The organism is Peribacillus sp. NPDC055009 (assembly GCF_053608705.1).
Genome location: NZ_JBSGVZ010000007.1, coordinates 24,594 through 245,270 on the forward strand (window position 1 = coordinate 24,594; position 220,677 = coordinate 245,270).

Genomic DNA, 220,677 nt, shown 5'->3' on the forward strand with positions numbered 1-220,677 from the left:
CCTGTGGCTCCCGTGGCTCCTGTGGCTCCCGTGGCTCCTGTAGTTCCCGTCGCTCCTGTTGCCCCAGGATCTCCCGTGGCCCCTGTAATTCCTGTGGCTCCCGTGGCTCCTGTAATTCCTGTGGCTCCTGTAATTCCTGTGGCTCCTGTGGCTCCCGTGGCTCCTGTGGCTCCCGTGGCTCCTGTAGTTCCCGTCGCTCCTGTTGCCCCAGGATCTCCCGTGGCCCCTGTAATTCCTGTTGCTCCCGTGGCTCCTGTAATTCCTGTGGCTCCTGTAATTCCTGTGGCTCCTGTGGCTCCTGTGGCTCCTGGATCTCCCGTTGCTCCTGTAGTTCCCGTGGCTCCTGTTACTCCTGGATCTCCCGTGGCCCCTGTAATTCCTGTTGCTCCTGTGGCTCCTGTAGTTCCTGTGGCTCCCGGAGCTCCTGGATCTCCCGTGGCTCCTGTTGCCCCTGTTGCTCCTGTAGTTCCTGTGGCTCCTGTAATTCCTGTTGCTCCCGTGGCTCCGGTGGCTCCCGTGGCTCCGGTGGCTCCCGTTACTCCTGTTGCGCCGGTTGCTCCTGTGGCTCCTAGATCTCCCGTGGCTCCCGTAATTCCTGTCGCTCCGGTGGCCCCTGTAATTCCTGTGGCTCCCGTGGCTCCGGTAATTCCTGTGGCTCCCGTTGACCCTGTGGCTCCTGTTTCCCCTGTGGCTCCCGTGGCTCCGGTGGCTCCCGTTACTCCTGTTGCTCCTGTTGCTCCGGTGGCTCCTGGATCTCCTGTGGCTCCTGTAATTCCTGTGGCTCCCGTGGCCCCTGTAATTCCGGTTGCTCCTGTTGCTCCTGGATCTCCCGTGGCCCCTGTAATTCCTGTGGCTCCGGTGGCTCCTGTAATTCCTGTGGCTCCCGTTACTCCTGTTGCTCCCGTTACTCCTGTTGCTCCGGTAGCTCCTGGTTCTCCCGTAGCTCCTGTAATTCCTGTGGCTCCCGTTGCTCCTGTAGTTCCCGTTGCTCCTGTTGCGCCTGGATCTCCGGTAGCTCCTGTAGTTCCTGTGGCTCCTGTTGCGCCTGAATCTCCCGTGGCCCCTGTAGTTCCCGTTGCTCCTATTGAGCCTGGATCTCCCGTGGCTCCTGTTATTCCTGTTGCTCCCGTTGCTCCTGTAGTTCCCGTCGCTCCTGTTGCCCCAGGATCTCCCGTTGCTCCTGTTACTCCTGGATCTCCCGTTGACCCTGTAATTCCTGTGGCTCCCGTGGCTCCTGTAATTCCTGTGGCTCCCGTTGCTCCTGTAATTCCTGTTGCTCCCGTTGCTCCTGTTGCACCCGTCGCTCCTGTAATTCCTGTTGCTCCTGTTACTCCTGGATCTCCCGTGGCCCCTGTAATTCCTGTTGCTCCTGTGGCTCCTGTAGTTCCTGTGGCTCCCGGAGCTCCTGGATCTCCCGTGGCTCCTGTTGCCCCTGTTGCTCCTGGATCTCCCGTTGACCCTGTAATTCCTGTTGCTCCTGTAATTCCTGTTGCTCCTGTTGCTCCTGGATCTCCTGTGGCTCCTGTAGTTCCCGTTGCCCCAGTCACACCTGGATCTCCCGTGGCTCCTGTTATTCCTGTAGCACCCGTGGCTCCTGTCGCACCTGGATCTCCCGTTGCTCCTGTAGTTCCCGTTGCTCCAGTCGCACCTGGATCTCCCGTTGCTCCTGTTATTCCTGTAGCACCCGTGGCTCCTGTCGCACCTGGATCTCCCGTTGCTCCCGTAATTCCTGTTGCTCCGGTGGCTCCTGTAATTCCTGTAGCTCCTGTTATTCCTGTTGCTCCTGGATCTCCCGATGACCCTGTAATTCCTGTTGCTCCTGTAATTCCTGTGGCTCCTGTTGCTCCTGGATCTCCCGTTGCTCCTGTAGTTCCCGTTGCCCCAGTCACACCTGGATCTCCCGTGGCTCCTGTTATTCCTGTAGCACCCGTGGCTCCTGTGATTCCAGTGGCTCCTGTCGCTCCTGGATCTCCCGTGGCTCCGGTGGCTCCTGTGGTTCCTGTCGCACCTGGATCCCCGGTGGCTCCTGTGATTCCTATGGCACCCGTAGCTCCGGTGGCTCCTGTGATTCCTGTGGCACCCGTAGCTCCGGTGGCTCCTGTAATTCCTGTTGCTCCTGTTGCTCCTGTTGCGCCTGGATCTCCCGTGGCCCCTGTAATTCCTGTTGCTCCTGTCACTCCTGCTACACCGGAATCTCCCGTGGCTCCTGTAGTCCCCGTGGCTCCTGTTGCTCCTGGATCTCCCGTGGCTCCTGTAGTTCCCGTTGCTCCTGGATCTCCTGTAGCTCCCGTAATTCCTGTAGCTCCCGTGGCCCCTGTAATTCCAGTGGCTCCTGTCGCTCCTGGATCTCCCGTGGCTCCTGTGGCTCCTGTGGTTCCTGTCGCACCTGGATCCCCGGTGGCTCCTGTGATTCCTGTGGCACCCGTCGCTCCGGTGGCTCCTGTAATTCCTGTTGCTCCTGCGGCTCCCGTAATTCCTGTCGCTCCGGTGGCTCCTGTAGCCCCTGTCGCACCTGGATCCCCGGCGGCTCCTGTGATTCCTATGGCACCCGTAGCTCCTGTGGCTCCTGTAATTCCTGTGGCACCCGTAGCTCCTGTGGCTCCTGTAATTCCTGTTGCTCCTGTTGCTCCTGTTGCGCCTGGATCTCCCGTGGCCCCTGTAATTCCTGTTGCTCCTGTCACTCCTGCTACACCGGAATCTCCCGTGGCTCCTGTTGCGCCTGGATCTCCCGTGGCCCCTGTCGCTCCTGTGGCTCCTGTGGCTCCCCTTGCGCCTGTGATTCCGGTTGCCCCTGTTGGCCCTGTTGGCCCTGTGGCACCCGTAGCTCCTGTTGTCCCTGTAATTCCACCAGCTATCGCATTAAAGCTCTCTGGACCAACACGCGTTACATCTGTATCAACTGAACCAGTAATGTTACGAACAAAAGCTGTATATACTAAAGATCCTGAACCTTTGGGGACATTGTAATCTGCAGCTGAAAATGAGTACTCATGAGGTCCGACCTCAGAGCCATTAAGTACAATAGTCTTAATACCGGTAAAAATTGTATTAGCATTAGGATTGGTCCCTCTAACAATTTTAATTTCAATAGAATTCACAGGAACGCTGGCTTGTGGATTTACTCTTAAGGTGATGATCCCATCAAATTGAACACGAATCATTGAAGTTGGATTTGCTTCGCTAACATTAAGGCCAACTTGACCAAAAAATTGATAAGCAGACGAAGTGGGAATATTAATGGAGTTGGCATAGGAAGCATTTTGAGATGTTATTTCATCAAAGAATTCTGGCATACTTTGTTCCACCTACTTTTTTATAAAAATACAAATGAATTTAATTTTCTCCAAATACTAGGTGTTTTAATTTGGCTTTAGAACCTTATAATACTTTATGAAATTTGCAACAACAGTGAAACGGCACAAACCCTTTGTCCTTGTAAAATACCTTGTGTTATACAAAAATAAGGAAAATATCAATCTGTATTTTTTATTTAGTCTAAGGATAATCAATATTTTTATAGAGCTATTCTGCCCTTAAATAAGGGTATTTTTTTCTTGGATTGCTTAAAAAAAAACTGAAACCTACATTAAGTAGTTTCAGTATTCATAAATTCTCGAACGAGTAAAACCATTAGCATTCGTATTTCTTCTTTTTCCAGTTTTCTGCATGGCTAGTGGAATCATCCCCATTTTTACGATTAAAAGATCCAAATTAACTTTTCGAGAAGCAAAAAAAGGCTAATCCCTTGGCGTTCAAGGGATCAGCTTTTTTCTTTTTTTTCGATACTCTGAAAGTATCTGCGGTTATAGTCGATGGAAGGGTGATCTGGAAAGTAATCAGCAGCTAACTCATTATGTCTTTTTGATTCCTCTAGCTTGCCGATGCGGTCAAAACATACGCAAAGCTGAATGTGCGGCAGCCATGTGTAACAATTCCGCTCGATAAAAGGGCTTTTTGTTTCAGGTATTTCTATTTGTGTTGCTAGATTGTACCAGAATATGGAGCGTTCATAATCATGTTGCTCCAAATGGATGTATCCGAGCCGACAGCAGATTTCCCCTCTTGGTGTATCGTACTCGAAAGACTTTAAACAGCTCTGGACTGCTGAAACCCAATCTTTAAATTGAATATGGCAGTCCGCCAACTTGCCGCATGCTTGAATGTTATCCTCACTCCATCCTTTACCCTCTTCAAGAAATTTACGATACCACTTGATGGCATCATCATATAAACCATGGTCATTGCATTCATTCGCATAGTAATATTTGTCGCGCGGTGAAAAATCAATTCCTGATTGAAGGAGCTTCTTGTAAATTCTCAAATTACGATCATTAAAGCTTTTTTCCTTTTTATGATGTATGGCAATATCCGATTGAAATGTGAGTCCGGTTACTTCAAGATACTCATGAACGAATCCTATCCATTGAAAGTTCTTTTCCCGTTTTACGAGCCGGTTCCGCCTGGAACTGAAGCTAGGGTTTCCATTCCCATCAAAAGAAAGATGATAAAACATCATGACAGAATCGAAGTGAGGAGGAAGCTCTTTTTTCAGGGTTGAAAATTTCTCCTGATTCTCTTCAGTTAAAATATCATCCGCATCAAGCCAAAATATATATTCTTTTGTCGCTTTATAAAAAGCGAAGTTTCTCGCAGCCGAAAAGTCATCGATCCATTCAAAATCATAAACATGATCAGTGAAGGCTGAGGCAATTTGTTTCGTGTTATCTTTTGATCCTGTATCAATGATGATAATTTCATCGACTAGTTCCCTTACAGAAGCAAGACAGTTAGAAAGTGAATCTTCTTCATCTTTTACAATCATGCATAAACTAATTGAAATCCCGCCCATTAAACCACCTCCAATAACAGCATATTAGTTTCTGCCTTCTATAGTGCCTGGAGATAGCGTAAGTATGACCTAATTAAATTCAAGACATGACCACGGAAAATCGTCAATTGCAGGAAAGTTAAGATCTTTTTTTTGCAAACGCATCTTTTGTTACAATTCCTTTGCTGAAGGACTCTAATTTGTTTATATTAGTAAACACCAAATGTATGATTATGTTAATGATCGTACATTCAAAAGGCCGCCAATTGGCAGCCCTCTTATGGCGCTAAAGCATCCATTAGTTTAAGTATAAAACTTCACAAAATTATTGAAATTGTTCAAAAATGAATTGAACTATACAGTATAAATTTAGTTAATGGTAATAAACAAAATATACAAATCAATACAAATATTTGATAGGGGATATGTTTTTTCTTCTTAAAGTCACCTGTTTAAATCTCAATACTTAAACAACAAGTAAAGATATCATGAGAAAACAAGAAACTGTTTCTTTCATAGAATACAGTCTACTTGATATTCCTATAAGAAGCCCTCTCCCTACTAAACACTCCAACCTTAACTCGTCCGAACATCTGTTAATTGAAGAAAGGTCTTCGGTATTATATAAACTTAAACACCAAATAAAAATGTTCCTAAAATCATATATACAAAAGGAAACATTAATAAGACCGAATTTAAAATGATAGCACCAAGCGTCAAAACATCCTTTTGTATTTTATGTGCTTTTAAAGCGAAGAAAAGACCAATAGCACAAAATACTAAAGGAAAAAATATAGGCAATCCTTGTATCTTTTCGAGTGTAACAATATCAAACAGAAAATTCACAATGAACATTAGAGGAAAAAGGAATAACAAATAAGAAACAATAATAAATGTCTTTTGCACAATGAGCTCCTTTGAAAAGTTATGTTTCTTAAACTTTAACATAAAACAAGTTATATTTGGGTCGATTTTCCATCCCTTTATGCAACTAACCTGCCCCTTTAGCTCCATAAGAAAAAGAGCTGCAAAAGCAACTCCCTTATTAGAAGTAAAGTACCTTGTTATCTGAATAAGTAGTTACCTTTTATTTCTCGTTTAATTGCTCTAACCACTCTATAAACCAATCTTGAGGTAACTTTACTTTTGAGAGGTCTAAGTTCAGCAATTCTTTTAATGAGTAAGTATTTACCAAAAATAAATCCCATTGACATTCAATATCTCGTGCTATTCCAAAAGCTATTTCATCAAATTCATTAAATTCTCCAGCTTCATCTTCCTCAAAAGCCATTGTGAGGTTATCACACCACTTAATTAACTCATATTGTGAAAATCTGTTTTCTTTTCTACATACGGTATTTAACAAGTTCTTTAAGTTTTTGGACGAGAATGGAAAATCTATAGTGGTTTCATTCCAGTTCCAATTCATATAAACATCCCCTATATCAACTGAATTACTTACTATCCGCATCACCTTTCAACTCTCTATTTTATAACATTTTCTTATTCAACTAAACTGCCCCGTTAGTTCCATAAGAAAAAAGCTGCCTTAAAGACAGCTCCGGTCTTCAGCTAACGCACCCGTTAGTTTAAGTACATTACTTCACAATCTTTAGTTTTCACGTTATATAATCCTTTTACTTCTTCTCAACATATAATGTTGAGAACCTAACTAAAAGGAGTGAAATCACATGAGATATTTCCCACGCCAGGGGACAATGAGTCCACAATCCCCTCCTCCAACATTCATTCCACCAAAACCTTCTGTGTCCTATATCGTCGACTGTCTATATCAAAACACTTATGTATGGCTTATAAATGGCAGACAATTTTGGTTTTACCCTACTCGTGTGGAATATGGAGAAGTATCTGGATATAGATGGAACGGTGCTTTCTGGCAATTCTACGGTATTGACCCAAGACTTATAGATGCTGTTACCTGTCCTCCTATCCCTACATTATACTAAAATTCTAAAAAAGCCTTATCTCGAATAGTCTCAAAATAAAAGTTCGCCCCTATCTTTTAATTTTGGAGGTATTGTATGACAACTTTTTATTCATTTCATGGAACTGTCACGGTGATTAGTGATTTTTTTACAGGTCAAAATGGTGAAAGAGAAGGTTGTTATAAATTATTTACAATAGAAAATGAATTGGGTTCAATAGTAAATTTCGTGGTTTCACCCTCAACTTACTTCGTTGACCATGAAATGGTCATAGTAGGAGATCGCGTGACAGGATATTATGATGGAGATTTACCTGCTATTCTTATTTACCCTCCACAATATCAAGCGCTTGTCATGGTAAAAGATAACCCAAATCAGAATGTAAAAGTTGATTATTTTAATAACCAATTGGTGAGTAGTGATGGACAATTACAATTAAAATTATCTCCTTATACCCAAATATTATTAACAAATGGGCAACTCTTTTCAAGATATCCAGCGAACCGAGATTTAATTGTTTTCTATGGACCTGCCACAAGAAGTATCCCTGCTCAAACCACACCCTATCGTATAATCGTTTTATGTTGAGCGCATTATTATTTCAACCAGCAATAAAAATAGGTATTTAAAACTCGTTCAGTTTTTGGCGAGTTTTTTATTATATTTTGTTCTTTCCATAACCCAATAAAATTAATATTCCTTTTTCAACTAAACTGCCCCTTTAGTTGCATAAGAAAAGGAGCTGCTGATCAGCTCCTGGTAATGAAGTAAAGCACCCATTAGTTTAAGTACACTCTTTCACAATCTTAACAATAAATAAAAAAAGCCGTCCTAAAAGACAGCTATTCAAATATATTAGTTTGAAATAGTTGGTACAAGTTTTAAAAATTTACGATAACAGAAGATAGTTAATGTTAATGGTACTAAACTCCATAGATAAAAATATGTTCCATACTGGTTCCATCTTGCGGTTGTTGTAATACCGTCAGCGATTTTTATCCCTAAAAAATTCAACGCCCTAAAAACAACCATCCTACTTTGTTTTTGTTCAAGTTACCCCCTCCTAAAATTGGTTGTAACAAAGAACATTCTACAAATATTGGTAAAGTCCTTGTTGAACTAACCTGCCCCTTTAGTTCCATAAGAAAAAGCTGCCTTAAAGACAGCTCAGATTCTTCAGCTAAAGCCAACCATTAGTTCACTAAGAAAGGTAATTTCCATTTTATCCCTTTACGGGGTATGGATAGAGTATCACTCAACAAGCTGATCCTCAATAAAATGCTCACTATTGATTACCTTTCCTTCCTTATTTTTATCATAAACATTGTATTCTTTTTGTGTTTCAGCATCTGACCAAATTATATATGCAATTAGATCATTCTTATGATGTTCTAGCCGATCTGTATTCATGTAACTTTCATCCAGCTGCCAGTCTCTTGGCAAATCCTCACTTTCCCTATAAAAGGATATATCAAAAATCCTGTTTTTTCCTTCCATTACTTTTATTTCTTCTTCAACTGGATGTTCCTTACTGTATTTTTCAACTATTTCTTTCAATTCTATTAAATCTTTTGGTGGATTTAGAATCATATAATGCTTTTTAACAGTCACCTCTTCTTCATCCTTTTTACCAAAGATCTCTTCTGTATTTTCAATTTCGAAAATCTTTGTTTCCCCACTTGATTCCTCATTCTTTATACATCCAATTAAGTTTAATGGAATTAAGAATATACAAATCATTAAAACTATAATTTTCAAATTAACTTTAATCACTCAATTTCCCCTCAAATGGTACATCCATTTCCATTACAGTAACAAAGGGCTTATATTTGCCATTATATTCATCATAATGCTGTAAGACAAACCAGGAACGGAATCCTGCTAAGTTGACATACTCCTTCTCAACATCTGGCCGATCCAACCCAAAATGATCATATAAACGAACACGCATGACTCCTTTAAAGTGATTATTCTCTACAGAAAAATCTTTTACGGATACCGTATTCCCCCAAGTATCATTTACTGTAATTGTAAGTCCACCTACTCGATCACTCCAGGTGCTAAACGTCGGATAACTAGCATTTCTCTGTATCAAATTATAAAATTCATTTGTATTCTTTGTACTTTTATCCATCTTAAGTGCTGCCAAATTACCTCCATTTTTCTTTAGCTCATCAACTAAGGCATTTTTGACAAATTCAACATAGGCTTTCGTTGTTTCATGCTCACTTGCTTCTTTAGTTAAAGTCTGGTTTTTGTACTCTTTACCAGTTCCCACTTTAAAATGATTAATCATATCTAAAATAACCTCTTCCATATCTCCCATGGAAAACAAGCTTGTTGTCATATCCTCGAACTCATAAAAGAGAATACCTGGGAAATAAGATTCAAGTAATTGGAATCTGAACATCCAGCTAATATCTTTTATTTCATCTTCTGTATAATCATTTGTTTTCATATCATTCGCTATATTTCCATTTTCATCATAGCCTTCTGGTCTATCTGATTGATAAATTTCTGTATCGGTAAAATCAGAGTACAACGGTCTCAAATCCTCATTATCAAACTTTCCATCTCCGTCACTATCTTTTCGGTCAGGGAAACTGGTTGGAAAGAAACCTTCATAATGAATTTTAACTCCAAAAATTTCTACCGTGAATGATTTTAATTGCCCCATTTCTTGCCCATCGGTTAATCCATCTCCGTCACTATCCTTCTTGTTAGGATCTGAGTAAATTATACCGTACGGTGTTTTCATTCCTTCAATTTCATAGCTGTCGTATAAGCCATCCCCGTCCGAATCTGTTTTATCAATTTCTACATCACCTGATATACCATTTTCGTCATCTCTTCCTACATCACCTACTGTCTTCGTTGCAAGATTGTTAAGCAGATCTTTATTTACATCATGCGTCCCTGAGTAGTCTATTTCCCTATTCCATAGCTCCAACCATTTTGCCTTATCAACAACCAGATATTCACCAAAGTGAGTAGTTTCCACACTTATTGTATTTTTACTTGTATCTAACACAGTGTTAATGCTTTCAAACATTTCCTCGTCTTCATTGTACCAAATGATGGCTAGATCATCTTCCAACGTGTCTCCGAGCTTCGCTTCATCATACGTAAACTGAATGCTTGCTTTCTCAAATTCTGATTGCGTATTGATGCTTACAGGAGAACCAATAATACCGTGTAAATTAGTTGTTTTAATATTTATGTTGTTTGTGCTGCTAATTCTAGTCGTTTTATTAATATTATCCTTTGCACTAAACCCAACTTCTACGCTTTTAATTTCTGATTTATCAGGCTGAATCAATGATTTACTAATCGATTGTTTATAGAGTTCTTGTGAATCCTCGCTTCCGTCATTGTCGCCGTCTGCAGCATTCGGATTTGTCTTTAAAACATATTCATCTCCATCACTTAACCCATCGTTATCTGTATCATACTTATTAGGTAATGAATCGAACTGATGTACTTCAAATCCGTCAGTTAAATCATCTTGGTCTGAATCTCCTTTAATCAAATTTGTTTGATTAGCTTGCTCGTCTTTATTAATCAGGCCGTCTTCATCGATATCTTCATCTGCATCACTTATGCCATTACGATCTGAATCATATTTTGTCGGGGAAATATATGATTTGACCTCATATTCAATATTGTCCTGCAATCCATCACCATCTGTATCCTTTTTAAATGGATTCATTCCCTCTAGGAATTCTATTCCATCTGTTAAAGTATCACCATCCGTTTCAGAGGTAGATTCAAAGAATTCTGTGTTAAATGAATAGCCTGCTTTTTCAAGTCCGAATAACACTTGTTTATATGCATTTTGATAGGATTTTGATGCAGGGACAGCTAGATCTTTTTCTAGAAACTCATTACCTTTTTCAGACATTTTACCAGCGTTATTCAAATGAGCTTTTAGTTTATTTCCTTTGTGATCTGCTTGATCGGAGATATCCTTTAAGATGCCGATAGCATTTTTATTGACAATTTTATCCGATAAATAAAAATTAAAGAGTATATCTGCAAGTAATACTTCAGTTGGTTCATTAAAATCGTTTTTTGTTACATACCCCCATAGACATATGGTTAACTTATGTTTGATTTCCAAGAGCCGATCACTTTTAAGAACCGACTCATGTATATACTCCTCTTGAACAGCTTGTTCATATTGGTTAATCAATTGTTGAAGTACATCAAGTTCATTAAAATCTTTTTGTTTAAAGTCTCCGATTTCATCAAATTCCGCTATCAGTTTAGAATCAAACTTAGCATTAGTTTCTTTTATGACTGTCGCGAAACGCTTTAATTCATTTATTGCAATCTGATCATAGATTTTCGCAATTCTGGTGTCCTCATAGAATTCATATTCACTTAACCATTGTTTTACATTTTGCTCACTAGAGTTATTACCCTTGGCAACCGCCGCTTGCCCAATTCCGCCGAAAATCATTGCAAAGATCAATAAAAAACTCAATATACTTTTTACTTTATTTTTCAACTTGATAATCACCTCTATAAAAATATTAAGTTAACCTATTTACGTATGGTTCCCATCCAAAGAAATATTGTCAAAATCCTTGAGTTAATGTCATTAAATCAACTCCTTTACAATTGTTATTTTCTAATAGCAACTAGTTAGTACCTATCAAAAGCATAAATAGGAATTTACTCCAAACGAAAATAATGCTGAATATTCTGAAATTTAATAAATCAGAAAGACACCTAGTTCATTGTCTTTTTAAATTAACCGAACATAAATAAATCTTTGATCCAATAGATTTTCGGACTGTAAACCAATGAATGAATCCCGTTTAGCTCCTCAACCGTTTATATGAAACGTGTCAGGGGATGATGCTTTTTGTTCCTAAGACTGTGGCGAAAATGCAAAAAGCATTGAAGAGCATAAAATAAACAGTAACAGCTCTTATAGTTCCTTGAGGGATAAATTCATTTTTTCTCCTTTCCTCCCTAAAAATAATTTTTTCAACTAAGTATTAGTTTACAGATTAAAAATATGGAATATAAGGTAAGGATTTCCTATATATTTTTATCAGACTTATGAATTAATGATCTTATTTTAGAGATTGAACCAATATATAGCCAATTTTCTTTTAACCCACCTTTTGATTCATATGTACTTTCCTTTTCCTATAAGAAAACCCCTTTAGATAACCACAAAGGGGCAAAGCATCGTAACTTTTTTGCAAACATCGCGACTTTATTCAAAATATCGCAGGTTTTATAAACAACGTGACTTTATTTTAGATACCACACTCTGTACAATTTTAGGGTTCATTTCTTTAGCCATTGCAGGTTTACTATGTAACCGATGAATGAACAAAAAAGACCTTCAATTGAAGGTCTTTACTCATATGAGGAACAATTTGGATAAAGGCCCCTCCTTAATGTGTCAATAAGACCATTTCTCATCATCTGTAACCCACTGATTTTTCTTTAAATCAAAGGATTCATAATCATCGTGAAGAGAAAAGTAGGCTGGCAATGTTATTGCTTGTCCATCTGCTTTTTTCCAGCAATCTGCGACCCAAGTAGCAAACGCTTGTTTTTCTGCAAGGTTAATTTCTTCTTCATTTTTTTCGTAGAAATCCCAAAAGTCACCTGTTTGATTACCTAAAAGGTGGGTGTATCTTACATTTTCAATCATACCCTTACTACCTGCAAAGATAGTAGAATCCTTACCCTCGTTAAAGACTTCATTAGCCTGTCTATCCATTGAGAACATAGTAATGGATAAGTTAAACTCGGAAGGATCATCTACAAATGCTACAAAATCCAATAATTCCACTTTAGAGTAAATGGTGTATTTATGTAGCTCCTTTATATTACTGATAAATGTTTCCGATTTTGCTTCAAGGTTTTCTTCGACTGACTTCATATAGCTGTCTACCGTATAAAGAGATTTGACTTCTTCATCTTCTTTGACTGTTTTTTCTTCATCTTCTTTGACTATTTTATCTTCCGAATTGGCTTTCTTGTTCTCCGTGTTTAATGCTTCACAACCCAATAACCCCAATAATAAAATAGAAAATAAAACAAGTGATGCTTTTTTCAAATATTCTCCTCATCTCTATAACTTTTCCATCATACTTCAACCAATTATACCAAACCTTATACCTAAACGATCTCCGAAGCATACAAAAAAGTACCCGAAAAGGATTCCAAGCAGGTCATCTTTACCAGAGGCGCTAATGCCGTTTCCAATAATCCATAAGAAAAGAGCTGCCTTAAATACAGCTCCGACATTCAGCTAAAGTAGATTTATCATGCGATACAATCTATAAAATCCTCTCTAATAAATCCCCCACTTTTTCTGCCATTTCCTCTGGTGGATAAGGCATGCCATTTTTTAGCCACCATTCCACTACACCTACGTAAGCATTTGCAACAAATTCAACAACTACATCTTCGCTTTGACCAAAATTTTTTCCTTTTGTTATATCGACGTCTTTTTTGAACTCTTCGATATTATGCTGAACAAACCGGCTGCGAAAGTACGGAGCTCCTTCACTCACCAACATCGTCGAAAAAAATAAATAATTACTTTCAAGATATTCCATGCAGTGTACAGTCGATTCAATCCAATCCATTTCAGCTTCCGTCTCACAAAGGTTAACCATGTTATTTATATGTTCTTCTATGATCTTATCCAACAGATCAAATTTATCCAAGTAATGAAGATAAACCGTTGCACGGTTAATATTTGCCCTGTCAGAAATATCCTGAATGGTAATGCTATCGAAATTTTTTTCTGACATCAATTCAAGAAATGCTTTTTTTATTGCATCTTGAGTTCTAACAATTCTTCTATCCACTTTTGCCATGTTATTGACACCATACTTTCACTGAGATAGTCAACAATTTTTATTGATTTGTTGTTTAAACATCAAAACTGATTAAATTAACGATTTATATGCCTTGTTTTGTATATATTTATATTTTAAATTATAGACAGATGTCGAGAAAACATCAATTGTAGTTTTATTTCACGTGAAGGGATGATACGAAATGACAATTGAAAACAAAGTAATTATAATCACTGGGGCCTCATCTGGAATTGGTGAAGCAACTGCAAAATTATTGGCCAGTAAAGGTGCTAAAGTTGTTTTGGGCGCTCGTCGCGAAGACAAATTAAAAGCATTGACTGAGGAAATTCAAAAAGCTGGTGGACAAGCTGCTTATCGCGTCACAGATGTTGTTAATCCAGATGATAGTCATCAGCTTGTTCAACAAGCTAAAGACACTTTTGGTGGTGTCGATGTAATCTTCTTGAACGCTGGAATAATGCCTAATTCACCACTTTCCGAATTAAAAACTGACGAATGGAACAGTATGGTTGACGTTAATATTAAAGGTGTATTGAATGGTATCGCCGCAGTATTGCCAACATTTACATCGCAAAAGTCTGGACATATCATCACTACTTCATCAGTAGCTGGGCTTAAAGCTTACCCAGGCGGTGCGGTTTATGGCGCAACAAAGTGGGCTGTTCGTGATTTAATGGAAGTTTTGCGTATGGAATCTGCCCAAGAAGGTACTAACATCCGCACAGCAACTATTTATCCAGCAGCGATTAACACGGAATTGTTGGATACGATTACTGATAAGAATATTTCAGAAGGTATGACTGCGTTGTACGAACAATATGGTATTGCACCTGATCGAGTTGCCAATATTGTGGCATTCGCTGTTGATCAGCCAAAAGATACGAACATTAATGAGTTTACAATTGGGCCAACAAGTCAACCTTGGTAATAATTACAAGATGAGATAAAACTAGCGCTATTCATTTTCTAAAGCTCAGGCTGTCGAGTAGACCTCGACAGCCTGGCACATTATACTTTGAAATTTATTCAGAGACAGGAACAAAGAGGATTTTAAAAAAACTGATATCGTTTAAAAGGTCTGGATATAATGGAGAAAACAGCTAAATTGAAAGTTATCTAATACCCTTAAAAATCTCCCCCTTTACGCAATTACAAAATGACACTGTACTGAAAGTAGGAGATCCATTTTATGACTAAACGAAATAACTTGCTGATTTTCATATTGACCATAGGAGTTTTCGGCATCTTAAATACCGAAATGGGGGTTATTGGGTTAATGCCCTCCATTGCTGATCACTTCAATGTCAGCATATCAAAAGCAGGATTGCTTGTGAGTCTTTTTGCTCTTACTATTGCTGTATCTGGACCAACGATGCCGTTATTGTTTTCCGGGATAAATCGTAAGAAGGTCATGTTACTTGTATTAGGAGTTTTCGTTATAGGAAACATTGTATCCATATTTACATCTAATTTTACCATTCTATTAATTGCTCGTATAATTCCAGCCTTCTTCCATCCAATTTATTGTTCTTTGGCATTTACAGTAGCTGCTTCCTCAGTAAGTAAAGAAGAAGCTCCAAAAGCTGTTTCTAAAGTATTTATCGGAGTATCTGCTGGTATGGTAGCCGGCGTACCGATCGCAAATTTTATTGATAGTGCCGTTTCGTATGAAATGGCGATGGCATTCTTTGCTATTGTTAATGCTATTGTATTCATTGCTACATTGATTTTTGTTCCATCTATACCTGTTGAGGAAAGAACTTCTTATGGTACACAACTTTCCGTATTAAAAAAGCCTATTTTATGGCTTTCCATCGTGACTGTCATTTTATTAAACTCAGCTATATTTGGGGTTTATAGTTATTTTGCTGAATATCTGAAAACAGTTACGAATATGCCCCCGAATACCATAAGTTTAACATTATTCGTCTTCGGTGGAGCCAGTATTATCGGAAACATTGTCGCAGGAAATTCACTTACTCATAGTGCCATTAAGTCTGTAGTATCTTTTCCATTGTTATTGGGTGCTGTTTACATCATTTTATTCTTCACAGGACAATTTACCGTACCTATGGAAATTACAACTTTAATTTGGGGAATATTAGCCGGAGGAATAATGGCAAATATTAATCAATATTTGATTGCGTCTTCAGCTCCCGAAGCGCCTGATTTTGCCAATGGCTTATTTATATCATCCTGTAACGTAGGAACAACAATTGGTGCAGCTGCAGGCGCGTTATTTATATCAGAACTGGGTACACAATACGTCGTATTAGTAGGAATCCTATCATTGATACTAAGTTTGGTTACTATTTTTCTTAGAAACTACATGTTTACTCCTGCACAACAACTATCTAGATAAGGAATAAATTCAACATTCTATAAAAGTTCCCTGTTCATTATTGCTTTATTTTCCCTTCCCTACTTTCTTTTATTGAATTTCTAGGGTGTGGAAAATTCTACTCTGGCCCAAGATTAGTAGCCGAAAAAAAGGAGGATATATTATGTCAAAGGATATAAAAGTTGCACTTGTCACTGGTGGGAATCGAGGAATAGGATATGAGCTGGTCAAACAATTGGCTTTGAATAGTTTTAAGGTCATTTTGGCAAGTCGGGATCCAGAAAAAGGGCATGAAAGTACGCAAAGACTTAAGGATTCAAATCTTGACGTGTCGTTTCTGGTAATGGATGTAAACAATCAAGAAAGCATCCATCAAGCTGCGATTACTGTAAATGATCAATATGGAAGATTGGACGTATTGATTAATAATGCTGGCGTGTATTTGGATGAGAGTGAAAATTTAGTGACTATGGACACTTCCACTCTGGAGAAAACAATGGCAACCAATTTCTTTGGAGTTTACCATGTGATCCGTTCCTTTATTCCCCTCATGGAAAAGCAAGGCTATGGGAGAATCATTAATGTTTCCTCAGAATACGGGGCGATGAGCGAAATGTCATATCCAGGAGTAGGAGCTTATAAAATATCTAAATTTGCCCTTAATGGATTGACACGATTGGTAGCTGCAGAAATCAAAGGTGATATCAAAATAAATGCGGTCGATCCGGGATGGGTAAGTACAGATATGGGTGGATCATCTGCTCCAAGAACACCCAAGCAAGCAGCTGAGTCTATCCTGTGGTTAGCAACTATTGGACCTGAAGGACCTAATGGTGGGTTTTTTAGAGATGGAAAACGAATCAATTGGTAACATTACAGTTTAAACACATTATTCTGTGTTTAAGTGTGGTTCGATACAATAAATACCTTATCTTTTATCATCAATATTAACAAGGCAAAATTTTTCCTCGATTAAGAAAATGACCAAAAAAAGAATCTAGTCCAATTGACTAGATTCTTTTTTTAATTTCTTCCCTTAATGATTCAATGATAGTACTTGATAAATTTGCTGGAAGAGATGAATTACCCTCAAAAACCCAGGTATTAATTACTTCAAGATCTTCTTTTTTAAAAGTAATGCTATAATCTTTATATTTGTGAGTAAAATCAGCTGTAACCGATTCTTCACCATCAAACTCATCATCAATAATCATATTTTTTATTTCATATGGCTTCACGATGTAATCTCCTTTTTATCATTCTTGTATATAGAATTGGCTTTATATGATTGTTTATTCATTTTATTCACGCCAAAAACCGAAGGGCTATTTTCAGGTGATGAAAGCATTAAACCAAACAGCAATCAAAAAGTCGATATCAACATAACTTTGTGGTTATCTCTAAAGGAGTTATGTAGGTATAGTTGGGCTTTCTTATTTTCTTTCCTTCACTTCTACCCAAAAGGTTGTATAACAAAAAAACCTTTAATTTAGGATGAAAAAGGTTACCTACATCAAACTGTAGAACCTCGTACGTCGATTGGAACTCCAGGCACTCGCTTTCCGCGGGCGGTCCGGGAGCCTCCTTTGCACTTTTGCGCCTGTGGGGTCTTCTCCCCTCGACGAGCTTTTCCCTCAGGAGTCTCGCACCTTCCGTTCCAATCATACATTTGTCTACAAACTCAGTTACCTACATGTTTTTCTTTTCTTGACTCTTATTATCCATATAAAATGATTAGCTTCATGATTGCCTTCACCTAATCCTTTTATCACAATCGTCTAGATATGACTTCGTTTTTACTGAACTGTTCCGAGAAGGCATGAAATGAATGCTAAATTTCGGTGAAGAGTTTGCGCCGCCGTCCAGTTTCTTCAATAAAAAAAGCTCTGTAAAGTTTCCTTTAACAGAGCGTACCAACATATTAAAGTATTTTCACCAAGCCTTTTCTAGTACCCAAGAAAGGCTGAAAGCGACTTTGACTAATGTTTAAGTGTTCAGGTCTTATTACAAGCTTTTTATCTGAATTCTTAACTTGCGAAAACTCTTTTGATAGTTTTCATTATTAAGGATTTCTAATAAATCCACTTCCATAACATTGGTTTCCCCAATAAAGTCGGCAACAAAAAGAGTCTTTAATTATATTGGTTAACATAGGACTATTTAATGGCTTACTTAGGATTCCCCATCCCCACTATCAAAAAATGAATCAAATCCCCCATCAAGATCTTCTATTGCTTCTTCAAACATATCCCCAACATCAAAACCATCCATCATCTCAGTAAGTAACATCGACCCTAAAACACCTACTGCTAATCCACCAACCATTCCAGGTATAGCGTTTCCTAATTGGGAAGCACGACCATGATGATGGTTGGTGGAATAAGAGAACGGCTGTGTAAAAGCATAAGGCTGATCAATAGCTTCCGATATATATTTTCCAAGTAGTTTATGAAGATCGGCTTCATGCTCGAGAACATTCTTACTTAAATAAAACTCACGTTTTGCTTCAATTTCCTTGTAGCCGCTTTTACAGTCAACTTCCATCCAGACCCGGATACCTGATTCTTCATTGGCAAACCGCATTTCAACTTCATTTACCTGTCCCATGAATTGTTGAGTGGGAAAAAAAGCAAATTCCTGTCCATATTGGTCGAGTTTACCCGAGTTTGCTGTCTCGCGAAAACCTAATTGAGCCATTGCATTAAAAATGGATGTGATGGATTTTTGGGATTGGATGACCAGCCGGTCTACATCTTTACGATCAACTCCGCCCTCAATATCAAGATGTGTATCCAGATAGTATGAGACAGTTCCCCTTGAAATAGGTATATTCGTAGGTAGGACGTAATGAAACGGAATGACCTTACGTTCTTTGGGGTGAATACAATCTCGATTAACTAATGGTATATGGGCAACTTCCTTAGAAACGCTTCCTTGTTTTAATACCACGTTCATCATCAACCGTACAGTCAATTGATTGATTTTCTGTTCCACTTCACCACCTTGAATGACTACCTCCCCTTGAATGCTATCTCCAGCTTGATAATTACGATTATCATATTGTAAATCTACAGTTGCTGCTCCTTTTCCTAAGCTTGCTAATATTTTCTTGAACATGCTTCCTCTTCCCTTCGTCAACCCTCTATTAGAATTCATATGTAAAATGGGCGTAATAAGATAGGACAAGAAATCTATTTGTAATTCATGAGATTTCTTAATTTATCCCTGATAGTATTACGTCGAAAAATGAAAATAGTTTCAAATAATTTACCGCAGTAGGTGACTTCAGATGAATATGTTTTTTATGATATTGTTGATGGACTATTGGCTTTTATTTTTCATGTAATAGGCGAAAAAACAAATGATGTTCCTTTGACTGAATACAGCAAGTTAGGGTCACCCATTGAAAGACGGATGTATAATCTTCATTACTTTATAGCCATGGCCTTTAATTTATCCTCGGTGGTCAAAAAAACCCTTAAATGCATGCGCTTACATTTAATTCCGCATTATCCCTGCTCTCTTTCTCAACAGATCCGTTCATTATTACCTTGCTGGGCTAAAGGGATATTCCTATCCAAGATATATAGAAATAACCGACCTCACTTATCACTTAAAATTACAAGAACCATATTACAATTTCTGGATTAAGGATTGTAATTCATCTTGAAGGTTTCCTTTTGATAGAGCAGAGTGAAGAATTTCATGAACAGTATTTAAGGAAATTTGTAGTTTTTCTTCTCCTAATGTGGTTAAACGTGTATAGATGCCTCTTCGATCATCTTCACATATATGCCTTTGTAATGCTCCGCAGCTTTTTGCTTCTAGCCTGCCCACCAGCCTTGATATAGCACTTTGGCTTAATCCAACCATCTCCTGTAATTGTTGTAGCCTCAATTGTTTATCGCTTGTTTTGGATAAAAAGTAAAGAACGTAAAACTCTTTTAACGACAGGTTATGATTTTTTTGCAAAGAACTTTCAAGTTCATTCGTAATGCTCATTTGAATACTAGCAAGAGAAAGCCAATTATCTAAATACTTCTTTTCTTGGTTGTTCTTCATGCACATTCCACCCTGTTCTATCCTATATAATTAAAATATGGCACTTTAATTGATTTTCATAAGACATATAAATAGTTCTAACATACTCCAAAGCCAGAATTTAATGGTCAAACTTATTTGAAAAAGTGGTGCCATATTGGCCGTTTCCATGTATGTTATATGGTTCTTCTCATTTTAGACGAGTTTCTTCTTTTTGTCTAAGATTGAGTTATTCCATAAAAAAAAACAGTCAAAATGACTGCCTTTATTCATTAACGCATTATAACTGAACAGGATCCTATTTCATTTCCACCCCAGTTAAGTGAAAGCTTGTCTTGATCTGAAAGAGGACCGACGCCACTTGGAGTACCGGTAAAAATTATATCTCCTTTTCCAAGCCCAAAATGCTCTGCTGTAAATTCTATAATGGTTTGCAAATCAAAAAGTAAGTCTTTAATATTTCCGACTTGTACACGCTCTCCATTTTTTAAAAGGGAAAAATCTGATTGTTCACATGCTTCGACACCTGGAAACGGAATAAAATCACTAACAACTGCTGAATTTTTGAATCCTTTAGCCAAAAGCCAAGGATGCTGTTTTTGTTTTAACTGTGATTGAACATCTCTAAGTGTTAAATCCAACCCAATGGCCATGGCATCTACTATTTCATCTACTTTCATTCCTGATTCGTACTGTTTTGCGATATGTATAACAAGTTCAGTTTCAAAATGAACGGAACCCTGATTACTCGGCAACGTGATGGACTGTCCATTAGCTTCCACAAGCGAATGAGTGGGTTTTGAAAATAAAAAAGGGGAAGTTGGGATTTCATTATTCAACTCTTTTGCATGCAAGGCATAGTTTCGACCTACACAATAGATATTTTTAATGTCTTTCATTATTAAACTCACTCTTTTCTTAATAAATTTAATGATTCTAAAAATAGAAGTTTTATTAGTCTCCCAAATTACAATTTGTAAATAAAAAAAACTCTAATTTAAATACATTTTATATTTTTCTGATTTTTTATACAACCGTTATACTTATAATAAAGTATCCCTGCTACGGGAAAATACGTTAAATTTTCACTTGTGGTACTTTTACCAGTTACATATGGCAATATCATTGAGAAAAAATCTTATGTTGATATGCATGAGATTCTCCGGCAATTTGAACGCCTAACTTGATAACTTTAAATTATTTCTAAACTAGTCAATTTAGCTAATCAAGGTACCCTTATGGGCCTTTTTAGCTTCTTCCCTCACTTTCAGCTATTTCTATTACAAGTTCCCCCCTATAACCACTATTAGACTAAATAAAAAAGCATATTCCTTTATTAGAGAAATACGCATGATTGGTGTAGTGAGGGTAAATCCATATATCACCATTTCATTATGAAAAAAAGAGCCAACAAGTTGTTGACTCTTTTTTTTTAAAAAGTAGAAGCTAAATCTTTTGATCGTGCTATTGCATTTTCTTTTATTTCTTGTGCTTTATCTGGCATTGCTGCATGTCCTTCAACGAATAAACCTTCAAAGGAAGGCACTCCGAAGAATTGCATAATGATATTTAGATATCGGTGACCCATTTCCATTTCAGCTGCTGGTCCTTCTGAATAAATTCCACCACGAGCTTGAATATGCAAGGCTTTCTTATCAGTTAAAAGACCAACAGGGCCTTGTTCGGTGTATTTAAATGATTTACCTGCAACTGCAACGGAATCAATATATGCCTTCATTACTGGCGGAAACGAGAAATTCCATAAAGGCGTTACAAATATATATTTATCCGCCGCTATAAATTGCTCACATAACTCTGAAAGTCGACTAACTTTTGCTTTCTCTTCCGACGAGAGTTCTTCAAAACCCTTTCCAGATTGAAGTTTCCCCCAACCACTGAAAACATCCACATCAATTTCAGGAATATTTTCTTTATAAAGGTCAATATTCACAATTTCATGGCTAGGATTTACTTCTTTATAAGTGTCAAGAAATGCTTTTCCAACGGCCATACTGTAAGATTGCTTGTCATCATGAGGATGAGCCGTGATGTACAATACCTTTGTCATTGTATATATCCTTCCTTTCCTTTTACATATTTGAACATTTTATTTTGCCTAGGGAATTCAACACTTATACAATTACTCGAACTAAAATATCTTTAATTAATAGGTATAAGATTAAATTGTTAAAAAGAAATTTTTTTGAAGGGGTATTACCAAACTTTTTTCATATTTCCTAGGCAATTTAAAATTCAATTCGTGGGAAAGAGTGTGATTTTTGGATATGATAAAACAAAACAACCTGGTTCATTTTAGGAGGCCTAAGGAATGACGAATTCAATAAAATTTGATCTGCACACTCACCATCAACGCTGTGGACATGCTATCGGTACAATTGAGGATTATGTAAAGCAAGCCATTGAATATGGTTTGCATTATATTGGGATTTCTGATCATTCTCCATATTTTTATAGTGAGGAAGACCATCTCTACCCAACTATTGCAATGGCAAAAAGTGAACTTGTTCCTTATATTGAAGAAGTACTTCGCTTAAAAGAGAAATATGCAGGCAAAATTCACTTGTTATTAGGAATGGAAAGTGATTTCTTCCCTGAACACATTGAGGTCTACCGTGATCAATATCTTTTACACCCTTTTGACTACATAATTGGATCTGTACATTATGTTCAAGATATTAGCATTTTTAAAAGAGGGCGTTGGAATGGTTTGACCTCTAAAGAACAGTCAAGAATAAAGGATGAATACTATGAATTAATACAGAAGTCTGCAAAAAGCGGAGTGTTTCAAATCTTAGGCCATATTGATGCAATGAAAGGGTTTTACCCATCCTTTTCTTCCATTGAGACAGACAGTATTGAAAGAACGTTAAAAATCATTAGTCAAGAAGATATCGCCATTGAGATCAATACCTCTGGTAAAACAAAAGATTGTGGTGGATGGTATCCAGCAGATGACATTTTAGAACGAGCTCTTTTCTATAATGTGAAGGTAACATTTGGATCAGATTCGCATACACCTGAACGTATTTGTGATGAATTTGAACTAGTAAAAAAAAGACTAAAGGAAATCGGCTTTTCTGAGTGGGTTTACTTTGTTAACAAGCAAAGGATTCTCACTCCAATTTGATATTCTTTGTCAAAAGTAATGAACTTGTCCAATCGCTTGAGAGTCCTGTAACAATGTGTATCGGAGGGAAGGAATGATGTTTTTCAACCCTTTTGCTACCAAGAAGGGCGATGCAGAAAAAAATAATGTACAGATTTCGATAATGATCCTGCTTGGAATTTCATTACACTTAAAGAATCGGTACCAATCTTTTTTTTGAACATAAAATAATCATTATGCATCCTGTAATAAACGATTGGTTACAAGTTTTACCCGTTCATTTCAACGAATCCCAGTCATCGCATTATTTTTTAGCATAAAATCAATATCTTTAGGGAATTAATAACTTACCATTCGTTAATCTTATTAAAAGGAGTTGATTTGGGTATGATCGATAACCCATTGTATAAAAAGAATGACGAAAACTCTGTAGAGTCAGATGAAGGTAAGCCTGTTTTCAACTCTTCAATAGGGCGATCCGAAGCCCCTCCAATAACTCCGTCAAAAGATCCTGAATTCGATCTTTTTGGCACAGTATTAAATGGGTATCTTTAATTTATACTTCCTTATTCAATATACCTTCAGAACATGGTTTAAAGCATTAGATTTCAAGACCTAAAACATTATAAATTCCTAAAAAGAAGAGCACATATTAGTCACGTCTAATATGTGCTTTCCTTTTATTAAATTCAAGCGCCCTTTTCGTTAATGATATTCCTTTGGCTCTTCAGGTTAGTCTATCTCACCAGGTTCTTCTGGAATTAACACTTCTCCAATTTTATCAATTGAGTCAAAAGCTGTATTAACCAGTAAGGACCTTGTTATTGACATATCAAAATCAATATCTTTTTTAGCCTTGAGCCTTATGGTGGCTAATGTATTTCTACCCTCTAATGTTTGTTGAGATCCTTTATGGGAAAATGCCGCCATAATCCGCTGCTCTGTATTTCCTATACCTGCAAGTATAGAGTAATTTAACATACCCTTAGTTACATTGGTTGGTTGAACAATACTTGAATCACATGTACCTTCTGGTTGACATTCTTTAACCAATTCATACTTAGTCGGATCTAACTTCAGCTCTAAATTAAAGGCATTGATATCCTTCAATTCCGCTCCAATTATTTCCACTAAAAATTCTTCTCCTGCCTTTAACTGTTGTTTATTAGGTCTAATATCCAGTAAACCAGCAATTGACCTACCAGTTGGTATTAGTGGTGTTTTTCCTAGCTGTCCTGCTACATACATTAAATCATAAGCATCAATTACCCCATTGTAATTAATATCAACCTTCGATACCTGATTCCATGCTGTATCTGTTGTATCAACACCCATGTAGCTAGCAAAGAATAGTAGATCTTCATCATCAATTGCACCATTTGGTATATTTTCACCCACAACCGTTCCAACTGTTTTATCTTTTTTATATGGTCTAAATTCTTGTGCAGAACCAAATTTCCCTACAGCATCATTAATTGTCAACTTGATGTATCTAGCTGTCACATTATCGTTAAAGGAAATGGTTTTAACATCTTTATTTCTTTCGAACGTTCCATTAGTGATAATATTTTTGTACGTTTTACCATCTAAACTGACATCTAAATTATATTTTAAGATGGTTCCATTTCCAGCATCAGGTCTTGGAAGATATTCTAGCTTATCTAATTGGTAAGCTAACTTCATATCAATTTCATAGGTATGAGGCAATACATTTCCATCAGACCATTCAGTATGCCATAAAGTATTATCGTCACCATCCACAGCTTTAGACCCTTCACTGCCCGGTTGTTCACTACTTACTTTTGCTGTCATATTCTTAGGTACGTTTCGATATCGATCAAGCTTTGTTCTAGCTTTAACTTCATCACTCCAATTTGATACTCCCTTTGAATTTGCTGCTCTAACTCTGTAAGAATATTCTGTATCAGCTGTTAAACCTGAATGAACATAGAAAGGTACTTGTTCACCATCGGTTGCCTTAAATACATTTGTATAGATTACACCATTAATCAATAAATCATAAGTATTGTTACCATCAACTTCATCCCAATTTAATTTGATACTTTTATCCGTAATATTTTCATCTTTTGCTCCCAGTCCTGTTGGAACATTTGGTACTGCTTCATCCACTACATCCTTAACTTCGGTATTATTGAAACCATCTACTATTAATTTAATGGTATTTGCTGAAACATTAGTTTTCCCAACCTTAACATAGAGTTTAGGTGATGTAGTAATCTTCGTTTTTTCAAATTCTGAACCCTTTGTAGAATATTTATTAAAGGATGGATTTTCATTAAAGAAATATACATTATCAGAACTTTTGTATTCTTCTTCAGTTGTGACTTTTCTTAATACAACATCTTTACCTCCAACTTTAACAGATATTTTCTTTGGATTTTTACGTGTATTTACAATGAATTCTGTACCTTTATTCCTGACTATGCCAGTATATCCTTTTCCTTTTGCCTTCCCAACAGTTATAACAACTCTTTCACCTTTAACATCTGAAGTGATATTGGTTCTAGTGTTTTTATCCTTTTTATATTCATTGGTTTTCCCATCATCTTCATATAATGTGAATTTTGATTTACCAGATGGGTACACGTCAAATATTCTAGTATCAGAGCCATCCAATTGATTAATAGAATTGTTCTCAGGTGACATGGGAATAATAGCACCATTCTTAACAAACACAGGGGTCTTCCATAATGGAGCACTAAAATTATTGATGACTGACCCACCCTTATACTGATCACCTGTAAAATAATCGATCCAAATTTGATTATCATCTGGAAGGTAAATTCCGTTTCTTACAGCAGCTCTATGATCATTTTCATTATATACTGGTGCCACTAATAAATTAGGTCCCCACATATATTGATATTGTGTTTCTGTACCATACGTATTTGGATCATCAGGGTATTCTAACATCATCCCTCTAATCATGGGCATTGATTTTGATGTTGATTCTTCTGCAATCGTATAAATATACGGCATCAATTGAGCTTTCAATTTTAGATACATTCTATTAATGGATGCATATGGTTCTCCATAATTCCAAGGATTTTTCGATTTACTATAATCGTCACCTGATGATGCCCATCCATCCATATCTATTTGAATAGGAGTGAATGCCTTCCATTGGTAATCTCGTGTCTGAATGACTTTATCTCCGCCAAATATACCATCCATATCTGAACCGACATTCGGATTACCTGATAAGCCTGCTCCAATGTAAGTTGGGATATGCATCCTAATATATTCCCAATCTCCTCCATATTGGTCACCAGACCATAATGATGCATAACGTTGCGTACCTGCCCATCCATCAAGTGAAATGACGAAAGGACGTGCTCCTTGAGAGTTTTCTGCTTTTTGTATTCCTTCCGCTGCTTGACGAGTTGCATTTAAAGCCATTGAATAACCTTGTCCAACCCATGCAACATCAGTCTTTATTGCTCTTACACCAGCTTGGACTTCTCCGTCAAGGTCTCTGCGTAAAGGGCTATCTTCTGGTAATCCGGGATCTGGATATAGATTACTTTGTGTCCATAAACCTACCTCAACATCTTTCGCATTAGCTTCTTTGACAAAACTCTTTAAATTATCTAATCCGCCATAACCGCAACCATACCCATCATTTGGTAAAAACCAACCTAAAGGCATATCATTACTGCCATATTCATTTAAATTATTTAGTCCATTATTTAATAGTGTTCTTTGGTCCTTATGACCATTATGAGTTCCGTTAAAGCAATCGGCCTTCCCTAAATAAAACCCATATTTCGGCATTAGAGCAGCTTTACCGGTTAATTCAGTATATTCACCAATGATCTCTGGAATTGAATCTTCGACAAAATAATAAGCATCAAATCTTTTTTCATTATGAGAAAAGGTGGCCGTCTTAGAAAAATTATAAGCTCCTGGCTTAAACGTATTACGCATTACACCATATCCTTCAGTACTTAAATAAAATGGAACCGGACTAGAAGCAGCACCTGCATCCCAACCGCCACCAATCGCAATATTTATTGAAGTATTTTTATGGGAATAGTATCCATTTTGTTGTCCGCCACCATAAAAATATTCATTCTCTTTTGTATCAAGAGTTTGCAATGTTTTTTCATCATTATATTTAAGCGGCTCTTTTTCACTCCAAAGAACTTGGGATTTTGTTTTATCATATAAGCTCATCTTTGAAGTAGCAATTTCAATTCTTAACTCTACAGATTTTGTAGAAATCTTATAAAAATTGGCATCGCTTTTATTAACCTTCACATTTATTTTTCCGTATTCTTTATTGTAATCGCGCACACTTTTTTCAATTATTTTTGTGACGTGATCAGGTTTATTTGGAGTCGGATATTCTGGAAAATCTCCTGCTGGGTCCAAGTGCAATCTAAATAGGTTGTCCTTAAGGAAACTAATTTTTATTTTTTCACCTGTTGAAAAATCAAGATAAACATCATTTCCGTCTTTTAGGATTTTCGTTACCAGGCCAATTTTCTTATACGTTTCATTAGCAACAGCCGAATTATTTAAGATTTTATCGTCCGAGGCTTTACCAGTTAAAGGAACTATTATTAAAAATAAGATGACTAATAAAAACAAGCTTGCAAATTTTTCAAGATTAGCAATCTTCATTTTTCTTTTCAACAAAATATGCCTCCCTTACAAATTAATGATTCTCTTATTTTTTTGTCTTCTTCATTTCAACCTCTTCTATACTTGACTACACCATCAACAGCTGTGGCTAGAACATCTAACTTCTCATTCAGGACTACGTAATCAGCTATTTTCCCGCTTGATATGCTACCGAATTCCATATCCTTTCCTATGCTTGCTGCTGGTGATAATGAAGCACTGTGCCATATTTTATATAGCGGCTCACTGCTCCAACTTTTTAAATTTTTCACTCCATCTATTAGTTTCAAAGTGCTGCCAGCTAAGGATCCTGTTTCTGTTCGAGCCATGCCATCTTTCATTACAACAGTGAATTCACCTAGTTGATATTCTCCATCAGGCATTAACCCTGCGCGCATACAGTCCGTAATTAGTACCAGCTTGTCCCCTTTAACACGTAACGCCAATGTTGCAATGTCTGGATGTACATGAAAACCATCACAAATTAATTCAGCAAAAGTGTTAGGATTCGTTAATGCCGCACCTACCACACCTGGGTCACGATGATGTAACCCTGACATCCCGTTAAATAAATGGACAAAGTTTTGGGCACCCGCATTAATGGCCCTCTTACAGCAAGCATGACTTGCGTCCGTATGTGCTATGCATACAAATACACCATCTTTACTTACATTATTAATAAACTCCAACGTGTTTTCTCGTTCAGGTGCCAGGGCAATTTTTACAATGGTTCCTTCTGAAAGTCTCTTTATTTCTTGAAATTCCTCATAATCTGGATTCCGAAAGTAAATAGAATTTTGGGCTCCTTTATGTTGTTCAGAAAGGTAGGGGCCTTCCAGAAAAATCCCTTCTGATTGTGCGCCAGCCAGTCCTTGTCTGACCGCTTCTGTAATCGCTAAAATAGCTTGATTCAAATCTGTTTTAGACGATGTCAATGTTGTTGGTAAAAAACGCGTAACACCAAGTTGTAAAATCGCTTTCGAAATTTCATGAACTGCTTCCGCAGTTCCGTCCATTATGTCATACCCCTTAATCCCATGAATATGGGTGTCAAATAAACCCGGGGCAATTATATGTCCACTCCAATCGATAACATCGGAACCTAAGGGAACCGTCTCTGAAAATCCACCAAATAATCCATTACACACTAGCAAATATCCACCTTGTTTTTCTTCATTCTCCATTAAATATCGCTCTGCTTTAATATAATATTTCACCTTGAATCCGCTTCCTTTTTTACGCTTATATTCCAGCTACATCTTCTTCTGTTTGTTGCTGTATTTTTTTAAATTCCTTAATATTTTCTTTACCATCTTTTATCATCTTGTCGATAAATGCATCAAGACTGAGTTCCCGATGAAATATTCCGCTCAACAACATAGGTAAGTTTGTTCCCGCCACCACTCGAATATTATCTTTATCTGAAGCTATCCTAGAGCACACATTAAATGGAGTTCCACCCGCCAAATCCGTAAAACATACCACTCCTGCTCCTGTTTCCACCTTATCAATAGCTTTTTTGACAACCTGCTCAAATATCGTTACATCTACTTCAAATGGAATAACCTCTACTTGCTTTATTTCTCCAGCAATTAACTGAACCGATTCAAATATTCCATTTGGAAAAGAACCATGTCCTGTCAGCACAATTCCAATCATTTATCTCATCCTCACTTATCAGTTTTTAGTGTTAAGATATTAAGATTATAAAATATTAAAGTAAGATCCTATTAAACCGACTACAACTGTTAGACCAATCAACATTAAAGGAGAACGCCCCTTTTTAAGTAACCAGTACATTAGTATGGTATATACTAACGGCAGCATTGCTGGCATGATCATATCTAATACATCTGTTTGGATATTTAATTTTGCGTCTCCAGATTTCCAAACATATTCAACTTTAAATGCGACATAAGTGGCAATTAAACCACCAACTACTGTCAAACCAACAATTGATGCAGCGCGGGAAACGAATTTTGTACCATTTTTTAGTTTCACAATTGCTTTAACACCTGTTTTATATCCATAGTTCATTAATCCGAACCGGACACCAAAGTGAATAATATTAAATGATATTAAGAATACGATTGGTCCAAGGGGGTTCCCCTCTACCGCTAAAGAAGCACCAATTCCCGCTGTAATCGGTAATAAAGTAAGATAAAACAATGCATCCCCTATACCACCAAGTGGACCCATCATAGCAACACGAATACCACGAATAGCCTCTCTATCTTCTTTCTTTTGTTCCATTGCTAAAATCACACCCATAATAAATGTTACTAAAAACGGATGCGTATTAAAGAATTCCATATGGTCTTTCATTGATTTACTTAAATCTTTTTTATTTTTATGGATATGCCTTAGACCTGGTAAAATGGAGTAAAGCCATCCGGCCGATTGCATACGTTCATAGTTAAAAGATGCTTGTAATAGTAAAGAACGCCATACTAGGATTCGTAATTGCTTCTGTTGTAAATCCGGAGCTTCAGTTTCATCTTCATAGTGATTAGATGCCATCGGTGATTTCCTCCTCACTAGGCTGATATTTATCTGGACCTTGTTTTTCTTTGTTTTGGTAAAAATCATACAAGGCGATTGCCAAACCAATTAATGCGATTGCCAAAATTGGCATTTCTAAATAAGCTGCTGCGACAAATCCTATAATAAAGAACATGATATATTCGACTTTCATCATAATTTTCAATAACATCGCAAATCCAATGGCCGGCATAATCCCTCCGGCTATGGACAATCCGCCAATAATCCATTGTGGTACTGTTTCAACAAATCCTGATGCTTTTTCCGCTCCAAAGAAAATGGGTAAAAACGCTATAACTGCATAAAATGTAAACAGAATGAACAAGCCTAAATAATTTATTCGTTCAATCCCTTTATAATTTGCTTCTAGTGCATATTGATCGGCTTTGTGCATCATTGGTGCAAATAATGTGAAAAACAAGGTAATTAACCCTTGTACTGCTACAGCAAACGGTATTGCCACCCCAACTGCAACTTTTGGGTCCTGACCAGCAATAATACCAAATGCTGTTCCAATCACTCCCCCAATAACAACGTTCGGTGGCTGTGCACCAGCAAGCGGCACCATACCCATCCATATTAACTCCAAAGTTCCTCCAACTATTAAACCAGTCTGAACGTCCCCTAAAATTAGACCAACTACAAGTCCCGTAACTACCGGACGGTGAATATGGGTTAATCCATTAAATAGATCGACACCGATAATCCCAGCCCATAAAGCAATTAATAATGCTTCGACTAACATAAGTTATCCCCCCCTAAAATTTACTTTAATCTGCTATTCTTTTAAAATAAATCTAATATATTTAGTCCCTTTTCGCTTGGTACTCTTCTTAAATCTAACTTCACGCCTAGTTCTCCCAGACGTTTAAATGCAGCGATATCTTTTTCATCAACAGATACAGTAGAGGAAATCTGTTTTTTCCCTTCTTCATAATGCATATTTCCAATATTCAACTGCTCAATTTGCACTCCGCCTTCCTTTAGCGCCAATGCATCATGCACATCTTTTACAACTAAGAATATTTTTTGACGAGAAGACGCTTTATGAATGACGTCAATCGTTTTTTGTAATGAAAAATAGCGTGATTGAATAACATCAGGCAATACCATATCCATTAAATTTTGTTGAATTTCATCTGTGGATACCTTGTCATTTGCAACGACAATTAAGTTTGCCCCCAGATGGTTGACCCATGTAACCCCCACTTGACCATGTATTAAACGATTATCGATTCTGGTTAATAAAATATTTGGAGCTGACATAAAATTTCTTCCTTTCATAAATGAGATTTTACGACATTTTAAGATTTGAATTCCAATTGGCTTCAAAGTACGAATTCTAAGAGTTAAAGAAGAAAATTGCCTCAATACTTCCTGTTTCTACTAAACGCTCATCATTACCAATAATATCCCTTAACAATTGAAAGCGTTTGCAATGAAAATGAAAAAAAGCAGTCAATGAACTCATGGAAATACTGGGTTGCAGACCCCGGATTCTGTAGATATATTTAATAAAAGGACGAGTGGCCATATACATTAATAAATTTCTTCACATCAAAATTATCTGTCATGATCCCTGAGCACACGCATGTTCAATCATTTTTCCTCGAGTAACTCAGGGATTTCACGGTAAGCCCCCTCGGCAGCTTCAACTTCGTTAAACTAAAGCAGGAGCGACAGGATTTGATTGAAGGCATTGAATCTTTCCTTCAATTAATTGAGTGACAACCGCTTGATTCATTATTTATTGACCCAGTTGATGAATCACTTTTTTACCTCTAGTTCCTGTTTTCATTAAAAAACACGGCGCTTATATTGAATCCTTATTTTACTTTCTCGAACCAGGAACTGGCTGTCTCTTTCAATACTACATTCAGTTCTTCAATATTTCTTTTACCTGTATCTTGTAACCAGGCACGGCCTGCTTGTTCTCCACTAATAGCAAATGATGCCACACCATCTTTCCATGTTGCCCGGCCACATAACACACCGTTAAAGGTAGAACCGGATTCTCTGGCAAATTTCAATGTTTCTTGGAATAGTTTTGCACTTACACCTGCACTCAAGAAAATAAACGGCAGTTCTGTTGCTTCACTCTGTTCTTTGAAAAGAAAGGCAGCTTCTTCTTTACTATAAACAGTTTCGCCTTCTGCATAACCTTCCACAAAGTTCATATCTATCGGAACTTCAACTTTCAACACATCAACTTGATATTGAGGTTTGGAGAACTCCTTCATGGCCCTGATCACTTTATTCGGTTTCACTTTTGCGTACTCTTTACTTTTTACATCATTATTTTCCGCATCATAAGTGACAATTTCCAAGAAAAATGGAAGATCCTCAGCCGCACACTCGGATCCAACACGTTCCATATAGACATGCTTATAGTTATTAATTTTCTCTTCTTCATCTACATCATAATAAAGTAAGAATTTGATAGCATCAGCACCGGCTTCCTTCAAACGTTGTACTGAACATTCCGGTAATAAATCAGGCAACCGGCCCACTTCTGAGGCATCGTAACCGGTTTTTTCATAGGCCACTAATAAACCTGCGTTCTTATCGCGGACCTTTGCTGCCGGCAGACCATATTCTGGGTCCAAAAGTATAGCGGTTGCAAATGGTGTTAATTCCTCAGAAACCAATTCTTTGAAACGGATGATACCATCATCTCCCACTAGATTTGCATCGCCAGACGCAATCATTTTTTTCAAAGAGCCACGTTGATCGATGGCTAATGCTCCAATCACGCCATTTTCATCCGATAAGCGTTTAAGAGCTTCTAATTTATTTTTGGTGAGATCTAACATTGGCATTCTCCTATCAATCTATTTTTTTAACTTTTACGCAATCATAGTACTTTTTAAATTTTCTTATATTTACAAAACCAGTTACGGCTTCCATTGCATTCAACATTCCTGTGGTCATAGCCGTTTTCAGTACAGACTCCACCGTTTGATTTCGGTTCAGTGCCACAGCTAACCCAGCAACGGTCGCATCTCCGGATCCTACAGGATTGACCACATCTATTTTTGGAATCGTAACCTGATAATAATCATCCCCATGCCTGACAAAGGCACCTTTATCACCCACGGACACGACAATCCACTCAATCCCCTTAAAAATCTCATGGTTTAACGTTTGTTTCAAATCGATGTTTCCAGTTTCAGTTTCGAAGCCCAACAGCTGAGACAATTCCGCAGTATTCGGCTTGATGGCAAAAGGTTTTTTCTCATGTTTCAAGACTTGTTTTAACTCTTCCCCTGACGAATCAACAATTACGGGCTTTCCCTTATTACAACTGATTTCAACCATTTTACGATAAAAGTGGGTTGGTAACCCTTTCGGTAAACTTCCTGAAATCGTAACCAGGGAAGCGGTTGTGAGCAGGCATTCGAATTTCTCTAAAAAAGCTGTCCCTTCTTCTTTGGATAACGTCGGTCCAGATTCTAAAATCTCTGTTTGCATTCCCTCATGAAGAATGGCGATACAATTTCTTGATTCTTTTTCGATTCTCAAAAAGTCATTGGGAATATTACTATCATTTAATTCCTGAACAATGTAATCACCAATCGTTCCGCCTAACACACCTGTCGCCAAGACCTCGCCTTCCATTTGTGAAATCACTCGGGCAACATTCAAGCCTTTTCCACCAGCCGTTTTTCGTACCGTTTCCACCCGGTTGACATCATCAAACTTGAATGCATCAACCGGATAAGAAATATCGACAGATGGATTCATTGTTACAGCTAAAATCATCGTAATCACTCTTTCTGGTTGTTGTTTAGGCTTGACCATCCATGTAAGCCATGATTAAATCAAGCTCAGGACTAACTCGATAAAGTCAGCAGCCTAAGCAATTTTCCACAATTGTTTTCGAACTGAACACTCCTAGCAAGTGCATTACATGCCATATAAATGGTTTTGCCGCAGTGGCATTACCTCATTGCCGACATCGGGTCTTTTCTCTTAATAAATATCGGCTCAAAACAGGAGTTACCACCTTATCCTCAAGAAAAAACCAAATCTGCAAAATACATATTGATATGCTTGTTTCCCCATCATTACAAAGCTTTCAAATACCTTCTTTTACTTATATTCGTATAGGGTTACGCCCTTCACCACACGGTTAACCGTTCCTGTCGGTGAAGGTGAATCAGGTGTATTACCGACTTTTACGGAAGCTAGCAGTGAGACAGTTTGCCCAACCATGACAAAGGGTAATGCCAGGTAAACATCCGGTACGGATTGAGCATCACTGCCAAATAAAAACGTGTTCCCAACAAATCTGGATTTGCCATCGACTTCAATGGCACAAATATAGTTGGCAATGTTATCTCGCTGCAATTCATTTAACATATCCAAATCATATTGACGTGTATAAGGGTGATTGGAAACAAAAACAAAAACCAACGTTTTTTCATTGACAAATGATTTAGGCCCGTGTCGGAATCCCAATGGCGAATCAAATGCTGTAACAATTTTTCCCGCCGTTAGCTCTAATACCTTTAACTGCGATTCTCTCGCTAAGCCTTCAAAACTTCCTGAGCCCAGATAAATGATCCGGTCAAAATCACGGTCGATGATTTTTTGGATATCCTCTTCTCTAGGAATAACACTTTCACCCATTTGGCGAATCTTCTGGACAATTGACCCTTTTTCCTCCAGTGGCAGCGGATCAAAAATGAGTAATGTTGTTAGTGTCATGCATGAGTAGCTGCCGGTCATGGCAAAGCCTTGATCATTGGCTTTTTCGGGCATCAATAACAAAAGATTGTGTTCATCACCTTTGGCCCTTTTCGCTAACTCGCCATCATTAGCACAAGTAATCGTTAACTGGTAGAAGTTCGTTACGATTTGTTCTGCTAATTCAACGGCTGCTACACTTTCGGGACTATTGCCGCTTCGAGCAAATGATACCAACAAGGTTGGGAAATCTGCTTTTAAAAATTCATAGGGGTTTGACACCAAATTGGTAGTCGGAACACTCAGCAATTCCCATTTTTTTTCATCCACTTTTCCTTTTAAATAAGGTGTGACAGTATCACCGACATAGGCAGAAGTTCCGGCACCTGTAAAAATGACACGTATTCGTTCATGTTGCTCAGCCAGTTTTTGCAAAAATGCTTGAATCTCTACGTGTTTCTTTCTATATAATGAATAGGTTTCATCCCATAAAACAGGTTGTTGCTTGATTTCCTCTGTTGTAATCGATGCACCTAACGATACTAATTTTTCTTTATCAAGTGTAAACATCTCCAACACTTCTCCTTTTTTATAATCTCTCGAAAACTCGTAAACCTGCACCAACGACGCCGTTATCTTGCTTCAATGTGCTGATGCTCATTTGCCCTAAAATATGTTGTTGTTCAGGTAATTGGTAGCTTTTTAGCTTTTCTTTCATTAACTTAAGCAGAAAAGGATTATTTACGATGACACTGCCTCCGAAAACCATTTTATGTGGATCCAATAAACAGGAAATCGAATAAAGTCCTTGAGCTAAGTTGTCAGTCACATCTTCAATGATGCGATATTCACATGTCCCATTTGCATAGCCTGCAAAAACTTCTTTAGTGGAAATATTTTCAACTTGCAATTCCTTTTCCGCCAACTTTTCGATGGCAGGCCCAGCAGCCACTTTTTCCAATCGCTTAATTCCCTTATTGTCTGCCTTCGAAAGTACCGGTATCAACCCAAGTTCCCCGGCGAATCCTGCCCCCCTGAAAAATGAACCATTTTGAATGATGGAACAGGAGATTCCGGTACTAATAGTCACATAGACAAATGTCTCGTTCCGCTTTACCTGAGCTGCCTTCCACTCGGCAAATGCCGCCATATAAACATCATTGTCAATACTAATTTGTTCGAGTCCGAATTGCTCCCGTAAACGGGCAGTGATGGGGAACTGTTTCCAAGGTAAATTATTTTGAAAAATAGCTACGCCATTTTCACAATCAACTTTACCTGGTACACCCACACCGATGCCCTCTATGTCATCTAGGGAATAAGATGATTTTTCAAGAACTTGTTCCACTGCTTCTAAAACTCTGGCAAACATTTTTTCCCGATCTGAAGGATCACTTTTTACATCCACGCGCTTCAGCAATTCTCCCGATTCCGTAATGATACCCGCTGCAATTTTTGTCCCTCCAATGTCAATGCCGATTGCATTTTTCATTTTCCTGCACCTCTTATTCCTCTCCATCGTTTACTTTTCGAACAAACGATTCCGAACACTTCATAGTCTTTCCCCACTCCTCAAAATAGTCAACTAATTCAGAATTTTTATACCACCTTTATATAGTTGGGTTGTTGGTACAAGTTTATTTTAATAAAAACTCATAGCCAAAATACTATGAGTTTTTTTAAAACGAAAGTTCAGGATTAGAGTGTCTAAATAAGCCTGCCTTCCAAAAACCATACTTACAATCTATACTTATTTATTTTACACCATCACAACTTGTTGGGTCAACCCAACAAGTTGTGATATCCTAGAATTAATTTTAGGTTTAAGTCCCCTATTGAATCGTGTACATTTTTCTATTTATTTTCCGCCTGTTACTGCAATTCCTTCAATAAATTGTTTTTGCAAGAAGATAAATAAAATCAGCATTGGCAGTATCGCTAAAAAGGAGCCTGCCATAAGTATAGGATAGTTTGTTAAATATTGACCTTGAAGCGATGACAATCCGACAGAAAGTGTCATTGCTTCAGGAGAACTATTTACGATCATTGGCCACATCAATTCATTCCAGCTCCAAAGAGTAGTGAAAATGCCCAAAGCAATCAACCCAGGTTTCGCGAGGGGAAGCATTACTTTCCAGTAAATTTGAAAATGGTTACAGCCATCAAGTCTGGCTGCCTCTTCTAGTTCTTTTGGAAGTCCCATAAAGAATTGCCTTAACAGGAACGTACCGAATGCACTAAACAAACCTGGTACTATTACCGCCTGTAATGTATTTAACCAGCCAAGATCCACCATAATCATATATTGCGGGAGTAAAAACACTTGCCCTGGTACCATTAATACCGATAAAGCTAACATGAACAGAATGTTCCTGCCTGGAAATTCAATTCGAGCGAATGCATAGGCGGCTAACGAACACAAAAATAGCTGGCCTGCTGTCCGGACGATCGTAATTATAAAGGTATTAAACATAAATTTGAAAAAAGGCAGAAGTCCAAAAACCTCTATATAGTTCCCCCATTGGAAATCCTTAGGAATTATAACAGGCGGAACATGAATAGATTCAGCATAGGTTTTTAATGAGGTTAAGATCATCCATAAAAAAGGCATGACCATTGCCACGGATCCTATAATAAGGACGAAATGGATAAGGAATGTCTTACTTGTTACAAACTGTCTCGTTCTTTCCAATGGTTCTCCCTCCTTTAGTCATAATGAACCCATTTTTTTTGTAAGACCATTTGGATTGCAGTGATAATCAGGATTACTATTAATAATAGAACAGCGATTGCTGCTGCATATCCCTTATCGTTTAAAACGAAAGCGTGCTGATAGAATAAATAAACTACCGATTGTGTGCTTTCCAAGGCTGTACTACTTTTTCCAATCATCATGAAAATTAGATCAAACACCTGAAAAGCTCCAATTAGAGAAGTGATACTTACAAAGAAAATAACAGGAGAGAGCAGTGGCAGTGTAATTTTAAAGAACACACTGATCGGTCCTGCTCCATCCATTTCTGCTGCTTCATAATAGGACTTTGGAATTCCTTGCAGTCCGGAAAGAAAAATGACCATGTTATAACCAATTCCACTCCAGATTGCTACCACAATAATCGAAAATAAGGCAATTTTCGGATCACTTACCCACTGGGGACCCTTGATCCCAAATAAAGATAAAAGATAGTTTAGCAGTCCATAATCAGAATTATAAAGCCATTTCCAAACCATTGCGATGGCAGCAGGCATCGTAATTACGGGTAAGAAATATAATGTGCGATATACGGATTTCCCTTTAATTTTCTGGTTTAGGAGTACCGCTATTATAATAGAGAAGAAAATCCCGATTGGGACAGTGATAATAATATAAATCCCCGTATTCTTAAATGATTTCATAAGGTTAGTATCCTCAAGCATCCGCTTATAGTTATCTAACCCCGTCCACTCATATTGACCAAATGCTCCCCATTCCGTGAAACTAAAATATAAGGTCTGAAAGATAGGCCACAAGTAAAAAATGAACAAACCGAGCATGGTAGGGGCAATCATGAGATAAGCCCAAAAGAAGTCTGAACTTTTCCTTGTCTTCGTTAAGTTGGAAACCTTAAGTTTTGCATTCGTATTCACTTCAACCTGTAGAGGATGTTCCTTCACTGCATTCACTCCTTTTAAGGAAAGAAGAGAAGAATCATCTTCTCTTCTTCATTTTTTCTACTTCTTGGATAGCGCCTCATTTGCCTTTTCTGTTAACTCTCTTACAGCGTCGTCCACACTTTCTTCTTCACTCCATACCTTTTTAAGAACGTCCGTTTCATACTGCCAAATTTCTCCTGTCCTTATAACACTAGGCAATGGAACAGAATAATCGACACCATCAATAAAGGCCTGAAGATTTATATTTGGAACGGCTTGTATCCAAGCATCCTGTGTATCATTATAAGCTGGAATAACCGTCCCTGTTTTCGCAAATATATCTGCGGCTTCTTTAGAGCCTAGGAACTGGACAAACTTCCATGAAGCGTCTTTATGCTTTGTGTTAGCCGCAATAACATTGGCTAGCCCATGAATGGCAACCGCGCGCTGTTTTCCTTTTGGTACTACAGCAACATTTATATCAGGATTATTCTTATACTCTTGTACCATCCAAGGACCATCAAACATCATCGCTACTTTTCCTGAAGAGAATAATTCAGAAGCGGCTGTTTCTGTCATTTGAGCCTGTGTTGGAGATAATCCCTCCTTAATGAAACTAATATTATAATTTAGCGCATCAATGGCCTCCGGCTGATCAAAACCTACAGACTTACCATCGTCAGAAATAATATAACCGCCATTTTGCCAGATAAAATCATAATAGCCACCTTGGTTGCCCATTAATGCAGCATAGCCCCAAATACCTTTGTCTTTATCTGTCAGTTTTTTAGCGACTTCCTTTAACTTACTCCAATCCCAAGTGTCATCTGGATATGGTACACCTGCTTCATCAAAGATTTTTTTGTTATACCATAAGCCCGTTGTATCAAAGTCTTTTGGAATACCGAATATTTCTCCTTTTACGGTATAAAGGTCAATTAAAGATTTCGGATAATTATCTAAGCCATAGTTTTCTTTTTTTGCAAGGTCAGTAAGTGGGAGGATTACCTTTCCTTCTGCATATTTCTCAACATGGGCACCATTCATCCACATAACATCTGGCAACGCTGCCCCAGTTGCAGCAGTTTCAAGTTTTTGAAAATACTGGCCATAAGGAGTCATCTCCGTTTTTACTTTAATGTCCGGATATTTTTCGTTAAATAATTTGATGACTTCATCAATGGCAGTGACTTGCTTCTTATCCCAAAATCCATAAGTAATTTCAACCTTTCCGTCCCCTGATGCAGTGTCATCATTACTACATCCAGCTAATCCTATTAATCCTAAAATTGTGGTTAAAAGCATTATTAGCCATTTTTTCATCATGTTACCTTCTTTCAAATAAAGTTTTGTAGATTTCTAACAAAATACTTCTTGAACACGAATGGTTTTGTGACAATTTTCACCATGATTACCCTTACATTTATTTATTCCATTAAAACTTTTACTACAGCATAAATTAGAAATACGTACGAGTGCGATTTGTATAGGGCTTACCACCTCCACAAAATAAAATAGGCTCGGAAAATAAAACCAGGATGTGAACAAATCTTCTTTGTTGAATTTACACTCCAAAGAAAATGGTAGATGGTGCCTTTCTCTTAATATAAGGAAATTACTTACCTCTTGGTTTTTCTTTTAAACTATTATAATAATCGTCAATATTAATGGATTGACCCTGTTTTAGCCTTGACTCTTCAGCAGCAAATGCCATTAGGTGACTTCTTACTGAAGCAAGTGCGGAAGAAACGCTATCTTGTTTATTTCCATATTGAATTTCTCTCAAGAAAGTCCTAATGATGCTGTTATCTCCACCACCATGTCCACCAATGGGATTGTCAAATCTTATTATCGTTTCATGCTTGGTGAGAAAATTAAAAATCGAAATACTATTTTCCTCCATATTCCCACGTATTTCTCCTTTTGTTCCCATTATTTGAACAATACGTGTTTGCTCCCTTGTGAACCCGCACATACTAAACGTCGCTGTTGCTCCACCCTCGAATTCCATATTTACAACTTGATGATCCACCACATCATTATCTGAGCGATATACGCATTTTCCAAATGGTGTTTCATTTAATGCTTTTATTATTCCTTCATTTGTATAGTCCTCTGTAAATTTCCTTGCCCATCCTTTTCCTTCCCCTAGATAATACCTTCCAGCATGAAATGGGCATTCATGTTCAACAGGACAGCCATCTAAACATCTTTTCGGTGCTCCAATTGGTGCATTTTCTTCCTTAAAATGCATAAGCGAACCATATGAACTAATGCGTTTACACTCCTTGTCTATCACGAAAGAAATAATATCCATATCATGACATGATTTTTGCAGAATCATCGGACTTGTTCGTTCTTTATTATTCCAATTGCCACGTACAAAGCTATGCGACATATGCATAACTTCTACATTTTCATTTAATTGAAGCGAAACTACCTCACCAATTTCTCCTGATGAAATGATCTTTTTAATTGTTGCCCAAAATTCTGTATACCTCAATACATGGCATATTGTAAGATGTCGATTATACTTTTGGGCTGCTTGTTCCATCGCTATGCATTCCATTGGATCTGGGGACATAGGCTTTTCCAACAAAACATGATAACCCAGTTCCAATGCTTTCATGGTCGGTTTAAAGTGATTGCGATCAAGTGTACAAATAATAGCTACATCAGCAATTTTTCTTCCTGAATTGAATGCATCTTCCCAAGATTCATAACTATTTTCGTTGGAAATATTATGTTCTTGTTGAAATTTAGTTCTTCTTTCTTTATTCGGCTCAGCCACACCTGTGATCTTTAATTCATTAGGGTATTCTAAGGCATAAGGTGCATAAGCTCTTACCCCTCTGTCACCTGCCCCGATTATTATTGCTGTCATTTGTTTCATGGTTTACTCTCCTATCTTCCATTTTTCCGATAGTTTTCCTGATTTACTCCAAACGTTTTCCAACAAATTTCAAAAAAAGAACCGCTTAGGTTCGTTTTATATTAGATGATTCCCGAAGGACTAATTCAAATGGCAATATGATTTTTATCGGAAGTTTAATCTTCCCTTCTACCATTTCCATAATAGTTTTAGCTGCAATTCTTCCCATTTCATATTTAGGGATGTCTACCGTCGAAAGCTGTGGAGACGAATATTTCCCCATTTCAATATTATCAACCCCAAAGAAAGCGATATCCTCTGGAATTCTAAGTTTATTTTCTCTGACAGCTCTCATGGCAGGGATGGCCATCAAGTCACTCGCACAAACCATTGCTGTTGGCATATGCAATGGATCACTTTTAATTAAAGTTTTCATTTTCTCATAGCTGTTTTCCATTTTCCACTGTGTATTCATTACCCATTCAGATTGGATGGCTAGCCCGGCTTCTTCCATGGCATGTTGAAAACCTTTAAAACGATGTTCAGCATACAAATTTTCAAAAGTTTCATTAACACCTCCACCAATAAAACCTATGTCCCGGTGCCCTTGCTTAACTAAATACTGAACCACCATTTTAATAGATTCCTCGCGATCGTAGTCTACGATTGCTATATTTTTATCTGTATAAAAAAAGTCCAATCCTACTAGAGGTATATTTTGTTGAATATATTCAATAATGCTGTCATTAATCTTATCGATAAGAAGCAGTCCTTCAATCCCCGAATCATGTATAGTCTTAAGAAGTAGCGTCTCGTTCTCAAGTTCATCCCTGGTAATACTAATCAAGTTGTAATCATGATCTGTTAATACATCACGAATACCTGTATAAATATTTGCAAAGTAAGGGTTAATTTCCGCCTGTTTTGGATTAGCTACCCATCCAATTTTCATTGTTCTTATCTTATTCTTTCCTTGCTTGTTTGCAACTAAATTTCGAGCATTTTGATTTGGTATATACCCTAACTCCTTAACAGCCTCCCAAATTTTCGCTTTTGTTTCCTGGTTAACATTTCGTGTCTGATCATTTTGAATTACTCTAGAAACAGTAGAAATGGAAACACCTACACGTTCAGCAATATCCTTTAATCTTATCACTAATAAAACACCTCTTAATTATGTACTTAAGCGCTTTCTTATAAAGGATAACAAATATTTTTATCCTTTATAAGGAAAACATTTTGAATGTTTATAATGTTTTTAAGAGTAGTTTTATTTCGTTCACATTTCCGCTTAATACTTAATGGGTTGTTGGTACAAGTTGCATTAAAAAAAAGTTCCAATAAATTGTTTTGTCGACATAACCCTGTAGTTGACTGAAAATTATGACTAAATTAAATATATACTCCATCCGTTAACCTGTCAACCCAACAACCTAAATAAATAAAAAAACTGATTCCTTTATATTGAAATGTAATTATCTCTTACATTTCATGTTAGCGGGTTTTTGGAACTTAAAAAACTCATAGACATAATGCTATGAGTGATTCAACCTTCATGTTAGTTCCGTGTAAAAGCGGCAGCGATCTCCTCGTACAATGGATATACAAAACTCAACAGGCATTCCATTAATATCATAGGCTGTCCGTTCAAGCAACAGTGCCGGAAGGCCTTCTTCCGTTTGAAGGTACTCACTTTCTTCAGCACGAATGAGGACGGGTTCAAATGCCTCTTTTGCTCTGGTTACTACGATATTAAATTGTTGTGAAAATAAATCATATAATGAAATTTCGCCAACTTTTTCAAGTTGCTCCGTATCTGAAACCACGTTCTTCGGGATGAAAGAAGATTCCAGAATATACGGTTCATCGTCGGCACAACGAAGGCGTTTCATTTCAATGACATACTCATCTTCTCCAAGCTGCAGCGCATCCCTGATTTTTGCCGTTGATTTAACTTCCTCTATTTTTAGAATGATATCTTTAGGGTTCATTCCTTTTTCTTTCAATACTTTGCTAAAGCTGTAAAAACCCATCAATGACTGTTGCAATTTTGGTTTTGCCACGAAGGTACCTTTTCCTTGAATTCGGTAAAGGATGCCTTCCTGTACTAGCTCCTCAATTGCTTTTTTAGCTGTGTTCCGGCTCACACCGAATTGGTCCATCAATTGATTTTCAGATGGGATTTTGTCACCATGTGTCCAATTCCCCTTTTCAATAGAACCCTTCAGCCTCTCCATCAATTGGTGATAAAGTGGAATTACACTTTCGTGCTGCAGTGGTTTCATTATAATAAGCCTACCTTCCATCCTTACTTACATTCTTTTAACAAATTATATCACTTATAGTGTCAACCCAACAAGTACAGTTAGGCTAGGAATTATTGCTATATGATTAAAAAGGAGCCAACAACTTGTTGACTCTTTGTTTTAAAAAGTAGAAGCTAAATCTTTTGATGTGCTATAGCCTTTTCTTTTATCTCTTGTGCTTTATCAGGCATTGCTGCATGTTCTTCAACGAATACACCTTCAAAGGAAGGTTTCAAACTCTCATCACATTAATTAATAGGAGTAACGCATTTGCTCGCTGTAGCCCTGTCTGTTTAGTTCCCCGAGTTCGCCTCATTGCTACGCTGCTGTACTTGTACCTTGTCCCCTATTTCAATGGACAACAAATCCTCACCTAATAAAACAGTTCCTCCATATGTTTTTTTAGTTCTTTCGAGCAAATTAGCTTTTTCTTCTGTTAATCCACCCAATAATACTATATGTGAGTACACAGCAAGTTTTGGTTGTATTTGTCTAAAGACTTTACCTGCTTCCTCCGGTGTAGTGTGAAGATCAAGTATATTGGCGATTGATTCTGATTCATTATCAGGTTTTGCCGCTGCAACCTCATGAATAACTACGTCAGCACCTTTAGCAAATGTAATTAGATTTTCATTATAGCGGGTGTCACCTGAGATAACTACTGAATGCCCTTTGTAATTAACCCGATAACCAAAAGCAGGCTCAATTGATTTATGGTCTACCTTGAAGGCTATTACTTCAATCCCCTTTTTGTTATAGACAATGCCCTCCTTGATATCATTTGCCATAATACTTGCTCCTTCAATGTTTCCATTTCCAGAGTCATCCCTTGCATCCAAATCGGCTTTAAATGCTTTATGCATATGTAACATCATTTTCTCGGTTCCCTTAGGTCCCCAAATGTTAAATGCTTGCTCCCTTTTCCCTCCTGTTGGTAAAGAACCTGTAAGCCATACGTCCGGTATGCCGATAGTATGATCCGAATGCAAATGAGTTAGAAATAACTTATCTACACTGCCTGGTAACATATTCGCTTTATATAATTGTAAAGCAGTTCCACGTCCAGCATCAAAGAGGAGTTTTTCATTACCAACTTCAACAAGAGTAGCTGGACCGGAGCGGGATGTACTTAAAAGTGGAGAACCTGTTCCTAATAGGGTTACTTTAAAGTCGGTTTGCTTTACAGCAGTTTGGCCAAAAGAAGGAAGTAATAATGATAATGATAGAATTATTGATACCACCAACCAAAAACCAAAAGAAGTATACCTTATTCTTTCCTTCATAACAAAAACCTCCTGTCAGATTATTTGACTTTACACAAGGAAGAACCACTTGTTTCGAATATAAAACCACGTTTCAAAAAAACATGAATACAAGCTAAATATTATAATATTTTTAATATTCAGTCAATAGTACCCAAAATAAAATCATGTACATTGTTTTAACCTTCCGACAAGATTACTGGACTCTGAAATAATATTACATAATATCGGATTTCATATTGGATCATTGTTCATACTAAATAAAAAATAACTGTTCAAGAAGGAGTTTATATGCCGAACGGAAAAAATAATCCAGCTCATCAAAAAAATCAGGTTAGTCGATTAAACGAAGTGATGGAAGTGGATACAGATGTCAATGAAGATCCTAATCGGGAGAAATTATTAGATGACTCAGTTGATTCTTTTCTAATATCGAAAAAAGAACAGGATTATTAGAGGAGAAATTTCGGTCGTTATTGTCTTGTATAAGAAATTTTGTTATTTAATTCAAATGGGCCCCTCATATTGAGAGGCCCATTTTTTATTTCATCAACGTACAGTTTCCTTAACAGCAAGACTCTGAATTATGATGTCATTAGTTGAAAATGACGATATAATGTTAGTCGAATGATTGTATTCACAAAAAGGAGGTTCGTTTCTATGAATATTTTAATTTTGGGTGCAACTGGACGCGTTGGGGGTCAATTAGTTACTTACGGTCTGCATGATAAGCATCATGTTACAGTTTTAGTACGCAATCCAGAGAAGATTGGAATAAGCAATGCCAATTTAACCATTATTCAAGGTAATGTATTAAATAAAACTGATATCGTTCGTGCTATGCATGGGATTGATGTTGTTATTAGTGCGCTTAATACTGATGGGACAACCACTTTATCAGCAAGTATGCCCCTGATTATCGAAGCAATGGAAAACGAAGGAATACAACGAATTATAACCATTGGAACAGCAGGAATCCTGCAAAGCAGAACAACCCCCAATTCTCTGCGTTATCAGTCTAGTGAATCGAAGCGAAGGTCTACCCGCGCAGCGAAAGAGCATCATAAAGTTTACGATATACTTAAACAATCAACACTTCAATGGACGATTGTCTGTCCTACGTATCTGCCCGATGGAGAAAGTGTTGGTACGTATCGTGTAGAAGGTGACTTTTTGCCGGAGGATGGGGTTGAAATATCGGTCCCGGATACAGCAGACTTTGCATTCAGCCAAATAAAAAGTAGCGATTATTTAAAATCACGTGTAGGCATTGCCTACTAATAATTCCAATTAGCGATACTCCCCTTTGAAAAAATTTGTTTAATCTTAGATGAAGTAAAGAAACCATCACGTCCTCTTTGAAAGCCGGTACAATTTTCGTAAATGCACACAATCAGCTGAACCATTGCCAAGAATATTTTCCGGTTTCATTAGGGCGAAGATTTCGCCTGTACCTTGTTCATGAACTTCTATTCCATTGTGCTATATTTCCCCTCCAAAAATAGCCACATTCTGCCGGTCAGGAGCAAAAGCAAGCCCGTTCCATTTCAATACGGTCTGTACAAATCCTAGTGAGTCGGCATTGTATCTCCCTGCGATCCTCTGATACGCTTCGAGCTCATATATGCCATCCCTATTGTAATCAACCGGATATAAACCAGATAAAGGATTGACCCACCCTTCTATTGGCGCCTTCAGTACACCATCCTTGTTATATATTTCAGCTAAATAGTCCTTATCCTTATAAGTAAGGTCAAGAATGTACCTTTCTTTTAGGTAAGTACTATTCACCTTTGCCTTGTAATGGTTTTCATAATTCACATCGTATTTATAGGTTTCATTGAAAGTATCTGAATTAAAAATGGTCATGAGATGACCGTTAAGATATGCAAAAACATACGCATAAATGGAGCCACCGCTTCCTCCTGTATCAATGACCACTAAAATGTCATCCCCCTTATTACCTGTAAAATCACCAAGAAAAATGGTCGGATTATATCCTGCGTTATTTTTCATGGGAACTTGTTGATATTGATGAGTCCTCCCATTTTGGATAACCAAAGTTATATCCCTCCAAAAGGGGCTATCAGGGGTTTTGTTTGCAGTTAGAAAAACATTGTCCTTTATCCCGTCCCCATCAATATCGCCTTGCTTTGATGTCACTATGACTGTTCTGTTGGAGTTCATTTCCCTTGTAAGAACAGTTTGGAGGTTCAGTTGCATGTCTTGCAGTTCCTGCCTTGAAGGATAAGGGTTTGGAAACGACAACGCGTTATCAATCGTTTGCATTGCTTCACTTGTTAACCCGGCCCTACTTTGAGTCTCTGCCAAACAGTACCAATAATAAGAATGATTCGTTTCTTGTATTTTTGTGTAATAGTATTGAATCACCTTTCTAATGTCATACGTATCCACCTTCATCCCACCTGTCTCTTTATTATCCATATAGAATTATATGCGGGAATTTAGTGAATAGCCTTGAGTGCATATATATTGCTGGAAACAACAATATTGTCCTTCTCCTCAAATATATCGCCTAATTATGAATGATTTCTGGGCATAATACCTTCTAATAAACAAATTCGCTTGCATAAATTTATTTAATTTGCTATTATAACTGACGAACGTTCGTTAAATTATGGGGTGATATTATTGAAAAGTAATGAAATTAAGGACGCCGCTCTAAAATATTTTACGATTCATGGTTATGAAGGAGCGTCGCTTTCTCAAATAGCTGAAGAAGTCGGCATGAAAAAGCAATCCATTTACGCTCATTTTAAAGGCAAGGATGATCTTTTTCTGCAAGTTTTACGTGATGCGAAAGAGACGGAGCTATCTTCGAAACTCCAATATTTCAGTAAAGTTGATTCAAAAGATCCTGAAAAAGATTTATTTGGATTCCTACAATTGGTCATCGATCTTTTCCAAGAAAATGAGCATATAAAGTTTTGGCTGCGTATGTCCTTTTTTCCGCCAGCACATCTTGAAAAAGAAATCGGGCAGGAAGTGATGGATATCGAGGAAAAAGTGCAGGAGATCCTTGAATGCAAATTCCATGATTGGATCAATGCCAAATTAATCGTCGATGAAGAAGCCATAACACCGACCTATGCTTTTCTGGGAGTTGTGGATTCCATTTTGCTTGAGCTTGTATACGGCAATGATGAGAAACGGCTGAAGGATAAATTAGCAGCCTCTTGGAAAGTTTTTTGGAGAGGTATTTCACAAGAATGATTCACAAAGAAAGTGGTGTTAAAACATGAATAAACCAATTAAAGAACAAAAGGCGGTATTAATCATTCTTCTAAGCAATATTTTCATTGCTTTTCTGGGAATTGGACTCATCATCCCCGTTATGCCGTCATTTATGAATATCATGCATTTATCAGGAAGTACGATGGGCTATCTTGTTGCCGTATTTGCTGTTTCACAGCTTATTATGTCACCTTTCGCAGGTCGTTGGGTTGACCGTTATGGCAGAAAGAAAATCATCATCATCGGCTTATTCCTTTTTGGTGTTTCAGAACTTATCTTCGGTGTAGGGACAAACGTATCCGTGTTCTATTTATCAAGGATCCTTGGGGGTATCAGTGCTGCCTTCATCATGCCAGGTGTTACGGCATATGTTGCAGATATTACATCCGTTCAGGAAAGGCCAAAAGCAATGGGCTATATTTCAGCCGCAATTAGCTTGGGCTTTATAATAGGACCCGGGATCGGTGGCTTTGTTGCAGAATATGGTATACGCTTGCCCTTCTTCCTTGCGGCGGCCATTGCTTTTTTAGCATGCCTTTCATCGATATTCATTTTAAAAGAGCCGATGACAAAGGAACAGCTTGCAAAAGTTTCCGCTAATACAAAGCAAACAAACTTTATGGGCGATTTAAAAAAATCACTAAATCCGCTTTACTTTATTGCGTTCATCATTGTATTTGTACTCGCTTTTGGTTTATCAGCCTATGAAACGGTTTTTAGCCTATTTTCTGATCATAAATTCGGCTTCACGCCGAAGGATATTGCCATTATCATTACAATAAGCTCTATTTTCGGAGTTGTTGTGCAAGTCTTTATGTTTGGAAAGCTGGTAGATATTCTCGGCGAAAAGAAGCTTATTCAATTATGTTTAATCGTCGGTGCAATTTTTGCGGTAGCATCCACTATGATTTCCAGTTTTTCGGCAGTACTAGTGGTAACTTGCTTCATATTCCTTGCATTTGACCTTCTTCGTCCGGCTTTGACGACATTTTTATCAAAAGCTGCCGGGAAAGAACAAGGATTCGTTGCTGGAATGAACTCCACCTATACGAGCTTAGGGAATATCGCCGGGCCATCCATGGGAGGATTGCTTTTTGACGTAAACATCCACTACCCTTACCTTTTCGCTGCTGTCATTATCGTCATTGGCCTTGGCATTACAGTCATTTGGAAAGAAAACCGATTGACAGAAAGCTTAGCGAAATAATGAAAGTCCCGGATGGTTATTCGTACCTTTCCTTTTCGAGCTGGAAAACTCCCAAACTTGAAAGATGATATTCTACTAAAAACCCCCCTTGCCCATATTTGGGCAAGGGGGGTTTTTAGTAATCTTTTTGAGAACGGGATTCTTACTACTACTTTTTTTGCTCATGATAACCGCTCCAAATCGATTTCGAATTTATATCGATCTGCCCGGTAGACAGATCTGACAAGCCCAAGTGGTTGATTGGTATCCAGGGTACTTCTTCGTTCAATCAGCAATACAGGGGCACCTTCGACTACCTCGAGCATTTCCGCCTCTTTTTTTTGAGCAATCGCGGCTTCAATTACCTGGTCATGCTGAATTTTTAAACCAAACGTTTTTTCTACATAGTCATGCATGGAAGTTATGGCTATTTCTTCCGTTAGATCCAGGGCAAGATTTTTAGAGATAAATAGCCTTTCATATGCCATCGGCAACCGATCAGCAAGCCTAACACGTTCCAGCTCGAAAATAGGAGCTTCTGCTTCAACATCAAGCTTTGCAGCAAGATCATGATCAGCATTGATCTCCGTAAAACTGATAAATCGTGTACTGGGTTCAAGTCCTCTTGAAATCATATCCTTCGAAAAGCTTGTTAATCCTTGCAAGGGCCGCTCCAATTTTTGTTGGGCAACGAATGTTCCTTTTCCGCGCTGCCTATATAAATAACCGCCATTCACTAGGTTAGAAATGGCCTGTCTCACAGTCATCCTGCTTATTCCATATTTTTCAGTGTATTCTTTTTCTGAAGGAATCATCTCTCCTGGCACCAATTCAAGATTTTGAATCGCTCCTTTAATCTCCTCTTCAAGTTGATGATAAATGGGACTGGGAGAATTCTTTTGGATCATTCAGCGTACATCTTCCTTTCATCGTTATGAAATTTCACAAGGCATCCTGATTGGAAACATACAGTTCATCAATCTTATCCATGCATATGAACACGATAAGTTATGACTCGCCTTTCTAAGTATCCAAATTCCTTTTTGTGAATTTCAATACCGATTCCCTTGAACGTTCAATTTCATTTTTATTTTCATTATAGAATTTTGAAACATACGCATAGAAAATGATGCTGACCGTTAGAAATTGTGCAAAAAGCGAACTTGTTGCAGCACTTCGGAATTTAGCCTCCGGGGCACGTACATGATTTAGGGACATATCAACTTTTTTAGTTAAGCCATTGTTCCCCAGTCGCGATAAACCAATTGTCTTTATGCCATATGCTTTAGCAATATCAACGAGTTCAAGGACTTCTTCAGTTTCGCCACTATTGGAAATACAGAAAAAAACGGTATTCTTTGATGATGCAGCCAGTGCAGTTGCCGTAATATGCGGGTCTTGATTGGCACTTACAATCTTTCCTAACCGTAACCATTTTTGTGTAATATCTTCAGCAACGAGCCATGATGCACCTAAACCATAGACATAAATTACATCTGCACTCCTCATGGTTTCAATGATATTGTCAAGAACGGACTCATCCAAATAATGCGCAGTTTCTTGTATAGCTTGGACAGAGTTGGAAACTATTTTATTTTTAATGGACGCAATTGTTTCGTTAGGCTCAATGTCATGGAAACCTTTTTTCTCAGGTTGGGAAATCAGGGATGATAGGGATACCTTCAGTTCTGAAAAGCTGTTAACTTTTATAGAATGACAGAACCTCGTTACGGCCGAACTGCTGGCATTGGCATGATCAGCCAATTCATGTATCGTCATTCTTATAATGTCGTTTGGATTTTCTAAAATATATTGTGCAATTTTCCGTTCTGATTTAGGCAACTGGTTCAATAAGCTTTCAATTCTCAATATAATATTTTCGACGTGCATATGATTTACTCTCCTTGATCTATACTTACTTTAAATGCTTCATTGCTATGTAATAACAACCTAAGGTAGCTGATACGTCTTCCAAAACAAAATTCACATTTGGATTTTCAAGTTTAATATGATTGATGAAAGAGCTTTGCACCAATGGTATATTTGTCAAGATGCTACCTTTTATTGCAATTGTAACATTCCCACTTAACTTTAACTTCTTGATAACCTCAAGTGTTTGTTTTGAAAGGTGGTACCCAGCCTGATTCAGAATTTTTTTGGAGAAACCATCGCCCTTAACCGCATGTTGGACAATCAGGGGAACAAATGAGGCAATCTCGGATTTCGTGGCAGAATAAATGAATTTCTTCAGTTCCATTACACTATGATAGCCAAGTTTTTTCAGTATCGACTCGGTTAAATGGCTATATTCATACCCCTCATCCTCTTCTTTCGTCATTTTTATAAAAGCCTGCATGGCGATCCAATAGCCACTTCCTTCATCCCCAAGGATGTGTCCCCAGCCACCAGCCGATTTCTCGATTCCTTTATGGATGCCGATACTTACAGATCCAGTTCCGGATATGGTCAAAATGCCATCATTTCCTTTAAGCAAAGCAGCATGAGCGATAATTGCATCATTTACAATGGTGAACGGGGCCTTAAATGCCATGCTTAATGCACTTTTTATGCCCTGCGGATTTTCAACTCCTCCATACCCGGCTAATCCTAAGCAAATGTAATGGCAGCTTCCATTGTTAATGGGCATTACGCATTCTTCAATTGCCTGTATAATGTTAGCGATGGCTTTTTTTTCATTAATAAGCAGGTTTCCAAATCCCGCTATGCCTTCACTAATTTTATTTCCATCTAAATCATAAGCCACTGCTTCAGTTTTAGTGCCTCCGCCGTCAACTCCGATAATATAATTCATATTATTTTATTCTCCTATTCAGTAAAAAAGGAAGGAAGATCACCTTCCTTCCCTGATCAATTAATATTGAATTGGAATTTCCCCCATGGTTCCAAATAATCGAGAAGAAAAATTTCCTCTTCTGTTATTCGGCCAACTACATTTGTTTTCCCCGAATTCTTCATTTCCTTTAATGCAATCTGCAATTCCCCTTTATATTGTCCATAGAGCTCATTTTCAATTAAAATATCACCGCGCCTGATATCAGGCGTATATGTTGGTTTAAATTCTTCGCTCTTATATTTCACACGTGATTGAGTCGAGCGAATTAAATAATCGGAAACATCTCCACGGTAAAAATGGAATTCTTCCAATACTATTTTTTTCTCTAGTGCTGTTATGGTTTCGTGAAGGTTAACATTAAATGTTAACAGGCCGCTGTTTAACAGGCTAAGCTGCTTCAATTCATCTTCAGATGCGTAAGCATTTGCAATGATTACATCATCAATCAACCCTGTCGCATACAAATGTTTCGCTTGTGTTGTAATCGGCAATTCCCGGTGCATTTCTAAAGTACATAATCCTTCCGTTACAGGCCAAGGACCGTACGTTGCTGCATGTGAGCTGATGAAAGCTGCCGTGCGGATATTATGCTTTTTGAATGACTCACAGCATTTTATAAAATGAGGATAGCTCAATCCTGCATAGCGGTGCGGATAGAAGTTATGCGATCCAACTAAATTCTCTTTATTTGGTTTGTAATCCATAATATTATCTAAATATTTTGTTGCATTGCTCATGTTTATTTCAATTTTCAGGTCATATGGATTATGTGTCATAACCGACTCTTCGTTACCTGTAAAACCCATGTCCAGCCTGATTCCATATGCACCTAATTCTGCAAAAAACGATAAGTCATTATAAGAAATGCCTAGCGAACCGAATACACGGGGAGCAATATCGACCATCACTTCCATATTCAATTGATTGGCATAAACTATCGCTTCTTTAAATTCTTTTAATATCTTCTCTTTATCACCTTCGACAGAAAGCAAGCAAGTAAAGATCTTTTTGAATCCATATTTGTGTGCAAGTGCAATGTATTCCATGTCTCTTTCGACGGTTGAATGCTCTGGATAGATAGATATACCAAGTTTACCCATTTTTAATCACCTCTTTACTGTTGTGGGGCTAGCTTTTTTACAATGCGAATCATATGTTCAATTAGTTTTTGTTCGCTCATTGCCGTCATCAAGTGATCTTGAGCATGAATCATCAATAAAGTTTTCTCACTTGGAACTCCATTCAATTCTGCTTGAATTAGCTTGGTTTGTGTCTTATGGGCCAAGTTCAATTCTTCCTGGCCTTGTTTAATTAGTTCTTCTGCACTTTCAAAATTAAATTCTTCCGCTTCTTTCAGTGCTTCGAATGCTAATCCTCTTGCATTTCCACTATGTGATATTATTTCAAAAATTTCCATTTCGTTATTGTTCATTTCAGTTGACATATCATTCCACTCCTATTTTATGTTAGATTAAGAAGGTTCATTGGATTACTGTAATCCATATTCACTGTTTAAAACACCATTCACTTGATGGTCGGAACAGCACTTTCACTGAAGAATCGCGGTAAGTATTCTTCATGCGCTTTTAAAAGTTTTTGTAAAACGATTTCCGCCAGGTCATCACTTGGAATAAGCGGGTTAATCGTTAAAGCCAATAATGCTTTATCATAAGAACCTGTAACGGCTGCCTCTGCACCAATTCTTTCAAATGATTTGATTTGTTGGATTAAGCCATGCACTTGTATGGGTAATTTCCCCATAGCCAAAGGAATTGGTCCATTCTTCGTGACGATACAGCTTACTTCTACTGCTGAATCATAATCAATATCAGTAAGCGATCCATTGTTTTGTACATTTAGCACTTGAATGTCTTTTTTATCATTATAAATAGAAGAAATGACGTTACACGCTGCATCACTGTAGTAAGCTCCACCGCGCTGCTCTAATTGCGGAGGCTTGATGTCAAGGGTTTCATCCTTGTATAGGTGAAACAAACCTTCTTCTAATCTTTTCACAATTTCAGCTCGAGTTTCCCCTGTTTTGAATGCTTCCAATTCTTCTTCTAAAATCGTTTTTGTTTTGTAATAATAACGATGGTACGGGCAAGGCACCACTCCTAAGGATTTCAAAAATCTTCTGTTCCAAGCCAATGGGGCAATATTCTTCATCGTCAGCTGAATCTCAGGATTGCCAAGCATTTCAAGCACTTTATCTGTTACTTCTTGATCATCAACGAATACATGCATCCCGAATACCATGTGGTTTAACCCGGCGAAATCTATATGAACTCTCTTCCTATCCACACCAAGCATGCTAGAAATAGACATATGCATATTAAATGGAACATTGCATACCCCAATGACTTTTTTATGCTTGCTGTAGCGGAGAAGGGCTTCCGTTACCATCCCCGCTGGGTTTGTGAAGTTAATTAACCAAGCATCAGGGCAGAGCTCCTGCATTTCTTCTGCAATTTCCAGAATAATAGGTATAGTTCGTAATGCTTTGGACAATCCTCCTGCACCGTTTGTTTCTTGACCAATCAATCCTAATTCCAACGGGATCCGCTCGTCCTTGATTCGTGCATCAAGTAATCCCACTCTCATTTGCGTCGTGACAAAATCGGCATTTTGCAAGGCTTGCCGGCGGTCTAACGTTAGATGTATTTCCATTGGAAGTCCTGCTTTTTCAACCATCCGTTTTGCTAAGGTTCCTACAATCTCCAGTTTTTCTTTTCCTGCCTCAATATCCACTAACCACAGTTCCCTAATTGGCAACTCATCATATCGTTTAATAAAACCTTCTATTAATTCTGGTGTATAACTGGAGCCTCCACCAATTGTGGCAATCTTCAACCCTTTTTTCATTTCCATTCCCCTAACACCTCATAGTTAGCTAATCTGAATTTTCATTTATAGATTATTACATAGCAAATCAGTGCGCTCACCGCTAATAAAGACAAGAATAATAGTGATGCATGTTTCTTGTTTTTAAACTTACCTTCAACAAAACAAACAACCATCGTCAATCCTGCGCTTATGGCAAAGGTATTTCCCAAGTACAGTGATAATTGTTTATTTATTTCAAAGGCATCCATTAATCCGTTAAAGATAAAATTAAAAACAAGAATGAAGCTAAAAAATAGAAAGGCACTTTTGTAACTAAAAAAGTGAATTCTGGATGTTGAATTCATATCCTTTACCCCCCCCCCCTCAATTTATAAAAGGAGTTTGGAGCATTTAGTCCCAAACTCCCTTTTAGGTATTCCTTATAAAGCGATATTTTGATTATCCGTTGTTTCTACCACGTTTTCCTGCGCTAGAAGCTTTTTATCGTACATCTTAAAGAATGGCAGATAAATAAGGACTGAAATTGTTAAATTCACCATCACGAGAACAACGGCTCTCCAATCACCGCCTGTTGAAAGGTAGGCACCTATTGGAGCGGGCAATGTCCAGGGAACCATTACATATGTTGGGTTCACAAGTCCGATGGATGTTGCTATATATGCAAGTGTCGCACCAATTAGCGGTGTAATGATAAATGGAATAATAAGTACCGGGTTCAATACAATCGGCATCCCAAAGATAACAGGTTCATTGATGTTAAAAATGCTTGGGACAATTGTTGCTTTCCCCATTGCTTTACTATAGGTGGATTTTGCCGTTAAGAGCATGGCTATTACCAAACCCAAGGTTGCACCAGACCCACCAATCCAAATAAACCATTGGAAGAATGTTTCAGGAGCTATGTGGGGAATTGCCTTTCCAGCTGCAACTGCTGCCGAGTTATTCCCCAAGTATACTTCCCATACCGGACGAGCTACGGCACCTACTACTGAAACGCCATGAATACCAAATGACCAAAAGAATGTAATCAAAAATACTGGAATTAATACACCTGGCAATGTATCGCCTGCACTGATGAGTGGTGCAACCGCTTTATCAACAAGTGAATGTAAATCAACAGCAAAAACAACTGTAATTAAAGTCATGACAAGCAGTACAATTGAAACTGGTATTAATGCTTCAAATGAACGGGCCACTGAAGTTGGAACAGAATCAGGCATTTTAATCGTGATATTCTTGGTCTTACAAAGACGTAAAATTTCGACAGCAAAAATGGATACAATCATTCCTACAAAAAGACCATGGCCTCCGAGATTTGTCATTGGCAAAACAAACCCCACATCATCCATCATCTTTACACCAATTGTGAACAAGAAGGCTGCTAATGATAGTAAACCTCCAGATAGCGGGTCAAGTTTATAGCTTTGAGATAAACTGTAGCCTATACCAAAAGTAATATATAGCGTCATGATAAACATCGTTAATCGATATGGTATTAAAATTTCAGCGATATGTTTTGCAGACCATTCACCTAATGCAGTATCTGCTGCAACGGGCGGAAATGCAATGATCAAGAATAAACTTCCAAAGATGATGAAAGGTAACGCAGAAACCACACCATCCCGAATCGCGCGTAAATGTTTTTGCTCAGACAATTTAGCCATAGGTGTTGAAAGATTATTTTCTAAAAAAGCTACAAACTTGTCCATTCGTGTTTTCCCCTTTTACGTTTAGTGAAAAGAAATAGTAATTAGTTTATTATTTTGCTAGTTCCGTTACCAGTTTTAATAGTTTAGGTCCGCCAAGAGGGCTGTAAGCTTGGGCTGGAATGGCTTCACATGGGACGCCCGCTTCATCTGCCGATGCCTTAAAGCCATCGAAACGATGTTTGACTTGCGGAGCTACCATTGCAACATCCCAGCCATTTCGTACTTCTGCATCAAATTCTTGAGTGCCGACTGCCAATACTTCTATGGTTACACCCTGTTTTTCCCCTTCCTTTTTTAAAGCGCTTACAACGATTGCACTAGACATTCCACCTGAGCATACGAATAATACTTTCATTCTTTGTTCCTCCAATTTTTTTATTTTTTTATTAAAAGCGTTAAATCGTTTTTCTTATGAATCCTTGTGCTTTCACTAAACGATTTGAGGCTTCTTCATATGATACATTCGTTAAAATCATGACAATTGCAATTTTAGGCTGGGCATGTGCCTTTTCTAAGTATTCATCTGCAATTTCATAGCTACAGTCAGTAGCATCCATGATAATACGTTTTGCACGTTCAACCAGCTTTTCATTAGTTAACTGTAAATCTACCATTAAATTACCATAAACTTTTCCAACTCCAACCATTGAGGCGGTGGAAAGCATGTTGCATACTAACTTTTGCGATGTTCCAGCTTTTAAACGTGTAGAACCCGTCAGGACTTCAGGCCCGTTTACAACTTCAATCGCAACTTTTGCAATCTTACCTATCTCAGAACCTTTGTTACAGCTTATCGACACAGTTCCTGCACCAACTTGATTGGCATATTCCAATCCAGCAATAACATATGGAGTGCGTCCACTAGCTGCAATGCCCACTACGACATCCCTGTTTGTTAATTCGATTTTCTTCAAATCTTCAGGACCTAATTCAAAACTGTCTTCAGCACCTTCAACCGCCTTAATGAAAGCCTTTTCCCCACCAGCTATAAGACCCACTACTTCACTCGGATCGGTATTGAATGTTGGGGGACATTCTACTGCATCCAATAAACCGATGCGCCCGCTTGTTCCTGCACCCATGTAAATTAATCTGCCGTTTTTATTCATGGCTTCAACGATCATCTCCACAGCTTTAGAAATTTGCGGAAGTTCTTTTTTTACACAATGGGCAACTTTAATGTCTTCTTCGTTCATCACCTCTAAAAATTCCAGTGTCCCCATTTCATCTAAACTCATGGTCTTTTCATTACGACGCTCTGTCGTTAAATGCTCAAGCATACATATCATCCTTTTTTATTTCAGTGGTGAAAGTGGTGAAACTTTATTTGCTATAGAGAATATATCACTATTAAAAATTAATTTCAATATTGTATATACATTTTTAAAATTTAATTTTAAAATAAAAGTAAGATACCTAAATTGATTGGTTGAATGTTAGCTTTCTACTAAAAATAAAAAATGTAAACCGAGTAGCCATTTAGTGAACCAAACCTACGATTCTTTTTATTGTGGATCTTATCTAACTATTCATAGATGACAAATTCATATATTCATTATTTGTTAACGCTTACAAATAATTAAATATAAATATTAGTAATGAAATGAGGTTGTACTATTGATGAATGAAAGGATTACTAAGAAAAAATTGGGTTCATTGGCTCTAGCCGCTTTGGTGGGGGGATCACTTCTCCTTCCAGCTGATTTGAAAGCAAATGCAGAATCTGGGACAATTCCTCAAACAACGACTTATGTAAAACAGGAACTTCGCGCAACTTGGATTGCAAGTGTGTTAAATATTGACTGGCCGTCCAAACCTGGTTTATCCATATCAGCACAGAAAGAAGAATTCATAAAATATTTGGATGAACAAAAAGCGATGGGAATGAATGCTGTCGTTATGCAAATTAAACCCACTGCGGATGCTTTTTATCCTTCTGAATACGGTCTTTGGTCAAAATATTTAACAGGAGTCCAAGGAAAAGATCCCGGGTATGACCCTCTTGCATTCATGGTAGAAGCAGCACATGAACGTAATATGGAATTTCATGCGTGGTTTAATCCTTACCGCATTACTATGCCTTTAGGTAAAACCGCTGAAATATCGGATATTGATAATCTACCAGAATCTCACCCTGCCAGAAAGCACCCGGATTGGGTCATACCATATGGACAACAATTGTACTTTGATCCAGGCATTCCTGGCGTACAACGGTTTGTGATCGATGGAATAATGGAAGTTGTTAAGAATTATGATATCGATGCAGTCCATATGGACGATTATTTCTATCCTTACAAGATTGCAGGAGTACCTTTCCCAGATGAAATTTCCTATCAAAAATATGGAGCAGATAGATTTACAAATGTTGAAGATTGGCGCAGGGATAATGTAAATAACCTTGTTAAGAATATAAATGAAGAAATCAAGGCAGAAAAATCATATGTGAAGTTTGGTATAAGTCCATTTGGAGTTTGGCGCAACAAAGCAGTTGATCCCACAGGATCTGACACTGCCGCAGGACAAACGAATTATGATGATTTATATGCAGATACCCGAACGTGGATCAATAATGGATATATTGATTATATTGCCCCTCAATTATATTGGAATATAGGATTGCCAGTAGCTGACTATGCCAAACTTCTTGATTGGTGGACAAAAGAAGTCGAAGGTAAAAATGTTCAACTCTATATTGGACAAGGAGACTATAAAATTAATACAGAGTCCAACGGTGTGCAAAACTGGTTCAATCCTGAAGAAATGCCAAACCAGTTAAAACTGAATCGAACATATAAGGAATTTGATGGAAGCATGCATTTCAGTGCCAAGGATTTACGGAAAAACCCCCTTGGGATAGCAGATCGGTTAAGCGGGGATATTTATAAGCATCCCGCATTGGTTCCAGCCATGCCTTGGATTGATGATCATGCACCAAAGGCTCCAATGGTGAGAAAGGCAACACAATCAGGAGATGGAATACAATTTGAAATTCACGATCAAAAGAAATCAGATGCATCTTATTATGCCATTTATCGTTTTGATGGGAAGAAAAAAGGAAACATTGAAGATTCAACGAACTTACTTGCCACAGTGCATAAAGAAAATACAAGTCAATTGTTTAATGATGGCAGTGTAGAAAAAGGCAAGACTTACACATATGTTGTGACAGCATTGGACCGTACCCACAATGAAAGTAAACAAACTAGGCAGATTTATATAAAAGTAAAATGATCTTCAAGAAATAGCTTTATAGCTTAAGTGTTATATCTCAGTCAACAATGGCAGCAAACACTGCTGCATATGCTGCTAAGTCAGGATTATAAAAGAATTGAAGTAGGTGAAATGACGATGTACATAGTTGGATTAATGTCCGGAACATCACTGGATGGAATTGATGCTGCACTTGTTCGGGTGAATAATAGTGGACTCGAGACTGAAATGGAAATGATTGAGTTCATGACATGCCCTTTTCCAAAAGATATTGAAAAAGAAATTATGCAGTCTTTATCTGCACAAACATCCAATGTGCAGTTAATATGCAGTTTGAATTTTAAATTAGGAAAATTATTTGCCAATGCAGTAAAGGAAGTTTGTCATAAAGCTGGATTTCCCATAAATAAGCTGGATCTTATTGGATCCCATGGACAAACCATTTACCACCAGCCTTTAAAAGAACAAAATTATATACCCTCCACTTTGCAAATTGGGGAAGCTGCAGTAATTGCTCACGATACAAACACACTTGTAATCTCTGATTTCCGTACGATGGACATGGCTGCTGGTGGACAAGGAGCTCCTCTTGTTCCTTTTACCGAATACATTCTTTATAGAAGTGAAACGAAGGGAAGATTACTTCAAAACATAGGGGGCATTGGAAATGTAACCGTCTTACCCAAGCAGGCATCTCTGAATGACATGTATGCCTTTGATACAGGGCCTGGGAATATGATCATTGATGAAGTATGCCGCCAATTGTTCAATATTAGCTATGACGAAGGTGGTAACATAGCTAAACAAGGACAAATTAATGACGAACTTTTATCTTATTGTATCAGCCATCCTTATATTATGAGCCCTCCGCCAAAATCAACTGGCAGGGAATTATTTGGCAAGCAATATGTAGTAAAACTATTAAAGATGTTTGAATCACTTCCCAGTCATGATATTTTAGCTACAGTAACGATGTTTACAGCAAAGTCGATTGTGGAGAACTATCGAAAATTCATCTTTCCAAAAACCAATATTGAAGAAGTGATAATTGGCGGCGGAGGCAGCTATAACAAAACGTTATTAAATATGATGCAATCACTGCTTGGAAATTCTATTCAAGTTTTGACTCAAGAAGAGTTGGGGTACTCTTCTGAAGCGAAGGAAGCAGTGGCCTTTGCATTACTTGCAAATGAGACTTTCCATGGTAATACGAGTAACGTCCCCAAGGCTACCGGTGCTGACTTCGATGTCATCCTAGGAAGCATGACCTTCCCTCCTTCATATCTGAAGGAGCATAAAAATACTTTTTAACCATTTAAAAAGAGTGGAAGGCACATCGATATTTGATGTGCCTTCCACTCTTTTTTGAACCTGAAGAATCATCGCGGACTCTTCTGTTTTATTTTACTGGCCAAGCTGCATGGATACATACTTCACTTCTAAATATTCATCCATGCCAAAGTGTCCCCCTTCCCTGCCTAAACCACTTTCCTTCATTCCTCCAAATGGTGCTTGGGCAGTGGATGGGGCACTGTCATTAATACCGACAATCCCATATTCAAGAGCATCCGAATAGGCAACTGCCTTATTTAATGACTCGGTATACACATAAGCTGCCAAGCCAAAATTCGTATTATTGGCACGATCTATCGCTTCTTTATCGGTTTTGAATGTACTGACTGGCGCAATTGGCCCAAACGTTTCTTCCTGCATGCACAGCATATCATCCGTTACATTGGAAAGTATGGCTGGTGCGATAAAATGGCCTTGTTTTTCATCGACTTTTGAGGTGTTATGGATGATAGCCCCTTTACTTGCAGCATCCTCTAATTGAAGCTGAACTTTTTTTACTGCGGCTCCATCTATCAATGGACCAAGATCGTTTCCTTCCATTCCATTTCCAACCTTCAAAGTTAAAACGGCTTCTTCAAAAGCTTGTAAAAACGGCTGTTCGATTGTTTCATGGACGAAAATTCGATTCGCACAAATACATGTTTGTCCAGCATTCCGGAATTTTGATTGAATCAAACCATTTACAGCTTCTTCGATATTCGCATCCTCAGCAATGATGAACGGAGCCAATCCACCGAGTTCAAGCGAGACTTTTTTTACTGTTTCTGCGGCTTTTTTCATTAGATGTTTCCCTACAGGAGTGGAGCCGGTAAATGTGATCTTTTTAACACGTGAATCATTCATCCACATGTCTGATACATCTCCCGGTTTCTGTGTAGTTACAATATTCATCACGCCTGCCGGAATGCCTGCTTCATGGGCACTTTCAACTAATAGCAAAGCGGTCAAAGGTGTTTGTTCCGCTGGTTTGATGACCACGGTACATCCTGCGGCAAGGGCTGGCGCCACTTTCCTCGTGATCATGGCAGCAGGAAAATTCCACGGGGTAATGGCAGCAACGACACCGACTGCCTGCTTTTGCACTAAAATACGCTTTGATGCAACGGAGGCTGGTATGATTTCCCCGTAGTTGCGCTTTGCTTCTTCAGCGTACCATTTCACGAAACTTGAAGCATATTTCATTTCACCTTTTGCCTCTGCCAATGGCTTTCCTTGCTCCAATGTCATGATCGTTGCGAGTTCATCCAGCCTGTTCTCAATGATCGTGTACCACTTCTCAAGTAATTCCGCCCTATGGTATGCACTTGTTTTCGACCAAGTATGAAAAGCAGCCTGAGCTGCATCCACTGCAGCCTTTGCCTCTTTTTCATTAGCGTCCGGAACATAGCCCACAGGCTCCAACGTTGCTGGGTTTTCCACTACAAAATGACTTTCTGTATGAATAGATTCGCCGTTTATATAAATTGGCCATTTTTCCGCTACTTTTTTCATCCTGCTTTAATCTCCTCTTCTTCTTCTTCATGATCTGTAAATGTCTTATCATTTTCACCTTTGAAAAAGTCCTTGCCATATAAAAGGGCACATAATAAAATTCCTGCTGCAAACGCCATTCCAGCACCTTTTATAACAAGGATGGCAGCTACGACTCCTGCAATTCCCAGGTCGCGTTGGCTCTTTGCCTGCATGACGCCTACGCGTACGCTAACATATCCTTGAACCAAAAGCGTCAAGGCCAAGGCCACACCGAGAATTGGTTCCACCAGGCTTACTACCGGCAATAAGAATAACCCTGTATTCGTACCCCAACGGAACGAGCCGGCACCGCCGAAGAAAGAATTCATGGCTTTCTTGCCATTCTTGAATCGCTCCACAACCACGACCTGCATGGCTGCCCACAACGGACCGCACATTGTTATATCGGGTCCGATAAAACTCATGATCACATTCCGGCCACCAAAAATTAAATGGGCTCTGTTTGGATTATAGTCCACTTTTTCATCTTCCCTGACCTCATCGGATTCAGAAAGCAGCGCTTTCGTTTTGAGCACATCCCCGAATACGACTAAATAAGTAGCGAAAACAGCTGGAATCGCACTTAAAAAGAAGGTCAAGGCGGGAAAACCTAAACCAAAAACAGTATAGTCTGACCAAAGCGTAGCAAAATCCGGACTGCTGAATCCCCATTGGATATCAGGCCATTTTGCTTCTCCAAAAATGGGGGCTACAAATACAGCAAGTAAGATTGCTGGCAATATCCCTAAATTGCCTATGAATATCCAAACTTTGTTTCGCATTTTCAATTTTCCAAAACTTTTCGAAAAAAGCAGATAAAAGGCAAAGCCGATACAAATGCTTATTGTATAAGGAAATAAATCAAACTTTCCACCCACTTCAAAAATGGAAACGACAGCACCAATACCCGCTCCTAAAATGATGCCTGATTTGATTGCATTCGGCACTAATCGCACGACCTTACTGGCAAGTCCGGTCATTCCTAGCAATATTGATAAAATACCTAATGTTAGTTGAAATGCAACGAGAGCATAGACCCGATCAGGTCCTTCGGGAAATTGCCCGACGAACAATACAAGCAATGGAACCGCAGGTGTAATCCATCCTGGTATAACAGGGTCCCCGAGTAAATGATGCGCCAAGTATAATAATCCATTCAAGACAACGACGGCTAGAGCCACATCAAAAGGCATACCAAGATGGTCTGCAAGCAGTGTAATAGCTCCAAGATCAACTGCACACATCAATAAGCCTTGAACATAGTCAGGCCACTCAAAACGATAATGGACAAATGGCAGTCTAATTTTAAAAGGTCCCGCAGGTATATACGATGTCTCTTCTCCATAGCGACGGTTTTTCCATTTCATGTTGTTTCCTCCACTTAAAAGCCATAGGCTGAACGGTAAATTTTTTCGATATCCCGGACGTTTAATGCACGGGGATTATTGCGAAGTAAACGGACTTGTTTGATGGCCTCGGCAGCCATTTCACTTAAAGCCGATTCAGGAATGTCAAATTCACTTAGTGACTCTGGTATATCAACATAACGGCATATTCTGGTCATCGCTTCTATAGCCTTATCCGCTGCCTCATCATCATTTAAATGATTGACTTTCTCTCCAAGTGCTTCAGCAACCTCGCGGAACCTTTCCAAACATGCAATTTTATTCCACTTCATCACAAATGGCAGTAATAATGAATTGCTGACTCCATGTGATAAATGGAAGCGGCCTCCAAGAGGATAAGCTAAAGCATGAACAGCTCCAACACCAGCATTTCCAAAAGCTAATCCTGCCATTAGGCTTCCAGTGATCATCGCTTCCCGTGCTTCCAGATTATCTGGCGCAGCATAAGCCTTTGGTAAATTTTTTGCGATTAACTTCATGGCCCCAATTGCCAAAGCATCCGTAACGGGCGAAGCAAATTTGGAAATATAAGCCTCGACCGCATGAACAAGTGCATCCACTCCACTCGCAGCAGTCACACTTGGCGGGCAAGTCAGCGTCATGACGGGCGATACAATCGCTACATCCGGTAAAAGATACGGACTTACAATTCCCTTCTTAACCTGTTCTTTCTTGTCCGATAAAATCGAAATATTCGTCACTTCTGACCCGGTTCCTGCCGTCGTCGGTATGGCTATTAAAGGTAGACCTGGGACTTCAATCAAGTTCGTACCGAAATATGTCTCGATGCTGCCTGAATTCGTAGCCATGACGGAAGAGGCTTTCGCAATATCCATCGCACTTCCACCGCCTACCGCAATCAGTCCATCATGTTTTCCATCCTTGATTGACCGTACACATTGCTCAACGATTTCAATTTCCGGTTCTGGATTCACATCCGAGAAAATACCACATTCTGCAGAAAGTAAATCCTCAACCCTTTGTACAACCCCAGCACCCACTAAAACTTTATCTGTAACGATCAACGGATTCTTCATCCCTAATCGCGTAACCTCATCAGTCAGCTGCTGTAAAGAATCTGCTCCTGTCACCAATTTGTTAGCCATAGAAAAAATAGAAATATTCATGGTTATCTCCCCTTTCATGTATTTACTAATGCAGGAATCATGCCAAAGTTTGAAAACGCTTAATTCATAAGGGGGATAACCTTTTTTTCATGGGTAACAGTATAAATAATGAGTGGAAAACAAATCAAATAAACTAATTCGATTCGTTTTCTAATCGCATGTGAAATTTTTTCATTTTTTGCACCAAAGCGCTTTGACTGATATCCAAAGAGATGGCAGCGGCCCTTGTAGTCCCATACTTCTTCATCGCATTCAGGATCAGGGAACGCTCCAGCTCGGAAACGGCTTCCTTCAAAGAATGTGTTGTCGTTTTTTTTGATAAGACCGGCTGGATGAAAGATGGTAAATTAGGCAAATCAATCGTATCATCATATGTCGTGACGACCAGCCGCTCTGCAAGACTCGCAAGCTCACGTATATTGCCAGGCCACGAATAGTTCGTCAGCCATTCATAGCATTCCGGTGTCATCTTTTTCTTTTCATCATATTTTTCATTGAATTTTTTCAAATACATTTCTAAAAGCGGGATCGTTTCTTCCTTTCGCTGGCGTAAAGGCGGGACTTCAAAGGAAACGATATTAAGCCGGTAATAAAGATCTTCACGGAAAGAACCTTCTTGCACGAGGGAGGCCAGATCGCGATGGGTGGCTGTAATTAACCTGACATCCACTTCTTTCATTTCGGTAGAACCAACTCTCATAAACTTGTTTTCTTCTACCACTTTCAAAAGTTTTACCTGTAGCTCTAAAGGTAAATCCCCAATTTCATCCAAAAATAACGTGCCACCATTCACTTTCTCAAAAATCCCCATTTTCCCATTCTTAAGGGATCCGGTAAATGCCCCGGGTTCATATCCAAAAAGTTCAGATTCCACCAAGTTCGCTGGAATGGCTCCGCAATTTAATTCAAGGAAAATTTTTTCCTTCCTGGAGCTTTTGGCATGTATGTACTTGGCGATTAAACTCTTCCCTACTCCCGTTTCCCCCTGTAACAAGATTTTCGCATCCGTTTTAGCTACTTTATCAGCCAAATTGAATAAAGGAGTTGTGGAGGGACCAATGATTATTTCCTGTAAATTCACCTGTTCCGAGCCAGGCAATAATTGAGAAATAGGTTGGAAAGATAACTTTTGGCTGTCAATCGTATACTTCATCCGGATTAATTCAGTAATATCCCTAACACTATTAATGACAAATATGACTTCATTCTGTGGCGATAGAATAGGTGTGGCCGATACGATGATCTTTCTTCCATTTCGAATTCTTTGTGTCAAAGTAACTTGATTCTTCGTTCGAATGGAGTCCAATGAAGCAGAAACGGATATCATGCCTTGCTCAATTAAATAACTCATTGGTTTTCCGATGATTTCCTCTTCTCTTATTCCAGTAATACGCTGATACGCTTGATTGATAAATAATGTCGTTCCATCACCATCCGTGATATACACCCCATCATACAGGGCATTAAATACAACCTTGCATAAATCACTCTCGAAGAATGCTTGAAATTGTTCATAGGGTATTGAGTAATTCCGTAAATTTTGCAGCGGTGCATTAACGGTAATGAAATGAGAAATTGGCTTCGTCAAATCACTCTGCTGCACTGCTGCAGATAACGCCTCTATAGTCAAAAATCCGATGAAATCCTCTGAATCATCCAAAACTTCCACTTCAGTGCTTCCTATCGGGAAACATGATATCGCTTCCTCCACTGTCATATCCGAATAAAACTTAGTCATCAATATCCACTCCCTGACTGGTCTTTAATATTTGATAGAGCACTTCCTCCTTGATTGAAGACTTTTTGAAAGTTCTGGCGGCTTCCTAGTCTTTTCAAATTAAAGAAGGCAATAAACTTATTAACTTATATTGTGTGAGCATTATGTAATGTCCATTTCTTTTTAATGATACTATGTACGACAATCAACGACACCAAGAATAAATGCTACACCGGTAAAAACGTTTCAATCTCAATATCCTATTTCTGTTTAAAACGATAAATAGCATTTGTATGTTACTTTTATCATATCAATGGTGTTTTTTATGCTCAAATCCATTTTCACTCATCACAGGAAATCTTGTCCTTTTGTTGTATAATAAACCCTGTGAAATGGCTCTTTCCTTGAGATTTTTTAATTCTCAGTTGAAGCTTAAGAACAATTTTTGTTAAGTGCTTTAAAAAGCTTCTCTGCAGTTTGAAAAAACCTAATCCGTATTTGGATTAGGTTTCAGACTGTGGACAAACTCGATGAAAACTCAGTTTGCCTGCAGCTTTTTTATTGAAAAAAGTTGCAGCTGATTTCAGAGATCCGCTCCCTTTCCGCCGACTGTCTGCCAAGCCTCATCAAAGCAAGCGCCTGTGGGGTCTCGGCAGACAGTATTTCGGCAGGAGTGTCGCAAATCTCTTCAATCCAGTGAGGGTTTCATCCGTATAAACTAGTAAAAAACATGAAAGATACTCAAGTTTAATTTTAAAATCTTGGTTCGGGGCGAGTGCAATTCGAAACTCCTTTTTCCAAAAAATTGATGAAACCGCCAGACTGTAAACGAATTGGAGAAGAAGAGCCAGTTTCCCTACAATATTTCTTAAAAAGTAGTTCCGGTTGATTGGAACGTAAGGTATGAGACTCCTGCGGGAAAAGCGTGGCCAAGGGAGACCCCGCAGGCGAACAGCCGAGGAGGCTCCCGGACCGCCCGCGGAAAGCGAGTGCCTGGAGTGGAAATCATTACACATAACCCTTTCGGGAAATCCGCTCCCTTTCCGCCGACTTGTCTGCCAAGCCTCATAAAAGCAAGCGCCTATAGGGTCATGACTAGCCAGTAATTAGGCAGGAGTGTCGCAAATCTCTTCAATCCAATGAGGATTACAGTAAAAAAACATTCTCTCTAATCGGACTCCTAACCCCATTTTGTAGCCAAACTGAAACTTAATACTTATTTGGATTAGGTTTTTTGATTTGATTAAAGATAGTAATTTGCTTCCTTTCTAATCAGATGCTTAATTTGGAAACCAGCCGACCGGTTTTACATCGAGATTAATGTTGATTTGTTTAATTTCCTGGTATTCATCCAAGCCGTATTTTCCTAAACTGCGTCCAATCCCGCTCTGTTTGTAACCGCCCCATGGCGCTTCGACATATGTTGGATGATAATCATTAACCCATGTGATGCCTGCCCGTACCTTCTTGATCACTCGCAATCCTTTTGCCCCATCGTTAGTGAAGACGCCGCCTGCAAGGCCGTAGTCTGTATCATTTGCAAGTTTAATAGCTTCTTCTTCATCTTTAAACTTTTGAATGACAACGACCGGCCCGAAAATTTCCTCCTGCACGATGCGCATGTCAGGTGTTACATCGGTGAATACAGTCGGTGCAATGAAGTATCCTTTGTCAAGGCCTTCATCAACAAGACGGTAACCGCCTGCTGCAAGTGTCGCACCTTCCTGTTTGCCGATTTCAATATAGTTCAAAATGCTATTCATTTGTGCTTCGCTGACAATTGCCCCCATGTTGCTGTCCTCTGCAAGGCCAGGTCCTACTTTGATTTTATTTGCGCGTTCAACATAGCGTTTTACATATTCATCATAAATACTTGCCTCAACCAGGATGCGGCTGCCTGATGAACATACTTGACCGGCACCGAAAAAGATGCCGAATAATCCGTAATCGACGGCCGTCTCTAAATCTGCATCTGCAAAAACGATATTGGGTGATTTACCGCCAAGCTCAAGTGAAATTTTCTTTAAGTTGCCCGCGGCCGCCCTCATGATTGTTCGGCCAACATCCGTACTTCCTGTAAATGAAACAATGTCCACATCCTTGCTTTCTGCAATGGTTTGACCGACAACAGTGCCGCGGCCCATCACCATATTAGCGACACCTTTAGGGATGCCTACTTCCTCCAGTATTTCAAATAATTTCATTGCTGTAACAGGTGTCACTTCAGCCGGTTTATATACAATGGTGTTACCTGCCGCAAGGGCCGGTGCGATTTTCCAGACACTCATTAGAAGAGGAAAATTCCAAGGTACAATCAAACCGGCTACACCTACTGGCTCACGAACAACCATCGCTTGTACTGGAGCGGGAACTTGATAAGTTTCCCCTTCTGGATGAAGCACCAAACCAGCATAGTAACGGAAACACGCGGCGGCATCGGCAATATCGAAACCTGCCTCTGCTTTAAGTTTCCCATTGTCCATTGTTTCGAGAATCGTTAACTCTTCAGCACGTTCATCAATTTTATCAGCGATTTTATATAGGTAGGAAGCACGCTCCTGTGCTGTTAGGCCTGACCAGATTCCACTTTCAAAAGCTGCCTTTGCAACTGAGATTGCCTTTTCTGTATCTTCCTTGGTGGCACGCGGAGCCCTTGCAATGACTTCCTGTGTTGCAGGGTTGATTACTGGGATTACTTCATTTGAAGATGAGGTCTGCCACTTACCGTCGATGTAATTTTTAAGCTCTAAAACTGCCGTTTCTAAAATTGTCATGTTTTATTCCCCCGGTTTTCATTATTTTTTAGTTTTATCTTTAAGGAATCGTTAAAGTTTTATAACAAGTCTGTCGTCCTTCGCACGTGAGCAGCATGTCAGGATTGAGTTGCGTGTTTGGCGGTTTTCTTCGCTAAGGAAGAAATCACGGTGATCCACTTCACCTTCTGCAACATCCACCTCACAACTTCCGCACCCGCCCACCTTACAAGAATAAGGTGCATCAATGCCTTCCCTTAAAAGCGCATCAAGCAGTGTTTCACCTTCTTGAACACGGATGGACCGATCGCTGTCTGTAAGGTCGACAATGAAAGGTTCTTTCGGCCCGTCATGTTTTGTCGCAAATAATTCAAAGTGCATCGCATGTTCCGGATAACCATATGAACTGGCAGCTTTTCGGTACTCTTGTACCATCTCGATTGGTCCGCAAAAATATACATGCGTGCCAATGCGATGATCCATCATCGTCTCAGGCATCATTCTGCGTTTATCTTCTGCCTGCGAAAAATAAAAGGTGCATTGATCAGGATATTTGGCTTTCAACAGATCATAAAAAGCACATAATTCCGGTGTGCGTGCTGCATAATGAAGTTCGAAGGTTTGTCCTTCGGCAGCCATATCTTCCATCATTGCCAGAAATGGAGTGATGCCGATTCCAGCTGCATAAAATGCATGATGCTTGGCTCGAAAGCTGAGAGGGAAGTTGTTTTTAGGGAAGCTGACTTCCAATCTGGAATCGATTGTTACATGATCATGCCAGAAAGCGGAACCGCCGCGTGACGCCTCATCACGCCGAATGGAAATAGCATATTTTTTACGGTCCCTTGGGTTGCTGATAAGGGAATATTCTCGCTCGATTATCGTATCCCCTACCGGCATGAAAGTGGTCAAATGCGAACCGCCAGTAAAAGCAGGCAATGGTTTTCCATCAACTGGAATCAATTCGAACTGTTTTACGAATGGAGTTTCTTGAATGATCTTGTTTACTTTCATTTGAATATTTCCTACTACCCGCATGATGATCAGCTCCCTACTTCTTCTTTTCCGATTGGGATGAATGGGTAACCAATATAACCTTCCCGTACGATTGAATAAAATGGTCCTATTTCAAGACTGGCTTTGCAATGGTCACATTCTGCAATCTCGGCTTCTTCTGCGATTTCCGACACTTCGAAACATTTCATGCAATATACATACCGCCGTTTAGGGCCGATAATCACCGTCTGGATCTCAGCTTCAGATAGACCAGCTTCCACCCCGAGCGAGAAGATCATTACGGCATTGTTCCAAGCTGCCGCAATATAAAATTGGGTGCCCATCTTTTGTGACAAGATGACTCTCTTAATCTCCTCTTTATCTTCCATTCCATTAATGGAAAGACATTCAACAGGCACTGTTCCTGCGATTTCAGAAGTGAAACTTTTCGCCTTTTCATATCCGGCTTGATCAGAAATGACGACAAACTTTCTTCGTTCATTCCGAGTAGTAAATTTATTTACGATCGTAATGGATTTATCAAACAATACTGGACTATTGTACAAGGCCCTATCCTCCTACTTATTGCTTATCTTCGCTTTTTTGTTTTTCATCAATACTCCTCAAATATTCGACCGATTGCGAAAGAAACGGGGCAATTCCTTTGTATTCAGCCATAGGTTCCGGAATATCCTGCAGTACGCTATATGTCAGATCAAACCACTCCTGGCGCATTGTCAAATCCTCCAGCGGCAGGAACTGCGTATTCAATACGAATAGAATGGCGTTGCTTCGTGGCATGCGATAAAATTTTTGTTCTTCAACTCGCAAACGAACAAGTTTACCTGCATTTTCCGGTGTTATTTCAGAGCGCTGCGGTCCCCATACATCCATCGTTTCATAGTTGACATCCCAACGGTCCGCCATCAGGTTCCAGTTAATGCGTGTCCATGGCTTTCCTGGCTCGATGGATAATAAAAACTTACGAACGCGATCTGCTAGTTCATCACCTTTCCGTGATACGAATGGAACAGGTGCATGGATCTCATCAAAGGACATGCCTTTATTCCAGTTAGCCGAGAAGAGTGCAGCGTATGAAACTTGCCCCACTTCCAAGTAGAAATTACTATCGCGATGAACCATTAAAACAAAATCATTATGGAAATGGCGGCCTATATAATCAAGCGGCTCATTTGGAAGCGTGCTGGCATCGCCATATACGAATGAATCGGATTCCCCGAATATGTGGTTCTTGAAAGTCCAGTTGTCACCATCTTTAATGACCTCGAAATGCTCCGGATAGCGATCAGCTGCCATGTCAATCAGCATTTCCAACACTTCCCATTGCATTTCCATTGTGTGTGAAAAAGATTGAAACCTTATATGCGGCTGTTCTTGAAGGAGACGACGCTTCGTTTCCACTTGGAGTTTGTATTCTGGTGTAACTTCAATACAGTTAACGTTTGAGAGTTTTTTCAAGTCGTTTGAATAACGATAGTTACCTGAAGTGAATGGAAATGGGAATGTATCTAAATCTGTTGTTTTGAAATCTAAACTTTGTGTAAACATTGAACAATCTCCTCTCGTTCCCTAGATTCTTTAAAGTGAGTTTTTTTTCTATTTAGCTTCCTTTAATTCCACGGATGGACGCTCCATGTCAACTTCATAACGGAAAATGTATTTAGATGAAACATAGTAGGTGACTAAAGCGACAAAGTATGTTGGAATTCCGGCAGCTGTATAAAGGAAAAAGCCACTTGCTTCAAAAGTCAATGGATTATAGAGTGCCCAGTAAACGGTCGTTCCGATAACCACCGTGAGAACGGCCGAAGGGTTAATGCCTTTCCAATAGGTATAAGAGCCTTGCGTGTCATACAAATCCCTTATTGAAATGCGTTGGCGCTTTACAAAGAAGTAATCTGCAACGACAATCCCGCCGAGAACAGCCATTATAAAAGAGATGACAGCAATGAATGAACCAAAGGCATCGTAGAACGTTGAGCTTAGAAGTAAGAATATAGTCGGTACGGTTGTACCCATCGCAATCATCCATGACTTTTTCGGGAATACAGTTTTAAAGCTGACAGCTTGTGAGTACATAAGGAATATGGCTGCACCGACATTCCCTACCGAAAGTAAAATCAAGCCAATGAAGCCGCCCCAACTTCCTGCGATGGAAAACATCCAGTCAGAAGGATTAAGAGAACCAGTGACTAATGCAGCAAGTGCCCCAACTAATGCGGCGATACAGACGATGATTCCATAGCTGTAAAATCCCGCTTTAAATGCTCCTCCTTCTGTTTTAGATAAACGGCTGTATTGGCCAAGGTACGGAAGCCATGAAAAGCCGAGACCAATGTTTAACTCCAGGGCTGTCGCGAATGAACGAGAACTCGTTTCAAATGGCTCAGAAGGAAGTATATGAGCCACTTCCGTGAACCCCTGTCCAAACAAGACTATTGCGAGCAGGCCAAACATGAGAACCATAAAAACTGGAACGGCTACTGCGGTATATTTTTGAATCGCTACCGGTCCCCTCACCGTTACAAGGAATGCACAGACGAAAAGCAAAATCGAGAAAAACGGCGCTCCCGTTGCTTGGCTTGAGAAAATCGCGGGCATGCCCATCCAATTAGCCGCCTCTGCTAACGCCTGGCCGGACATAAAAAGCGCGATGGAAATATAGCCGAGAGTTAAAATAAGAAAAACAAAGAAAAAGATATTCGATCCTAGATACCCAAGTGAACTTCGAAACCCTACAAAAGTGTCTATGCCATAACGCGCAAAATAAAGGGTAATGGGAACTATCAACAGCATAGGGAAGGCATTACCGAATAAAATCGCTGCAAGTGACTGCTTCGCGTCAAGCATCGTCCCTGTGTATCCACCAGTTAACAGCCCAAAAGATGAGAGGCCAATAACAACTTGAACTAAAATTAAATCCCGAAGGTTAAAAATCCGGTCATTTTTACTTGCGGGTAAGAACCCAAAGGCCACATCCTTTGAAATGGAGGAATTCTCTTTGCTCACACGCTTCTCTCCCAACTATAGAATAGTGATTGTATTACTTGGAATAAGGCTGATATAGTTCTGGGTGATCGAAACAACTACATTAGACAAGTGAATAGATTAGGTAAGCGATGATTAAAATCATGAAAAAAATAGAACCTGCCGCATCACTCCATTTCATTTTGTCGATTTTCACGGCTTCTTCCTGCTCATACGCATTGATCCGCTCATTCAAATCTGAATATAGATTTTTAATAAAGGGATCTTCTGAATTGATATTCTGTTGAAACTGATTCTCTTTATTCAAAATCGCTTCTCCCTCCTTTGCAATCATGCTTTCTGGTCCCTTCTCTTTACTTTATTGCAATAACCATGCCAATCAGAAAACACTATGCTAACAGGGTTTTCAAAAGGAAGAATATTCATTTTTGAAACTATTGAACAATTGTGAAATTTCTGTAATATAAAACTAGGAAGTTAAATGAAAGGCAGGTAGACATAAATGGATCACTTCACCTCTGCACTCTTGTCTATTTACGATCAGCTTATTGTGACAGATAAAAATGGCACAATACTGAAATCGACCGGAACAGGGAATACCTTATTCCATACAATCAAATCCGCCAATGTCGGAGGTTCCATCAAGGATGTTGAACAAGATTTATTTGCTACAAACTTTGCAGAAGAGATAATGGGCAAAAATGAAAAAAGATCCTTCATGCAGTCTTCATGGCAGGGGCCAGAGCTGCTGATGACTGCATACCCGATTGAATCCGGGGCATGGGTCTGGGCTTACAAAGAACTCATAGATTCTTATCCAGATACATCAAGGGGGCAATCGGGGCCTTTATTGGAATCGAAGAAGCCATCTTTTCCATTTGTGATCCGCAGTAAACCGATGCTTGATGTTCTGCATAAAATGCAAATGGTTTGTGATGTCAGCGCAACAGTCCTATTATTGGGGGAATCCGGTGTAGGAAAGGAAATAGCAGCCAGGGCCATACATAATATGGGTAATAGAAGTGACGGGCCATTTATACCTGTCAATTGCGGCGCCATCCCGGAAAACCTGATTGAAAGCGAACTGTTCGGATATGTAGAAGGGGCTTTTACCAGCGCTCGGAAAGACGGCGCCAAGGGAAAATTCACACTTGCCCATAAAGGTATCTTATTCTTGGATGAAGTGGGCGAATTACCGCTTAATGTTCAGGTGAAACTGCTTCGCGTCCTTCAGGAGCGCATTGTCACGCCAATTGGGAGCACGGCCTCACACCCTGTTGACATTCAGGTGATTGCCGCAACTAATAAATCGCTCGAAAAAATGGTAAAAAAAGGAGAATTCCGAGAAGACTTATATTATCGTCTTCATGTCGTGCCTATCCATCTTCCGCCGCTTAGGAATCGTGTAGATGAAATCCCTCACCTGGTTCAGTTTTTTTTACAAAAGTACAATACACTATACAATCGAAAGGTAGCTTTCACACCGGATGCAATCGACTTGCTATGTATCTATCAATGGCCCGGCAACGTGCGCGAGCTTGAAAATACAGTTGAAAGGCTTGTGATTACTAGCGGAATACCGGAAGTGGATGTTGCGTTGGTTAGAGAGGTGCTTCCTTTTAAAGGACCCAACAAACCCACTTCTCTACCTGTCATCGATTTTCTAATGCCTTTGCAGGAAGCAGTCGACCTTGTGGAAGAACAGCTGATCAATATGGCGATGGAACAATACAAATCATTAAAACTAGCGGCAAAAGTATTGGAAGTCAGCCAGCCGACGATGAGCAGGAAATATAAAAAATTACGTAATAAAATTGAAGAGGCAAGCTTTTCACCAGTGGATAAACGGGCCATTTTAGAAGAACAAATAAACCAGCGGCTTCGATCCATAGCTGTTGTAACCGCAGCTATCATTCCAGCTGAGGAGGTAATCAGTCTACAAAAAAATATGAACCGGCAAAATTCCTATTCCCAGAAATTAAAACAAAAACTTACCATGATTCAAGAAAAGGAAGGCGTAATTGAATGGGTCTTTATATTTATCATGACGGATGATGGACGTCTGATTCACCTCGTTGCCGACAAGGGCTTTGTAATTGAACCGGGGGAAGAATATATGGGTCCCCCGGAAATGGTTAATGTCGCTTACCAGGCGTTTAATGGTAAAGCGGGTGTTACTCCCATATACGAAGACAGGTACGGTGAGTGGAAAACAAGCTTTGCGCCAATCATTGATGATGATGGCACTATCGTAGGTATTGTCGGATGTGATTACAGCAAAGCCTATTTCAATTCGGAAATGCAGCGTCTCCGTAAGCAACTCAATATACATGTTTGATTTCGGAATGCAGTCATGCGGTGAGTCTATTAGACCAACTGAATACTAGGGTAAAAAAAGAAAAGCTGATTACAGGAGCCATCTAGAACGGGCTTCTGCAGTCAGCTTTTTCATTATTACCATATACATCATGAACGTTATGGAGGAATTAAAATGGCAGTAACGCCACCCATTTTTCGGTCTAACTGGTTTTCCCAAATTGACCACCCCTATATAGGCAATTTTATATGTTGTTCTTCCACTAAATATAAACTGTTAAGAGGATTTGGCAGAGCATATGGATACTCATTCAATGATTTAATGGAACAACCCAATGACTTATTCCTATTATACAAATGAGTGCTCATAAGCCTTATTGCCATGAAACCTATATAACTTTCTCTTTATTTTCTCTATTTTTCACCAAAAAATAAGCAGTAATCAAGGCAGTAATAGGAATTATCAGGGCTACACCTGTTCCAGCACAAAATATAGTGATCATTTCAGCACTAAATATTTTTGAGTTTACGATTTCCCCAACAGAATAGGATAAATCTTTAAACCATATAAGCAGTGCCAAATAGCCTCCAAAGAAAGCAAAAAATAGTGTATTCGTAGATGTACCTAAGATATCCCTTCCAATACTTAATCCAAATGCGAATAAATCTTTCTTACTAATGGATGGATGGTGAAGAAACATTTCTCGCATGGGAGATGAAATGGCCATGGCTGTATCGATAATCGCGCCAATAGTACTCATAATAATCACTGAAGCTCCAATTTTAACAAAATCTACTCCAATATAAAGGGAAAAGATGCTAAGCTCTTCTATTTCTTCTTCACCGAAACCTTGTATCATCGCATTTTCCGTCACAATGACAATAAAAAAGAGTACTATAACAATCGTGATAATAGTAGAAATGAATGCCGTTTTTGTTGTACTGTTCACTTCGTTAATAAAAAATAAATTAATATAACTAATCACCGTACATGCAATCAATGTTACGATATACGGATCATTATTTGGATTTGTCATAAAAATGATGGTAAAAAGTAACACACCAAAGTTTAGGAATAAAGCAAAAAATGAACGTGCCCCTTTTTTTCCGCCAATCAAGACCATCAATATTAATAGTACAAACGCTAGCAACAATAATACATTCATTGTCTTTCCCTCTTTCGATTAATGAAAAAAATAGAGACATATAGACCTATCGGAATAGTTAACACGATTCCAATACCACCAGCTAGGGCACGGGCTAATTCCAATGTAAGGTTCATGGAAAGGGTAAATCCCAATGCAGAAGCATTTTTCAAATACAAAATAATCATAGGTATTGAGCCACTTATATAGGCAAAAAACAAAATATTTGTCATGGTTCCCATAATGTCTTTTCCAATCTCTAATCCTGAAGTTTTAAGTGCTTTTACTGATATGTGGTTATTCTTTTCATACAACCCAAAAATCGAAGAAGACATGGTAATGGCTATATCCATTACGGCTCCTAAAGATCCGATAAATAACCCTGCCATAAACACCATTTTATAAGGACGAGTGATAAATTGCATCTCTTCATATCGAAGGCCATTTTCGGAAGTTACCCACATAACAAGATAAGTAATGAACAGCGATAAAAAAGTCCCTAACAGTGTCGCAATAATAGCTGCATATGTTTTTTCATTAAAACCGTTAACGAGTAAAAGGGAAAAGACCGTAAATAGAATGATACTTATACTGCATATCAATACCAAACCAATGTCTGATGAATTCAAATAAAAATCTAATGCATATGACAACAATATGGCATTGACTGCCAAACTTATAATTGAAAACAGGCCTTGCTTTTTTCCAACAATAAGTAATGTAAAGATAAAAACCCATGCTACAATCAACACAAATTTATCACGCTTTACGTCTTTTATGGTTCCAGTTAACTCTGAATTTTCTTCTGTCTTTGTATCAATCGAAACAAATAAATCATTTCCAACTCGATATTCTTGATCATAAGCTCCGGATGAGGAATATTCATTCTTTAAATGAATAAGTTTTCCTTTTTCTTCTCCATTTTGTATTTCGGCTATTATACTCTGGGTAAATAGTCGATCTTCATTTTGATACATATCATTCAATTCAGTTGTATTTTCCAGATTTGTTTTGATGACTTTGGCTATTGGAAGTTCATAGAATGAATAATTGTGATGAACAAAGAAAATAGAAGCGACAAAACAAAGTGCTATGACGGCGTACAAAGAAACATGCTTGTAACCCATTTTTTTAAATTTATTTACGATAACATTCAAAATAAAACCTCCAAATATCGGGTGGGCAAAAAAAGCAGGGAGTAGCCAGAATTGACTGACTCCACCCCGCCTTACTAGTATTTGATTTATTTATCTTATCATGAATAGATTTAGTATGCGAACAACGTCCGATCTACCTCCTTTACGCCTCCCCAGGTAAAACGCTAAGAAGAGATTGAGGTGACATCTCAGGAAAAACAAGCAGAGATCACATTGCGGATCATGAAGACACCCTTACCAGTAACAATCCGCTGACTCAAAACCCATTCACGCATTAATGGACATAGAATTTTACCAGAGATGTTTTGTCTTAACTCTTTTGTTGTCTACCCTTTGTTTTCCTTACATATTTACAAACCACCGCTTTGTGTATTATCAAATTAAATATTCTAGCGAGGTCTATATCTAAATATTTAATAATTTATTGTCACTTTTAGGCGTAGCGTCAGGAAAATGCAGATTTACATCGTTAAGGAAAATACCAATATAAAAAGCCCAATTTCTCACCATTTAAATTGAGGAATTGGGCTTCTTATAATGAGCCTGATGCTGAAAAACATTGAATACTTCAGTTGTTAAATGCTTAACTTGTAATACGGTTCACCGTACCTCACAGAACTGCGTTTTTTCTCCAATTTAACATAGTACTTCAACATTAAATCCTCCGGGCGCTTCTACGTAGAAAGTATATCTGTGTAAGTGTTGTGGGAGTTTTACCTTGTATCCATCATCTTTCAACCGCTTATTGATCCTGTTAACTTGTTCTTCATTTTCTTGTATGAATCCAACATGAAATGTCTTGGGGTATTGTACATCGCTTCCTTTCATTAGAGTCAATATGGAGCCATCATCATCTTTCATTGCAGCGAACCCATCTCCTCGACTTCCTGCACATGTTAGTCCAAAATATGTTTCTAAAAACTCACGTGAAGCTATAACATCATTAACAGTTAAATTTAAATGATTGATTTTCATTACTTCCCCCAATTTTGGTATTATTGTTTTCTCTCGGTAAAAAAGTTAATTTTCCACTGGATCGTTGTGATGTTGTTAGTCACTTTGTAATCGGACTTGTTATTTCTCCCTCCCTATTTTGTAAGGTATTCCTTCTTTTTAGTGAAAATGACAGTATCATCTTTCCGATTCTGTAAATAATCATCCAAGTTACCGCAATTACAAGATTAAAAAAAGGCCAGCCAGTAAAAACTGGCTAGCCTTCGGTCAACTCAATTACAATATTTTTTCATTTTCAAAGTTAGTGTTTGACTCTACTTTCTTAGCCAATTTAAATTTATAGAATAATATACAGGCTACCAAAAATCCTATTCCATAAAACAGTCCAACTCGTTGAGTAGGGTCAAAGGCAAGGAATACTAGAATCAGTAAACAAAAGCCTAAACAGAATAACGGGACAAATGGGTAAAATGGTACTATGTATTGTAAATCTTCCGTTTTACCACCCGCTTTTATAAACTTCCTTCTAAACATATATTGCGATAAAGCAATTCCCATCCAAGAAATCGTGACGGAAATTCCAGCTATGGACATTAGTATCACGAACACAGTATCCGCCGCAATGAAGCTGGTCAATAACGATAGAAGCGAAAAGCATATCGTAAAAAGAAGGGCATTCAATGGCACTTTCCTTTTGGACAATAGACCAAACATCTTAGGTGCCATTCCATCATGGGCCATCGACCAAAGCAAACGCGTGGAAGCATACAGACATGAATTCCCTACAGAAAGAATGGCTGTCAAAATAATGAAATTCATGATACTTGCTGCATAAGGTATCCCCGCTATCTTCATTAAAGTTACAAAAGGGCTTTCCAATAAGCCTAATTCCGAAGAAGGGAATATGGCGGAAAGGATGATAATGGACGAAATGTAAAAAACAATGATTCTAACTAGTACGTTTCGAATGGCTTTAGGGATGTTCTCTTCAGGTTTTTCACTTTCCCCTGCCGCTATTCCTATTAGTTCTGAGCCTTGATAAGAAAATATCACATTCATCATTGTCACAAAGATAATTGTAATGCCTCCTGCTGGAAAAAGACCAGAAGGTGCCAAATTCTCAAAGAATGGGGTTGGACGATCAGATAAAGAGACAAAACCAAAGATGCCAGCGATTCCAATCAAGATAAACAAAATCACTGCAACGATTTTTATTCCAGCGAACCAATATTCCGCCTCTGCAAAACCTCTTGTCGTTAATGCATTCAATGTAAATAATAGCACTATGAACACAGCACACCAAATCCAGGTAGGACTATGGGGGAACCATTGTTTCATCAATATTCCTGCTGCCGTAAACTCAACTCCTGCAGTTGCTGCTGAGCCTACGAAATACATCCATCCTAGAGAGAAACCAGCGGAAGGCCCAATATATTCGGCAGCATATTTTTGGAATGAACCTGTAACCGGCATATGAACGGCTAGCTCGCCAAGGCAGACCATGACCATATACAAAATAAGACCGCCGGCTAGATAACCGATCAGGGCTCCTCCTGCCCCCGCTTGGTTAATTGTATAGCCAGCATTTAAAAAAAGGCCTGTACCAATTACGCCGCCAAGTGAAAGCATAAATAAATGGCGTCTTTTCATTGAGCGTTGCAGCTGATCATTATTCTCCAGTCCATACCCCATAAAATCACGTCCTTATCTTATCTATTAGCCTATTCCTTCTCCCAAACCATCTTAGAACCTCAATGAGAGACAACTAAGGCCGCCATCTTGTTTTTGAAATTCAGTCATCTCCACTTCAATCACTGTGTATCCCAAATCTTCAATTTTTTTCTTTGTACCATCAAACCCTTTCGGGACAATAACGCAGTCGTTCATTCTGACGCAGTTACCCGAATATTCTTCTTCCTCTTTTACGATGATTTGATTAAAGCTAGAAAAAGCCTCGTGATTAATGAATTCCCCGGCCACTAATAAATTATTGTCTCCCAGGTAATTGACACCCGTTTTTAAATGAAAGAATTCCTTAAGGGGAATGATGGTCGTATCATAACCATACTTACCCATGATATCTTTGAACTGCAGAGCACCTGCTTCATTCGTTCTGGTTGAAAGGCCAACATAGAAGTGATTTTCAACTTGCATTACATCTCCGCCATCTAGCATACCTGGTGATTGAATATATTCGATTGTTTCATAAAAGTCCTTCAAAACTTCTTTCATTTCAATAATTTCACCATTACGGCTATCTGCACCAGGATTGGTTACAAGTGCACATTTTGGGGTCAACACTGCGGTATCTTCTACAAACGTAGAATCAGGGTATCTTTCATCCGATTCGAGAACGGTCACTTTCACACCGCAGCGTTTTAATGCTTCTACATAAGCCTCGTGTTGTATAAGCGCTTTTTCATAATCCGGGTTTCCTAAATCCGATGTTGTTAAGCCATTTACAAAACTTTTTCCAATCTTTCTTACAATCGCGTGATTAAACATATATTTTCCTCCTAAATAGGTAGTTTATCTTTTTAAAATGTGGAATACCTTTTTGCTCCTGCCGTACTTTAAATGGAGTTTCTTTTATTCCTGAAGCGGAATTATAAAAATATAGGAATGATAGAGAGAAGAGACAACCAAATTCCTCTCTTAAACTATAACGGGTGCCTCTTCTTAGCCCATGCTTTCTCAATTATTTTAATGACTGCACAATTTATCCGCTATTCCTACAAAATAGCTTACACCGTACCCTAAAGCCTTCTCATCGATTTTAAATTTAGGATGGTGTAGGGGATAAGCTTTTCCAAACTCATTATTATGGACGCCTAGAAACTGCATGGAAGATGGAACGATTTCGGAAAAAGCCGAAAAATCTTCTGTTCCAAACATGGGATCATCAACCTTGATGATGTTATTCTCTTCAAAAATACCTTCCATGACCGTTCTTGAAATATCAACAGCAGCTTTATCATTTACCACAGCTGGATACCCTAAATACCAAGTAATTTCACATTTTGCCCCATGCGCTTCCGAAATCCCCTTAACGATTTGCTCAAGATGCTCCCTTGCTTTCACTCGGCTATCCGAGTCTAAGGAACGAATGGTACCACCGATTTCCGCATATTCAGGTATGACATTGAGCGCACTTCCGGAATGGAACTGAGTGACTGAAATGACTGGTGTCCTAAGTGCTGAAATTTTTCTGGAAACGATATGTTGAATATTCGTCGTAATTTCTGCACCAATGATCAGCGGATCTACCGTTAATTCCGGAGTCGACGCATGACCGCCCTGACCAATGATTTTAATTTCAAAATCATCGGCTGCAGCACAGAATACCCCTTCCCTTAAACATATAGTTCCTGTTCGTTCATAAGGAGTAACATGCAGTGCAAAGGCATAATCCACTCCTTCCATTACCCCTTTTTTCACCAACTCCTGAGCTCCACCAGGCAGTACCTCTTCTGCATGTTGGAAAATAAACCTGATTTCTCCATCAATCGAATCTTTTTTTCCGGAGAGGACTTTAGCAGCACCTAATAACATCGCAGCATGTGCATCATGTCCGCATGCATGCATAACTCCAGGATTTTTTGATTTGAATTTAATTTCTGCTTCCTCTTCAATCGGGAGAGCATCAATATCTGCACGAAAAGATATGGTATTCGATTTTCGGGAAGATTTTTTAGTTCCTTTAAGAACCGCTAAAACGCTCGTTTCGGTTGGTCTCGTCACTTCCAATCCTGAAAAGGTTTTTAATTTCCTGTAGATAAATTCAGAAGTCTGATGCTCCTGATATGAGAGCTCCGGATTTTCGTGAAAATGTCGTCTCCATGAAATCACTTCATCCACAACCGTCTCCTGTATTGTCTTCATCATAAACGCCTCCTTTTAGTGCCAATATTCAGATTTTTCAGTTCTTTAAAAAGGGCCATACTGTATGCTTTGAGCAATGATCAAAAAGATAATCGCTATCGCAAACTGAATCAGAAGATATGGAAACACCCATTTTACCCATTTGGTAAATGATATGCCTGCCACTGCCAATCCAGCCAATAGCACTCCAGAAGTCGGAAATATCATATTCGAAATCCCATCCCCTAATTGGAAAGCTAATACTGCCGTTTGTCTTGTCACACCCATTAAATCCGCTAATGGAGCCATGATCGGCATCGTCAATGCAGCTTGCCCACTTCCGGATGGAACAATGAAGTTAAGAAATAATTGGACAATGAACATTCCGATTGCATTTATGGCGGGAGGAAGTTGTTCAACCAATCCTGCAGCATAATATAAAATGGTATCCAGCAATCCGCCACTTGTAATGATGACCAGGATTGTCTGCGCAACTCCTATTATCAATGCCCCAGAAACCATATCGCCTGCTCCTGAAATAAAACCATTAGCCATCTTGGATGGAGTTAAGCCTCCAATTATGCCCATAATGATCCCGCTTAATAAAAACAAGCCGCCAATTTCACTTATATACCATCCTAATTTAATAACTCCGTATATTAATAGGATGAAATTCACCAATAAAATAATTAAAGCGGCGCTATGTCTTTTACTTATCCTAAAGTTTTTATCAAAATGTGCATGATCTTCACGCCTGAATTTCCCATACTCCCCCAGTTCAGGGTTTCTTTTAACCTTCATTGCATGGAAATAGATGTACAATACTGTAACGACATAAAACACTGCAAGAAGAGCGATTCGCAATCCCATTCCCGAATACATGGGCAGTTCTGCAATGCTTTGGGCAACTCCTACATTAAAAGGGTTCGTAATGCCCGAAATGAATCCAGTCGCCAATGTCCCAAGCATGACGATCGCAAAACCCGTAAGTGCATCAAAGCCTAATGCAATCGTCATCGGAACAATGATTGCGATATAAACTAATGCATCTTCAGCAGATCCGATCAGTGTCCCTAATGAAGCGAAGATCAATACCATCAACGGAATGAGCAATTTCACTTTTGTTCCGAATCGGACAGCCACAAACTTAATGAAAGAATCCAGTGCTCCAGTTGCCTGCATGATTCCCAATGCCCCACCAAACAAAAAGACGAATAAGATAATTGATGCTCCTTCAATCATCCCTGCGTGAATGCTGCTGAACATTTCCAATAATCCCACTGGTGTTGATTCAATGAATTCAAATGAAGTTGGATCGACTACACTTCGGCCATCCTTTTCAATTCTTTCATATTGGCCTGCAGGCAAGATATAGGTTAAAACCGTCACGATTACAATTACGATAAACATTAAGACAAAGGGATTAATCCCTTTTTCCGGTAACTCCGTTAGTTGGTTAAGTGGCTTATTATTCTGATTAAGCGGCTCGGAAGTGATTTGACCATTAGGCAGGTCATTCATATAAATACCCCCAGTTAAAGTTTTATACTACTAATCCAGTTTTCCTGTCGGACCATCACTTCTCAACCAAACACTTAAACATACTCTTTATTAACTTCTCCAGCATAACGGGCGTATGGACGAAGGCACTATCGATGTGAAGGCGCTCAGTACGCTGGTGGGCATCCTTGCCGAACGGCCCCACATTAAGTACGGGTGCCTGAAGCCTTTGCATATCAGCAAAAGGAATGCTGTAAGTATCGCCCCAGACCGGTGTATTTTTTTCAAAAGCCGTCCAGCCATCAGACTCATCAGTATATTGAACATAGCTTAAATCGCAAATGCCATTAAAATAATGAATTTGGCTGACTTCTTCATCAAGCAATCTAGCAGTTTCCTTCATTAATTTCACAGATTCCATGATAAGCGGATCATCGGACGTATTGACGGCTGGATAATATGGCGGTGCGAACAGCAATACGATGGCGGGTGAAAGCTCCTGACATTGTATCATCAATTTTTCTGCGATCCTAAATGATTTTTCCCGCTCATCCAAATCCATGTTTCCTTTAACTTCACTCTTTATTTGCTCAACAAAACTGCCGCCAAATTTGTCCTCGGCATATGAAAGTAACTTTTCGTAGCGCAATACTTGTACTTCACCTACACCTTCAATATGTTCTCGCAGACAAAGAGCTTTATAAGATTCATTGCATTTTATCGCTGCTTCGTTTGCAACCTGCTCGAATAAATCCATTATTTCTGCAGCTGTCCTTTTCATAATGAACACATTATATAGCGCTGCTGCACGATAGGGTGTCTGTGTTGAATATTGTAGTTTCAGATCTTTTTGCTGAAGCGATACTGGTAAAGGTGTTTCCTCGCCAAGATCACTTTCCTGAAAAAGAGTGTTCCACTCCATGAGCTGCGTAAGGAATGAGGCTATATAGTTAGCCGTTATGCCCTTTAATGGCTCACCCACATGAGTTTCTTTCCCATAAAAAAGGGCAGCGGGCATGATTTTCCCCAAAGTTCCGGAATAAATATAATGTCTATTATCGCCCGGCTTCTGTGAAAAGGAAGGTTCACTATTAAAAAACATTTTATAGGAAAGGTCATATTTATCACGTAAAGACACAAGTTCTTTAACTGCAGCCCTCATTCCCGCAGAATTCACTTCCTCATCAGGAACGGTTAACAGCAGGAGATTGATCGGCCATTTTTCAACGCTTGCCTTTTCGATGATAGCCATATGAAGGGCAAGCCCCATTTTCATATCCATTGTTCCTCTACCAAACAAGTACTTTCCTGATTCAAGATCAATGCGCGCTTCTTCCGGTAGATCATCTTTTCGGTCATGAAGTTTTTTTGTGAGCTCCTCCGGCTGAAATGCAAGAGTCTCAAGGTCACCGTATTCTTCAGTATGAACCGTATCAAAATGGCTGATTAATACAACGGTCTCCTTGCTATCGGGATGTTTATAAAAGGCATTGACAAAGTTCCTCCCTAAATCAGCCTCGTGAAGCGATAAGTACGCCGGATTCCTTTTAAAATATTCAAGCTCCCTCAATTTCTCTTGAACCTTATAAGGGAACACTCGCTCCCCTGGTGTAAGAGTACGGCTTTCCCAACTAACAAGTTCACATAACAAAGCACGAAGCGTTTCTGGAGTACCCCATAGTAATTGACTCATTTCAATCCCCCTTCATCTATATTTGTACGAACCACCGGGCAGGTTAAACAAGTTGGACCGCCAGTGCCTTTGTAACTGATTTCAGTTCCTTTGTATTCATAAACCGTTGCTCCGGCATCAAGAAGCTGTTGCTTCGTGTAAGCGTTACCAGAAGATATAACGCAAACCCGCGGAGCGATGGCAAGCACATTACAGCCCAAGTTCAAGTACTCATCAACCGGCACTTCGATAAGCTGAATGCCTCGTTCAATAAGCAGTTTTCTGAAAAAGACAGGCATAAGGCGGGAATGAACTACGGCTAAATCATGGTCGACAAGGCTGATGAAAGACATTAGATGGAGACACTCTCCCTCTCCTTGATCATGCGGCAGCTGAACTACGATGAACTCATCCACAAGATGTGAGGTCATTTCCTTTAATTGCCGAATGGCTTCTGCGTTTGTACGATAACCATGTCCGACAACCAGGGTTTTATCATCAAGCCAAATGATATCACCGCCATCCGCGACCGCATCACCCGTTAAATACCCAATAATCGGGATGTTCTTTTCCTTGCAAAATTCCTTGTATACATTAGCTTCAGGCTGCCTCAATTCTTTCCCTGACTTTAAAATAATGGCCCCTTGGCTTGTGAATTTGATTGGGTCATGCGCATATAAGGAGTCAATCCCGACTACCGAAGATGCTGGCAAATAATCGATGTTTGGAACATATTTCTCCAAAATGGAAATAAATTCACCATACTCGGTTAGAGCTTCGTTAAAATCTGGCTCTTCCGCAAAGTTGAAGTTCCGCCATGCTTGGCTTAAATGCTCTTGACTAATAAAAGCTTCTTTCGGATGTTTTACAATGACACGTTCCAATGGTTTGTACATGGACGAACAATAAGTCACTGCCTCTCCCTCCTTTTCCGCATATCGGAAAACGTTTCCGCTAATAGGAATATTTTCTTTTATTATAAAATTAGTTTTGGTATAATGTCAATATGTTTTAAATATTCAAATAAATCAACGTTTTATACAACTTGGAATGAAAGATAGGTGGTTTGTTTATGCAATCGATCGACCGTGCCATGAACGTTATAAAGGTGCTGGTTTCCAATTCATCGGAAAACTGGCTGTCAATTACGGAACTTTCTCAAGAGTGTGATCTTCCTGTCAGCTCCATGCATCGTTTGTTAAAAGCGATGTCCTCGCATGGGTTAATCCAACAGGACGGGCAAACCAAACAATATGGTTTGGGGAATATTTGGCTCGAATACGGTTTACGTATGTATGACAAAATGGATTACATCAGCCAAATAAGGCCTGAACTGGAAAGACTGATGAACAATGTGGAGGAAAGCGTCTATCTTAGCCAGCCAATCGGAATGGAATCACTTGTTATCGAACGAATCGACAGTGAAAAAAGCCAAATCCGGGTTTATGACCAGCTTGGCTCACGAGTTCCTATGCATATTGGGGCAGCCAATAAAGCGATGCTCGCCTATATGCCATATAAACAAGCGAAAAAAATTGTAGATGCTCTTCTGCCAACTCAAGAAAGAGCAGCTTTTTGGGATATATTGCAAGAGACTAAAATGAAGGGGCATGGAATCAGTCACAGTGAAAGAACAGAGGGAACATGTTCTGTTGCCGTGCCGATATTGAACCATTTTGGGGAAGTTCATGGTGCGGTGAGCATAGGTTTTGTCAGCTTTAACCTGACAGAAGAAAGACTTGATTTCCTCATTAAGAATGTGATGGAAACTGGCAATCGGGTTTCTGCAAAATTGGGGTATAGGGGACAATGAATAAGCGGGCAGTGGTGGATTATCGGATAAGCCAAAAAAAGAAGATGAATCATTTCATCTTCTTTTCGTTTTTATATTAATCGCTGCCGGTCACGAATAAATCTTCCCTGAAATAGGCAAGGACCTCGCCGGCCACAACAGGTTCTCCCTCCAATACCTCTAATGATTCTATCTTTCCGCTGACACCAATATCAATGATTTCCACACAGCCATCTGCCTTCTTAATCTGAAATAATTGTTCCCATTCATAAAACCTGGAATTTTTGGATATTGAAATTTTTTCAATCCTGCCTTCACAAGGGCTTAGAATCACATCAACGTACATTTAAATCATTCCTTCCTTCAGTATTCTTCAAAATGAAATGGGGTTTGTAACACTAACCTGAGAAAGTTTTGGAACTCAGGTATATCTTCTTGTTCAATGCCCAGGGTCGGAGCCCAGTACTGATCTAAATTAATATCATTGGCACAAAGCAGGATCATTCTTCCGCTTTGCATGGAAGTCACCATTGCTTTACCGAAAAACTGGCCCGAATATACAATGGTCACATCATATCTATAATCTTGTGACAATAAGCAGTAATGATGAATAGCCTGGTTTTCTTTATTTTCGGAAAGAATATCAAAATTCAACGGATTGCCTCCTTTCTTGTAAGCCCTAATTCGTTCAGAACCTGATCCAACCCCGAAGCTGGGATGCTTCAGCTATTTTGCGGATTCCTTCAATATAAGCCGCAACTTTCATGTTCACGGAATATTTTTGTGAAGTATGGTAGACATTCAAAAAGCTGGCCGTTATCTTTTCCTTCAATCGTTCATCCACAAGCTCTTCCGTCCAGTAATAGCCTTGGTTGTTCTGGCACCATTCAAAATACGAGACTATCACCCCTCCTGAATTCGCCAAAATATCCGGAACTAGCACTATACCTTTATCATCAAGAATCTTGATTGCTTCCTTTGTGGTCGGACCATTTGCTGCTTCAATCAGGATTTCACATTTTAATCGTATTGCATTATCTTTATTCACCACTCCGCTGATGGCTGCAGGAATCAGCACATCACACTCTTTTTCCAATAATTCTTGATTGGATAACGAATCTTTGTATAAGTTCGAAACGACCCCAAACGAGTCCCTGTTCTCCAAAAGGTAAGGAATGTCCAGGCCATTCGGATCATATAAACCTCCAAGCTCATCCGCTATTCCGACAACCTTAGCCCCCATTTCATGTAAATACATGGCCAAATGACTGCCAACATTACCGAATCCCTGAATGATTACCCGCATGCCTTCAATAGGAATCCCCTTTAAATCACATATCATTTGAAGTGTGTATAATACTCCTTTGGAAGTGGCCTTTTCCCTGCCCTTCGATCCCCCTAACCTCAGAGGCTTTCCTGTAATGAAGCCGGGTGAATCGAATTCCCTGATGTGATCGTATTCATCCAGCATCCAGGCCATGATTTGTGAATTCGTATACATATCAGGTGCCGGGATATCTTTTGTAGGTCCCACTATTTGACTTACTGCCCTGACATACCCTCTGCTTAATCTTTCAAGCTCAGATGAACTCATCTGTCTGGGATCACACACAATGCCGCCTTTCGCACCTCCATATGGAAGATCTGTTATTCCGCATTTCAAGCTCATCCACCCGGCCAATGCTTTAACTTCTTCGGGAGTGACATCCGGGTGAAACCGAATCCCCCCTTTAGTTGGACCGGCTGCATCATTATGTTGAGCCCGATACCCTTGAAACATCCTTGTCTCCCCATTATCCATTTGAATAGGAATACAGACTTCCAGAAAACGCATTGGCGCTTTTAGAAAATCAAAAACCTGATCTGGATAGTTCAAAACATGAATCGCTTCTTTTAAGATATCCTGGAATTCTTGCAGTTGATTATCCAATTGACGTTTTTCAATTACCTTAATTTTCTCTGTCATTTTAGCACCTCACTTATATTCTTATAACTTATTAAGCAACTTTCATGCCAGCTTTGAGGATATTATGTGGATAGCAATATACCGCCATTTCCCAATCATCAGCATCATCATGCAATCATCAGGAAATATGTATTAATTCATAAGCAATTCAGATTTGCATATATAAACAGTAATGATTAAATACATAAAAAAAGCATCCTTTTTAGGCTGCGTCAGATTGTAGACAAACTCGATTTTCATCGAGTTTGTCTACAGTCATTTAATGGGTTGTACAATTTGAACATTGCCTCCAGGCACTCGCTCCTATCAAATTTGTTTTAAAATTTAGATAGAACTCCTTTTTTACAAACTGGATATCGAAGCGATTTTTACCACATTCTTAAAACAAAACCATTGGTTATCCTTTATTTATTTTTACTGTTTTATATGATGAAAACTCGCTGGATTGAAGAAATTTGCGACACTCCTGCCGAATAGTGGCTAGCCGAGACCCGGGAGACGCTTACTTTAGCTGCCATGAATTTAAAGAAAATTTCCAACTGACAGGCAAGGGACGAAAATGGTTGCGGTCATCTATTCTCTATACCTGCTTCAAATCCTATTAAAAAATCAAAAAGGTTTCGGAATGAAACCATTCCGAAACCTTTTTGTCTATAAACTGAAGCATCCTTATCGGATGCGTTTTTTCTTGGAAAATCCTATAGCTGAATTTCTTCAACTTGGTATTGGGGCGGAGCTTTCCGGAATGCCTTTGTGATATATAATAGATAACAAAAACCAATAATGAACCAACTTGTCCCCATTATTAGGGAACTTGTCTCAAGGTTGATCCAAAGAATGCCAATTGCTATAGCACCAATTAAAGGCATGATTAAGTATTGAATACACCCCTTTATCGTTCGATGCTTCTTTTCCCGAATGATAAAATGGCTGATCACTGACAGATTTACAAAGGTAAATGCCATTAAAGCACCAAAGTTGATCAGTGACGTTGCTGTCACTAAATCAAAGAATAAAGCCGACATTGAAATGACTCCAACTATGAGTACATTAATCGCTGGTGTCTTCCACTTAGGATGAATAAATCCAAACCATTTTTCCGGAAACACTTTATCACGGCCCATAACATACAAAAGACGGGACACGCTGGCATGTGATGCTAGTCCCGAGGCTAGCGTATTGACGAAAGTCGTACAAAGAAAAATGGATTGAAATAGCTTCCCGCCTACATAAAGGGCGATTTCCGGTAATGCAGCATCCGGTTCCTTAAAACGGGATATATCCGGAAAAAAGAGCTGAATAAAGAAAGATGCGGTAATGAAGATGATTCCACCCCAAAGTGCAGTTAAAAATATCGCTTTTGGTATCGTTTTTTTCGGATCCGGCGTTTCCTCAGATAGTGTCGTTACCGCATCGAATCCCAAAAAGGAAAAACAAAGGATTGTGGCCCCGGTTATTATGGCCGAGAAATCCATTCCTTCATTTACGAAAGGGATTATTGTAAACACTTCTCCTGTACCTTCTCCATTATTCAAGCCTTTGACAACAAGAATGATGAACACTGCCATGATGGCAATCTGAATTAAAACAAAAAGCGCATTAAAGTTTGCAAGTACATTGACGCTCCTGAGATTGAGAATGGTGACGATTGCTACGAACAATAATACCCAAATCCATGTAGGAACACCTGGAAATAATGCTGTCAGATAAATTTTGGTTAACAATGCATTTACCATAGGTAAAAACAAATAGTCTAACAACGAAGACCATCCTACCAAGAATCCTAAATGCGGGTTTATTGCCTTTTGTGTATAAGTGTAGGCAGAACCTGCAGCAGGAAAAACCTTTACAAGTTTTCCATAGCTGGCAGCTGTAAAAAGCATCCCCACCAATGCAACGATATAGGCAGTCGGCACATGGCCGCCCGTAATCCCAGATACAATGCCGAATGTATCAAATACGACCATGGGGGTCATATATGCTAACCCCATCATAACGATTTGCCATAACTTCAGTGATCTTTTCAATGTAACCTCATTCTCCACCTATCATTCCTCCTTGAAACCGCTTTCAAACTAGTGGGTTCATTTTCTTAACTAGATAAATCTCCATGCCTCCCTCTTTTTTAAAAGTTTTACCTATATACCTAAATGCAATTTCTGTGCCACATGATTTCTGTTTACTTCGACAAACGAAAAACGCCTAAAATGCTACTTAATTCCTGTATTTTTAATCGAAAAAGATTGATTCATAGAAATGAAGTCTTTCAGCATCTCTTCCATCGGCGATTCAATCTCCCATAAATTATTCGCCTTTGCATATTCCAAGCACATGTTACCTGGTTAGAAACCGCAAGAAATCACTGCCTGTGACTTGGCATGGTAATTGCATAAATACCTATATGAGTTTCAAAACCTATTAAGTTATAAGAAAATGGAGGAATAGAAAAATGAAATATCCTTTATCACCTGATGTTCAACCAGAGTTTTGTACCACAGGGTCATTTATGCGCTTACCTTCTACAAGAGAAAATGCCAAATTGGCAGTGGTAGGTATGCCTTTTGATACAGCTGCTTCATTCAGGGTAGGAGCCCGTTTTGCTCCACAGGCAGTCCGCCAAGCATCCATGACGTTGTTTCCTTATCATCCCATTCACAAGGTATTTCCGTTTGACGAATGTAATGCAATTGATATTGGGGATGTTTCGGTGATTCCCCATAATATACATCGAAGCTATGAGTTAATTGAAAAGGCCATGTCAGACTTGATGAAAAACGGGATCATTCCAATAGGAATCGGAGGAGATCATTCAGTAACATTGGCTAATCTAAGAGCAGCCGCAAAAATACACGGTCCTGTTGCACTTCTTCATTTTGATTCACATACAGATACCTGGGATACTTATTATGAGGAAAAATACTGGCATGGTTCGCCGTTTATCCGTGCATATGAGGAAGGTTTGCTCCAAACGGATAAAGTTTTCCAGATTGGCATCAGAGGTACGCTCAATCATCCAGGAGATTTAGATTCCAGTACAGATCTAGGCTACAATGTGATAACAACGCCCGAGCTGAAGAAGAGAGGAATCGAAGATGTCGTGAAGGAAGTCAAGAAAACCATTGGGGATACACCATGTTTCTTGACCTTTGATATTGATTTTGTTGATCCATCCTGCGCTCCTGGAACTGGCACATTGGAGGTCGGCGGTCTAAATAGCTTTGAAACCCTAGAGATGATACGCTCTCTGCAAGGGTTCAACTTTATTGGGTTCGACCTGGTGGAAGTCCTCCCGCCGTATGATCCAACACAAATTACTTCACTATTGGCAGCCACCATCATTCATGACTTTGCCAGTTTAGTAGCCTTACAACTAAAAGAAGAACAAAAAAAGGAGAATTCAACCGAAAAAAGCTTATAGGAGCAAACACCCACTATTAACGTAGGGACAAATCAGGTACAAACTGTAATCGTTCAAAAGGCATCTGCTTTTAGTGAAAGCAGATGCCTTTTTTCTATGTAATCTTTTATCTTGTCCTGCTATTTCCACTATAAATCATTTCATATAGTCTGATGAACAAGTTCAAGCTACTAGGGTGTAGGAAAATAAAAAAACACATCCCATCTGAAAGAATGGAATGTGTCTTCATTTTATTCGTCCGATTCTAACCCGGGACGATTGGATTGTGTTGGCAGAGTGTCCCAAAAGCTTGCATCAACCGTTTCAATTGAATCATCGGCAATAGCTCTGACAGCTGCATCCAAAGTGGTTACCGTTTGCTTTATTAGATAGCCATTACTTTTTTGTCCAAGCGCTACTGACTCGACATTGTGGTCCGACATACCTCGCATCTCAAAAAGAAGTGTAGCAATATCATAGCGAACGGCTGCACCATTACGGCCTATATTTTCTCCAGAACCGCCATCATACCTACCAATATGCCCCCAACCAGTTGGTTCAATGGAGTTATATACAACAGCACCCAGTTTTTTTGAGGCTTCTAACACTTCAGGCTTTACCTTTGCGTTTGTAGGATAAAGAATTGAACCTGAAACAAGTTCACCGTCCGTTTCGCTTAGCGTCCCTTGATGATGTAAATCTATCATGTAGTCTATATCGTATTTCGCAAATACATTTTCGTGTAAAGCCTTTACCTCTACTTGCATGTTATCAGTTTTTTTATCATGCTCACGGTTCAAGTCGATCCCATTTGCATTTGCCCGTGTTAGATGCCGATCACCTTTTGCTAAATAGTCATCAAGAGGGAAATTAACATCTCCCATGGCCCCATCTGCGTTTAACATGGGAATGATCAGTATATTAACATTTTCCAAAATACCTTTAGTCTTGTTCGTGCCTAGATGTTTAATGAATTCGAGTGCACCCTCAGTAGTCAGTTGTTCATTTCCATGCTGTTGAGTCAAAAATAGTATAGTAGGATTCTTAGGATTTGAGATGTACTTCGCTAGGTAAATATCCCTCCCTTTTACCGTTTCCCCGATTACTTCCAGTGCCAGCCTTTCTTGTTTTGCATCCTGCGTTTTAAGATAGCTTACAAGGCTTTCATATGTATGAAGATTTGAAGTTGTAACTTGTCCATTTCCAGCACTGGGGCCATTTCCAACCGCTCCGACTGGTAGCGCAACAGCTGTTACTGCGCTTAAGGTCATTAAACTAGATAATGAAACTGATAGAACCTTCTTTTTAAAATTCAATAAAAACCCTCCTTATAAAATATAATAATCAGAAAAATAACTATTAATAATATTCTGACATTTTTACTACTTTATGTTAATAGTGAAAAATAACTATGTTTCCAAATAGTTTTCTTCTACACAATATAACTTGAAGGAATTACTTCTGCAAAGGCGATATTCAAATGTTCCCGATGAAGAAAAACCAGGCGGACACCCGTCTGGTTACTTCAATCTAGGCTGGAAGTTGATACACTCACCAAATATTTATTATTGCCTGCCCTCCGTCAATGGAATTGACTCGTATTGTTCCGGATTGATTTTATATACTGATCCATCAGTAACTCCATCAATAATTCCATATAACCCTCTTTCAACTGCTTTAATGAGCATGCCTTTTTTCTTTTGGCCAAAGGACTGTGTTTGGCCTCTAACTTCAAAGAGCACTGTCCCACTTCCATTTAAAGCAAAGGCTCCTAAAGCCGTTCCAGGAAGGTTTTGGTTTTGCGGATATAAGGATATATTTCCATATGGAGAATTACCTTGTTCTTTCATAGCATTATATACCGCTACATTCAATTGTCTGGAAAAATCATAATTATAGTTTTTTGAATATTTGGCATAATCTTGTCCTGAAGGCGAGCTTGGATCTGGAACAAATTGAGCGGAAATCGAGTATGTGACTAAATCATCCGTTCCATCAACTTCATAATAGGGAGCTTGGTGATGCAAGTCCACAAAAATCTCCACCTTTCCGTATTGCTTCAGTAGAGACTTGTAAACATCACGTGTTGTTTGTGATTCAGGTGTTATGAACCAGCCAGGGGTGGATGATTTTCCAGGGAAGTCTTTAGCTTGGGGAATATAATTCAAATCAGGATTAAAGTCACGATTGACATCGAAACCAGGTTTGGACTCATAATCGAATGATTCATTTTTGTATGTATAATAGTTCCAAGATGGATTCGCTCCTGCTAACTGTGGAAACTGTTCCACGACCTCTGCCCAGGTCATATCATTTCCCCGACGGTTCAATTCAGCAGCATCCGGATTCATTTTAGGCAAAGCGACCAGGGTAATTTCTTTACGAATTTTCTCTGCTTCAGGAGAGTTGGTCCCCAAAAACTTCAAGATATTCAAGATGGCATCCGTACCGGTTTTCTCATTTCCATGAATCTCACTTTGAATTAAAACGACTTTGTCGCCAGTTCCCACGGTTGCTTTATAGATTTCTCTATTTCTATTGGAATATCCAGCTACATCCACTTTTACTTTACCTTGGCTATCACTCTCAATTTGTTCTAGCTTTTTTCCTAGTTCAGCATGATCTGTGAAACCTGAAACCGAATAAGTTTGTTGAATGGGTGTTCCCGGGGCTGTTTCATTAGCTGCAAATGTTGGTGCCGCAATACTCGCCGATAAAATGGCAACTCCCAGAGTTGAAATAACTTTCCTGTTTTTCATATTACAATAATCACTCTCCCTCAAATTATTTTTCTATCTCATTATACAAAATGGGAAAGTAGAAATTTGTTGGAATTTGATGTCGTATTATGGCTATTTTATGATTTGGGCATCTGCTTTAAGTTCAGGCAAAAAAAAACGTGACATTTTTATCGAGGATTGTTGTTCGCGGTCTGTCGAATTGATGATTTGTACTATAACATCACATTACGTTATAATTAGAGGAAAAATACGAGAAAGGGGAAAATATGAAACTCAACACTAATAGTTCTACGCCATTATACATGCAATTAAAGCAATCTATCATCGAAGATATAAACAAAGGTATTTACTCTTCTGGCGAAAGATTGCCAACCGAAACAGATTTATGCGACATATATGGAGTAAGTCGCATTACTGTAAGAAAAGCGGTTTTGGATCTGGTGGAAGAGGGGCTGCTAATACGCCAACAGGGAAAGGGAACGTTTGTCCAATACCCTAAAGTAAAAAGAGAATTATTTGCTGTAAATGGGCATGCTGAATATATGTCAGAATTAGGGAAGATACCTCAAACTAAAATCCTTTCATTTGGAATACTGCCTGCACCGGCTAATATTTCCAAATCCTTGGAGATTACTCCTGAAAGTGATGTTCTTGAATTACAACGGATCTTATACTATGATAATCAACCTCTCACCTTAGAAATTTCACATTATTCCTTAAAGATCCTGCCAAATTTAAATCAACATGTCCATAACTCTGTTTCCATGTATGATATCATAAAGCATAAATATAATATAACTCCTGTTCATAACACGAAACTTTTAAATATGGTATTGGCAAATGCAGATGAAGCAAAATATTTAGAATGCGAAGTGGGAGATCCCCTTTTCAAAGTGGAGAAAGTGGCATATGACGGTAAGAAGCAGCCTATCCATTCATCCTTCCTATATTATCCTGCTAATCGCGTGACCTTTACGATTGATAGTTCAATATCGCAAGAAAAAGGTAACGAATCCCCCTCCTAATCCGGGATCTCGTTACCTTTATTCATCGATGCATCATTTTAAACCATCATATGATCTGGATTATATACTTTGCCATACCCAAAAGCACCATAATCCTGACAGGTTTGGGAGGCGACTAATGCTCCTTTCTGTAAAGCTTTATATACATCTTGTCCTTGAACGTACGATGAGAGAAAACCAGCAATAAAGGAATCTCCCGCCCCCAACGTATCTACAACTTTGGTTTGGATAATAGCTTGTTCATATATTTGATTTTCAGTCGATAAAAGTGCCCCCTTTTCCCCACGAGTAACACATATCACCTTTGTGCCAAACGAATGAACCTTTTGAATAAGTGCGTTGCACTCTGCCTCGTTTAAATTGCTTCCGGAAAAAAATGCATAATTCACAAACGGACAAACCTTTTGTAAATAGTGATCCTCTTGATTTGTCGAAAAATCAAAAGAAATTTCAATGAATTGGCTTAATATTGGAAGGTTATTCTCTATTCGGCTATATACACTTGTATGAAGAAGGTCGTGTTGCCGAATATAATCCAAATCCTTGTCATTCAGTACGATCCCCAATCTGGATTGAATTCCCCCTTTATTCGAACCAATAAAAATTCGGTCCCCGTCCTTATCCAACGCGACGACTGCCATACCATTCTCTCCTACTGCTTGTCTTACTCTACTAATCTCTATCTTTTCCTTTTGCAATGCCGCTAACACATGGTCTGCTGCCCCGTCATTTCCTACAATGCCAATATATGAAGATTGCTCATCATTTAAACGATTGCACAATACTGCCACGTTTAATGAATTGCCGCCAGGATATATCTTTCCTTGATCTTTATAAAAATCTACTACGTTATCGCCAATTCCAATTAATTTCATACCTGTTCCCCCTGTTATCATTTTACACTTCCACTAGCAATTCCACGGATAAAGTACTTCTGCATGAATAAAAATAAAATGACGATAGGTGCCGCTGAAATCGTTAATCCAGAAAGTAACACTCCCCAATCGGTTTGCAGTGCATCCCGAAATTGCATTAAACCGGCAGGTATCGTACGTAAACTATCATCATCTATAAAGATGATCGCGAACATGAATTCATTCCATGTATAGTAAGCTGTTAAAATTGTCGTTGTTAATAAAATAGGCTTACTCATAGGGATGAAAATTCTAAAAAGGATTCCAAGGTTTGTGCATCCATCCAACCGGGCAGCCTCTTCAAGTTCTTTCGGAATGGACAGGAAGTAGGCCCGAATCAACAAGATGGTTAGCGGAATTCTGTATGCTACATAAGGTAAGATTAATGCCCAATGGGTGTTATATATACCTAGCTTCTGAATTATATTATACAAAGGGATCAGGCTTACTTGGGGAGATAGCATCAACCCCCCTAAGCATATGACCAAAATGAAAGCCTTTCCACGAAAATCAAAGCGAGATAATCCGTAGGCACCTAATGCACTTACTAATACCGTTAGAATACATGTCAAACCAGTAACCATGACACTATTTAAAAAGTAGGAAGAAATCCCACTATTCCAGGCTGTTACATAATTTTCAAACAACCATGTATGAGGAAGGGACCAACTATGGTTAAAAATTTCCTCTGTGCTTTTAAAAGAACTGATGACCATCCATAATAAGGGATAGGCTACAACAAGAAAGTATGCGATTAAACCTGCATAGACTAGTGCTACTCTCATATTATAGTCTTTTCTTTTCCTTGCATATTTTAGATTTTTAACAACTAATTCCGGTACTCTGATCGTTGATTTAGGCATCTCCATTATTAGTCCCCCTTTCCTGTTTTAAATATTTTCATTTGAACAAGAGAAATAAGTAACGTAATAATTAGGATAACCGTTGCAATGGCTGAAGCATATCCCATCATATCTTTTGAAAAAGCCGTTTTATATAAATAGGTACTTAGGACTTCCGAAGAAGTTCCCGGACCCCCTCCGGTTAAGATATATGGCTCATTAAACACTGTAAAAGCACCTGTCAGTGTTAAGATTACGGCTACAAATGTCATTTCCTTCGTTTCTGGAACCGTAATGTGAAAAAACGTTTTTATTTTATTCGCTCCATCAATTTCAGCTGCCTCATATAGCTCAGGTGAAATTTTTTGAATGGATACGATATATAACATGGCTATATAACCAATCGATTGCCACTGTGAGACAGCAATGACTGCATAGATTGCCGTATCACCATCGCCCAACCATGGCAGTGCTAAATTATTCAATCCAATCGTTTTAAGAAACTGATTTAACAACCCCACTTCCGGGTTGTAAAAAAATGAAAACAGCAACGCTATGACTGTCATTGAAACGACGACTGGTAAGAAATAGACTGTACGAAAGATGGGTGAAAATTTACGGATCAATTTATCTTCTAAAACAGCTGCAACAATTAACCCTCCAAATACTTGGAAAACAATTGAAATGACTGCATAAAGAATATTATTTTTTAAAGCTTCATAAAATACGGGATCTTCAAACAAAGTAAAGTAGTTGTCCAACCCTACAAATGCTTTATTTGGTGAAAAAGTACTCCAATTATACAGACTGTCGCCAATATTCTGGAAAATGGGGATATAAACTAGCAGTAAAAAAACTAAGGCTGGAAGAAGATATAGATAAGGTACAAATTTATCGAGTTTTATCATTAAAAGATCACTCCCTTAATAAAACGGAAAAATGATTTCCCTTATTTTCCCGCTTCGATTCTAACAGTATCGGCAGCTTTTTGAACATCACGCATGATTTGTTTAGGTGTTTTATCTCCATTTAACATCATTTGTGCTCCTGTTAAATAAGCATCTGCAATACGCGCATCAATACTCATGTCAAACCATGGAGCCATTTCATTGGCCTTCAATATGCTTTGAACCGCTTCAAGCTGTTCCGGGGAAGAATTATTTTCATTCACTGTACCTTCAACTGCACTATACTTGCCCACATCAGTGACTAGTTTCTCTCCCATCTGTTTAGTGGTTAAAAACTTTAAAAACTCCATCGCCTCTTTAGGATGCTTTGTCTTGGAAGAAATCATAAAGCCCTCAGGAGAACCCGTTAGATTTGTTTGATTGCCTTTTCCGTCTTCTACTTCAGGAAAGTTAAACATTCCAAGTTCAAACTTAGTGGGTCCAAATAGCTTGATTTCTGCCGATTCAGCATAAATCATGGGTGCCTTACCGTTTGAAAATTGCTGCCTAGCATATTCGTGATCTATTGAATTCGTATTCTCATTAAAATAAGGTAATAACTCTTGGAATTTTTCAAGCGCTTTTATGTAGTCGTCATCCTTGAATTTTCCGGTTTTTCGATTATAATCCATTGTCAGCACTTCCGGTCTAACAAGGCGTTGATTCAATGTGCCCAAATAATGTGAAATTGTCCAAGTGTCTTGACTGCCGAATTGAATGGCTGTGTAGTTATTCTTTTTTAACACTTTTAACACGTCGATTAATTCATTCCAGGTTTTAGGCGGGTTTATGTTCAATTTTTCGAAGACATCCTTGTTATAGAAAAACATTTTCCCATCCATTGTTACGGGGACACCATACACCTTATTATTAAATGTATACGGTTTGACTTGGGATGGAACGAGTTGAGAAGACCATTCCGGATCGTTTTCATAATAAGAAGTTAAATCCAAAGCTTTATTCCCTCGCACAAACTGACTGGCAAATTCATCACTCCATGAGAAATAAACATCAGGTGGATTATTTGTACCAGTCATTACTTTAATTTTGTCTTTATACGAATCATTTAGCACTGCTTCGGTTTTAATATTGATATCGGGGTTTTGTTTTTCAAATTCTTTTACAACTTCATTAAAGTAAGTTTTTTCAGGTTCCTTTGGCCACCTATGGAAAAATGTTAAGGTAGTTTTTCCAACATCTGATTCTGAAGATGTTTTTTCACCAGAACATCCCCCTAGCATTAAAGATAAACTTAAAAATGATGCGATTATAAGTTTTGTTTTTCTCATGAATACCCTCCTTATTATAAATGCTTTTATCATCAGGAAATTATACTATAATGTTATAAAACATTATAGTATAATTCGTAAAAAATATACAGAATATTAAGTTTTCTTCAATTATTAGTATTCTACTTTCCACATATAACGCCTCTTGCTTAAAGGATGATTACGCGCTTCCGCTAATTCTTCTGCATATTGACGCAATACACGATTTAAGATAAGCGGCGCAATATACCCTTTTACTTCTTCATCGATACCATCAAGATCATACTGTTTTGCATCTAGCACCGTTAGCTTTTTGCCATAACGCTGAGAAAAAGATAAAGCTCTTTCTTCTAATGGTCTTGTTTCATCCAATCCCAATAGAATGATGAACGGTACATTTTCGTCAATAATTTCGAATGGTCCATGGAAGTACTCGCCCGCATGAATGGCATGTGAGTGTATCCATTGCATTTCCATTAAGATACAAATACTGAAAGAATAGGCTGTCCCGTAGTTGGAACCGCTTGCCATTGTATAGATAACAGGTTCTTTTGCATGGGATTGGGCGAATACTCTTGCATTAGAAGCTTCTTGCTCCAGGGCTTTTTCATACACTGGCTGTAAATTCTCTAAACTTGATACTAGTTTTCCAAACTTCTCATTATTTTCCGCTAAATGAAGTACACCAAAAACTAGTTGATATAAAACACTCAGGTTTGTATCAAAGGCGTTTACACCGTTACCCCATTCATATTTAATGAAAAGGTCCGCATTTTGGGCTAATGGTGATCCTGGTTCGTTCGTTAATGCCACAGTAAACGCACCTTTACTTTTTGCAAACTTAGCCGCTTCTGCCGTTTCGGGAGTTGTTCCAGACATAGAGCATAAAATTACTAAAGATTCCTTCCCTAGTTGTTGTGGATTACGATGTATAAACTCATTTGAACTATATAGATCGGATGTTATATTTTCAGCTTCACGATCCAGTATATACTTAGCTGAATACATGATGGCAGAAGATCCCCCGCATGCTACAAAATAAATATTGTTAATTTTCCTACCCTTTAATTGATCCAATACTGTTTTTACATTACTTTTTACATTAATAACCGATTTACTCATTTTCCCACTCCTTTAATATTTGATATACAACATTATGTAATGTTATATATTGTTATATTAAATCATAAGCTTTATATAGTCAATGTATTTGTCAGAATATTTCATTTATTACTTTCTTGGCAAATTTATATTTACAGATGTAATAAACGTCCACTTGAACATCAATGTGATACACTTCTTACTTTTTTCTGATTTTCCCAACCATTAATAATAACAATGGCAGAATAAAACAAATCGTTAAGGATAATGGTGTCCAGGCTGTAGCCATAAAGTTTTGATAATGCACGATATCGGGATGCGAAAAGATGGTAAAAGTGAGAATTAGAAAAGCTAATGGGAATAGAAGAATTTTGTAATTTTTTAATCCTAGCAATTGAGCTATTCCTAAAGCGAGTCCATAAAAGCATATGGTCAACTTAAAATACTCTGTAAAAACCCAAATGAAGGCCACAATGACCTCGACCCTTTCAAAAAAATTACCGATGCTTATCCTCATCCCCAATTCATAAGAAGGATAGGTCAATCTTGCTGTATTATCAGCACCCAATACGAGGATACTGAAAATGATCACTAAGAAAAGAGCGCCGCCACCTAACAAAGCTCCTAAATAAAAGTTTTTCTTCACTTTAGTCTTTTCGTTTACATATGGAGTGATCATTAAAAAGAAAACAAGCTGAACATAAGGCAGTGCTAAAGAGTGATATGATCCCCCCATTATCGGTTTCATGCCTTCTTCAAATATAGGTTGCAAATTTTCGATATTGATATCCGGGATAAGAAATACGAATAATATGAAAAGCAGCAGTACAAGCCAAGGAAAAAAGATTAATGCAGTCCGGCAGATAACTTCCAATCCTAGCCGTGCACCAAATAAGCTTGTTAATATAAACAAGATCATTATCATTTCCATAGGTGTCTCAACCAGGACCTGAGTTGAAAAAAAATTCCCAATTTCACTAAGTAACGCTGAAGAAAGGTAATATAAATAAAATAAGAATAGGATTGCAGATATCTTCCCGATCCATTTCCCAAATATTTTTTCATTAACTTCTATATAAGTCATGGATGGGTAAAGTGATGCGAGCCGGGTAAATAAGAAAACGAAACATAAACCGATGAGAGTAGCTAAGATATAGGCAATCCAGCCATCCTGTTTTGCTAAAGAGACAAGTACGGAAGGTAAAGTAAGTATCGCTCCTCCTATGGTGAATATGATGACCATTATTAGAAATTCACCAGAGCTGATTTTTCCTTTTTCGAGCATATTCGATACCTCCCTAGGATAAAATACGATCCATGAAATGAGCGAGTGGACTATATATTTTCGTTATCCAGTCTATAGGAGTGGGAATGGTAACATCCTTGATAATTAAAATACTCAACGTCATGCCAACTAAAAGCAATAAAATGAAAATGACAATTTCCTTCCAGCATTTCTTTTTGATAAGGGGTGGTATTTCGAAAAATGAAATAATAGCTCCAGTACACACTGTTCCAATAATTGCCCACATTGATCTTTACTCCTCGATTTCTTTTTGAAAGGATTCTGATATGGTGCCTAAATTGCGAATCTTTGCTTTAACGGTTACATTCACGTCCAATTTTGCGAATTCCTGATCCCAATTTCCTTCTAAACGTTTCCATGCTTTAGGATCGGTTCTATGAATTTCGTCACCAAAACCGAAGATGTCACTTTGATACTTCTCTTGAAGCGTTTTTATCGATCCTTCTATTTTATCCTTAATGTCTTTTGCGTATCTTTTATTCAATTCTTCGATTTTTTCGGGTTTAGTTAAATCAATTGTGCATTCTACTTCACCTATACTCCCTTCTGACGTGACATTTATATCAATTTTCGGATTTCCTTTTTCCATTTTTCCCTTGATTTTCGTTTTTGTACTTGTCGTGTTGACCGTAATTTGGTCACCTTCACATGGAATATTTACCGCGGTGGACTTAACATGATCCGTAATGTAACTAACACCTTTACTGTCGTTCCTGTTTAACCAGCCGACAAGTTTATCCTTCTTGAATACTCCAAGATAATCCAAACGCAAGCCGGATTTCGGAGAGATATTTTGTGCATTCGTAACATTGCTTCCTGCTTCGGGATCACCATAAACGAAAATCCCCGTTAGCATGGCCTGTCTGCCCTTGCTGACGATACTGCTGACCAGCTCATCCAAAGTGACCGTCCTTGTCGGTGCCCACCTTCTCTCTGAATTTTCCAAGGCATCAAAAACTTTATTTGCCGGTATTTTTTCAAGGGCCGTTTGCACATTAAGCGTTTCATAAGCAGTTGCACCCTTCGCAACGGTCATATAGAAATCCGAACGCAACTCCTTTTGCCGGGAAAGGACATCCAGAGGCTTTGCAATTCCCGCCCTGGCCATTTCCTCACCAAAGACTATTTCACGAAGATGTGCGACATATAACCTCCTTGGTACATCAGTTGATAGGCTTCTAATTGCTTCAGCAATGGTTGCACCGCTTTTCCTGAAGGTTACAACTTCCGTGCGGCCGGACCGGGCATCACCTGCCAGCTCACTCGAATTTAGAACTTGGACGGTTACAAGATACCCATCTTCTTTTTTATCAATTCCCATGGCAGTAACGATGGCAAGTTCGTTCAACTCAATGCTGCTCCAACAGCCTGATAAACAAATTATAGGTAGCATTAAAAATACCTTTAGCATTTTTTTCATAGTGAACCCTCATAATCTCATCATTTTATCTAGGTGGTTTAGGAGAACTTACTTCTCCTCTGTCTGTATCATTTTTACTGATCAACCGAGGCCGCTTTAATAATGACCAATGCGGCATACGAATGATATTGTCTTTTTGATCTTGTAAAATGAATGGTGCATTTGGAGCCAAATATGGTAAACCAAAAGATCGTATGCTATTTAAATGCAGGACCATCACGATCAGCCCTAAAATGATTCCGTATAACCCAAATGTAGCGGCAAGGATCATAAACAAGAATCGAAGCATCCGAAAAGCCATGGCCATACTATTGGCTGGGAACACAAAGCTGCAGATGGCTGTTAAGGACACGATGATAACCATTGTTGCTGAAACGAACCCTGCTTCGACAGCAGCCTGTCCAATAACTAATGCACCCACGATGGAAATGGATGAACCAATTGCCCTAGGCATCCTCACACCTGCCTCACGCAAGATTTCAAATACTACCTCCATAAGCATCGCCTCTACAAAAGCTGGAAAAGGAACACCCTCTCGCTGTGAGGCTAGACTTATGAGTAAAGGAGTAGGAAGCATTTCTTGATGAAAGGTCGAGACAGCGATATAAAGTGACGGTGTAAGCAAAGCAAGGAAAAAGGATAAATACCGTAATACTCGAATTAATGTTGCAATGTCTGCCCGTTGATAATAGTCTTCACTGGACTGGAAAAAATGCACCATCAATGCTGGAACGATAAGGACAAACGGAGTTCCGTCAATTAGTATCGCAATCCTTCCTTCTAAAATGGCAGCGGCTACAGCATCAGGTCGTTCCGTATTATAAACGGTTGGAAAAGGAGTGTATACTTCATCCTGAATAAGCTCTTCAATGTAACCACTCTCAAGAATCGCATCTATATTGATTCTATTTAACCGGCTTTGCAATTCTGAAACCGTTTTATCATCGGCAACACCTTTTAAATACATAATCGCTACGTCTGTTTGCGTTTTTTCTCCAATCTGTTTTGTTTCAAGCCATAGGTTAGGATCTTTTATTCTCCGTCGTATTAAAGCAGTATTTGTTCGCAGCGTTTCAGTGAACCCATCCTTTGGTCCTCTGACTACTGTTTGGGAGGAAGGTTCCTGAACTCCGCGATCGGCCCAATCTCTTGATCCGAGTGCCATTCCTTTTGGGGAGCCGTCAATCAATAACATCGTGTCTCCCGATAAGACATGGTTAAAAAGCTTTTGAAAATCATTTATTTCCACTATCCCCCCGACAGGAAGAATATGTGATTTTATCATTTCAAAACAGTCAGTGTGATTAAGGAGCGCAACGTCCAACTCCGAATTCCGAATTTCAACCATCAAAGTGTCGAGGATGAAATCTTGGATGGAAGCTGAATCCGTTAATCCATCTGTATAAACGACGCCTAATTTAATTTGCCCATTTTTACCTGCTTGAAAATCCCTTATAACTATGTCTGAACTATTTCCTACCGTTTTCTTAATATGGTCTAAGTTAAATTGAAGGTCAGAAGAGATAAGTTTTGTTTCATGTTTCTTTGAGTCTTTACTTCGGTTTTGGGCTTGAACCGGATTTTGGTTGTGATTATTAGTTTTGCTGGAGTTTGGATATTCGCTTTGCTTTGGGTCTGCTTCTTGTTTTTTACTTTTCACTGATTGTTTATCTTCAATTAATTTCCTCAATGGGATAGGAACTCGAGATTTCAATGCTAACCCCCTCATAACCAAAAGCCTGTTAAAATTATGTTTTCACCTTGGCTGCAATTATATCCATCTAAGTAAAATAAATTGCAATTAATTTTCAAGCGCAAAATTCAATTAAAGGTTGCTGAAGATGCCTCGGATATTAACCTTTTTGGACCTGTTTTTTCCAAAAAAATTGAATTACATTAACCACTTCCGTCTTCACTGCAAACTCGGAAGCAACTTCTCTTTTGGAGTCAGTTCAGTAGATATAACATTAAAAATGGATTTTCTTTGACAACCCGATGTAGGTTTCCGATGAAAATGCTTTAAGGTAATTTTGTATATTAATTGTCTTTTATTGATCTAAAACTTTCTTGCTGAAGCACAACTAATGAAATTTATTGGAAGTTATGTTTATAAGTATCCTATGAGTAAATGCATAGATTGCCAATATTCGCATAATCTATTATCATTTTCGAGGCAACGATTTTAACTTATGCTTGTTGGACTAAAGTAGTATGAAGTTGGCTGGTTTAGGGGCACGAAAAAATATAAATGAAGAAAAACCCTGCAGAGATATCTCCACAGAGTTTCTATAAGAAGCTTTTAACTAATTTTTTGGTGCAGGCACCTTGCCTTTGAAAAGGCTAATGGCGACGAACTATATATGGTAACAAGGCTCCGAATTCAAGATTCCAATGTAATATATTCAGCTCCCTGGTCTTTTGCCCAATTATGTATATAACTTAGCAGATTATATCCAAGGCCACTAGGACGATGATTTACATCAGTAACCAAATCTTGTACATAAACATAGCGCTCATTATGTGAATCTTCACGCCAGCTAATACCTGCTAACGCTACGATGCTCGTATCATGATATAAAGCAAATAACTTTTTACCCTCCATACGCATATCATTTAATAATTCTAGATATTCCTTAAAAGTCAAATCAGTACGCAATTGACTTAATATAGGATAAGCCTGTAAGAATTGATGTTCTACAGTTAACTCTACTATATTTTCTACTGGTATTTTCATTCTAAAGTTCCCCTACCTTTTTTTACTTTAATGGATTCGCCTTCCGGATTAAATTTCTGACATATAACCAAGGGCAAACTAAACATCAAATAAATGTTTCAATAATTGTGTGTCTAACAGTTTCCCATTCTTCTCCTTTCTCCATATTTATTAGAAATACACACATAGATATACACATAATAATATGCAAGAATCGCGCCAACTCAAATCTATTACAAATCAAAATATTGTTGCATTTTCCCTTAATTGACGTAACGAAGCAGGTTAATCGGAAAATCTCACCAAATGATATTTGATGAAAAATTAGGAAGTTAAATCCAATATTCAGTTCCTAAAAAATTATGATGTGGGGGAATTTAAATACTTTCGCTTGGACCAATAAGAGAAGCTGCATAATGAAAGTGGGACAAGTAAAATTATTCTGCTATGTTTTTTCCAGTAATTTACCCATCACGCGTTTTTAAATTATTTTCCTATGTGTTTGACAATTGTATATTTTGTCTCGGATTAACGGCCATATAACTTTAGATAAGGAGGTTTACACATATTTCAAATACAGATTGTTTATTTTTGATTTTGATTCCGGAATAAGAAATAAGAATAATATAAAAAGCAGCAAAATCGAGCCTGAATAATGAAATGGCAATGGATTGTCGAAGTAAAGCCATGACGATTCAAGTTATTCCGTGTGAATAACTTGAACATGAATAGCCAAAACTAAGGGGTATTAAGTAGGAAGGAACAAACATTAAGGTGAAAAATAATGCCTGGTAGTTTCAAAATTTCATCACATCAATTGATGATTTTTATCCTTTTGTATTCGGTAGGAACGGTTATTTTACATACTCCTTCTCCTTTAGCTGGTTTTGCAAAGCAGGATGCGTGGCTTGCTGCATTATTTGGGACAGGAATCGCATTAATTTTTGTATGGTTCTACATCAGGGTTGGTAATTTATATCCTGATCTCCCTTTAGATCAAATAAATGAAAAGGTTTTTGGTAATTTAGTCGGAAAGATGATCAATTTCACATTTTTTATCTGGTCTTTTTCAACTGCTGCCGAGACTATTTATTATGTGGGGAATTTCATTGAAACTTTTTGGATGCCAGATACCCCACTTGCAGCATTGAATTTATTGTTAGCTGCAGTTGTGATCTTGACAGTTCGCCTTGGTATTGAAACTTTTACACGCACGTTGGAAATATTCTTCATACCCGTATTAATATTACTGACTATTTTTTTGGTATCCATCATTCCTCAAGCCAATATCCAAAACATTCAGCCAGTATTTGAAAATGGAGCCAAACCTGTCATACGGGGGACACTTTTTTTCATCAGCGTGTTCACGCTGTCTCCTGTTATGTTTTTAATGATTTTCCCTTCAAAAGTCAATGATAGTAAAAAAGGGGGTAAAGCCTTTTATATTGGCACATTGATCGGTGGAATCATTTTAATTCTAGTTATCATGCTGGATATTTTGGTTCTTGGAACCGATAACACGGCAAGAAATATCGCTCCAAGTTATACGATGGCAAAAAAAATAAATGTAGGGAATTTCCTAATGCGGATCGAAGCTATAATTGCCACAATTTGGATCTTTACAACCTATACCAGGACGGTTATGTATTTTTATGTTTCGGTTGTTGTATTTTCAAACATATTCAATATAAAAGATTATCGTCCATTTACTACGGCTTTAGGGATGATAATGGTTTTTTATTCATTGATTGTTTTTCCGACGGTCCCTTCATCCGGGGAATTCAATAAAAATATATGGTTATTCCATGCAGCGACTTTTGGTCTGGTCATGCCTTTATTATTATTTATCACGGCTAAATTTAAAAATATCATTAAAAAGCACCATGGCACCAACAATGATAATATCCATAACGGTTAAAAAGAACATTACAAAAATATTCCAGAAGTCCTAATTTACCGGGTAATGAATATTTATGAATGAGGTGAGTATATTGAAACATAAAATAATCATCATTTTTAGTGTTGTTTTTATAGCGTTCATGACTGGTTTACTCATCTTTTACCTCATAAAAGATGATTCTTCCCGATGGATGGTAGCTCTTGGAGGAATATTGGTAAGTGCCCTGCCCATTATATTATTGTTTGTAAAAAATAATCCTTTTAACATTCCAATCATAATCGGTTACTATGTTTTTATTTTCTGTACGACATTTTTAGGGTCCATCGCAAATTTTTATGTGGATTTTAAATGGTGGGACTCTGGCCTTCACTTCTACAAAGGCATTTTCGTGGCCTTTGTTGGAATTGCTCTTTATAAACAATTCATTCCTCAAAAAGCGAGAAAAGATGTTTCAAGGTGGGTCACCTTTCTTTTTGCTCTCTCACTTTCAACCATCGCCACTGTCCTTTGGGAGATATATGAGTTCGTAGGAGATCTCACTTTTACTCATACCATGCAACGAGGCGGTAATAAAGACACCATGTACGATATAATTTTCGGTCTTACTGGCGGCCTGCTTATCTCCATTTATTCTATTTTACAAAAATCAAAATTATAATTTATTGAGGTAATCATATGAATCGTAAGCTAGTTATTTCTATAAGTTCAGTGTATGTACTTTTCATGGCAGCTTTATCTATTTTTTACTATACAGACGATGAAAATTTTAAATCACTGGTTTCGATAGGCGGTGTGGTATGTGGAGCAATTCCCCTTTTATTGGCCCTATTTACCAAGCTTCAATTCAATCTGCCAATTATCATTTCCTATTTAATCTTCTTATTCGGTTCACAATATTTAGGATCTATTTTAGGCTGGTATGGACTGGGATGGTGGGATACACTCTTACATTTACTAAGCGGTTCCCTTCTAGCTTTTACGGGAATTGCTTTATATGAACGATTGATATACAGAAATGCAGGCAAAGATATATCCCCTTGGTTTGTCTTTTTGTTTACCCTCTCCTTCTCAGCACTTGGTGGTGTCATTTGGGAGATTTACGAATTTAGTTCTGATCAATTATTCGGAATGACACTGCAAGGTGGGGGAAATAAAGATACAATGATAGATTTAATCGCAGATACTGTTGGGGGGCTTATCATTGCAGTGTGGGCCGGAGTGCGGACAAAGATTAAGTTAAAGAAAACATAAAAAAACGTTCCAGTTGATTTCATAAACGCGCTCCCTTTCCGCCGACTGTCTGCCAAGGGGTTGGGGATAACGATATCCCTTTTGTAGACAAACTGAAACGACCATCTTATCGATGGTCGTTTTTATGTTCATTTAAATATGATGGAAATTATTTTTTCCGTCGTCATCGCACTATCCACCACATATGTTCCAGGTCGTAAACCGTTGGCCTTGCCTTTCTTTTCAACCGCGTCAGAAAACTCATTGGCATTTTTAATGACCTTTGCCCTTTGTAGGTTTTTACCCACATCGATGCTTGTCGAGCCTTTAGACACAGTAAGAACTGTACGGTATATGATTTTTTCTGTTGGTTCTTTTACCGCTTCTTTTTCCGCTTCCGCTTCCGCTTTATCTTTAATCGACTGTGCTTCAGCAATCTGATCTTCCCATTCTTTTTCTGAATGTATGACATACCCTTCTGAAGCCAGAGACTCTTTCATTTCATCTTCTGATAGTTTCTCTGATGTGCCGGTCGCTTCTCCTGGACCAAAGAAGTACACTGCACCGCATAAACCTGCTGCAACAACAAGGCCTCCGGCAAAGCTGCGCATTGATTTAGATGTCATTGGCCACATTTCTCCTTTCATTCTTCGTTTTTATGTAAGGAGTAAGCATGCTTTCAATTTCATCTTCCGGCTGTTTTGTCTTTAGTGCGATGCTTTCAAATGAGTAGCCACGCTTATGTAGGTCGAGTACTTCACGCAACAAGTTCCGCTTTTCGGAAGTCATTGCTAGAACGCCTGCCTCTTGCACCGTAATTTCAGCATCTATCTCGATGTTCCTGATTTTTTCCTGTAATACATTCATTTCATCTCCAAAAGTGATAGCAAGCTGTTCCAATTGACTGTCCACTTTTGCAGAATCCTTTTTAATAAACGATAAAATGAACAGTAATACTGCTGCAGCAAACAAAATGATCAGAGCCCATTCCATCATTTTATGTCCCTCCTTAATCTTTGAATCTAATATCTCGCTTTCTAATTATATATGGATTTGTGCCAAAACTCGATTTAAAAGTACTAAATACCACAATAGTCACGTATTTATGACAAAAAAAGGCGCGGCAAGGCCATCCATAACTAATAATAAGCAAAAAACGAAAAATATAACTTCCATTTGAGGACCATTTTACCATAATCCATTCATCATTAATACCATTGTTAGTATATTAAGGCAACATACTGCAATACCGCTGTCTAACTGGGTTATCAAAGTATACATGGCATTCTTATTCACATCACTGCTGTACTTTTCCCTTTATAAGAGTCCAAGGGTTATATTAAATGACAAACACGTTACCAAACGATAAGATATATATTATTAGGTTCCTTTTCCTGTTTCATTGAATAAGTACGATTTCTCAGTGCCATTTTTGAACAATATTAAGGAGGATACAATGAATATTAAAATAAATAATATACCGAGTTTCATGCAAGCCGAAATCGAACAACTTCAATCAAAATTATCCCCCTTGTTGAAGAAAAATATGAAATACGGTTTTTTTTCGACGGTGATGATAGGCTTTTCCGTCATTAATCTTTTTTTCCTTTTATTTAAGAACGAATCTTTACCCATCTCGAAAATTGCACTTGGAATCTATGCATTGGTGGGAGCTGTAGGATTTGCCTTATTAAAAGAAAACAAACACAACCAAAAAGAAATAGTGAAAATTAGTCAACAATATATGTTGGATAGAATCAAAAAAAGCAGCTATTTAACAGATGCCAGAAAAAGTAACTACTTTAAAAGAGTAAATGAGCATCCGCTTACTGCCATGAATGTTTTTTTTGAGTTTCTTGCTGAAGAACAACAATGGAAGAACAAATCCTCAAACCCGGAATAATATCGGTAGAAATAAGCAAAAAACTCAGCACGAAAGAAACAACTCAACAAGTGTGATCCGATAAACTGCCGAATCACACTTGTTGGTTGCTTAGGCTATTAAATTCAAAAATTCTCTGTATCACGTTTCTTCTTTAAGTGCATTCCATTTGCAGCTTAGTTGTTAGTTCTGGAGCTTTTTATCAATAAGTTCATGAAAATAGACTGCAGCATGTTCAGTTGGAGAAAAGATACCATTTGTAAATGCCTCGGAACTTAATCCTTTTTGCAGTTTTTCCACCAGTTCAAAGTCTTCCTGCCTTACTTGATCAACAAATTTAAAATATTCTTCTTTTTCTATGGTTATTTTTTCTTCGAGGGAGTAATCACGATAAATTCCTAACGAGGAAACGGCATCAACAGGAATTACTTGGATGGTATTCACATTCCCGTCTCCAGGATAAACGTTAATCATCATATTTGGCCAAACCCAATAAAAACGCGCTTGATCACCTTCGCCATTCTTACTTGCTGTCATATATTGATAGGTGAATTTGTCGTGTGTCGTTGTGCAAAAGTTTGATATATCAAAGGATTTTGCAAAGCCAGGATGAGCAATGGAACAATGATCACATTCAAGGTAATTGTCAACAACGGCTTTCCAATTAGCTTTTACTACACGCTTAGTTTCCCTAACTAGTTTCAGTGAATCAAAGAAGGGATACTCTTTCATTTCCTCTAAAAATTCCTGATATGCTTCTGCCATAGAAGGTGCATTTTTATCTAGATTGACAAAAATCATAGCATTCTGAACTTCTAAGCGAATGGATTTCATACAACTGTGTATTCCCAGTTCATTCGTTTTAAAATTAGGAGTTTTATGCACACTTCCATCTAATTTGAACGTCCATCCATGGTAACCGCATTGTAAAATTTTCTTATTTCCTTTATCGGAGTTTTCTACTTTCATTCCGCGATGAGGGCAAATATTATAGAAAGCACGCAGTTCACCATCAGTACCGCGAGAAACGATAATAGGCTCTCCGGCGATGTCTATTGTCATGAAATCGCCTACTTTTTCAACTTGGCTTGCATGACCAGCTAATATCCAACTCTTTCTAAAGATTTTTTTTCTTTCTTCATTGAATGCCTCTGGTTCGACATACCGTGAATAAGGGAGTGTAGGGCTGAACTGTACATTTTCTTTAATAGACATATTGAAAATCCCTCCTGATTATCATCTAATTAAAAAGTTTAAAAAATTCATGGTACCATTTTAGTTATACCCGATCCATATAGACTGTCTTGACCTCTGTATAGAATTCAACGGCACTCTTCCCTTGTTCACGGCTGCCTGCACTTGAATTTTTACATCCGCCAAATGGCATTTGCGGTTCGGTTCCTGCTGTTTCCGAATTGACATGAACAAGACCCACCTCCACATCTTCAATAAATCGTTGAGCCAACGTTAAATTGTTTGTACAAATTGCTGCGCTCAATCCATACTCTGTATCATTGGCCATCTTAACTGCTTCCTCATAATTTACGGCCTTAAAAAGGGCGATGACTGGTCCGAAGATTTCTTCACGTGCAATGCGGGCTTGTTGTGGAACATTTTCAAAGATAGCCGGCCGGACATAAAAACCGTTCGCCAATTCCTCTTCTGCCGGAATCTCCCCTCCACACAACAGCGTAGCTTCTGATTTCCCAACATCGATCATTTCAAGCACGCCATCACGTTGTGATCTAGAAACCGCGGGACCGATATATGTTTCTTCTTTGAGCGGGTCGCCCACTTTTAATTCTTTCGTACGCGCGACAAGCCGCTCCCGGAATACTTCATAAATTCCTTCTTCCACAATCACCCGGCTAGTGGCTGTGCATTTTTGCCCTGTGGATTTAAAAGCTCCGCCTATAGCTATTTCCACTGCTTTTTCAAGATCAGCATCGGCGAGGACGACAAGCGGGTTTTTCCCTCCCATTTCCGCTTGCACTTTCTTTCCATGCTCAATGGCTTGTTTTTGAATTTGCTGACCTACTTGATTCGAGCCGGTAAAAGATATGGCCTTCACATCCGGATGTTCCACTAAAGCAGCACCAATGACGGAGCCCCTTCCGAATACACAATTGATGACACCAGGTGGAAGACCCGCCTCATCGAAGGCTTTCATCACATGGTAGACCGACTTAGGTGTAAAATCAGCCGGCTTTATCACGACTGTATTCCCGTAAATCAGGGCCGGCGCCAATTTCCATACAGGGATGGCGATAGGAAAGTTCCATGGGGTAATCAACCCCACCGGACCTAGCGGGGTGCGAATAGTGTATAAAAATGTATTGGCATTTGCTGAAGGAATTACTTCCCCGATTGGCTGTCGGGCTTCAGCAGCATAATATTCAAGTATGCTGGCAGCACGATTGGCTTCCCCCATCCCTTCCAAGAATGTTTTTCCTTCTTCCTTTATCAAATCTTGACCTACTTCCTGAATATTCTTTTTCAAAATATCAGCTGCTTTCTGCAAGTATGAAGCCCGTTGCTGAAACGACAGCTTTTTCCAGTCAGGAAATGAATTTTTTGCGGCTGCCACTGCATCATGTAAATCAGCCGCAGCACTTGATGGAAATTCCCCTAAATTTTTTCCATTATGAGGACTAAGATTTTCCTTATACTCACCTGTAGTGGGTTCTTTCCATTTTCCATTAATATAATTTAAGTAACGCATACGATTTCCTCCGTATTCTATTTTTCTACTTTTAAATAATAGGATTACTTATAACTGGTAACTTCTAAATGGATACTTCAACGACTCCTGCATACCCTAACGTTTTCTTTTGTCGGGCACATTAAGAATATTCTCCTATTGTACAAAATCATTGGGCTGATCATTTGTTAAGGCTGGCACCTCCACTTTCCTTCTCGCATATCTAAAATAGTAAAAGATATAGCAAGCAATGACGAAACCTAATCCCCAATACAACGAGGTTCGCTGTGTCGGATCATAAGCGGTGAACACGAAAATACCTAGACACATAATGATGCAGAGAATCGGGGAAAAGGGGAAAAAAGGTACTCTGAACTTCAGATTTTCAACCATTCCGCCTGCTCTGATATACTGCTTACGGAATTTGTATTGTGCGAACGCAATCGCCATCCAAGTAAGCACCCCTCCAACCCCGCTTATGGAAAGTAGTACAACGAATAACGTTTCTTCCGCTACTACACTAGTAAGTAAGGACAGCAAGGCAAAGACCATGGTGACAAGTAAGGCGTTAAAAGGTACACCGCGCCGATTGAGCTTTCCAAATGCAGAATGCGCCATACCGTTTTGAGAAAGGGAGAAAAGGATCCTTGTACAAGCAAACAGACCCGTGTTTCCTACAGAGAGGACCGCCGTCAAAATTACGAAATTCATAATGTCAGCTGCATAAGGAATGCCTACCATTTCAAACACGGTAACAAATGGACTTTCCAGTACCCCAACTTCTTTCCAAGGAACGACGGCCGATAGAACAAAGATTGCCAGTACATAGAAAAGCAGCACACGTATTACGATATTTCTAATCGCTCTAGGAATGCTTTTTTGCGGGTTTTCCGTCTCTCCTGCTGCAACACCCATGATTTCCGATCCCTGGAAAGCATACACAACTGTCATCATCGATATAAACACACCCGTGAATCCTGTAGGGAATAGTCCATCTCCTATAAAATTGGAAAAGAACGGGGCAGGCTGTGCATCCTCCATATGAATCAATCCAAACATCGCTGCTGCACCGATAATTATGAATAGAATGACGGCAAGTACTTTAATCCCGGAGAACCAATACTCTGTCTCAGCGAAACTTCTAGTTGTTAATGCATTTATAGTGAATAAAAGTACCGTAAATATCACACACCATATCCATACTGGTGTATTGGGAAACCATCTAGTCATGAGCAAACCGGCCGCTACAAATTCCAGGCCTACGTAAAGAGCCCAGCTCAGCCAGTAAATCCAGCCAATGACAAATCCAGTGGCGGGACCGATAAATTTCGTTGCATGAACCTGAAAGGATCCGGATACCGGCATCACTACCGATAATTCACCGAGACAAATCATCGCCAAGTACATTAATAAACCACCGACCAAATAGGCAACAATCGCTCCTAAGGGTCCAGCTTCACCGATGGCATATCCTGAGCCCAGGAAAAGACCTGTTCCAATTACCCCACCTAAGGAGAGCATGAATAAATGTCTGCTCTTCATTGAACGCTGTAATTCTTTTGGCTGATTTTCATGTTCTGTTTGCATGATTTCCCCCCCCGTTTCTGATCGATAATCAGCTTAAACACTTTTATGATTAACACAAGTTAACGAGAGTTCACGATAACGCTTCGGAAGGCACTGCATATTCTGGAAAGTCGCTGATTGTCGGTTTAAATATTTCATAGGCTACTTCTCTTTGATATTTTTTTTGTTTTTTAGCTTGTGTAAATAAATGATACGTATTTTTCCTGCATAGTTTTTCTATATCATCAACGACAGCTTGTGGATTTGGTTTAACCAGTCCGAAAATAACCACATCATAAAATCTTATCGCCCCAAGGTTGGCAACGAAATCATTGACAACATCTATTCCTCTCTGTTTTATGATTTCGTCTCCCTCTGAAGAAAGGGGAATGTTTGCCGCCTCAACGATCAAGCTCGCTTTTACGCTTTTGGCATTGGATATGTGGATGACATCCTCCAATGCGGACGGAATTAAAATGTCGCAATCTATGTCGAGCCATTCCGTGTTTGACCTTACATCATAATGCGGTTCAAAAAAGGCTTTATCCATTTCCCCGTACATATTCTTATGCTCAATAAGCTTTTGGACATCCAATCCTTCTTCACACGTAACCAAAAGGGCTGCATCGGAAATTCCCACAACATTGTATCCTAACTGGGACATTTTCAATGCGCAGCTTGCCCCTACACAGCCGAATCCTTGAATGACAACTCTCGCTCCACCTTTTCCGCTTTTAAATTTCCATGCCTCATCTGCGGAAAAAGCCACACCATAGCCTGTTACGACATCGTTTAAAAACAACCCGTCGATTTTTGTCGTCAATAATTCATCGAAGTCTTTTATCCCTTGCAGAACATCCGGATTCTGCTTCATTGATTTCGTTAATGGGATATCAATGCCAAATTCATTAAATATTTTGAGCACATCTTCATACTTGGTACCTAAATCACTTCCTAACGATACCCCTATATCTATATAAGGCATCATCGCAATCAGAAATCTTCTTAACACTGCATATGCGTCTGGCGCTTTATAATCATAGGCAATGCCCGCTTTACAACCGCCAGTCGTCTCAGACTCACAGGCTACATACTTATAAGCCATAGCCTCGGCCAACCTCTCGACCTCTTCTCTTGTAACCGTTGGGTGCATTCTAGTACCGCCGCCTGTGTAACCTTTGACAAAGTTATGGACGACCAGCCAGCCTTTAGCATCTGTTTCCGTATCATTCCATTCCACAACTAAATATGGTTTTAACAACTATGAAACCTCCCTAAATATCTTCTTTTTATTGGTTCCTGCTAACTTCCAATGTTAATTGTTCGACATTAGCTTTTCGTGGACTTCCTTCTTGTCTTGGCCTACAGATTGAATCTTTGGATTGACTGCAACTTCGATTACAGCAGGCAGCCCTGAAGCAATCGCCCTTTGCAACGCTGGCACAAAATCACTATTTTTTTCAACCTTTTCACCATGTGCTCCAAATAAACGTGCCAATTCAGCAAAATCAGGATTAGACAAGTCAGTTCCAACGACCCGATTTGGAAAATGCCTTTCTTGATGTACACGAATTGTTCCGTAAATATTGTTGTTCACAACAATTGATATAGTCGGAATTTTATACCGTACAGCGGTTTCAATCTCTTGGAGAGTCATCATAAAGCCGCCGTCTCCTGAAATAGAAACAACATGTTTGTGAGGCTGCGCCAGCTTTGCCCCAATAGCAGCAGGCAGTCCATATCCCATCGCACCCGAAGTTGGCCCCACGTATGTGTTTTCTTGTTCAAAACGATAATATCTGGATAGCCATCCAAAAAAGTTTCCTGCATCATTTGTAATGATGGTATCCTTCGGCAGACCGACGGCAAGATCATGCATCAATCCGTCCATATCCACGAAATCTTCTGTATAGTCGGCCTTCAGTTCAGAAAATTCCATATATTTATCGTGCAATTCCTTCAAATGATCCTCGCTTGAAATAAAAGATTCTGATTCTGGCGTTAGTAGTGCTTGTTCCAAGAAGCTCTTGGCGTCTGCTTCAATGGCAAGGGAAGGAGCATACACTTTACTAAAAATTTCCGGACAAATATCCACATGGATCAGTTTAGTATTTTTAGAAAGCAAGGTGTAATCTTGGGTTCCTACTTGAGAGAATCGTGTCCCTAATGCCAAAACTACATCTGCGTCACGGATTGCATCAAGTAAATATTGAGGTGTCCCAAACCCAAGCCATCCTGCATAGCTAGGGTGTGAGTTAGGAAACGCGTCAAATCGACGGAAAGCTGTAACTACAGGAAGTTTCATTGTCTCTACAAATTGTACAAGCAGCCTGTTGGCCTTAGCGTGAATCACACCTCCGCCTGCAATCAATACGGGGCGCTCCGCGTTTCGTATCGTATCCATCGCCCGCTTCACATCTTCCATATGTGGTTGAGGAGGACGCGGGCGATAAGATGGATTAATGTTCAACTCTGCCTCATCTTCTAACATGTCATGCGGTAAAGCCACTAATACAGGGCCCGGCCGACCCGATCGCGCAATATGGAAAGCCCGCTGCAATAATTCCGGGATTCTTTCCACACGATCGATCTCTACCGTCCATTTACATAAATGACTGAAAAAACCCGTCAAATTCACTTCCTGAAATGCTTCCTTCTCTTTAAAAGGGCGTTCGACTTGGCCAATAAGCGCAACCAAAGGGGTTGAATCTTGAGCAGCAGTATGAATGCCGATAGCTAAGTTTGTAGCCCCCACTCCACGCGTTGCCATACAAACTCCTACCTCCCCTGAAGCCTTGGCATAACCTTCCGCCATAAAAGAGGCACCGCCTTCATGCCTGGCGGAAATAAGTTCTATTTCAGGATGTTGATATAGTGCATCCATTACACTAAGATAACTTTCACCTGGTACACAAAAAGCTTTTTTCACCCCTTCTATAGCCATTACTTCTACGACTGCTCTTCCTCCACTGACTTTCATAATCAAGCCTCCCGCTTTCAAGTACGTGTTTTTGTTCTCGTAATTTATGATTATATTAATATTGAACTCATTCCCACTATCATTTAATAAGTTTTTCCATACCGGAAACTTGTTTTTTCTCTTCCATCCGAATTGGAGTTTTTCCAGTAACGGCACTCACTCCCAAAGTTACTGCAATGTTGATGAATAATACAGCTAACCCCACATCAAGATCTTGTATTCCTTGCGGTAGAGATGGAAATAAAGTAGCAAGCGTCGTACCTGAAGTAGTCGAGTATATGACAATTAGGATTCCAACGATCATTCCGGCAAAAGCTCCTTGAACGGTAACCGGATTCTTTTTCCACAGACTGAAAAATAGTGCTGGAAACAACTGTGCCATGAAGCTATATGCCATAAGATATAACTTAAAAATCGACTCCCCGCCATTGAACGTAAAATATAGAGTCACTATAGAAATGACAGGTACTAACATCCTGCTCAGTCTTTGAAGCTGCTCATCTGTTGTATTCGGCTTCCACACCTTAAATACATTTTTTGAAAGGATCGTGGCCGTAGCCGTCAACACGAGTGAACTGGGTATAAGGACGGCCATCTCCCCTGATGCTCCAATAACTCCGACAAACCAGGGATCAAATGACATCTTCGGCATTTTTAATAAAGCTAAGTCTGCTTCCGCTCCCTGTAAATTCGGAACTTGGAGAATCGCAGAAAAACCAATAAATAACGAAAAAATGATGATTACTTGATAAATTGGCATAATCATCCTTATCAACAAATGCTAAACTCGAATCTTCCAAACCCTATTTATCAGAAAAAACAGATAATTATCACTGTATTATTACATTGACACCCCTTTAGTTAAGGGCTCATTTACAGCCCAGTTCGGTTTTACGCCAGTAAGAACTTGTTCCACCTGCATTGCTGCATGTACAGCCATGCGTACGGAACCTTCCTTCGTCAATGCCGCATTATGAGGACTGACAATCACATTATCCAATTTAAAAAGGGGATTCCATTTATCAGGAGGTTCAACTTCAAATACGTCTATTCCAGCTCCGGCAATCTCGCCTGCTTGCAAAGCGTTTACTAAATCAATTTCCTTCACCACTCCGCCCCTGGAAGCGTTTACAAAAAAGGAGGAAGGTTTCATCCAGGAAAACTCACGGCTTCCTATTATTCCTTTTGTTGTTTTCGTTAACGGCAGATGTAGACTAATAACATCAGAGTTTCTGAATACCCGTTCTAAATCTGTTGCTATCTCCAGCTCAGAATTCGGACTGGCTGTAACATAAGGGTCGTAGCCAATTACTTTCATATCGAAGCCTTCGGAAGCCTTTTTTGCCAGTATTCTACCGATTCTCCCTAGTCCGATAATCCCCAAAGTCTTGCCTTCCAAGTCCATGCCAAAAAGTTGATTACGGATAGCAAAATTCCCGCTGCGCAGCTCTTTATCAGCCAAGCTTAAGTTTTTGGACAATGATAAAATTAATGCCATTACATGTTCAGCTACAGAATTCGCATTCGCCTCTGGGGTATTTGTTACATATATGCCACGCTCTGTAGCGGCTTCGATATCGATATTGTCCAAGCCCACTCCATACTTAGCTATTACTTTGAGGTTTTCAGCTGCTGTAATAACTTCTCTATTTATTACAGCCGTTGATCTCGTTAGTACTGCATCACAACCCTTGATTTCTTCCATAAGAATTTCTTGCGACAAATCAGACCCTACTTTAATCTTAAAGCCTTTTTCTACTAAATAACTTTTCCCCTCTTTCTCAATATCTTGAGGAATATACACTAAATGACTCACATTCCCACCAACCTTCCATGTTAACCTTGAAGGAAAAACCTTTCCTACTACATTGTTTATATACAATTATTGTGCCAACATAAAAAACATCCGTTTATTCAAGAAAGAAGCCAATTAGTCCTCAAATTAAGAGATAAATAAAGTAAACAATTTGTTTCATAATGAATTAATTTGTTTCAATCCGTTTCAATTTGTTTCAATATTCAAGACTTTCATCTTTCTCCATAATGTCGTGCGACTCATGCCTAACTCAAAGGCGGCTTTTCCTTTATTAAAATTAACCTTCGTTAACGTTTGAACAATTCTTTCACGCTCGGATAAATGTATTCCGGGTGACATATCGCTCTCTCCGTCTTGTTGCGACAGCGGTATTTTCTTTTTAACTCTATTCGGAAAATACATTTCGATATCGTACACATCAATTAATTTGTTCTTATAAAGAGCACATAATCGCTCACAAAAATTTTGCAATTGGCGAATATTCCCCTCCCAATTCCCTTCACTTAGCTTTTTCATGGCACTATCCGTGATCTTGATTTGTTTTTGTTCCGAATGACCTTTCCGAATAAAGGCATTCACCAATAACGGAATATCTTCTCTGCGTTCCCGAAGCGGAGGCAATACAAGGTCCAGCACACTCAAGCGATAATACAGATCCTCCCGAAAGTCATTACTTTTTACCATTTGCATGAGGTCTTTGTTCGTTGCCGACACAATTCTCACATCAACCGGAATTACTTTATCATCACCGATGCGCATGATCTCCCGCTCCTGCAGGACACGTAGCAGCCGGCTTTGCATTTTTGGGGAGATTTCTCCGATTTCATCTAAAAAAATCGTACCTCTATGGGCCAGTTCAAAAAATCCTTGCTTTCCGCCTTTCATGGCTCCCGTGAAAGCTCCTTCTGCATATCCGAAAAGCTCACTTTCCAATAGATTTTCGGGAAGGGCTGCGCAATTAATGGCTACAAACGGGTTATTTTTACGGTTGCTATGATTATGTATGCTTTGGGCGAATATTTCCTTGCCCGTTCCAGTTTCTCCAATTATAAGAATGTTTGAATCTACTTCACTATAACGTTGAGCCGTTTCAATCGTCCTCTTGATTTCCGAACTCCGATACAATATATCATCAAATGTGTACTTCGCCACATGTCCGCGTGAATGAAGCTTTCTAAAGAACTTCCCTTCCATCTCCTGAATGCGGGTAACATCTTGAAAGGCGACCATATCCCCCACTTTTTTACCTTTTAAAAATATCCCGACTTTTTTTACCGATAATTGAATGGATTGGTAAGCAACCGTATCTTTTTCGTATTCATCATCGCTTAAAAGCATATTACGAAATTTCCCGGGCTTTATTATATCGTATATGGAATTTCCAATTAAGCTCCCCTTAGCAATGGACAAAATCTCCTGAGCCGCCGTATTTAATACGGATATTTGTCCCTTTAAATCTATAGCAATAACCCCTTCATAGGCATAATTAAGAATCGTTTGGTAACGCTTGGTCTTCTCCTGTTCCCTTCTGCTGACAAGAGCTACTCGTTTCGCCTCAATCAACGCCTGCCGAAATGATTCCTTTCCAGTATCAACCAGAATGGCTCCCAACCCTATTTCTTCGGCATATTTACATGTACTTAAACCACTTAACACAACCTCACAGCCATCTCTGGCTGCTAAATCCACTAAACTGACTGAGGACTCGATATCATTTAATATATAGGACTGAATTGGCAAATCAACGATATCTGAAAGGTTTTCAACACCATAAATCATATTTAACGCACCTATGACAGCCACTTTTTTACTGCCAAAACGAGCCTTGCAATCATACAGGGAACGAATGAGATCGATACCCTGCACTGGTATATCAACGATTGGAATGAATTCATTGCTTTCTTTTAAAAGTTTCGTGATTAACCCCCTTGAGATGATTACATCAGCATCAAGCTTCAGCTTTCCAATCTTATCGGCATCCTCAACTACCTCCTCTAATACAAACTTCACCGATCCGTTATCATTGTTTTCCGATGCTTCCAACTTGTTGAATTCCTCAAATCTTTCAAAGGCGTCCGTAATATACCCTTTTCGAGGAACAACGAGTTTTATTTTTATCAAAACACCCACCTCCAACCTAAAATCATTTTGCTTTATTGGATAAAGCTCAAAGCCCTGGTCATACAAGGTCTTGATAGTTCGAGTTAACTAAGAATGCCGTAAAGTTTTTCAAAGCCAGAATATGAAAAGTTAATGCCTTAAGTACGCATGAGATTAATTCCCCATTTTATCAAGATATTCCATCTTTCACTTTTAAAAATAAAAAACCCTGTTATCGTGGGTTTTTTCATCACAAGGATTTCGATTGGTATTAAATATCACAATAAGAATGGTCATTCAATTCTTCTCAATAAAACTTGCTTTTCATCACTGGAAAACGCTTTTTAACATTATAATCAGTATAATGATTCTCAAGGGGAAAATCATCATGAATAAAATAGCTATAATTTCTTAAAGTGGCATCGGCTTCTGCTTTTTCACCATAATCCCCCTCCCTTTCTCGCTAATAGGACTATATTCCTTTATTCTTCATACCAATGTGGAATTCCTTTTGATTTTATCGTAAGTGACAATAAAATTAGCCTACAAAAAGATTAACCCCGTTCAAGAATCCTGAACGGGGTTTTTCAATAAATAAGGGCTGTTTAATTTTGAGTTTTTATGGAGTTAAGTTCTCAAACATCATAAGTCTGTTCATTCAAGGTGGTTTTACTTGCGAACTTAAAAAGGATCGGCTATGACAAGGATTTTCCCTGCTTTAATATCCTCCATATATTGATCGACTTCGGTTTCCTCCAGTCCAAGATTCAATAATGGCTTCCTCAATCCGCCTGCTCCCGATGCTGCCCCGGCTGCGGCTCCGCCAAATGTGGTGAAAATCGGACCCGCTGCCAATATCGGACCAATTCCTGGTACGGCTAATGCACTCATTCCAATAAGCAGGCCTGTCAACCCGACAGCTCCGCCGGCTGCTGCCCCAGCTACTAATCCATCAGTTTTTGCCGGGCTGACTTCCTCGGCTTCAGTTGGTAATTTATCGATGTTTTTTGCCACTACTGATATTTGATCGGATGTATATCCTTGTTCCTTTAAATTTTTGACTGCTGAAGTCGCTTCATTTTCATTATCATATATTGCTATAAACCTCTTGTCCATGGTATCTGCTCCTTTAAAAGTAATGTATTGTACAATACCCTTAATTGAGGTTTAATAACCTTCCATGAAAGAAATGAATTTCATTCCCGGATTTGCCCCTGGCCGTATATGAAGTACTTGCTTGATGTTAAGGCCGGTAACCCCATTGGTCCACGTGCATGCAGCTTTTGTGTGGAAATGCCGATTTCTGCGCCATAACCGAATTCAAAGCCGTCGGTAAAACGGGTGGAAGCATTGTGATAAACTGCTGCGGCATCTACTTTATTCAAAAATGCGTAAGCATTTTGTTCATCCCTCGTTAGGATTGCTTCAGAATGCTTGGAACCGTATCGGTTTATGTGATCAATGGCATCGGATACACCTTTTACAGTTTTCACGCTGAGTTTTAAAGCCAGGTACTCAGTTGACCAATCTTCCTCCGTAGCCGTTTTCGCTCTCGGAAAGGAGCTGCAAACCGCTTCATCTCCATATAATTCAATACCCTTTTCGTCCAGGAGTTCCAGAATACGCACTCCATTTTCTTTATACCATTCTTCATGGATTAGAAGCCCCTCAATAGCATTGCATACGGATGGGCGCTGAGTTTTACCGTTTAAGACAATTTTCTCGACCATCGTGATATCTGCGGTCTGATCGATGAAGATATGGCAATTGCCTGCACCTGTTTCAAGGACAGGAACAGTGGACTCCTTAATGACCGTTTCAATTAAATTCTTTCCGCCGCGGGGAATCAAAACATCTAAATACTCATTAAGATGAAAAAGTTCCTTAGCGGTTTCACGACTTGTATCCTCGATCAACTGAACAGCTTCTACAGGGATTTCCGTATTCTCCAATGCTTTATGAATGGAAGAGACTAGTGCCATATTGGAGTATTTGGCTGACGAGCTGCCTCTTAAGATGACAGCATTCCCCGTTTTCAAGGATAATGTAGCTGCATCGATGGTCACGTTAGGCCTTGCTTCATAAATCATTCCGATTACCCCGATCGGCACCCGTTGCTTTTTAATCAATAAACCATTCTCTTTTTCGATCGTCTCCAATCGTTCCCCAATCGGATCATTTAAATCGATTAAAAGCATAATGGCCGCTGCCATGTCATCAATACGGTTAACATTCAACATAATTCGATCTAATATAGACTCGCTGAGACCTTTTTTCCTGCCATCTTCCAGATCCTTTTGGTTTTCCTTTATCAAAAAATCTTTATCGATAATAAGTTGTTTAGCAATTTTTCCAAGTGCCTCATTCTTCTTTTCCGTACTCAAACCGATTAGCTGATAACTGGCTTTTTGGGCTGCCTTTCCTTTCGCCGTCACTTCACTCATTTCTAAATTCCCCCTTTTTTGTTGAAATTGATTTTTTATGCTTTCACCCATTTATCGCGATGGATAACTTCTATGGAAGTGATTATAAGCTCGGATGTCCTCTTTCCCATCGCCTGTTTTAATTCTTCGTCGGAATAAAGGACCTCACCCCGCCCTAATAACCCATTTGCACCAAAGACTTCGACAACATCACCCTTATTGAAGACTCCTTTAATTTCATAAATTCCAGCTGGCAGCAGACTGCTGCCATTTGAAACTAAGGCCCTTTCGGCACCTTCATCAACGAAAATTTTCCCTGATACTTTTGAATGAAGTGATATCCATTGTTTGTTTTTCGTTACCGTCGTCAAGAGATCATTCCCAATATACGTGCCATCACCATTGCCTTCAAGGATTGTTAGAAGTTTATCACTCCCCAAACCAGAACCGATGAATACTTTCACCCCTAGAGACAATGCAGTTTGCGCTGCAATCAGCTTCGATTTCATCCCACCGGTTCCGACATTGGAACCTGCACCTTCTGCCATTTGCAATAAATCATCCGTTATTTCGGATAGCTTATCAAATCGTTTAGCCCCTGGATTTGTCTGTGGATTGGAATCATAAAGCCCATTAATGTCCGTTAATATGATCAAGTTGGACGCGTGGACCAGGCCGCTTACTAAGGCGGATAGCATATCATTATCACCAAAAGTCAACTCCTCGACCGATACTGTATCATTTTCATTTATGATCGGAAGGATGCCGCGTTCAAGCAATTCCATCAATGTGGCATATGCATTTTTATATCTATCTTTTTTCGAGAAATCTTTCCTTGTTAATAAAATCTGCGCCGGAACGATTCCAAAATGCCCCAATTGTTCCATATACGATTGAATCAATAGGCTTTGACCTACAGCTGCAGCAGCTTGTTTTCCTTTGAGAGTGACAGGTCTCGTCGGGTAGCCAAGCTTGCGAAAACCTGTCGCTACAGCACCTGATGAAACAAGGACAACTTCATGTCCGGCTTTCCTTAAAGCTGCCACTGCCTGGATATGATCGGAAAATTTATTCTGGTCGATTTCACCTTGTGTGTTGGTCAAAGAACTACTTCCTATCTTTACAACGATGCGTTTCTTTTCCATCGATTACTTCCTCCAATAAATATCTAAGACATGAAAAAAAGCCCTTTTCATCCTCGAAATAAGGACGAAAAGGGCTGCTCTCCGTGGTACCACCTTCATTGAATGCAAATTCATGCATTCCACTTTGCCTGATAACGCCAGGATTTGCGCCTATGTTTTGCATAGGACTCAAGAAGCAGGTTCTGCGCATTCCTGTCGCGGGCCTTCCAGCAATTGACGCCGCTCTCTGTCACAGTGATTCTCGCATACTAATCTTCTCTCAACGTTCATTGTTTTAATATAGTATGCAAAATTATCTTCTTGATGTCAATAACATTCCTTCGATGAATGAACCTTATAGCGCCATGGCTGGGCCGAAGAATTCATAGTGGATTTTATCCGTATCTACCCCAAGCTCTTTCAGGTAAGTGATGATGGCCTTCATGAAAGGCACAGGGCCGCACACATAATAATCAGCCTCAGGTTTAACAATACTGCTCAATAATTCCTTATCAACATACCCTTGCTTTGCAAAATTCGGCAGGTTCTTATCATCCTCACTCGGATTTTTAAAGACAAAGGATAAATGATAACTGGCAAGCTTGTGCGTTAGTTCTGTCAGTTCCGTTCTGAACGGCTGTAAAGTGCCTTTATCGGATGCGTGAATGAATTGGACATCACGCTCAGGTGTTTGTTCAGCTACTGCATGAACCATACTCATGAAAGGCGTTATGCCAACGCCTCCGCTCAAGAATACTGCCGGAGTTCGTTTTCCCAAATCAATGGTGAAATCACCTGCAGGAGCCGTTACGTCTATACTGTCACCCATCTGAATGGATTCATGCAAGTAGTTAGAGACCCTTCCATCAGGAGAGGTTCCAGGCTTTTCTTTTTTAACGGAAATCCGGAAGTAATCTTTTCCCGGAACATCAGACAAACTATACTGACGGTTGAATAAATAGCGTTCACCCGGTATCTCGATACGAACGGTAATATATTGTCCAGGAAGAAATGCTGGAACCTTGTCACCATTTGATGGCTTTAAATAAAAGGAAGTGATTACGTCACTTTCCCGTACTTTTTCCACCACAGTGAATCGTTTGAAATCAGACCATCCGCCGACCTGATTGGAAGCTTGATCGTACATTTCCTTTTCAATGCTAATGAAAACATCGGCAATGACTCCATAGGCCTCTCCCCAAGCTTGGAGGATCTCTTCTGTAGCCGAATCTTGTAACACTTCCTTGATTGCTCCTAATAGATATTCTCCAACAATAGGATAATGTTCAGCTTTAACAGCAAGACTTCTGTGTTTTTGTGCTATTTGCTTCACGGCAGGTAAGATTGTTTCAAGTTGATCTATATGTTTAGCCGCTGCCAAAACCGTGTTGGCAAGTGCAGTTTGCTGACGCCCCTTTTTTTGATTGGCATGATTAAAGACATTTAACAATTCAGGATGTGCTTCGAAAAGATTTTTATAGAATACAGTTGTGATAGTTGCACCATGGACTTCTAATACGGGTACGGTTGATTTGATAACATCGATAGTTTTCTGGGATAGCATAGGTAAACCCCTCTTCATAAACAAGTATTTTAAATACATGTTTATATTAGAACTTAAATGCATTAAAAGCAATATTTTTTATACATCTTTTTAAATAATAAGTTTTCATGTTTATAAAATGTTCACATTTATGATATAGTCTAATGGGGATAGAATGTGAGGCGATAAACATGAGGTTGACGAGTTATTCCGATTACTCACTAAGAGTGTTGATTTACCTGGCTTCCCACGACCAAAGCAAATTGTCAAATATTAAAGAGATATCTGAAGTTTATCAACTGTCTAAAAATCACTTGATGAAGATTGTTCATAATCTAGGTAAATTAGGCTATATTGAGACCATACGTGGAAGAAATGGCGGTTTCCGGCTTGCAAAATCACCCGCCGAAATAAATGTAGGGGAACTGGTACGGAGAACTGAAGAAGATTTTTATTTAGTGGAATGTTTTAAAGATCACGATAACTGTGTAATTTCTCCCGTTTGTTCATTGAAATTTGTCCTTAATAATGCCTTGGATGCTTTTTTAAAGGTCCTTGATCAATATACGATTGCAGACTTCAGCGAAAATAAAGTGATGCTCAAAACTTATTTCGATTCAGTTAAGCAGCATGACGAAAAGCCCGATTTTTTATAATCGGGCTCTTTTTCATTAACCGATGATTCGTTCAATCTGCCATTCCTTTTCCATTCGCAAATCCATGATCCCTGAACCCGTATTCAATAGGACTTTAAGGGGATCGTATGGATTGATCATGATGATCGTCCCGTTTCGTCCATTGGTAAGCGTGACTTCTTTTCCGACTAAAGTGGACATTAATCGGTTTACAAACTCCAGCAGTATCTCTGGATTGAATTTACCGAACTTATCGCTGTTCATTTGCTCAATCACCTTATAAAACGGCATGGCCTGATGATATACACGATTTGAAGACATCGCATGGAATACATCGGCTATTGCGACGATTTTCGAATGATGATGGATATCATTCCCCATCAGACCATGTGGATAGCCTTTCCCATCTTCCCGTTCATGGTGCTGAAGGGCTGTTAATGCAATCGATGGTGGGATTCCTGGGATAGATTTTAGTAATTCATAACCATAAATGGCATGGCGTTTCATTTCTTCATACTCTGCCGCAGTCAGTTTACCCGGCTTTTCCAATATACTATCCGGAATCCTTGTTTTACCCACGTCATGCAGTGTGGCTGCCAGTGTCAGTGCTGAAAGGTTTTCTTTCGATAATCCAAGCTTCATCCCTAGATAAGTGGCAATGATTCCGACACCGATATTATGCTTATACGTGTACTCGTTATTTGCTTGCAGCTCTTCGAAAAGGTAATAAACATCAGGATTCTTTGCAGCTTGTGCAATGACAGGTGCTACCTCCGCTTTAATCACTTCAACATTTTCAAGCTGTATTTTCCCTTCATTACGTATATCTTGAAAGATGTTTTTGATTTGAATAGAAGCTTTATTGATTCTTTCATGAATCTTTACTTTAGGTTGTACATGATCTTCAGTTAGAGTAGATTCACCTTTTTTCAATTCTTCCATTTTGAAATCAATTTCAGGTATGGTAAGAGGCGGATTCGCTTTATTAATCAGCTTCCCTCTTCTATTTTTCATCGCTCTCACACTTTTCTCTATTTTTTACCTATAATACCATATCTGACATTGTGTCTTAATGAAAACAATTTTTTGGCACTTAAGTTCGGTCACTAAGTTCATTGCCTAGGCGTTTTAATTTTTCACCAACCGTACATTCTGAAATACAAAACTGATGGGCATACGTACGCCCCTTCTCTTTTCGAAAATGCTTTCGTAAAAAACAATCCTGGCAAAATGAAGCAAGAACATCTTCCACTTCTTCATATATTTTTTTCCTGTTCATTGTTGTTATGGCTCCTTTGATTCAACAATCTCTATTTTGCTGAAAATGGCTTTTCCCTGCAGTGCAAGTGTTGCCAGGCGATCAGCTTCCTGGTTTTCCTTCCGAGAAATTGGTTTGCAGACCGGAATGATCTTTAATTTATCCAGTTTCGCTTCAATGCGGTCCAGCCATTTATTTAAGTTTTCTTCCATACAGGGCCATTCACCGGAAAGTTGATTTAAGACAACTAGAGAATCCCCTTTAAAGACACAGCTTTGATGATGCACCCCAAGTTCTTCCATCTGACTGACCGCTTCATGAAAGGCCGCATATTCCGCTTCATTATTGGATTCGAATTGGTCCAATTTAACGTTGGTGCGTAACCGCCAGAACTTCTTACCTTGTCGAAAGTAAATAGCTACACCGAGTCCTGCCACCCTTTCATCTTTTTGAAAACCGCCATCAAAAAAAACCGTCACATCCTGCGGCTCTTCCTCAACTTCCGTCAGGAGTTTCTTTAGCTCTTTCTTCGTCCATGTTGTATCGAATTCATCCTTGAATTCCACTTCTTTCAGCCTTCCTGCCTTTTCAAGATCCTCCGTAATGACCAGTGCAGTCCCGGCATCAAGCCAATCTGAAACGAAAACGGCAGATGGTTTTTTTGAAGCATGATATGTCCATTGCATAATTACCTTCAAAGATTTCCAGCTCCTTATCCATTCACCATTCATGCAGAACAGCTTACAATTTTCATACCTTTTTTTCGTCATACCCTTTATAATATATTGTAAGCATTTGAATCACTCTTTTTAATTATAGTTCCCATATCAGCCTGAAATTCTCATGTTTCAATCTTATTTTATATGAAACATTTTTTATAAAGGCATATTGACAGTTAAACTCGAGGAGGAGCATATATTGATCGAAGTGTATATTGATGGTGCCAGTGCGGGCAATCCCGGGCCGAGCGGCGCAGGTGTTTTCATAAATAATAACGGTGTGGTCGAGAGGCATTCATTTCCGCTTGGAAATATGGAAAACCATGAAGCGGAATACCATGCTTTAATCAAAGCATTGGAAATTTGTGTAGCCAATAAGTATCAAGTCGTTTCTTTCCGTACTGACTCCCAAGCCATCAACCAGGCCATTGAAAAAAGATTTGCAAAAAATAAGTATGCGATATTGCTGGAACGGGCGCTAAAGCTTTCCGACGAGCTTGAATTATTTTTCATGAAATGGATTCCAAACCTTGAAAACAAGTCCGCGGATGAATTGGCGAGACGGGCCATTCGCATGAATAAGGCTGAGGAAATTCATGAACAAGACAGCTGATTTTTCGTTATTATTCGTTGTATTCATCTGGGGCGTGACTTTTGTTATGGTTCAAAACGCCCTGTCATTTCTTGACCCATTCACGTTTAATGCCGTCCGTTTCTTCATGGCCTTCGTTTTCTTGCTCATTCCATATATATCGACTTTACACAAAAAAGGGAAAACTTGGAATAAGGGCCTCATTATAGCCGGGTTTCATATTGGGGTTTGGCTTTTTCTGGGATATGGGCTTCAAACGATCGGATTGAATTATACGACTCCTGCAAAGACAGGCTTCATAACAGGATTAAGTGTCGTCATGGTACCGGTTTTTTCCTTGCTGCTTTTAAAACATCGGCTTTCCCGCAATACATTGATCGGTGTCGCAGCGGCAACCATTGGGCTTTATCTAATGACTTTCGCTGACCGCTCCAATTTGAATATCGGTGATTTACTGGTATTTTTATGCGCAATCAGTTTTGCCATGCAGATCATTACTACAGCTAGATATGCCAAGACCCTACCCGCTTTACCGTTGACGCTGATTCAGGTTTCGACCGTATCTTTATTATCATTTGTTTCAGCCTTCATTTTCAACGAGAATCATTCCGTCATCTTCAGCTCAGAGGTCATGTTACAGAAGGATGTATGGACTGCTTTATTGGTTACTGCAGCCCTTGCCACGGCGTTCGCCTTTTTCGCACAAACCTTCTTCCAAGCTTATACGACACCTACAAGAGTGGCGCTGATCTTTTCTATGGAACCGGTTTTTGCTGCGTTATCCTCATACATATTGATAGGGGAAAAATTGACTACCGCCTCCATAATCGGCTGCGCATTCATTTTCTTGGGAATGATTTTCGCTGAACTGCCTGTTAAGAAAAAGAAATCGGTGACACAGGAGTTTTCTTGAAAAGCCCAATTAAATAAATCGGACTTCCAGTTACGAAGTCCGATTTATTTAAGCAGCCCCTGTTCTTTTGCAAACGATACCGCTGCACTACGCGTTTCAATGCCATTTTGTTTTAAGTTTTCCAAAAAGGAAATATAAAAACTGCCATCAAAATTCTTTTGTACCTTCAATGTCAATTCTATTGCTGCATTGACTAAAATATCACTTGCATCCGTGTAGCGCTTACCAAAATAAATAAAACCAATAGCGTCATTACCAAAAGTGAATCCCTTACCCTCTAAAAAACTAACATACTCTTCAGTTGACTTCGCCAATTCTGCATCCACTCCATACTTCATACCTTATTTTCATCTTACCGTATATCAAAGATTTTGACTATCCATTTTTCGACAAAAAAATCACCATACAAAATAACGGAGCCCCCATTGGGAAGCTCCGCTTGTTTGATTAAATCATTCGCAGTAAAGCCCTGAATTCATGATCATTAGCCAGATTTTTTACCTTCTCGCGATCATACTGATAGACCGCATCGTCCAAAGAACATGAAATTGGTACATCACATTTTATTTCTGCTAGCTTTCTGGATAAATGAAGCATATCGACGGCGGATTCAATTTTAGCCCGTTGCCCATTCGTCAATGAAGCAACATTTTCAAGAATCCCTTCGATATTTTGATACTGGATCAATAATTTCAACGCTGTCTTTTCCCCTATTCCTTTAACTCCGGGATAGTTATCAGCTGTATCACCCATTAAAGCTTTTAAATCGATCATTTGTCTTGGTGTAATCCCTTTCCATTCAAAAAAGCTATCGGGATTATGCACCTCATAGTTACCATACCCTTTTTTTAACAAAAGTACGGAAATGTTTTCATCTATTAACTGCAGCATATCTTGATCGCCAGTCAATATACCCACCCGGCTATTTTGGGCAGATGCTTTGGCAATTGTCCCGATACAGTCATCCGCCTCATATCCAGAGAGCCCTATGTTAGGGATATCAAATGCTTCAACCGCTTTTTTCGCCAGGTCGAATTGAGGAATCATTTCGACTGGAGCTTCTGATCGATTAGCCTTGTATCCATCAAATAATTCATTTCTGAAGGTCTTGCTGCCCATATCCCAACAAACCGCTACATGACTGGGTGAAAAGTGATTCACCGCCGTCAGCATATGCTTCAAAAAACCTTGAACGGCATTGGTTGGTATGCCTTTCGAGTTAATCATGAATTGACCAGTAACAGCCGTTGCATAAAAAGCTCTAAATAAAAGCGCCATCCCATCGACAAGCATAAAGGAAGGGTGCTGCTCGTTTTCTTTCATTAACACATTATCACCTCTATCATGATGTACTTCCATTTTAACATAACCGTCCCCTTTTTTAAGGATCGTTTAATTGGAAAAAATATTATTCAATTGGATTATCATCATAGGAGATCCAGTCACTGAAACTGCCAATATAAATCTTCACATCTTTAAAACCCGCTTCTTTCAGGGCGATATAATTTGGTGATGCGGTTACACCTGAACCGCAGTAAACAATGATTTCATTATCATTACCGATGCCTGTGAAATTCGACTGAAGATCTTCCTTCTTTTTAAAATAGCCATTTTCCAGAACGTTCGTCCACACCTTATTTACGGCACCAGGTATATGGCCGGCTTTTTTATCAATCGGCTCCTCAATTCCCTCGTAGCGTTTAGATTCCCTTGAATCGATTAAAATGACATCGTCTGGCCTATTCATTGTGTAATTCTTTACTGTTTGGAAAGAAGCAAAAACGGACTCATTTAAATCAATATGATATTCAGCTGGCACATAATTCGTTTGATTCGAGTCAATGGGATAGCCCGCATCCCTCCAGGCGCGATATCCCCCGTTAAGAACAAAAACTTTCCTATGTCCAAGGTAGCTCAGCAGCCACGCAAACCTGGAAGCAAAAGAACCTTCTCCGCCATCATAAGCAATGAGTACCGTATCATTGGTGACTCCATGTGATTCCAGTTTACCTTTAATGGTTTCCAGGTCAGGAAGAGGATGTCTTCCTCCATGTTCTTTAACCTGACCCGATAAGTCCTTTTCTAGATCGAAATAAACAGCGCCTAAAATATGGTCTTTTTTGTATGCCTTATACCCTGCATCAGGAGTGCCTAGCTGAAAGCGGCAGTCACAAATTCTGATATCATTGGAATTCAACAACGGCAACAGCTCTTCTTTTTCGATTATTAAACTCATCTGTATAACCCCCTACTTCAAAATGGCCCAAATTAATTCATTAAGCTCCGTTTCCATGCTCTTCCCTTGATGTAGCCCGGTTATCTCATTCTTTAAGGAAAGTGATTTCCCTTCCAATAGCAAAAGATTCTTTTCACTTTCATTGTTGCTTATACATTCTTCCATTTGTTTTGCCTTGAATATCCGGGTCATCCGGGTTTTCAGGTCTTGATCAATTGAAACCAAATCAAGTAATTCCCATACCGATAAAGGTGGCAGTGAACCCCGTTGGATGATATATTCCAAGATTAAATATGAACGGCATACTTGTACCCATATTTTTAGTTCTTTTCTTTTGGATTCCCTTGTTTTTGTCAATTGTTGAAGATTGTCGCTCATCATCCGATAATAATGGTGCCCCAGTGCCTTTTTGGAATAGCAATCCGCTATCAAACCATTCATCTTCCTATAATAATCCGGATGCATAATCAACTTGATTTGCGACTGAAATAATTCAAATAAAGCAGGATTACTCTTTAAGGTAAGACGTGATGATTTAAATAGATCCCAGCCTTCCATGTCAAATTGGCCTTCTTTCATTTGAATGACTTCAACTGGCTGACTTAAGCTGAGGTATGATCGCTTATCATTATGAACATATATATATCGAACATCATAATCAGATTGGCCGGATGCTAAACCAAAAGAATGGCTGCCAGTAACAGCAGCCATCAAAATGGTCATATCCTCTTTCTTTTCCAGGTATCTCAATCTTGAAATAAGGTTTTCTTTCATGAATGAACCTCGTTTCTATTTCGAATGCATTTTTGCCAATTCAGCTACAGCATTTTCATAATACGGTAAATCGACCGTTTCCTCCAATGCTGCACGTAAGCCTGCAAAGATATCCGATATTTCCGTTTTAAACTCTTTTTGAATCGCGAGTAACTCTTGATCGAGGACTTCAGTATACATTTCGAAAATCCGCTCACCCTGTTCTTTAACATATATAAGGGCAGGTTCATCCAAACGCTTCTGAAGCCCTTCGCTCATTTTCGCTTTCTCATTTTTTTCAAAGAAAGATTTTGGATTTTTAAATAATGCTAATTCCTTTTTGAATTCTCCCGTATCCAATTGGGCAAAAGCTCCTGTAAATTCAATGGACTCCCTCTCATTAGGCTCATATGGCTGCAATGAAAGGGTTCTTCTTACTTTTTGCATTTGCTGAAGCAAACTGCTTTGTTTCTCATTCAGTAATTTATTTACGAACATTTCCGTCCTTAATGCCGTTGCCCGCATTTCCTGGGCAAGGTCAAAGCCTAACGCATCCAATAAGTTCTTCATCGATTGCTTGAGGACAATTTTCAGATCGCCTCCATCATCTTTTAAAACAGCCGGATTGAACGATTCTTTAAAGAAATCATTAAACCGGAAGAAGACTCGTTGTTTACTATAGAAGGTCAATTCGTCGACTTCTTTTTTCAAACGCTGCCTTTCTGCATCCCCTTTAATGACTGAGAGGAGTTCCGAAATGGACTGTGCCTCTTGAGAAAGGGTCTCCAGGGCATTTCGTTTCGCTTTCTCATCCTGCCTTGAAGCTGTAATTACATCTCGTAGCAGTTCTTCCGTTCTTTTTACAGCCGCTTGAGCCGATTCAATTGCAAGTCCAGTTAAATCGTTTTCTATGAAAGAATCGAATTGGCCTTGGAATTCGGAAATTCCGCTATTAGGAAGGAAAGAATGCTTAAATGAACCAGGCGTTTGTTTTTCCATCAAAGCTCCCTTACTCGTAAGCGGGAACAGTTTTGGAAAACGGATTCCGAATCCATTCAATTGATCTGTGACATAATCCATCACTTCGTCCAATTCGTCAGTGGTTTGAGCCAGATCGACGGCATTGACAATGAAAAACATCTTATCCATAGCGAATGAATCTTTCACACGTCCAAGTTGTATCAAGAACTCCCTGTCCGCCCGTGAGAATGGGTGATTATAATAGGTCACAAAAAGAATGGCATCCGAATTCTTAATATATTCGAAAGCTGCTCCTGTATGTCGTGCATTTATCGAATCCGCCCCAGGCGTGTCAACAAGGACCATCCCCTGCTTTGTCATTTCACAGTCATAACGCAATTCAATCAGATCAACAAGACATGACTTGGACTCTTCTGCAGCAAAACGTTTAAATCCTTCAAGATCTACCGTAACCACATTTCCTAGATCATTTTGGTACTCAGGCAGCCCTTGATGAAAAGCCCTTAGAAAGGATAAATGAGTCTTCCCCTTATCGACTTCCCCCGCCTTCGCAATGATTTGCCCTGCTAGTTGGAGGGCTTCATCTAGAGTCTTTGCCGATTTATCAAAAGCTGCCAAGGCCAGGCTTACATCTTCCAACAGCATCGCTTCGGTCTTTAATTTGACGGTTGCCGTTCCATGTGGATGCTCAGCGTCCGAAGACATGATTTTGTTGATTGCGGCAGTTGTCGGATTTGGTGAAACAGGAAGAACACTTTCTCCCATCAACGCATTGGCAAATGAAGATTTGCCCGCACTGAATGCACCGAAGAGGGCAACCGTGAACGTCTGCTGTTCCAAGCGATTTGCCTTCTCTTTCAATTCCTTATAAAGTGATTGAAATCCTCTCAAAGGTTGTATAAGCTTGGCTGCCTGTTGTAAACTCGCTGCAGTCTCCATCAGCTTTTCTTTTCCGCGTAAATCAGCAGCATCAGATGAAGAAACTGTCACGGAAGGTACAGCTTCCTTGTTTTCTTTATCATAATCACTTTCAGGTTGTTCGTTGACGGACCTTGAATTACTTCCTTTTTCGGTTTTCATGATTTTGACCGTAATATTTTTTTCCTCTTCCTTCCATTGAGTTAACAGCATATCGATATCACGCTCATCTGCTAATGATTCAGTTTGATGGGCAATGGCCTCTAAACGCTCCGTTTGGTAAACGATTTCCGCGTTCATCGCAGCAGTAACTTTAAGGGCTTCCGCAAATTCAGAATATCCTTCAAGCTCCTTATCGATGGATATAGACTGCTGTTCCACTATTCCTTCCATAACGGTAACCATTTCATTCAAAAATCCTTCAGATACATCACGTGCTTTCTTTTTGATGGCTGATGCTAAATCATTCGTATAGTTTAAAACGTATTCACCCGTAATATCGACTTGAGGCCTCAAAGAATTTTTTATGTAAGATTCCGTTACCTCGATCTGAAGTGCCTGAGCCTTACCTTCAAGTGTTGAATCATGGATCTCCGCTTGATTAAGCATTTTAACTGCTAATTCTTTAATATGCCATTCAAGCTGGGTTTTTACCTTTTCTTGTAGATCGCTCAAGAACGCCTTGATACGTGCCTCACGTTCGGCATCCGTTTTTTTCTTGGCAAATAATAGACCCATTTTAAAATCTGGCTGAGCCGATTCCAAGAAAGATTTACCTAGGTCCCGTGTTGCCGCGGGCATGATGTACGCACCTTTCAAAATCGTTTCTAATGCATCAGCGTATTGGACCTTGATGTCCTCTATGCGTCCCGTTAATGATTTTTTTTCTTTCAATAGGCTGTCCACTTGATTCGTCAGGTGTACTCGTTCTTCATGAGGAAGTTCTGACAATACTTCAAAATCATCGGCATGTTCCTCTTCATACTGCTCCTTCAGCCAATTAAGATGCCTTTCGACAAGGGCATTGGCAGATTGCATGATGGCATCTTTGCCATCATTTAGACCTTTGCCAGCCATTTCATATATGAATTGCTTGACCACTTCTATTTCATTTTCACTATTGTTCAAGTCTCTTACGGAAGTATAAAAAATCCCGTCAGGATATACATTCCAGTTCGCAAATGCTTCAGAAACGGAAAGCTTGAAGTCTTGAAAGCTAAGCTCGTTCTCATCATGCTTATCAATCATATTGATAATTAAGTATGTCGGTTTTTCAGCCTCTAACAGCTCTTTAGTGAATAGGAAGTTCACCTCTGATTGGACGTGATTGTAGTCCATGACATAGAAGACGACATCAGCTAGATGCAAGGCAGATTCCGTAGAAACTCTATGTGCATCATCTGTTGAATCAATTCCTGGCGTATCCATGATCGCACATGAATCCGGCAGTGAAAAATCATTGGAGCTTATCGTTATTGCCGATACTGAGTCTCCATCCTTGGCAAATTTCTTGACCTCTTTAAAATCATAAGGTGCAGGAAATAATACTGGTGGCTGATGATGGTAAAAGACCTTGGCATAGTCTTCGCCTTTTTGGACCTTTACCGTATTTGCACTCGTTGGAATCGGACTTGAAGGCAGTACTTGATCACCAAGGAAAAAATTGATCATACTGGATTTCCCCGCTGAAAAATGCCCGCAAAAAGCAATGATGAACTCCTCTTTATTCACTTTCATGATTAACTGTTTCAGTTTATCGGCATTGCCTGTATCACCTGCCGATTGAAATTTCTCATACATGGCAGTCAAAATCCCCAATTTGGACTGTTGCTTTAATGTTTCTTGAATCATGAATCCATACCCCTTAATCTATCGTCATTTTGATATTCTTATTGTAAACGATTTCGTTTGTTATTCATACCATCAGCTTTATTTTTACTATATGATTCATTACAGTCCATGTTCAAAAAAAAAACCACCTATTGGTGGATTCATGCAGTTTGATTCATATTGACTTGGAATGCAAAAAAAAAAACCAGGATGTTTACCTGGTTGTAGGGGTGGGGTTAAAAGCAGCTCGGTTTTCAATTGGTGACTCGGTATAAGGTTTTAATGCCTTTGCCGGTTTTTGAATATTATTCAATACATGTTTCATCACAAAACCATATGTAGCGATTGTCAATAAAATGAATACCCAAACCATTACCAACACCATCCTCTTATATATTGTTTAGCTTTTAGTTATTAGTTATTAGTTATTAGTTATTTAAATAAAATTATCGAGATCCGAATGAGAATAATTTTCATCTTCATTTAGAATCTTATCACGAACGATAATCATTTTCAATAAGAAATTAAATTTTTTTATTATTTTCCCTTAAAAACCGTAGAATATTCCGTATGTTCCTTTAATGCCTTCTCTTCCAGCGGGATTCTTACCGTCATCATCCAAACATTCAATAAACTAAAGATGATAGCAGTATAATATGCGTTGAATAATAAGGAAATAACTAAAATCTCAGTTGCGACTATGATATAGTTCGGATGTTTGAAATATTTATAAGGACCTTTAATGACTACATCGGCATCAGGAACCACTATGATTTTTGTATTCCAATGTTTGCCCAATGAACGGATTACCCAAATCCTGCCTGACTGCGCAATTAGAAAAAGGGTCAGCAAAATTGGCCAAAGTCCAGACATATTCCTTTCAAGCACGATCACTTCAATAATGAGAACAATAAAAAAACTAAGATGCATTAGAACCATCCACCTGTAATGGGACTCACCGTATTCCACTGCTCCTGCAGCTTTCAGCTGTTTTTCATTTTGTTTGGCGATATATAATTCAACTAGGCGCTGTATAGCGATCAAGATAATGAGAATGGCAAAGATCATCACTTCCACCTCATTAACACAAGTTCAGATGAAAACCCAGGCCCTAATGCAGCAGCCAGGCCCACCTCACCTTTATTCCCGCCCCGCTGCATGAACCTCTCCAGAACATACAAAATAGTCGCTGATGACATATTGCCAAATTCACGCAATACGCTCATTGACTCTGCCGTCATGCTTTCATCGAACCCGAGAGCTTCGTGATATGCATCAATTACTTTCTTGCCTCCAGGATGAGCGATGAAATCTTTTATATCGTTTAAATCGAATCCATTCTCCATTAAGAACTCTTGAACATTCGGTTTAAGCCAATCCTTGATGATTGTAGGGATATCTTTCGAAAAGATCACGTATAACCCTTGATCTTTTACATCCCAACCCATGACATCCAATGAATCCGGCATAAGCGTCGATTGCGAATCCAAAAATTGCAAATGTCTTACTTTTTTTGAAAACTGTTCATTCGGCACTTCATCACCGCAAACCAAAACACAGCTTACTCCGTCGGAAAATAAGGAAGTCCCAATTAAATTGCTTTTGGAGATATCATTCCTTTGAAATGTCAAACTGCATAACTCCACGCTTAAAACAATGACCTTCGCAGTCGGGTATGCTTGGCAATATTCAAAAGCACGTGATAGTCCACTCGCTCCCCCTGCACAGCCAAGCCCCCAAATCGGAATCCTTTTAGCATGCGGGTTAAATGGAAGTTCATTCATTATCCTGGCATCAATGGTCGGGGTGGCAATCCCCGTGCTTGAGATAAAGAAGAAAGCATCTAACTCGTTTGCCGGCAGTTCTTCTTTTAAAAATGCTGTGTTCGCTAAGCATTTTTCTATAGCTTCTTTCCCAAACTTGACTGCCTGCTGTATATATAAATCATTCCGCTCGGCAAAAGAATGATCCTCTTTAAACCAATCGAGATCATTTGAAAAATATCGATTCTCCACTTGTCCATTCTTAAAGGCCTTTAGTAACCGTTCTATATTCTTAAAAGATGCTCCAAATATTTCTCTCGAAAATTCCATGATTTTTTCCTGTGAAAGTAAATATGGCAGCTTTACATGTGATGCAGATAATAAATACGGCATGATTCCACCCCTAATTATTCATGATATGGTTAATATACCCACCAGGATATCAATTATGCTTTATAGCTAAATGGTTATATTTGTCTGGATCTTATAATATTTTTTCCTTTTTTCTTATAGAAAAAAAGACTATAAATTCGATAAAAGAACATAACCATACAAGTGGGAATGAAATTGGAAATCAACACTATAATCACAAAATTGTTATATGGAACCATCCTGGGCGATAGTCCCTTATTCCTTTCTCTTTGGACATTTAAAAGCCTTACATTATAAGACAGCCTTTCGAACAGGAACCCAATAGCGTCCTTATTGGCATGACAGGGGATATCCTTGGGAGAATAATGATTGAGGGGACTAACGGATGCATGAGTAAAATAGGTGAAAGTATGTTCGGCATGCCGTTAGAAGGTGAAATGCTTGATCTTATGCAGTAGAATTCGGTAACATAATTGCCGGTAATATTACCGCCCCTTTAGCAGAAGAGAATCCATTGATTGATATTACACCGCCCACCGTCATTGTGGGCAATGGCGAAATGCATGTTACCCATATCATAAAAGGGCGTAGGTACCCTTCTTATCATCTTAATGATCGAAATGTAATTCACAAAACAATAAAACCCCCTTACCGATTTTAGGTAAGGGGGCACTTTCATTCTTCCTTCTTTACTGAAGATTGATTTTGCACTTGTATGATGATATTTTGAAACTCCTCTTTTCCACACACACTGCACCTATACTCCTGGCTTAGAATGGTCCGACAATGAATACAATATTTTTTCTCCATCCCTATCACTACTTTCCTGAACATATACTATCAATATATTCAAAAAGTGAAGAGAGTTTCCTTTTATCTGACAAAACGCCAATTTGATTATCAATGATATTATTCGGCCTAAATGTAAAAATGCCCAATCCTCATCATCTGAGAAATTTGGGCATTTAATGGGTGAATCTATCAAGTTTAGCGAAACTATATTCAGGCTACATTTTGACCTTCAATACGCGTTTCCTTCACTTTGCCTTTTGTAGGGACGATGTTAAAGACAATATTCAAGAAAATGGCTGTCAAACTTCCGGCTACAATACCGTTTTCAGTTAAGATTTGAAAGCTTTCCGGAATTTGCGCAAATAACTCAGGAACGACCGTCACTCCAAGTCCCATACCTACTGAACAAGCGATGATCAATAAATTTTCTTGAGAAGCAAAGTCCACTTTGCTCAACATCTTAATTCCAGCGGCAATTACCATCCCGAACATCGCAACCATTGCACCGCCAAGCACGGATGAAGGGATAATAGTCGTGAATGCACCGATTTTCGGAACAAAACCTATGAAAATGAGAATGCCGGCTGTTGTGTATATGACATTTCTTGTTTTAATGCCTGACAATTGAATCAAGCCGACATTTTGTGAAAAAGCTGTATAAGGAAACGAATTGAACAAACCGCCAATCATGATGGCAAGTCCTTCAGAACGATATCCGCGAGCTAGATCGTCTTCTGAAATCTCTTTGTCCGTGATTTCACCAAGGGCATAATAAACACCAGTCGATTCCACCAAGCTGACGATCGCCACCAATGTCATTGTAATGATTGCCGTGACGTTAAATGTCGGAGTTCCAAAGTAGAAAAAATGTGGCATATGCAGCCAATTGGCACTGACCACTGAGGTAAAATCCACTTTTCCAAGGAAGAAGGCCGCAAAGGTTCCGACTAACAGCCCCAATAAAATAGAAATGGAGCGTACGAATCCCGTCGAGAATTTATACATGAAAATGATGAATAATAAAGTTCCAAAACCAAGAGCTACATTATTCAAGTCTCCGAAATCAGCAGCTCCCTGGCCTCCACCAAGGTTGTTGATTGCAACAGGAATGAGCGTAATGCCAATAATCAAAACGACCGATCCAGTGACAATGGGCGGGAAGAACCTTGCCAGTTTTCCGAAGAACTTACTAATGATAATGACGATCAATCCCGACGCCAAAATAGATCCATAAATGGAGTTGATTCCATATTGCGTACCAATTGCAATCATCGGGCTAACTGCTGTAAATGTGCAGCCTAGGACGACCGGAAGCCCAATTCCAAAGAATTTATTTTTCCACACTTGCAATAAAGTTGCTATCCCGCACATCAAAATATCTATCGAAACTAAATAAGTTAACTGCGCTGCAGTCAATTCCAGCGCCCCACCGACAATCAATGGAATGACGACGGCACCGGCATACATGGCGAGAACATGTTGTAATCCTAAGGATGCAACTTTTAATGGTGATTGATTAGACATTGACGGCTGCTCCTTCCTTTTCATCAGTGAACGTTATCTCACCGAATTTCAACTCAGCAATTCTCGCAAGTGATTCCACTTGGAAGCCTTGTTCCCTAAGATCCTTACCACCACTTTGAAATGCTTTTTCAATCACGATGCCGATTCCGGCCACTTCTGCTCCAACCTGCTTACAGATTTCCACCAAGCCCCTGGCTGCCTGTCCGACCGCAAGGAAGTCATCGATGATCAAGACCTTATCTCCAGCTTCAATATATTTATTGGAAACCGTAATGGTATTGGTTTCTTTTTTTGTAAAGGAATGAACGGAAGCCGTCACTAAATCATTTGTTAAAGTAAGTGATTTACGTTTACGGGCAAAAATGAGCGGAACTCCCAATTCCAAAGCAGCCATCAAACCAGGACCAATGCCTGATGATTCAATTGTCAGCACTTTCGTGATTTCCTTGTGTTCGAAACGATTAACGAATTCTTTACCAATTTCTTTCATTAGCATAGGATCCATTTGATGATTTAAGAATGAATCTACCTTTAAAATATCTTCTGATAAAGCTTGACCCTCGGACAAGATTTTTTCCTTTAAAAGTTGCATGAAGGTTCCTCCCAATCTTGGATGTTTATTGACCCATAAACCACACAATTATTTCCCGGCATATAAAAAAGCCCAAGAAACATTGCGGCACTTTTTTGGAGTGAAGCAATACTTCTTGGGCATGAATGAAAAATGAATCAACAAAAGCCTTCATTACGCAACAAGATCTATTACTCACCCATAGTCGAATTATTTACGGTAATTCGGTAGAAACTTGCAGGCCATATCCCTGCTATTATACGAGTGAAACATTATATTATATTAATATCTGAATTATACCAACGCTGGCTCTATTTGAAAAGTAATTTTTGATAAAAAGCCGAACTTTAAATTAAAAAAATAAATCATTATTCGTATTATTAGAAAATTGTGAAATCACCAAACCTAAATAACTTGGATTTCCTATCAAAAAAAACACCATTTTCCATTTTACTGGTATATACCATGCGTTTTTTGTAGCGACCCTAAAGAAAGAAGAAGGGTTTGAGATTTAACCCAAGTCCTTCTCAGACTGTAGGCAAACTTCGATTAAAATCGAGTTTGTCTACAGTTATTTATGGTTTGTACAATTTGACCGTTGATTTCCTCTACAGGCACTCGCTTTCCGGGGGCGGTCCGGGAGCCTCCTCGTCGCCTTTGTGCCTCCGGGGTCTCCCCTGGACTCGCTTTTCCCGCAAGAGTCTCGCACACCCGCACCAATCAACTTGTTTTTAACTTTTAGATAGAATCCTTTTGCTTAAAGTCTTGATTGTTTTTAAATTTATAAAACTTGAGGGAATGAGGATGCTTTCTATCATGATTCTATTCAGCGAAATCAAATGAAAATGATTACTTTAAATCAACTAGTGCCAGCGAACCATTTGGTTCGTGAAATGGAGGCTGCCATTGACTTTTTTTCATTTATGAATTGGTGAAAGATATGTATTCAACATATAAAGAGGGCTATCGTGAGTACAAATCACCAAAACACCTCTGTGCAACATGCTCATCATCTTTATCACCGTGTACAAAAGAATATCAAAAAGTGGTGACACGGCCTATCTGGCAAACATATGCGGAAGAAGCAGATCATCTGCGTCATCATTAAGATGTAAAACCTATATATGCGAAACGTAAAGAAACGATTGAGCGTGTATTCGCAAATGCAAAAGAATGGTATTCAGTGGACTACTTTAAGGGGACTTAAAAATTGTCAATGCAGGCGATGCTTACTTTCGCTGCTGTTATTTTAAAGAAGATGGCCAATTGGACATGGTAAGGTCCAAAAATGGCCTAACCTGGTGGGCTTGTAGAGCCCCAATCTCTTAATTTCAGGCGGAAATTTAAAGGAAATTTCAAAAGGGGTTTCGGAATTTTTAATTCCGAACCCCTTTTGTCTACAAACTGAGAAGGGCTTGAGATTTAATCCAAGTCCTTCTTCTTTGATTCATTTGATTTTATAAACTTCTTTATATTTATCTTCAAGATACTTTATTAAATACTGAACATTCAGGCCTTCCCCTGTCGTTTCTTTCAAAATCTCCAGAGGCTTTTTTGTTTTTCCGTATTTATGTATTTTTTCATTAAGCCATTTCCTGATTGGTTCAATATCACCCGCTTCCAACAGTTCATCAAAATCAGGCAAATCTTTAAGCATCGATTGCTTGATTTGAGCTGCATACATATATCCCAATGCATAAGAAGGGAAATAACCAAAGCTGCCATCTGCCCAGTGTACATCTTGCAACACGCCCATTGCATCATTTTCAGGCACAATTCCCAGATAATCCTTGTATTTTTCATTCCAGACTTCCGGTAAATCCTTCACTTCAAGTTCCCCATTAAAGAGGGCCTTTTCCAGTTCATACCGAATCATAATATGTAGAGGATACGTCAGTTCATCAGCGTCAATACGGATGAACGATGGTTTTGATTCGTTAATGCCCCGGTAAAATTCATCCAGCGTCACATCTTGGAATTGTTCGGGAGCATATTCCTTTAATAAGGAAAATTTATTTTTCCAAAAGCTATGGTTCCGCCCAATGAAGTTTTCAAAAAACAAAGATTGTGATTCATGGATCCCCATTGATGTCCCGCTATCGAGAAGTGTTCCGGTTAACTCTTCAGCGATATTCTGCTCATAAATGGCATGTCCACATTCATGAATGGTACCAAAGATTGCCCCCCTAAAATCATTTTCATCGTATCGGGTCGTCACCCGGACATCGCCCCTATTTATTCTAATTTCAAAAGGGTGAACTGTTTCATCAAGCCTGCCAGCCTTGAAATCGTATCCTAGCTGTTTTAAAATTTCCAAGTTGAATTGATGCTGTTTTTCTTTTGGAAATTCTTTATATAGGAACGCTGTTTCCGGTCTATGTTCGCTTTTTGCAATCTGTTTTACCAAGGGAACGATCCTCGACCGAAGCTCACTGAATACTCCATCAAGTATATCTACAGTCATTCCTGGTTCATATATGTCTAAAAGGGTATTATATTTCGTCCCTTCATATCCCCAGTACTCTACGAACCTGCGGGTATATGCTACAATTTGCTCCAGATAAGGTTGAAATAAAGAAAAATCAGCTTTTTCCCTTGCCTCTTCCCATGCACTTTCGGAACGCGATTGTAAAATGACGAATTCCTTATATTCGTTCACAGGAATTTTCTTATTCCTTTCAAACTCATTTTTACACTCTTGTACCATCTTATTCGTCGATTCACCAAGAATGGCTTTATCCATCGAAAGTTCTGCAATGAAGGATTCCATTTCCTTACTTGTGCTCATATTAAACACTTCGGAGGAAAGCATACCGATAACTTCGGAACGCTGCTCAACTCCCTTTTTAGGTGCACCTGTACGCAAATCCCAAAAAATTAACGCGAGAGCTTCATTATAAGCAGAGATTTTCTTTACATATTCTTTAAACTCTTTTTCTATCAGATCTATACCCTTTTTTTTCATATTCACTGCTCCTTCCAACTACACTTTACCATATTATACAAAAGTCTTTCATATCAGAACCACTCCGATTAATAAATTAAAATAAAAAAGAGCCAAGGGGTTCCCTTGGCTCTTTTTTTGGGGGTTATATTTAAATCGTTACAGGAAGAATGGATACAATCTTCTCTTTCACATGTTCCGAAAGATTCTTTTCAATCAAAATCTGGACGGTTCCCGAATCATTGCTCGTCCTGATCAAACGCCCTATTCCCTGGCGCAATCGAAGGAGCATGTATGGAAGATCCACCTCTTCGAATGCATCGGTAACCGAGTTACGTTTGGCTTCGAAAACCGGATCGCGAGGCGGGAATGGAAGCGAGTGTATCACTACATTTTGTAATGAAGGTCCTGGAACATCAAGACCCTCCCATAAATGATAGGAGAAAAGGACAGATTGCTCATCCTCTTGGAACTTCTTAACAAGCTCGCTGATTTCCGCTTCCCCTTCAAAATAAAATGGATAGGATGATACTGGGCAGTTTTCCTTGAACCATTGCAATTCTTCTTTTGAGTGGAATAACACTAGTGTTCGACCTTCATTTTCCTCAATTGTATTCATTGTATATTGAAGTTTTGCCAATTGGTCTCCATTTTCGAAGACCGGCATGTTCATATTCATGACTTCATCGTAATCAAATGGTGATTCAACGGAAAAGCTGTCATACTTTTCTATCCCTAAACTATCTGCAATATATTGGAAGGATTTATTATCCGATAATGTTGCCGATGAAAAAATGTAAGGGATTTTTTTCGAGAATACCTGTTCAGACAAAATATCCTGCACTAGCCTTGGCATGATCACCAATGTTTTGGTCATTTCATTTTCTTCAAACCAGGAAACGGCCTGTTCATCCTTCACAAATAGAGAAAGGGAATAGCCCAGCTGCTCTAAATACTCTTCCGTCACTTTTAAATCATAATCATTGATCGTGTACATTTCCGCTTCAAAAACTAGGTTCTCCTCTAACTCTTCAACCTTTTTATGAAGCTTTTGGGCAAAGCTTGTTATTTCTTTTGACATTGGGATTTCATAACGATTAGACCCGCTGACATGTATCGCTTTTTCATCCAACAAATCAAAAAACTCTTCATTGATATCAATTAAGTCCTCGATGATGTATAAGGTTTCTTCACGAACCTGATTGGCTGTTAGCAATTCCAGAACCGAAGCGAGGGTTTGTTCCCCAACTTTATAAGTTAAAGCCTTTTGAGCAGCAAATTCCAAAAGATGGCCTTCATCAAAGACAACACAGCTATGTTCAGGCAGTAATGGTAACTGTCCTTCACGCTTACGCTTTTCCTTAGTCCATACATGCTCCATGAAGAAGTCATGTGAACAAATGATCAAATCACTTGATTTTCGATAGTGGTCCCGTGATAGGGTTTGCCCACAACGATGGCGTTTATCACAAGTAAAACAGTTTTGAAGCTGATCCCAGCCAACTTTAGACCAGTCTTCATCATTTAAATATGGATACTGTTTACGGTCCCCATATGGTGTATAGGCGTTCATGGATGAGTTATCATGAACAAACTTGGGAAGTTCATCATAGAGCTGATCTATCCCCTCTGAATCCTCATGATTCACAGCATAATCCAATTTCTTAAGACATACATATTGATCGTGATATTTGGCAAGCCGGACATCCACTTCAATACCTAAAGCATTCTTGATTTTTTGGATGTCGCCTTCCTCTTTGACAAGCTGTTCAATCAACGTTTCATCTGCACATGAAATAATTGCCGGTTTATTCGTATATCTCGCATAACAAATCGCATACAGTAAATAGACCAAAGTCTTACCAGTCCCTACCCCTGCTTCAGCAAAACTTATATTTTTTTCTTTAAAGGCTTTTTCTAACTGAAAAGCCATGAAGATTTGTTCGTCACGCAGCTCAAATCCTTTTTCGGGAAGAATATCGTAAAAAACATCACCGATCCATTCTGAAAGCTTATCGTAAAAAGAATCTTCCTTTGTTACCGAAAAAGGCAGTGTTTTAAGCATCATGGTCTCCCCTTTTATCTATCATCATTATATAAAATCCGAATCATTATTATCTTAGGCAAAAGTATATTATCCTTTATTTCACATTAGTAGTCAAGATATTTACCTATTATCAGAATGAAAGGCAATATGTATGTATGCTGTCTGGTTGCCCGATTCGTAAAATAAAAGACAGGCTCCAAGAGAGCCTGTCTGTAAATAATATAGGGTTGAATTAAGCTTTGTTTACGTTTGATGCTTGTGGTCCACGTTGACCTTGTTCTACATCAAATGTAACGTCTTGGCCTTCTTCAAGTGTTTTGAAACCTTCGCCTTGGATAGCTGAGAAATGTACGAATACATCGTCTCCACCTTCACGTTCGATGAATCCAAAACCTTTTTCTGCGTTAAACCATTTTACTTTACCTTGTTCCATTTTTGTTGCCTCCTAGTGTGTTCTCCACACATTATATTACTATCCTTGCTCAAAAGAATATTAAGGTATTCCTTAAATCTGAACAAAAATAATTCATTATTAGAATAACAGAAAAGGAAATGATAAGCAAGACTGGAACCTATTATGAATAAATCGTCCTGACTAGCAAAATCCTCCATTATATTCTACCTACTCATTCACCTTGAGGCTGCCTTGGCGGCCTTTTCCCCCAATATTGATAAAGGTCAGCACGGATGAAACCATTGAACAATTTCCTTTTTTTCGTTGCAGGCTTACCATAATGCTGTTCGAAGTCAGGATTGGAGGTAATCATGTATACCGACCATGTATCAAGCTTCTTGAAGGCTTGGCCCATTTCCCTATACATCTGCTCTACCGCTTTTTTCTCACCTAGACGTTCTCCATAAGGCGGGTTCCCGACAATGACACCATACTCTTTCTTGGTTGAGATATCCCTTACCTGCATTTGTTTGAATTCAATCAAATCACCAAGACCGGCTTCAAAACTATTCGCTTTAGCTATATCGACCATTCGATGGTCAATATCACAACCGGTTATGTCCAAGTATTGATCATAGTCGGCTAAATCTTCAGCCTCAATCCGCGCTTCATCCCATACCTTGCTGTCCATCCATGACCAGGTTTCAGAAACGAATTCCCTGTTAAACCCCGGTGCTATATTCTGTCCAATTAAGGCCGCCTCGATGGGAATCGTTCCAGATCCGCAAAATGGATCTATGAAAGGTTTATCCGGCTTCCAATTGGTCAGCATGATTAACGCAGCCGCCAATGTTTCTTTAAGGGGCGCCTCTCCCTGCCCTGTCCGATAACCCCGCTTATGCAAACCCGCACCTGAAGTGTCTATGGTAAGTGTCACTACATCTTTTAAAATAGACACTTCAATTTTAAACAAAGGACCTGTCTCTGCAAACCAAGATACTTGCTTATATTTACTTTTCAATCTATCAACAATCGCCTTTTTTACAATAGCCTGACAATCAGGGACACTGTATAGCTTTGACTTAACGGATTTTCCACTAACGGGGAACTCGACATCGGCTGACAAGAAATCCTCCCAATTCAAGGCCTTTGTTTTTTCAAACAACTCATCAAATGAATATGCTTTGAATTCCGCGACTTTAATTTTCACCCTATCGGCACTGCGCAGCCATAAATTAGAGCGGGCAATGGCGGATTGATCCCCTTTATAGGTGATCTTACCATTTTCGACTTGACAATCGTAACCAAGATCCCGCACCTCCTTGGCAACAATTGATTCCAATCCCATTGCTGATGTTGCAATTATATCGAATTGTTTCATTAATCCTGCACCTTCTTTCCATTAATCCAATCAATGGCACTTTTTCCCGAATTTCTTTCATTTATGTATTTAGAATCAGGCATTGATTTTTTACATGTAAACCTTATGGTCCACCGCGTTTTTATATTTCAGTTAGCCGATCATGTAGCGTATTAATCACCGTGATGTAAAGCTATACTCAATTATCCATGTACCTTAGGATACATGCTGCAATTAAATCATCCGACCAATTATGTATGCTTCCCATCCATTATCCTGAAGTTTGAAGTTCTGTTTTGATACCTTCATTTTAGGGCTAATAAGGAACCTTTATAAATAGGATACCCAGAATCAAAGAAATGCTTAACATTCCAACACTATTTTTAAAAACGTTACCGACAGACTTCATTTAAGCCATTTTCCTAATCATTCGAACGCAATGAAAAACTTGCCAAGTTTTAAGTTTAACACAGCCATGTTTCAGAAAACGAAAAATAAATGGAAATGCCCAATCTTTTTATTATAATGCATTCTCCATAAACAAAAACTCTCCTTTTAAAAGGAGAGTTGTGCTTTTGGTGTTATATGATAACGTTTTGTAAGCCATGTTTTGTTCCTCAGTACTGCAAGCGACTCGCGTCTCGTACTTCGGCGGTAATCATCTATCTACAGAAGCATATGCTTCTGTCCTTCTCCTCGTTCAATTCCAAGGAAGAAAGCGCCCCTACCATTAATTTGGGTTTCTCGCTCGTGGGGTTTACCTCGTTCCACCCTTTACATTTCTGTAAAGGCTACGTCACTGTGGCACTTTTATAGGTATTCATGCCATATCCAAAAGGACTTAGGCATTTTCCCAGCCGTCAGCAATCCAAGATTGCTGCCCAAGCTTATTTTTTCGCCAGGCACGAACACTACGGACATCGCAGTCCGTGCGAGCATGGACTTTCCTCTACTGCATAAATGCAGCAGCAATTACCCAAACGTTAACATAACATAATTGATTATACTCCATTATTCACGAAAACACAATACCAAAATCATTTTCACTTTTACAATGCAAAATCTCAGTCAAAAAGCTTGTTACCAAAAACGTGCTTTTCCAAGTTGGATAACCGTTTAAGGATGTCAAAGTTAGTGGTTCCCGGAGTGGCACTGGGAGCAGGTTGATTTGGACGTTTTGTACTCTCTTCGGCTTGTTTTTTCAATTTAAGATTTTCTTGTTTAAGATCTTCAATTTCCTGATGGAACACTTCATAATCTTTAATGATCAGATCCAGGAATTGATCCACATCTTCAGGTTTATAACCGCGCATGGCTGTTTTAAAATCTTTTTCAAGAATATCTTTAGCCGTTAATTTTATCTTATCGGATAGCATAAGACTTCACCTCAATACTTTCGCCAATACAATCGACTTTTTATTATTTTTTCAAATCTGCTTGGGTTTGTCAACGAAACACCATTTTGTAAGCTTACTGTTTCAGAGAACGATATGTAATCCCATTAAATCTGTATCTAAATTTCATCATAATATGATTATGCTTTAGAAACAACTTTTAATCCATAATTATTTTCACTCCATCATTCTTCGGACCAGCTGGCTTCTTCCGCAGCCAGTTGCAGATCATCAAAGTTTATCTGAAAGATGGGGTATGGCTGTGTTTCCGCCTTTTTCATCGCCTCGAAATAAGGATATCGGGCTGATCCTTCTTTTTCAGCTTCGAAAATGATGAGCATGGCATCGCTTTTATGGACCATATACCTATTTTTGGTTTTCAGCTGTTGTGGCCCTTCATATGGTTTGTTGAAAATGGACTCGACAAAATCGGCACGGGCCAATATGGATCGGTAGTAATCTTGATTCGTCTCGTTCCATGACTCTTCCTGTTTCAGAAAAGGAGTAAGCACCCCTAATTTAAGCTGATGATATTCTTCCTGTAATTCGAACACCACTTCGGCACCCCATAGTTCCGTACCCAACTGACCTGAGATGATCACCCATTCCAGCCCGTCTTCCACCAATGGCAGGAGACGCTCCTTCATCGCTTTCTTTATATATTTTACGGCTTCATGGTCATTTTTGAATATCCCGAATTCAAAAGCTTTGTAGCCCGTCATATACAAAACCTTCATCTCTTGGCTAATCTCCTTTAACATGATTATGTATGAAAACAAGGGCTTAATAAGCCCTTATTTTTTAGTATCCGAAATGCTTAGGTGGACAGCATGGGTTTTGCGGCGGCCTGCCACAAATCAAGTGTTGATTATAGCACTCGTTCACCACGGATTGAGTATGCGGGAAATAATGCTTATACGTGTTCACATGTTTATTGACATTTGTAGTATGTGATGGATGAACGACAGGGATCACTGTGTTCGATACATTCGTATTGACATATTGCTGTGTTGGAGAGACTTGCGCTGGGGCAACTTGAGATGGAGATGTTTGGGTTGGACCATATTGCGCTGGAGACACAGCCGATGGACCATATTGCGCTGGAGATACAGCAGATGGACTATAGGCTCCCATTACGTTAGAGTTTTTACCAGCTGACGCTCCCATTACGTTGGAGTTTTTACCGGTTGATGCGCCCATTACTCCAGGTGCGTTCCCGTATGCTCCCATTACATTGGATGCTCCCATTACATTGTTAGATGCGCCCATTACATTGTTAGATGCACCCATTACATTGTTAGATGCACCCATTACATTGTTGGATGCTCCCATTACATTGGGGTTATTTCCTCCACAATTACGAAAATACATTTATAATACGTCCCCTTTCATCATGATAAGTTTAGTCTTACCATTACAGACTATGAAAAAAAGGGGATACGTGTACTGATGAAATGACCTATTTATACAGAATAAGTATAAAACGATGGATGGCTGTCAATAAGTACACTATCATTATTATATCTGGCTAACCGTCAAATGAAATGAGGGATTTTCTATAAAAAGGAATAGAGACTGTCTTTTAATGAAGTAAACAAAACTATCGTTAAACAAAGAACTACAAAAAATAGAAATAAAGTCGTTTTATACATTTCTCCGCTCCGCTTTCACCTTAATTTTATATGATGTAAAGGCATGAAATGAACGCTTCGGAATTTCACCCTCAACTCTTTCCATTTTACACACAATAGTTGAAGGCTACAATAAATGTATACATATTTTTTATTTTCGGCCTTTTGCACTAAAAGAAGTTTCTCACTCCCTAATCTTATACAGAAATATCCTTTGATTCCTCTTTCTTTTCGAGCCGCCGGATCCTCTTTTCCAATTCCAACTGTTTTTTCCCCAGGGCGGTCCCTTCCCTAACCATCTCTTGATGCGCGATTATTGAACATTTTAGAGCATGACCGACGTCCTTAAATTGATGTTCGTATAATTTCGCACATTCAATCTGTGCCTGTACCCTAATTTGCACATTCCCTTTTAAGGCGACTTCCTTCCAAATTTCCAAAGCTTCATCGAATTGTTTTTGCTTCTTTTTCTGGAAGGCTAATGCATGGCCAGCTATAATCCGATCTTCCTCATTACCCGCTTCCAATATTTTTTGATATGTCTCAACTGACTCCTCTTTTTTCCCCAAATAAGCAAGCCATCGTGCAATTTCCATGGACTCTTCCGTATATCCATCGATTTGGAGGATTTTTCGGGACAAATGAATATACAAAGTGATCAATGATAAGATATCCAATTCATTATGCTTCATGATTCCAAACAGTATTTCCGGATTCTTCCTCTCAACAAAATCAAAATAAATCATCGGTGCCAAATATCCAGGAATATCATCCTCCCTATGTACACCTAGAATATCTGTTTCGACAGCTGATAATTTCACTCGTTCCAATTTGTTTCTCCATAGGCGTCTTGAAGCATGATACAAATCGAAATGTCCGAATTCCGGTAGTTTTGGCACATGTTCCTTTATCAAGGTATGTCTCGTTTTTAACTGTGGCCAATCAAAGGACTTACCATTATAAGTGACAAGTGTTTCGTAATTGATGTTTTCCAAAAAGCTTTGATAAAGCGGTATTTCACTTCCAGGCTGCGGAAGGATATGTTGCTTCACGACTACTTCTTCACCTTCTAAATAGGCATACCCTAGTAAAAAAATGGTATTGCCGGCTCCGCCTCCTAGTCCTGTCGTTTCCGTATCGAAGAAAAACAGATCTTCACTTTTAACGCCCCTGGCGGAAAGTGGATGCTCCAATGAAGTTTGATTCCACTCTTTTACGACCTTTTTCAGCTCGGAAAATTCATATAACCCGTGTATGTGATTTATAGGGTAGCGGACTTCCCTAATGAAACAATAGTCACCGTCGAAATGAAAGGAAACGGTATCGTTCTCAAGCCACTTTTCAAAGTAAGGAATTTCTTCATTCACTTTCTGGTCATTTTCTTCTACAGGAGAAGGTTGTTTCCCTAGGTTCATATGCGTTTTCATACGGTTCAATTTATTTTTTAAAGACATGAAATTACACCTCTTTTCTCCTATCAATGCAATCTATTAATGTTTTTGCTTACAAAATTGACCTAATAATTGTTTGGCATCACTCTTGGCTGTTTTCGTTGCGGATTCCGTACCGATACAGGAAGGGCAGCCGCTCTCACAAGTGCAATTTTCAATCATTGATATTGTTTCCAGCAAAATGACTTCAGAGTTTTCATATACTTTATCACTTAACCCTATGCCACCCGGATAACTATCATAGATAAAAATGGTCGGTTTTTCATTATGCGCTGCTTTAACCTGCGGATAAACATGAATATCATGCGGATCGCACATAACATATAGCGGAATCATGTAATTAAGTGCATGCGACGCACCTATCATTCCTTGTTCTATTCGATTTTCGTCCCACTTAAATATATCAGGATCCATGGAAAGCATGGCCGAACTCGTATGCAGTTCCATCTCAGGGAGACTGATTGGACCTGAACCAATATTTTCATGAGTTTCGAATTTGATTTTTTTGAAGATCGTAGGCATCGCCCGGATTGCGACATCACCAAAAGCAGCTGCTGTGGAAGCGAAAGTTCGCTGTTTATCGACTTCCAATACAGACAATTGAACAGCAAGGTTAGCATCCGTATAATAGTCCACATTGACTTCACGTACATAAGCCTTCTTTTCATCCCAATCAAGTTCTTCCACCTGAAATTGAATACCCTGGTGCAAATAAATGGCTTCATCGTGAAGAAGGGTCATTGCACTGAAAGTATCCATTTCCCCTATGACCCGATTAACCGGTGCATTCGTTTGGTCGATGATCACGACATTTTCCTGTGCCGCTGAGCGCAGGCTGATATTGCTTGCGGGAAAAGCATCATTCATCCAATGCCATTTGTCCCCATTTAGGTGTAAGACCCTTTCTTCCGTAAGGAATTCAAGAACGTCGATAATCTCTGTTTTCCCAAAAGTATCGCCTTTTTTAAATGGCAGCTCATATGCTGCGCATTTTACATGATCAACCAAGATCAAAAGATTATCCGGATTGATTCTTGCAGTTTCTGGATTTCTGGTAAAGAAATAATCGGGATGTTGTACGATATATTGATCAAGGGCACTGGAACTGCCGACCATGATGATCAATGCTTCACCATGCCTTCTTCCTGCTCGCCCAGCCTGTTGCCAGGCACTCGATATGGATCCAGGGTAACCTGTCATTATGCAAACCTGAAGCTGACCGATATCGACACCCAACTCAAGTGCATTTGTGGAAACCACCCCATAAATGGAACCATCCCTGAGGCCTTGTTCAATTTCCCTACGCTGTGTTGGCAGATATCCGCCTCGATAGCCCCTGATCGATTTTGGCCCCAATTGCTTTGATACAAGTTCCTGTAAATATGTCAATAGAATTTCCACTCGAACCCTGCTTCGCGCAAAAACGATGGTTTGTATTTTATTTTTCAAAAATTCATTTGCCAGCTTCCTGACTTCCAATACCGCACTCCTTCGTATGTTGAGCGGTTTATTGACTATTGGGGGATTATAAAATACAAAATGCTTTTTCCCACTTGGGGCTCCGTTATTATCGATCAGGACCATTTGTTTTTCCGTAAGCTCTTCTGCTAACTCCTTTGGGTTATTGATCGTAGCGGAAGTACAGATGAAAACAGGGTCGCTTCCATAAAACTTGCAGATCCTTTTTAACCTTCTTATGACGTTGGCTGTATGACTTCCGAAAACGCCGCGGTAAATATGAAGTTCATCAATGACCACATACTTCAAGTTTTCAAACAAAGAGACCCATTTCGTGTGATGGGGCAGGATTCCCGAATGGAGCATATCAGGATTGGTGATCACGATATGCCCTGCCTGGCGGATTTTTTGCCTGATGTTTGAAGGTGTGTCCCCGTCATATGTATAACTATTTATATTAGCATCCATTTCATCAATCATTTCATTCAATTCGCTTTTTTGATCATAGCTTAGCGCTTTTGTCGGAAATATATAAAGCGCTCTGGTTTTTTCATGTTCCAGTATTTTTTGTAGGACCGGCAAATTATAGCATAATGTTTTACCAGAAGCTGTTGGTGTGACCGCCACAAGGCTATTGCCACTGACAGCAGTGTCGAATGCAGTTGCCTGATGGGTGTATAACCCATTTATCCCCCGTATTTCAAGAGCATGCTTGATCTTATCATTCATTGCAGCGGGAAAAGGGACATGTTTTGCCTCTTTCGCTTCAATTACTTGCCAATGTACGATGTTATCTTTAAAATCCTCATTAGTTTTTAAATCCTTAATAACTTCTTGTAAATTTTTTCGCAGTTTCATATAACCACCTCATACTCCTATTCTACCGAATGAACGTTCTATGCAAAAGGGAAACTATTTCCTATTCAAAAAAAAAAGCTGGAAACGGCAACATCCCGTCTCCAGCTCGGTCTTTTATCATTTAATTCTTTTCGGCAAAGCGAATGATTTCTTCGAGTAGTCTGCTTGGAGCTTCCAGCATTCCCATATGGCCACTGCCCTTAAGTATAACTTCATGGATATGGATCCCTTTTGCAGAAAAGGTTTTTTCAACGGGAATTAGCTTATCCTCTTCACCTGCAACCAATAAGACAGGCAGCTTTGTGTCTTTGAGTACATGATTTCTGTCTATTCTGTTCCTCATGGCATGTAAAGACCCTATCGCACCGCTTTCACTTGTTTTATATCCGATTTCCTTAGTTTGTTCAATATTGGAATCTTCGGGATTAGAGAAAAGCTTTGGTATAAGTCCGTCAATGAAAGCGGGAATTCCTTCACTTTTGATTTTCTCGACAGATTTTAAGCGCCCAGCCTTTCCAGTTTCATCGTCCGGCAAAGCTGTAGAATGTACCAATGAAAAACCTGACAATTTCCCAGGAAACCTTTCTGCGAACGCCAAGGTGATATATCCCCCAAGCGAATGACCAAACATATATACCTTTGCGATTTCCAGTTCGTCCAGTAACGACGCAATATCAGCAGCCATATCATCAATCGAGAAAGATTCCCCTATTTCCTCACTTGCACCATGCCCCCGTAAATCAACGGCAATAACTCGGTAATCATCCTTTAATTCAGCAATGATGTCACTCCAGTATTCATGACTTCCACAAAATCCATGAATAAACAACAATGTTTTATTTCCTTTCCCGGTATCTATGTAGGAAAGCTTGCCATTATCTTTCATATAAAACCCTCATTTCCTTTTCTAATCATTCAGTAACGTTATTCCCTATAGTCCTTTATCTGAAACCCAACAGCGCATTCACATTTCTTAATTCCTCACATAGCCTATAGGCAAAGGAATTTTTTAGAAAGGAGCACCGTGATGACCTCTTCTGAAAAAAATAATAATCGGAGAATAGAACCCTTTACCCACTTCATTAACAAAATGGATCGGCTGTTTTCCGAAAGGCCTCCTAAAGGCATGCTGCAATCTCTTGACGATTTCTTCGGTTCGGCGAAAGAACGCAGCTTTCCGGTTGATGTTCACGAAACGCATTCAGAATATACACTTACCGCCACTTTGCCTGGAATTGCACGCAGCCAAATATCAATTGATGTACTGGCCCATGCTGTAACCATAACTGCAAAGCAAGTAGATAGAAGACATAAAAATCAAGGAATGTTTCAAAAAGAAGTTTCAGCAGGTACTCTTTCAAGAACCATTTCTTTTCCAAAACCCATTGATGAAGCAAAAGTCACCGCTCGACATCGCGATGGCATCCTCACGCTTCAGCTACCCAAAATCAGGGGGAATCGGATTGAAATCCATTAGACATGAATAAAAGCAGACTTAAAAAAGTGGCTGGGTCACTTGTAAGTCTGCTTTTCCTTTATTCACCATCTAAGCTTTGAAGAAGCCCCCTACTCCTTTGACCATTGAAGATACTTGAGAAACTGTATTCATCATTTGTCCAGCTGTATTCATCATCTTCGTTATATCCATCGAGCCATCTTGTGTTTTGAATTGATTCATGACCGATTTGAAACCCGATGGCTGGGGTTTTTGCATGAACTGTTGCTTAGGATATGGATTATGAGCCTGCTGCTGACCTTGCGGAGGTCTTTTAGCTGGCTGGAGCGGATTGGCGAACGGGCTAAAAGCTTGCGGCTGCTGATTGGACTGGATTGGCTGCATTTGTGCCATTGACTGCATTTGTGCCATTGGCTGACTTTGTGCCATTGGCTGTATTTGTGCCATTGGCTGCATTACACTGCTGCCCGGATAAGCTCCCACAGGCATCGCCTGCTGCTGGACAGGTTGGAATGGATGATAGGCCGCTTGCTGATAAGGATCATGATATGGTGTCATATAGCCCCCTGTATCCTGGAGATGATATGGATACATAAATGGTTGTTCATGATTATGATTATTGGGCGGAGGATACGGCATTGGCTGCTGGTACCCTCCCCAATATTCCGTCATTGATTGAGGAAACTGTCCTTGATTTGGGGAGATATGGTTAAAACCGGATCTCATCATGTCAATGAGCCCTCCTCTTTTTTCATTACATGGTTCTGATAATATATGAAAAAAAGGGGAATAAAGTGTAGGTATTTTTATGATAAAATCCGATTGATTTCCGTTCTTACATTATTAAGGATGAATTCCACCGATTGAACATGGCTTTTAAATCGCTTATAACTTGTTTTTGGAAAAAATGCCTGTACGGCCACATCAGAAAGGTTATGGGCGGTTTGTTCGATTTGCTCGGGGAAAAGATGCCTAAATTCAGTTTCTTTCATCCACTCCTTCATTCCGGTTTCCCATTCGATGCATGCGGTCCTTACCTGGTCTGCAAACGGCTTGACTTCCGAAAAAAAATCCTTTTCCTTTCCTTCCTTCCGTACACCCTCATAGATATCATCCACTTGGTCCGTATATTTTATTAATTGTTCTGTTAATAGCTGCAGTTTTTCTTTTTGCACAATATATTCCTCCGCACAATTGTTTCCCTTATTATAATCCAGTTCATTATAAAATGATATTCCTCTGGCTTATACGTGCAATTCAGTGAGAACATTGTGCTTTATTATTGTTTTTTTCGGGACAATGGAAAAGGAATGGTTTACACCTTCAGCATTCACCCAATAATCCTCGGCTTTCTCAATGGCTTCCTGAGCTTCGTTAACTAATGTATATTGCTCCGCCCATAGTTTGCACCGCACTGTATTTACAGTTTCCCCATATGAAATTTCCAAACGATCCAGGCTGGTACTGATCTCAGCTATCATCCTTAATATCTCCTCTGTTGCGACACTTTTATTGACCATGCTGATCCCTCCCATTCTTTACCTGTACTATTCTTTTTTTTATCAGAAAGCCCTTCATGACTGACAAAACTAGAAGGGAATCGGCAAAGAAAGTGCAATTCGCTTAATTTATTATGCCCTTCGACAACAATGGCAGAATGAAGAATGAAGTTTTAAACAAGAATACAGACAGGAGGTGATTTTATGCAGTCGAATGAAAGCAGACAGCAAAAAAACGAAAAACGACAAAAGCCGCCCACTAAAAAGGCAGGAACGGGAAATCCGAAGCTTAGCGGAGAAAACCGCCCCTCTACGTAAGACATAAATACTGACTGATAAAACAGGGAAGGCTTACATGACGCCTTCCCTGTTTGCTATTATAATATCCAATTTTTAATCATTGCTGCCGTATGTAGCTGCTTTTGTTTAAGGTCATACCAATCGGTCAAATGCGGGTCTTCTTCCCATTTGGGTTCAATGAACCATTTTTTTTTAACCTTTTTTTTCATATCCCATTGCTCTGTCATTCCTGCTTGATGATGAATCAATGGATATACTCCCCTCAGCATCGGGGTTTCATGGTACCTAGGATTTTTTCGATATTGTTCATAATCATATCTGGCACCCGTTGGTTCTGTCCTGCAGGAAAATTCATAGAATAGCGGAAACAAATCTTCAGAAAATAAAAGGCCGGCCAACCTTTTCCCCAATTCAATCCTTTTATCGATATTTCTAAAATGCGAAACGGACGATCCATATAGTTCTCCATTGCAAGCAGGAAATAAAACCGTGCTAAAATGCATCCAGTCCTGCAGGAAAAATAAGAGAGAATGAAATACGAAAGATTGTTTTTTAATAACCGGTTCTTCTATGATGTTTTGTTCATTTATGATGAGCGCAGTGACTAATTTTTCCCGATTTCCATGTTTCCAAAAGGAATACCATTCGTTCGTCATGAATTTGGTAATAAAAAAATAATGACATAAGTGAAACAAAGGACGTCCATACTTCGTCGAATAATGATAGAGAAGTAATTGCGGATAAGCATCTTGGAATATTCTCCAGTTGGCTTCTTCATACGTCAGGAATAAAAGATGCCTGTATTTCTGGCCAAGCAAATGGGAAAACCAAATCCCTTCAAGATCACACATATTCCAGCCTGCATTTCTAGAAACCATCCCCGCTAAAAAAGACCATTGTATTTCGGGATGCATTTTGAAAAATCGTTCATATGCCTTTGTCCTTGATATATTATCCCTATTTCCTTTAGCGGTTTGGGCTTTTATGGAATGTAGCAATTGCTTTTCCGTCATTAATATTCGCATCTATGTGTCCGCCTTTCTATAGAGATGAATTGTGACATATAGTTGTACATAAATCCTATCGTTCTAAGAAACAATTCTTTTTATTCACATTTTGGATTCTTTTTTTGCTAATATAGATAAGTGAAAAAAAGGAGGGGTAAAAGTGGCATTTCATTATCCCAACGGACGAAGATTTGTACCGCAGGCTATGGAAGAAAAGAAAAGCCCACTTAAAAAAATCAGTTACAGCAACCGGGGAAAAACATTGGAAGACGATTTGAACGAAACCAATCAGTATTATTTAGCACACGGCATTGCCGTCATCCATAAAAAACCGACACCCATTCAAATTGTCGATGTCCACTATCCGAAAAGAAGTGCTGCAGTCATTAAAGAAGCTTATTTCAAACAAGCATCGACCACCGATTACAATGGTGTTTATAAAGGAAAGTACATTGATTTTGAGGCAAAGGAGACGAAAAACAGCAGTTCTTTCCCTCTGAAGAATTTTCATGACCATCAAATTGAACATATGAAACAAATCGTTCAGCATGACGGAATTGCATTTGTGATCATTCGGTTTTCAGCAATGGATGATATATATGTAATGAGTTCTGAACAACTGAGTTTTTATTGGAAGAGAATGAAAGAAGGCGGGCGCAAATCTATAACTCTTCAAGAGGTTGAAAGCAGTTCACGAAAGATTACTCTTGGCTTTCAACCGAGAATTGACTATATTAAAGTAGTAGATTCGCTCATCGCAGAAAATTTTTAGTTTTTTTAGAAAGGCAGGTTAGCTGTAATGGCTGAAAAATATAATACTAGAGAAGAACGCCGAAAGCAGGGGCAGACTCAAAAAAAGGGACAGAAAACAGGTCCTAAAAAGCCAACAAATATGCTTAAGCGAATTTTCCTTATACTTGTTACAATCGGAATAATAGGCCTTGTTGCCGGAGGAGCTGCAATGGCTTACTTTATAAGCGACGCTCCAAAACTTGACGAAAAGCTTTTGAAAGATCCGGTCACATCCAAGATTCTCGATGAAAATGGTAAATTGTTAGCTGAAATCGGAAAGGAAAACCGGGATTATGTAAATTATGAAGACATACCCGACCTTGTCGAGGAAGCTTTCCTGGCAACGGAAGATTCCCGCTTTTATGAACACCACGGGGTCGATTTCTTACGTCTGGGCAGTGCCGTCATAGCCAACGTCAAAAACGGATTCGGCTCAGAGGGTGCAAGTACATTGACCCAGCAGGTTATCAAGCGTTCTTATTTAACACCTGATAAAACCATTAAAAGGAAAGTCCAGGAAATGTGGCTATCCATACAGCTTGAAAGAAAATATACAAAAGAAGAAATTTTCGAAATGTATGTGAATAAGATTTTCTTTGCAAACCGTGCCAACGGGATCTTAACTGCATCGCAAACTTATTATGGAAAAGATCTTAGCGAATTGAAATTGAACGAAGCGGCCATGCTTGTAGGATTACCGCAAAGCCCAAGCAGGTATGACCCGTATAAATACCCTGAACGTGCGAAAGAACGCCGTGATATTGTCCTGCACTTAATGAATAAACATGGTTATATCACCGAAACGGAAATGAAAAATGCACAAAGCATCGATATTAGAGAAGGACTTCAAGAAATCGATAAGAGCCAAATCGATACGACCGCATACGATGCATTCATCGATTTGGTAATTGAGGAAGTCGGGGATATGGGTGACTATAACGTCTTTACCGATGGTTTGGAAATCCAAACGACCATTGATAAAGATGCCCAGGAATATGTCTATAACATGTTGAACAGTGATGAAATCATCAATTATCCAAGTGAAGATCTCCAAGCCGGAGTCACATTACTCGATACAGAAACTGGTGAAATCAAAGCAGTGGGCGGCGGCAGGAACACGACGGTTAAACGCGGCTGGAATTATGCAACGGATGCCAAGCGATCACCTGGTTCGACCATCAAGCCGATTCTGGATTATGGTCCTGCCGTAGAATATTTAAATTGGTCCACCTACCATCAAATCAAGGATGAGGAATATTCTTACAGTGATGGAACATCGCTTAAAAATGCTTCAGGACGACATTATGGTACTGTAACGACTCGTGAAGCACTGGCACGGTCATTAAATATTCCTGCCTTAAAAACGCTTCAAGCAGTCGGATTGGACCGGGCACGTGATTTCGCCACTGACCTTGGCATTCCTTTTGACAAGGAAATTACCGAATCTGCAGCATTGGGCGGCGGTAAGGATGTTTCAACACTTGAACTTGCCGGAGCCTACAGTTCATTCGGAAACAACGGTATATATAATGAACCGCATAGTGTGAAAAAGATTGTTTTACGTGATAAAACAACCATCAAAAACAAGACGGAATCAAAACCGGTCATGAAAGATTCCACAGCTTTCATCGTGACGGATATGTTGAAAAGCGTCATGAAAGAACCTTATGGAACAGGAAGGTTAGCCAATATACCAAGTCTCCCTGTAGCCGGTAAAACGGGTTCAACCAATTTCACACCTGAACAGCGTGCAGCGAACAACATCCCATCTTCCGGTGTAAAAGATAGCTGGATGGCAGGTTATACAACCAATTATACTGTCGCGGTTTGGGCTGGTTATGATAATGCATCTGGTGAGAAAATGGAATATCTGGGTGAATCATCTCAAAGGATCCCTAAATCCATCTTTAAGAACTTAATGGAACATATGGCTCAATCAAAAGAAACGAAAGACTTTGATCAACCTGACAGTGTTGTGAAGGTTGGAGTCATCAAAGGTTCGAATCCAGCTGTTAAAGCCAATGAATACACACCAAGCAGTAAAATCACTTATGAATATTATGTTAAAGGTCACGAACCAACACAAGTGACGACAGAATATGAAAAAATCGACTCACCTGGCATTAACGCTTCTTACAATCAGGAAAGCAATGAAATCAATCTTTCATGGTCATATCCTAAAGGAAATGGGAATACCCAATTCGAGGTTAAGATGTCCGTTGATGGCGGAGCAGAGAGCGTATTAAAAAAATCGAAGGATACTAGTTTAACAATCCCTAATCCAACCCCTGGTAGTAAATATACTTTCTCAGTGGTAGCTTTAGTGGATAACCAACAAAGTGATCCTGCGAGTACATCAGTCAAAATACCTGCTGAAGCGGAAGCTCCTGAGGATACTGAGGACGAGGAGATTAAAGATCCGGCCGAAGGTGAAGATCCTGAACAAGAAACGCCTGCTGAGGGCGAAGAAGATAAGCAAGACGAAGACAAAAATAACAATGGCGAAAACGGCAATAATGGAAATGACGAAAATAACGGCAATAATGGTAATAATGGTAATAACGGTAATGGCAACAATGATAATAATGGTAATGGCAACAACACTGATGATGGAAATGGAAATGGCAATAATGGTGGTGATGAGGACGTCGAAGGCGGGGATGATGCCACTGACCCTGGAACGGTTGAAGAGGAAAAACCAGTCGAGACCCCTGACCCTAACCCTAACCCGGACCCAGATCCAAACAAAGATACGGAATAAATATATATAAAGATTGACTTAAAAAACGTCTAAGCTAAAAGCTTAGACGTTTTTTTGGATGTTCTTATTTTTGATCATGAACTTCACATATTGCTTTTCAAATTCTCGGAACAACTCACTAAGCTGTCTATATGAATGAAAAAAAGCGGGTCTAGCAAGGATGAAAGAAAGCCTTTCAGCAAGGTTCACCGGAATATTGGTAAAGGATTCTATTTTTGCCCGTAAATCACTCAAAACCACTGGCTTTCCATGCATCCAGAAGATTGCGGTTAAAAATAAACCGATCCCCTGCTTCATGAGTAACAAAGTCTGCCCCACTTTTCGCTCGGAAAATAGCAAACTGCATTCTGAATCAATTCCCTTCCATTTTTCCAGCAGTTCCTTTATATGCAATGCCCCCATAGACCAAGGAGCATAAGCCTCTACATTATTATAATAAAGTAACTCATACGGAAAAGCCTCGAATGGGATCGTTCCACTCCAACCTGCAAAACGCTCTTTTTCCAAGATGGTTTCCTTTTCAGGGAAAAACAAAGGGTGGTCCAATACTTCAGGGACTTTTAATGATATGGACTGCGTCAATTGGCTTCTTTCCTTTTCATTCTTTTTTTTCCTTCACGGCATAATTCAAGAAGCGGGCAGGTTTCACATCTTGGTGACTGGGCCTTGCAATGATAGCGTCCAAAGAATATCAGACGGTGATGAGTAACGGACCATTCATCCTTTGGTATCTTAGCCATCAACGTTTTCTCAACATCAAGGACACTATCCTTCCAACGGCATAATCCCAGACGCTTGGAAACACGCTCTACATGGGTATCCACAGCAATCGCAGGCACATCAAAAGCAACGGAAACGACTACATTCGCCGTCTTTCTGCCAACGCCAGGCAATTTAACAAGCTCATCACGATCTCTGGGAACTTCCTTACCGTATTCTTCGATCAGCATGCGCGACAACTTTTGTATATTCTTAGCCTTGTTACGAAACAAACCGATTGAGCGAATATCATTTTCCAGCTCTTCTATCGGAACGCTTATGTAATCCTCAGGCGTTTTATATTTTTGAAATAAATCCTTCGTTACTTTATTGACTAATACATCCGTACACTGAGCTGACAGGGCAACAGCAATCACCAATTCAAATGGATTGGAGTGATTCAGCTCACAATGGGCATCCGGAAACATTTCACCCATCGTATCCAGACAATATCGAATTTGAGCTTTATTCAACATATTGGTTCTCCTTCAATTTACATTACTGCTCGAGCCAGTTATAGAAAGGCACATCTTTCAATGGTCGTGCATTTTCCGTCTTTCGGTCCCTCTTTTGGTGAACTCTAAATTTTTGTCCTTGCTCCCTTGCCTGTTCCAAGGTTTTAATTCCATTCTTTTTCCACTCGAATAAAATTCGATCAATATATCGGAAATTCAATTTTCCGGAAATGACAGACTCCCTCAAAGCTGACTTAATGATTTCGGGTTGATGGTCATCCTCCATCCACATTGCCAATGTCTCGCATTCATAAGGAGATAAAGGGCGGCCGAACTCCTGTTCAAAAATCGTATAAAGGCTCTCCCCCGCTTTTTGGATTTCAGCAGACTCTGTCTGTTTCAAAGTTTTCAAGAAACAGTCCATCATTTTTTCATAAAGTGGAGACAACGAGTATTTTTCCTGTCCGATTTCTTGGCTATCCTCAACCATCATTTCAATAAATCCCCTTTGGACCAAACGCTGGATCAAGAAAAGACATTCCGTTTCCTGCAATGTCATTCGGTCAGAAAGCTGGGATGGTGCAGGGAAATGGTTACCTTTATCTATGAAGCTTTGCAATTGTAATAAAAGGACCATTTCTTGTTCATTTAGTCCCATTGTACTATAGTTAGTCAGCAAAAAGGATGGAATCGTTATCGTTCCTTCCTTAAACCACGCATATAAATGTTCTTTATTCATGTTTTTGGACACCTCTGGTTAAGTATAACATGAATACGGCTCCCCGAATAAGTTTATAATTTTAACAAAAAACGGTTATCTGCCAAATATGGCAAGATAACCGCTTCATTACGGAATCAAGGATATAATCGATTTAATAGGCGTGGGAACGGGATGGTTTCACGGACATGCTCGACTCCACTGATCCATGCAACGGTACGTTCCAATCCCAAACCGAAGCCTGAATGCGGTACAGAGCCATATTTTCTTAATTCCATATACCATTTGTAAGCATCCTCGCTCAAGCCATGCTCATTGATTCTCTGCTCTAGCAATTCCTGATCATGAATCCGCTCTGAACCGCCAATTATTTCTCCATATCCTTCTGGAGCGATCAAATCGGCACAAAGAACGACTTCTTCCCTGTCAGGGTCTGGCTGCATATAAAAAGGTTTGATTTTAGTTGGGTAATGAGTTATGAAAACGGGCTTATCATAACTTTCCGCAATCGCAGTTTCGTGCGGAGCCCCAAAATCATCACCCCATTGGATATCATTAAATCCTTGTTCATGAAGGAACTTAATGGCCTCATCATATGTAATACGCGGGAAAGGAGCTTGAATTTGTTCAAGCTTCGCTATGTCACGGCCCAGTGTATTCAACTCAAGCTGACAGTTTTTCAATACGGATTGGACGATCGAAGAAACGAATTGCTCCTGAACCTCCAGGTTTTCTTTAAATTCGATAAAAGCCATTTCTGGTTCAATCATCCAGAACTCGATTAAATGTCGTCTTGTTTTGGATTTTTCTGCCCTGAAGGTAGGTCCAAATGAAAATACCTTCCCAAGTGCCATGGCAGCCGCTTCCATATAGAGCTGACCACTTTGTGAAAGGTATGCATCCTCATCAAAGTACTTGGTCGCGAACAATTCACTCGTTCCCTCTGGTGCGCTTCCAGTTAAAATTGGGGGATCCACTTTAACGAAACCTTCTTCATTAAAGAATTCATATGTAGCACGGATTATTTCATTACGGATCTTCATGACTGCATGCTGCCGTTTTGAACGCAGCCATAAATGGCGGTTATCCATTAAGAATTCAGGACCATGCGCTTTAGGTGTAATGGGATAATCCAATGATTCATGAATGATTTCAATATCTTTCACCTGTAACTCAAAACCGAACGGCGAGCGTTCATCCTTTTGAATGACACCTGTTACATACAAGGATGACTCTTGCGAAACCGATTTCGCACGAGCGAATATTTCTTCACCCACATCAGCTTTCACGACCACACCTTGAATGAAACCAGAGCCATCACGGATTTGAAGGAAAGCAATTTTCCCACTGGAACGTTTGCTGGCAAGCCAGCCTCCAATGGTTACTTCTTGTTCGACGAATTTGCTAGCATCTTTTATTGTAATTTTCACGGAATTTACCTCCAAAAATAGCTTAACTTACTAAGGAATTTACTCTACTTATTATACCCATAGCCCTGCTTACAAGCAAATAAATCAATTGAAGTAGAACTTCCATGCCTTTTCTATCACTCTTATTATGTTTGGAGCATACCCGCCAGATTATATGGTAGATTATTTTTCACTATCGCCCAAAGCTCATTACAGTAAAGTCATCTTGGTATATGTATCATTCGACATTTCCATTTTCAACAAGGGATTGAATCCTATCAACCAATGGTAATCATTTTCGCCTTCAACAAAGTTTCAAATGATGCATATAATTGAAAAGCACTTTTAGGATCTCTTATTTGGCAGGAAAGCAGCTCTTCAAGTCTTTTGATCCGATACCGTAAACCACTCATTGAAATGTTCAATTCTTTCATACTGCATTCAAGATTTCCACCACATTGCAGGAATACATAAAGCGTTTTCAATAATTCCTTCATTTTTGGGTCATCTTTCATTAATAAAGGAGCCAGCATTTTCTCTGCCTTTTTTAGTACCGCTGGAGTACTCCCCGTATGCATTAAAATGGATAGCAGATCTACTTCTTCAAATTTGATAATATCCCAAGTTCCTTCATTCATATTCAATGCGGTTAAATCTTCTTGAAAAACCTCGTGAGCCCGTTCCAATTCATCACTTATTGTGCTAAGACCCATTTTAAAGTTATATCCGCTAAAAACAGTATATAAGTGATTGATGCATTCCTTGGTGCGAAGCTGATATTCAGTTCCCGGACTCATCGGTATAAGCAATACGATATTACCATCCCTTAAGGCTGTTAAGACAACTTGATTCCGCTTTTTAAAGAAACTATAAATCTCTTCGATGATTTTCTGCTGAATGAAATAGTCATTCGCTGTCCCCCGATCGGAGGAAAAATCATAGCCAAGCAACGCAATGGTGAAAGGATGATCCAATGAAGCGTCTAAATACATGCTTTTTTTAATTATTTCTTCTCTGGAAGCAAACTCTCCATTTAATATTTGTTCAAGAAATAAACCTTTTACCCTTTCAAGGGCTTCAAAACTGCTTTTCTCATTTAAGAGGAATAAGGAACCGGTCATGGAAACCCTTTCAAGAATCATTCGATTGATTTCCAGGTTCGTTTTTCCTTCAACCGGATCCGATTGCGCAAAAACACAATAGCCGTAAGTTTTATTTTGTAACGTTATGGGAGTATAAAGCAGCTCCATCCCATCTTTTACGATTCTTCCGGTCTCCAAAGTGACAGGACCATTTTCCCTCATCAGTTTGAGCTGATTCCTGACTTCCCTTACCTTCCCTATGTGAAACCCAGCATGATAAACCTGATTGCTATTGAAATTCTCCATCAACAAAGGAATTTTCGTTTTCTGATAAACCATCCTCACTATCGATTGAAGGCTTCTTCCGTTAATTAACTCCTCTGTCAGCAAATTATGAATATCCATCACTTTTGATAAACTATTGCGTTCTTCCAGCAGCTTTTCATATGTTACGGCAAGCTCTTGTACAATCGGTTTGGTTTTATAATATTTCAACTCATCTTGAATCTCCAGGCCCCATAAATGTATCGATTTACCTTCGTATCTACACTCTGATTGCCCTGCTCCCTTACAGGCACTTTCTTTAAAAATCACTTCGTGACCGCAGACCGTCGAATAAAATCCACTTGCATAACCCGTCAATGTATAACAGACTGGCTTTTCCGCAATGCCTGTCTGGGTGATATGTTCCTCTGCCTCATAGGAATTCACCCAAACCCCTTCCACCTTTACAGAGTGTACATCCGTTTGATTATCCATTGATAATTCCAGGTTCGTAGTATTAACTTTTGTATAACCCTGCAGCATATGTAAGATTGGACCTTGCCTCAGTATTTCCTTTACCGTTGACAAATCCCCTTTTAGTGCCTTATTAGCATCATTGACTCCGATATTCCAGCCATAACGTATTAAAAAAGACTTCATTCTTTCAAATCCAATATTCTCGATCAAGTCTTTTCTTAGGGTACCGAAAATTGAAGAGGAAGTCAGGATCATCCTCTCATCATTTAAATGAATTTCTCCTTCATCATTCTTAAGATTCAAAAGATTCGTCATGATTCCCCACGGCTTTCCTTTTACATAATATTATACTTTTTCCATACCTTACCTATCAAGATAAAAATGTAAACGCATTCATATCATGCAGTGGTGGAAAAGCCGGTGGGAGTCCGATACAAACCATTCTTTTTCACGTTTTTCTACTCAGATTAATTCGTTCGGAGCCGGATCAAATCAGCATCAATGCCTTCATCTTCATTTATCCACTTATCGTTTGTCCAGCCATGAAGGTCATAATCGTCCATTGCCAAGTCCACAAAAGCTTTGAATTTATCTGATTGTCCATTTGAATCTGCCATTTTCATGGTTTCCAGCCTAATATTTTCATGGTTACCCGCATAATTGATTTCATATAATTCATTCCTGCCACCAAATTCCGTTCCGATGGAATCCCATATAAGTTTCATCAGTTTTACCCTTTCCACTGCCGAAACCCCGCCAGAACCCTTATAATATTTTTCGAGATACGGACGGACCTCAGGGTTTAAAAAATCCTTGGAGCTTGATGGGAGTTGAATGAGATTACCTGCTACAACCTGTTCAAATATCTGTTTTACCTTTGGCCATACCATAGGTGCAAACACCCTATATGCAGTTGCGTATGTGCTATTGGGCAGAACAGTGCCATACGGCCCTTCCATCGGATCTGTAGCCATCGCTGTCGAGATTGCCCAAAACATGTTCCTGTAAGCAAGCACTTCCCCGATGTTGGCTTGTACTCCCCTAAATTGATTCGTTCCTGCCATCTCCGTAGCCTTCATCAGAAGCCCAGCCATAAAGTCCAATTTCACCGCATAGCGTGTACAGCCATGAAATGTATATCGGTTCATCCACCCAGTCTTGGATCTAAATCCATTGGCAATTTCCACATTATTATAGGCAAATACATTCTCCCATGGGATGAATACATGATCAAGGACGATGACTGCGTCATTCTCGTCGAACCGACTAGAAAGCGGGTAATCGAAAGGAGTGCCTGTCCTCGCAGCCGTTTCTTCAAAAGATTGTCTGCTGATCATTTTTAATCCCGGCGCATTCATCGGCACAAAGAAAATCAATGCATGGCTTCTATCCCCTTCCCCAAGATCGACAGGAGAATAATTCGCGACAAAATTATAATTCGTAAGTGCTGCTGAAGTTCCAACCATTTTAGCTCCACTTACGATTATTCCATCATCCCGCTCTTCCACCGTACGTACAAATACCTCTTTATTTTCATGTAGCGGTTTATTCCTGTCCATTGCCGGATTTATAATTGTGTGGTTACAGAAGGGAACGTCCCTTGTGGTTTTTTCATACCATCTTTTCGCATTATCTTCAAATCCCTTATAAAAATCGCTATACGGTCCCAATGATCCTGTAAAAGCAGCTTTGTAATCAGGGGTACGACCCATGAAACCATAGCTCAATTTTGACCATTCTGCTATGGCATCCCTTGCTTCAAGCAGCTCTTTTGCGTTCTTTGAAGCCTTGAAGAACTTATGGGTAGTATGGCCTTCATCTGTCTTAGCCGTTAAAATCCGAGCACTAACCGGATCATGGAGAGCATCATATAGTTGGCCAATTGACCTGGCAGAATTGCGATATGCTGGGTGTGTCGTCACATCATCTACCTTATCGCCGTTCAAGAATACCGTTCTTCCGTCTCGTAAACTTTCTAAATACTCTTTGCCATTCATCATCGGAACATCCCCCATTCACAATCTTTCAATTTGGATTTCTAGCTTTATACTAACTAAATGTTCAAGGCATTTTTCTGTTGAAACCCATCTTTTTTCTAACATTTTTTGTCTGATTTTACTGAATAATCTAAATATGTTGAACTTAAACAAATAATCATATACGATATCATATATGATTATTAATAAAATCAAGGGGTGAGTGTCCATGGCAAAAGCAAGAGTGAAACTCAAACAGTCAGATTATTCGGAAGAAATGGAAATACTGTCGAACCGCTATATATTAATGAACGGTGATAAGTATGAGGTATCACAAATCAATTTGGATAACCCTATTTCAGGAACGGTATATGGAACATTATTAAACTATAAAGGATCATTGGAAGCATTGAAGGGAAAGGTCGACCATCCTCCTTATAATGAACCTCCTAAAGGGCCGATCCTATATATTAAACCTAGAAACACGTTTTCTTCTTTTTCAAATCCAGTTCCCCTTCCAAACGGCATACCTGAATTGGAAATCGGGGCCGCACTGGGAATTGTAATCGGTAAAACGGCTACAAGAATCAAGAAAGAACATGCATTGGATTATATAGAAGGTTTTACGATCGCCAATGATATTAGCGTTCCACATGAAAGTGTTTTCCGTCCTGCTATCCGCCATAAAGCCCGTGATGGATTTTGCCCGATCGGTCCATGGGTCGTATCCAAGGAATCGATATCCAGCCCCGATTCTTTAGGAATCCGTGTATATATAAATGGAGAGCTAAAGCAAGAAAATTCAACTTCAAATCTAATTCGCTCCATATCCCGCCTTATTGAGGATGTAACAGACTTCATGACTTTGAGTACGGGTGACGTCCTTCTAGTTGGAGTTCCAGAGAATGCACCGCTGGCAAAAGCCAATGATCATGTCAGAATAGAAATAGACGAAATCGGGCATTTGGAAAATACTATCATTTCCGAGGAAAAACTATCACTGGAGGGGATTTTATGAAGAGAGCACGTGTAGCCTATGCAGGTGCCGTACATCCAGCAAGTGAATATTATGGCCAGCTCAAATTGGCGGATGGACGGATTGTCAATGAGCAGGATGTTGTCTGGCTTCCCCCGGTGGAACCACGAACTGTCTTCGCGCTTGGCCTGAATTATGCAGACCATGCGAAGGAGCTTGCTTTTAAAGCCCCGGAAGAACCCCTTGCGTTCTTAAAAGGTCCCAATACCTTTATCGGCCACCGTGGGCAGACAAGACGGCCTGCTGATGCAGCTTATATGCATTATGAATGTGAACTTGCAGTCGTCATAGGTAAAAAGGCGAAAAACATAAAAAAGGAAGAAGCCTATAAGTATGTAAGTGGATATACGATTGCAAATGATTATGCAATACGTGATTATCTGGAGAATTACTACCGACCAAACTTAAAGGTCAAAAATCGCGATACCTGCACCCCCATTGGACCTTGGCTAGTCGATGCCGAAGATATTCCAGATCCTTCGAACCTTGCCATCAAAACTTACGTCAACGGAAAATTGACTCAGCAAGGCAACACGAAAGACATGATTTTCGGCATTGCTGATTTAATTGAATATTTCAGCAGCTTCATGACATTGAGTCCAGGCGATATCATTTTGACAGGCACACCTGAAGGATTGGCGGATACCGCTGTAGGCGATGAAATCATCACTGAAATTGAAGGAATCGGGAAACTCATCAGCACAATAGTCGGTGACGATGCATTTACTGAAGGCAGGGATCGGCCGCATCTAAAAATCCATAATTAACGGAAGGGACTAATCACATGCCTCATATAATTATTGAATATACGGATAATATCAAAGATGAAATCCAGATTGATGGCTTATTAAAGAAGGTGAATGATGTCCTGATATCTTACCCTTCCATCTTTCCAATTGGCGGCATTCGATCCCGGGCCATTGAATTGAAGCATTATCGTGTTGCCGATGGTACAGAGGATGATGCCTTTGTTCATGCCATCCTAAAAATTGGCGCTGGACGCCAGGACAGTGATAAAACCAAAGTATGTGACCATCTATTCGAAACGATGGAATCTCATTTGGCATCCCTCTTTTCAAAAAGATATCTTGCACTCTCCATGGAACTTACGGAATTCAGTAATTTTGGCACATATAAAAAGAATAATATCCATGATCGATATCATAAATGAACAAGATTTCATATTTAAAGGCCTCCCCCTTCATTGGGGAGGCCTTTAAATTATTATGTTTTGCCACTGCTGCCGCGCTCAGTTGATTTCTGCAAGGTTTTCAGTACGGTTCAAGAACTCCTTGACACGATCCACATATTCCTGTTTATCATAGCCGTTATATAAAGCGCTCGCCATACGGACCGGATCTCCAAAAAAGAATCTTTCGTACAGCGTTTGCCTGGATCCAAATGAACTCATGCATACATCCCATGCGAGACGATACAATTTGACCCTGTCATATGCTCCACCATTCGCTGCTTGAAGATATTTATCCAAATCCGGTCGAAGCTCCGAATTGAAATCGGCTTCATTTGGAATCGCCATTAAGCCGCTAGCTCCAAGAAGCTGCATTATTTCACTGAATCTAGGGTAAATTTTCGGATAATAATTACGGGCAATGTTTAATGGTGTAAAATCAGGTGTCATCATTCCCCATTTATCCAATTTCGCGTTTGCCTCCGAAGCTGTTATGAAAGCCTTTAGCGTTTCAAGCGCCATGATGACTTCCGATATTTTCTCCTGAACATGCTGGTATTGCCCGATATTGATGGTTTCCGCCATAAGTTGCAAAATCCCCAGAATGAACTCGGTTTTGGCGATATTCTTCGATACCACCTGATGGGTCATATGAACAACTGCATTGCTTTCATTATATGCCTGGTTGCAAATGCCGACATCCCCATATGCAAATACCCGATTCCAAGGAACGACTACATCATCAAAAACGATAATCGTATCCATCTCCTCAAATCGTGAACCAAGTGGATGGTCAAAATGTGATTTGCCATAGTCGAATGATTCACGACAGATGAATTTCAACCCCGGTGTATTATTTGGAATGGAGAATGCGAATGCATAAGGGTTTTCTTCTTCTGATTGTTTTAGCAATGTCGAAGGGAAAACCATGATTTCATCCGTTATTCCTCCTTGTGTAGCTAATAATCTGGCTCCCTTTATAATAAGCCCTTCTGAATTCTTGCCAGCAATTCTTGCAGCGATGTAAGGATCCGGAAGCTTTGCGGCACTAACTCCCCTATTAACCTGTGGTTGAATCAAGGTATGTGTCAACGACAAATCCTTTTCCCGGCAGAGCTCATAATAATCCTTCATATTTTTTGAAAATGCCGAATCCTGAGTGCCGAACATATCCGCTGCAGTACCGTACGCCATCATCCCACTGTTGATATAGTCAGGGGAACGTCCCATCATTCCATTATTATGCCTTGCCCATTCTTGAAACATCTTCCTCCTTTTTTCAAGGTCTCCCTTTGTCCGCGGCTGCATGAATGAGGTCCCTACTCTTTCGTTTGAAGTTGGTGAAATATAAGTCATGATGTCATTTTTCGCGGAATCATGCTGCAAATCATATAATTCAGCCTGTGTTTTCATGACCCCTTTAAAAGCTGGGTGCTGACTGATCTTATCTTTTACTTGCTCTCCATTGATCCATACATTCGCCTTTGCTTTGTCTACCCTATCGATATATTCTTTACCTGTTTTAGCCGGCATGCTTGCATCCCCCTTTAAAATCGATATAAATGAAGCGCTTACAATTAAAATTCCAAATATTGAATTAATTTATATAACAAAATATACCATGTGTTATGATATATATAAAATACTTTAAAAATTCAATATGTATATGTAAATCATATGTATGAGGTGTATAAAATGGACATCCGGCAGTTAAAATATTTTGTGACAATCGTTCAGGAAGAACAAGTAACCAAAGCTGCAAAAAAATTACATATGGCTCAACCGCCTCTTAGCCAGCAACTTAAATTGATGGAAATGGAAATTGGTGAAAAACTTTTCGATCGGAATGGAAAGAAACTTAAACTCACTGAGACTGGTCAGGTTTTATATAAAAAAGCTGAAGCTCTATTGAATCAGTTTGAAGAAACACTTCTGGAAGTGAAGGAAGTCAGTAAAGGGGTAAAGGGCACTCTTTCCATAGGGTCTGTAAAAACCTGCTTTTCTTACATTCCGCAAAGGATGAGAACCTTTAGAGTAAAATACCCTGATATACGATTCAAGTTAATGGAAGGTGATACGTTCCGTTTAACGGAAGGCTTAATAAACAGGGAAATCGAGTTGGCCATCGTGCGACTCCCAATTAATGGTAAGCAGTTTTCTTCGGTTAACCTTCCACCGGAAGATTTTGTACTTGTCACCCCACATGATTGGGATATCCCAGACTTCATCGAATTTAAACAAATCAAGGAATTTCCCCTCTTGTTGCTGCATAGGGTAAGCGGTCAAGGTACATATGAGCTTATAGTGGATGAGTGCTTCAGACATGGATTTGAACCTACGATTGTATGTGAATGTCCTGATGCTGCAATGATATTATCTTTAGTGAAGGAAGGAATAGGAGCTACCATCATGCCACGTACCACATCAAATTCGTTTTCAACCCAGGGTATAAATATAGTCGAATTGATAGATTGTGAAGTACAATCCGAAGCCGCCCTTATTTGGCTCGAAGAACGCTATCTTTCCAAAGGCGCCGTCAAATTTCTAGAAACTTTTTCCGAATGAATGGCCAGTTTTCCTTAAATCTTCATTTCATTTGCACCTTTTCTAATAATCTATGGTGTTGGTTGGAATTTCTATTCCATTGAAAAGAAAAAAAGCAACCTAGATGGCTGCTTTTAAAAATCGATTCACAAGTTCGATGAGCTGCACTTTATTTATATGCATACCATTCAATGTCGCAAAACACCCTTAACATCATGACCCGTATTGGACTTTACGAGGATTTCATTATAATTGTCTTTTGTAACCGTTTCCAAATCTGTCCTGCGGTTACTGAACAGGGAACCTAAATAGCATGCGAGGAACCCAAGAGGAATGGAAACGATTCCTGGTGAATTCAAAGGGAAAATCGGGTCACCTGTCATGATGGTGGCTCCGGGAACCGGGTTCCAGACATTTGGACTTAAGGCCACGAGCAAAAGTGTACCAAAAAGACCTGTCATCATACCGACCATTGCACCGGTTTTATTGAATTTTTTCCAATAGATGGTGAGAAGGATGACCGGCAAATTCGAACTGGCTGCCAATGTAAAAGCAATCGATGCCAGAAACGCTACATTGAATTCCTGCAGACCTAATGATAAAACGATTGCAAGTGCAGTCACACCAATGGACGCCCATCTAGCCATCGTCATTTGCTGTTTTTCCGTTGCTTTTCCATCTTTTAAAATTTCATTGTAAAAATCATGTGAAAATGCCGTAGCACCTGTTAAAACGATTCCCGCAACAACTGCCAGTATCGTTGCAAAGGAAACGGCCGCAATAAAGGCGAATAAGATGTCCCCGCCCACAAGTTGGGCCAATAATGGTGCAGCCATGTTACCCGCTGGATTAGCGGTCATGATATTCGATGTTCCAACCAACTTCGCAGCACCGAATCCGAGAAAAATGACCATGATATGAAAAGCACCCATAATCCACATCACCCAAACAACCGACTTCCTTGCCACTTGTGCATTCGGGACAGTCAGAAAACGTATTAAAATGTGCGGTAGACCTGCCGTTCCCAGAATTAGGCCCAGGGACAAGGAAGCTGCATCCCACCCACTGGCATATTTAATACCTGCCTTCAGGTAAGCTGCTCCCATGGGTGTCGCTGTTTTCATTTCCGTGAAAATTCCGATGAAACTAAAATTCAGCTTCCACATGACGATCATGAATAATATAAACACGCCGCCAATCAGCAGGATTGCTTTAATGATCTGCACCCAGCTCGTCGCCGTCATCCCCCCAAATAGTACAAATACCAACATGACAATACCTACGATAATGACAGAGGTATTATACGGGATGTCTAAAAGCAATTTAAATAAAGCACCTGCCGCAACAAGTTGACCCAGCATGTACATCACTGATATCACCAAGGTATTAAAAGCGGTCACTCCCCGGACCTGTTTATATTTAAACCTTGTAGTCACCATATCAGCCAATGTGTATTTCCCTAAGTTCCTTAAAGGTTCAGCCACCAGGAATAATACAACAAGGAATGAAACAAGTGCTCCGTACATCAGGAAAAATCCATCATACCCCGTTAAGGAAAATGCTCCAATCAACCCTAAAAATGTGGAAGCCGACATAAAATCCCCGGCCAATGCAAGTCCATTTTGCCTAGCTGTCAAACCGCCCCCAGCCGTATAAAAAGAGCCTGCCGTTTTAGTTTTTTTGGAAGCGAAATACGTAATGAAAAGGGTGCCTATCGACATTAGTGCAAAAAGAATAATAACTGTCCAATTCATGATTCAAAGCCCTTCTTTCTCGATGATTTCTTTTATTTGTTCATCGATTCTTTCGGATTTCCTTACATATACGCTGCAAACCCATACAGACATAACCGTGATGGAGACACCGTACACCCACGCCCATGTTATGTCTCCAATGAAAGGGTGATCCAGGATATCAGTGTAAAAAACTAAGAAGGGCAAAAGCAGTGAATATCCCATAAAGAATATCGTAAAAGGGATTACGAATTTCTTTTTATCGGAAAGCATATTCTGAAACTCTTTGGAAGCAACAATCCTTTCATAATCCACTAGATTAGTTTGTTCCGATTCTTGAAGGTTTTTTTCCAATCGAACCATCTCTTCACACCTCTTCTGATATTTATTTTTCAAAGACGGTACTTTAAATAGTATTGAGCCTTTCCATTGCCAAATCTTTTCCAAAAACCCAAACAACTTATCTGCACAAGAAGGGCTAATCCCATCCCTAAGCTTTCCGAACGCATTTTGTCTAACCGGTGACACATACAGATAGGGCAGCAGTTAGTTCCCACTGCTGCCCTGTCCCAGACTATATCTTATAGAAGGCTTGCACTTTCGCAATAGACTTCGCTTGCATATCCTTCATCCGTTTTGGTTTATTTATACTTTCACGTTTCAAATCTTCCAGTTTTCCATCAAACTTTCACCAATTCCCTAAACGGTGACAATTGGTCTTGGAACAGGTATATATAAACAAGCGCCCTATCAAAATGACAATGTGCGGTCAATGTATGTTTTTGCCGAAACACTCGATCATTCATCCTGAAACCCGCTTTTTTCAGATGATGAATTCAGGCTTGCTTTTTGCCAGAATCGGTTCTTTAAGAGGAACTTCTTCACCTGATATTATATCAAGGACAGCAGAAGCCTCATCAAACCATGAATCCGGGGCTTTTGCTCCCCAAAATGTCTGGCGTCTTGGATCATTCAAATCCCAATGAATCGGTTCGATATCCGGGTCAGATGTTAAGTAATCCCCATTGTATAATTCGATTCTGTGACCGTCCGGGTCTCTTAAATATAGGAAGAATGCATTGGATAGGCCATGCCTTCCTGGTCCGCGTTCGATGGACTGTGCATATCCAAGTGATGCCAGTACATCACAGGCATGGATAATTGCAAGGGGGTCAGGCAGAAAGAAGCCTACATGATGAAGTCTTGGACCGATTCCGTTCATGAATGCCTGGTCATGGACGGTTTGCTTTCTATGTAGCCACGTAGCCCATAATTGGCCCGACTCATCCACTGTATCTTCCGAGCAGGCAAAACCTAATTCTTTCACATAAAAATCATAGGCTTTTTGGACATTTGTTACATTACAATTCACATGATCGATCCTTTGGACCCTTGACCCCCTATGCATATCGAATCTTTGCAGCAATCTCTCTGCTTTATCCATTTTGCTGAAAAACTCGATTGGCAATCCGGAAATATCCTGAACTCGGAGCGACTTGCCTAGTGCATGCTGTGTTCCTTCCTTCATCCACTTCATTTTCATTCCCTTGGACAGGAAGAAAGATTCCAATTCTTCAAGGTCCTCCTCTTTTTCAACCTTGTATCCTATCGCTTCAACGCTTGGCTTTTCTGCCTTTTGCAAGATAAGCGAGTGATGATGCGCTTCCTCTAAACCACGTAAATATATGTGATCATTCGTTCTTTCTGTTTCAATAAAACCTAAAGCATCCACATAAAAGGCTCTTGATTTATCTAAATCCGTTACATTAAGTATCGTTCTCGCAACACGAATAATAGAAAAATTCATTGTATTCTCCCCTTCTTTATGACACCCGATTATTTTTCAGCAGAAGAAACGGCATTTCGTTTTATGTCCCCAAATTTCGGAATGTGATGTTCTCCAATTGCTACGTGGATAACTTGTGTTTCCGTATAGAATTCAAAGCTATAATGGCCACCTTCACGTCCTACCCCACTATATTTCGATCCTCCAAACGGTATCCGCAAATCCCTTACGTTTTGGGAATTCACCCATACCATCCCACTATCGACAGCTTGAGCAAACCTATGTCCCCGTTTCATATCATTTGTCCATACATATGCAGCAAGCCCATACTTTACATCATTAGCCATTCTCAGTACTTCCTCTTCGGTCTTGAAAGGAATGACTGCCATGACTGGTCCAAAAATCTCTTCTTGTGCTACCGTCATATCATTTGTACAGTTCAAGAGAAGCGTCGGGGCAATATAATTCCCTTCGTTGAACGCACTTGGTATCGCACCGCTTACAATTTCAGCCCCTTCATCTTTTGCTATATCCAGATAACGGGAGACATTATTAAAGTGGTCACGATGGATCAGCGGTCCGATTTCCGTTTCTGGATCCATTGGGTTTCCAATTTTGATATTATGAACACGTTCCTTCAATTCTGCAACGAACTGGTCTATTATCGATTCATGGACAAATAATCTGGAATTGGCTGTGCATCGCTCCCCATTGAATGAATAGATTCCCCAAACCACCGAATCCAGGGCCTTTTCCAGATCGGCATCTTCAAAAATGACGGCTGGTGATTTACCTCCGAGTTCCATGGAAAAACGTTTCATCGTATCCGCACCATTTTTAATGATTTCAGCGCCAGTTGTCGTTTCTCCGGTAAAGGATATCAATTGGACCTCTGGATGGGCAACCAAGGACGCCCCAGCTGTCTCCCCAAAACCGTGAACGATATTGAATACGCCCTTTGGCAGACCGGATTGGTCAATGATTTGTGCTAATTTATTGGCAGTCAATGGAGACCACTCCGCCGGTTTAAGGACACATGTATTACCTGTAGCCAGAGCCGGGGCGATCTTCCAGGTTTCTAACATGAAAGGCGCATTCCAAGGAGTGATTAATCCTGCCACTCCTATCGATTTATGAATCGTATAATTGATGAAAGTGTCATCCACTTGATACGACTCCCCTATCAGCCTGCTTTTCACCATTTCAGAATAAAAACGAAAATTCTCCGCTCCCCTTGCCGCCTGTTTTTTTGTCTGGCTAATCGGCAACCCTGTATCAAGGGATTCCAAAAAGGAAATTTCTTCGGCATTCTCTTCTATTAAATCAGCAATCCTATTAATGTACTTCAATCTTTCTTCCACTTTCATCGTTCTCCATGGACCGTTATCGAATGCAGCTCTTGCGGCGGCTACCGCTTGATCAATATCCTCTTTAAATCCTTCTGCCACATTATTGATTGCTTGATTATTAAAAGGGCCTAGATTTTCAAATGTTTTTCCTGAGATTCCATCAACAAATTGACCATTGATGTAATGCTTGACATCTTGCACCGGAAAAGTTTGCATGAATAAATCCTCCTTTAAAAATTAATTCAGGAAGATGACAATAATCGTTTGGATTTGTGCAATCTTCCCAATCTAGCAATTATGACTGGATTTTTTGGTCAATCAAACCGTATGATTGAAGGGTTTCACGCAGTTCTTTTTCCAACGGTTCCGAAGGCGGTCCCATCGGCGGCCGTAATGCAGGATTGATTTTCCCCATCATCCCCATCGCAGCTTTTAATGGTCCTGGATTGGTTTCTTTAAACAAAACATCATTCAATGGCATTAATTTGTAATGGAGGTCAAGTGCCTTTTCCACATCACCCTCCACCCAATGGTTATAAATTTCAGCCACTTCTTTAGGAGTGATATTAGCTGTAGCACTAATATGTCCTGCTCCTCCAATAGCCAGCATCGGATAGCATAATAATTCGATGCCAGAATATAAGAGAAAATCCCTTCCGCAATTCAATAAGACACGGTTCACATGTTCAAAATCTTTATTAGATTCCTTTACGCCAATTATATTTTCACAATCTTCAGCAAGGCGTGCCAATGTCTTAACTTCCAAATTCGTTGCCGTTCTTCCGGGAATGTTATAAACGATAAGCGGGATATCAACGGATTCGGCCACCGTCTTAAAGTGATTGTAAAGTGCCTGCTGATTCGGCTTATTGTAATAAGGAACGATGACTAAAGCAGCATCAGCCCCCATTTCCTGTGCCCTTTTAGTCAAATGCAATGTTTCTTTCTGATTGGCAGATCCAGTACCTGGTGCAACCGGAACACGTGCTTTTGCTGCTTTGATTGCCGTTTCCATCACTAATTCCCGTTCCTCAATCGTTAGAGAACTCGGCTCGCCGGTAGTCCCGCATACCGAGATTCCATGGGAACCGCTTTCAATATGCCAGTTTACAAGATTTTCAATGGCCTTTACATCCACTTCCATCTTGTCATCAAATGGAGTGATAATTGGAGCTATGGATCCTCTTAAACGACTTTTGATTTCCTCGTACATTTTTTCTACCGCCCTTTCATTATTTGAATATTCGGAATAATTAAATGAAAAAATCGGCCTTGCTTTTATGAATAATCGATCGACTATTATAAAACAAGGCCTGGGTCATCAAAGTGCCTGATCGTGATTAGTTTCCGACCTCTGCTTGAATGTATTGATGGCATTCAGTTTATGCTTTCTAACCAGAGATTCGATTTCTTCAAAAGATGCTTTTTCCTTTAAAAGCTTTATGATGCTTTCATGTTCGCGAATCGATTGGACTGCGCGTTGCGGTACCATGGTGAACATGGACTTTCTGACTCTATTCATTCTTTGTTGAGCCTGTTTAATTTCCTCCTTCAAAAAGGAATTTCCGCACTTTTCATAAATTTCCTCATGGAAACATTCGTTTAACTTACCAAACAGCTCTAATTCAAAGTTATGGAGGGCTTTTTCCATTTCCTTGTTTAAATTAATCAGATTTTCAAAATCATCATCTTTCATCGTTAAAGAACTAAGGGCAGCTGCATATCCTTCAAGCAAAGATAGAACTGAAAGAGTTTCAATGTATTCGCTCTCATTAATGCTTGTAACCACTGCTCCACTATAAGGCTTATATTGAATAAGGCCGTCGGATTCCAGTTGTCTGATCGCTTCCCTGACAGGAATCGGACTTAGACTAAGTTCTTTTGCCGTTTGATCGATAATGATCCGCTGTCCAGAACCATATGTTCCATCCAAAATTAATTTACGAAGGTGCTCATAAGCTATTTGCTTTTTGCTGGGTATTTTGTTTTTCTCTTCCATATTTTCATCATATATGAAATCATATATGATTGCAATCGATTTTTATTAAAAATCATATATGATTTTTTCTTTATGTACTGTTTCTCTGCAGGACTTAATGGGACAAAAACTCCATTGATAAAAAGGGAGATCAGTAATCGACCTTTCCTGTGCCATAGATATAATTCAACTAAAATAACCTGCAGACACTGATGTAGCCAGGTAGTCTGCAGGTTATTAAAAAATTATGCCATTTTTGATTTAACGAATGAATGTATTCTTTCAACTGCTGCTTCCAGCAGCTCCAGTGAAGTTGCATAAGAGAGTCTGATGTTATCAGGTGCACCGAACCCTGAACCTGGAATAACAGCCACTTGAGCTTCTTCCAGCAACGCAGTCGTAAAATCTTCGACATTGCTGTACCCTGTTAATTCAACTGCACGTTTAACGTTCGGGAATAAATAAAATGCCCCTTGTGGTTTAATGCAGCTTACTCCTGGAATTTCAACCAATTTATCATATATCTTATTCAAACGGCCTTCAAATGCCTGACGCATTTCCTCAACTGGCTCCTGCGTACCTTCATAAGCCGCAATAGCACCATATTGAGCAGTTGTGGTAGGATTTGATGTGCTATGGCTGGCAAGGTTCGCCATTGCTTTAATGATGGACTCATCACCGGCTGCATAACCTATTCTCCAGCCAGTCATCGAATGCGATTTAGAAACACCATTGATGATGATCGTTTGCTTTTTCAATTCAGGTGAAATCTCTGCAATGGATGTATGTTTAGCATTTCCATATACCAATTTTTCGTAAATTTCGTCGGAAACGATCAAGATATCATGAGCCAGGCAAACTTCCCCGATAGCCGCCAATTCTTCCCTGGAGTAAAGCATGCCCGTTGGATTGCTTGGCGAGTTGATGATAACCGCTTTCGTTTTTTCGGTAATTGCTTGTTCTAATTGTTCTTTAGTGATTTTATATTGATTTTCTTCCGTACCGACTACATAAACCGGCTTTCCGTCAGCAAGCTTGATTTGCTCAGGATAGCTCACCCAATATGGTATCGGAACAATGACTTCATCTTCTTCGTCCAGGATAGCTTGAAACAATGTGTAAAGCGAGTGCTTTGCACCTGAGCCAACTACAATTTCAGACGGTTTGTAATCCAAGCCTTGATCACGCTTTAATTTAGCCGCAATTGCTTCTTTTAGCTTCGGCAGACCAGCGGATGGCGTGTATTTAGTTTGACCTTCATTCATGGATAGAAGTGCTGCATCTATGATATGTTGGGGTGTATTATAGTCTGGTTCACCAGCACCCAAACCAATTATATCCAGACCTTGGGCCTTAAGCTCCTTTGCTTTTGCCGTAATGGCCAATGTTGTTGATGGCGTTAATGACTGAACCCGGTTCGCTAATTTCATATTAAATTAATCCTCCATTCTAAATGCTTCGATAATACTTTAGCCATTCCCCAGTTTTAAAATCATAATAGTCATAGTTAAAACGCTCGGATTCATCAAGATACGTTACTTCCCAAAGCGGAACGTTTTTTTCCATGCCTAGCTTAACCGAAATGATTTTTTGGGGATTAAGCTTTTCTTTGACAATGTTTAAAATCTCTTTTTTTGATTTACCATCTTTATAGTTTTCCACTACTATTTCTTTCTTCTTGTCCTCAGGAAGCCAGACTATTTTTTTAGTCCCTTTTTCTCCCTTACCAATGATGACGGAGTATGAATCCTGCCCATTATAAAGGTAGAATTCTTCCATGGTCACAAGGCCGCCCTCTTCCTTCGCCTTTTTAAAAGCCTCATTACCAGCCTCTTTTTTAGGCTGCAACGCTTTAATATATGCCCCGCTGACAAATCCGATAAAACAAAGGACCAGGATGGAAGCAATAATCAACCATTTTTTCAAAGCTGCTTTTCCCTCTTTCTATGTACGATAAATTGTAAATATCGCTTTTTCTTGATCTTCGGAATCCAATGCCAGACCGAACATTAAATCATCTTTTTTCAATGTTCGGTTCAAGGAATCCACAATTTTATACAGATCAGGAGAATGTTGCAACCTGACTGTTGAAATTACTTCGATTTTACTTTCCATGAGACGCCCCTCCATTTTAATAAATTGTCAACAACCACTGGTATGAATAGGATTTGAAGGCTTTACCACCTATCACATTATACCAGTTCAAAGGTTATTTTTCTTTATAAATTCATAAAAATCCATTTTAGATTAATGAAATATCTAAAGATTCTTTAAATCCACTTCTCTATCATTTCAGCCATTTCTGTTATTGAGGCTTGGTGCCAGTTCACTTCGGGAATGGCCTTTTGAAATTCAGGTCCGTATTTGGCAGTGATTATGCGGCGATCAAGTATAACCAAAACCCCTTTATCTTCTGGCGTCCGTATAAGCCTGCCGAATCCTTGCCGGAACCTTAACAGGGCCTCAGGTAAAGAATAAGCAGAGAAAGGATTACGCCCTTGCTTCTCGAGAAGTTGACATTTTGCTGCTGTCACTGGTTCATCCGGTGGCGAAAATGGCAGCCTGACAATGATTAAACAAGATAAATCCTCGCCTGGGATATCGACGCCTTCCCATAGGCTGGTTGTCCCAAACAGGACTGCTTTCTCGAAGTTTTGGAAATTCCTGAGCAGCCTCATCCGGCTTCCGCCAGAAATCCCTTGTGCAAACAGGGTGAACTCATCCAGGACCCCACTGTCTTTGATGGAATTATAGGTCGCCCGCAGCATTTCATGCGAGGTGAATAATACCATCATCCTCCCTTTCGCTGCTTGAGCGGCAGCAATAATATGGTTTGCCGCGGTTTCGGAGAATTCCTCCACCGATAAGCAATTGATATCTGGTAGATCATTTGGAACCAGTACCTTTACGAGTTCCTTATAAGGAAAGGGAGAAGGAAAACTTGCTGTCTGCATCGGTTCATTCTCTAAACCGAGTTGTTCTTTAAAATACTTAAAAGAATCTTTCACAACGAGGGTTGCCGATGTCATGACCACACTTTTTTGGCGTCCGAAATAGGAATCCCATAACCGTTTGCTTCCTGCAATCGGCTGAACCGTCAAAGTCACCCCATGCTGGGGTGCTGCATTCGTATAATCAAGCCAATAAATATTTTCTTCATGCGGCTTGATGAAGAATTCATGCAAGGAGTCCCTGGTATCCTGTAAATGTCCAAGCAGCACCTCGATATCATTCAAATGAAATAATGAATTTTTTCCTAATGGGGACTCATTATTCAATAAAAGGGCCAATCTTTTCTCTAACTCCGTGATGATGTATCCTAATAAATCCACCAATCGCTCAGCGACCAGAATCGCTTTACCCCATCTTCCATCATCTATTTTGAATGAAAGCCGTTTCGGACTCATGGAACGTGAAAGTTTTTCCGCCTGATTGGAAATGTAATAAAAAAGCTGTTCGAATTCATAAGAAAAATCACTAAGCTTTTGATCTAATTCATGCGTGGACTTCCCCTCGGCAAGTCCATTATTTAAGAGCATCCTGCCCAATTTATATAATAATTGCTTTTGATCTGATGTCCCTAGTCTGTTTAAAACCGTCTTCACCGAAATGTAATTTAGCCTGCTCCCAAGCTGTTTAGATGCTGCCTGTTCCAAATGGTGTGCTTCATCGAGTATCAAATACCCTTTTTTTGGAATCAAGGCATCTTCTGTAAGCAGATCCGTCATTAAAAATGAATGGTTAGTAATGATGATATCCGCCTTGGCGGCTGTTCTTTTTGCCCGTTCAAAAAAATCCAATTCAAGCCAGGGCTGTTTTAATCCGGCGTATGTAAGACCATCACTTTGCAGCCGATTCCAAAATAGCTGACCGCCGCTTGTAAGATTCAATTCATCTTTATCTCCTGTTAAGGTTTCAGTAAGCCAAACCAATATCTGCATTTTCGTTAATGCCGTTTCATAATTATCTTCCTTCTCACGCAATGCCCTTTCAAACTTTGCCAAGCTCAAATAATTACTTCTCCCCTTTAGCAAAACAGCTTGAAAGGTAAAGGGAAGTATTTTTTTAAGCTTGGGAACCTCATTTTGAAGAAGTTGATCCTGTAGCTGAAGCGTGTATGTTGAAACGACGACAGGTTTATGATGTTTTTTTGCAAAATAGACGGCCGGAAGCAGATAGCCTATGGATTTCCCAATACCTGTCCCAGCTTCAATGATTGCATCCTGGCTGGATTCGAAGGAATGGTTAATCATGTTCATCATAGCAAGTTGTCCGCTTCTTGCTTCAAAGGCAGGGTATGCACTTTGAAGCATGGCTATTTTTTTCTCATCATCAAGAGGAAATTCCGCCCCCGTGTCTTTTTGATCACCTTCGTCTTCGGCCTTTTTAAATGCAAGGCCCCTATAAGTAATAAGATCAGGTGAATGGACTTCTGCTTTAGCAAGTTTGCTTGCAATGCAAGCGTCTATCAATTCGGAAATCTCACTTTGTAAGGAATATGATAATCGATATAACTGTTTAAGTGTCATCACTGGAAGATTCATCAGCTTTTTTTTCAATTCCAATAATAATAAAGCGGTCGCATATGCATCACTATCCGCTTGATGGGGCCTGGAATGGTCTAGATTTTCTTCTTTAGCCAGCTGGTGCAGCTTATATCCATCGGATGTTGGTTTTAATATTTTCGCTAACTCCACTGTATCAAGGGTTGAACCATAAAACGGCTCAAACCCGCATCGTACTAGTTCTTCCTGTAGAAAAGATAAATCAAATAATACATTATGGGCAACAAAACAAGCCCCTTCTATAAGCCGGGCAATATTTCCTGCAACATCTTCAAAGTCAGGTGCATTTTTTACCGTCTCGTTGCTTATTCCGGTCAACTCTTCAATAAACAAGGAAATTTCCTGTCCAGGGTGGATATATGTGGAGTATTCATCCACAATTTGGTCATTTTCGATGACCACGCCAGCAAATTGAATAATCCTATCCCCTTTTTTCGGAGAATTCCCTGTTGTTTCCAAATCGACCACTACATATCGTTGCATCATGAATTGTACACCTCAAACTTCACTTTCTCCACTTCCTGATGGAATTCTCTTATCTTTTTTATACCATAATAATCGTAATAAAGGAAACAAGCGGTTCACCAACGGACGAAAAGGGCCGGCACCTGTATGCATGATCCATGCATATTGTGCCGGCCCTCCGCTTACATGACTGTAGCTGCAGGTTCGTTTGAAATCAGATCAATGATTTTGTTATTTTCATCCATGATCGCAACTTTTGGTTTATGATCCCCCAGTTTATCCTCTGAAACCATCACATAAGAAATGATTATCACGATATCATCCGGCTGCACCAGTCTTGCTGCCGCTCCGTTCAAACACACGACACCGCTGCCCCGTTCTCCCGCAATCACATACGTTTCAAGTCGTGCACCATTATTATTATTCACGATGGCGACTTTTTCATTAGGCAGAATACCCACCGCATCAATTATATCCTCATCAATCGTAATGCTGCCTACATAGTTCAAATTAGCCTCAGTAACCCTTGCACGGTGGATTTTTCCATTCATCATCGTTCGAAACATCTCAATACCCCCTGATTTTCATGAATTATTCTACATTTAAAGTGATATTATCAATTAGTCTTGCATGCTTGAACTTGACAGCCATTGCAATGATGATGTTTCCAGCCAGCGATTCAAGCGGTTTAAGTTCCGGGTATTGATAGACTTCAATATAGTCGATCACTCCACTTGTGTGGGCACCAATATGTTCACTTACTAGAGCCGTGACGGTTGCTGCATTTCTTTCACCTGATTCAACCGCCTCTTTGGCCTTCAATAAACTTTGGTACAGCTCTTTAGCCTCCAAGCGCTCCTGAACTGATAGGTTCACATTTCGCGAGCTCTTCGCTAACCCATCTTCTTCACGTACAGTATCCACTGCAATAAGCTGGATAGGGAAATTGAAGTCTTTGATCAGTCCATCTATCACGGCGACTTGCTGGGCATCCTTCTTACCAAAGTAAGCTCTATCAGGAAGGATGATATTGAAGAATTTCGTTAAGACTGTCGCAACACCATCAAAGTGTCCGGGCCTTTGTCTGCCGCATAAAACATCCGTCCTGCTTTGGACAACAACTTTTACAGATGGTTCTTCACCGTACATTTCGTGGACAGTTGGATAGAAGAGATAATCAACTCCGCCATTGGCTGCGACTTTTTCATCACGTTCCAAATCCCGCGGATATGTTTCAAAATCCTCATTGGGTCCAAATTGCGTCGGATTGACAAAAATACTTAATACCACAATGTCATTTTCTTTGCGCGCCTTTTCCAAAAGGGTTGCATGCCCCTCATGTAAAAACCCCATTGTCGCTACATAGCCAATGCTTTTGTTATTGTTTTTTCCCTCTCTAAGTGCCAATTGCAAAGCAGCTGCTGATGTAAATGTTTTCATCTTTTCCCTCCGTAAAGTTCGGAAAGCTGCTCTTCCTTCATCGTGAATGTATGTTTCTCCGACGGAAAAACTTTAGATTTCACTTCATTCACGAAGCTTGTAAGCGCTTGGCCAATCAGTTCATTTGCATCTCCATAAACTTTTACGAATTTCGCCAGCCGGTCTACCCCGTACTTGATGACATCATGGTAAACGAGGACTTGACCATCCGTTTCAGCTCCTGCCCCAATTCCAATGGTTGGAATGTCAAGGTTCCGTGTGACGAGTTCCCCCACTTGATATGGAACACATTCTAAGACTACTGCCATCGCCCCCGCAGCTTCACACTTTCTCGCATCTTCCAAGAGCTGTGCTGCACTTTCGGCATCTTTTCCTTGTACTTTATATCCGCCCAGAACGCCGACTGATTGAGGAGTCAAGCCAAGATGGGCTACAACCGGGATGCCCGCCTTGGTCAATGCTGATATTTTTTCAACAACATCATCCGCTCCCTCAAGCTTTACGGCATCTGCATGACCTTCCTGCATGATCCTGGCTGCATTCTTGAGTGTTTCATCCATAGATAGGTGATAGCTCATAAATGGCATATCCGTTACGACAAATGTATTCGGTGCCCCGCGTTTTACTGCCTTTGTATGATGGATCATGTCATTCACCGTAACTGGAATCGTTGAATCATATCCCAATACGACCATTCCTAAAGAATCTCCGACTAAAATCATGTCTACACCTGATTGTTCGGCTAACTTTGCTGACGGGTAATCATAAGCCGTCAGCATGACAATCTTCTCTTGATTTTGTTTCATTTTCAAAAAATCTCCGGACAATTTCATTACGTTTCCTCCTTTTGATGGAGGAGATGAAAACATCAGCGAAAACTGGTGTCTATACATTCATCCGCAAAAAAAGGACTGACTAAAAAAGTATCTGTTTCGCTACGAAAAATGGCTGAAAAAGCCCAAATTCGATCAATAAACAGACTCATCTTTTAGTCAATCCCTTTGTTTCATCAGAAGTTTCATCCCTCCGTCCCCGTCCAGTTCTCTGGATCAAGGCAGATTTTCAAATAATTTGGTATTTATGGGGGTGCAGTTCACATGATACTGCCCACTTGCATTATATCAAGCCAAATTGAAAATTTCTATTTAATTTTCACGAATTTGACAAAAATCTACTGAATTTCAATATCTGCAGAATATATCGAATGTACGGTTCCTTTGCCGTCTTCAAGAAGTAAAACGCCTGAATCCGTTATGCCCAACGCTTTTCCGACAATCGTGTCATTAACGGTGCTCGCTTTGATTACCTGTCCAAGACTGATCGCATAACTCTCCCATAAATCCTTTATTGGCATGAAGCCCTGATCTAAATAGAGTTCGTACAAATTTTCCAGACGAAACAATGCTCGTTGAATGACCTTGGACCTTGAAACCGTCACTCCACTTTCTATGAGAAGGGAAGACGCCTTTTCCTGCAGATCTTCAGGAAAATCCTCCAATTGCTGATTGATATTCATTCCAATTCCGATAATGACAGAATGGATCCTATCTGATTCCGCCTGCATCTCCGTAAGGATGCCCACCACTTTCTTGCGATTCACCAAAATATCATTCGGCCACTTTATTTGCGGCTTCAAATCAGTGGTATCCTCTATAGCCTGAGCAACAGCGACCGCGGCCAATAATGTAAGCTGTGGAGCCTCATGAATCGGGATTTTCGGCCTCAAGATGAGACTCATCCATATGCCGCTGAATTTTGGGGAATGCCAAGATCTCATTAGCCTTCCTTTTCCGGATATCTGCTCCTCGGCAACGACGAGGGTCCCCTCCTGAACGCCTTCATTAGCGAGTTGATGCGCAATTTTTTGCGTGGATTCCACAGTTTCCTGATAGTGGATCATCTTGCCGATCGTTTTTGTTTCCAAGCCAAGCTGTATTTCGCTCTCGGACACTTTTTCCGGCGCTGATATGATCCGGTAGCCTTTTTTCCTTACGGCTTCAACATTATACCCTTCACTGCGCAGGTCTTCTATATGCTTCCAGACAGCTGTGCGCGAACAGCCAATGTATTCAGCAATTTCCTGACCGGATATAAATGCACCATCCGCTTTTGAGAGGGCTTCCATCAGCTTTGTTCTTAACTCAGATTGCATTTCACCAGCCACCTCTTTATTTCTTCTTTATCATTTCTTAATTCTTCATTCAAGACAGCTTTCAATACTTTTTCCAAGTATTCCTTGACCCATGGACCTGGCTTTTCTTGTTGCCAATTCAATAAATCCATTCCCGTAACGGCAAGATCCGACATTTGTTTAATAATAAGTCCATTATAGCTTTGATGTGCATTCTCCTCCGCATCCGATACATTCCCGCCAGTCATCGCCGCCCTGACTTTTGCAGCTTGTACAGTTACGTCATGCCCTGCCTGAAATACATCGATGGCTGATGGATCTTCTTTCTTCACTAGCTGTATCGTACGTTGAACGTTTCTTATGCTTTTCAATGGCAGCTTCCATTCCCTCAAAGCCTCTTCCATTTCCTGATCTTTTGTGTGAACCATGATTATAGACCATATTTCTGCCGCTTTCAGTTGATGAAGCGGCAGGTTCAGTAATTCCATTAAATGTTCCTTTTTACTGGAGAATAGAGGCAGGTATTGATACAAACCGCTTTCCAGCAAGAGTGAAAAAGCCCTTAACTTATTCGAGCCTGCCAATAGTTTCTCAAATTCAACCAGGATTCTTTCGACAGCAATTTCACTGATGATCTGGGCGTTTTCTTTAAGGGAATCAAAGGTTTCTTGATCCAGTTCAAAATCAAGTTGACTGATGAATCTTAATGCACGCATCATTCTCAATGCATCCTCATGAAACCTTTCATGCGGGTTGCCAACCGTGATGATCCTTTTTTCAGCCAAATCTCGCTTACCATTAAATGGATCGATGATCTTACCGGTCTTATCCATTGCCACTGCATTCATCGTAAAATCTCTTCTTTGCAAATCCTCAGTCAAAGAACGGACAAATTGTACAGCATCGGGTCTGCGAAAATCCGAATACCCGCTTTCCGTTCTAAACGTCGTAATTTCGTATGTACCCGTATCCGTTATGACGAGCACTGTTCCGTGGTCAATCCCGATATCAGCCGTATTAGGAAAAATCCTTTTGATTTCCTGGGGTGTTGCGGAAGTGGCGATGTCCACATCGTTAATGGGTCTGCCAAGGATATAATCCCTTACAGAGCCGCCAACGAAATAAGCCTCGTATCCTGCTTCTTCAATCAATTCCAGAATGGGTACTGATTTTAAGAATAATCGATCCATCAGCATCCCCTCCCTATTCGATGGATTTACCTTCAAGTGCTTGAATGTAGATGGCTTCATACTCAGCCATAATCGTATCACTATGAAATTCAGTATTGGCCCTTTCCAGCGCAGCTTCAGAAAAGCGTTTATGTAAAACCGGGTCGCTTAAAAGTCCAATCGCTTTTTCAGCAACCATTTTGACATCTCCCAATTCACAAATATAACCAGTCTCCCCGTCAACGATGACTTCAGGAATTCCCCCGATATTTGTCCCTATACAAGGAACTCCACATGCCATCGCCTCGAGTAGCACAAGTCCGAAACTCTCTTTTTCCGATAACAGGAATATCAAATCACTGATTGAATATAATTCGGCAAGGTTATCCTGCTTACCAAGAAACAAGACCGAATCATCGATTCCAAGATCATTAGCCAATTTCAAAACGGTTGTCACTTCCGGTCCGTCCCCTACGAGCAGAAGCTTTGCAGGCATTTTCTTTTGAGTTAGATAAAAAGCTTGGATGACGTCTTTCACTCGTTTGACCGAACGGAAATTCGAAACATGTATGATCACTTTTTCATCTGCACTGATTCCGTATTCATCCTTAAGGTAATCGGAATTGGATTTATGGTAATCTCTTTCATCAATAAAATTATAAACGGTTTTGATTTCCTTATCCGGTGCGATTAATTCGTGCGTCTGCTGAACAAGGGAATTAGATACTCCTGTAACGACATCCGATTGCTCTATCCCGAATTTTATCAAATTGGTCAATGAGGGATCATGGCCTAATACGGTTATGTCCGTACCATGCAGTGTGGTTACGATCTTTACTTCATTACCTGACATCTGCTTTGCAAGGATTGCACAAACAGCATGGGGAATTGCATAATGAACGTGGAGAATATCTAATTTCTCCCGCTTTACGACATCCGCTATCTTGCTCGCAAGCGCGAGGTCATATGGTGGATATTGAAAGACAGAATACGAGTTCACTTCAACTTGGTGATAAAAAATATTACAGTACATCTTATTCAAGCGAAAAGGGAGGCTTGAAGAAATGAAATGTATCTCATGTCCTTTTTCTGCAAGCATCTTGCCTAATTCAGTTGCTACGACACCAGAACCCCCAACTGTAGGGTAACAGGTAATTCCAATTTTTAATTTCATAAGATTATTTTTCTCCTAACAAGTCGGCATCGATCAGTAACGGTTTTTTAGTCATGAATCCCTCCGCATAGGCGACACCCACTTCTTTACCGAACATCCGCTCCCGTGCCTCGACAGTCTCGATATAGCCATTAACCAGCGGTGTTTCTACAGATACTTGACTTTCTTCGAATTGGCTGCGATATGCCCTAAGGCTATCCAGCTTTTTCGATATTGTGGAACTGATGTCCACGACGAAGTCCGGTTTGTGAAACCCATTGATCATATAATAGTACATATTTTGGACACGATGAGAATCCACGCCTGCTTCTTCCATATACTTCCTTACTCCTGCCGAAAAAACTGCTTCCTCCACTAATTTGGCACAGTTACCATGATCGGGATGGCGATCTTCCAAAAATGGTGCAAATACAAGTGCAGGCTTATATTGGCGAATGACCGTAATGATTTGATTTATGTATTCCGCTTTCATGTATAGGCCCCGGTCGGGTAAATCAAGGGAAATCCTCTTCACCCCAAGGATTTCAGCAGCCTTATGTGCTTCCTCCTGACGCAATGGAACGGTTCCATTGGAAGACATTTCAGCTTTTGTCAAATCACAAATGACAATTTCCCTGCCTTGTTGCGCATATTTGGCGATCGTGCCACCCATACCGATTTCAACATCATCCGCATGTGCGCCAAAAGCCAGAATATCTATGTTACTTTTGTTTATCATTTATCTCACCTTGTTTTTTCCGTAGTTTTAGCCAGTCCATATACCCATGCTTCAAACCTTGTATCAGCACTTCTGCCGTGCCCATATTTGTCGCCAAAGGAATTTCATAAACATCTGATAGGCGTATAAGCGCCGATACATCAGGTTCATGTGGCTGTGATGTCAATGGATCGCGGAAAAATAGGACCATGTCCATTTCTCCACGCGCGATCATCGCACCTATTTCCTGATCCCCTCCAAGAGGTCCTGAATGAAAACGATGGACAGGCAGCGATACTTCTTCCATGATTCTTTTCCCGGTCGTTCCTGTAGCATATAATTCATGCTGCTCAAATACATCTTTATAGGCTGTTACAAATTGAATGATATCTTCTTTTTTCATATCATGGGCAATTAAGGCAATTTTCATCGTAAACCCTCCTGATCCCTATTCAATAATATTTTCCAGGCCGTATACAAGAACATCCAATTTCATGACAGTATCGACAGCAAGTTTGACTCCTGACATGAAGGAAGCTCGATTAAAGGAATCATGCCGAACCGTCAATAACTCTCCATCACTTCCGAAAAGCACCTGTTGATGGGCAACCAATCCAGGTAGCCGGACACTGTGGATATGCATGCCATCTACATTTGCGCCTCTTGCCCCCTGTATGGTTTCTTTTTCATTAGGGTGCCCCTGTTGTTTCGTTTCACGTACTGCTGCAATCATGTCTGCCGTTTTTGAAGCAGTTCCAGAAGGTGCATCCAGTTTTTGATCATGGTGCATTTCTATGATTTCCACATCCGGGAAGTATTTTGCGGCCATTTGGGAAAACTTCATCATCAAAATGGCTCCAATTGCAAAGTTTGGCGCGATGATGCAACCAATGCCCTTTTCTTTTGTTAATGAATCCAGCTTCGTTAAATCTTCCTTAGTAAAACCAGTCGTTCCCACTACAGGGCGGATGCCATGATTAAGTGCCGTTTCGGTATGAAGCATCCCCACTTCCGGTGTGGTCAAATCAATCAATACATCCGCCTTTACGGAAGAAAAGCATTCATTTATATCAGAAAAAACAGGTGCTTCAATACCGTGAAAACCTTCTATTGCGGAGAGGCTTTCCCCGTTATGCTTGCGATCTATGACAGCTGCCAATTCAAACCCTTCTGTCCTATGTACAAGCTTCACCGCTTCATTACCCATTCTGCCACGTGGACCAGCTACAATCACTTTAACTTTACTCATCTTTACCTTCCTCCTCCATTTTTCCTTCTTTTCTTGTCCATCTATCTTTATCACGGGTTGTGAACTTTTTCATGACCAAATCATGCGAATTTTGAAGGTCGATCCCTAAAGAATTGGCAAAACAAATCAACACAAAAAGCATGTCCCCCAATTCCGCTTCAATCGTATTCTCTTCTTCTGTTGCCTTCTTTGGTTTTTCACCATGGTAATGATTGACTTCCCTAGCCAACTCCCCAAGTTCTTCAGACATACGGGCCAGCATGGCCAGAGGGCTGAAATATCCTTCTTTAAATTGTCCTATGTATTGGTCGACTTCCGCTTGCATTTGTTGAATCGTCTTATGGTTTTCCATATAGTCACCCATTCTTGAATTTCGTTTTCAAACATCATACCTTCTCCATGTTAGCTAAAAGTGAAACAGATGACAACAGATACGTTCACGAATCAAAATTGCCCATAGTTGGTTAATTAGTTATAATAAGTAAATTAATGAAATGTAAACCTTTGGAGGTATAGGACATGCTTTTGGGCTTAAAATTGAAAAATATCATCTTCATCCTTTTTGGGGCTGGAATCTTCGCCTTTGGCCTTGTGCATTTTAACATGCAGAACAACTTGGCCGAAGGCGGATTCACCGGTCTCACATTGATTATATATCAACTTATCGGGATAAATCCTTCTTATTCTAATTTGATTTTGAATATTCCCTTATTTTTAATAGGGTGGAAATATTTAGGGCGCACTTCTTTCTTTTATACGATTATCGGAACGGTTGGCCTCTCCGTTTGGCTATGGGTTTTCGAGAGATACGAAATCGAAATCAACCTCGGAAACGATTTGATGCTGGTCGCATTGTTCGCCGGGGTCTCTGTTGGTGTCGGGCTGGGCATCATCTTTCGTTACGGCGGGACAACAGGCGGAGTGGATATCATTGCCCGTTTTGCCCACCGTTACTTAGGAATGGGCATGGGACGTACGATGTTCATCTTTGATGCAGTCGTCATTAGCCTGTCCATCCTTACCTACCTGGATTACCGTGAAGCGATGTATACCCTTGTTGCCGTATTTATAGGTGCCAGAGTAATCGACTTTATGCAAGAAGGAGCCTATGCTGCTAGAGGTGCAATGATCATTAGTGATAAAAACATGGAAATTGCAGAAAAAATCATGAATGATATGGAGCGGGGCGTAACTGTATTAAGGGGATATGGATCCTTTACACGCAATGACCGGGAAGTACTCTATTGTGTTGTCGGGAAAAATGAGTTAGTCCGCTTAAAAAATGCCATAACATCGGTGGACCCACATGCATTTGTATCAGTAAGTGAAGTTCATGATGTATTGGGTGAGGGCTTTACCCTTGATGAGAACAAGAACCCCATTGAAAGGTAATCCATTGATTAATGTTGCCCTGTCTTACTGCATTTTATTAGCAATGTGCAGCAAAAACTCTTTAAAATGAAAGGCTTTGTTAAGTAGTGTTGTTGTTGTTTTTCAGGAATAAGAATGGGAACGTCCGATTTGGACGTTCCCATTCTTATTCCATTAAAGCCCCCTATAATGGAATAACCGTAAAGCTAATGAAGCTTTTTTAAAAGCTGCGTTTCCCTGGCCAAGCTCCTTGCATTTTACTAAGGAATACAATTTGCCCAATATGATATGCGTCGTGCATTGCTAAACTCTTCAGTTCAAGCACTAATGAATTATCTTCTCCTGGGATCTGTCTATACAAATCTTCATGTTCTGATTTTGCTAGTATTTTTCCAAGTTCACGATGAACATAAAAGTATTCTTGTTTTGTTTCCTTCCAATTTTCTAACGTCTCAGTTGGTAATCGAAATGTAGATTCATTATTTTCTGCCTGTGGTTCATTCGCTGTTTCACCAAGAAATCGCATCAGAAATCTCTTTTCATAGAAAAGTAAATGACAAACTAATTCCCAAATGGAATTCATTGCCACATCAGCTGGTTTCCAAATTGCCTGTTCAAAAGTAATATCCTCTAGCACTTTTTCAAGTGGTGGAAACCAGTCTTCTTCATCTAAGCAGCTTGCCCATTGTTGTAGCAAAAGTGTCTTTACATCCATTTTCTATTCCCTCCAATTTAACCCCTTTAATAGATAATCCCTTTGGTCAAAATTCATTTGCGGCGTGTTGTAGATAGCTCACGGTGTCATGCCAATTCCTTGATCAATTAAACTGGCCCTTTAACGGAACAATGAACGTTCCGTTATTTGGAAAATTCTGATAATATTAGTTTATCATAAGTTGTGTTAAGTGAGAAAGAACAACTGTATAAAACCATTTTGGTTTTCGTAAAGTTATCTTTTATATGTTTGAAGGTGTCTAAGAATTGGAACCAGCTCAAAAAATGGTCTAGATATTAAGTCGCTACATCATCATTACTTAACGACCATTCGATCAAATCAAATAACAACATTATTCTTTAACAAAGCCAAATGAAAAGGACCCCATCCCAAGATGGAGTCCTTTTTTCAAATTAATCTTCTTCCCTCATTCCTGTATACATAAGCAGAAGACGAACTAATTCCAGTACAGCTACAAGAGCGGCAGCAACATAAGTCATCGCAGCAGCACTTAATACTTTTTTCGTTTCCCGTTCTTCATCATTCCGGATGACCCCAGCGGAAACGAGTTGATCCATAGCCCTAGAAGAAGCATTGAATTCAACCGGCAGTGTTATCACTTGGAACAATACAGCAGCTGACATAAATACGATACCCGCCAAAAGCAAATTAGGAAGTGAAGCTAGCATCCCGATTAAAATCAAAATCCAAGATATGTTAGAGCCAAAATTAGCTACCGGTACTAATGCATGGCGGAAACGCAAGAATGCATATGCTTCTTTATCTTGAATCGCATGTCCCACTTCATGGGCTGCAACAGCTACGCCGGCAACTGAATGGCCGTGATAGTTATCCGTTGATAAACGCACCGTTTTGTCCCTTGGGTCATAATGGTCCGAAAGCATTCCAGGTGTCTCTTCGACCCTGACATTGAACAATCCATTTTGATCCAAAATGGCACGAGCCGTCTCAGCACCATTCATTCCGGAAGAGGCCGATACCTTTGAATATTTTTTATACGTGCTTTTCACTTTCATTTGTGCATAAATCGGGATTAAAATAATAATCGCCAAATAAATGAAATACATGGAATCCTCCTATAAATCTTATTACCCTTAATTCTATGGATTGAAGGCAACCCTGTCAAATATAGTGTTCTCTACCCGTGTCTTTTTAATCATTATGCTCTTTCCTTGGTTTTTCCCTATCACCTTTATATTTTCTCCAGCCTACATAAGAAAGCGTCATGATAATAATTGAGCCTGTCGAAATGATGACCCACCAAAGGGAAGGATCTGCATCATCCTCACCCATATCATCAAAAATGGAGGTTAGTTCGTTTTGCAACGCATCCAGTTCCTCTTGATTATCTCCATCACTGATTACCTCCGGGCGGTATTGGTTGATGTATTGAATCCTCGTGTCCAGTTGCTGCATCGTTTCTTTTGAAAGGTCGACTTTCAAGCTTGGATATATCATTTCATATTGTGATAGGAATAAGTTCAATTGGCTATTGAATGTAATTGTGTCTTGTTTGATGGCGGCATTCTTTGTCTGCTGGAAAGAATTCATCATTTGATCCTCCATCTCTGTCCAAAGTGGCTGATGAGTGGACTTGACCGCATCAACAACAAGCCGGAACTTTGTAACAGAATTAACCTTTTCGGAATCTCCCTTGTTCATATCCTTTATTGTCATCAACGCCTCATTATGAGCTACAGTGATAATTCGAAGTTCGTCCATGTCAAGGATCTGCTCTTTCGCTGTATCTTTTAAAAACCGGTCAGAAAAAAACGTCAGCATCTTTTCCGAATCTCCATATCGCTTCAACTTGGTCATTTCCAAGGCTCTATCGGAAATGTCATCTAATTGCTCCAAACTTGAAGAGGATTCTGCATAGACAGGGAAATGTAAGACGACAAATAAAACAGCAATGGTTAATATGAATTTTTTCAACATGCTACTCGTCCCTCCTCATATCTCTACTAAAACGATATGAAAGAAAAAACATGAGTAGACCTCGTTCAACATAAAAAAGTTAACCATACTTTTACAAAGCTGTATTTAGTGTTGATTATTAAGAGATGAAGGACAGGGTGAACCGCTTTTTCCTATATCCAAAGAACCAGCCGACAAAAATGGAAAGTATGCTGAGCCAAAAAGTGAAATAACCTATCGAGTCCATATACACCAATAAATCACGGTATATTGGCATCATTTCAAAAACATAGTCGATTATGTCATTATGTATGGTCCAAATCCCTGCCACTATCAAATGCCAGGGTTTTATTCGATAAAACGGTGCATATAATACCCCTTGAATCGCCATCCCCAAATGAGAAGCCATTAACATATAACCTTCCCAAGGCAATGAACCTGTTGTCACTAAGGTCATCAAATTCATTACAACTGCCCATATGCCATATTTGAATAGTGTCATTATCGCCAACGCTTCAATAAGTCCAAAATTCCTTCTTAACAGGAACCCCAATAAAACAAAAACAAAAAACAGGCTAGCCGTCGGACTGTCCGGTACAAATGCCAAAAAAATCGCAGGAGTGTTTTCCAATTGACTGCCATACCAATAATATCCATAGGCAGTTCCGAATATATTTATTATTAATAACAAAACGAGCATTTGCCGATTTGCAAGGCAACTGTAGATAACATTCATTCTTTTACCCTCACTAACATTCTCATGTATTCTCATTTTACAGGCCATCAACCAGAAAACCAAGCATTCATTTCAATTTCTTCTCAATTACACTTCAATTTACCAATAAAAAAGCCGACAACCGTAGTCGTCAGCTTCATTTGCAGCATATGAAAGAAAATGCTGTGGATGGATATATTATTTTGCCGATAAACCAGATACAAATTCAGCTAATGTTGCCAATTCTTCATCTGTTCCTTTGAACATGCCAGCTGGCATAGCGCCCTGGCCTTTGACTGCGATTTTAGAGATTTCTTCTGGGCTCAAACCAGTGTCAATTAAGCTTGGCGCTCCTGCTCCACCAGTTAATTCTGCTCCATGACAGCTAATACAGCCATTAGAATCCATCAATTTATACCCATCGCTCTCTTTATCAATATCTGCACCTTCAACGATTGCTCCTTGCTTCTTGGAAGCTTCCCAATCGTGATGGGCTGCGGACTCCCATGTTAAATAGAAAACGCCGGCCATTGCCAATAGCATGAAGCCTACAGCAAAAGGACGTTTCGCCGGGCTCCGCTCTGGACCACGATCTAGAAAAGGTGCCAAGAGCAATGCCCCGAAAGCCAACCCAGGTATTACCATGGACCCGATTGCGTTATAAGGACCTGAAGCATAGGTATACTTAAGTAATTGGTAAAGGAATAGGAAATACCAGTCCGGCAGCGGAATATACCCTGTATCTGTAGGATCTGCTATCCTTTCCAATGGTGAAGGATGTGCAATTGTCAGGCAAAGATAACCTACAAGAAATACGGCTCCTACCATCCATTCTTTTAAAAGGAAATTAGGCCAAAATGCTTCAGTTTTCCCAGGATATTCTGAATAATCTTTCGGAATATTCGGTTTACGGTCCGCGGAGATACGCGAGTCACCTACGAATTTCATACCTTTCCCACGATGCATTGAACAATTCCCCTCCTTTATGAAAAGGTTTTTTTGGTTTTTGGTTCACCATTCTTTTATAGCGGACCTGAAATACCTTGTTTTCGGATCATCAGGAAATGAGCCGCTAGTAAAGCAAATAATGCTGCTGGCAGGAAGAATACATGAATCGCAAAGAATCGTGTCAATGTCTGTGCACCAACGATTGTTGGATCTCCTGCTATCAAAGTCTTGAGTGCCGGTCCCATTAACGGTACCGATTCGACAATTGTCAAAGTAACTTTCGTTGCGAATAGCGCTTTCATATCCCATGGCAATAAATAACCAGTCAAGCCTAGCGCCAGCATAATGAAGAAAATCAATACGCCGACCATCCAGTTCAATTCACGCGGTTTTTTGTAAGCTCCCTGGAAGAAGACACGAAGAGTATGTAAAAACATCATAACGATAACTAGACTTGCTCCCCAGTGATGCATACCACGGACAATTTGACCGAAGGCAACTTCATTTTGTAAATAATAAACAGATTCCCAAGCGTTTTTAATGTCCGGGACATAGTACATCGTCAAGAACATGCCTGACAAGATTTGGATGACCGTAATAAAGAAAGTTAACCCACCAAAACAATATACGAATGCAGAAAAATGATGTGCGGGGTTAACATGTTCAGGAACCTCATGGTCAGCAATATCCCGCCATAACGGCGTAATATCTAAACGCTCGTCCACCCAGTCATATAACTTTGTTAGCAATGTTTACGCCTCCCCGTGCGGTTTTAGTTGACCCAAATAAAGTATTCCATCTTTTTCTTTCGTGTCAAAGACATCCAATGGTGAAACCGGCGGTGTCCCTTTGACATTCATCCCATCTTTCGTATACCTGCCATAATGGCAAGGACAGAAAAATTGATTCGGATTAGTCTTATCCGTATTCCAGCCTACCGTACAGCCTAAATGCTTACAGATTGGAGATAAAGCAACGATCTTACCGTCATCCGTTTTGTAAACCCAAGCTGTATTTGTTTCTTCAGACTCATACCACCCATCGACCTGTTTAAAACTAAAGTCGACACGGGTTGGTTCGGTAGTCAGTTCACCTACCTTCTGTTTAGTTGCAACGTAATCCCCGCCTTTATCTGCTGATAATACAGGATCAATTGCAAACCTAACCATAGGCATCAACATACCGGCCGCCATAAATCCACCAACGCCAGTAAGTGTGTAATTAAGGAATTGACGTCGTGAAACATTATGCTTGCTCATGCGTTTTCCCCCCCTCTATTACTATACTGAGAGCCCAAAGGACCAATAAATAGCGACACTATAAAACTAGGACATTTCCATGATATCTCAATAATTTACCAAGGTCAATATTTGTAAAACCCAAAAGGTGGCAACTATGTGTCAAATAATGCGAAAAATCCTACTTTTTTTCATTTTTCCAATTATAAGAGAAAATATCAAGGATTTGGAGAACTTGCTGGTTAATCATTTCCCTTGCTTGTTCAATTTCAAGCCCTTCCAAGGGGATGGCAGGAATCCATACTAAATTATTTTCTAATTCCCGCTCTTCCTTTTTCCACTCGAAATCCGATGTAAGAAAAAAAACATGCTCGAAATTATTTTCTTTCACTTCATTGGCCCAACGCTTTAACCGCTCAACCTTATCCAATTCACCACTTAAGTAGTGAAATGTTGGCAATAGAAGAATCCTTCCTTTCATCTGCTTTTCAATTTCCAAGCTTAAAATGGTAAGAAATTCATTCATTGAGCCCGTTTGCTTCATTTGCCCTCGAAAAGAAAGGGGAACCAAAGGAATTAAAACGGTATCCACATACTCTTTTGACTGCATATACATGTCAAGATCTTTTGCTGTCCACTTCATGTTTTTTCTTCACTCCCGATTTTTAAATCAACTCCTTATCATTTTACCATTATTTTTATAACATCTTTACCATATACCCATAGTCTTTACAAAAATGTGGATTTTATCAATGTTTTATAAAAAATAAAAACCTTTCCTGATTACGGAAAGGTCAATTTATTTCATCCAAGTACTTTTAATTGATTCAATTGTTCGGTTAAGTTCTTAAATGCTTGTTCATCATGCTTATCAAGGGCTTCATCGATTTCCTTAAGCAGACGGTCCCTTTGAAAATACAACATGCTTCTTTCCAAAAATTGTTCAGCAAGCAGCTGGTCTTTTTCATTCGATGCCGTTGATTTCGGCATGAAGGGATTGTTCTCGAGTACCGCTGCATATTGATAGGAAGAATAAGAAGATTTAAAATTAAGCTGAATATAAATGTCTTCATCTCGATTTAAACGGATATCATGAAAAGATTTCTCTGCATCGGTCGTCATGATATTGGACTTATAGAACCTGAAAGGGACCTCATCCACACAATGTGTCGACATAATCAGTCCACGTGGGCAATATTGTGCATTTTCTACAAAATGAACCTTTTTCATTAGTTGATCATGACTCATTAAGTAATTCAATATCCACACACATTCTCTTCGTTTCAGTTGATAATGATTTAAAAACCACCGAATAAAATCCTTCTTCTCATTCACAGAAACAGGGGCAGCCACCATGAATTCCCTCCTCTGTCTAGATTTAGTTTCGTTTCACTTATCTACATTTCATCTGTGCTTTCACCTAGCCGCTCCAAAATCATCACATACTCATCATTCGCCGGGTTCATCTCAAGGAGCTTATTAAATACTTCTCTAGATGTGGCTCTGTCTCCTTCTTCAATTAAAAAGAAACCATAATCTTCAAGGAAATCTTGATTGTTCTTGAATGAATTATATGCTTTATGATAGCTGGTTAATGCCTCTTTAAATTGTTCAGTATGCTGATATGATACAGCAGCTATCCATTCAAACTGCGGATCATCCTCTCCATATCGCCTTACTTCACCAATACACTCCAATACATCTTCATACCTTTCGTGGTGCATATACAATTTCAAGAGGGTGAGTGCAGCTTCCAGGTATCCCGGATCAATGGCTAGTGCTTCTTTAAATAGATTTTCCGCCTCTTCATCAAGCCCGCTTTTCAAGGCTATCTTTCCACCGAAGAAGAAAAGTTCCTTATTGAATTCATCAGCCTTGATTCCTTCTTTGACTGTTTTCAAGGCATTTTCCAAATCTTCAAGATGTTCATAACTCTTTGCCAGGTACAAATATAAAGAATGGTATTCATGATCTAATTCTTTCAGTTCAATGAACTTTCGTACGGCTGTGTCATAAAGACCTGCCTGAAATGCTGTAAATGCATATTCAAATAGGGTATTGATTTCAAGTCCATCCTTTAAGGCCTTTTCAAAATGCGGAAGGGCCTCCTCGAACTTCCCCGAACTGCTTAATGCTTCAGCAAGCCTCTGATTGACATTAACACCAGCGATTTCTTGTTCCTGTTCCAAAACCTTTATGTAATTTGCAATGGCTTCCTGATCCCTTCCTTGATGAAAGAACAGTTCAGCTAGTGCAAAATCAATGATGATCTCATCTGGAAGCATTTCCTTGGCCTGCAGTAATTTCCTTTCGCTGACCTCGTCCATCCCCTGTAATTGATAGAGGTCCGCTTCCAAAAGCAAAGCACTTGGATATACTTCATCATCTGCACTTACTTTTTCAAGCATTAGCATCGCTTCATCTTCCTGGTCCATGTCAATCAGGATTTCTGCCAACGAAACAATTAATTCCCCTTCATTGGGATAGAGTTGCAGCAGATGTTCAAAAAGATCCTTTGCCTCCTCCGCAAAACCAAGCTGGAGCATTTCTTCGGCCAGCAACAATATGTCCTCTGCTGACTCTGATGATTTAATTCGATTTATATGTTTAAGAGCTTCTGTTAATTCCCCTTTTTTTAAATGCTGTATAACTTGTTCCACTGTGTTCATTGTTGAATCCTTCCTTTTGCATGATAGACTTGGTCCCTAGTCATACACACTCACGCCATAATGTAACATACTCTGCCATTAAGAACAAAATACCATATAATCGCGAGATGCATAGTAAACAGTATTCATTAGTTTACCATACTGTAGCCCTGTATTCCATCGATGAAGTCCCCTCCCATTCTCATTAAAAAAAGGTTACTAGTTAATTCTCCACGCTATGGTAAATCTCCTTTTTGATCATGAACACCATTTTCATTATTTTCATGATCAATACAGATAGAAAAAGCTCAAATGTTAGCGCTTTCAACACTTTCCAGCATTTAAAAAAAGTTTACAGACCAAATAAGGTATGTAAACTTTTTTTATATTCACTTTATCAATTGCGTCAAATGCCCAAAAAATTGTGGATATGATACATCTATGGCATCAGGGTCGGCAAGTTCCACTTCACCATCCGTTATCAAAGCCGCTACAGCAAGCATCATCCCGATACGATGGTCCCCATGGCTTGTAACCTTACCACCATTCAAGGCTTTACGCCCTTTGATGATCAATCCGTCTGCTGTCGGGGTTATATCTGCGCCCAGGACGGAAAGCTCATTTGCAACAGTATCAATTCGATTCGTCTCTTTCACTTTAAGTTCTGCTGCATCCTTGATTGTCGTTATCCCTTCAGCCTGTGTTGCCAGGAGTGCAATTACCGGTATTTCATCGATGAGACGGGGAATTAAATCACCGCTGATGGTCGTTCCCTTTAGCCGGGAGCTTCTGACAGTGATGTCTCCTGCAGGTTCACCCTTACTCGTCTTCTTCTCAATCGTAATATCCGCCCCCATCGATTTCATGACTTCGATGATTCCAGTCCTTGTCGAATTAAGGCCGACATTCTTTAAAACCACTTCACTATTTTCCGTAATCGCTGCAGCCACCATGAAGAAAGCCGCTGAAGAAATATCACCCGGGACATGGATGGTAGTCCCCTTGAAGACTTGGTTTCCGCTTACTTTAATCGTTTGACCGTCTTTTTCGATTTTTCCGCCAAACTCTTGAATCATTCGTTCTGTATGATCCCGGGTCTCTTCCGGTTCGATAATGATCGTTTCACCTTCTGCCTGTAAACCGGCCAAGATTATCGCTGATTTCACCTGCGCACTTGCCACAGGCAATTCATAGCGAAACCCTTGTAACTTGCCTCCTCTAATGAAGAGGGGGGTGTATTCGGCTCCTTTTCGACCGTCAATGACCGCTCCCATTTGACGAAGAGGGTTGACTACCCGGGTCATTGGACGTTTAGCTATTGATTCGTCACCTGCCAAAACGGCCGAAAATTCCTGTCCTGCCAAAATGCCCATCATTAACCTGATCGTGGTACCAGAGTTTCCGACATCCAGTACTGATTCCGGTTCCTTTAATCCATTAAAACCTTTGCCTTCAATTTTGACGTGCTGGCCATCTTGTTCAATATGAACTCCAAGCTGCTTAAAACAGGAAATCGTACTTAAACAATCGGCTCCTGGAAGAAAATTAGTGACTGTCGTTTCCCCCTCGGCAAGGGCTCCGAACATTATCGAACGATGGGAGATCGACTTATCTCCAGGTATGGCAATCGAACCACGTAATGATTGGATGTTCGTTTGTAATTTTTTTGTATTCATAAAACCATCCTTCCCTAAATGTTATGCCAGGATCGTTTCATAATCTGTATGTCTTGAAATACACTCTGCAGCTTTTATGCGGTCAACATCCGTTTGGAAGCTGATTACCAGCACACCGTATATCTCTTCCCTGGTTTCAATGATCCTTATGTTTGTAATGCTGATACCTTCTTGTGCCAAATATCCGGTAATCTCAGAAATTATTCCGGCATAATCCGGTATATCGATATATAAATCATAAAACGCTGGTATGGCGCCTTTCGCATGTGTTGGCAAATCATCCCTGAAGATCTTGGCATCGGTAAAGAATCGAAGGATTCCTTCACTATCTTCATTCGCGACCAGGCCTTTTATATGCTCCATTTCATTCAGCCAATCATTCATTAATTCAAGTAACACATCCCGGTTGTGTAACAAAATGTCACGCCACATTTCCGGACTGCTTGAAGCAATTCTTGTAATATCCCGAAATCCACCTGCTGCAAGCCTTGAAATCAACTTATTTTCCTTACTGTAATTTTCTGCCTGCTTAACGAGCCCCGATGCGACAATATGCGGGAAATGACTAATGACCCCAGTCAGCTTATCATGCATGGGAGGACTCACAACCAGAAAGTTCGCTCTTGTTCCTTGCAGCCACCCTTTCAGCTGCTCGACTTTTTCTTCTTCGATGGAATCTCCAGGAGTAAGCAAATAAAATGCATGTTCGAATAAATGCAATTTGGCTGCCGCAGCACCGCTTTTATGGGAACCAGCCATAGGGTGCCCCCCGATGAAAGCCACCCCTTTATCTATCAATGGTTTTGCTGCCTTAACGACTGTATCCTTCGTACTTCCTGCATCCGATATAAGGACATCACTTTTTAAATCCATTTCAGCCAATTGAGCTAAAATCTTCACGGTTTCATTGACAGGCACAGCAAGTAGAATCAAATCAGCATCACATGCTCCCGCTTCCAATGATGATACAGAATCATCAATGATCCCCAATAGCATCGATAGTTGAATATTCTTTTCACTTAGGTCCGTACCAACAATCACGGCTTCAGGATGTGCATGGCGTACAGCCATGGCCAATGATCCGCCAATTAGACCTAGACCTATTACAAAAACCTTACCTTTCACTCTTCTCTCCCCCGCATCTATTGTGCTCCTCTAGGTTTGATGAAACGTTAAAGCAGCGAATCAGAAGGTGCCTCAACTTCATTCAAAAAAGTTTTAATAGCGTTAATCATTCCTTCATTTTCTTCCGTCGAACCAACCGTGACCCTTAGGCTGTTAGGAAAACCGAAAGATTTCCCCGACCTTGCAATGTATCCGCGCTCAAGTAAATATTGAAACACCACATCGGCATCCTGTTTAAAATGGATAAAGATGAAATTACCTTGTGACGGGTAATAAGCTAAATTTACCTTATTGCAAAATTCATAGTACTGCTTGAGCCCTTTTTGATTTTCTTCCTTGCATTTTTCAATGAAGGCTTGATCTTCCAAAGCGACGATAGCAATATTCTGTGCGAATGTGTTGACATTGAATGGTTCCCGGGATGGATCCAGTTTCTGGATGATATCCTCATCCGCCAATCCGTACCCTACCCTAAAACTGGCAAGTCCATAGATTTTTGAGAATGTCCGGAGTATGATCAAATTTTTATATTTATTAATCCATTGATTCGTTCTCGGGTAATCCTCAGCCGTTGCATATTCACAGTAAGCTTCATCCAAAACGATAAGTACATCATCCGGCACTCTTTCAATGAATGATAATAAGTCCTGTTCCGAAATGTATTTACCTGTTGGATTATTTGGTGTACAAAGCCAGACAACAGCTGTTTTTTCATCTATAACTTTAAGCATTCCTTCTAGATCATGAGCACCATCAATATGAGGAACTTCCCTGATTTCCGCACCTTCTAGCGTGGCATTATGGCGGTACTGTGAAAAAGTGCCTGTTGCCATGACCGTATTCTTTCCAGCTCCCAATAGGCTTCTGGAGATGATTTGAATGTTCTCATCAGATCCATTTCCAAAAATAAGCTGAGTTTCTTTCACACCTGTATGTTTTGCAACAGCTTCCCTTAGCATCGTTGCATACCCATCTGGATAGATGGCAAACGAATGGGTTGAATTCCTAACGGACTCCTGTACCTTTTCCGAACAGCCGAAAGGATTTTCATTCGAAGCTAATTTCGTGATTTTTTCCAATCCGTATAATTTTTTCACTTCATCAGTGGATTTTCCCGGTTGATAAGACTTCAAGGAAAGGACCGCTTCATTCCATTTCATGTCAATCACCTCTATATTTTTATCACTTTAAAGTAAGAAAGTGTGAGAATAGTATATCATATTCATAGATTTAAAATCATCTTATATCTGCTTTGTCAAATCTGGCCGTAATACCGTAGCCCCTGCCTGGTATACATGCTGTATCTCTTTTTGAGATTTCGTCGTATTTACATGGATCATGACCCGAATGCAAAATGGCAAGGAATTGTTGACTGGTATTTCCTTCATGCATGTAACCGGTACATAAGTCCAGCCTTCGAATTTCCTCAAGGCTTTGGCAGGGAAGACAGAACGAATCTCTTCCGTAGCAGAAAAAAACACAGAAGCTACCATTTCAGGATCAATCTCGTTGACCTGAATGATCTCTGCCATCAACTTTTCGGCAGCGGAAATCACTTCCATTTCCGTGTCTCTTTCTACAGTAGTGGCACCCCTTATTCCTCTTATCACACATAGTCCCCCCTTCTCCTGAACTCTATATCATATCGGCCATTTCCTCTATCAGCTCAGTGTCGGCTATATCCATTAATAGCGGTGACCCCACTTCGTTTAGCAGGACAAAAGTAGCTGAATCATTGACCGATTTTTTGTCTGTTTTCATTAATTCAAGCAGCATTGCATGTTCAAGCCTGGTCGGAATCGTTATTTGATAGCCTAAAGAAGATACCCAGCTAATAAACTCATCCAGTTTAAAATCGAGATCCACTTTCTTTTTGCTTAATCTAAGAGCATATACCATCCCGATTAAAATGGATTCCCCATGCGTAAAGTTTCCGTATCCCATTGAACCTTCCACTGCATGACCGAGCGTATGACCAAAATTCAAGAAGGCACGAATGCCGTTTTCCTTCTCATCCTCTTCGACAACTTTAGCTTTGATTCCAATCCCTTTTGTAATCATTGTCAGAAATTGCTCATCCGTTATATCATTCAAATCAACAATATTCGACTTTAACCATAGATAAAATTCATTATCTGCTATCAATGAATGTTTAATGACTTCTGCAAAACCTGACCTTAATTCTTTAAGGGGCAGAGTTTTTAAAAATTCAAGATCATAAATGACCGCTTCAGGCTGATGAAAGGCCCCAATCATATTTTTCCCTAGCGGGTGATTGATGGCAACCTTGCCGCCCACTGCACTATCGTGGGCGAGTAAAGTCGTCGGAACCTGTATAAATGGAATCCCTCTCATAAATGTAGCCGCAACAAATCCAGCCAAATCACCTACTGCACCACCGCCAAGGGCGATAATCAATGACTTGCGATTAATCTGTTGAGTTAAGCAGAAGCTTTGGCATTCATAAAACACATCGAATGTTTTAGCATGCTCCCCTTCTGGCACTACATGATGCAGAACAGGTTTCCCCGTCTTGATCAGGGCGTTTTTCACGGTCTGCAAATGAAGTGCCGCCACTTTCTCATCAGTTATGATCAGAATCTTGTTTAGATAATTTAATTCATGTGATATTAATTCGGGCAATTCATTTATTGCCTTCTTGCCAATTAAAACCGGATATTGCTTGGAAGCCGTTTTTATTTGGATGGATTCCATGTTTTAAAACCCCTTTACTTCTTCCCGATATGATCTTATGTATTCCGCTAATTGCTCATAACGATCTGAAGGGAATTGATCAACGATGGCAGCCGCCAGTTCCCATGCTACTACCGCCTCAGCAACCACCGCTGCTGCAGGAACCGCACAACTATCGGAACGTTCGACACTTGCTTCAAACACTTCCTTCGTATCAATATCAACGCTTTTCAAAGGTTTATATAAAGTGGGGATCGGCTTCATCACACCGCGTACAACTATCGGCATTCCAGTTGTCATACCGCCTTCAAAACCGCCAAGGCGATTGGTTTTCCGGTAATAGCCCTGTTCTTCGTCCCATGCTATTTCATCATGGACATCACTGCCAAATAGATGGGCAGCTTCAAATCCAAGACCTATTTCCACCCCTTTAAATGCATTGATGCTCATTATCGATGCGGCTAGTTTTGCATCAAGCTTACGGTCATAATGCACATAACTTCCTACACCTACCGGCATTCCTTCTACAATCACTTCAACGATGCCGCCGATGGAGTCTCCTTTTTGTTTCGCTTCATCAATTGCATCCTTCATCTGCTGTTCTACGTTCTTGTCAAAACATCTAACAGAAGATTCTTCTGTTACTTGTTGCAATTGCTGAATATTTTCGTATTTTGGCGGTTCTGCCTTCACTCCGCCAATTTCCAAGACATGAGATGCCACTTCTATCCCCAATAAAGACAATAGTTTTTTAGCGACAGCTCCTGCTGCCACCCTTACTGTAGTTTCACGGGCTGAAGAGCGTTCCAGAACATTTCTCAAATCGCGGTGCCCATATTTAATCCCGCCGTTCAAGTCGGCATGACCAGGACGTGGCCGGGTGATTTTACGTTTAATTTCTTCAGCTTCCTCTTCTGAAAGCCCTTCGCTTCCCATAATCTTTGTCCAATGCTTCCAGTCATCGTTCTCAACCACCAAAGCAACCGGTGAACCGAGTGTGTAGCCATGTCTGATTCCCGAAGAAATAAAAGCCTGATCTTTCTCGATCTGCATCCTTCTTCCACGTCCATGCCCTTTTTGCCGGCGTCCTAATTCTTGATTGATATCCTCTTTCGAAATCGGCATTCCTGCCGGTAATCCTTCAATGATAGTAGTCAATTGCGGACCATGTGATTCTCCCGCTGTTAAATATCTCATCTTCCAGCCCCCTTTTAGCACTTTAAAGTGTATATGTATCAATATACCACAATTTTATGAAATGTGGGTATATGTAAAACGTAAAAACCATATTGTTTGAATTTAATCACTTTTCTTTCTATTTTACAAGTACTTAAACATTTTCGATATAGTTTATTCTTTCAAATTAGAGTTCTACTGGAACTGCTATTACACGGCAAACGAAAAGGGACTGAATGCGCACGTGCAGAATCAGTCCCTTTTTTCTAAAGTATTTCCTTTTTCTTATAAAAAAATGTATCGATCGTTTCAAATTGATAGTTTCCTGGGGTGAATATTTGCTCTGTACTTCCTACAAAAAATACACCGCCGCTTTTTAGCGATACACTGAATTTTTCATATAATAAATTCTTGGCTTCTTCAGTGAAATAAATTAAAACATTGCGGCAAACGATTAAATCGAAGCCTTCGTCGAATCGGTCAGCAAGAAGGTTTTGTTTTTTAAAGGTCACCCTTCTCTTGATTTCATCATCGACACGATAATAATCCGCTTTTTTTTCAAAGCATTTCCTTTTTATTTCCTCAGGCACTTCATTTAAGGAACGTTCGGGATACAGCCCCAATTTCGCTCGCTCCAATACATTTTCATCGAGATCCGTTGCCAATATCTCTATCTGGCTAAGTGGGACCAGATTGGATAATATCATGGCAATCGTATATGGTTCCTCACCAGTTGAGCAGGCAGCACTCCAAATTTTCAACTTTTTTTTGCTTTCTAATAACCTAGGCAGGATTTTCCGCTCCAACACTTCCCATCTTTTCGCATTTCTATAAAATTCGGAAACGTTGATTGTCATTCTATCCAAAAACTCATTTAAAACATCGGGATTGGCTTGCATGTCTTTGTAGTATTCACGAAATGAATGATATCCTCTTTTTTCATATAGAGATGTTAGTCGCCTTTTCATTTGTCCTTCCTTATATAATGCCAAATCAATGCCTGTCAGCATTTTGATATTACGAATAAACTCTTCATATTCTTGAGGCATTCCCACGACTCCCCTGCACATAATTATTTTAGTGATTCTTACCTTTATATATATCGGAAAGTGCCATATTTTCTTTAAACTAAAATAATCCCTTACGTTGCTGCTTGAAACTAAAAAAGCAATTAAAAAAAGCGGGTTCCATCGCATAATGACGATGGAACCCGCTTTTTTAAAGAAATCGTATTAATTAATAAACCCACTCGTTAACAAGTTTAGAGTACTCAACAAGTTCTTCTTCTTTGAAGAATAGACCGATTTCGCGTACAGCGCTTTCAGCTGAATCAGATCCGTGAATGATGTTTTTGCCGACAGTTACGGCAAAATCGCCACGAATTGTTGCTGCTGCTGCATCTTTAGGGTTAGTGGCACCCATCATTTGACGTGCAGTAGCGATTACGTTTTCACCTTCCCAAACCATTGCGAAGACAGGACCTGAAGTAATGAAGTCCACTAGTTCGCCAAAGAAAGGACGTTCTTTGTGCTCGCCATAATGTTGCTCAGCCAATTCTTGAGAAATGACCATTAATTTTGCTCCTGCAAGAAGGAAGCCTTTCTTTTCAAAACGGGAAACGATTTCACCGATTAAATTGCGTTGAACGCCGTCAGGCTTTACCATTAAAAATGTTCTTTCCATGAATGTCACTCCTAATATGTATCATTGTTATTTGCCTATATAAGGCAATACTTTTAGAATATTACCATTGTTTGATGAGTTTCGCAACTCCCATTATCAAAACTTTCTTTTTCCGATATTTTTCGCGATATCCGATAAAGTTTTTCTAGCTTTAATGGCAGGAAGACCTTTCAACTCGGTAAAAGCCTTTTCTAAATACATATCACTGATCCTCGCTGCCTGTTCAATGGCACCGGAAGTTTTTATCGCATGAATTATATGGGACATTTCGTCTTTTGGCGTATCTTCCCGAACTGTTTCGATAAGCTTTTTTAACTTTGGATCTTCCATAGCAATCAATACGGGTAAAGTGATATTACCTTGAATCAAATCACTGCCGGCAGGTTTCCCAAGTTCTTCTTCCGAAGCAGTAAAATCCAATATATCATCGGTGATTTGATAAGACATACCGACATAATATCCGAATTTAAATAGCTTTTGGTGAATTCTCTCTTCAACACCCGCTGAAATGGCTCCCAACTGGCAGCTGGATGCAATGAGCAGTGCTGTTTTCCGTTTGATCCTTCTAAAGTATATCCGCCAATTCTGTTCGAAATTGTATTTATCTTTTATTTGTTCAATCTCCCCAAGACATAGTTCAACCATAGTATCAGCGAGAATTTGATGCGCTAGCGGAGACTCGATAACCGCCATCATTTCCAGTGCACGAGCAAAAATGAAGTCGCCTGTGTACATGGCGACACGATTATCCCATTTTGATTTAATGGTAGCAGATCCCCTGCGTAAATCCGCATCATCCACAACATCATCATGCACAAGGGAAGCTGTATGAATTAGTTCCAAAGTCGCTGCGACATGCTTTACGACATGAATATCATAGTTGCCAAACTTCGCACCCAATAGGACGAATACCGGACGGATCCGTTTTCCACCGGATTGCAGCAAATGCAGGGAAGCTTCCCTTAAAACCGTGGAATCCGCTTCGATTGCGGCTTCCAGTTCTTTTTCTATTAATTGCAAATCTGCATTCAAAAATGAATACATCATTTTAAATTTCATACATTCCACCCAGCTTTGTCCATTGCTATTATGCTTATTTTGAAGGCTTGTACCCGAAATGTGTTGCTGCTACCCCACCGAAATGGGCCTTATAACTGACTTTTTCCATTCCCGCCTGCTTGAACATGTTTTCAAGCTTTTTCATGCCAGGGAAATCCCGAGCCGATTCTTGCAGCCATGAGTATTCACTATAGCTTTTTGCGAATAATTTACCGAACATGGGCATGATGAAACGGAAATAAAAATAATAGCCCTGTTTAAAGCCAAGCATCGTAGGCTGTGAAGTATCCAGGCAAACGATCATTCCACCCGGCTTGGCTACCCTGTTTAACTCTTTAAGCACTTTCATGTAATCGGGGACATTCCGCAGCCCGAAACCGATCGTGACATAGTCAAAGCTATTATCCTCAAAAGGAAGCTCCATTGCATTCCCATGCATTAGGGACACTTGCTCTAGATTGAGTTCATTTACCTTTTGTTCGCCGATTTTCAGCATGTTCTTACTAAAATCCAGACCAACAACCTTTCCTTCTGGTCCTACTTCATTAGCAAGGGCAATGGTCCAGTCCGCTGTTCCACAGCATACATCCAGTGCATGGGCGCCTTTTGGGACATTCATGATGGCCATTGTAGCCTTCCGCCATTTAAGATGCTGTTTAAAGCTGATGAGGGAATTCATCTTGTCATAATTTCCGTAGATCTTTTCAAAGACATGATGAACTTTTTGCTCTTTAGACTGCTCCATGATTCACCCTTCTTTCACATATGAATTTGCTATACTCTCTGTTTGTTCCAAGATGGCCTTCACTCTTTCAAGAAGTTCATCATCCAACTTAGCCAGCTTCCGCATCGAGCACTGTACGGATTGCCTGGCATCCCTCAGGCACTTGTCGAATTGGGTGCGTACCTGTTCTTCTTTTTCCGAAATGGTAACTTCCCCGCCAATCGAGTCATCGAGAGGCATTTCCCTTAGGACATCAAAAACTATCGATTGCCCCGACTCCATATAACTGCTCTTCTCGGCATGCAACCGTTTTAAAAGCAGCAGATCTTCCGCTACTTCTATCCAGGTAGGCTCATTATAGTAATCCGCGAGTTTATGAATCAGGGAAGCCTCGATCGCTTTGATCGTCATTAAAAGCGTTGGGACATCATTAATGGACCCTTGTTGGTAAAGAATGATTTTATTGTCATTTATTTTTTTTATTGCGCTCGAAAGTATACGGATCATATCAACATTACCTACACTGGCAAGCACTTGATAATATAAGCCACTATAGTAATCACCGGCAAGCACTTGTAATTGACGATTTTTCAATACCTCGGGCAACTCGGTTCCTTCTCCTGAATTCGAGACGATTTCATGGGTATCCAGAGCTATTTGCACTAACATGGTTGAAATGATGTATTGATTGCGTTTTTCGCTTAAAACGTCCAAATCGTTAAACAATCCCCAAAGCAATATCAGTTTATCTTCGTCCAGGCTTGGCTTTTGTATATACTTCAATAAATATGGATGTTGAGCTTTCGTTTCTATTAATCGCTTTAATTGCCTTATGTCGTCCGTTATGTTTAACAATTGAGATCACCCTTGCATCCCCGAAAGATAATTTTTTTCATACATATTGGTTTCTGTCTGTGTAAAATACACATTATTATACCATAAAAACAATCAGATGAAATGGTCAACGTTTATAAAATGAAACTTCCAAAGGTAAGGAAATTATCGACTTTTGCTCTTCAAAAAAATGGATGCGGGAAATTTACAGCTTGTTAAACGTGATATCAGATGATTGATTTACTAATTAACCAAGTAATGAGAATATCATTTGTCAGGTGAATTCTTTTTGGAATCACTTTCTATCTCTCCGAATGGAGTATAGACTTTTGCATGGCCCCTGATTTTAATTGCCGAGGTATGTTCCGTGAATTGTGCGATCATCACCTCTCCTGAGTCAAGTTTTTCGGAGTGATGAAACTTGGTGTCCGTTCCCCTTGTCAACCCGATGACGTTCACACTATCCTCAATGGCTTTGATTACGACAAAATCATTCAAGATCTTTTTTTCATTCATTTTTTCCTGCCCCCATGTCCTTAGTCTTTAATGAATGCCAGCACTTCAGCTCTAGTACGATGATCCTTCGCAAAAGTTCCCCTTACAGCTGAGGTCACTGTTTTAGATCCAGGTTTTTTTACACCTCGCATGGTCATGCACATATGTTCAGCCTCTACTACAACCATTACACCATGAGGCTCGAGCTTTTCCATTATCGAGTCAGCAACTGTGGAAGTGATGCGCTCTTGAAGCTGCGGACGCTTCGATACAGCCTCAACCGCCCGTGCCAATTTACTTAAGCCAGTCACTTTTCCGTTTTTCGGAATATATGCTACATGGGCTTTCCCGTAAAAAGGGACTAAATGATGTTCACATACTGAGTAAAACGGAATATCTTTTACAAGTACGAGTTCTTCATGGTCCTCTCCAAAAACAGTATCGAAATATTCCTTTGGATCCTGATTAAGTCCAGAAAAAATTTCTTCATACATTCTGGCTACACGGCCAGGAGTATCCAGCAGTCCTTCCCTCGTTGGGTCTTCCCCTACAGCCTCAAGAAGCATTTTAACCGCTTCTTCCAATTTGGCATGATCAACATTAGCCATTTTTGTACCTCCTAAAAAATCAATAATATTATGTATTCAGATAAAAAATCCAAAGCGCGTTGCACCCGGATATCCATAATTGCAATTATTAAAGAAGACCCCTACATTGAGCCCTTGAACGGCAGTTTCGCCGGAAGCGGTTTTTGGATGGTCATTTCCTTGTGACGGATTAACCATCTACAGCGTTCCTAAAATATTCACTGTCTTTTATATTATCACAGATGGAATTTAAGAAGCAAAAAAAGGGCCGCGTTTTCACGCGGCCCTTTTCGGTTAAGCACCCGTATGTAATGGTAGAATTACTTCACTGCATCTTTCAGCGCTTTACCGGGTTTGAAAGCTGGCACTTTGCTAGCTGCAATTTCGATTTCGTCACCAGTTTGTGGGTTACGGCCTTTACGAGCCGCACGTTCACGAACTTCAAAGTTACCAAAACCAATCAATTGGACTTTATCACCGTTTTTTAGAGCTTCTAAGATTGTATCAAAAACAGCATCAACAGCTTTTGTAGCGTCTTTCTTAGAAATTTCAGTTGCTGTAACAACTTCATTAATTAATTCTGTTTTGTTCATGCCATTCACCTCCTCCCAAAAGGAATCTTTATAAAAAATCATTATTACAACACTATAATAGTGATTTGATATTAGCTTCGGTCCAAAATTTCCATTCCCTGGCAATCAAGGATTACCAAGCCGAATTGATTTCCAAATAATTCATACGAAAAGTTTATAAATACGTTGAAATCGCTGTTATAACGCGTTTTCTGTATGTAGATTATCACAAATCCTATTAGCTTAGCAAGGGAATTCAAAAAATAATGGGAATCTTTTCATTAATAATTGTATATATT

At 39.5% G+C, this 220,677-nt stretch carries 202 protein-coding genes, 1 other RNA gene, 3 pseudogenes, 1 riboswitch and 1 other annotated feature; of the genes and pseudogenes, 33 read left to right on the plus strand and 173 right to left on the minus strand.

The features are described 5' to 3' along the window. From ACWF5P_RS12630 to ACWF5P_RS12645, 4 genes are all read right to left on the minus strand, one after another. On the minus strand, window positions 1-3,293 hold a 3,293-nt coding region (locus tag ACWF5P_RS12630; protein ID WP_452444927.1), incomplete at its 3' end, for a hypothetical protein. Between the two features lie 467 nt (window positions 3,294-3,760). Beyond that, window positions 3,761-4,849 (minus strand): glycosyltransferase, encoded by a 1,089-nt coding sequence (locus ACWF5P_RS12635; RefSeq protein ID WP_434167227.1) that lies wholly within the window; start codon window positions 4,847-4,849, stop codon window positions 3,761-3,763. A gap of 609 nt (window positions 4,850-5,458) precedes the next feature. Further along, entirely contained in the window at window positions 5,459-5,734 is a 276-nt protein-coding gene (locus tag ACWF5P_RS12640) for a hypothetical protein (RefSeq protein ID WP_157831185.1), read from the minus strand. Between the two features lie 181 nt (window positions 5,735-5,915). Beyond that, window positions 5,916-6,257 carry a hypothetical protein gene (locus ACWF5P_RS12645; RefSeq protein ID WP_101226114.1) on the minus strand — a complete coding sequence of 114 codons (342 nt, stop codon included), beginning with the start codon at window positions 6,255-6,257 and terminating at the stop codon, window positions 5,916-5,918. Between the two features lie 613 nt (window positions 6,258-6,870). Here ACWF5P_RS12645 and ACWF5P_RS12650 point away from each other — a divergent pair. Beyond that, entirely contained in the window at window positions 6,871-7,362 is a 492-nt protein-coding gene (locus ACWF5P_RS12650) for a hypothetical protein (protein WP_057277227.1), read from the plus strand. Window positions 7,363-8,025: 663 nt separating this feature from the next. On the opposite strand, the gene ACWF5P_RS12655 is transcribed toward ACWF5P_RS12650, so the two are convergent. The 4 genes from ACWF5P_RS12655 to ACWF5P_RS12670 all read right to left on the minus strand — a co-directional run bounded on the left by ACWF5P_RS12655 (window position 8,026) and on the right by ACWF5P_RS12670 (window position 13,628). Further along, complete coding sequence (locus ACWF5P_RS12655) at window positions 8,026-8,547, minus strand: hypothetical protein (RefSeq protein ID WP_434167229.1); 522 nt, start codon at window positions 8,545-8,547, stop codon at window positions 8,026-8,028. Beyond that, window positions 8,540-11,284, minus strand: coding sequence for a DUF3289 family protein (locus tag ACWF5P_RS12660; protein ID WP_452444928.1), 2,745 nt, complete (start codon window positions 11,282-11,284; stop codon window positions 8,540-8,542). The genes ACWF5P_RS12655 and ACWF5P_RS12660 overlap by 8 nt, the downstream gene beginning before the upstream one ends. Window positions 11,285-12,196: 912 nt before the next feature. Beyond that, window positions 12,197-12,859 (minus strand): hypothetical protein, encoded by a 663-nt coding sequence (locus ACWF5P_RS12665; RefSeq protein ID WP_230176868.1) that lies wholly within the window; start codon window positions 12,857-12,859, stop codon window positions 12,197-12,199. A 223-nt stretch (window positions 12,860-13,082) separates the two neighbouring features. Beyond that, window positions 13,083-13,628 (minus strand): TetR-like C-terminal domain-containing protein, encoded by a 546-nt coding sequence (locus ACWF5P_RS12670; RefSeq protein WP_101222270.1) that lies wholly within the window; start codon window positions 13,626-13,628, stop codon window positions 13,083-13,085. A gap of 184 nt (window positions 13,629-13,812) precedes the next feature. Between ACWF5P_RS12670 and ACWF5P_RS12675 the strand changes: the two genes are divergently transcribed. The 3 genes from ACWF5P_RS12675 to ACWF5P_RS12685 all read left to right on the plus strand — a co-directional run bounded on the left by ACWF5P_RS12675 (window position 13,813) and on the right by ACWF5P_RS12685 (window position 16,843). Continuing rightward, the gene (locus ACWF5P_RS12675; RefSeq protein ID WP_260358921.1) at window positions 13,813-14,559 is read left to right on the plus strand and encodes an SDR family oxidoreductase; all 747 of its coding nucleotides are present in this window, start codon (window positions 13,813-13,815) and stop codon (window positions 14,557-14,559) included. Window positions 14,560-14,820: 261 nt separating this feature from the next. Beyond that, a complete protein-coding gene (locus ACWF5P_RS12680; RefSeq protein ID WP_434167232.1) occupies window positions 14,821-15,993 on the plus strand; it encodes an MFS transporter in 1,173 nt (390 codons plus the stop codon). 142 nt (window positions 15,994-16,135) lie between these two features. Then, window positions 16,136-16,843 (plus strand): SDR family oxidoreductase, encoded by a 708-nt coding sequence (locus ACWF5P_RS12685; RefSeq protein ID WP_434167233.1) that lies wholly within the window; start codon window positions 16,136-16,138, stop codon window positions 16,841-16,843. A 139-nt stretch (window positions 16,844-16,982) separates the two neighbouring features. Here the strand turns inward: ACWF5P_RS12685 and ACWF5P_RS12690 are convergent, their stop codons facing one another. From ACWF5P_RS12690 to ACWF5P_RS12710, 5 genes are all read right to left on the minus strand, one after another. After that, a complete protein-coding gene (locus ACWF5P_RS12690) occupies window positions 16,983-17,210 on the minus strand; it encodes a hypothetical protein (RefSeq protein WP_101222274.1) in 228 nt (75 codons plus the stop codon). A 934-nt stretch (window positions 17,211-18,144) separates the two neighbouring features. Further along, window positions 18,145-19,089, minus strand: a complete 945-nt coding sequence (locus tag ACWF5P_RS12695) for a sporulation protein (RefSeq protein ID WP_434167234.1) — start codon at window positions 19,087-19,089, stop codon at window positions 18,145-18,147. Window positions 19,090-19,605: 516 nt separating this feature from the next. Beyond that, on the minus strand, window positions 19,606-20,034 hold the full coding sequence (locus ACWF5P_RS12700) for a MarR family winged helix-turn-helix transcriptional regulator (protein ID WP_452444929.1): 429 nt from the start codon (window positions 20,032-20,034) through the stop codon (window positions 19,606-19,608). Between the two features lie 251 nt (window positions 20,035-20,285). Further along, entirely contained in the window at window positions 20,286-20,912 is a 627-nt protein-coding gene (locus ACWF5P_RS12705; RefSeq protein WP_101222281.1) for a fumarylacetoacetate hydrolase family protein, read from the minus strand. 533 nt (window positions 20,913-21,445) lie between these two features. Next, window positions 21,446-22,081, minus strand: a complete 636-nt coding sequence (locus tag ACWF5P_RS12710; RefSeq protein WP_434167236.1) for an FMN-dependent NADH-azoreductase — start codon at window positions 22,079-22,081, stop codon at window positions 21,446-21,448. 261 nt (window positions 22,082-22,342) lie between these two features. Here ACWF5P_RS12710 and ACWF5P_RS12715 point away from each other — a divergent pair, with 261 nt between their 5' ends. Continuing rightward, window positions 22,343-23,161 carry a histidinol-phosphatase gene (locus tag ACWF5P_RS12715; RefSeq protein ID WP_452444930.1) on the plus strand — a complete coding sequence of 273 codons (819 nt, stop codon included), beginning with the start codon at window positions 22,343-22,345 and terminating at the stop codon, window positions 23,159-23,161. A 366-nt stretch (window positions 23,162-23,527) separates the two neighbouring features. Beyond that, window positions 23,528-23,695, plus strand: a complete 168-nt coding sequence (locus ACWF5P_RS12720; protein ID WP_350299224.1) for a hypothetical protein — start codon at window positions 23,528-23,530, stop codon at window positions 23,693-23,695. Between the two features lie 177 nt (window positions 23,696-23,872). On the opposite strand, the gene ACWF5P_RS12725 is transcribed toward ACWF5P_RS12720, so the two are convergent. From ACWF5P_RS12725 to ACWF5P_RS12810, 18 genes and pseudogenes are all read right to left on the minus strand, one after another. Beyond that, window positions 23,873-27,799, minus strand: coding sequence for a TIM-barrel domain-containing protein (locus tag ACWF5P_RS12725; protein WP_452444931.1), 3,927 nt, complete (start codon window positions 27,797-27,799; stop codon window positions 23,873-23,875). A 56-nt stretch (window positions 27,800-27,855) separates the two neighbouring features. Beyond that, window positions 27,856-29,004 carry an N-acetylglucosamine-6-phosphate deacetylase gene (nagA, locus tag ACWF5P_RS12730; RefSeq protein ID WP_452444932.1) on the minus strand — a complete coding sequence of 383 codons (1,149 nt, stop codon included), beginning with the start codon at window positions 29,002-29,004 and terminating at the stop codon, window positions 27,856-27,858. A 25-nt stretch (window positions 29,005-29,029) separates the two neighbouring features. Then, the gene (locus ACWF5P_RS12735) at window positions 29,030-29,446 is read right to left on the minus strand and encodes a PTS sugar transporter subunit IIA (protein WP_328129175.1); all 417 of its coding nucleotides are present in this window, start codon (window positions 29,444-29,446) and stop codon (window positions 29,030-29,032) included. Between the two features lie 45 nt (window positions 29,447-29,491). Next, window positions 29,492-30,307, minus strand: a complete 816-nt coding sequence (locus ACWF5P_RS12740; protein ID WP_434167240.1) for a PTS system mannose/fructose/sorbose family transporter subunit IID — start codon at window positions 30,305-30,307, stop codon at window positions 29,492-29,494. Next, complete coding sequence (gene agaW / locus ACWF5P_RS12745; RefSeq protein ID WP_350299229.1) at window positions 30,297-31,073, minus strand: PTS N-acetylgalactosamine transporter subunit IIC; 777 nt, start codon at window positions 31,071-31,073, stop codon at window positions 30,297-30,299. Before agaW ends, ACWF5P_RS12740 begins: the two co-directional genes overlap by 11 nt. Window positions 31,074-31,114: 41 nt before the next feature. Further along, window positions 31,115-31,594, minus strand: a complete 480-nt coding sequence (gene agaV / locus ACWF5P_RS12750; RefSeq protein ID WP_251542738.1) for a PTS N-acetylgalactosamine transporter subunit IIB — start codon at window positions 31,592-31,594, stop codon at window positions 31,115-31,117. 560 nt (window positions 31,595-32,154) lie between these two features. After that, a complete protein-coding gene (gene lacD / locus ACWF5P_RS12755; RefSeq protein ID WP_434167241.1) occupies window positions 32,155-33,141 on the minus strand; it encodes a tagatose-bisphosphate aldolase in 987 nt (328 codons plus the stop codon). 13 nt (window positions 33,142-33,154) lie between these two features. Then, window positions 33,155-34,090 (minus strand): tagatose-6-phosphate kinase, encoded by a 936-nt coding sequence (lacC, locus tag ACWF5P_RS12760; RefSeq protein ID WP_434167242.1) that lies wholly within the window; start codon window positions 34,088-34,090, stop codon window positions 33,155-33,157. Between the two features lie 330 nt (window positions 34,091-34,420). After that, window positions 34,421-35,587: an SIS domain-containing protein gene (agaS, locus tag ACWF5P_RS12765; RefSeq protein ID WP_434167243.1), complete on the minus strand. Its 1,167-nt coding sequence runs from the start codon at window positions 35,585-35,587 to the stop codon at window positions 34,421-34,423. Window positions 35,588-35,606: 19 nt separating this feature from the next. Further along, window positions 35,607-36,509, minus strand: coding sequence for an ROK family protein (locus ACWF5P_RS12770; protein WP_350299233.1), 903 nt, complete (start codon window positions 36,507-36,509; stop codon window positions 35,607-35,609). A 366-nt stretch (window positions 36,510-36,875) separates the two neighbouring features. Further along, entirely contained in the window at window positions 36,876-37,634 is a 759-nt protein-coding gene (locus tag ACWF5P_RS12775; protein ID WP_350302896.1) for a carbohydrate ABC transporter permease, read from the minus strand. An 89-nt stretch (window positions 37,635-37,723) separates the two neighbouring features. Then, on the minus strand, window positions 37,724-38,644 hold the full coding sequence (locus ACWF5P_RS12780) for an ABC transporter permease subunit (protein WP_434169687.1): 921 nt from the start codon (window positions 38,642-38,644) through the stop codon (window positions 37,724-37,726). An 84-nt stretch (window positions 38,645-38,728) separates the two neighbouring features. After that, the gene (locus ACWF5P_RS12785) at window positions 38,729-39,973 is read right to left on the minus strand and encodes an extracellular solute-binding protein (protein WP_434169688.1); all 1,245 of its coding nucleotides are present in this window, start codon (window positions 39,971-39,973) and stop codon (window positions 38,729-38,731) included. 292 nt (window positions 39,974-40,265) lie between these two features. After that, window positions 40,266-41,543 (minus strand): Gfo/Idh/MocA family protein, encoded by a 1,278-nt coding sequence (locus tag ACWF5P_RS12790; protein WP_452444933.1) that lies wholly within the window; start codon window positions 41,541-41,543, stop codon window positions 40,266-40,268. Between the two features lie 85 nt (window positions 41,544-41,628). Further along, window positions 41,629-42,678, minus strand: a complete 1,050-nt coding sequence (locus ACWF5P_RS12795) for a LacI family DNA-binding transcriptional regulator (RefSeq protein ID WP_452444934.1) — start codon at window positions 42,676-42,678, stop codon at window positions 41,629-41,631. 397 nt (window positions 42,679-43,075) lie between these two features. Next, a complete protein-coding gene (locus ACWF5P_RS12800) occupies window positions 43,076-43,807 on the minus strand; it encodes a GntR family transcriptional regulator (RefSeq protein WP_452444935.1) in 732 nt (243 codons plus the stop codon). Window positions 43,808-43,948: 141 nt separating this feature from the next. Then, window positions 43,949-44,058, minus strand: a pseudogene (locus tag ACWF5P_RS12805) (FMN-dependent NADH-azoreductase); the annotation flags it as partial. A gap of 63 nt (window positions 44,059-44,121) precedes the next feature. Continuing rightward, complete coding sequence (locus ACWF5P_RS12810; protein ID WP_452444936.1) at window positions 44,122-45,111, minus strand: MBL fold metallo-hydrolase; 990 nt, start codon at window positions 45,109-45,111, stop codon at window positions 44,122-44,124. 270 nt (window positions 45,112-45,381) lie between these two features. Here ACWF5P_RS12810 and ACWF5P_RS12815 point away from each other — a divergent pair, with 270 nt between their 5' ends. Both ACWF5P_RS12815 and ACWF5P_RS12820 read left to right on the plus strand, forming a co-directional pair. Next, window positions 45,382-45,546: a hypothetical protein gene (locus tag ACWF5P_RS12815; RefSeq protein WP_452444937.1), complete on the plus strand. Its 165-nt coding sequence runs from the start codon at window positions 45,382-45,384 to the stop codon at window positions 45,544-45,546. Window positions 45,547-45,750: 204 nt separating this feature from the next. Then, a complete protein-coding gene (locus ACWF5P_RS12820; RefSeq protein ID WP_434167248.1) occupies window positions 45,751-46,371 on the plus strand; it encodes an NAD(P)H-binding protein in 621 nt (206 codons plus the stop codon). A 201-nt stretch (window positions 46,372-46,572) separates the two neighbouring features. Here the strand turns inward: ACWF5P_RS12820 and ACWF5P_RS12825 are convergent, their stop codons facing one another. Next, entirely contained in the window at window positions 46,573-47,313 is a 741-nt protein-coding gene (locus ACWF5P_RS12825; protein WP_434169689.1) for a VCBS repeat-containing protein, read from the minus strand. Window positions 47,314-47,733: 420 nt separating this feature from the next. On the opposite strand from ACWF5P_RS12825, the gene ACWF5P_RS12830 reads away from it, so the two are divergent. Both ACWF5P_RS12830 and ACWF5P_RS12835 read left to right on the plus strand, forming a co-directional pair. After that, window positions 47,734-48,324, plus strand: a complete 591-nt coding sequence (locus tag ACWF5P_RS12830; RefSeq protein ID WP_452444938.1) for a TetR/AcrR family transcriptional regulator — start codon at window positions 47,734-47,736, stop codon at window positions 48,322-48,324. A gap of 25 nt (window positions 48,325-48,349) precedes the next feature. Then, window positions 48,350-49,552: an MFS transporter gene (locus ACWF5P_RS12835; RefSeq protein ID WP_101222287.1), complete on the plus strand. Its 1,203-nt coding sequence runs from the start codon at window positions 48,350-48,352 to the stop codon at window positions 49,550-49,552. 161 nt (window positions 49,553-49,713) lie between these two features. On the opposite strand, the gene ACWF5P_RS12840 is transcribed toward ACWF5P_RS12835, so the two are convergent. The 10 genes from ACWF5P_RS12840 to murQ form a co-directional block, all read right to left on the minus strand. Continuing rightward, complete coding sequence (locus ACWF5P_RS12840; RefSeq protein ID WP_434167250.1) at window positions 49,714-50,439, minus strand: UTRA domain-containing protein; 726 nt, start codon at window positions 50,437-50,439, stop codon at window positions 49,714-49,716. A 115-nt stretch (window positions 50,440-50,554) separates the two neighbouring features. Continuing rightward, entirely contained in the window at window positions 50,555-51,421 is an 867-nt protein-coding gene (locus ACWF5P_RS12845) for a MurR/RpiR family transcriptional regulator (RefSeq protein WP_101222289.1), read from the minus strand. 25 nt (window positions 51,422-51,446) lie between these two features. Continuing rightward, the gene (locus ACWF5P_RS12850) at window positions 51,447-52,343 is read right to left on the minus strand and encodes an N-acetylglucosamine kinase (RefSeq protein WP_452444939.1); all 897 of its coding nucleotides are present in this window, start codon (window positions 52,341-52,343) and stop codon (window positions 51,447-51,449) included. A gap of 56 nt (window positions 52,344-52,399) precedes the next feature. Continuing rightward, on the minus strand, window positions 52,400-53,485 hold the full coding sequence (locus ACWF5P_RS12855; protein WP_452444940.1) for a DUF871 domain-containing protein: 1,086 nt from the start codon (window positions 53,483-53,485) through the stop codon (window positions 52,400-52,402). A gap of 14 nt (window positions 53,486-53,499) precedes the next feature. Beyond that, entirely contained in the window at window positions 53,500-53,829 is a 330-nt protein-coding gene (locus ACWF5P_RS12860) for a PTS lactose/cellobiose transporter subunit IIA (protein WP_101222292.1), read from the minus strand. 80 nt (window positions 53,830-53,909) lie between these two features. Beyond that, window positions 53,910-55,256 (minus strand): 6-phospho-beta-glucosidase, encoded by a 1,347-nt coding sequence (locus ACWF5P_RS12865; RefSeq protein WP_290370116.1) that lies wholly within the window; start codon window positions 55,254-55,256, stop codon window positions 53,910-53,912. Between the two features lie 35 nt (window positions 55,257-55,291). Further along, a complete protein-coding gene (locus ACWF5P_RS12870) occupies window positions 55,292-55,576 on the minus strand; it encodes a hypothetical protein (RefSeq protein WP_101222294.1) in 285 nt (94 codons plus the stop codon). A 75-nt stretch (window positions 55,577-55,651) separates the two neighbouring features. Further along, complete coding sequence (locus tag ACWF5P_RS12875) at window positions 55,652-56,941, minus strand: PTS sugar transporter subunit IIC (protein WP_101222295.1); 1,290 nt, start codon at window positions 56,939-56,941, stop codon at window positions 55,652-55,654. Between the two features lie 49 nt (window positions 56,942-56,990). Beyond that, window positions 56,991-57,296, minus strand: a complete 306-nt coding sequence (locus tag ACWF5P_RS12880) for a PTS sugar transporter subunit IIB (RefSeq protein WP_061463755.1) — start codon at window positions 57,294-57,296, stop codon at window positions 56,991-56,993. Window positions 57,297-57,336: 40 nt separating this feature from the next. Beyond that, a complete protein-coding gene (murQ, locus tag ACWF5P_RS12885) occupies window positions 57,337-58,221 on the minus strand; it encodes an N-acetylmuramic acid 6-phosphate etherase (protein WP_260358938.1) in 885 nt (294 codons plus the stop codon). 340 nt (window positions 58,222-58,561) lie between these two features. Between murQ and ACWF5P_RS12890 the strand changes: the two genes are divergently transcribed. Further along, window positions 58,562-60,172, plus strand: a complete 1,611-nt coding sequence (locus ACWF5P_RS12890) for a family 10 glycosylhydrolase (RefSeq protein ID WP_434167253.1) — start codon at window positions 58,562-58,564, stop codon at window positions 60,170-60,172. Between the two features lie 117 nt (window positions 60,173-60,289). Then, window positions 60,290-61,462: an anhydro-N-acetylmuramic acid kinase AnmK gene (gene anmK, locus ACWF5P_RS12895; protein ID WP_452444941.1), complete on the plus strand. Its 1,173-nt coding sequence runs from the start codon at window positions 60,290-60,292 to the stop codon at window positions 61,460-61,462. Between the two features lie 93 nt (window positions 61,463-61,555). On the opposite strand, the gene ACWF5P_RS12900 is transcribed toward anmK, so the two are convergent. From ACWF5P_RS12900 to ACWF5P_RS12945, 10 genes are all read right to left on the minus strand, one after another. Then, window positions 61,556-62,995, minus strand: coding sequence for an NAD-dependent succinate-semialdehyde dehydrogenase (locus ACWF5P_RS12900; RefSeq protein ID WP_452444942.1), 1,440 nt, complete (start codon window positions 62,993-62,995; stop codon window positions 61,556-61,558). Beyond that, complete coding sequence (locus ACWF5P_RS12905) at window positions 62,992-64,383, minus strand: DUF3360 domain-containing protein (RefSeq protein ID WP_230176884.1); 1,392 nt, start codon at window positions 64,381-64,383, stop codon at window positions 62,992-62,994. The genes ACWF5P_RS12900 and ACWF5P_RS12905 overlap by 4 nt, the downstream gene beginning before the upstream one ends. Window positions 64,384-64,397: 14 nt before the next feature. After that, a complete protein-coding gene (locus ACWF5P_RS12910; RefSeq protein ID WP_452444943.1) occupies window positions 64,398-65,549 on the minus strand; it encodes an iron-containing alcohol dehydrogenase in 1,152 nt (383 codons plus the stop codon). Window positions 65,550-65,682: 133 nt separating this feature from the next. Next, window positions 65,683-67,287: a sigma-54 interaction domain-containing protein gene (locus ACWF5P_RS12915; RefSeq protein ID WP_452444944.1), complete on the minus strand. Its 1,605-nt coding sequence runs from the start codon at window positions 67,285-67,287 to the stop codon at window positions 65,683-65,685. A 1,259-nt stretch (window positions 67,288-68,546) separates the two neighbouring features. Next, window positions 68,547-70,040: an aldehyde dehydrogenase family protein gene (locus ACWF5P_RS12920; protein WP_452444945.1), complete on the minus strand. Its 1,494-nt coding sequence runs from the start codon at window positions 70,038-70,040 to the stop codon at window positions 68,547-68,549. Window positions 70,041-70,091: 51 nt separating this feature from the next. Then, window positions 70,092-71,057, minus strand: coding sequence for a PDR/VanB family oxidoreductase (locus tag ACWF5P_RS12925; protein ID WP_452444946.1), 966 nt, complete (start codon window positions 71,055-71,057; stop codon window positions 70,092-70,094). Window positions 71,058-71,062: 5 nt separating this feature from the next. Further along, a complete protein-coding gene (locus ACWF5P_RS12930; RefSeq protein ID WP_452444947.1) occupies window positions 71,063-71,581 on the minus strand; it encodes a hypothetical protein in 519 nt (172 codons plus the stop codon). Window positions 71,582-71,597: 16 nt separating this feature from the next. After that, window positions 71,598-72,584, minus strand: a complete 987-nt coding sequence (locus tag ACWF5P_RS12935) for a heme-dependent oxidative N-demethylase family protein (protein ID WP_101222305.1) — start codon at window positions 72,582-72,584, stop codon at window positions 71,598-71,600. A 48-nt stretch (window positions 72,585-72,632) separates the two neighbouring features. Then, window positions 72,633-74,045, minus strand: coding sequence for a purine-cytosine permease family protein (locus tag ACWF5P_RS12940; RefSeq protein ID WP_230176887.1), 1,413 nt, complete (start codon window positions 74,043-74,045; stop codon window positions 72,633-72,635). An 82-nt stretch (window positions 74,046-74,127) separates the two neighbouring features. Then, window positions 74,128-74,358 carry a hypothetical protein gene (locus tag ACWF5P_RS12945; protein WP_063593935.1) on the minus strand — a complete coding sequence of 77 codons (231 nt, stop codon included), beginning with the start codon at window positions 74,356-74,358 and terminating at the stop codon, window positions 74,128-74,130. 168 nt (window positions 74,359-74,526) lie between these two features. Here ACWF5P_RS12945 and ACWF5P_RS12950 point away from each other — a divergent pair, with 168 nt between their 5' ends. Continuing rightward, window positions 74,527-76,362 carry a sigma 54-interacting transcriptional regulator gene (locus ACWF5P_RS12950; protein ID WP_452444948.1) on the plus strand — a complete coding sequence of 612 codons (1,836 nt, stop codon included), beginning with the start codon at window positions 74,527-74,529 and terminating at the stop codon, window positions 76,360-76,362. A 69-nt stretch (window positions 76,363-76,431) separates the two neighbouring features. Here the strand turns inward: ACWF5P_RS12950 and ACWF5P_RS12955 are convergent, their stop codons facing one another. The 10 genes from ACWF5P_RS12955 to ACWF5P_RS13000 form a co-directional block, all read right to left on the minus strand. Continuing rightward, window positions 76,432-76,560, minus strand: a complete 129-nt coding sequence (locus ACWF5P_RS12955; protein ID WP_452444949.1) for a hypothetical protein — start codon at window positions 76,558-76,560, stop codon at window positions 76,432-76,434. Between the two features lie 169 nt (window positions 76,561-76,729). Next, window positions 76,730-77,506, minus strand: coding sequence for a YibE/F family protein (locus ACWF5P_RS12960; RefSeq protein ID WP_434167262.1), 777 nt, complete (start codon window positions 77,504-77,506; stop codon window positions 76,730-76,732). Beyond that, window positions 77,503-78,642 carry a YibE/F family protein gene (locus tag ACWF5P_RS12965; RefSeq protein ID WP_452444950.1) on the minus strand — a complete coding sequence of 380 codons (1,140 nt, stop codon included), beginning with the start codon at window positions 78,640-78,642 and terminating at the stop codon, window positions 77,503-77,505. The genes ACWF5P_RS12960 and ACWF5P_RS12965 overlap by 4 nt, the downstream gene beginning before the upstream one ends. A gap of 636 nt (window positions 78,643-79,278) precedes the next feature. After that, window positions 79,279-79,617, minus strand: a complete 339-nt coding sequence (locus ACWF5P_RS12970) for a VOC family protein (RefSeq protein ID WP_434167264.1) — start codon at window positions 79,615-79,617, stop codon at window positions 79,279-79,281. Between the two features lie 255 nt (window positions 79,618-79,872). Then, window positions 79,873-81,288 carry an amino acid permease gene (locus ACWF5P_RS12975; protein ID WP_434167265.1) on the minus strand — a complete coding sequence of 472 codons (1,416 nt, stop codon included), beginning with the start codon at window positions 81,286-81,288 and terminating at the stop codon, window positions 79,873-79,875. A gap of 51 nt (window positions 81,289-81,339) precedes the next feature. Further along, on the minus strand, window positions 81,340-82,101 hold the full coding sequence (locus ACWF5P_RS12980; protein ID WP_230176892.1) for a dimethylarginine dimethylaminohydrolase family protein: 762 nt from the start codon (window positions 82,099-82,101) through the stop codon (window positions 81,340-81,342). A gap of 198 nt (window positions 82,102-82,299) precedes the next feature. Then, complete coding sequence (locus ACWF5P_RS12985) at window positions 82,300-83,478, minus strand: amidohydrolase (protein WP_452444951.1); 1,179 nt, start codon at window positions 83,476-83,478, stop codon at window positions 82,300-82,302. A 45-nt stretch (window positions 83,479-83,523) separates the two neighbouring features. Beyond that, on the minus strand, window positions 83,524-84,867 hold the full coding sequence (locus tag ACWF5P_RS12990) for a YfcC family protein (RefSeq protein ID WP_397315844.1): 1,344 nt from the start codon (window positions 84,865-84,867) through the stop codon (window positions 83,524-83,526). A 166-nt stretch (window positions 84,868-85,033) separates the two neighbouring features. Continuing rightward, a complete protein-coding gene (locus ACWF5P_RS12995; RefSeq protein ID WP_434167266.1) occupies window positions 85,034-86,650 on the minus strand; it encodes a M20/M25/M40 family metallo-hydrolase in 1,617 nt (538 codons plus the stop codon). Then, window positions 86,647-87,525 (minus strand): arginine deiminase family protein, encoded by an 879-nt coding sequence (locus tag ACWF5P_RS13000; protein ID WP_434169691.1) that lies wholly within the window; start codon window positions 87,523-87,525, stop codon window positions 86,647-86,649. The genes ACWF5P_RS12995 and ACWF5P_RS13000 overlap by 4 nt, the downstream gene beginning before the upstream one ends. A 176-nt stretch (window positions 87,526-87,701) precedes the next feature. Here ACWF5P_RS13000 and ACWF5P_RS13005 point away from each other — a divergent pair, with 176 nt between their 5' ends. Continuing rightward, the gene (locus ACWF5P_RS13005; protein WP_101222317.1) at window positions 87,702-88,442 is read left to right on the plus strand and encodes an IclR family transcriptional regulator; all 741 of its coding nucleotides are present in this window, start codon (window positions 87,702-87,704) and stop codon (window positions 88,440-88,442) included. A gap of 76 nt (window positions 88,443-88,518) precedes the next feature. Here ACWF5P_RS13005 and ACWF5P_RS13010 read toward each other — a convergent pair whose 3' ends face one another. The 4 genes from ACWF5P_RS13010 to ACWF5P_RS13025 form a co-directional block, all read right to left on the minus strand. After that, window positions 88,519-88,767 (minus strand): hypothetical protein, encoded by a 249-nt coding sequence (locus ACWF5P_RS13010; protein ID WP_101222318.1) that lies wholly within the window; start codon window positions 88,765-88,767, stop codon window positions 88,519-88,521. Between the two features lie 17 nt (window positions 88,768-88,784). After that, window positions 88,785-89,075 carry an SAV0927 family protein gene (locus ACWF5P_RS13015; RefSeq protein ID WP_101222319.1) on the minus strand — a complete coding sequence of 97 codons (291 nt, stop codon included), beginning with the start codon at window positions 89,073-89,075 and terminating at the stop codon, window positions 88,785-88,787. 34 nt (window positions 89,076-89,109) lie between these two features. After that, a complete protein-coding gene (locus ACWF5P_RS13020; protein WP_452444952.1) occupies window positions 89,110-90,387 on the minus strand; it encodes a Glu/Leu/Phe/Val family dehydrogenase in 1,278 nt (425 codons plus the stop codon). Window positions 90,388-91,085: 698 nt separating this feature from the next. Beyond that, window positions 91,086-92,432, minus strand: a complete 1,347-nt coding sequence (locus ACWF5P_RS13025) for an APC family permease (protein WP_290370117.1) — start codon at window positions 92,430-92,432, stop codon at window positions 91,086-91,088. Window positions 92,433-92,836: 404 nt separating this feature from the next. On the opposite strand from ACWF5P_RS13025, the gene speB reads away from it, so the two are divergent. Further along, window positions 92,837-93,805 carry an agmatinase gene (speB, locus tag ACWF5P_RS13030; protein ID WP_230176897.1) on the plus strand — a complete coding sequence of 323 codons (969 nt, stop codon included), beginning with the start codon at window positions 92,837-92,839 and terminating at the stop codon, window positions 93,803-93,805. 230 nt (window positions 93,806-94,035) lie between these two features. On the opposite strand, the gene ACWF5P_RS13035 is transcribed toward speB, so the two are convergent. Together ACWF5P_RS13035 and ACWF5P_RS13040 are read right to left on the minus strand one after the other, a co-directional pair. Beyond that, window positions 94,036-95,100 (minus strand): M14 family zinc carboxypeptidase, encoded by a 1,065-nt coding sequence (locus ACWF5P_RS13035; RefSeq protein ID WP_434167269.1) that lies wholly within the window; start codon window positions 95,098-95,100, stop codon window positions 94,036-94,038. A 249-nt stretch (window positions 95,101-95,349) separates the two neighbouring features. After that, complete coding sequence (locus tag ACWF5P_RS13040) at window positions 95,350-96,543, minus strand: M14 family zinc carboxypeptidase (RefSeq protein ID WP_452444953.1); 1,194 nt, start codon at window positions 96,541-96,543, stop codon at window positions 95,350-95,352. 248 nt (window positions 96,544-96,791) lie between these two features. On the opposite strand from ACWF5P_RS13040, the gene ACWF5P_RS13045 reads away from it, so the two are divergent. Next, window positions 96,792-97,550 carry a GntR family transcriptional regulator gene (locus ACWF5P_RS13045; protein WP_101222324.1) on the plus strand — a complete coding sequence of 253 codons (759 nt, stop codon included), beginning with the start codon at window positions 96,792-96,794 and terminating at the stop codon, window positions 97,548-97,550. Window positions 97,551-97,588: 38 nt separating this feature from the next. On the opposite strand, the gene ACWF5P_RS13050 is transcribed toward ACWF5P_RS13045, so the two are convergent. The 10 genes from ACWF5P_RS13050 to ACWF5P_RS13095 form a co-directional block, all read right to left on the minus strand. Beyond that, on the minus strand, window positions 97,589-98,425 hold the full coding sequence (locus ACWF5P_RS13050) for a PfkB family carbohydrate kinase (protein WP_452444954.1): 837 nt from the start codon (window positions 98,423-98,425) through the stop codon (window positions 97,589-97,591). Window positions 98,426-98,442: 17 nt separating this feature from the next. After that, window positions 98,443-99,249, minus strand: coding sequence for a carbohydrate ABC transporter permease (locus ACWF5P_RS13055; RefSeq protein ID WP_241590391.1), 807 nt, complete (start codon window positions 99,247-99,249; stop codon window positions 98,443-98,445). A gap of 86 nt (window positions 99,250-99,335) precedes the next feature. After that, entirely contained in the window at window positions 99,336-100,214 is an 879-nt protein-coding gene (locus tag ACWF5P_RS13060; RefSeq protein WP_434167271.1) for an ABC transporter permease subunit, read from the minus strand. A 41-nt stretch (window positions 100,215-100,255) separates the two neighbouring features. Further along, the gene (locus ACWF5P_RS13065; protein ID WP_434167272.1) at window positions 100,256-101,542 is read right to left on the minus strand and encodes an extracellular solute-binding protein; all 1,287 of its coding nucleotides are present in this window, start codon (window positions 101,540-101,542) and stop codon (window positions 100,256-100,258) included. Window positions 101,543-101,656: 114 nt separating this feature from the next. After that, complete coding sequence (locus tag ACWF5P_RS13070) at window positions 101,657-102,643, minus strand: SIS domain-containing protein (RefSeq protein ID WP_434167273.1); 987 nt, start codon at window positions 102,641-102,643, stop codon at window positions 101,657-101,659. A gap of 178 nt (window positions 102,644-102,821) precedes the next feature. Next, on the minus strand, window positions 102,822-103,907 hold the full coding sequence (locus ACWF5P_RS13075) for a GerAB/ArcD/ProY family transporter (RefSeq protein WP_452444955.1): 1,086 nt from the start codon (window positions 103,905-103,907) through the stop codon (window positions 102,822-102,824). Between the two features lie 13 nt (window positions 103,908-103,920). Beyond that, window positions 103,921-104,154, minus strand: a complete 234-nt coding sequence (locus ACWF5P_RS13080) for a hypothetical protein (protein ID WP_063575803.1) — start codon at window positions 104,152-104,154, stop codon at window positions 103,921-103,923. A gap of 6 nt (window positions 104,155-104,160) precedes the next feature. Beyond that, window positions 104,161-105,348: a Ger(x)C family spore germination protein gene (locus ACWF5P_RS13085; protein WP_452444956.1), complete on the minus strand. Its 1,188-nt coding sequence runs from the start codon at window positions 105,346-105,348 to the stop codon at window positions 104,161-104,163. Between the two features lie 25 nt (window positions 105,349-105,373). Further along, on the minus strand, window positions 105,374-107,008 hold the full coding sequence (locus ACWF5P_RS13090) for a spore germination protein (RefSeq protein ID WP_452444962.1): 1,635 nt from the start codon (window positions 107,006-107,008) through the stop codon (window positions 105,374-105,376). Between the two features lie 720 nt (window positions 107,009-107,728). Continuing rightward, on the minus strand, window positions 107,729-108,082 hold the full coding sequence (locus ACWF5P_RS13095; protein ID WP_434167278.1) for a GNAT family N-acetyltransferase: 354 nt from the start codon (window positions 108,080-108,082) through the stop codon (window positions 107,729-107,731). Between the two features lie 763 nt (window positions 108,083-108,845). On the opposite strand from ACWF5P_RS13095, the gene ACWF5P_RS13100 reads away from it, so the two are divergent. The 3 genes from ACWF5P_RS13100 to ACWF5P_RS13110 all read left to right on the plus strand — a co-directional run bounded on the left by ACWF5P_RS13100 (window position 108,846) and on the right by ACWF5P_RS13110 (window position 111,212). Then, entirely contained in the window at window positions 108,846-109,979 is a 1,134-nt protein-coding gene (locus ACWF5P_RS13100) for an endospore germination permease (protein ID WP_434167279.1), read from the plus strand. A 64-nt stretch (window positions 109,980-110,043) separates the two neighbouring features. Further along, complete coding sequence (locus ACWF5P_RS13105; protein ID WP_434169692.1) at window positions 110,044-110,619, plus strand: membrane-spanning protein; 576 nt, start codon at window positions 110,044-110,046, stop codon at window positions 110,617-110,619. 17 nt (window positions 110,620-110,636) lie between these two features. Next, window positions 110,637-111,212, plus strand: coding sequence for a hypothetical protein (locus ACWF5P_RS13110; protein WP_434167280.1), 576 nt, complete (start codon window positions 110,637-110,639; stop codon window positions 111,210-111,212). A gap of 128 nt (window positions 111,213-111,340) precedes the next feature. Here the strand turns inward: ACWF5P_RS13110 and ACWF5P_RS13115 are convergent, their stop codons facing one another. Beyond that, window positions 111,341-111,817 (minus strand): hypothetical protein, encoded by a 477-nt coding sequence (locus ACWF5P_RS13115; protein WP_434167281.1) that lies wholly within the window; start codon window positions 111,815-111,817, stop codon window positions 111,341-111,343. Then, on the minus strand, window positions 111,807-112,187 hold the full coding sequence (locus ACWF5P_RS13120) for a hypothetical protein (RefSeq protein WP_232782911.1): 381 nt from the start codon (window positions 112,185-112,187) through the stop codon (window positions 111,807-111,809). The genes ACWF5P_RS13115 and ACWF5P_RS13120 overlap by 11 nt, the downstream gene beginning before the upstream one ends. Window positions 112,188-112,647: 460 nt before the next feature. On the opposite strand from ACWF5P_RS13120, the gene ACWF5P_RS13125 reads away from it, so the two are divergent. Continuing rightward, window positions 112,648-113,094: a DUF5392 family protein gene (locus ACWF5P_RS13125; protein WP_434167282.1), complete on the plus strand. Its 447-nt coding sequence runs from the start codon at window positions 112,648-112,650 to the stop codon at window positions 113,092-113,094. Window positions 113,095-113,256: 162 nt separating this feature from the next. On the opposite strand, the gene ACWF5P_RS13130 is transcribed toward ACWF5P_RS13125, so the two are convergent. The 12 genes from ACWF5P_RS13130 to hmpA form a co-directional block, all read right to left on the minus strand. Next, on the minus strand, window positions 113,257-114,288 hold the full coding sequence (locus ACWF5P_RS13130; protein WP_452444957.1) for an aromatic ring-hydroxylating oxygenase subunit alpha: 1,032 nt from the start codon (window positions 114,286-114,288) through the stop codon (window positions 113,257-113,259). A 64-nt stretch (window positions 114,289-114,352) separates the two neighbouring features. After that, window positions 114,353-115,795, minus strand: coding sequence for an aldehyde dehydrogenase family protein (locus ACWF5P_RS13135; RefSeq protein WP_434167284.1), 1,443 nt, complete (start codon window positions 115,793-115,795; stop codon window positions 114,353-114,355). Window positions 115,796-115,930: 135 nt separating this feature from the next. Further along, a complete protein-coding gene (locus ACWF5P_RS13140) occupies window positions 115,931-117,361 on the minus strand; it encodes an amino acid permease (protein WP_434167285.1) in 1,431 nt (476 codons plus the stop codon). A 70-nt stretch (window positions 117,362-117,431) separates the two neighbouring features. Next, the gene (locus ACWF5P_RS13145) at window positions 117,432-118,601 is read right to left on the minus strand and encodes a Glu/Leu/Phe/Val dehydrogenase dimerization domain-containing protein (protein ID WP_434167286.1); all 1,170 of its coding nucleotides are present in this window, start codon (window positions 118,599-118,601) and stop codon (window positions 117,432-117,434) included. Between the two features lie 54 nt (window positions 118,602-118,655). After that, entirely contained in the window at window positions 118,656-120,320 is a 1,665-nt protein-coding gene (locus tag ACWF5P_RS13150) for a thiamine pyrophosphate-dependent enzyme (RefSeq protein WP_230176912.1), read from the minus strand. Between the two features lie 79 nt (window positions 120,321-120,399). Next, complete coding sequence (locus ACWF5P_RS13155) at window positions 120,400-121,080, minus strand: sodium:solute symporter family transporter (RefSeq protein ID WP_434167287.1); 681 nt, start codon at window positions 121,078-121,080, stop codon at window positions 120,400-120,402. Window positions 121,081-121,161: 81 nt separating this feature from the next. Beyond that, window positions 121,162-122,136 carry a hydroxyacid dehydrogenase gene (locus ACWF5P_RS13160; RefSeq protein ID WP_260358966.1) on the minus strand — a complete coding sequence of 325 codons (975 nt, stop codon included), beginning with the start codon at window positions 122,134-122,136 and terminating at the stop codon, window positions 121,162-121,164. A gap of 186 nt (window positions 122,137-122,322) precedes the next feature. Next, window positions 122,323-124,257 (minus strand): sigma 54-interacting transcriptional regulator, encoded by a 1,935-nt coding sequence (locus ACWF5P_RS13165; protein WP_434167288.1) that lies wholly within the window; start codon window positions 124,255-124,257, stop codon window positions 122,323-122,325. Between the two features lie 660 nt (window positions 124,258-124,917). After that, entirely contained in the window at window positions 124,918-125,352 is a 435-nt protein-coding gene (locus ACWF5P_RS13170) for a general stress protein (RefSeq protein ID WP_434167289.1), read from the minus strand. 80 nt (window positions 125,353-125,432) lie between these two features. After that, the gene (locus tag ACWF5P_RS13175) at window positions 125,433-126,680 is read right to left on the minus strand and encodes a glutamate-5-semialdehyde dehydrogenase (protein ID WP_434167290.1); all 1,248 of its coding nucleotides are present in this window, start codon (window positions 126,678-126,680) and stop codon (window positions 125,433-125,435) included. A gap of 35 nt (window positions 126,681-126,715) precedes the next feature. Then, complete coding sequence (gene proB, locus ACWF5P_RS13180; protein WP_063593971.1) at window positions 126,716-127,804, minus strand: glutamate 5-kinase; 1,089 nt, start codon at window positions 127,802-127,804, stop codon at window positions 126,716-126,718. A 57-nt stretch (window positions 127,805-127,861) separates the two neighbouring features. Beyond that, window positions 127,862-128,076, minus strand: a binding site (T-box leader). A gap of 62 nt (window positions 128,077-128,138) precedes the next feature. Continuing rightward, a complete protein-coding gene (gene hmpA, locus ACWF5P_RS13185; RefSeq protein ID WP_230176918.1) occupies window positions 128,139-129,347 on the minus strand; it encodes an NO-inducible flavohemoprotein in 1,209 nt (402 codons plus the stop codon). Between the two features lie 170 nt (window positions 129,348-129,517). Here hmpA and ACWF5P_RS13190 point away from each other — a divergent pair, with 170 nt between their 5' ends. Beyond that, window positions 129,518-129,982, plus strand: coding sequence for an RrF2 family transcriptional regulator (locus ACWF5P_RS13190; protein WP_101222351.1), 465 nt, complete (start codon window positions 129,518-129,520; stop codon window positions 129,980-129,982). A gap of 15 nt (window positions 129,983-129,997) precedes the next feature. Here the strand turns inward: ACWF5P_RS13190 and ACWF5P_RS13195 are convergent, their stop codons facing one another. From ACWF5P_RS13195 to ACWF5P_RS13205, 3 genes are all read right to left on the minus strand, one after another. Continuing rightward, window positions 129,998-130,975, minus strand: a complete 978-nt coding sequence (locus tag ACWF5P_RS13195) for an HD domain-containing phosphohydrolase (protein ID WP_434167291.1) — start codon at window positions 130,973-130,975, stop codon at window positions 129,998-130,000. 79 nt (window positions 130,976-131,054) lie between these two features. Next, window positions 131,055-131,240, minus strand: a complete 186-nt coding sequence (locus ACWF5P_RS13200; RefSeq protein WP_101222353.1) for a zinc-finger domain-containing protein — start codon at window positions 131,238-131,240, stop codon at window positions 131,055-131,057. A gap of 5 nt (window positions 131,241-131,245) precedes the next feature. Next, a complete protein-coding gene (locus ACWF5P_RS13205) occupies window positions 131,246-131,917 on the minus strand; it encodes a ribonuclease H family protein (RefSeq protein ID WP_434167292.1) in 672 nt (223 codons plus the stop codon). A 220-nt stretch (window positions 131,918-132,137) separates the two neighbouring features. Between ACWF5P_RS13205 and ACWF5P_RS13210 the strand changes: the two genes are divergently transcribed. Both ACWF5P_RS13210 and ACWF5P_RS13215 read left to right on the plus strand, forming a co-directional pair. Next, window positions 132,138-132,551 (plus strand): reverse transcriptase-like protein, encoded by a 414-nt coding sequence (locus ACWF5P_RS13210; RefSeq protein WP_101222354.1) that lies wholly within the window; start codon window positions 132,138-132,140, stop codon window positions 132,549-132,551. Next, the gene (locus tag ACWF5P_RS13215) at window positions 132,535-133,443 is read left to right on the plus strand and encodes a DMT family transporter (protein ID WP_101222355.1); all 909 of its coding nucleotides are present in this window, start codon (window positions 132,535-132,537) and stop codon (window positions 133,441-133,443) included. The genes ACWF5P_RS13210 and ACWF5P_RS13215 overlap by 17 nt, the downstream gene beginning before the upstream one ends. 44 nt (window positions 133,444-133,487) lie before the next feature. On the opposite strand, the gene ACWF5P_RS13220 is transcribed toward ACWF5P_RS13215, so the two are convergent. From ACWF5P_RS13220 to ACWF5P_RS13255, 8 genes are all read right to left on the minus strand, one after another. Continuing rightward, window positions 133,488-133,769, minus strand: a complete 282-nt coding sequence (locus tag ACWF5P_RS13220; protein WP_230176922.1) for a DUF6123 family protein — start codon at window positions 133,767-133,769, stop codon at window positions 133,488-133,490. 121 nt (window positions 133,770-133,890) lie between these two features. Then, window positions 133,891-134,766 (minus strand): 5'-3' exonuclease, encoded by an 876-nt coding sequence (locus tag ACWF5P_RS13225; protein ID WP_101223445.1) that lies wholly within the window; start codon window positions 134,764-134,766, stop codon window positions 133,891-133,893. A gap of 85 nt (window positions 134,767-134,851) precedes the next feature. Next, a complete protein-coding gene (locus ACWF5P_RS13230) occupies window positions 134,852-135,679 on the minus strand; it encodes a rhodanese-like domain-containing protein (RefSeq protein ID WP_434167293.1) in 828 nt (275 codons plus the stop codon). A 12-nt stretch (window positions 135,680-135,691) separates the two neighbouring features. Then, window positions 135,692-136,453, minus strand: coding sequence for a DNA polymerase beta superfamily protein (locus tag ACWF5P_RS13235; RefSeq protein WP_434167294.1), 762 nt, complete (start codon window positions 136,451-136,453; stop codon window positions 135,692-135,694). A gap of 15 nt (window positions 136,454-136,468) precedes the next feature. Next, window positions 136,469-140,182 carry a dynamin family protein gene (locus ACWF5P_RS13240; RefSeq protein WP_434167295.1) on the minus strand — a complete coding sequence of 1,238 codons (3,714 nt, stop codon included), beginning with the start codon at window positions 140,180-140,182 and terminating at the stop codon, window positions 136,469-136,471. A gap of 193 nt (window positions 140,183-140,375) precedes the next feature. After that, window positions 140,376-140,540, minus strand: a complete 165-nt coding sequence (locus tag ACWF5P_RS13245; RefSeq protein ID WP_157830996.1) for a hypothetical protein — start codon at window positions 140,538-140,540, stop codon at window positions 140,376-140,378. A 158-nt stretch (window positions 140,541-140,698) separates the two neighbouring features. Next, window positions 140,699-141,229 carry an isoprenylcysteine carboxyl methyltransferase family protein gene (locus ACWF5P_RS13250; RefSeq protein WP_434167296.1) on the minus strand — a complete coding sequence of 177 codons (531 nt, stop codon included), beginning with the start codon at window positions 141,227-141,229 and terminating at the stop codon, window positions 140,699-140,701. After that, window positions 141,229-142,317, minus strand: a complete 1,089-nt coding sequence (locus tag ACWF5P_RS13255; protein ID WP_434167297.1) for a 3-oxoacyl-[acyl-carrier-protein] synthase III C-terminal domain-containing protein — start codon at window positions 142,315-142,317, stop codon at window positions 141,229-141,231. The genes ACWF5P_RS13250 and ACWF5P_RS13255 overlap by 1 nt, the downstream gene beginning before the upstream one ends. A 448-nt stretch (window positions 142,318-142,765) precedes the next feature. Here ACWF5P_RS13255 and ACWF5P_RS13260 point away from each other — a divergent pair, with 448 nt between their 5' ends. After that, window positions 142,766-142,957 carry a hypothetical protein gene (locus ACWF5P_RS13260; protein ID WP_434169693.1) on the plus strand — a complete coding sequence of 64 codons (192 nt, stop codon included), beginning with the start codon at window positions 142,766-142,768 and terminating at the stop codon, window positions 142,955-142,957. 341 nt (window positions 142,958-143,298) lie between these two features. Here ACWF5P_RS13260 and ACWF5P_RS13265 read toward each other — a convergent pair whose 3' ends face one another. After that, window positions 143,299-144,612, minus strand: a complete 1,314-nt coding sequence (locus ACWF5P_RS13265) for a nucleobase:cation symporter-2 family protein (RefSeq protein WP_452444958.1) — start codon at window positions 144,610-144,612, stop codon at window positions 143,299-143,301. Further along, entirely contained in the window at window positions 144,605-145,204 is a 600-nt protein-coding gene (locus ACWF5P_RS13270; RefSeq protein ID WP_434167298.1) for a xanthine phosphoribosyltransferase, read from the minus strand. The genes ACWF5P_RS13265 and ACWF5P_RS13270 overlap by 8 nt, the downstream gene beginning before the upstream one ends. A gap of 161 nt (window positions 145,205-145,365) precedes the next feature. Beyond that, window positions 145,366-145,467: riboswitch (purine riboswitch) on the minus strand. A 662-nt stretch (window positions 145,468-146,129) separates the two neighbouring features. Here ACWF5P_RS13270 and ACWF5P_RS13275 point away from each other — a divergent pair. Further along, window positions 146,130-146,462: pseudogene (locus tag ACWF5P_RS13275) on the plus strand (transposase); the annotation flags it as partial. 168 nt (window positions 146,463-146,630) lie between these two features. Here the strand turns inward: ACWF5P_RS13275 and ACWF5P_RS13280 are convergent. The 11 genes from ACWF5P_RS13280 to ACWF5P_RS13330 all read right to left on the minus strand — a co-directional run bounded on the left by ACWF5P_RS13280 (window position 146,631) and on the right by ACWF5P_RS13330 (window position 159,606). Beyond that, window positions 146,631-148,148, minus strand: coding sequence for a carboxypeptidase M32 (locus ACWF5P_RS13280; protein ID WP_434167299.1), 1,518 nt, complete (start codon window positions 148,146-148,148; stop codon window positions 146,631-146,633). 130 nt (window positions 148,149-148,278) lie between these two features. Continuing rightward, window positions 148,279-150,195, minus strand: a complete 1,917-nt coding sequence (locus tag ACWF5P_RS13285; protein ID WP_434167300.1) for a helicase C-terminal domain-containing protein — start codon at window positions 150,193-150,195, stop codon at window positions 148,279-148,281. 211 nt (window positions 150,196-150,406) lie between these two features. Continuing rightward, window positions 150,407-150,607 carry a cold-shock protein gene (locus tag ACWF5P_RS13290; protein ID WP_034307871.1) on the minus strand — a complete coding sequence of 67 codons (201 nt, stop codon included), beginning with the start codon at window positions 150,605-150,607 and terminating at the stop codon, window positions 150,407-150,409. Between the two features lie 193 nt (window positions 150,608-150,800). After that, window positions 150,801-151,949: a THUMP domain-containing class I SAM-dependent RNA methyltransferase gene (locus tag ACWF5P_RS13295; protein WP_101222366.1), complete on the minus strand. Its 1,149-nt coding sequence runs from the start codon at window positions 151,947-151,949 to the stop codon at window positions 150,801-150,803. 573 nt (window positions 151,950-152,522) lie between these two features. Next, window positions 152,523-152,912, minus strand: an RNA gene (rnpB, locus tag ACWF5P_RS13300) — RNase P RNA component class B. 80 nt (window positions 152,913-152,992) lie between these two features. Continuing rightward, on the minus strand, window positions 152,993-153,304 hold the full coding sequence (gpsB, locus tag ACWF5P_RS13305) for a cell division regulator GpsB (RefSeq protein WP_061463822.1): 312 nt from the start codon (window positions 153,302-153,304) through the stop codon (window positions 152,993-152,995). Window positions 153,305-153,507: 203 nt separating this feature from the next. Beyond that, window positions 153,508-154,059: a DUF1273 domain-containing protein gene (locus ACWF5P_RS13310; protein WP_101222367.1), complete on the minus strand. Its 552-nt coding sequence runs from the start codon at window positions 154,057-154,059 to the stop codon at window positions 153,508-153,510. A 64-nt stretch (window positions 154,060-154,123) separates the two neighbouring features. After that, a complete protein-coding gene (locus ACWF5P_RS13315) occupies window positions 154,124-154,693 on the minus strand; it encodes a CotD family spore coat protein (protein ID WP_434167301.1) in 570 nt (189 codons plus the stop codon). 457 nt (window positions 154,694-155,150) lie between these two features. After that, a complete protein-coding gene (locus ACWF5P_RS13320) occupies window positions 155,151-156,407 on the minus strand; it encodes a ribonuclease H-like domain-containing protein (protein WP_434167302.1) in 1,257 nt (418 codons plus the stop codon). 36 nt (window positions 156,408-156,443) lie between these two features. After that, window positions 156,444-158,720: a DEAD/DEAH box helicase gene (locus tag ACWF5P_RS13325; RefSeq protein WP_434167303.1), complete on the minus strand. Its 2,277-nt coding sequence runs from the start codon at window positions 158,718-158,720 to the stop codon at window positions 156,444-156,446. A 121-nt stretch (window positions 158,721-158,841) separates the two neighbouring features. Next, window positions 158,842-159,606: an alpha/beta fold hydrolase gene (locus ACWF5P_RS13330; RefSeq protein WP_452444959.1), complete on the minus strand. Its 765-nt coding sequence runs from the start codon at window positions 159,604-159,606 to the stop codon at window positions 158,842-158,844. A 141-nt stretch (window positions 159,607-159,747) separates the two neighbouring features. Between ACWF5P_RS13330 and ACWF5P_RS13335 the strand changes: the two genes are divergently transcribed. Then, complete coding sequence (locus ACWF5P_RS13335) at window positions 159,748-160,197, plus strand: Hsp20/alpha crystallin family protein (RefSeq protein WP_101222371.1); 450 nt, start codon at window positions 159,748-159,750, stop codon at window positions 160,195-160,197. Between the two features lie 69 nt (window positions 160,198-160,266). On the opposite strand, the gene ACWF5P_RS13340 is transcribed toward ACWF5P_RS13335, so the two are convergent. The 4 genes from ACWF5P_RS13340 to ACWF5P_RS13355 all read right to left on the minus strand — a co-directional run bounded on the left by ACWF5P_RS13340 (window position 160,267) and on the right by ACWF5P_RS13355 (window position 163,000). Continuing rightward, window positions 160,267-160,905, minus strand: coding sequence for a YppG family protein (locus ACWF5P_RS13340; RefSeq protein ID WP_452444960.1), 639 nt, complete (start codon window positions 160,903-160,905; stop codon window positions 160,267-160,269). Window positions 160,906-160,982: 77 nt separating this feature from the next. Beyond that, complete coding sequence (locus ACWF5P_RS13345; protein ID WP_157830997.1) at window positions 160,983-161,351, minus strand: YppE family protein; 369 nt, start codon at window positions 161,349-161,351, stop codon at window positions 160,983-160,985. 69 nt (window positions 161,352-161,420) lie between these two features. Next, window positions 161,421-161,696, minus strand: coding sequence for a hypothetical protein (locus tag ACWF5P_RS13350; RefSeq protein ID WP_101222373.1), 276 nt, complete (start codon window positions 161,694-161,696; stop codon window positions 161,421-161,423). 356 nt (window positions 161,697-162,052) lie between these two features. Next, window positions 162,053-163,000: a DUF2515 domain-containing protein gene (locus ACWF5P_RS13355; RefSeq protein WP_260358978.1), complete on the minus strand. Its 948-nt coding sequence runs from the start codon at window positions 162,998-163,000 to the stop codon at window positions 162,053-162,055. Between the two features lie 142 nt (window positions 163,001-163,142). Between ACWF5P_RS13355 and recU the strand changes: the two genes are divergently transcribed. Beyond that, window positions 163,143-163,754 carry a Holliday junction resolvase RecU gene (recU, locus tag ACWF5P_RS13360; protein ID WP_101222375.1) on the plus strand — a complete coding sequence of 204 codons (612 nt, stop codon included), beginning with the start codon at window positions 163,143-163,145 and terminating at the stop codon, window positions 163,752-163,754. Between the two features lie 27 nt (window positions 163,755-163,781). Beyond that, window positions 163,782-166,535, plus strand: a complete 2,754-nt coding sequence (locus tag ACWF5P_RS13365) for a PBP1A family penicillin-binding protein (RefSeq protein ID WP_434167306.1) — start codon at window positions 163,782-163,784, stop codon at window positions 166,533-166,535. A 42-nt stretch (window positions 166,536-166,577) separates the two neighbouring features. On the opposite strand, the gene ACWF5P_RS13370 is transcribed toward ACWF5P_RS13365, so the two are convergent. The 6 genes from ACWF5P_RS13370 to ACWF5P_RS13395 all read right to left on the minus strand — a co-directional run bounded on the left by ACWF5P_RS13370 (window position 166,578) and on the right by ACWF5P_RS13395 (window position 173,699). Continuing rightward, window positions 166,578-167,117, minus strand: coding sequence for a YpoC family protein (locus ACWF5P_RS13370; RefSeq protein WP_402938069.1), 540 nt, complete (start codon window positions 167,115-167,117; stop codon window positions 166,578-166,580). Continuing rightward, window positions 167,114-167,770 (minus strand): endonuclease III, encoded by a 657-nt coding sequence (gene nth, locus ACWF5P_RS13375; RefSeq protein ID WP_101222378.1) that lies wholly within the window; start codon window positions 167,768-167,770, stop codon window positions 167,114-167,116. The genes ACWF5P_RS13370 and nth overlap by 4 nt, the downstream gene beginning before the upstream one ends. Window positions 167,771-167,792: 22 nt before the next feature. After that, window positions 167,793-168,488 carry a DnaD domain-containing protein gene (locus ACWF5P_RS13380; RefSeq protein ID WP_101222379.1) on the minus strand — a complete coding sequence of 232 codons (696 nt, stop codon included), beginning with the start codon at window positions 168,486-168,488 and terminating at the stop codon, window positions 167,793-167,795. Window positions 168,489-168,604: 116 nt separating this feature from the next. Continuing rightward, window positions 168,605-169,897 (minus strand): asparagine--tRNA ligase, encoded by a 1,293-nt coding sequence (gene asnS / locus ACWF5P_RS13385; RefSeq protein ID WP_101222380.1) that lies wholly within the window; start codon window positions 169,895-169,897, stop codon window positions 168,605-168,607. A 257-nt stretch (window positions 169,898-170,154) separates the two neighbouring features. Further along, on the minus strand, window positions 170,155-172,014 hold the full coding sequence (locus ACWF5P_RS13390; RefSeq protein ID WP_434167307.1) for a XylR N-terminal domain-containing protein: 1,860 nt from the start codon (window positions 172,012-172,014) through the stop codon (window positions 170,155-170,157). Between the two features lie 152 nt (window positions 172,015-172,166). After that, window positions 172,167-173,699, minus strand: a complete 1,533-nt coding sequence (locus tag ACWF5P_RS13395) for a 4-hydroxyphenylacetate 3-hydroxylase N-terminal domain-containing protein (RefSeq protein WP_434167308.1) — start codon at window positions 173,697-173,699, stop codon at window positions 172,167-172,169. 205 nt (window positions 173,700-173,904) lie between these two features. Here ACWF5P_RS13395 and ACWF5P_RS13400 point away from each other — a divergent pair, with 205 nt between their 5' ends. From ACWF5P_RS13400 to ACWF5P_RS13410, 3 genes are read left to right on the plus strand one after another with little or no spacing between them, the layout of a single operon-like run. Further along, complete coding sequence (locus ACWF5P_RS13400; RefSeq protein ID WP_434167309.1) at window positions 173,905-174,693, plus strand: fumarylacetoacetate hydrolase family protein; 789 nt, start codon at window positions 173,905-173,907, stop codon at window positions 174,691-174,693. Beyond that, window positions 174,690-175,478 (plus strand): fumarylacetoacetate hydrolase family protein, encoded by a 789-nt coding sequence (locus ACWF5P_RS13405; protein ID WP_434167310.1) that lies wholly within the window; start codon window positions 174,690-174,692, stop codon window positions 175,476-175,478. The genes ACWF5P_RS13400 and ACWF5P_RS13405 overlap by 4 nt, the downstream gene beginning before the upstream one ends. A 17-nt stretch (window positions 175,479-175,495) precedes the next feature. Further along, window positions 175,496-175,882 carry a 5-carboxymethyl-2-hydroxymuconate Delta-isomerase gene (locus tag ACWF5P_RS13410; RefSeq protein ID WP_230176936.1) on the plus strand — a complete coding sequence of 129 codons (387 nt, stop codon included), beginning with the start codon at window positions 175,496-175,498 and terminating at the stop codon, window positions 175,880-175,882. A gap of 78 nt (window positions 175,883-175,960) precedes the next feature. Here the strand turns inward: ACWF5P_RS13410 and hpaB are convergent, their stop codons facing one another. Then, on the minus strand, window positions 175,961-177,433 hold the full coding sequence (gene hpaB, locus ACWF5P_RS13415) for a 4-hydroxyphenylacetate 3-monooxygenase, oxygenase component (protein WP_434167311.1): 1,473 nt from the start codon (window positions 177,431-177,433) through the stop codon (window positions 175,961-175,963). 162 nt (window positions 177,434-177,595) lie between these two features. Here hpaB and ACWF5P_RS13420 point away from each other — a divergent pair, with 162 nt between their 5' ends. Beyond that, window positions 177,596-178,465 carry a LysR family transcriptional regulator gene (locus ACWF5P_RS13420; RefSeq protein ID WP_101222387.1) on the plus strand — a complete coding sequence of 290 codons (870 nt, stop codon included), beginning with the start codon at window positions 177,596-177,598 and terminating at the stop codon, window positions 178,463-178,465. A 167-nt stretch (window positions 178,466-178,632) separates the two neighbouring features. On the opposite strand, the gene ACWF5P_RS13425 is transcribed toward ACWF5P_RS13420, so the two are convergent. The 20 genes from ACWF5P_RS13425 to ACWF5P_RS13520 form a co-directional block, all read right to left on the minus strand. Beyond that, entirely contained in the window at window positions 178,633-180,198 is a 1,566-nt protein-coding gene (locus ACWF5P_RS13425; protein ID WP_434167312.1) for a sodium:solute symporter family transporter, read from the minus strand. Between the two features lie 3 nt (window positions 180,199-180,201). Then, on the minus strand, window positions 180,202-180,540 hold the full coding sequence (locus ACWF5P_RS13430) for a DUF485 domain-containing protein (RefSeq protein WP_101222389.1): 339 nt from the start codon (window positions 180,538-180,540) through the stop codon (window positions 180,202-180,204). 460 nt (window positions 180,541-181,000) lie between these two features. Beyond that, the gene (gene hpaD, locus ACWF5P_RS13435; RefSeq protein ID WP_101222390.1) at window positions 181,001-181,984 is read right to left on the minus strand and encodes a 3,4-dihydroxyphenylacetate 2,3-dioxygenase; all 984 of its coding nucleotides are present in this window, start codon (window positions 181,982-181,984) and stop codon (window positions 181,001-181,003) included. Between the two features lie 29 nt (window positions 181,985-182,013). Beyond that, on the minus strand, window positions 182,014-183,528 hold the full coding sequence (gene hpaE, locus ACWF5P_RS13440) for a 5-carboxymethyl-2-hydroxymuconate semialdehyde dehydrogenase (protein ID WP_434167313.1): 1,515 nt from the start codon (window positions 183,526-183,528) through the stop codon (window positions 182,014-182,016). Between the two features lie 79 nt (window positions 183,529-183,607). Further along, the gene (hpaI, locus tag ACWF5P_RS13445; RefSeq protein ID WP_434167314.1) at window positions 183,608-184,525 is read right to left on the minus strand and encodes a 2,4-dihydroxyhept-2-ene-1,7-dioic acid aldolase; all 918 of its coding nucleotides are present in this window, start codon (window positions 184,523-184,525) and stop codon (window positions 183,608-183,610) included. Window positions 184,526-184,633: 108 nt separating this feature from the next. After that, window positions 184,634-185,311: a GntR family transcriptional regulator gene (locus tag ACWF5P_RS13450; RefSeq protein ID WP_230176940.1), complete on the minus strand. Its 678-nt coding sequence runs from the start codon at window positions 185,309-185,311 to the stop codon at window positions 184,634-184,636. Between the two features lie 224 nt (window positions 185,312-185,535). Further along, on the minus strand, window positions 185,536-186,720 hold the full coding sequence (locus tag ACWF5P_RS13455) for a pyridoxal phosphate-dependent aminotransferase (protein WP_230176941.1): 1,185 nt from the start codon (window positions 186,718-186,720) through the stop codon (window positions 185,536-185,538). 19 nt (window positions 186,721-186,739) lie between these two features. Next, the gene (locus tag ACWF5P_RS13460; protein ID WP_063233239.1) at window positions 186,740-187,216 is read right to left on the minus strand and encodes a cell wall elongation regulator TseB-like domain-containing protein; all 477 of its coding nucleotides are present in this window, start codon (window positions 187,214-187,216) and stop codon (window positions 186,740-186,742) included. An 18-nt stretch (window positions 187,217-187,234) separates the two neighbouring features. Continuing rightward, a complete protein-coding gene (locus tag ACWF5P_RS13465; RefSeq protein WP_064505144.1) occupies window positions 187,235-187,405 on the minus strand; it encodes a YpmA family protein in 171 nt (56 codons plus the stop codon). A 155-nt stretch (window positions 187,406-187,560) separates the two neighbouring features. Then, the gene (gene dinG / locus ACWF5P_RS13470) at window positions 187,561-190,341 is read right to left on the minus strand and encodes an ATP-dependent DNA helicase DinG (protein ID WP_434167315.1); all 2,781 of its coding nucleotides are present in this window, start codon (window positions 190,339-190,341) and stop codon (window positions 187,561-187,563) included. 161 nt (window positions 190,342-190,502) lie between these two features. Further along, window positions 190,503-190,886 (minus strand): aspartate 1-decarboxylase, encoded by a 384-nt coding sequence (gene panD / locus ACWF5P_RS13475; RefSeq protein WP_101222396.1) that lies wholly within the window; start codon window positions 190,884-190,886, stop codon window positions 190,503-190,505. Window positions 190,887-190,911: 25 nt separating this feature from the next. Continuing rightward, complete coding sequence (panC, locus tag ACWF5P_RS13480) at window positions 190,912-191,760, minus strand: pantoate--beta-alanine ligase (RefSeq protein WP_434167316.1); 849 nt, start codon at window positions 191,758-191,760, stop codon at window positions 190,912-190,914. Next, on the minus strand, window positions 191,757-192,593 hold the full coding sequence (gene panB / locus ACWF5P_RS13485) for a 3-methyl-2-oxobutanoate hydroxymethyltransferase (RefSeq protein WP_434167317.1): 837 nt from the start codon (window positions 192,591-192,593) through the stop codon (window positions 191,757-191,759). The genes panC and panB overlap by 4 nt, the downstream gene beginning before the upstream one ends. Window positions 192,594-192,931: 338 nt before the next feature. Then, window positions 192,932-193,912, minus strand: a complete 981-nt coding sequence (locus ACWF5P_RS13490) for a biotin--[acetyl-CoA-carboxylase] ligase (RefSeq protein WP_101222399.1) — start codon at window positions 193,910-193,912, stop codon at window positions 192,932-192,934. Then, window positions 193,897-195,081: a CCA tRNA nucleotidyltransferase gene (locus ACWF5P_RS13495; protein ID WP_434167319.1), complete on the minus strand. Its 1,185-nt coding sequence runs from the start codon at window positions 195,079-195,081 to the stop codon at window positions 193,897-193,899. Before ACWF5P_RS13495 ends, ACWF5P_RS13490 begins: the two co-directional genes overlap by 16 nt. 13 nt (window positions 195,082-195,094) lie before the next feature. After that, window positions 195,095-196,234, minus strand: coding sequence for an N-acetyl-alpha-D-glucosaminyl L-malate synthase BshA (bshA, locus tag ACWF5P_RS13500; protein ID WP_434167320.1), 1,140 nt, complete (start codon window positions 196,232-196,234; stop codon window positions 195,095-195,097). Between the two features lie 4 nt (window positions 196,235-196,238). Further along, window positions 196,239-196,952: a bacillithiol biosynthesis deacetylase BshB1 gene (gene bshB1 / locus ACWF5P_RS13505; protein WP_434167321.1), complete on the minus strand. Its 714-nt coding sequence runs from the start codon at window positions 196,950-196,952 to the stop codon at window positions 196,239-196,241. After that, a complete protein-coding gene (locus ACWF5P_RS13510) occupies window positions 196,936-197,361 on the minus strand; it encodes a methylglyoxal synthase (protein ID WP_101222403.1) in 426 nt (141 codons plus the stop codon). Before ACWF5P_RS13510 ends, bshB1 begins: the two co-directional genes overlap by 17 nt. Window positions 197,362-197,379: 18 nt before the next feature. After that, a complete protein-coding gene (gene dapB, locus ACWF5P_RS13515; protein WP_101222404.1) occupies window positions 197,380-198,180 on the minus strand; it encodes a 4-hydroxy-tetrahydrodipicolinate reductase in 801 nt (266 codons plus the stop codon). After that, window positions 198,173-198,532, minus strand: coding sequence for a nucleotide pyrophosphohydrolase (locus tag ACWF5P_RS13520; protein ID WP_101223448.1), 360 nt, complete (start codon window positions 198,530-198,532; stop codon window positions 198,173-198,175). The genes dapB and ACWF5P_RS13520 overlap by 8 nt, the downstream gene beginning before the upstream one ends. 167 nt (window positions 198,533-198,699) lie before the next feature. On the opposite strand from ACWF5P_RS13520, the gene ACWF5P_RS13525 reads away from it, so the two are divergent. Continuing rightward, the gene (locus tag ACWF5P_RS13525) at window positions 198,700-199,572 is read left to right on the plus strand and encodes a YitT family protein (RefSeq protein ID WP_452444961.1); all 873 of its coding nucleotides are present in this window, start codon (window positions 198,700-198,702) and stop codon (window positions 199,570-199,572) included. 199 nt (window positions 199,573-199,771) lie between these two features. On the opposite strand, the gene ACWF5P_RS13530 is transcribed toward ACWF5P_RS13525, so the two are convergent. The 26 genes and pseudogenes from ACWF5P_RS13530 to ACWF5P_RS13655 all read right to left on the minus strand — a co-directional run bounded on the left by ACWF5P_RS13530 (window position 199,772) and on the right by ACWF5P_RS13655 (window position 220,399). Continuing rightward, on the minus strand, window positions 199,772-200,266 hold the full coding sequence (locus ACWF5P_RS13530; protein ID WP_260358992.1) for a DinB family protein: 495 nt from the start codon (window positions 200,264-200,266) through the stop codon (window positions 199,772-199,774). Between the two features lie 143 nt (window positions 200,267-200,409). After that, window positions 200,410-200,562: pseudogene (locus ACWF5P_RS13535) on the minus strand (IS1595 family transposase); the annotation flags it as partial. A 117-nt stretch (window positions 200,563-200,679) separates the two neighbouring features. Next, window positions 200,680-201,354, minus strand: coding sequence for a zinc metallopeptidase (locus ACWF5P_RS13540; RefSeq protein WP_101222407.1), 675 nt, complete (start codon window positions 201,352-201,354; stop codon window positions 200,680-200,682). A gap of 85 nt (window positions 201,355-201,439) precedes the next feature. Continuing rightward, window positions 201,440-202,225, minus strand: coding sequence for a sporulation protein YpjB (gene ypjB / locus ACWF5P_RS13545; protein ID WP_101222408.1), 786 nt, complete (start codon window positions 202,223-202,225; stop codon window positions 201,440-201,442). 118 nt (window positions 202,226-202,343) lie between these two features. After that, a complete protein-coding gene (locus ACWF5P_RS13550) occupies window positions 202,344-202,940 on the minus strand; it encodes a DUF1405 domain-containing protein (protein ID WP_434167323.1) in 597 nt (198 codons plus the stop codon). Window positions 202,941-203,117: 177 nt separating this feature from the next. After that, complete coding sequence (locus ACWF5P_RS13555; RefSeq protein WP_101222410.1) at window positions 203,118-203,885, minus strand: menaquinol-cytochrome c reductase cytochrome b/c subunit; 768 nt, start codon at window positions 203,883-203,885, stop codon at window positions 203,118-203,120. A gap of 56 nt (window positions 203,886-203,941) precedes the next feature. Beyond that, a complete protein-coding gene (gene qcrB / locus ACWF5P_RS13560) occupies window positions 203,942-204,616 on the minus strand; it encodes a menaquinol-cytochrome c reductase cytochrome b subunit (protein ID WP_034307974.1) in 675 nt (224 codons plus the stop codon). 3 nt (window positions 204,617-204,619) lie between these two features. Then, window positions 204,620-205,126, minus strand: coding sequence for a ubiquinol-cytochrome c reductase iron-sulfur subunit (locus ACWF5P_RS13565; protein WP_034307977.1), 507 nt, complete (start codon window positions 205,124-205,126; stop codon window positions 204,620-204,622). A 160-nt stretch (window positions 205,127-205,286) separates the two neighbouring features. Further along, window positions 205,287-205,748, minus strand: coding sequence for a YpiF family protein (locus ACWF5P_RS13570; protein ID WP_101222411.1), 462 nt, complete (start codon window positions 205,746-205,748; stop codon window positions 205,287-205,289). A gap of 161 nt (window positions 205,749-205,909) precedes the next feature. Next, the gene (locus ACWF5P_RS13575) at window positions 205,910-206,461 is read right to left on the minus strand and encodes a ReoY family proteolytic degradation factor (protein WP_101222412.1); all 552 of its coding nucleotides are present in this window, start codon (window positions 206,459-206,461) and stop codon (window positions 205,910-205,912) included. A 41-nt stretch (window positions 206,462-206,502) separates the two neighbouring features. After that, window positions 206,503-207,774, minus strand: a complete 1,272-nt coding sequence (locus ACWF5P_RS13580; protein ID WP_434167324.1) for a tetratricopeptide repeat protein — start codon at window positions 207,772-207,774, stop codon at window positions 206,503-206,505. 368 nt (window positions 207,775-208,142) lie between these two features. Continuing rightward, complete coding sequence (gene aroA, locus ACWF5P_RS13585) at window positions 208,143-209,429, minus strand: 3-phosphoshikimate 1-carboxyvinyltransferase (protein ID WP_260358995.1); 1,287 nt, start codon at window positions 209,427-209,429, stop codon at window positions 208,143-208,145. Window positions 209,430-209,450: 21 nt separating this feature from the next. After that, window positions 209,451-210,554, minus strand: a complete 1,104-nt coding sequence (locus tag ACWF5P_RS13590; protein ID WP_434167326.1) for a prephenate dehydrogenase — start codon at window positions 210,552-210,554, stop codon at window positions 209,451-209,453. Between the two features lie 47 nt (window positions 210,555-210,601). After that, entirely contained in the window at window positions 210,602-211,714 is a 1,113-nt protein-coding gene (hisC, locus tag ACWF5P_RS13595) for a histidinol-phosphate transaminase (RefSeq protein WP_434167327.1), read from the minus strand. An 81-nt stretch (window positions 211,715-211,795) separates the two neighbouring features. Beyond that, a complete protein-coding gene (gene aroH / locus ACWF5P_RS13600; RefSeq protein WP_434167328.1) occupies window positions 211,796-212,164 on the minus strand; it encodes a chorismate mutase in 369 nt (122 codons plus the stop codon). Between the two features lie 25 nt (window positions 212,165-212,189). Further along, complete coding sequence (aroB, locus tag ACWF5P_RS13605; protein WP_434167329.1) at window positions 212,190-213,269, minus strand: 3-dehydroquinate synthase; 1,080 nt, start codon at window positions 213,267-213,269, stop codon at window positions 212,190-212,192. A gap of 3 nt (window positions 213,270-213,272) precedes the next feature. Next, complete coding sequence (aroC, locus tag ACWF5P_RS13610) at window positions 213,273-214,445, minus strand: chorismate synthase (RefSeq protein WP_434167330.1); 1,173 nt, start codon at window positions 214,443-214,445, stop codon at window positions 213,273-213,275. 245 nt (window positions 214,446-214,690) lie between these two features. Further along, a complete protein-coding gene (locus ACWF5P_RS13615; RefSeq protein ID WP_434167331.1) occupies window positions 214,691-215,473 on the minus strand; it encodes a CheR family methyltransferase in 783 nt (260 codons plus the stop codon). 187 nt (window positions 215,474-215,660) lie between these two features. After that, the gene (gene ndk, locus ACWF5P_RS13620) at window positions 215,661-216,107 is read right to left on the minus strand and encodes a nucleoside-diphosphate kinase (RefSeq protein WP_034308008.1); all 447 of its coding nucleotides are present in this window, start codon (window positions 216,105-216,107) and stop codon (window positions 215,661-215,663) included. A gap of 96 nt (window positions 216,108-216,203) precedes the next feature. After that, window positions 216,204-217,166 carry a heptaprenyl diphosphate synthase component II gene (gene hepT, locus ACWF5P_RS13625; RefSeq protein WP_402938164.1) on the minus strand — a complete coding sequence of 321 codons (963 nt, stop codon included), beginning with the start codon at window positions 217,164-217,166 and terminating at the stop codon, window positions 216,204-216,206. Window positions 217,167-217,200: 34 nt separating this feature from the next. Then, window positions 217,201-217,911, minus strand: coding sequence for a demethylmenaquinone methyltransferase (locus tag ACWF5P_RS13630; protein ID WP_101222421.1), 711 nt, complete (start codon window positions 217,909-217,911; stop codon window positions 217,201-217,203). 3 nt (window positions 217,912-217,914) lie between these two features. Then, window positions 217,915-218,745: a heptaprenyl diphosphate synthase component 1 gene (locus ACWF5P_RS13635; RefSeq protein WP_434167332.1), complete on the minus strand. Its 831-nt coding sequence runs from the start codon at window positions 218,743-218,745 to the stop codon at window positions 217,915-217,917. Window positions 218,746-218,991: 246 nt separating this feature from the next. Continuing rightward, window positions 218,992-219,240 carry a trp RNA-binding attenuation protein MtrB gene (mtrB, locus tag ACWF5P_RS13640; RefSeq protein ID WP_076365643.1) on the minus strand — a complete coding sequence of 83 codons (249 nt, stop codon included), beginning with the start codon at window positions 219,238-219,240 and terminating at the stop codon, window positions 218,992-218,994. A 20-nt stretch (window positions 219,241-219,260) separates the two neighbouring features. Beyond that, window positions 219,261-219,827 (minus strand): GTP cyclohydrolase I FolE, encoded by a 567-nt coding sequence (gene folE, locus ACWF5P_RS13645; RefSeq protein ID WP_063233209.1) that lies wholly within the window; start codon window positions 219,825-219,827, stop codon window positions 219,261-219,263. 36 nt (window positions 219,828-219,863) lie between these two features. Next, window positions 219,864-220,004 carry a hypothetical protein gene (locus ACWF5P_RS13650; RefSeq protein ID WP_157830998.1) on the minus strand — a complete coding sequence of 47 codons (141 nt, stop codon included), beginning with the start codon at window positions 220,002-220,004 and terminating at the stop codon, window positions 219,864-219,866. Window positions 220,005-220,126: 122 nt separating this feature from the next. After that, window positions 220,127-220,399, minus strand: a complete 273-nt coding sequence (locus tag ACWF5P_RS13655) for an HU family DNA-binding protein (protein WP_034308023.1) — start codon at window positions 220,397-220,399, stop codon at window positions 220,127-220,129. Window positions 220,400-220,677 lie beyond the last annotated feature (278 nt).

Excerpts from the sequence above, each read along its gene's own strand:
- ACWF5P_RS12635 (WP_434167227.1), bottom strand. The coding sequence starts at position 4,849 with ATGGGCGGGATTTCAATTAGTTTATGCATGATTGTAAAAGATGAAGAA.
- ACWF5P_RS12645 (WP_101226114.1), bottom strand. The coding sequence starts at position 6,257 with ATGAATTGGAACTGGAATGAAACCACTATAGATTTTCCATTCTCGTCC.
- ACWF5P_RS12650 (WP_057277227.1), top strand. The coding sequence starts at position 6,871 with ATGACAACTTTTTATTCATTTCATGGAACTGTCACGGTGATTAGTGAT.
- ACWF5P_RS12670 (WP_101222270.1), bottom strand. The coding sequence starts at position 13,628 with ATGGCAAAAGTGGATAGAAGAATTGTTAGAACTCAAGATGCAATAAAA.
- ACWF5P_RS12675 (WP_260358921.1), top strand. The coding sequence starts at position 13,813 with ATGACAATTGAAAACAAAGTAATTATAATCACTGGGGCCTCATCTGGA.
- ACWF5P_RS12680 (WP_434167232.1), top strand. The coding sequence starts at position 14,821 with ATGACTAAACGAAATAACTTGCTGATTTTCATATTGACCATAGGAGTT.
- ACWF5P_RS12685 (WP_434167233.1), top strand. The coding sequence starts at position 16,136 with ATGTCAAAGGATATAAAAGTTGCACTTGTCACTGGTGGGAATCGAGGA.
- ACWF5P_RS12695 (WP_434167234.1), bottom strand. The coding sequence starts at position 19,089 with ATGTTCAAGAAAATATTAGCAAGCTTAGGAAAAGGAGCAGCAACTGTA.
- ACWF5P_RS12700 (WP_452444929.1), bottom strand. The coding sequence starts at position 20,034 with ATGAAGAACAACCAAGAAAAGAAGTATTTAGATAATTGGCTTTCTCTT.
- ACWF5P_RS12705 (WP_101222281.1), bottom strand. The coding sequence starts at position 20,912 with ATGAAAGACATTAAAAATATCTATTGTGTAGGTCGAAACTATGCCTTG.
- ACWF5P_RS12710 (WP_434167236.1), bottom strand. The coding sequence starts at position 22,081 with ATGACAAAGGTATTGTACATCACGGCTCATCCTCATGATGACAAGCAA.
- ACWF5P_RS12715 (WP_452444930.1), top strand. The coding sequence starts at position 22,343 with ATGACGAATTCAATAAAATTTGATCTGCACACTCACCATCAACGCTGT.
- ACWF5P_RS12720 (WP_350299224.1), top strand. The coding sequence starts at position 23,528 with ATGATCGATAACCCATTGTATAAAAAGAATGACGAAAACTCTGTAGAG.
- ACWF5P_RS12735 (WP_328129175.1), bottom strand. The coding sequence starts at position 29,446 with ATGATTGGAATTGTGCTGACAGGACATGGTTCTTTTCCAAATGGAATA.
- ACWF5P_RS12740 (WP_434167240.1), bottom strand. The coding sequence starts at position 30,307 with ATGGCATCTAATCACTATGAAGATGAAACTGAAGCTCCGGATTTACAA.
- agaW (WP_350299229.1), bottom strand. The coding sequence starts at position 31,073 with ATGTTAGTCGAAGCATTATTAATTGCTTTATGGGCTGGGATTATCGGT.
- agaV (WP_251542738.1), bottom strand. The coding sequence starts at position 31,594 with ATGTCAGCTCCAAATATTTTATTAACCAGAATCGATAATCGTTTAATA.
- lacD (WP_434167241.1), bottom strand. The coding sequence starts at position 33,141 with ATGTTAGATCTCACCAAAAATAAATTAGAAGCTCTTAAACGCTTATCG.
- lacC (WP_434167242.1), bottom strand. The coding sequence starts at position 34,090 with ATGATTTTAGCTGTAACAATGAATCCATCTGTCGATATTTCTTATCCG.
- agaS (WP_434167243.1), bottom strand. The coding sequence starts at position 35,587 with ATGTTTACACTTGATAAAGAAAAATTAGTATCGTTAGGTGCATCGATT.
- ACWF5P_RS12770 (WP_350299233.1), bottom strand. The coding sequence starts at position 36,509 with ATGAAAAATGCAATCGGCATTGACATTGGAGGGACAAAAATTGCAGCG.
- ACWF5P_RS12775 (WP_350302896.1), bottom strand. The coding sequence starts at position 37,634 with ATGGTCATGCCTTTTTTATGGATGATCTTAACCTCATTAAAAACCTAT.
- ACWF5P_RS12785 (WP_434169688.1), bottom strand. The coding sequence starts at position 39,973 with ATGAAAAAATGGCTAATAATGCTTTTAACCACAATTTTAGGATTAATA.
- ACWF5P_RS12790 (WP_452444933.1), bottom strand. The coding sequence starts at position 41,543 with ATGAAACAAATGACAGCAATAATAATCGGGGCAGGTGACAGAGGGGTA.
- ACWF5P_RS12800 (WP_452444935.1), bottom strand. The coding sequence starts at position 43,807 with ATGAAACCACTGCAGCACGAAAGTGTAATTCCACTTTATCACCAATTG.
- ACWF5P_RS12810 (WP_452444936.1), bottom strand. The coding sequence starts at position 45,111 with ATGAAGGAAAGAATAAGGTATACTTCTTTTGGTTTTTGGTTGGTGGTA.
- ACWF5P_RS12815 (WP_452444937.1), top strand. The coding sequence starts at position 45,382 with ATGCCGAACGGAAAAAATAATCCAGCTCATCAAAAAAATCAGGTTAGT.
- ACWF5P_RS12820 (WP_434167248.1), top strand. The coding sequence starts at position 45,751 with ATGAATATTTTAATTTTGGGTGCAACTGGACGCGTTGGGGGTCAATTA.
- ACWF5P_RS12825 (WP_434169689.1), bottom strand. The coding sequence starts at position 47,313 with ATGCAACTGAACCTCCAAACTGTTCTTACAAGGGAAATGAACTCCAAC.
- ACWF5P_RS12835 (WP_101222287.1), top strand. The coding sequence starts at position 48,350 with ATGAATAAACCAATTAAAGAACAAAAGGCGGTATTAATCATTCTTCTA.
- ACWF5P_RS12840 (WP_434167250.1), bottom strand. The coding sequence starts at position 50,439 with ATGATCCAAAAGAATTCTCCCAGTCCCATTTATCATCAACTTGAAGAG.
- ACWF5P_RS12845 (WP_101222289.1), bottom strand. The coding sequence starts at position 51,421 with ATGCACGTCGAAAATATTATATTGAGAATTGAAAGCTTATTGAACCAG.
- ACWF5P_RS12850 (WP_452444939.1), bottom strand. The coding sequence starts at position 52,343 with ATGAATTATATTATCGGAGTTGACGGCGGAGGCACTAAAACTGAAGCA.
- ACWF5P_RS12855 (WP_452444940.1), bottom strand. The coding sequence starts at position 53,485 with ATGGGTAAACTTGGTATATCTATCTATCCAGAGCATTCAACCGTCGAA.
- ACWF5P_RS12860 (WP_101222292.1), bottom strand. The coding sequence starts at position 53,829 with ATGTCAACTGAAATGAACAATAACGAAATGGAAATTTTTGAAATAATA.
- ACWF5P_RS12865 (WP_290370116.1), bottom strand. The coding sequence starts at position 55,256 with ATGGAAATGAAAAAAGGGTTGAAGATTGCCACAATTGGTGGAGGCTCC.
- ACWF5P_RS12870 (WP_101222294.1), bottom strand. The coding sequence starts at position 55,576 with ATGAATTCAACATCCAGAATTCACTTTTTTAGTTACAAAAGTGCCTTT.
- ACWF5P_RS12875 (WP_101222295.1), bottom strand. The coding sequence starts at position 56,941 with ATGGACAAGTTTGTAGCTTTTTTAGAAAATAATCTTTCAACACCTATG.
- ACWF5P_RS12880 (WP_061463755.1), bottom strand. The coding sequence starts at position 57,296 with ATGAAAGTATTATTCGTATGCTCAGGTGGAATGTCTAGTGCAATCGTT.
- murQ (WP_260358938.1), bottom strand. The coding sequence starts at position 58,221 with ATGCTTGAGCATTTAACGACAGAGCGTCGTAATGAAAAGACCATGAGT.
- ACWF5P_RS12890 (WP_434167253.1), top strand. The coding sequence starts at position 58,562 with ATGAATGAAAGGATTACTAAGAAAAAATTGGGTTCATTGGCTCTAGCC.
- anmK (WP_452444941.1), top strand. The coding sequence starts at position 60,290 with ATGTACATAGTTGGATTAATGTCCGGAACATCACTGGATGGAATTGAT.
- ACWF5P_RS12900 (WP_452444942.1), bottom strand. The coding sequence starts at position 62,995 with ATGAAAAAAGTAGCGGAAAAATGGCCAATTTATATAAACGGCGAATCT.
- ACWF5P_RS12905 (WP_230176884.1), bottom strand. The coding sequence starts at position 64,383 with ATGAAATGGAAAAACCGTCGCTATGGAGAAGAGACATCGTATATACCT.
- ACWF5P_RS12910 (WP_452444943.1), bottom strand. The coding sequence starts at position 65,549 with ATGAATATTTCTATTTTTTCTATGGCTAACAAATTGGTGACAGGAGCA.
- ACWF5P_RS12915 (WP_452444944.1), bottom strand. The coding sequence starts at position 67,287 with ATGACTAAGTTTTATTCGGATATGACAGTGGAGGAAGCGATATCATGT.
- ACWF5P_RS12920 (WP_452444945.1), bottom strand. The coding sequence starts at position 70,040 with ATGACAATTTTAGAAACGGCAGTTTTAGAGCTTAAAAATTACATCGAC.
- ACWF5P_RS12925 (WP_452444946.1), bottom strand. The coding sequence starts at position 71,057 with ATGCGGGTAGTAGGAAATATTCAAATGAAAGTAAACAAGATCATTCAA.
- ACWF5P_RS12935 (WP_101222305.1), bottom strand. The coding sequence starts at position 72,584 with ATGTTTACACAAAGTTTAGATTTCAAAACAACAGATTTAGATACATTC.
- ACWF5P_RS12945 (WP_063593935.1), bottom strand. The coding sequence starts at position 74,358 with ATGATTGCAAAGGAGGGAGAAGCGATTTTGAATAAAGAGAATCAGTTT.
- ACWF5P_RS12950 (WP_452444948.1), top strand. The coding sequence starts at position 74,527 with ATGGATCACTTCACCTCTGCACTCTTGTCTATTTACGATCAGCTTATT.
- ACWF5P_RS12960 (WP_434167262.1), bottom strand. The coding sequence starts at position 77,506 with ATGAATGTATTATTGTTGCTAGCGTTTGTACTATTAATATTGATGGTC.
- ACWF5P_RS12970 (WP_434167264.1), bottom strand. The coding sequence starts at position 79,617 with ATGAAAATCAATCATTTAAATTTAACTGTTAATGATGTTATAGCTTCA.
- ACWF5P_RS12975 (WP_434167265.1), bottom strand. The coding sequence starts at position 81,288 with ATGGGGTATGGACTGGAGAATAATGATCAGCTGCAACGCTCAATGAAA.
- ACWF5P_RS12980 (WP_230176892.1), bottom strand. The coding sequence starts at position 82,101 with ATGTTTAATCACGCGATTGTAAGAAAGATTGGAAAAAGTTTTGTAAAT.
- ACWF5P_RS12985 (WP_452444951.1), bottom strand. The coding sequence starts at position 83,478 with ATGAAGACAATACAGGAGACGGTTGTGGATGAAGTGATTTCATGGAGA.
- ACWF5P_RS12990 (WP_397315844.1), bottom strand. The coding sequence starts at position 84,867 with ATGTTTATCGTAATTGTAATCGTGACGGTTTTAACCTATATCTTGCCT.
- ACWF5P_RS12995 (WP_434167266.1), bottom strand. The coding sequence starts at position 86,650 with ATGAGTCAATTACTATGGGGTACTCCAGAAACGCTTCGTGCTTTGTTA.
- ACWF5P_RS13000 (WP_434169691.1), bottom strand. The coding sequence starts at position 87,525 with ATGTACAAACCATTGGAACGTGTCATTGTAAAACATCCGAAAGAAGCT.
- ACWF5P_RS13005 (WP_101222317.1), top strand. The coding sequence starts at position 87,702 with ATGCAATCGATCGACCGTGCCATGAACGTTATAAAGGTGCTGGTTTCC.
- ACWF5P_RS13010 (WP_101222318.1), bottom strand. The coding sequence starts at position 88,767 with ATGTACGTTGATGTGATTCTAAGCCCTTGTGAAGGCAGGATTGAAAAA.
- ACWF5P_RS13020 (WP_452444952.1), bottom strand. The coding sequence starts at position 90,387 with ATGACAGAGAAAATTAAGGTAATTGAAAAACGTCAATTGGATAATCAA.
- speB (WP_230176897.1), top strand. The coding sequence starts at position 92,837 with ATGAAATATCCTTTATCACCTGATGTTCAACCAGAGTTTTGTACCACA.
- ACWF5P_RS13040 (WP_452444953.1), bottom strand. The coding sequence starts at position 96,543 with ATGAAAAACAGGAAAGTTATTTCAACTCTGGGAGTTGCCATTTTATCG.
- ACWF5P_RS13045 (WP_101222324.1), top strand. The coding sequence starts at position 96,792 with ATGAAACTCAACACTAATAGTTCTACGCCATTATACATGCAATTAAAG.
- ACWF5P_RS13050 (WP_452444954.1), bottom strand. The coding sequence starts at position 98,425 with ATGAAATTAATTGGAATTGGCGATAACGTAGTAGATTTTTATAAAGAT.
- ACWF5P_RS13055 (WP_241590391.1), bottom strand. The coding sequence starts at position 99,249 with ATGAGAGTAGCACTAGTCTATGCAGGTTTAATCGCATACTTTCTTGTT.
- ACWF5P_RS13060 (WP_434167271.1), bottom strand. The coding sequence starts at position 100,214 with ATGATAAAACTCGATAAATTTGTACCTTATCTATATCTTCTTCCAGCC.
- ACWF5P_RS13065 (WP_434167272.1), bottom strand. The coding sequence starts at position 101,542 with ATGAGAAAAACAAAACTTATAATCGCATCATTTTTAAGTTTATCTTTA.
- ACWF5P_RS13070 (WP_434167273.1), bottom strand. The coding sequence starts at position 102,643 with ATGAGTAAATCGGTTATTAATGTAAAAAGTAATGTAAAAACAGTATTG.
- ACWF5P_RS13075 (WP_452444955.1), bottom strand. The coding sequence starts at position 103,907 with ATGCTCGAAAAAGGAAAAATCAGCTCTGGTGAATTTCTAATAATGGTC.
- ACWF5P_RS13080 (WP_063575803.1), bottom strand. The coding sequence starts at position 104,154 with ATGTGGGCAATTATTGGAACAGTGTGTACTGGAGCTATTATTTCATTT.
- ACWF5P_RS13085 (WP_452444956.1), bottom strand. The coding sequence starts at position 105,348 with ATGAAAAAAATGCTAAAGGTATTTTTAATGCTACCTATAATTTGTTTA.
- ACWF5P_RS13095 (WP_434167278.1), bottom strand. The coding sequence starts at position 108,082 with ATGAAAATACCAGTAGAAAATATAGTAGAGTTAACTGTAGAACATCAA.
- ACWF5P_RS13100 (WP_434167279.1), top strand. The coding sequence starts at position 108,846 with ATGCCTGGTAGTTTCAAAATTTCATCACATCAATTGATGATTTTTATC.
- ACWF5P_RS13110 (WP_434167280.1), top strand. The coding sequence starts at position 110,637 with ATGAATCGTAAGCTAGTTATTTCTATAAGTTCAGTGTATGTACTTTTC.
- ACWF5P_RS13115 (WP_434167281.1), bottom strand. The coding sequence starts at position 111,817 with ATGACATCTAAATCAATGCGCAGCTTTGCCGGAGGCCTTGTTGTTGCA.
- ACWF5P_RS13120 (WP_232782911.1), bottom strand. The coding sequence starts at position 112,187 with ATGATGGAATGGGCTCTGATCATTTTGTTTGCTGCAGCAGTATTACTG.
- ACWF5P_RS13125 (WP_434167282.1), top strand. The coding sequence starts at position 112,648 with ATGAATATTAAAATAAATAATATACCGAGTTTCATGCAAGCCGAAATC.
- ACWF5P_RS13130 (WP_452444957.1), bottom strand. The coding sequence starts at position 114,288 with ATGTCTATTAAAGAAAATGTACAGTTCAGCCCTACACTCCCTTATTCA.
- ACWF5P_RS13135 (WP_434167284.1), bottom strand. The coding sequence starts at position 115,795 with ATGCGTTACTTAAATTATATTAATGGAAAATGGAAAGAACCCACTACA.
- ACWF5P_RS13140 (WP_434167285.1), bottom strand. The coding sequence starts at position 117,361 with ATGCAAACAGAACATGAAAATCAGCCAAAAGAATTACAGCGTTCAATG.
- ACWF5P_RS13150 (WP_230176912.1), bottom strand. The coding sequence starts at position 120,320 with ATGAAAGTCAGTGGAGGAAGAGCAGTCGTAGAAGTAATGGCTATAGAA.
- ACWF5P_RS13155 (WP_434167287.1), bottom strand. The coding sequence starts at position 121,080 with ATGCCAATTTATCAAGTAATCATCATTTTTTCGTTATTTATTGGTTTT.
- ACWF5P_RS13170 (WP_434167289.1), bottom strand. The coding sequence starts at position 125,352 with ATGGACAAGAGGTTTATAGCAATATATGATAATGAAAATGAAGCGACT.
- ACWF5P_RS13175 (WP_434167290.1), bottom strand. The coding sequence starts at position 126,680 with ATGAGTGAAGTGACGGCGAAAGGAAAGGCAGCCCAAAAAGCCAGTTAT.
- proB (WP_063593971.1), bottom strand. The coding sequence starts at position 127,804 with ATGGAAAAGAAACGCATCGTTGTAAAGATAGGAAGTAGTTCTTTGACC.
- hmpA (WP_230176918.1), bottom strand. The coding sequence starts at position 129,347 with ATGCTATCCCAGAAAACTATCGATGTTATCAAATCAACCGTACCCGTA.
- ACWF5P_RS13190 (WP_101222351.1), top strand. The coding sequence starts at position 129,518 with ATGAGGTTGACGAGTTATTCCGATTACTCACTAAGAGTGTTGATTTAC.
- ACWF5P_RS13195 (WP_434167291.1), bottom strand. The coding sequence starts at position 130,975 with ATGAAAAATAGAAGAGGGAAGCTGATTAATAAAGCGAATCCGCCTCTT.
- ACWF5P_RS13200 (WP_101222353.1), bottom strand. The coding sequence starts at position 131,240 with ATGAACAGGAAAAAAATATATGAAGAAGTGGAAGATGTTCTTGCTTCA.
- ACWF5P_RS13215 (WP_101222355.1), top strand. The coding sequence starts at position 132,535 with ATGAACAAGACAGCTGATTTTTCGTTATTATTCGTTGTATTCATCTGG.
- ACWF5P_RS13225 (WP_101223445.1), bottom strand. The coding sequence starts at position 134,766 with ATGAAAGAAAACGAGCAGCACCCTTCCTTTATGCTTGTCGATGGGATG.
- ACWF5P_RS13230 (WP_434167293.1), bottom strand. The coding sequence starts at position 135,679 with ATGAGTTTAATAATCGAAAAAGAAGAGCTGTTGCCGTTGTTGAATTCC.
- ACWF5P_RS13235 (WP_434167294.1), bottom strand. The coding sequence starts at position 136,453 with ATGAAAGAAAACCTTATTTCAAGATTGAGATACCTGGAAAAGAAAGAG.
- ACWF5P_RS13240 (WP_434167295.1), bottom strand. The coding sequence starts at position 140,182 with ATGATTCAAGAAACATTAAAGCAACAGTCCAAATTGGGGATTTTGACT.
- ACWF5P_RS13250 (WP_434167296.1), bottom strand. The coding sequence starts at position 141,229 with ATGATCTTTGCCATTCTCATTATCTTGATCGCTATACAGCGCCTAGTT.
- ACWF5P_RS13255 (WP_434167297.1), bottom strand. The coding sequence starts at position 142,317 with ATGCCGTATTTATTATCTGCATCACATGTAAAGCTGCCATATTTACTT.
- ACWF5P_RS13265 (WP_452444958.1), bottom strand. The coding sequence starts at position 144,612 with ATGTCTAATCAATCACCATTAAAAGTTGCATCCTTAGGATTACAACAT.
- ACWF5P_RS13270 (WP_434167298.1), bottom strand. The coding sequence starts at position 145,204 with ATGCAACTTTTAAAGGAAAAAATCTTGTCCGAGGGTCAAGCTTTATCA.
- ACWF5P_RS13280 (WP_434167299.1), bottom strand. The coding sequence starts at position 148,148 with ATGAAAAAAAAGGGTATAGATCTGATAGAAAAAGAGTTTAAAGAATAT.
- ACWF5P_RS13285 (WP_434167300.1), bottom strand. The coding sequence starts at position 150,195 with ATGATGCTTAAAACACTGCCTTTTTCGGTAACAAAGGAAGATTCTTTT.
- ACWF5P_RS13290 (WP_034307871.1), bottom strand. The coding sequence starts at position 150,607 with ATGGAACAAGGTAAAGTAAAATGGTTTAACGCAGAAAAAGGTTTTGGA.
- ACWF5P_RS13295 (WP_101222366.1), bottom strand. The coding sequence starts at position 151,949 with ATGAAACAATTCGATATAATTGCAACATCAGCAATGGGATTGGAATCA.
- gpsB (WP_061463822.1), bottom strand. The coding sequence starts at position 153,304 with ATGCTATCCGATAAGATAAAATTAACGGCTAAAGATATTCTTGAAAAA.
- ACWF5P_RS13310 (WP_101222367.1), bottom strand. The coding sequence starts at position 154,059 with ATGAAGGTTTTGTATATGACGGGCTACAAAGCTTTTGAATTCGGGATA.
- ACWF5P_RS13315 (WP_434167301.1), bottom strand. The coding sequence starts at position 154,693 with ATGTATTTTCGTAATTGTGGAGGAAATAACCCCAATGTAATGGGAGCA.
- ACWF5P_RS13320 (WP_434167302.1), bottom strand. The coding sequence starts at position 156,407 with ATGTCTTTAAAAAATAAATTGAACCGTATGAAAACGCATATGAACCTA.
- ACWF5P_RS13325 (WP_434167303.1), bottom strand. The coding sequence starts at position 158,720 with ATGAAACTGCGAAAAAATTTACAAGAAGTTATTAAGGATTTAAAAACT.
- ACWF5P_RS13330 (WP_452444959.1), bottom strand. The coding sequence starts at position 159,606 with ATGAAAGATAATGGCAAGCTTTCCTACATAGATACCGGGAAAGGAAAT.
- ACWF5P_RS13335 (WP_101222371.1), top strand. The coding sequence starts at position 159,748 with ATGACCTCTTCTGAAAAAAATAATAATCGGAGAATAGAACCCTTTACC.
- ACWF5P_RS13340 (WP_452444960.1), bottom strand. The coding sequence starts at position 160,905 with ATGATGAGATCCGGTTTTAACCATATCTCCCCAAATCAAGGACAGTTT.
- ACWF5P_RS13350 (WP_101222373.1), bottom strand. The coding sequence starts at position 161,696 with ATGGTCAATAAAAGTGTCGCAACAGAGGAGATATTAAGGATGATAGCT.
- ACWF5P_RS13355 (WP_260358978.1), bottom strand. The coding sequence starts at position 163,000 with ATGCGAATATTAATGACGGAAAAGCAATTGCTACATTCCATAAAAGCC.
- ACWF5P_RS13365 (WP_434167306.1), top strand. The coding sequence starts at position 163,782 with ATGGCTGAAAAATATAATACTAGAGAAGAACGCCGAAAGCAGGGGCAG.
- nth (WP_101222378.1), bottom strand. The coding sequence starts at position 167,770 with ATGTTGAATAAAGCTCAAATTCGATATTGTCTGGATACGATGGGTGAA.
- ACWF5P_RS13380 (WP_101222379.1), bottom strand. The coding sequence starts at position 168,488 with ATGAATAAAGAACATTTATATGCGTGGTTTAAGGAAGGAACGATAACG.
- ACWF5P_RS13390 (WP_434167307.1), bottom strand. The coding sequence starts at position 172,014 with ATGACGAATCTTTTGAATCTTAAGAATGATGAAGGAGAAATTCATTTA.
- ACWF5P_RS13395 (WP_434167308.1), bottom strand. The coding sequence starts at position 173,699 with ATGATGAATGGCAAAGAGTATTTAGAAAGTTTACGAGACGGAAGAACG.
- ACWF5P_RS13400 (WP_434167309.1), top strand. The coding sequence starts at position 173,905 with ATGGCAAAAGCAAGAGTGAAACTCAAACAGTCAGATTATTCGGAAGAA.
- ACWF5P_RS13405 (WP_434167310.1), top strand. The coding sequence starts at position 174,690 with ATGAAGAGAGCACGTGTAGCCTATGCAGGTGCCGTACATCCAGCAAGT.
- ACWF5P_RS13410 (WP_230176936.1), top strand. The coding sequence starts at position 175,496 with ATGCCTCATATAATTATTGAATATACGGATAATATCAAAGATGAAATC.
- hpaB (WP_434167311.1), bottom strand. The coding sequence starts at position 177,433 with ATGCCGGCTAAAACAGGTAAAGAATATATCGATAGGGTAGACAAAGCA.
- ACWF5P_RS13420 (WP_101222387.1), top strand. The coding sequence starts at position 177,596 with ATGGACATCCGGCAGTTAAAATATTTTGTGACAATCGTTCAGGAAGAA.
- ACWF5P_RS13425 (WP_434167312.1), bottom strand. The coding sequence starts at position 180,198 with ATGAATTGGACAGTTATTATTCTTTTTGCACTAATGTCGATAGGCACC.
- ACWF5P_RS13430 (WP_101222389.1), bottom strand. The coding sequence starts at position 180,540 with ATGGTTCGATTGGAAAAAAACCTTCAAGAATCGGAACAAACTAATCTA.
- hpaD (WP_101222390.1), bottom strand. The coding sequence starts at position 181,984 with ATGAATTTTTCTATTATTCGTGTTGCGAGAACGATACTTAATGTAACG.
- hpaE (WP_434167313.1), bottom strand. The coding sequence starts at position 183,528 with ATGCAAACTTTTCCGGTGCAAGATGTCAAGCATTACATCAATGGTCAA.
- hpaI (WP_434167314.1), bottom strand. The coding sequence starts at position 184,525 with ATGTACGAGGAAATCAAAAGTCGTTTAAGAGGATCCATAGCTCCAATT.
- ACWF5P_RS13450 (WP_230176940.1), bottom strand. The coding sequence starts at position 185,311 with ATGGAAGAGAAAAACAAAATACCCAGCAAAAAGCAAATAGCTTATGAG.
- ACWF5P_RS13455 (WP_230176941.1), bottom strand. The coding sequence starts at position 186,720 with ATGAAATTAGCGAACCGGGTTCAGTCATTAACGCCATCAACAACATTG.
- ACWF5P_RS13465 (WP_064505144.1), bottom strand. The coding sequence starts at position 187,405 with ATGGAAAGTAAAATCGAAGTAATTTCAACAGTCAGGTTGCAACATTCT.
- dinG (WP_434167315.1), bottom strand. The coding sequence starts at position 190,341 with ATGATGCAACGATATGTAGTGGTCGATTTGGAAACAACAGGGAATTCT.
- panD (WP_101222396.1), bottom strand. The coding sequence starts at position 190,886 with ATGTTTCGAACGATGATGAATGGAAAAATCCACCGTGCAAGGGTTACT.
- panC (WP_434167316.1), bottom strand. The coding sequence starts at position 191,760 with ATGAAAACATTTACATCAGCAGCTGCTTTGCAATTGGCACTTAGAGAG.
- panB (WP_434167317.1), bottom strand. The coding sequence starts at position 192,593 with ATGAAATTGTCCGGAGATTTTTTGAAAATGAAACAAAATCAAGAGAAG.
- ACWF5P_RS13490 (WP_101222399.1), bottom strand. The coding sequence starts at position 193,912 with ATGCAATCTGAGTTAAGAACAAAGCTGATGGAAGCCCTCTCAAAAGCG.
- ACWF5P_RS13495 (WP_434167319.1), bottom strand. The coding sequence starts at position 195,081 with ATGGATCGATTATTCTTAAAATCAGTACCCATTCTGGAATTGATTGAA.
- bshA (WP_434167320.1), bottom strand. The coding sequence starts at position 196,234 with ATGAAATTAAAAATTGGAATTACCTGTTACCCTACAGTTGGGGGTTCT.
- bshB1 (WP_434167321.1), bottom strand. The coding sequence starts at position 196,952 with ATGATAAACAAAAGTAACATAGATATTCTGGCTTTTGGCGCACATGCG.
- ACWF5P_RS13510 (WP_101222403.1), bottom strand. The coding sequence starts at position 197,361 with ATGAAAATTGCCTTAATTGCCCATGATATGAAAAAAGAAGATATCATT.
- dapB (WP_101222404.1), bottom strand. The coding sequence starts at position 198,180 with ATGAGTAAAGTTAAAGTGATTGTAGCTGGTCCACGTGGCAGAATGGGT.
- ACWF5P_RS13520 (WP_101223448.1), bottom strand. The coding sequence starts at position 198,532 with ATGGAAAACCATAAGACGATTCAACAAATGCAAGCGGAAGTCGACCAA.
- ACWF5P_RS13525 (WP_452444961.1), top strand. The coding sequence starts at position 198,700 with ATGCTTTTGGGCTTAAAATTGAAAAATATCATCTTCATCCTTTTTGGG.
- ACWF5P_RS13530 (WP_260358992.1), bottom strand. The coding sequence starts at position 200,266 with ATGGATGTAAAGACACTTTTGCTACAACAATGGGCAAGCTGCTTAGAT.
- ACWF5P_RS13540 (WP_101222407.1), bottom strand. The coding sequence starts at position 201,354 with ATGTATTTCATTTATTTGGCGATTATTATTTTAATCCCGATTTATGCA.
- ypjB (WP_101222408.1), bottom strand. The coding sequence starts at position 202,225 with ATGTTGAAAAAATTCATATTAACCATTGCTGTTTTATTTGTCGTCTTA.
- ACWF5P_RS13550 (WP_434167323.1), bottom strand. The coding sequence starts at position 202,940 with ATGAATGTTATCTACAGTTGCCTTGCAAATCGGCAAATGCTCGTTTTG.
- ACWF5P_RS13555 (WP_101222410.1), bottom strand. The coding sequence starts at position 203,885 with ATGCATCGTGGGAAAGGTATGAAATTCGTAGGTGACTCGCGTATCTCC.
- ACWF5P_RS13565 (WP_034307977.1), bottom strand. The coding sequence starts at position 205,126 with ATGAGCAAGCATAATGTTTCACGACGTCAATTCCTTAATTACACACTT.
- ACWF5P_RS13570 (WP_101222411.1), bottom strand. The coding sequence starts at position 205,748 with ATGAAGTGGACAGCAAAAGATCTTGACATGTATATGCAGTCAAAAGAG.
- ACWF5P_RS13575 (WP_101222412.1), bottom strand. The coding sequence starts at position 206,461 with ATGGTGGCTGCCCCTGTTTCTGTGAATGAGAAGAAGGATTTTATTCGG.
- ACWF5P_RS13580 (WP_434167324.1), bottom strand. The coding sequence starts at position 207,774 with ATGAACACAGTGGAACAAGTTATACAGCATTTAAAAAAAGGGGAATTA.
- aroA (WP_260358995.1), bottom strand. The coding sequence starts at position 209,429 with ATGAATACAAAAAAATTACAAACGAACATCCAATCATTACGTGGTTCG.
- hisC (WP_434167327.1), bottom strand. The coding sequence starts at position 211,714 with ATGAAATGGAATGAAGCGGTCCTTTCCTTGAAGTCTTATCAACCGGGA.
- aroB (WP_434167329.1), bottom strand. The coding sequence starts at position 213,269 with ATGGAATCCATCCAAATAAAAACGGCTTCCAAGCAATATCCGGTTTTA.
- aroC (WP_434167330.1), bottom strand. The coding sequence starts at position 214,445 with ATGAGATATTTAACAGCGGGAGAATCACATGGTCCGCAATTGACTACT.
- ACWF5P_RS13615 (WP_434167331.1), bottom strand. The coding sequence starts at position 215,473 with ATGCCTCAAGAATATGAAGAGTTTATTCGTAATATCAAAATGCTGACA.
- ndk (WP_034308008.1), bottom strand. The coding sequence starts at position 216,107 with ATGGAAAGAACATTTTTAATGGTAAAGCCTGACGGCGTTCAACGCAAT.
- hepT (WP_402938164.1), bottom strand. The coding sequence starts at position 217,166 with ATGAAATTTAAAATGATGTATTCATTTTTGAATGCAGATTTGCAATTA.
- ACWF5P_RS13630 (WP_101222421.1), bottom strand. The coding sequence starts at position 217,911 with ATGGAGCAGTCTAAAGAGCAAAAAGTTCATCATGTCTTTGAAAAGATC.
- mtrB (WP_076365643.1), bottom strand. The coding sequence starts at position 219,240 with ATGAATGAAAAAAAGATCTTGAATGATTTTGTCGTAATCAAAGCCATT.
- folE (WP_063233209.1), bottom strand. The coding sequence starts at position 219,827 with ATGGCTAATGTTGATCATGCCAAATTGGAAGAAGCGGTTAAAATGCTT.
- ACWF5P_RS13650 (WP_157830998.1), bottom strand. The coding sequence starts at position 220,004 with ATGGTTAATCCGTCACAAGGAAATGACCATCCAAAAACCGCTTCCGGC.
- ACWF5P_RS13655 (WP_034308023.1), bottom strand. The coding sequence starts at position 220,399 with ATGAACAAAACAGAATTAATTAATGAAGTTGTTACAGCAACTGAAATT.